At 43.9% G+C, this 230,686-nt stretch carries 200 protein-coding genes, 1 other RNA gene and 1 pseudogene (2 of these 202 only partly in view); 57 read left to right on the top strand and 145 right to left on the bottom strand.

The features are described 5' to 3' along the window. Positions 1-987 carry the 5' portion of a 23S rRNA (uracil(1939)-C(5))-methyltransferase RlmD gene (rlmD, locus tag CW740_RS03865; protein ID WP_106646303.1) on the bottom strand. Its footprint begins 360 nt before the window's first position, so only the first 987 of its 1,347 coding nucleotides appear in the window; the start codon lies at positions 985-987; its stop codon lies off the left edge, out of view. A 75-nt stretch (positions 988-1,062) separates the two neighbouring features. Beyond that, entirely contained in the window at positions 1,063-1,830 is a 768-nt protein-coding gene (locus CW740_RS03860) for a 3'-5' exonuclease (RefSeq protein WP_106646302.1), read from the bottom strand. An 88-nt stretch (positions 1,831-1,918) separates the two neighbouring features. Between CW740_RS03860 and CW740_RS03855 the strand changes: the two genes are divergently transcribed. Together CW740_RS03855 and barA are read left to right on the top strand one after the other, a co-directional pair. Next, the gene (locus CW740_RS03855) at positions 1,919-2,950 is read left to right on the top strand and encodes a type 1 periplasmic-binding domain-containing protein (RefSeq protein WP_227523892.1); all 1,032 of its coding nucleotides are present in this window, start codon (positions 1,919-1,921) and stop codon (positions 2,948-2,950) included. Then, positions 2,951-5,803 (top strand): two-component sensor histidine kinase BarA, encoded by a 2,853-nt coding sequence (gene barA, locus CW740_RS03850; protein ID WP_106646300.1) that lies wholly within the window; start codon positions 2,951-2,953, stop codon positions 5,801-5,803. Positions 5,804-5,865: 62 nt separating this feature from the next. On the opposite strand, the gene mtaB is transcribed toward barA, so the two are convergent. Then, positions 5,866-7,209 (bottom strand): tRNA (N(6)-L-threonylcarbamoyladenosine(37)-C(2))-methylthiotransferase MtaB, encoded by a 1,344-nt coding sequence (gene mtaB, locus CW740_RS03845; protein WP_106646299.1) that lies wholly within the window; start codon positions 7,207-7,209, stop codon positions 5,866-5,868. A 174-nt stretch (positions 7,210-7,383) separates the two neighbouring features. Then, entirely contained in the window at positions 7,384-8,223 is an 840-nt protein-coding gene (locus tag CW740_RS03840) for a mechanosensitive ion channel family protein (RefSeq protein WP_106646298.1), read from the bottom strand. 191 nt (positions 8,224-8,414) lie between these two features. Here CW740_RS03840 and CW740_RS03835 point away from each other — a divergent pair, with 191 nt between their 5' ends. Then, the gene (locus tag CW740_RS03835) at positions 8,415-8,834 is read left to right on the top strand and encodes a hypothetical protein (RefSeq protein WP_106646297.1); all 420 of its coding nucleotides are present in this window, start codon (positions 8,415-8,417) and stop codon (positions 8,832-8,834) included. 28 nt (positions 8,835-8,862) lie between these two features. Here the strand turns inward: CW740_RS03835 and recJ are convergent, their stop codons facing one another. Beyond that, positions 8,863-10,590 (bottom strand): single-stranded-DNA-specific exonuclease RecJ, encoded by a 1,728-nt coding sequence (gene recJ, locus CW740_RS03830; RefSeq protein WP_106646296.1) that lies wholly within the window; start codon positions 10,588-10,590, stop codon positions 8,863-8,865. A 92-nt stretch (positions 10,591-10,682) separates the two neighbouring features. On the opposite strand from recJ, the gene CW740_RS03825 reads away from it, so the two are divergent. Then, positions 10,683-11,051: an Mth938-like domain-containing protein gene (locus tag CW740_RS03825; protein ID WP_106646295.1), complete on the top strand. Its 369-nt coding sequence runs from the start codon at positions 10,683-10,685 to the stop codon at positions 11,049-11,051. Positions 11,052-11,136: 85 nt separating this feature from the next. Here the strand turns inward: CW740_RS03825 and CW740_RS03820 are convergent, their stop codons facing one another. From CW740_RS03820 to rpsP, 6 genes are all read right to left on the bottom strand, one after another. Next, on the bottom strand, positions 11,137-11,895 hold the full coding sequence (locus tag CW740_RS03820) for a thioredoxin fold domain-containing protein (RefSeq protein ID WP_106646294.1): 759 nt from the start codon (positions 11,893-11,895) through the stop codon (positions 11,137-11,139). Positions 11,896-12,040: 145 nt separating this feature from the next. Next, positions 12,041-12,928, bottom strand: coding sequence for a site-specific tyrosine recombinase XerD (gene xerD / locus CW740_RS03815; protein ID WP_106646293.1), 888 nt, complete (start codon positions 12,926-12,928; stop codon positions 12,041-12,043). A 103-nt stretch (positions 12,929-13,031) separates the two neighbouring features. Then, the gene (gene rplS / locus CW740_RS03810; protein ID WP_106646292.1) at positions 13,032-13,388 is read right to left on the bottom strand and encodes a 50S ribosomal protein L19; all 357 of its coding nucleotides are present in this window, start codon (positions 13,386-13,388) and stop codon (positions 13,032-13,034) included. Between the two features lie 54 nt (positions 13,389-13,442). Then, positions 13,443-14,210: a tRNA (guanosine(37)-N1)-methyltransferase TrmD gene (gene trmD, locus CW740_RS03805; RefSeq protein WP_106646291.1), complete on the bottom strand. Its 768-nt coding sequence runs from the start codon at positions 14,208-14,210 to the stop codon at positions 13,443-13,445. Between the two features lie 19 nt (positions 14,211-14,229). Continuing rightward, the gene (rimM, locus tag CW740_RS03800) at positions 14,230-14,751 is read right to left on the bottom strand and encodes a ribosome maturation factor RimM (protein WP_106646290.1); all 522 of its coding nucleotides are present in this window, start codon (positions 14,749-14,751) and stop codon (positions 14,230-14,232) included. Positions 14,752-14,788: 37 nt separating this feature from the next. Beyond that, positions 14,789-15,034 carry a 30S ribosomal protein S16 gene (gene rpsP, locus CW740_RS03795; protein WP_106646289.1) on the bottom strand — a complete coding sequence of 82 codons (246 nt, stop codon included), beginning with the start codon at positions 15,032-15,034 and terminating at the stop codon, positions 14,789-14,791. A gap of 369 nt (positions 15,035-15,403) precedes the next feature. Between rpsP and CW740_RS03790 the strand changes: the two genes are divergently transcribed. Together CW740_RS03790 and CW740_RS03785 are read left to right on the top strand one after the other, a co-directional pair. After that, entirely contained in the window at positions 15,404-15,697 is a 294-nt protein-coding gene (locus tag CW740_RS03790; protein ID WP_106646288.1) for a TFIIB-type zinc ribbon-containing protein, read from the top strand. Between the two features lie 205 nt (positions 15,698-15,902). Beyond that, entirely contained in the window at positions 15,903-16,601 is a 699-nt protein-coding gene (locus tag CW740_RS03785; RefSeq protein ID WP_106646287.1) for an SEL1-like repeat protein, read from the top strand. Between the two features lie 261 nt (positions 16,602-16,862). On the opposite strand, the gene ffh is transcribed toward CW740_RS03785, so the two are convergent. Continuing rightward, positions 16,863-18,263: a signal recognition particle protein gene (ffh, locus tag CW740_RS03780; RefSeq protein ID WP_106646286.1), complete on the bottom strand. Its 1,401-nt coding sequence runs from the start codon at positions 18,261-18,263 to the stop codon at positions 16,863-16,865. 174 nt (positions 18,264-18,437) lie between these two features. Between ffh and CW740_RS03775 the strand changes: the two genes are divergently transcribed. Genes CW740_RS03775 through CW740_RS03765 form a run of 3 tightly spaced genes read left to right on the top strand, consistent with a single transcriptional unit; the run spans position 18,438 to position 23,027 of the window. After that, the gene (locus CW740_RS03775; RefSeq protein WP_106646285.1) at positions 18,438-19,229 is read left to right on the top strand and encodes a cytochrome C assembly family protein; all 792 of its coding nucleotides are present in this window, start codon (positions 18,438-18,440) and stop codon (positions 19,227-19,229) included. Between the two features lie 3 nt (positions 19,230-19,232). Further along, complete coding sequence (locus CW740_RS03770; RefSeq protein ID WP_106646284.1) at positions 19,233-20,513, top strand: HlyC/CorC family transporter; 1,281 nt, start codon at positions 19,233-19,235, stop codon at positions 20,511-20,513. Between the two features lie 15 nt (positions 20,514-20,528). Beyond that, a complete protein-coding gene (locus CW740_RS03765) occupies positions 20,529-23,027 on the top strand; it encodes an efflux RND transporter permease subunit (protein WP_106646283.1) in 2,499 nt (832 codons plus the stop codon). A 59-nt stretch (positions 23,028-23,086) separates the two neighbouring features. On the opposite strand, the gene CW740_RS03760 is transcribed toward CW740_RS03765, so the two are convergent. Next, complete coding sequence (locus CW740_RS03760; protein WP_106646282.1) at positions 23,087-23,542, bottom strand: universal stress protein; 456 nt, start codon at positions 23,540-23,542, stop codon at positions 23,087-23,089. Between the two features lie 134 nt (positions 23,543-23,676). On the opposite strand from CW740_RS03760, the gene CW740_RS03755 reads away from it, so the two are divergent. Then, positions 23,677-24,099, top strand: coding sequence for an Hsp20/alpha crystallin family protein (locus CW740_RS03755; protein ID WP_106646281.1), 423 nt, complete (start codon positions 23,677-23,679; stop codon positions 24,097-24,099). A gap of 88 nt (positions 24,100-24,187) precedes the next feature. Here CW740_RS03755 and purT read toward each other — a convergent pair whose 3' ends face one another. The 4 genes from purT to gshA form a co-directional block, all read right to left on the bottom strand. Continuing rightward, positions 24,188-25,369 carry a formate-dependent phosphoribosylglycinamide formyltransferase gene (gene purT / locus CW740_RS03750; protein WP_106646280.1) on the bottom strand — a complete coding sequence of 394 codons (1,182 nt, stop codon included), beginning with the start codon at positions 25,367-25,369 and terminating at the stop codon, positions 24,188-24,190. Between the two features lie 132 nt (positions 25,370-25,501). Continuing rightward, a complete protein-coding gene (locus CW740_RS03745) occupies positions 25,502-25,981 on the bottom strand; it encodes a GNAT family N-acetyltransferase (protein ID WP_106646279.1) in 480 nt (159 codons plus the stop codon). Next, positions 25,981-27,651 carry a sodium/proline symporter PutP gene (putP, locus tag CW740_RS03740; RefSeq protein ID WP_106646278.1) on the bottom strand — a complete coding sequence of 557 codons (1,671 nt, stop codon included), beginning with the start codon at positions 27,649-27,651 and terminating at the stop codon, positions 25,981-25,983. The genes CW740_RS03745 and putP overlap by 1 nt, the downstream gene beginning before the upstream one ends. Positions 27,652-27,694: 43 nt before the next feature. After that, positions 27,695-29,263, bottom strand: a complete 1,569-nt coding sequence (gene gshA, locus CW740_RS03735) for a glutamate--cysteine ligase (protein WP_106646277.1) — start codon at positions 29,261-29,263, stop codon at positions 27,695-27,697. A gap of 162 nt (positions 29,264-29,425) precedes the next feature. On the opposite strand from gshA, the gene CW740_RS03730 reads away from it, so the two are divergent. The 4 genes from CW740_RS03730 (at position 29,426) to CW740_RS03715 (ending at position 31,629) form a co-directional block, all read left to right on the top strand. Next, on the top strand, positions 29,426-30,184 hold the full coding sequence (locus CW740_RS03730; RefSeq protein ID WP_106646276.1) for an EAL domain-containing protein: 759 nt from the start codon (positions 29,426-29,428) through the stop codon (positions 30,182-30,184). A 49-nt stretch (positions 30,185-30,233) separates the two neighbouring features. Beyond that, positions 30,234-30,563, top strand: coding sequence for a hypothetical protein (locus tag CW740_RS03725; protein ID WP_106646275.1), 330 nt, complete (start codon positions 30,234-30,236; stop codon positions 30,561-30,563). Positions 30,564-30,621: 58 nt separating this feature from the next. After that, a complete protein-coding gene (locus tag CW740_RS03720) occupies positions 30,622-30,984 on the top strand; it encodes a hypothetical protein (protein ID WP_106646274.1) in 363 nt (120 codons plus the stop codon). 111 nt (positions 30,985-31,095) lie between these two features. Beyond that, positions 31,096-31,629, top strand: coding sequence for a hypothetical protein (locus tag CW740_RS03715; RefSeq protein ID WP_106646273.1), 534 nt, complete (start codon positions 31,096-31,098; stop codon positions 31,627-31,629). A 694-nt stretch (positions 31,630-32,323) separates the two neighbouring features. Here CW740_RS03715 and purL read toward each other — a convergent pair. After that, a complete protein-coding gene (gene purL, locus CW740_RS03705; RefSeq protein ID WP_106646271.1) occupies positions 32,324-36,232 on the bottom strand; it encodes a phosphoribosylformylglycinamidine synthase in 3,909 nt (1,302 codons plus the stop codon). Positions 36,233-36,399: 167 nt separating this feature from the next. Between purL and mltF the strand changes: the two genes are divergently transcribed. After that, the gene (gene mltF / locus CW740_RS03700) at positions 36,400-37,917 is read left to right on the top strand and encodes a membrane-bound lytic murein transglycosylase MltF (protein WP_106646270.1); all 1,518 of its coding nucleotides are present in this window, start codon (positions 36,400-36,402) and stop codon (positions 37,915-37,917) included. Positions 37,918-37,969: 52 nt separating this feature from the next. Here the strand turns inward: mltF and CW740_RS03695 are convergent, their stop codons facing one another. The 5 genes from CW740_RS03695 to CW740_RS03675 form a co-directional block, all read right to left on the bottom strand. Next, a complete protein-coding gene (locus CW740_RS03695) occupies positions 37,970-39,733 on the bottom strand; it encodes a GspE/PulE family protein (RefSeq protein ID WP_106646269.1) in 1,764 nt (587 codons plus the stop codon). Between the two features lie 126 nt (positions 39,734-39,859). Continuing rightward, a complete protein-coding gene (locus CW740_RS03690) occupies positions 39,860-42,757 on the bottom strand; it encodes a TonB-dependent receptor domain-containing protein (RefSeq protein WP_106646268.1) in 2,898 nt (965 codons plus the stop codon). Between the two features lie 150 nt (positions 42,758-42,907). Continuing rightward, complete coding sequence (locus CW740_RS03685; protein ID WP_106646267.1) at positions 42,908-43,705, bottom strand: TatD family hydrolase; 798 nt, start codon at positions 43,703-43,705, stop codon at positions 42,908-42,910. 50 nt (positions 43,706-43,755) lie between these two features. Then, positions 43,756-45,345 (bottom strand): peptide chain release factor 3, encoded by a 1,590-nt coding sequence (prfC, locus tag CW740_RS03680; protein ID WP_106646266.1) that lies wholly within the window; start codon positions 45,343-45,345, stop codon positions 43,756-43,758. An 86-nt stretch (positions 45,346-45,431) separates the two neighbouring features. Next, the gene (locus CW740_RS03675; protein WP_106646265.1) at positions 45,432-46,736 is read right to left on the bottom strand and encodes a mechanosensitive ion channel family protein; all 1,305 of its coding nucleotides are present in this window, start codon (positions 46,734-46,736) and stop codon (positions 45,432-45,434) included. A 257-nt stretch (positions 46,737-46,993) separates the two neighbouring features. Here CW740_RS03675 and CW740_RS03670 point away from each other — a divergent pair, with 257 nt between their 5' ends. Next, positions 46,994-50,389, top strand: a complete 3,396-nt coding sequence (locus CW740_RS03670) for an EAL domain-containing protein (RefSeq protein ID WP_106646264.1) — start codon at positions 46,994-46,996, stop codon at positions 50,387-50,389. Here the strand turns inward: CW740_RS03670 and rimI are convergent. The 6 genes and pseudogenes from rimI to CW740_RS03640 form a co-directional block, all read right to left on the bottom strand. After that, a complete protein-coding gene (rimI, locus tag CW740_RS03665) occupies positions 50,386-50,844 on the bottom strand; it encodes a ribosomal protein S18-alanine N-acetyltransferase (RefSeq protein ID WP_106646263.1) in 459 nt (152 codons plus the stop codon). The genes CW740_RS03670 and rimI overlap by 4 nt on opposite strands. 58 nt (positions 50,845-50,902) lie before the next feature. Next, entirely contained in the window at positions 50,903-51,412 is a 510-nt protein-coding gene (locus CW740_RS03660) for a hypothetical protein (protein ID WP_106646262.1), read from the bottom strand. Between the two features lie 27 nt (positions 51,413-51,439). Further along, positions 51,440-52,585 (bottom strand): annotated as a pseudogene (locus CW740_RS03655) (2-isopropylmalate synthase); the annotation flags it as partial. A gap of 209 nt (positions 52,586-52,794) precedes the next feature. Further along, on the bottom strand, positions 52,795-55,263 hold the full coding sequence (locus CW740_RS03650) for an acyl-CoA dehydrogenase (RefSeq protein WP_188459760.1): 2,469 nt from the start codon (positions 55,261-55,263) through the stop codon (positions 52,795-52,797). A 31-nt stretch (positions 55,264-55,294) separates the two neighbouring features. Next, positions 55,295-55,924, bottom strand: coding sequence for a TetR/AcrR family transcriptional regulator (locus CW740_RS03645; protein ID WP_018625466.1), 630 nt, complete (start codon positions 55,922-55,924; stop codon positions 55,295-55,297). A 276-nt stretch (positions 55,925-56,200) separates the two neighbouring features. Continuing rightward, positions 56,201-56,467: a glutaredoxin family protein gene (locus tag CW740_RS03640; protein WP_106646259.1), complete on the bottom strand. Its 267-nt coding sequence runs from the start codon at positions 56,465-56,467 to the stop codon at positions 56,201-56,203. Between the two features lie 133 nt (positions 56,468-56,600). Between CW740_RS03640 and CW740_RS03635 the strand changes: the two genes are divergently transcribed. Beyond that, positions 56,601-57,299 carry a hypothetical protein gene (locus CW740_RS03635; protein WP_106646258.1) on the top strand — a complete coding sequence of 233 codons (699 nt, stop codon included), beginning with the start codon at positions 56,601-56,603 and terminating at the stop codon, positions 57,297-57,299. Between the two features lie 98 nt (positions 57,300-57,397). Here the strand turns inward: CW740_RS03635 and rlmKL are convergent, their stop codons facing one another. The 5 genes from rlmKL to CW740_RS03610 all read right to left on the bottom strand — a co-directional run bounded on the left by rlmKL (position 57,398) and on the right by CW740_RS03610 (position 66,777). Then, on the bottom strand, positions 57,398-59,554 hold the full coding sequence (gene rlmKL / locus CW740_RS03630) for a bifunctional 23S rRNA (guanine(2069)-N(7))-methyltransferase RlmK/23S rRNA (guanine(2445)-N(2))-methyltransferase RlmL (protein ID WP_106646257.1): 2,157 nt from the start codon (positions 59,552-59,554) through the stop codon (positions 57,398-57,400). 70 nt (positions 59,555-59,624) lie between these two features. Beyond that, positions 59,625-60,653 carry a quinone-dependent dihydroorotate dehydrogenase gene (locus CW740_RS03625; protein WP_106646256.1) on the bottom strand — a complete coding sequence of 343 codons (1,029 nt, stop codon included), beginning with the start codon at positions 60,651-60,653 and terminating at the stop codon, positions 59,625-59,627. 114 nt (positions 60,654-60,767) lie between these two features. Continuing rightward, on the bottom strand, positions 60,768-63,398 hold the full coding sequence (topA, locus tag CW740_RS03620; protein ID WP_106646255.1) for a type I DNA topoisomerase: 2,631 nt from the start codon (positions 63,396-63,398) through the stop codon (positions 60,768-60,770). A 164-nt stretch (positions 63,399-63,562) separates the two neighbouring features. Further along, positions 63,563-66,061 (bottom strand): ABC transporter permease, encoded by a 2,499-nt coding sequence (locus tag CW740_RS03615; RefSeq protein WP_106646254.1) that lies wholly within the window; start codon positions 66,059-66,061, stop codon positions 63,563-63,565. Continuing rightward, entirely contained in the window at positions 66,061-66,777 is a 717-nt protein-coding gene (locus CW740_RS03610; protein ID WP_106646253.1) for an ABC transporter ATP-binding protein, read from the bottom strand. Before CW740_RS03610 ends, CW740_RS03615 begins: the two co-directional genes overlap by 1 nt. A 50-nt stretch (positions 66,778-66,827) precedes the next feature. On the opposite strand from CW740_RS03610, the gene CW740_RS03605 reads away from it, so the two are divergent. Beyond that, positions 66,828-67,463: an arylesterase gene (locus CW740_RS03605; RefSeq protein WP_106646252.1), complete on the top strand. Its 636-nt coding sequence runs from the start codon at positions 66,828-66,830 to the stop codon at positions 67,461-67,463. A 175-nt stretch (positions 67,464-67,638) separates the two neighbouring features. On the opposite strand, the gene CW740_RS03600 is transcribed toward CW740_RS03605, so the two are convergent. Next, positions 67,639-68,313, bottom strand: coding sequence for an OmpW/AlkL family protein (locus CW740_RS03600; protein ID WP_106646251.1), 675 nt, complete (start codon positions 68,311-68,313; stop codon positions 67,639-67,641). A gap of 181 nt (positions 68,314-68,494) precedes the next feature. Then, complete coding sequence (locus CW740_RS03595; protein WP_106646250.1) at positions 68,495-69,715, bottom strand: aspartate aminotransferase family protein; 1,221 nt, start codon at positions 69,713-69,715, stop codon at positions 68,495-68,497. A gap of 262 nt (positions 69,716-69,977) precedes the next feature. On the opposite strand from CW740_RS03595, the gene astA reads away from it, so the two are divergent. Genes astA through astB form a run of 3 tightly spaced genes read left to right on the top strand, consistent with a single transcriptional unit; the run spans position 69,978 to position 73,873 of the window. Next, positions 69,978-71,000, top strand: coding sequence for an arginine N-succinyltransferase (astA, locus tag CW740_RS03590; protein WP_106646249.1), 1,023 nt, complete (start codon positions 69,978-69,980; stop codon positions 70,998-71,000). Between the two features lie 27 nt (positions 71,001-71,027). Beyond that, on the top strand, positions 71,028-72,503 hold the full coding sequence (astD, locus tag CW740_RS03585) for a succinylglutamate-semialdehyde dehydrogenase (RefSeq protein WP_106646248.1): 1,476 nt from the start codon (positions 71,028-71,030) through the stop codon (positions 72,501-72,503). Further along, positions 72,503-73,873, top strand: coding sequence for an N-succinylarginine dihydrolase (gene astB / locus CW740_RS03580; RefSeq protein ID WP_106646247.1), 1,371 nt, complete (start codon positions 72,503-72,505; stop codon positions 73,871-73,873). The genes astD and astB overlap by 1 nt, the downstream gene beginning before the upstream one ends. A gap of 35 nt (positions 73,874-73,908) precedes the next feature. Here the strand turns inward: astB and CW740_RS03575 are convergent, their stop codons facing one another. From CW740_RS03575 to CW740_RS03565, 3 genes are all read right to left on the bottom strand, one after another. After that, entirely contained in the window at positions 73,909-74,484 is a 576-nt protein-coding gene (locus CW740_RS03575; protein ID WP_106646246.1) for a hypothetical protein, read from the bottom strand. A gap of 67 nt (positions 74,485-74,551) precedes the next feature. Next, entirely contained in the window at positions 74,552-76,591 is a 2,040-nt protein-coding gene (locus tag CW740_RS03570; protein WP_106646245.1) for a TonB family protein, read from the bottom strand. After that, complete coding sequence (locus CW740_RS03565) at positions 76,581-76,970, bottom strand: BlaI/MecI/CopY family transcriptional regulator (RefSeq protein WP_106646244.1); 390 nt, start codon at positions 76,968-76,970, stop codon at positions 76,581-76,583. The genes CW740_RS03570 and CW740_RS03565 overlap by 11 nt, the downstream gene beginning before the upstream one ends. 154 nt (positions 76,971-77,124) lie before the next feature. Between CW740_RS03565 and CW740_RS03560 the strand changes: the two genes are divergently transcribed. From CW740_RS03560 to CW740_RS03550, 3 genes are all read left to right on the top strand, one after another. Beyond that, complete coding sequence (locus tag CW740_RS03560) at positions 77,125-78,435, top strand: dicarboxylate/amino acid:cation symporter (RefSeq protein ID WP_106646243.1); 1,311 nt, start codon at positions 77,125-77,127, stop codon at positions 78,433-78,435. Between the two features lie 107 nt (positions 78,436-78,542). Further along, entirely contained in the window at positions 78,543-79,094 is a 552-nt protein-coding gene (locus CW740_RS03555) for a hypothetical protein (protein ID WP_106646242.1), read from the top strand. Further along, positions 79,087-79,650 (top strand): hypothetical protein, encoded by a 564-nt coding sequence (locus CW740_RS03550; protein WP_106646241.1) that lies wholly within the window; start codon positions 79,087-79,089, stop codon positions 79,648-79,650. Before CW740_RS03555 ends, CW740_RS03550 begins: the two co-directional genes overlap by 8 nt. Before the next feature lie 6 nt (positions 79,651-79,656). Here CW740_RS03550 and CW740_RS03545 read toward each other — a convergent pair whose 3' ends face one another. The 15 genes from CW740_RS03545 to CW740_RS03475 all read right to left on the bottom strand — a co-directional run bounded on the left by CW740_RS03545 (position 79,657) and on the right by CW740_RS03475 (position 95,936). Further along, complete coding sequence (locus CW740_RS03545) at positions 79,657-81,543, bottom strand: S9 family peptidase (protein ID WP_106646240.1); 1,887 nt, start codon at positions 81,541-81,543, stop codon at positions 79,657-79,659. Between the two features lie 2 nt (positions 81,544-81,545). Then, positions 81,546-82,208, bottom strand: a complete 663-nt coding sequence (gene tmpT, locus CW740_RS03540) for a thiopurine S-methyltransferase (RefSeq protein ID WP_106646239.1) — start codon at positions 82,206-82,208, stop codon at positions 81,546-81,548. A 13-nt stretch (positions 82,209-82,221) separates the two neighbouring features. Further along, complete coding sequence (sohB, locus tag CW740_RS03535; RefSeq protein WP_106646238.1) at positions 82,222-83,379, bottom strand: protease SohB; 1,158 nt, start codon at positions 83,377-83,379, stop codon at positions 82,222-82,224. A gap of 204 nt (positions 83,380-83,583) precedes the next feature. Beyond that, positions 83,584-85,725 (bottom strand): hypothetical protein, encoded by a 2,142-nt coding sequence (locus CW740_RS03530; protein WP_106646237.1) that lies wholly within the window; start codon positions 85,723-85,725, stop codon positions 83,584-83,586. A 119-nt stretch (positions 85,726-85,844) separates the two neighbouring features. Next, the gene (gene fadR / locus CW740_RS03525; RefSeq protein WP_106646236.1) at positions 85,845-86,567 is read right to left on the bottom strand and encodes a fatty acid metabolism transcriptional regulator FadR; all 723 of its coding nucleotides are present in this window, start codon (positions 86,565-86,567) and stop codon (positions 85,845-85,847) included. 195 nt (positions 86,568-86,762) lie between these two features. Continuing rightward, entirely contained in the window at positions 86,763-88,454 is a 1,692-nt protein-coding gene (locus CW740_RS03520; RefSeq protein WP_106646235.1) for a Na(+)/H(+) antiporter subunit D, read from the bottom strand. Further along, positions 88,444-88,785, bottom strand: a complete 342-nt coding sequence (locus CW740_RS03515) for a hypothetical protein (protein WP_106646234.1) — start codon at positions 88,783-88,785, stop codon at positions 88,444-88,446. Before CW740_RS03515 ends, CW740_RS03520 begins: the two co-directional genes overlap by 11 nt. Then, entirely contained in the window at positions 88,778-90,268 is a 1,491-nt protein-coding gene (locus CW740_RS03510; protein WP_106646233.1) for a monovalent cation/H+ antiporter subunit D family protein, read from the bottom strand. The genes CW740_RS03515 and CW740_RS03510 overlap by 8 nt, the downstream gene beginning before the upstream one ends. Beyond that, positions 90,265-91,743: a monovalent cation/H+ antiporter subunit D family protein gene (locus tag CW740_RS03505; protein WP_106646232.1), complete on the bottom strand. Its 1,479-nt coding sequence runs from the start codon at positions 91,741-91,743 to the stop codon at positions 90,265-90,267. The genes CW740_RS03510 and CW740_RS03505 overlap by 4 nt, the downstream gene beginning before the upstream one ends. Then, positions 91,740-92,108, bottom strand: a complete 369-nt coding sequence (locus CW740_RS03500) for a cation:proton antiporter subunit C (RefSeq protein ID WP_106646231.1) — start codon at positions 92,106-92,108, stop codon at positions 91,740-91,742. Before CW740_RS03500 ends, CW740_RS03505 begins: the two co-directional genes overlap by 4 nt. Further along, a complete protein-coding gene (locus CW740_RS03495) occupies positions 92,105-93,037 on the bottom strand; it encodes a DUF4040 domain-containing protein (RefSeq protein ID WP_264755063.1) in 933 nt (310 codons plus the stop codon). Before CW740_RS03495 ends, CW740_RS03500 begins: the two co-directional genes overlap by 4 nt. Before the next feature lie 75 nt (positions 93,038-93,112). Next, on the bottom strand, positions 93,113-93,490 hold the full coding sequence (mnhG, locus tag CW740_RS03490) for a monovalent cation/H(+) antiporter subunit G (protein ID WP_106646229.1): 378 nt from the start codon (positions 93,488-93,490) through the stop codon (positions 93,113-93,115). Beyond that, complete coding sequence (locus tag CW740_RS03485; RefSeq protein ID WP_106646228.1) at positions 93,490-93,765, bottom strand: monovalent cation/H+ antiporter complex subunit F; 276 nt, start codon at positions 93,763-93,765, stop codon at positions 93,490-93,492. Before CW740_RS03485 ends, mnhG begins: the two co-directional genes overlap by 1 nt. Then, the gene (locus CW740_RS03480) at positions 93,765-94,250 is read right to left on the bottom strand and encodes a Na+/H+ antiporter subunit E (protein WP_106646227.1); all 486 of its coding nucleotides are present in this window, start codon (positions 94,248-94,250) and stop codon (positions 93,765-93,767) included. The genes CW740_RS03485 and CW740_RS03480 overlap by 1 nt, the downstream gene beginning before the upstream one ends. A gap of 291 nt (positions 94,251-94,541) precedes the next feature. Then, positions 94,542-95,936 (bottom strand): M28 family peptidase, encoded by a 1,395-nt coding sequence (locus tag CW740_RS03475; protein WP_106646226.1) that lies wholly within the window; start codon positions 95,934-95,936, stop codon positions 94,542-94,544. A gap of 104 nt (positions 95,937-96,040) precedes the next feature. On the opposite strand from CW740_RS03475, the gene CW740_RS03470 reads away from it, so the two are divergent. Beyond that, complete coding sequence (locus tag CW740_RS03470; RefSeq protein ID WP_106646225.1) at positions 96,041-96,526, top strand: glutathione peroxidase; 486 nt, start codon at positions 96,041-96,043, stop codon at positions 96,524-96,526. Then, a complete protein-coding gene (locus CW740_RS03465; protein WP_106646224.1) occupies positions 96,519-97,349 on the top strand; it encodes an SDR family oxidoreductase in 831 nt (276 codons plus the stop codon). Before CW740_RS03470 ends, CW740_RS03465 begins: the two co-directional genes overlap by 8 nt. A 51-nt stretch (positions 97,350-97,400) precedes the next feature. On the opposite strand, the gene CW740_RS03460 is transcribed toward CW740_RS03465, so the two are convergent. The 13 genes from CW740_RS03460 to rpoE form a co-directional block, all read right to left on the bottom strand. Then, complete coding sequence (locus CW740_RS03460; RefSeq protein WP_106646223.1) at positions 97,401-97,919, bottom strand: porin family protein; 519 nt, start codon at positions 97,917-97,919, stop codon at positions 97,401-97,403. A gap of 120 nt (positions 97,920-98,039) precedes the next feature. Then, complete coding sequence (gene acpS, locus CW740_RS03455) at positions 98,040-98,423, bottom strand: holo-ACP synthase (RefSeq protein ID WP_188459743.1); 384 nt, start codon at positions 98,421-98,423, stop codon at positions 98,040-98,042. Between the two features lie 6 nt (positions 98,424-98,429). Beyond that, on the bottom strand, positions 98,430-99,179 hold the full coding sequence (gene pdxJ / locus CW740_RS03450; protein ID WP_106646221.1) for a pyridoxine 5'-phosphate synthase: 750 nt from the start codon (positions 99,177-99,179) through the stop codon (positions 98,430-98,432). A 107-nt stretch (positions 99,180-99,286) separates the two neighbouring features. After that, positions 99,287-100,006 (bottom strand): DNA repair protein RecO, encoded by a 720-nt coding sequence (gene recO, locus CW740_RS03445; RefSeq protein WP_106646220.1) that lies wholly within the window; start codon positions 100,004-100,006, stop codon positions 99,287-99,289. After that, positions 100,006-100,905: a GTPase Era gene (era, locus tag CW740_RS03440; RefSeq protein ID WP_106646219.1), complete on the bottom strand. Its 900-nt coding sequence runs from the start codon at positions 100,903-100,905 to the stop codon at positions 100,006-100,008. Before era ends, recO begins: the two co-directional genes overlap by 1 nt. Before the next feature lie 2 nt (positions 100,906-100,907). Continuing rightward, the gene (gene rnc / locus CW740_RS03435; protein ID WP_106646218.1) at positions 100,908-101,597 is read right to left on the bottom strand and encodes a ribonuclease III; all 690 of its coding nucleotides are present in this window, start codon (positions 101,595-101,597) and stop codon (positions 100,908-100,910) included. A gap of 33 nt (positions 101,598-101,630) precedes the next feature. Next, positions 101,631-101,996, bottom strand: coding sequence for a DUF4845 domain-containing protein (locus tag CW740_RS03430; RefSeq protein ID WP_018625420.1), 366 nt, complete (start codon positions 101,994-101,996; stop codon positions 101,631-101,633). A gap of 74 nt (positions 101,997-102,070) precedes the next feature. Further along, positions 102,071-102,937: a signal peptidase I gene (gene lepB, locus CW740_RS03425; protein ID WP_106646217.1), complete on the bottom strand. Its 867-nt coding sequence runs from the start codon at positions 102,935-102,937 to the stop codon at positions 102,071-102,073. 15 nt (positions 102,938-102,952) lie between these two features. Continuing rightward, positions 102,953-104,761 (bottom strand): translation elongation factor 4, encoded by a 1,809-nt coding sequence (gene lepA, locus CW740_RS03420; protein ID WP_106646216.1) that lies wholly within the window; start codon positions 104,759-104,761, stop codon positions 102,953-102,955. Between the two features lie 434 nt (positions 104,762-105,195). After that, positions 105,196-106,497 (bottom strand): Do family serine endopeptidase, encoded by a 1,302-nt coding sequence (locus CW740_RS03415; RefSeq protein WP_106646215.1) that lies wholly within the window; start codon positions 106,495-106,497, stop codon positions 105,196-105,198. Between the two features lie 155 nt (positions 106,498-106,652). After that, positions 106,653-107,144, bottom strand: coding sequence for a SoxR reducing system RseC family protein (locus CW740_RS03410; protein WP_106646214.1), 492 nt, complete (start codon positions 107,142-107,144; stop codon positions 106,653-106,655). Positions 107,145-107,293: 149 nt separating this feature from the next. Then, entirely contained in the window at positions 107,294-107,959 is a 666-nt protein-coding gene (locus CW740_RS03405; protein WP_227523891.1) for a sigma-E factor negative regulatory protein, read from the bottom strand. 337 nt (positions 107,960-108,296) lie between these two features. After that, positions 108,297-108,887: an RNA polymerase sigma factor RpoE gene (gene rpoE / locus CW740_RS03400; RefSeq protein WP_106646212.1), complete on the bottom strand. Its 591-nt coding sequence runs from the start codon at positions 108,885-108,887 to the stop codon at positions 108,297-108,299. Between the two features lie 252 nt (positions 108,888-109,139). On the opposite strand from rpoE, the gene nadB reads away from it, so the two are divergent. Next, positions 109,140-110,747 (top strand): L-aspartate oxidase, encoded by a 1,608-nt coding sequence (gene nadB, locus CW740_RS03395; protein WP_106646211.1) that lies wholly within the window; start codon positions 109,140-109,142, stop codon positions 110,745-110,747. On the opposite strand, the gene CW740_RS03390 is transcribed toward nadB, so the two are convergent. Together CW740_RS03390 and CW740_RS03385 are read right to left on the bottom strand one after the other, a co-directional pair. Beyond that, positions 110,738-111,244, bottom strand: coding sequence for a protein YgfX (locus CW740_RS03390; protein WP_106646210.1), 507 nt, complete (start codon positions 111,242-111,244; stop codon positions 110,738-110,740). The two genes, nadB and CW740_RS03390, sit on opposite strands and share 10 nt — an antisense overlap. A gap of 28 nt (positions 111,245-111,272) precedes the next feature. Beyond that, on the bottom strand, positions 111,273-111,527 hold the full coding sequence (locus CW740_RS03385) for an FAD assembly factor SdhE (RefSeq protein ID WP_106646209.1): 255 nt from the start codon (positions 111,525-111,527) through the stop codon (positions 111,273-111,275). A gap of 107 nt (positions 111,528-111,634) precedes the next feature. Between CW740_RS03385 and ygfZ the strand changes: the two genes are divergently transcribed. Then, positions 111,635-112,549 carry a CAF17-like 4Fe-4S cluster assembly/insertion protein YgfZ gene (ygfZ, locus tag CW740_RS03380; RefSeq protein WP_227523890.1) on the top strand — a complete coding sequence of 305 codons (915 nt, stop codon included), beginning with the start codon at positions 111,635-111,637 and terminating at the stop codon, positions 112,547-112,549. A 75-nt stretch (positions 112,550-112,624) separates the two neighbouring features. Here ygfZ and CW740_RS03375 read toward each other — a convergent pair whose 3' ends face one another. From CW740_RS03375 to CW740_RS03355, 5 genes are all read right to left on the bottom strand, one after another. Continuing rightward, positions 112,625-114,472 (bottom strand): DUF885 domain-containing protein, encoded by a 1,848-nt coding sequence (locus CW740_RS03375; RefSeq protein WP_106646207.1) that lies wholly within the window; start codon positions 114,470-114,472, stop codon positions 112,625-112,627. A 114-nt stretch (positions 114,473-114,586) separates the two neighbouring features. Beyond that, positions 114,587-114,862: a DUF3081 family protein gene (locus CW740_RS03370; protein ID WP_106646206.1), complete on the bottom strand. Its 276-nt coding sequence runs from the start codon at positions 114,860-114,862 to the stop codon at positions 114,587-114,589. Positions 114,863-115,103: 241 nt separating this feature from the next. Continuing rightward, the gene (gene lysS, locus CW740_RS03365) at positions 115,104-116,603 is read right to left on the bottom strand and encodes a lysine--tRNA ligase (RefSeq protein WP_106646205.1); all 1,500 of its coding nucleotides are present in this window, start codon (positions 116,601-116,603) and stop codon (positions 115,104-115,106) included. 414 nt (positions 116,604-117,017) lie between these two features. Continuing rightward, a protein-coding gene (prfB, locus tag CW740_RS03360; protein ID WP_106646204.1) for a peptide chain release factor 2 occupies positions 117,018-118,116 on the bottom strand; the annotation gives its coding sequence in 2 pieces (ribosomal slippage) (positions 117,018-118,040 and positions 118,042-118,116; 1,098 coding nt in all). 129 nt (positions 118,117-118,245) lie between these two features. Further along, positions 118,246-118,764: a DUF4442 domain-containing protein gene (locus tag CW740_RS03355; protein WP_106646203.1), complete on the bottom strand. Its 519-nt coding sequence runs from the start codon at positions 118,762-118,764 to the stop codon at positions 118,246-118,248. A gap of 116 nt (positions 118,765-118,880) precedes the next feature. Here CW740_RS03355 and CW740_RS03350 point away from each other — a divergent pair, with 116 nt between their 5' ends. Continuing rightward, on the top strand, positions 118,881-120,725 hold the full coding sequence (locus CW740_RS03350; RefSeq protein WP_106646202.1) for a DUF885 domain-containing protein: 1,845 nt from the start codon (positions 118,881-118,883) through the stop codon (positions 120,723-120,725). 69 nt (positions 120,726-120,794) lie between these two features. Here CW740_RS03350 and CW740_RS03345 read toward each other — a convergent pair whose 3' ends face one another. The 5 genes from CW740_RS03345 to CW740_RS03325 are packed head-to-tail and all read right to left on the bottom strand — an operon-like array spanning position 120,795 to position 129,111. After that, on the bottom strand, positions 120,795-121,337 hold the full coding sequence (locus CW740_RS03345) for a GNAT family N-acetyltransferase (protein ID WP_106646201.1): 543 nt from the start codon (positions 121,335-121,337) through the stop codon (positions 120,795-120,797). 1 nt (position 121,338) lies between these two features. Then, positions 121,339-124,746 (bottom strand): UvrD-helicase domain-containing protein, encoded by a 3,408-nt coding sequence (locus CW740_RS03340; protein ID WP_106646200.1) that lies wholly within the window; start codon positions 124,744-124,746, stop codon positions 121,339-121,341. Beyond that, complete coding sequence (locus CW740_RS03335) at positions 124,739-127,441, bottom strand: PD-(D/E)XK nuclease family protein (protein WP_106646199.1); 2,703 nt, start codon at positions 127,439-127,441, stop codon at positions 124,739-124,741. The genes CW740_RS03340 and CW740_RS03335 overlap by 8 nt, the downstream gene beginning before the upstream one ends. Before the next feature lie 23 nt (positions 127,442-127,464). After that, positions 127,465-128,475, bottom strand: coding sequence for a YhdH/YhfP family quinone oxidoreductase (locus tag CW740_RS03330; RefSeq protein WP_106646198.1), 1,011 nt, complete (start codon positions 128,473-128,475; stop codon positions 127,465-127,467). Between the two features lie 9 nt (positions 128,476-128,484). Then, a complete protein-coding gene (locus tag CW740_RS03325) occupies positions 128,485-129,111 on the bottom strand; it encodes an alpha-ketoglutarate-dependent dioxygenase AlkB family protein (protein WP_106646197.1) in 627 nt (208 codons plus the stop codon). A 195-nt stretch (positions 129,112-129,306) separates the two neighbouring features. Between CW740_RS03325 and CW740_RS03320 the strand changes: the two genes are divergently transcribed. Further along, positions 129,307-131,196 carry a peptide MFS transporter gene (locus CW740_RS03320; protein WP_106646196.1) on the top strand — a complete coding sequence of 630 codons (1,890 nt, stop codon included), beginning with the start codon at positions 129,307-129,309 and terminating at the stop codon, positions 131,194-131,196. Positions 131,197-131,286: 90 nt separating this feature from the next. Here CW740_RS03320 and queF read toward each other — a convergent pair whose 3' ends face one another. Together queF and rlmM are read right to left on the bottom strand one after the other, a co-directional pair. Beyond that, positions 131,287-132,138: an NADPH-dependent 7-cyano-7-deazaguanine reductase QueF gene (gene queF / locus CW740_RS03315; protein ID WP_106646195.1), complete on the bottom strand. Its 852-nt coding sequence runs from the start codon at positions 132,136-132,138 to the stop codon at positions 131,287-131,289. A gap of 8 nt (positions 132,139-132,146) precedes the next feature. Further along, positions 132,147-133,223, bottom strand: a complete 1,077-nt coding sequence (rlmM, locus tag CW740_RS03310; protein ID WP_106646194.1) for a 23S rRNA (cytidine(2498)-2'-O)-methyltransferase RlmM — start codon at positions 133,221-133,223, stop codon at positions 132,147-132,149. Between the two features lie 122 nt (positions 133,224-133,345). On the opposite strand from rlmM, the gene CW740_RS03305 reads away from it, so the two are divergent. Beyond that, positions 133,346-133,963: a class I SAM-dependent methyltransferase gene (locus tag CW740_RS03305; protein ID WP_373286466.1), complete on the top strand. Its 618-nt coding sequence runs from the start codon at positions 133,346-133,348 to the stop codon at positions 133,961-133,963. A gap of 456 nt (positions 133,964-134,419) precedes the next feature. Here the strand turns inward: CW740_RS03305 and CW740_RS03300 are convergent, their stop codons facing one another. Continuing rightward, positions 134,420-135,649, bottom strand: a complete 1,230-nt coding sequence (locus CW740_RS03300; RefSeq protein ID WP_106646192.1) for a nucleoside recognition domain-containing protein — start codon at positions 135,647-135,649, stop codon at positions 134,420-134,422. Between the two features lie 61 nt (positions 135,650-135,710). Then, on the bottom strand, positions 135,711-136,349 hold the full coding sequence (locus CW740_RS03295) for a DNA-3-methyladenine glycosylase family protein (RefSeq protein WP_106646191.1): 639 nt from the start codon (positions 136,347-136,349) through the stop codon (positions 135,711-135,713). Positions 136,350-136,532: 183 nt separating this feature from the next. Between CW740_RS03295 and ttcA the strand changes: the two genes are divergently transcribed. From ttcA to CW740_RS03280, 3 genes are all read left to right on the top strand, one after another. Continuing rightward, a complete protein-coding gene (gene ttcA, locus CW740_RS03290) occupies positions 136,533-137,453 on the top strand; it encodes a tRNA 2-thiocytidine(32) synthetase TtcA (RefSeq protein ID WP_106646190.1) in 921 nt (306 codons plus the stop codon). Beyond that, positions 137,453-137,905 (top strand): acyl-CoA thioesterase, encoded by a 453-nt coding sequence (locus tag CW740_RS03285; protein ID WP_106646189.1) that lies wholly within the window; start codon positions 137,453-137,455, stop codon positions 137,903-137,905. Before ttcA ends, CW740_RS03285 begins: the two co-directional genes overlap by 1 nt. Before the next feature lie 229 nt (positions 137,906-138,134). Further along, positions 138,135-140,228, top strand: a complete 2,094-nt coding sequence (locus CW740_RS03280; RefSeq protein WP_106646188.1) for a M13 family metallopeptidase — start codon at positions 138,135-138,137, stop codon at positions 140,226-140,228. Between the two features lie 435 nt (positions 140,229-140,663). On the opposite strand, the gene CW740_RS03275 is transcribed toward CW740_RS03280, so the two are convergent. Both CW740_RS03275 and CW740_RS03270 read right to left on the bottom strand, forming a co-directional pair. Beyond that, positions 140,664-141,749, bottom strand: a complete 1,086-nt coding sequence (locus tag CW740_RS03275; RefSeq protein ID WP_106646187.1) for a PQQ-dependent sugar dehydrogenase — start codon at positions 141,747-141,749, stop codon at positions 140,664-140,666. A gap of 150 nt (positions 141,750-141,899) precedes the next feature. Further along, on the bottom strand, positions 141,900-144,158 hold the full coding sequence (locus CW740_RS03270) for a S9 family peptidase (protein WP_106646186.1): 2,259 nt from the start codon (positions 144,156-144,158) through the stop codon (positions 141,900-141,902). A 169-nt stretch (positions 144,159-144,327) separates the two neighbouring features. On the opposite strand from CW740_RS03270, the gene CW740_RS03265 reads away from it, so the two are divergent. Continuing rightward, complete coding sequence (locus CW740_RS03265) at positions 144,328-145,266, top strand: DMT family transporter (protein WP_106646185.1); 939 nt, start codon at positions 144,328-144,330, stop codon at positions 145,264-145,266. 413 nt (positions 145,267-145,679) lie between these two features. On the opposite strand, the gene lpdA is transcribed toward CW740_RS03265, so the two are convergent. From lpdA to ampD, 13 genes are all read right to left on the bottom strand, one after another. Next, on the bottom strand, positions 145,680-147,098 hold the full coding sequence (gene lpdA, locus CW740_RS03260) for a dihydrolipoyl dehydrogenase (protein WP_106646184.1): 1,419 nt from the start codon (positions 147,096-147,098) through the stop codon (positions 145,680-145,682). 137 nt (positions 147,099-147,235) lie between these two features. Then, on the bottom strand, positions 147,236-148,903 hold the full coding sequence (gene aceF, locus CW740_RS03255; RefSeq protein WP_106646183.1) for a dihydrolipoyllysine-residue acetyltransferase: 1,668 nt from the start codon (positions 148,901-148,903) through the stop codon (positions 147,236-147,238). Between the two features lie 14 nt (positions 148,904-148,917). Further along, positions 148,918-151,599: a pyruvate dehydrogenase (acetyl-transferring), homodimeric type gene (gene aceE / locus CW740_RS03250; protein ID WP_106646182.1), complete on the bottom strand. Its 2,682-nt coding sequence runs from the start codon at positions 151,597-151,599 to the stop codon at positions 148,918-148,920. A 232-nt stretch (positions 151,600-151,831) separates the two neighbouring features. Further along, a complete protein-coding gene (gene ampE / locus CW740_RS03245) occupies positions 151,832-152,701 on the bottom strand; it encodes a regulatory signaling modulator protein AmpE (protein WP_106646181.1) in 870 nt (289 codons plus the stop codon). A gap of 114 nt (positions 152,702-152,815) precedes the next feature. Further along, on the bottom strand, positions 152,816-153,583 hold the full coding sequence (zapD, locus tag CW740_RS03240; RefSeq protein ID WP_106646180.1) for a cell division protein ZapD: 768 nt from the start codon (positions 153,581-153,583) through the stop codon (positions 152,816-152,818). Between the two features lie 6 nt (positions 153,584-153,589). Beyond that, on the bottom strand, positions 153,590-154,189 hold the full coding sequence (gene coaE, locus CW740_RS03235; protein WP_106646179.1) for a dephospho-CoA kinase: 600 nt from the start codon (positions 154,187-154,189) through the stop codon (positions 153,590-153,592). A gap of 80 nt (positions 154,190-154,269) precedes the next feature. Further along, positions 154,270-155,178 carry a prepilin peptidase gene (locus CW740_RS03230; RefSeq protein ID WP_106646178.1) on the bottom strand — a complete coding sequence of 303 codons (909 nt, stop codon included), beginning with the start codon at positions 155,176-155,178 and terminating at the stop codon, positions 154,270-154,272. Between the two features lie 30 nt (positions 155,179-155,208). Continuing rightward, positions 155,209-156,444: a type II secretion system F family protein gene (locus CW740_RS03225; RefSeq protein ID WP_106646177.1), complete on the bottom strand. Its 1,236-nt coding sequence runs from the start codon at positions 156,442-156,444 to the stop codon at positions 155,209-155,211. Between the two features lie 80 nt (positions 156,445-156,524). Further along, positions 156,525-158,237, bottom strand: a complete 1,713-nt coding sequence (gene pilB, locus CW740_RS03220; protein ID WP_106646176.1) for a type IV-A pilus assembly ATPase PilB — start codon at positions 158,235-158,237, stop codon at positions 156,525-156,527. Between the two features lie 134 nt (positions 158,238-158,371). After that, positions 158,372-158,836, bottom strand: coding sequence for a pilin (locus tag CW740_RS03215; protein WP_106646175.1), 465 nt, complete (start codon positions 158,834-158,836; stop codon positions 158,372-158,374). Between the two features lie 539 nt (positions 158,837-159,375). After that, entirely contained in the window at positions 159,376-159,678 is a 303-nt protein-coding gene (locus CW740_RS03210; protein WP_106646174.1) for a GIY-YIG nuclease family protein, read from the bottom strand. 126 nt (positions 159,679-159,804) lie between these two features. After that, positions 159,805-160,674, bottom strand: a complete 870-nt coding sequence (nadC, locus tag CW740_RS03205; protein WP_106646173.1) for a carboxylating nicotinate-nucleotide diphosphorylase — start codon at positions 160,672-160,674, stop codon at positions 159,805-159,807. 117 nt (positions 160,675-160,791) lie between these two features. Beyond that, entirely contained in the window at positions 160,792-161,334 is a 543-nt protein-coding gene (gene ampD / locus CW740_RS03200) for a 1,6-anhydro-N-acetylmuramyl-L-alanine amidase AmpD (RefSeq protein ID WP_373286465.1), read from the bottom strand. A 233-nt stretch (positions 161,335-161,567) separates the two neighbouring features. Here ampD and yacG point away from each other — a divergent pair, with 233 nt between their 5' ends. Beyond that, positions 161,568-161,765, top strand: coding sequence for a DNA gyrase inhibitor YacG (yacG, locus tag CW740_RS03195; RefSeq protein ID WP_106646172.1), 198 nt, complete (start codon positions 161,568-161,570; stop codon positions 161,763-161,765). Position 161,766: 1 nt separating this feature from the next. Here the strand turns inward: yacG and CW740_RS03190 are convergent, their stop codons facing one another. From CW740_RS03190 to CW740_RS03180, 3 genes are all read right to left on the bottom strand, one after another. Further along, positions 161,767-162,153 (bottom strand): NUDIX domain-containing protein, encoded by a 387-nt coding sequence (locus tag CW740_RS03190; protein WP_106646171.1) that lies wholly within the window; start codon positions 162,151-162,153, stop codon positions 161,767-161,769. A 9-nt stretch (positions 162,154-162,162) separates the two neighbouring features. Beyond that, on the bottom strand, positions 162,163-164,871 hold the full coding sequence (gene secA / locus CW740_RS03185) for a preprotein translocase subunit SecA (protein WP_106646170.1): 2,709 nt from the start codon (positions 164,869-164,871) through the stop codon (positions 162,163-162,165). Between the two features lie 279 nt (positions 164,872-165,150). Next, positions 165,151-166,071, bottom strand: a complete 921-nt coding sequence (locus CW740_RS03180; protein ID WP_106646169.1) for a M23 family metallopeptidase — start codon at positions 166,069-166,071, stop codon at positions 165,151-165,153. A gap of 112 nt (positions 166,072-166,183) precedes the next feature. Between CW740_RS03180 and CW740_RS03175 the strand changes: the two genes are divergently transcribed. Beyond that, on the top strand, positions 166,184-166,504 hold the full coding sequence (locus tag CW740_RS03175; RefSeq protein ID WP_106646168.1) for a DUF721 domain-containing protein: 321 nt from the start codon (positions 166,184-166,186) through the stop codon (positions 166,502-166,504). Between the two features lie 158 nt (positions 166,505-166,662). Here the strand turns inward: CW740_RS03175 and lpxC are convergent, their stop codons facing one another. The 20 genes from lpxC to rsmI form a co-directional block, all read right to left on the bottom strand. After that, positions 166,663-167,577, bottom strand: coding sequence for a UDP-3-O-acyl-N-acetylglucosamine deacetylase (gene lpxC, locus CW740_RS03170; protein ID WP_106646167.1), 915 nt, complete (start codon positions 167,575-167,577; stop codon positions 166,663-166,665). 404 nt (positions 167,578-167,981) lie between these two features. Further along, on the bottom strand, positions 167,982-169,157 hold the full coding sequence (gene ftsZ / locus CW740_RS03165) for a cell division protein FtsZ (RefSeq protein WP_106646166.1): 1,176 nt from the start codon (positions 169,155-169,157) through the stop codon (positions 167,982-167,984). Positions 169,158-169,252: 95 nt separating this feature from the next. Continuing rightward, positions 169,253-170,479: a cell division protein FtsA gene (ftsA, locus tag CW740_RS03160; protein WP_018625361.1), complete on the bottom strand. Its 1,227-nt coding sequence runs from the start codon at positions 170,477-170,479 to the stop codon at positions 169,253-169,255. Positions 170,480-170,483: 4 nt separating this feature from the next. Continuing rightward, a complete protein-coding gene (locus CW740_RS03155) occupies positions 170,484-171,272 on the bottom strand; it encodes a cell division protein FtsQ/DivIB (protein ID WP_106646165.1) in 789 nt (262 codons plus the stop codon). A gap of 15 nt (positions 171,273-171,287) precedes the next feature. Further along, positions 171,288-172,226, bottom strand: coding sequence for a D-alanine--D-alanine ligase (locus tag CW740_RS03150; RefSeq protein WP_106646164.1), 939 nt, complete (start codon positions 172,224-172,226; stop codon positions 171,288-171,290). Next, positions 172,226-173,680 carry a UDP-N-acetylmuramate--L-alanine ligase gene (gene murC, locus CW740_RS03145; protein ID WP_106646163.1) on the bottom strand — a complete coding sequence of 485 codons (1,455 nt, stop codon included), beginning with the start codon at positions 173,678-173,680 and terminating at the stop codon, positions 172,226-172,228. Before murC ends, CW740_RS03150 begins: the two co-directional genes overlap by 1 nt. Next, complete coding sequence (gene murG / locus CW740_RS03140; RefSeq protein ID WP_106646162.1) at positions 173,677-174,795, bottom strand: undecaprenyldiphospho-muramoylpentapeptide beta-N-acetylglucosaminyltransferase; 1,119 nt, start codon at positions 174,793-174,795, stop codon at positions 173,677-173,679. Before murG ends, murC begins: the two co-directional genes overlap by 4 nt. Then, on the bottom strand, positions 174,788-176,011 hold the full coding sequence (gene ftsW, locus CW740_RS03135; protein WP_106646161.1) for a putative lipid II flippase FtsW: 1,224 nt from the start codon (positions 176,009-176,011) through the stop codon (positions 174,788-174,790). The genes murG and ftsW overlap by 8 nt, the downstream gene beginning before the upstream one ends. Further along, complete coding sequence (gene murD, locus CW740_RS03130; protein WP_227523889.1) at positions 176,008-177,342, bottom strand: UDP-N-acetylmuramoyl-L-alanine--D-glutamate ligase; 1,335 nt, start codon at positions 177,340-177,342, stop codon at positions 176,008-176,010. The genes ftsW and murD overlap by 4 nt, the downstream gene beginning before the upstream one ends. Before the next feature lie 24 nt (positions 177,343-177,366). Continuing rightward, on the bottom strand, positions 177,367-178,446 hold the full coding sequence (gene mraY / locus CW740_RS03125; protein ID WP_106646159.1) for a phospho-N-acetylmuramoyl-pentapeptide-transferase: 1,080 nt from the start codon (positions 178,444-178,446) through the stop codon (positions 177,367-177,369). Then, positions 178,446-179,843 carry a UDP-N-acetylmuramoyl-tripeptide--D-alanyl-D-alanine ligase gene (locus CW740_RS03120; protein ID WP_106646158.1) on the bottom strand — a complete coding sequence of 466 codons (1,398 nt, stop codon included), beginning with the start codon at positions 179,841-179,843 and terminating at the stop codon, positions 178,446-178,448. Before CW740_RS03120 ends, mraY begins: the two co-directional genes overlap by 1 nt. Continuing rightward, entirely contained in the window at positions 179,840-181,426 is a 1,587-nt protein-coding gene (locus CW740_RS03115; protein WP_106646157.1) for a UDP-N-acetylmuramoyl-L-alanyl-D-glutamate--2,6-diaminopimelate ligase, read from the bottom strand. Before CW740_RS03115 ends, CW740_RS03120 begins: the two co-directional genes overlap by 4 nt. After that, positions 181,419-183,176 (bottom strand): peptidoglycan D,D-transpeptidase FtsI family protein, encoded by a 1,758-nt coding sequence (locus tag CW740_RS03110; protein WP_106646156.1) that lies wholly within the window; start codon positions 183,174-183,176, stop codon positions 181,419-181,421. Before CW740_RS03110 ends, CW740_RS03115 begins: the two co-directional genes overlap by 8 nt. Continuing rightward, the gene (gene ftsL, locus CW740_RS03105; RefSeq protein ID WP_106646155.1) at positions 183,176-183,532 is read right to left on the bottom strand and encodes a cell division protein FtsL; all 357 of its coding nucleotides are present in this window, start codon (positions 183,530-183,532) and stop codon (positions 183,176-183,178) included. Before ftsL ends, CW740_RS03110 begins: the two co-directional genes overlap by 1 nt. Continuing rightward, positions 183,529-184,464, bottom strand: coding sequence for a 16S rRNA (cytosine(1402)-N(4))-methyltransferase RsmH (gene rsmH, locus CW740_RS03100; protein WP_106646154.1), 936 nt, complete (start codon positions 184,462-184,464; stop codon positions 183,529-183,531). The genes ftsL and rsmH overlap by 4 nt, the downstream gene beginning before the upstream one ends. Before the next feature lie 2 nt (positions 184,465-184,466). Next, entirely contained in the window at positions 184,467-184,922 is a 456-nt protein-coding gene (gene mraZ / locus CW740_RS03095) for a division/cell wall cluster transcriptional repressor MraZ (protein WP_018625348.1), read from the bottom strand. A gap of 368 nt (positions 184,923-185,290) precedes the next feature. After that, positions 185,291-185,701, bottom strand: a complete 411-nt coding sequence (locus CW740_RS03090) for a DUF2784 domain-containing protein (protein ID WP_106646153.1) — start codon at positions 185,699-185,701, stop codon at positions 185,291-185,293. A gap of 267 nt (positions 185,702-185,968) precedes the next feature. Continuing rightward, positions 185,969-186,325: RNase P RNA component class A (gene rnpB / locus CW740_RS03085), an RNA gene on the bottom strand. Between the two features lie 91 nt (positions 186,326-186,416). Then, positions 186,417-186,911 carry a DUF3016 domain-containing protein gene (locus tag CW740_RS03080; protein ID WP_106646152.1) on the bottom strand — a complete coding sequence of 165 codons (495 nt, stop codon included), beginning with the start codon at positions 186,909-186,911 and terminating at the stop codon, positions 186,417-186,419. A 98-nt stretch (positions 186,912-187,009) separates the two neighbouring features. Continuing rightward, complete coding sequence (gene rsmI, locus CW740_RS03075; RefSeq protein WP_106646151.1) at positions 187,010-187,879, bottom strand: 16S rRNA (cytidine(1402)-2'-O)-methyltransferase; 870 nt, start codon at positions 187,877-187,879, stop codon at positions 187,010-187,012. A 65-nt stretch (positions 187,880-187,944) separates the two neighbouring features. Between rsmI and CW740_RS03070 the strand changes: the two genes are divergently transcribed. Genes CW740_RS03070 through CW740_RS03055 form a run of 4 tightly spaced genes read left to right on the top strand, consistent with a single transcriptional unit; the run spans position 187,945 to position 191,346 of the window. Next, the gene (locus CW740_RS03070) at positions 187,945-189,783 is read left to right on the top strand and encodes a penicillin-binding protein activator (RefSeq protein WP_106646150.1); all 1,839 of its coding nucleotides are present in this window, start codon (positions 187,945-187,947) and stop codon (positions 189,781-189,783) included. Positions 189,784-189,828: 45 nt separating this feature from the next. Continuing rightward, entirely contained in the window at positions 189,829-190,197 is a 369-nt protein-coding gene (locus CW740_RS03065) for a YraN family protein (RefSeq protein WP_106646149.1), read from the top strand. Positions 190,198-190,228: 31 nt separating this feature from the next. Next, a complete protein-coding gene (locus CW740_RS03060; protein ID WP_106646148.1) occupies positions 190,229-190,816 on the top strand; it encodes a phosphoheptose isomerase in 588 nt (195 codons plus the stop codon). A 2-nt stretch (positions 190,817-190,818) separates the two neighbouring features. Continuing rightward, complete coding sequence (locus tag CW740_RS03055) at positions 190,819-191,346, top strand: BON domain-containing protein (protein ID WP_106646147.1); 528 nt, start codon at positions 190,819-190,821, stop codon at positions 191,344-191,346. Positions 191,347-191,432: 86 nt separating this feature from the next. Here CW740_RS03055 and CW740_RS03050 read toward each other — a convergent pair whose 3' ends face one another. From CW740_RS03050 to rplM, 7 genes are all read right to left on the bottom strand, one after another. Beyond that, positions 191,433-191,900, bottom strand: a complete 468-nt coding sequence (locus tag CW740_RS03050) for a ClpXP protease specificity-enhancing factor (RefSeq protein WP_106646146.1) — start codon at positions 191,898-191,900, stop codon at positions 191,433-191,435. Beyond that, on the bottom strand, positions 191,900-192,532 hold the full coding sequence (sspA, locus tag CW740_RS03045; protein ID WP_106646145.1) for a stringent starvation protein SspA: 633 nt from the start codon (positions 192,530-192,532) through the stop codon (positions 191,900-191,902). Before sspA ends, CW740_RS03050 begins: the two co-directional genes overlap by 1 nt. 64 nt (positions 192,533-192,596) lie before the next feature. After that, positions 192,597-193,439 carry a cytochrome c1 gene (locus CW740_RS03040; RefSeq protein WP_106646144.1) on the bottom strand — a complete coding sequence of 281 codons (843 nt, stop codon included), beginning with the start codon at positions 193,437-193,439 and terminating at the stop codon, positions 192,597-192,599. Further along, a complete protein-coding gene (locus CW740_RS03035; protein WP_106646143.1) occupies positions 193,436-194,647 on the bottom strand; it encodes a cytochrome b in 1,212 nt (403 codons plus the stop codon). Before CW740_RS03035 ends, CW740_RS03040 begins: the two co-directional genes overlap by 4 nt. Next, positions 194,647-195,234, bottom strand: coding sequence for a ubiquinol-cytochrome c reductase iron-sulfur subunit (petA, locus tag CW740_RS03030; RefSeq protein ID WP_106646142.1), 588 nt, complete (start codon positions 195,232-195,234; stop codon positions 194,647-194,649). The genes CW740_RS03035 and petA overlap by 1 nt, the downstream gene beginning before the upstream one ends. 310 nt (positions 195,235-195,544) lie before the next feature. Continuing rightward, entirely contained in the window at positions 195,545-195,934 is a 390-nt protein-coding gene (gene rpsI, locus CW740_RS03020; protein WP_106646140.1) for a 30S ribosomal protein S9, read from the bottom strand. Between the two features lie 10 nt (positions 195,935-195,944). Continuing rightward, complete coding sequence (rplM, locus tag CW740_RS03015) at positions 195,945-196,373, bottom strand: 50S ribosomal protein L13 (RefSeq protein WP_106646139.1); 429 nt, start codon at positions 196,371-196,373, stop codon at positions 195,945-195,947. 297 nt (positions 196,374-196,670) lie between these two features. Here rplM and CW740_RS03010 point away from each other — a divergent pair, with 297 nt between their 5' ends. After that, a complete protein-coding gene (locus CW740_RS03010) occupies positions 196,671-197,012 on the top strand; it encodes an HU family DNA-binding protein (protein ID WP_018625332.1) in 342 nt (113 codons plus the stop codon). A 75-nt stretch (positions 197,013-197,087) separates the two neighbouring features. Here CW740_RS03010 and zapE read toward each other — a convergent pair whose 3' ends face one another. The 4 genes from zapE to CW740_RS02990 form a co-directional block, all read right to left on the bottom strand. Beyond that, positions 197,088-198,191, bottom strand: coding sequence for a cell division protein ZapE (zapE, locus tag CW740_RS03005; RefSeq protein WP_106646138.1), 1,104 nt, complete (start codon positions 198,189-198,191; stop codon positions 197,088-197,090). A gap of 11 nt (positions 198,192-198,202) precedes the next feature. After that, the gene (locus CW740_RS03000) at positions 198,203-198,841 is read right to left on the bottom strand and encodes an alpha/beta hydrolase (protein WP_227523888.1); all 639 of its coding nucleotides are present in this window, start codon (positions 198,839-198,841) and stop codon (positions 198,203-198,205) included. Positions 198,842-198,969: 128 nt separating this feature from the next. After that, a complete protein-coding gene (locus tag CW740_RS02995; RefSeq protein WP_106646136.1) occupies positions 198,970-199,305 on the bottom strand; it encodes a hypothetical protein in 336 nt (111 codons plus the stop codon). Positions 199,306-199,431: 126 nt separating this feature from the next. Beyond that, positions 199,432-200,118 (bottom strand): DUF2238 domain-containing protein, encoded by a 687-nt coding sequence (locus tag CW740_RS02990; RefSeq protein WP_106646135.1) that lies wholly within the window; start codon positions 200,116-200,118, stop codon positions 199,432-199,434. 105 nt (positions 200,119-200,223) lie between these two features. Between CW740_RS02990 and CW740_RS02985 the strand changes: the two genes are divergently transcribed. Continuing rightward, a complete protein-coding gene (locus CW740_RS02985; RefSeq protein WP_106646134.1) occupies positions 200,224-200,850 on the top strand; it encodes a ZapG family protein in 627 nt (208 codons plus the stop codon). Between the two features lie 27 nt (positions 200,851-200,877). Next, positions 200,878-202,041, top strand: coding sequence for a S1C family serine protease (locus CW740_RS02980; RefSeq protein WP_106646133.1), 1,164 nt, complete (start codon positions 200,878-200,880; stop codon positions 202,039-202,041). A gap of 77 nt (positions 202,042-202,118) precedes the next feature. Here CW740_RS02980 and murA read toward each other — a convergent pair whose 3' ends face one another. Together murA and CW740_RS02970 are read right to left on the bottom strand one after the other, a co-directional pair. Further along, the gene (murA, locus tag CW740_RS02975) at positions 202,119-203,378 is read right to left on the bottom strand and encodes a UDP-N-acetylglucosamine 1-carboxyvinyltransferase (RefSeq protein WP_106646132.1); all 1,260 of its coding nucleotides are present in this window, start codon (positions 203,376-203,378) and stop codon (positions 202,119-202,121) included. Positions 203,379-203,394: 16 nt separating this feature from the next. Beyond that, the gene (locus CW740_RS02970; RefSeq protein ID WP_106646131.1) at positions 203,395-203,640 is read right to left on the bottom strand and encodes a BolA family protein; all 246 of its coding nucleotides are present in this window, start codon (positions 203,638-203,640) and stop codon (positions 203,395-203,397) included. Between the two features lie 313 nt (positions 203,641-203,953). Between CW740_RS02970 and CW740_RS02965 the strand changes: the two genes are divergently transcribed. The 11 genes from CW740_RS02965 (at position 203,954) to mgtE (ending at position 213,417) form a co-directional block, all read left to right on the top strand. Then, a complete protein-coding gene (locus CW740_RS02965; protein ID WP_106646130.1) occupies positions 203,954-204,937 on the top strand; it encodes a calcium/sodium antiporter in 984 nt (327 codons plus the stop codon). A 35-nt stretch (positions 204,938-204,972) separates the two neighbouring features. Continuing rightward, entirely contained in the window at positions 204,973-205,953 is a 981-nt protein-coding gene (locus CW740_RS02960) for a KpsF/GutQ family sugar-phosphate isomerase (RefSeq protein WP_106646129.1), read from the top strand. After that, on the top strand, positions 205,953-206,534 hold the full coding sequence (gene kdsC, locus CW740_RS02955; RefSeq protein ID WP_188459741.1) for a 3-deoxy-manno-octulosonate-8-phosphatase KdsC: 582 nt from the start codon (positions 205,953-205,955) through the stop codon (positions 206,532-206,534). The genes CW740_RS02960 and kdsC overlap by 1 nt, the downstream gene beginning before the upstream one ends. After that, positions 206,531-207,088, top strand: coding sequence for an LPS export ABC transporter periplasmic protein LptC (lptC, locus tag CW740_RS02950; protein ID WP_106646128.1), 558 nt, complete (start codon positions 206,531-206,533; stop codon positions 207,086-207,088). Before kdsC ends, lptC begins: the two co-directional genes overlap by 4 nt. Then, positions 207,085-207,846, top strand: a complete 762-nt coding sequence (locus CW740_RS02945) for an LptA/OstA family protein (RefSeq protein ID WP_106646127.1) — start codon at positions 207,085-207,087, stop codon at positions 207,844-207,846. The genes lptC and CW740_RS02945 overlap by 4 nt, the downstream gene beginning before the upstream one ends. Continuing rightward, positions 207,843-208,568 (top strand): LPS export ABC transporter ATP-binding protein, encoded by a 726-nt coding sequence (lptB, locus tag CW740_RS02940; RefSeq protein WP_106646126.1) that lies wholly within the window; start codon positions 207,843-207,845, stop codon positions 208,566-208,568. The genes CW740_RS02945 and lptB overlap by 4 nt, the downstream gene beginning before the upstream one ends. A 206-nt stretch (positions 208,569-208,774) precedes the next feature. Then, complete coding sequence (gene rpoN / locus CW740_RS02935) at positions 208,775-210,247, top strand: RNA polymerase factor sigma-54 (RefSeq protein ID WP_106646125.1); 1,473 nt, start codon at positions 208,775-208,777, stop codon at positions 210,245-210,247. A 26-nt stretch (positions 210,248-210,273) separates the two neighbouring features. Beyond that, on the top strand, positions 210,274-210,561 hold the full coding sequence (gene hpf / locus CW740_RS02930) for a ribosome hibernation promoting factor (protein WP_018625315.1): 288 nt from the start codon (positions 210,274-210,276) through the stop codon (positions 210,559-210,561). A gap of 4 nt (positions 210,562-210,565) precedes the next feature. Next, entirely contained in the window at positions 210,566-211,114 is a 549-nt protein-coding gene (locus CW740_RS02925; RefSeq protein WP_106646124.1) for a PTS sugar transporter subunit IIA, read from the top strand. Further along, positions 211,111-211,962 carry an RNase adapter RapZ gene (gene rapZ, locus CW740_RS02920; RefSeq protein ID WP_106646123.1) on the top strand — a complete coding sequence of 284 codons (852 nt, stop codon included), beginning with the start codon at positions 211,111-211,113 and terminating at the stop codon, positions 211,960-211,962. The genes CW740_RS02925 and rapZ overlap by 4 nt, the downstream gene beginning before the upstream one ends. A gap of 75 nt (positions 211,963-212,037) precedes the next feature. Continuing rightward, a complete protein-coding gene (gene mgtE, locus CW740_RS02915) occupies positions 212,038-213,417 on the top strand; it encodes a magnesium transporter (RefSeq protein WP_106646122.1) in 1,380 nt (459 codons plus the stop codon). Here mgtE and pmbA read toward each other — a convergent pair. Further along, entirely contained in the window at positions 213,414-214,778 is a 1,365-nt protein-coding gene (gene pmbA / locus CW740_RS02910) for a metalloprotease PmbA (RefSeq protein ID WP_106646121.1), read from the bottom strand. The genes mgtE and pmbA overlap by 4 nt on opposite strands. 121 nt (positions 214,779-214,899) lie before the next feature. On the opposite strand from pmbA, the gene CW740_RS02905 reads away from it, so the two are divergent. Next, the gene (locus CW740_RS02905) at positions 214,900-217,008 is read left to right on the top strand and encodes a TonB-dependent receptor plug domain-containing protein (RefSeq protein ID WP_227523887.1); all 2,109 of its coding nucleotides are present in this window, start codon (positions 214,900-214,902) and stop codon (positions 217,006-217,008) included. A gap of 48 nt (positions 217,009-217,056) precedes the next feature. Beyond that, positions 217,057-217,572, top strand: coding sequence for a ribosome biogenesis factor YjgA (gene yjgA / locus CW740_RS02900; protein ID WP_106646119.1), 516 nt, complete (start codon positions 217,057-217,059; stop codon positions 217,570-217,572). Between the two features lie 411 nt (positions 217,573-217,983). On the opposite strand, the gene tldD is transcribed toward yjgA, so the two are convergent. The 10 genes from tldD to prfA form a co-directional block, all read right to left on the bottom strand. Further along, a complete protein-coding gene (tldD, locus tag CW740_RS02895) occupies positions 217,984-219,420 on the bottom strand; it encodes a metalloprotease TldD (protein ID WP_106646118.1) in 1,437 nt (478 codons plus the stop codon). Between the two features lie 6 nt (positions 219,421-219,426). Beyond that, complete coding sequence (locus CW740_RS02890; RefSeq protein ID WP_227523886.1) at positions 219,427-220,248, bottom strand: carbon-nitrogen hydrolase family protein; 822 nt, start codon at positions 220,246-220,248, stop codon at positions 219,427-219,429. Continuing rightward, positions 220,241-224,230 carry a YhdP family protein gene (locus CW740_RS02885; protein ID WP_106646116.1) on the bottom strand — a complete coding sequence of 1,330 codons (3,990 nt, stop codon included), beginning with the start codon at positions 224,228-224,230 and terminating at the stop codon, positions 220,241-220,243. The genes CW740_RS02890 and CW740_RS02885 overlap by 8 nt, the downstream gene beginning before the upstream one ends. A 12-nt stretch (positions 224,231-224,242) precedes the next feature. Further along, positions 224,243-225,739: a ribonuclease G gene (gene rng / locus CW740_RS02880; protein WP_106646115.1), complete on the bottom strand. Its 1,497-nt coding sequence runs from the start codon at positions 225,737-225,739 to the stop codon at positions 224,243-224,245. A gap of 4 nt (positions 225,740-225,743) precedes the next feature. Then, positions 225,744-226,373, bottom strand: coding sequence for a Maf family protein (locus CW740_RS02875; RefSeq protein WP_106646114.1), 630 nt, complete (start codon positions 226,371-226,373; stop codon positions 225,744-225,746). 61 nt (positions 226,374-226,434) lie between these two features. Beyond that, on the bottom strand, positions 226,435-226,932 hold the full coding sequence (gene mreD / locus CW740_RS02870) for a rod shape-determining protein MreD (protein WP_227523885.1): 498 nt from the start codon (positions 226,930-226,932) through the stop codon (positions 226,435-226,437). Positions 226,933-226,935: 3 nt separating this feature from the next. Then, the gene (mreC, locus tag CW740_RS02865; protein WP_106646112.1) at positions 226,936-227,799 is read right to left on the bottom strand and encodes a rod shape-determining protein MreC; all 864 of its coding nucleotides are present in this window, start codon (positions 227,797-227,799) and stop codon (positions 226,936-226,938) included. Between the two features lie 70 nt (positions 227,800-227,869). Further along, positions 227,870-228,913 carry a rod shape-determining protein gene (locus CW740_RS02860; RefSeq protein WP_018625301.1) on the bottom strand — a complete coding sequence of 348 codons (1,044 nt, stop codon included), beginning with the start codon at positions 228,911-228,913 and terminating at the stop codon, positions 227,870-227,872. A 310-nt stretch (positions 228,914-229,223) separates the two neighbouring features. After that, positions 229,224-230,057: a peptide chain release factor N(5)-glutamine methyltransferase gene (gene prmC, locus CW740_RS02855; protein ID WP_106646111.1), complete on the bottom strand. Its 834-nt coding sequence runs from the start codon at positions 230,055-230,057 to the stop codon at positions 229,224-229,226. 5 nt (positions 230,058-230,062) lie between these two features. After that, positions 230,063-230,686, bottom strand: the 3' portion of a protein-coding gene (prfA, locus tag CW740_RS02850; protein ID WP_106646110.1) for a peptide chain release factor 1. It continues 471 nt past the right edge of the window; the window shows 624 of its 1,095 coding nt (coding positions 472-1,095); its start codon lies off the right edge, out of view; it ends in the stop codon at positions 230,063-230,065.

Genomic DNA, 230,686 nt, shown 5'->3' with positions numbered 1-230,686 from the left:
ACCAACCACATTTTGTGCCTGAGTAGCTAATGGAATGGTGAAGTTGCCGAGACCACAGAATAAATCAAGAATACGGTCTTCTGCTTTGGGTTCGAGCCACTCGATGGCGCGCTTGACCATTTTCTGATTAATGCTGGCGTTGACCTGAGTAAAATCCATCGGGTGGAACAGCATTTCTACATCATAATCATCAAAACGATACGACAGCCAGTCACGCGTGTCTGGGCCATAGAGCAAATGAACGGTATCCGGACCTTTCGGTTGCAGATAGATATAGAGCCCATGCTCTTTACCGAATTCGATCCAGAGGTTCTGATCCTTTTCGGTTAACGGAACCAGATGACGAACAACCAATGCGACCTGGTCATCGCCCATGGCAACTTCCAGTTGAGCCGTTTTATCATTGCTGTCCAGTTCACTGATCATGTTTTTTAGAGGTGTGATCAGTTGGCCGACCCTTGGATCGAGTACTACACATGAATCGATATTAGCCAGGAAGTTACTGCGTTTTTCACGAAAGCCTACCAATGCTCCACCTTTTTTAGGCACATATTTCACACCAAGACGTGCCTTACGACGATAACCCAGAACGTCTGCCTGCAATGGCTCGACCAGCTCATAATCACCATTTTTGTGCGAATAGCCACCGAAGTGCTCGAATTGCTCGACCAGCACATTTTGCTTGTGGTTTATCTGGGCAGGATTGCTCATGTGTTGCAGACTGCAACCACCACAAATATCCGCATGTTCACAAGGCGGAGTTACCCGATCCTCAGAAGCGCTGTGAATCTCAATGGCAACCCCTTCATCGAACTTGCCGCGCTTTTCAGTGTATTGGAAGGATACTTCTTCGCCTTTAAGGGCGTTGTCTACAAAAACCGTTTTGCCTTCTACGCTACAGATGCCACGCCCTTCGTGGGAAAAGGCATGGATGCTTGCTCGTACGGGTTCGGTCGGTAACGGCTTTCTACGACGTCTTCTTGCCATGATTAACTCTCAATTTGATAGGTATTAAATTCGATAAAAGGGATGCCTGATGCTCTCAGGCCTATAAGGCCAGTATTAACCCCAGGCTTCCAGAAATTCATTAAAATGCGGCTGATTTTCACTCCTTAGATAGTCACGAAGCTTTTGTTCTTCTGCTTCCAGATCCTGCTGACTTAAATTACCGCGCATCACTTCAAAACGCAGATACACCAGGTAGGTATTCAATACATCTGTCTCACAATAATCGCGGATCGCCTTAAGGTTGCCCTGATGATAGGTTTCCCAGACTTTAGCACCACTCATGCCCATTTTTCCGGGATAGCCCAACATGCTGGCAATTTTATCAAGCGGCGCATTGGCGCGTGGATTATAACTGGCAATCACGTCCATTAAGTCCAGATGACGACTATGGTAGCGGCTGATGTAGTTGTTCCACTTGAACTGACTATCCATTTCGCCCGTATCCCAATATTTAGGAGCGGCAATATTATGCTTCATGGCACGATAATGCAGCACTGGCAAATCAAAGCCTGAGCCATTCCAGGAGACGATAGTTGGCGTGAAACGGTCAATGCCATCAAAGAAACGCTGAATAATCTCTTTCTCATCTGCCTGTTCGTCACCCAATGACCAGACGGTCAGTTTATCGCCGTGGCGAAACACGGCAGAAATGGCGACCACTTTTTGCAGATACAAAGGCTGAAATGTGGTGCCAGTCTGCTGATAACGAAGATGCTCCATCGCGGTTACCACATCTTCATCGGACAAGCCCTCAAACTCATTGAGAAGACGTCCTGTTTCTATGTCTGGAATGGTTTCGATATCAAATACAAATATATTCATAATATTGGTCTAATTTTTGCCTTTGCCCGGCTTCTTTGAGTTCAGCAAAAGGCCTGTACTTGCCTATATCCATAGGGCAAGGTAGATTATGCAACGAAAGCCCCACATTATAACGACTTTGCCAGAAAAAGCTTGGAGAAATAGCCGCTTGAAACCTTTGCCATGGATTAGCATAGCCTCTTTGATACTCGCCCTTGTATTGGCAGTACCCATGGCTGTGGCAGAACACCCAAGTCGCAAGGTCATTTCTGTGGATGTTCTAGGACCCTATTCCAGCCCACAGGAACAAGAACTGTTGTTTGGACTAAGACAAACCATGGAAGAAAAGTACGACCTGGGCCTTAAGCAAAACCTGTTGTTCTGGCAGAAACAACCCAACTGGGCCAGCTATATCAATAACTCAGAAGCAGACTATATCATCACCGTTGGACAGGAAGCGCTTGAACACATAATGAGGCAGCAGCCCAAGCGCCCGGTTATTGCACTTATGAATACTGCCGATAGCATAGAGTCCATGCGCCAAAATCCGCATGATGACTTTTATGCCATCACTCATGAGCAGCCTTTACTACGATACTTTGCGCTCATCAAAAGCCTGAATATCTATCAGGCGCAGACAGCAACATTTTTCAGCCAGGATAACTCGCAGATGAAAGGGCGTTATGAATCGATGGCACGTTTTTTTAATTTGCCCTATAAATCCTTGATAGTTAAGCCCAGACTCCAGACCCAAGATGCTATCAATCAATTGATCAATTGTTGTCGAATCATGCTGCATGATACTGATCGAATTTACCCTCCTGGACGCTCAAGAAAGTCGTTACTCTACAACAGCTTCCGACATCGAGTGATAGTGATCGGCAATTCACCCAGCATGTTGCAGGGAGGCGCGATGCTGGCATTATTCAGCAAGCCCTATACAATAGGCGAACAGACTGCTGGTTTAATCTATCAGATCGAAAATGGGCTGGTAAAAGAGCGGTATCAATACCCCGACAAGTTTGTGCTGGATGCAAACCGCCGAATTGCCAGGTTGCTCGGTTTTTCAGAATTGACTTTAGGTGAGTTAATTGGTCAGATCGAGATGTTAGAAAATGTTTATTATGAAATGGAACAATAGATGAAAGATTGGGGAATCAGTAAACGTATTATGACATTGGCGTTAACGCCAACCATTTTGGTTGCCCTGTTACTGGGAACCCTCTTCATCAGTAACCATATTAACGACAGTAAATATTCGCTAACTGCACGTGGAAAAACTATTGCAACTCACCTGGCATTAGCAAGTGAATATGGTCTAATTACCCTCGACGAAAAAAACCTTGCCGAAATGGCGCAAGCTGCACGTGATAATGACAAGGACCTAATAGCTGTTGCAATTTTTGATCAGAACAACCGCGTATTAGCTTCTGTTGGCTCCGCAGAGACTCTCAGTGTGATGAGCATTGATAATCCTTATTCTCTGGCTCGCTCTGGTTCATCTAATAATTTAATGCGTTTTGCCCGAACCGCTGAAAGCGAACAGGGCAAATTGTTTTACGCTCCCATCATTTCAAAGTTTCCTGAGACATATGAATCCTGGCAGAACTATAGCCAGGCCAACGCACAGCTTCTAGGCTATGTCGCGGTAATGATGACTGATGAATTTTCTGCAATCAGCCGCTATAACACCGTTCTTACAACTCTATTCATTACCTTGATTGGTTTGCTGATTGGTGGTTTTTTGGCGCGCAGAATGTCTATGAGTGTTACTACTCCGATTGAGAAAATGGTTGAGGGCATTAATCGCATCAAAGATGGCCGTTTGGATACTCGCATTGAATCAGAAGCAAGCGCTGAACTGCTTACCCTGCAGGAAGGTATCAACCTGATGGCTGAAAATATGGAGCACAATCAGGATGAGATGCAGCTGGCGGTTGATCAGGCCACTGAAGATTTACGCGAAACACTGGAAACCCTTGAGGTTAACAACCTCGAACTGGATATCGCTAGACGTCAGGCGCTGGAAGCCAGTAGAGTTAAAACCGAATTCCTGGCCAACATGAGCCATGAAATTCGTACCCCGATGAACGGTGTTATTGGCTTTACCGAACTCTTGTTAAAAACTGAGCTTAACAATAAACAGAAAGACTTCCTGTTTGATATTAAACGCTCAGCTACCAGCCTCTTATCAATTATTGATGACATTCTTGACTACTCGAAAATCGAGGCGGGCAAGATGTCCTTTGAACGCTATCCATTCGACTTACGCGAATGTGTTGACGACATTTTTCGAATGCTTGGCCCGAACGCCAACAAAAAAGGTATTGAGCTGGTATCACTAATTTATTCAGATGTGCCTAAAGCACTTCTTGGTGATCCAATTCGTATCAAACAGATCATTACCAATCTGGTTAACAACGCTATCAAGTTTACCAAGTCTGGCAGCGTTGAGCTTTATGCTGAAGTAGAGTCAGAAAACAAAAAGGGACTTAAGCTTAAAATTCAGGTCAAGGACTCAGGCATTGGTCTGACACAGGATCAACAACGTAACCTGTTTAAAGCCTTTAGCCAGGCCGACAGCTCGACCAAGCGCGAATTCGGTGGCACTGGACTGGGACTGGTGATATCTAAATCACTGGTCGAGAAAATGGGCGGCAATATTGGCGTTAACAGTACCCAGGGCGAAGGTTCCACTTTCTGGTTCACCCTGCAGTGCGAACGAACTGATGCTTTACCAGAAGATGGTCTAACTGGTGAGTTTCTTGCCAACAAATCGGTGCTGGTATTTGACCCTCACCCATCAACTCGCTTGTCTATTACTCAGATTCTTGAGGAATGGGGAATGCTGGTCCGCTCCTTTGATAAAATTGATGATTTGATGACAGAAATTGATCTCTACAGTCAAAGCGGTAAAAGCATTGAATTAATCATTATCGGCGGCCAACGTTTCCGTCGCCGCCAACAGCAGCTCGAATATATTTGTAACAAAGCACAGACACAACTTTACTGCCCAGTCATTACATTCACCACAGCTGGCAACGCAGATTTCCTTGAGCATTTACACTCAATAGGTGTAAACCGAGCCATGACCAAGCCGGTCACCCACCGAGCTCTTTATAACTCTTTAATCGAGCTATTGAAAACGCCTTCGATACACTCCAGCAAGGAACCTGCTGAAGTACCGGTAGGTGATGCCAGTTTATTAAAAGATCTCTATGTACTGGCAGTTGATGATAACCCTGCGAATTTGCGTCTGGTCACCACCCTGCTCCAGGATCTCAACATCAAAGTTGATGCAGCAGAAAGTGGCATGCAGGCAGTATCACTGAGTAAAAACAAAGTTTACGACGCGATCCTAATGGATATTCAGATGCCGGAAATGGACGGACTGGAAGCCACTCGTACTATCCGCGCGAATCGTACTAACCTCAATACTCCAATCATTGCTTTGACCGCCCATGCCATGGCGAGTGAACGCGAGCAGCTATTAGAAGCCGGTATGGATGACTACATGACCAAGCCTGTTTCAGAACAGGCCTTAGTTAACCTGCTATTGAAATGGACTCAGGCAGCTTCTGATATCAATCCAACTCCAACTCAAGAACAAGAGAGCGAGGACGAAAACCGTAATCAATCTCTGGACTGGAGTTTAAGCTTAAAGCTGGCCAACAATAATGAGCAACTAGCCATAGATATGCTGAAAATGCTAGTAGACTCAAACTTTGAAACGGGTCGTAATATTCATGCCGCCTACCAATCTCAGGACTTTGATCAATTATTGCAACATGTACACAAACTCCATGGTGCCAGTTGCTATGTCGGCACACCAAAGCTAAAGCACCTCAGTAATGTTTATGAGACCCTTCTCAAAAAACAACAATACAACAAGCTTGAAGAGTTACACGAACAGCTGTTAGCAGAACTTGAAGTCATCAACAAAGAAGCCGAGCGATTCCTGAAACCTGAAAAACCGGAAACAGCTGATAACTAAGCTGTCCGAAGTAGCAATTAAAAAAGGGGCTGAATTAGCCCCTTTTTATTTTTTGAAAAATATTAGCCGATTGTTTTTACAGCAATGACTGGTGATTCTCTTTGTGGAACTTCGTCAATTATTACTCCATTCAAGAAACCATTTTCAGCATCGATACTATCAATTCGGGTATTCAATATTAAGCGCTCAGGGCTGAGGTTAGCTGGAATTTCAACTGCAACTTTATGGTAGTTGGGTGTGTAACCAAAATAACGCTGATTACCATCTTCTGTATACTGGTTAGAGCTTTCCCACAACACTGGTACTGTCATACCCACCTGCTGTTCAAGCTCCTTCGCTTTCAATTTTGCCGCCAACTCATGCAAACGATGGCTTCGCTCCTTCTTAACTTCTTTACTAATCTTGCCGGGCAGACGCGCGGCCTTGGTACCCTCACGGTCTGAATAAGTAAAGATGTGAATATGACCAAAACCTACTTCTTCGATGTATTGCATGGTTTGTTCGAACTCTTCATCGGTTTCACCGGGGAAGCCAACAATGACATCGGTAGTGACATTAAAGCCTGGAACCTGAGTTCTTGCCTGATGAACCAACTCGCTAAAGGATGAGGTTTTGCAGCGACGAGACATGCGTCTTAAAACGCTATCCGCTCCACTTTGAATAGGTAAATGCATGTGTGGCATTAATCGTGGATTAGCAAATAGCTCAAAGAAGTTTTCGCCCAGATCCCATGGCTCTACGGAAGCAAAGCGAATTCTTGGCATTTCGGTTTCCGCCAATACTGTTTCTACTAGTTTATACAAGCTACTATCAATATCTGAACCATAACCACCTACATGCACTCCTGCCAATACGATTTCCTGAACACCTTCGGCGTGTAACTGGTTAATTTCATCAATCAGATCCTGAATCGTACGGCTTTTCTCTTCTCCACGCGCGACCGTGACAATACAGTAGGTACAGCGATAACGGCAGCCATCCTGAATTTTAATGAATGCACGTTCGCGATTACGGGCAAATAGAGCGCTTTCGCCCGGTTCAGTAGCAAATTCCGGCATAGCTGGAATATCCAGAAGCTGTTTGGCCTGTTCAACTAAGACATCTTTATCTTCATTGGCTACCACCAGATCAACACCCATGATCTGAGCAACTTCTTCTGGCTCCAGCGAGGCATAGCAACCGGTAACTACTTTACGAGCCTGAGGATTAGCACGGTGAAAGCGACGCACAGTCTGACGAGATTTGCGAGCCGCCTCGGCAGTTACTGCGCAGGTATTAAGCACGATCAGGTCTGCAGCATCAGCTTCAGAAGTTAGGGATAAACCCAAACGCTGGAACGATTTTGCCCAGTTCTGAAGCTCCGCCTCATTCAATCGACACCCTAGCGCACTCAAATGTACCTGCATAACCACCTTACTCGTAATACTAATATTCAGTAAGACCAAACAGCCTTACCTGCTAAAAATTGGGCGCTAATTGTACAGTTTCTAGCCTTTATTGGCACTACCTTTTAGTGCTGAATTTTTCTCGCACATAAAAAAAGGCACCCCAAGGTGCCTTCATTAATCACTAAAAACGGCTTATTTTTCAACAGTATGCAAGTGCACATCCCTTTGTGGATAAGGAATGCTGATATTGTTGGCATCTAGTGCCTTTTTGATGGCTTCCAGATTCTCGAAGTATACCCCCCAGTAATCGCCACTGTCGGCCCACACTCGAAGCACGAAATTGACCGAACTGTCGGCCAGTGCTGAAACAGCGATGAATGGCTCAGGGTCTTTATGGACTCGCTCATCTTTTGTGATGACACCTAAAATAACTTCACGTGCTTTATCGATATCATCGTCATATCCAATGCCAATGGTAAAGTCGACACGACGCTTAGGCTGAGTACTGTAATTAATCATTGAGCCAGTAGAGATTGGCGAGTTAGGGATAATAATCGTTTTGTTGTCTGGAGTGGTCATAATAGTATTGAAAATCTGAATCTCTTTAACGGTTCCAGAGTGCCCCTGCATTTCAACAAAGTCTCCTACTCTGTAAGGGCGTAGTATCAGAAGGATGACTCCACCGGCGAAGTTTTGTAATGTCCCCGAAAGAGCCAAACCGATAGCTAAACCAGCAGCACCCAGCATGGCAACAAAGGTTGTCATTTGTATGCCGAGCATGCCAATTACGGTAATGGCTAGCGCAGCTTTCAACAAAATACTAATCATGCTAACCAAGAAGCGCTGCAATGTGACATCAAACTTTTTCTTTTCAAAAGCTTTGCGAACACCATTGACGATCATTCGAATAATGATCAGACCAATGACCAGAACCACAAGTGCAGAAATCACTTTGGGCGCATAATCCATCATCACTTGCCAGCTATTCTCGGCAAAGCTAGTTATCTGGGCAGTATCAACAGGTAATTTCATTGCTATCCTCTTGTTTTTAATATCGTAAATTTATGGTAGCCATTCTAGCGAAGGAAAGGCAAAGTTGCGAATTTGCTCAATAAAATTTACAAAAGTGTCACGATATATGGTTAATTTAAGAGCAATTACTGGCAAGTTGACGCATCTTTTGCAACACTCTTACTCATTAAGAGCAGAAACAGGAAGCTGTCATGATCCAAAAATCCGTTATAAAGCTTAGCCTCATCGGTCTCATAATGAGCGCATCGTTATCAGGTTGTAGTACTGCACAACCGGCCGAAATCGATAGTAAACTTACTGCCTGGCAGGGCGCTGAAATTGAAACCTTAATTCAGACCTGGGGCCTGCCAACTGGAGAGCAACAGGTTAATGACTTGACCTACGCTGAATGGAATACCCGCGATATTAAGAACAAGCCCTCTATGCGAGTAGGTGTTGGCGGATTTGGTGGTAACTTTTTCGGTAGCATAGGCACAACCTTATTTGGTGGCCGCGAAGAAGTTCATTGCCGTGTGCAGGTAGGATATAACCAGGAAGGACGTGTTGTAACTACCAATTGGACAGGCGATCCTGAAGCCTGCGATGCCGCGATACCTGAGCGCCAGTCGTAAACCCTAATGCGTCTGGCTTATTTTCTGTTTAAGCCAGACGTTCAAAATACTGAATTAAAAGCTGCAGCTCTGGCACATTAAAATAATCATTAATATCAGGCTTATAGACTGCTCGAATTCTGCTGGCAGGCTGCGCTAACCATTCCTCAACATCTATTCTAAAGGCAATAGCCTGCACGGCATTGTCTTGCTCCGAGCTTCTCAAGGTTAATTTTAAATGGTTCTCTCCAACAATCCGGTGATTCAGTACCTCGAATTCACCATCAAACGCTGGCTCCGGAAAACCCTGACCAAAAGGACCTGCATTACTGAGTTCTTGCGCAGTATCTAAAGTCAACTCCTCAGTACTCAATGGACCGTCGGTCTCAATAACGTCCTCGATAGGTTTACCTTTTAACAGGTCAGTAACCGCTTGCTCAAACGCCTTCTGAAAAGAGTCCAAATTATCTAGTGCCAGCGAAAGTCCAGCGGCCATTGCATGCCCACCAAACTTTTCTATTAACTGCGGATGACGACTATCAACCAAAGCCAGAGCATCTCTTATGTGTACTTCCTTAACCGAACGCGCTGAACCTTTTACACTAGTCTCGTCAGCATTGGCAAAAACGATACAGGGCTTGTTCACTCTCTCTTTGATACGCGAAGCCAGCAAGCCAACCACGCCCTGATGCCAGTGTGGTTCATACAAACAAATCGAGTGAGCTCGTTCATCACTATGCCAGTCTATTTCCTGTAGCTTTGACAATGCTTCGTCCTGCATTTCCTGCTCAACCTGCTGCCTGTCGCTGTTCAGGCTGTGCAGAATTTCTGCAAGTTCATTGGCCTTAGCTTCATTTTCTGACAACAGACATTCGATACCAATCGCCATATCATCAAGCCTACCAGCTGCATTTAGACGCGGGCCTACCGCAAAACCCAGATCCATAGCTGTAACTTTAGACAGTTGACGCTTGGCTAACTGCAATAATGCACTGATACCCGGTCGGCATCGGCCTGCTCTTATCAGTCGCAATCCGTTGTGAACTAAAAGTCGATTATTCGCATCTAGAGGCACCACATCGGCAACAGTTCCTAATGCAACAATATCCAGATAGTGCGCTAAATTTGGTTCCTCAATGGACTGGTTTTCGAACCAGTTCTCTTCTCTTAATCGAGCTCTCAGCGCCAATAACACATAAAAGACTACGCCAACACCCGCCAAATTTTTACTGGGGAATAAATCGCCTGGCTGGTTTGGATTGACTATCGCATCAGCTTCTGGAAGTTGTTCACCTGCCAAGTGATGGTCCGTAACCAACACCTTAATTCCATGCTTTTTTGCAGCCTCGACGCCAGCTATGCTGGATATGCCATTATCCACAGTAACAATTAAATCTGGGCAAGACTCTTTGGCAACTTCAACTAACTCAGGTGACAAGCCATAACCAAACTCAAATCTATTTGGCACCAGGAAGCCCACATGCTTCGCACCAAATCTGGTTAAAACCAATTTAGTCAAAGCGCTGCTGGTGGCTCCGTCAGCATCAAAGTCACCGACAATCAAAATGCGACTTTGCTGATGAATAGCCTCAAACAAAAGGTTCACCGCAGCGTCTATCCCTTTCAATTGATGGTATGGCAAAAGTTTCGTCAAGCTGTAATCCAGCTCATCAGGATCTTCAACTCCGCGAGAGGCGTACACTCGGTTGAGAACCGGACTGGAAGTTAGAGGCTGAGCTTCTTGGTTGAGCTGGCGTTGTCGAATGAGTTTCTGCATATTAATTATTAGTTGTTGAGAAATTGACGCTTTGATCAGGCAATCAATGAGTTGCTATTATAGTGACACATCACAACCGATTAAAACCTTCTATGGATTTTTCGCAAGACAAGACTAGTGGTCGTTACACCATACGATCCTATCGCAAAGGTTCTATTATCATTAATGATGCGACATATCAGGTCCCAATTGCTCTTGGCCTTGAAGACTTGTACGACAATTTGTTGCCAGATAAAGTCTCAAAGCTGGATAAGCAAACTTTAACCGAACTTGATATTGCAAGCTACGAAGTAGTTATTCTAGGAACGGGTGAAAATCAAGACTTTCCTTCCTGGGACTTACTGGAGGCGGCTCAGATGATGGGGACGCCGCTCGAGGTAATGGCGACCGATGCCGCCTGCCGCACTTATACTATTCTGGCCAGCGATGGAAGGAATGTTCTGGCACTTCTCTACCCATAGTAAATTAAATTTAGCGCCACTCTAAAATGAAAAAAACCTGCTTTATCATAAACAAAGCAGGCCTTTTGGAAGGTTTGGTATTAGCTTATTTTTGCTCTTTCTTTAACTGGTCAAGGCGCTGACGCATAATCTCAGCTGGCAAGTAGCCACCAATTAAGTCACCATTTTCCAGGATGATTCCTGGAGTACCACGGATACCGAATTTACGAACCAGACTCATTTGCTCTGCGAATGGCGTTTGACAATTACCTTCACGATACTTGCGGTCAATTTTCGCTTCCGTCATAGCTGTCTGCTGATCCTTTGCACACCAAATACCTTTTAGTTTATCAGCTGAGGATGAGTTCAAACCTGCTCTTGGAAATGCCAGATAACGAATGGTAATCCCTCTACTTAGATAATCATCACGCTCACGATGCATTTTCTGACAGTAACCACAGTCGATGTCAGTAAAAACGCTTATAACATGCTCTTCATTGGGTGCCTTGAAAATCACCATGTCGTCATCTTTCACTTTAGCCATTTCACGCTTACGCATTGGTGATTTCATCTGATCAATCTGACTCATGCGTTCCATTGAGATATTACGAATTTTCTCTTCAGAAATATCCAGCATCTTTCCATCAATCAAATACTTACCATCATTGGAGATGTAATAGAGGTCTCCTTGCAGTACGAAAGAATAGAGGGAGTCAACTTCGGATGGAGCTACATGCTCGATGACCGCTCCCGGGAAGCGCGCTTCAAGCATTGCTATTATTTCCTCTTCGCTGAGAGCTTTACTGGCTGCAGTAGCAAGTGGTATACAAAAGCTAACGATTAAAAGAACAAACAGCTTTTTCATTGAATAGGAACTCCAGGACGTCAATTAAAATTTAGAAGGTTCACCCAAAGATAACGAGCGCACCGTTAGTTTTTTCATTCTAGCTAGCCTAAGGCAAGGAATTAAGCCGATTTACAAACTTTTACACCCTAAAATGGTAACCTGACTAACCTCGAGGATGATGCTGGCTATGCAATTGCTTCAGCCGCTCTTTAGCAACATAGGTATAGATTTGCGTAGTTGATAAATCACTATGCCCCAACAACATTTGCAAGGTTCTTAAATCAGCACCATGATTAAGTAGGTGCGTAGCAAACGCATGACGTAGGGTATGGGGCGACAGGTGTTTACGAATACCTGCAGTTTTTGCATAAAACTTTATACGATGCCAAAAAGTCTGGCGGGTCATGCGCTGCCCTCTTGTGCTCAAGAATAACCAGTCAGACACTTTTTCATTGGCCAATTCAGCCCTCCCGTGTCGTATGTACTGCGCTATTGCCTGTAGAGCTTCCTCACCAATCGGTACTATGCGTTCCTTATTACCCTTACCAATCACTCGCATCACGCCTTGCTGAAATCCAATCTGATTCATTTCGACAGAGATAAGTTCGGTTATCCGTAATCCACTGCTATAGAGCAATTCCAACATCGCTTTATCACGCAAACCAAGAGCTGTATCCAGATCGGGTTGGCTGAGTAAATTATCAACCTCATCCTCGCTCAGTGACTTAGGTACAGGTGGTTGTATCTTGGGGCTCTCAATCTGTTGGGTGGGGTCAACTTTAATCTGATTAGACTGAAGAAGATAACGGTAAAATTTACGCGCAGAAGATAGAAATCGAGCTGTAGAGCGACTGCTATATTGTTTACTGTAGCGTTCAGCTAGATATTGCTGAATATCTGACGGGGCAGAGTTAGTTAAAGTTTTTCCCTGCTTCTGCAGCCATTTGCTGAATAATTTCAGATCGCTACGATAACTGGACAAAGTTGCATCAGATAACCCCTGCTCCATCCATACCTGATCGCAAAACTGTTCAATAATCTGTTCGCTCATACCCGGACATCACAATCTAAAGTGCATAGACTTTACCAGATTACCATGATACAGGCACAAAAAAAGCAGTCCTGAGACTGCTTTTTCTGGAGAAAAAAGGCGATTACTTTCTATTAGCCAATTTTTCTTTAATACGTGCAGATTTACCTGAACGCTCACGCAAGTAGTAGATTTTCGCTTTACGAACATCACCACGACGTTTAACTTCAATGCTGTCGATCAGTGGGCTGTATGTCTGGAATGTACGCTCAACGCCTACACCAGAAGAAATCTTACGCACTGTGAACGCAGAATTAAGACCACGGTTACGCTTTGCAATTACAACACCTTCAAAAGCCTGTAAACGCTCACGGTTACCTTCTTTAACTTTAACCTGAACAATAACGGTATCACCGGCACCAAATGTTGGTACTTCTTTAGTCATTTGCTCAGCTTCTAATTGCTGGATGATGTTACTCATGGCTGTATGCTCCTCATTCGAGCTCTCGCTCGTTCAAAATTAATCGTTGGAAGACTACTTGCTCAAATGTGCTTCGTATTCTTCAATAAATTCCTGTAAGAGTTTTTGCTGCTCGTCATTCAATTGCATGACGTCCAACAAATCCTTACGTCTCAACCAGGTTCTCCCCAGAGATTGCTTCAGCCTCCAGCGACGAATGTTATCATGATCGCCACTGAGCAATATGGGCGGGACCTGCCGACCTTCGAAAACCTCAGGTCTAGTATAATGCGGATGATCCAACAAACCCTCCGCAAAAGAGTCCTCAACCGCAGAGTCTTCATGTCCGAGCACCCCCGGCTGCATTCTGACTACTGCATCGATCACAGCCATAGCTGCAATCTCGCCACCACTTAATACAAAGTCACCGAGTGAAATTTCATCATCAATTTCTGATTCAATGATGCGTTCATCGATACCTTCATAACGCCCTGCTACTAGTAACAGGTTAGGCTTCTCGGCCAAATCCTTAACCACCTGGTGGTTAAGTCTGCGTCCCTGTGGCGACAGATATATTTTGTAAACAGGTTGTGATGGTTCCTGCAAACTCATTCGAGTTTCAGCGTAACGTATAGCTTCGGTCAGTGGCTGGGTCATCATTAACATGCCAGGGCCACCACCATAAGGTCTGTCATCAACGGTTCTATGCTTGTCCGTTGTGAAGTCCCTGGGGTTAGTTACCGCAAAGTTCACTTTACCTTGCTTAACCGCCCTGCCAACTACGCCTTGTTCCATTACGCCATCGAACATGGCAGGAAACAAAGAAATCACATGAATGTTCATGCGCTGAACCTCATGTCATTCATGACTGATAGTCTAACTCCCAGTCAACCGTAATCTGCTTAGAATCCAGATCGACTTTCATCACGCTATACTCAGGTACATAGGGTATTAATAGCTCTTCTTTCGAAGCTGTTTTAACTACTAATACGTCATTAGCACCTGTTTCCATCATTTTCTTGACTGTTCCCAGCTCTTCACCAGCAAGGTTTACCACCGTTAATCCAATCAGATCACGCCAGTAATACTCACCATCTTCAAGCTGAGGCAGTTGAGACTCTTCGATTGCAATCTCAACGCCACGGTAACTCTCAGCCGTATTTCGGTCATTACAACCTTCAAGCTGGGCTACCACAGTCTTACCCTGTTCACGCCCATTAATAATTGAAACTTTTTGCCATTGGCCATCCAGCTTCAAATACCATGGACTATAATTCAGGATATTCTCCTTCGGGTCGGTATAAGAATAGACTTTTACCCACCCTTTTATGCCAGAAGCTCCGTTTAATTTACCGACAATCAGCGGCTTAAAAACTTCAGACATAAAAAACCTATTAAATCAGTTTGTTACAACGATTTAATTAAGCTTTAGTAGCTTGTTTAATTAAAGCAGCTACGCGGTCAGTTGTTTGCGCGCCTTCACCGATCCAGTGTTGGATACGGTCGTTATCAAGGCGTAAACGCTCTTCGTTACCACGTGCAACTGGGTTGAAGAAACCAACACGCTCGATGAAACGGCCGTCACGACGTGCGCGAACATCAGCAACTACTACATGGTAAAATGGGCGTTTTTTAGAACCACCACGAGCTAAACGAATGGTTACCATACGTTCAAATCCTCTGTTTTAAGTACAAAACAGCCCAAAAAGCGCCAGGAATTGAGGCTTTTAAGGGCTTTCAAAATTTTAAGAGCGCGAATTTTACATTAAATACATGGTATTTGGAAACGATTTTACCTAAAAAAAACCCTTTATTTACCGTCCTATTCCAAAGATTTTGCAAATAGCGGGAGTTTAGCTTCCCCGCCCCTACAAATTCGTTCCAAAAATCCCAGTCAAAATTATAGTTAATGGCTTTTATTCGGCGTTGTTACATTTACTGACGAATCTTTAATCTTGATTGATACTCAAGTATCCCCGATATTGGTATAAATAAATACATCGATTATTAATCATAATGTTAAAGGAGTTACCATAATGCAATGCCCTGTTTGTGACGGTGTTGATTTAGCCATGACTACTCGTGAAGGAATTGAAATAGACTATTGCCCCAAATGCCGCGGGGTTTGGCTAGACCGAGGGGAGCTGGATAAAATTATTGAACGCTCAGCACCCGCTCAAGCTGCAACACCACAATCTCAAGCTCAAGAGCCTAGATATCGTGATGATCTCTACAAAGAATCCAAATATCGAGATCATGGCTACAGCAATAACGATCATTACAAACGCAAAAAGAAGAAAAGCCTGCTCGGCGAACTGTTTGACTTTTAACTTCTGTCACACTTCACATTAATCAGGGTTAGGTAGATATTAGCCTAATCCTGATTTACTTACCTAGGTAAGGTATATTCTCAGCAGCCGACCCATTCTACTGTCTTACTAGCCCATGTTTCAGTTGAATATATTTTGTCACCGTTCTAATTCCAGTAACGTCTTAGAAATGGCAACAATTTAAAGAGCAAAGGAAAAAAGGATTATGCATATCAAAAAATTACTACTTACTTTCGTTCTACTATCTGGCTCTCAGACAGTTTTTGCTAGCAACCAAGAGTTTTACGTGATTAATGAGTCCGATATAGCAAAAGCAGACGAGCTATTCCAAAACGAACAATACGAAGAGTCGCAACAGCTTTACTCACAACTAGCCAAGGCCGGTGACAAATACTCTCAATATATTTTATCCGTCATCTACATGAATGGATTGACTGGCGAAAAAAATATTGAAAAGGCTTACGCTTGGGCCAGAGTAGCGAAAGAAGACGGAAGTAAAGAGCTTTCACAGCATTTTGACTATATAAAGTCACTCATCCCACTAGAACAAAAAGAACAGATAGTTAAGTCATCAACAGATATCTACCGGCAGTATAGTAACCTTGGTGTAGCGGAAAATTACCTGGCTTACCTGAAGGATGAATTCCCTAAATGTACTGGAAGCAGACTTAAGATTAATGTAAACGCCTGCGAAAGGGTTCAGGTTGCATGTAATATAAATAGCGTTTGGGGAGGCAACACTATCCCAGATCTTGTTAGCACCTTCGGTAAAGACTGTCTTGAATTTGCAGCGAAAATTCAGCCTGAGAATCTTAAGAAAATGAAGGCTGGTATCGATCTTATGGAAGAGTACATTCAAGAGGAAAGAAAAAAAGGAAGCGTAATTATTACCGAAGAGAAGTGATAGACCTTGCCTTAAATTGGGACACACTTTCTAGCTAAATGAAATCTCTTAGTGCGAAACAAAATCCTTTCCAAGCTGGGCGCTTACTTCAGTAAGTAACCTGCGAGAAAAGGATTTTTAACAAAGTAATCAGTGAGTTAAGCCATTCTAAGAATTTTAAAAGCTACTAGAGCAAGGCAAATGCCTTAACTTTTTGGCGTAGTTTACTAGAAGTAAATGAGACAAAAAGTTAAGGATATTTAACGAAGCTATTAGGAGCTTTTAGCGACCGAATGGAGGCATTCCACCTGGCCCACCACCCATTCCACCGCCCGGCGGCATCATACCTTTCATGCCGCGCATCATTTTCATCATGCCACCAGGGCCTTTAAGCTTCTTCATCATTTTCTGCATCTGATTGAATTGCTTGAGCAAACGGTTCACGTCCTGAATTTGCGTGCCTGAACCATTGGCAATACGTTTCTTACGAGAACCTTTGATAAGCTCAGGGCGGGCGCGCTCTTTGGGGGTCATTGAGTTGATCATTGCAATCATGCGATCAGTCATTTTGTTGTTCATGGCTTTTTGTTTGGCAGCTTCTGGGATTTGCCCCATGCCCGGCAGTTTGTCCATTAAGCCGGCCATACCACCCATATTATTCATTTGTAAAAGCTGGTCCCGAAAATCACCAAGATCGAAGCCTTTGCCTTTCATGATTTTCTTGGCAACTTTTTCCGCTTTCTTCTTGTCGACCTTGCGCTCAACTTCTTCAATTAAACTTAGGACATCGCCCATGCCCAGAATTCTTGAAGCCACACGCTCTGGGTGGAATGGTTCAAGCTGGTCGATTTTCTCGCCCATACCAATGAACTTGATAGGCTTACCGGTAATATGACGGATCGATAAAGCCGCACCACCACGCGCATCACCATCGGCTTTGGTCAGAATGACACCTGTTAACGGTAAAGCATCATTGAAAGCTTTGGCGGTATTGGCCGCATCCTGACCTGTCATGGAGTCGACCACAAAGAGCGTTTCTGTAGGATCAATCGCGGCATGTAGTGCCTTGATCTCTTCCATCATGGCTTCATCAATGGCTAGGCGACCGGCGGTATCGATAATGACCACATCAATAAACTGCTTTTTCGCCTCTTTAATGGCGTTATTAGCAATATCAATTGGCTTTTGCTCGGTTGAACTTGGGAAGAAGGTGGCACCAACTTCACCAGCAACAGTTTCCAGCTGTTTAATTGCCGCAGGGCGATAAACGTCCGCACTGGCAACCATTACAGATTTCTTTTCACGAGTTTTGAGTAAATGAGCCAGTTTACCGGCACTGGTCGTTTTACCCGCACCCTGCAAACCCGCCATCAAAATAACGACCGGTGGTTTGGCACTCAGGTTCAAGGCATCGTTAGCCTCGCCCATCGCCTTAATCAATTCATCATTTACGATTTTGATGAAAGCCTGGCCTGGATCGAGAGCCTTACCAACTTCTGCGCCCATAGCGCGCTCTTTTACATCGCCAATAAAGGCTTTAACCACAGGCAAAGCAACATCCGCCTCCAACAAGGCCATGCGCACTTCACGTAACGTATCCTTAATATTGTCTTCACTGATTTTGCCCTTTCCTTTTAGTGTTTTCAGGGCACCGGAGAGACGATCACTTAAACTGTCAAACATTGTTGCTTATCTCAAATTAATGGCTTTTATAAAATTAGGGGCATTATAACGAAATACAAGCTCCCGTGTTGTAGTATTTGTTGCAGTATTCTCATAGATAGCGCTTGTTTCAGTGCTATTTTGCTCTAAAATGGCGGTTTAAGAAAATTCCAACAAACTAAAGGCCTTAAGGCAGTGTTAATTGATATAATTACCGGGCTTTCTTATCTTGTATTGGCGGTATTTTTTATTCTCCGCCTTAATCACCCGGATAAAGAAGTACCAGAATGGGGAAAATGGCTGCCTCTGGCACCAATCGCACTTCATTTGTACGCGCTTTATCTGGCCATTGAAACTGGTACCGGGCAAAATCTATCTCTATTCAACACCCTGTCGCTAGTTTCGCTGATCATGGTGTTGCTGATTGCCATTTATCGTTTTAACCATCAAACCCCGCATTTGATGCTGTACGCCTGTCTTTTTGCTGGCTTTGTTTCTCTATTAAACATAGTTCCTGAAAAACCAAACATCATAATGCTTAAGGGAAACGCCCTTGCTTTCTGGCATATATGGCTATCAGTTATTGGTTTTAGCTTACTTCTGATTGCTACTTTCCAAAGTATCCTGTTGTTGTTTCTACATAAAAAATTACGTAGCCGTCCAGCATCTATCCATCCGCTATTACCGCCATTAATGCAAATGGAGCAATTTCTATCAGCTTTGGTGCTATCAGGAATTATCAGCCTGGGTATCGCCCTGATTCTAGGCTTTATGCAGCCCGATACTGCATTACGAGCTCAGTCGCTACACAAAATTGTTCTTTCAGCTCTTGCTTGGTTCAGCTTCTGTACATTTTACCTTGGGTATAAGTTATCCCGTTTAAGTGGTATTCGGTTTGCTCGGCTATGCATTATTGCTTTCGTCATCCTCGCGTTAGGTTACGTTGGCAGTAAACTGGTGCTGGATTACATTCTGCAGCGAGGTTAATTTTTGGAATCTCTGTCGACCAGCACCCTGTTTATCATTCTTGGCCTTCTGATCTTCCTGTCTGCATTTTTCTCAAGTTCAGAAACAGGAATGATGTCCCTCAATCGTTATCGATTGAAACACCGAGCAAAAAATGGTGATCGTAGCGCAAAGCGGGTCTATAAAATGCTCAAGCGTCCGGACAAACTTCTCGGGCTCATATTGCTCGGCAATAATATTGTTAATATTCTTGCTTCAGCCATTGCAACGGTAATTGCCATTCGCTTCTGGGGCGAAGGTGGTATATTTGCTGCAACTTTGATGTTAACTGTAGTCATTCTGATATTTGCCGAAGTGACGCCTAAAACATTGGCGGCTTTATTCCCAGAGCGTATTGCGTTCTTTGCAGCACCGATTCTTAAACCTCTTTCAACGTTATTATCACCAGCTATTAAACTCATCAGCTTTCTGGCTAATGGTTTGCTACGCCTGTTTGGCGTCAATGCTGGAGCCGAAGGAGAAGATCATTTAAGTCAGGAAGAGCTTAGAACGGTAGTTAATGAGGCCGGAGCAATGATCCCGCGCCGTCACCAGAAAATGCTTCTGAGTATTCTGGATCTTGAAACGGTAACAGTTGATGACATCATGGTTCCGCGCAATGAAATCGCTGGTATCGATCTAGCTGATGACATGGATTTCATTTTAGAGCAGATTCGAAACAGTATTCACACCAGGCTATTGGTATTCAAAGAAGAAATTGATCAGGTACAAGGTTTTTTACACGCACGCAACTTCGGCAGAATTCTAGAGCTTGAAGAGCCTACTATCGATGAAATTCTTAGTTACCTTGATCCCATTTATTATGTTCCGGAAGGTACTCCTTTACATACCCAGCTTGTGAAATTCCAGCGTAAACGTGACCGAGTCGGGCTGGTTGTTGATGAATATGGCGATATTGAAGGGCTGGTAACTCTTGACGATATTCTGGAAGAAATAGTTGGCGACTTCACTACTGAAATGTCGAATATCAATAAAGAGATTCAAGCTCAGCATGACGGTACCTATCTAGTTGATGGAACCATCACCATTCGTGAGCTGAATCGCTCAATGAAGTGGTATTTACCTACTGACGGCCCTAAAACATTGAATGGCCTAATTACTGAATATCTTGAAACTATTCCACAGGCTGCAACTGGATTACGTTTATATGGTTATCCAATGGAAATCCTGCAAGTAAAAGACAATTTAATTAAAACCGTGCGCATTATGCCCAAACTTTATCGCGCTCCAGAAACTGATATCTAAACTTGGAACTCATCCATGACACATAATAAAGAGAATTTCTTTTTCAGGCTGTATCAGAAAGTCATATTAAACCATCCGATAATTGTCCTGTCGCTGGTCATTATTCTTTCAGTTATTGCAGCTACTCAGCTACCTAAGTTTCGCCTGGATGCCTCTGGTGAATCTTTGACACTGGAAAATGATAAATCACTCAATTATTACCGTCAGGTTAATGAGCGTTACGGCTCTGATGATTTCCTGATTATAACGTGGAAGCCTAACGTTGGTTTAATGGACGAGGAAGCTCTGGCTTCATTACAGGATCTGGTAAATCGCTTACAGCAGCTGCCAACTGTTGCCAATATCAATAGCATTCTTAATGTTCCATTACTGGATGGCATCAAACTGGATGCTGAAGCCCTTTCTGCAGAAATTCCGACCTTGATGGATGAAGGTGTTGATAAACAAAAAGCTCTGGAAGAGTTTACCAGCAGCCCACTCTATACAAATCTGCTAGTTGGTGACAATGGCGAAACCAGCGCCATACAGGTCAATTTTGAGCGAGATGAACGCTACTTCTCATTACTTGATGCCCGTGATGATTTGCGCCAAAAACGTAGTCAGCAGAAACTGACTGAAGAAGAAGCAAAACGTCTGGCACAACTGGAAGATGAGTTCGATGCGTATAGCAAACAAGTATCCGAGCGCACAAGTCAGATCATTGCAGATGTCAGACTGATAATGGACGACTATCGTGATGTTGCCGAGCTATATTTAGGCGGCATTTCAATGATCACCAATGACATGTTGGATTTTATTCAACATGACATCACGGTATTTGGTATTGGGATTCTTCTGTTCATCATGCTTGCTTTATTTGTATTCTTCGGCAAAGTGCGATGGGTACTGATACCATTATTTTCCTGTCTGGTCACAGTGCTGGTTCTAGCAGGGCTGTTAAGTTATCTCGATTGGCGAATTACGGTAATATCCTCAAACTTTCCGTCAATATTATTGATTACCGTACTGGCGCTTAATGTCCACCTGGTAGTTTATTATCGTGATTTTATTTCCGACAACCCAGACAGCTCACAGATGGAGCGTGTAAAGGCAACCATCAAGACCATGTATTGGCCTTGTCTGTATACCGCTTTAACTACCATCGTTGCTTTTATATCACTACTAATTAGTGGCATTCGACCAGTAATCGACTTTGGCTGGATCATGACCATTGGTCTGGTGCTGGGCTTTGTTGTTACCTTTATTGTATTCCCAAGTTTTATCCAACTTCTAAGTACTGAAAAGCACCAAAGTGGCTCAAGTATCACATACAAAATTACGCACTGGATTTACAACATCAGCGTAAAATTCAAGCCAGCCATCTTTGCTTTAGCCGTGCTCCTGATTCTGTTCAGCGCCTATGGCATTTCTCAGCTGAAAGTTGAAAACCGTTTTATTGATTACTTCAAGCCTTCCACTGAAATCTATCAGGGCATGACAGTAATCGATCAGGAACTTGGCGGCACAACGCCTTTAGACATTGTGATAGATGCGGATCCGAACGAGGAATCATTATTTGCCGATGACGAGTTTGAAGATGAATTCGGTGATGAATTCGATAGTTCTACCTATGATCCTGGCTACTGGTTTACTCGAAGCAAGCTTGAAACTTTAGAAAAAATCCATGACTACATTGATAGTCTTGGGGTAACAGGTAAAGTTCAATCGTTAGCAACAACCACTAAAGTTCTAAAAGAGATGAATGAGGGAGAATATCCTGATGAATTGACCTTGTCTCTGGTTCACAAAGAAATGCCTGACGATGTTCGAGCAACCCTTTTAGATCCATACCTTTCAGAGGACGGAGATCAAACCCGAATCAATATCCGTGTAGAAGAAACAAACCCAGATCTCAAGCGCTCTGACCTTATCGCAAACATTAACGACTTTATTGTGAATGAGGCTGGTATCAAACAGGAACATGTTCACTTTACTGGCATGCTGGTGCTCTACAACAATATGCTACAAAGCTTGTTTGACTCCCAGATAATGACCATTGGCGTTGTTTATCTGGCTATTCTATTGATGTTCCTGGTGCTATTCCGTTCATTCGTGCTGGCTATTCTAGCCACCATTCCGAACGCACTGTCGGCTGCGCTGGTACTGGGTATTATGGGCTGGATGGGCGTACCCATGGATATGATGACGATTACCATTGCGGCTATCGTGATTGGTATTGCAGTGGATAATTCAATTCACTATGTACACCGCTTTAAGAATGAATTCAAAAAAGACAATGACTATTTGGCGACCATGGAACGCTGTCATGGCAGTATCGGTAAAGCCATTTACTACACGGGCGTCACCATTATTGTCGGCTTTGCAATTCTGGCACTGTCTGAATTCATCCCATCTATCTATTTTGGTCTTTTAACAGGTTTTGCGATGGCGGTAGCCTTATTCCTGAACTTAACCCTGCTTCCGTTGATGCTGATAACAGTGAAGCCTCTTAAAACTGATAAGTCCAACAACTAGAAATAGTTAAGCACAAAAAAAGGAGCTGATGAGCTCCTTTTTTTGTGGACTATTAAAGTCTAATCTTTCGGTTTTCGCATTTGAACACACAGCACATCACAGGGCGAACCATGCAATACGCCGTTGGCGGTTGAACCCAGCAATAGTTCCCAGCCATGCTGGCCGTGAGTTCCTATTACGATAACATCGCAGTTTCTCTCTTCTGCATATTTCTTAATTTCACGAGACGGCTTACCAACCTTAATATGGCAATGGTCATCAGCCACCCCATACTTCTTTGCAAATTCATTAATACGTTTGGTTTTGGCTTTTATTGCTTCTTGTTCTATATCATCAGTATTGACGATAACAGCCCCAAAAGGTGCTCCCGCCCATAGACCGGCTTCAATGGGTTCAGCGACATGAATCAGGTGTAGATCTCCACCTTCGGCAAGGACATTTTTTGCTTTTTGAATGATGGCCTCTCCTTCTTTACGAAGATCCAGTGCCACTAACACTTGTTGATATGAACCCATAACTCTCTCCTTTGTCTAACAACTGTCTTATTTATACCCTATTCCAACCTTACAGTATTTTGATCCAGATCAAAATGGTAGGAGGTTGATAGATTTAGTCTAGCATAGCAATGTACATAATTTGGAGGTGTATTATGCAACTATCAAAGTGGAAACCTTTCTCAAACATCGAGTCTTTCATGAACTTTCCTGTTTCAGGCCTATTTGACGAAATGTCTAATGGCTTCGGTAACGAGTGGCGCCCCGCAGTAGACTTTATTGAAAAAGCAGATGAGTTTCTGGTTAAAGCAGAACTGCCAGAAGTTAAGAAAGAAGACGTAAAAATAAATATTGAAAACAATATCCTGAGCGTTCAGGGTGAGCGCCGCTACGAAGAAAAAGATGAAAAGCAGCATAGACTGGAACGCTTCTATGGTAGCTTTACGCGAAGCTTTACGCTCCCAGACAATATTGATACCGATCAATGCAAAGCAGAGTTCAAAGATGGCATGTTAAACATTCACTTGCCTAAAAGAGCTGGCAGTGAAAAGCCAAAAAAATCAATAAAAATCAATTAACGGTAGGTAAAACTTAACTCTCTTGGGCTATGTTCTTATGAACAACGACACTTAGGCCCAAGAGAGTTTTTTTTATATTTACAGGGAGCTAAAGTTTAATGGTAACTTTAGCCGCGCTATTGCGAGCTTTAGCTCTGGCCTGCTCAACTGAATCGGCTTTAGCCAAGGCAACGCCCATACGGCGTTTTCCACTGACCTCAGGCTTTCCAAACAGACGAAGCTGAGTATCAGCTTCAAATAAAGCTTTATCAAGATTACCAAACTCAACCTCTTGAGATTCACCTTCCACCAAAATTACAGCAGAGGCAGAAGGACCTTGTTGACGTATCGCTGGAATAGGTAGACCTAAGATAGCACGAGCATGCAATGCAAACTCTGACAAATCCTGAGAGATTAAGGTCACTAAGCCAGTATCATGAGGACGGGGTGATACTTCGCTGAAAATAGCTTTGTCGCCTTTAATAAAAATTTCAACACCAAAAAGACCATAGCCACCCAGGTCGTCAGTCACTGCCTTAGCCATATGCTGTGCTTCAGCCAAAGCTTTTTCAGACATGGGTTGCGGTTGCCATGACTCGCGATAATCGCCGTCTTCTTGAATGTGACCGATAGGAGCACAGAATTGTGTGCCATTGACTGAGCGAACCGTTAGCAAAGTAATCTCATAGTCAAAATCGACAAACCCTTCTACGATGACGCGCCCCTCCCCAGTTCGCCCGCCAGCCTGCGAATATTTCCAGGCAGCGTCAATCTGGTCTTCAGTTTTTACCGTCGACTGCCCTTTACCTGAGCTGCTCATGACAGGCTTGATGACAAAGGGTAAGCCAATGGCTTCGACGGCCTGTTTATATTCTTCATAGGTATCTGCAAAACGGTAAGGTGAGGTTTCAAGACCAAGATCTTCTGCGGCTAATCGACGGATACCTTCACGATCCATGGTTAGGCGAGTTGCCCGAGCGGTTGGGATAACCGTAAATCCATCTTTCTCCACTTCCAGCAATGTCTCGGTGGCTATTGCTTCAATTTCGGGCACAATCAGATCCGGCTGCTCTTCCACAATAACACGCTTTAACGCATCACTATTGAGCATGTTAATAACATGACTGCGATGGGCGACCTGCATTGCTGGAGCATTGGCATAACGGTCTACAGCTATCACCTCTACCCCGAAGCGCTGTAACTCGATAACTACCTCTTTACCAAGTTCGCCAGAACCAAGCATCATGACCTTTTTAGCCGTTTTAGATAACGGAGTGCCGATCTTTGACATAACAAATTCCAATTGAAGACTGATTTAATAATTTAAGTGCCGATAGAGTAGCAATTGGGGTGAGTTCAGGCAATAAAGAATGGCCATAAAAAAAGCCTCATATTGAGGCTTCAAATAAATCAAAAATACTATCTATTTGGCAAAATTATCCAACGCATCACCGGTCAAACGGAACACGGTCCATTCATCCATTGGCTTGGCACCAATACTTTTATAAAAATCAATTGCTGGCTGATTCCAATCAAGCACTGACCAGTCAACGCGGGCACAGTCTTTTTCTACAGCGATCTTGGCCAGTTTTTGTAATAGGCCATAACCTATTTTCTTACCCCGGAATTCTGGCTTAACATAGAGGTCTTCAAGATAAATGCCATACTTACCCAGAAAGGTTGAGTAATTAAAAAAGTAGAGGGCAAAACCTGCCGGCTGTCCTTCATATTCTGCTATTAGACAGTGTGCTCGAGCATCGCTGGCAAAAACGGTCTGCTCAATATCAGCGACCGTTGCCACAACTTCATGAGAAAGCTTTTCATAGTCAGCCAGCTCTTTGATGAAGCCAAGAATAAGCAGCGCGTCTGCACGCACCGCTTCTCTGATAACAAAGTTACTCATTAGCTTTTATACTTCTTAAACTCGTTGCGATACCAGTCAAACTGGTTATAAGTTGTCTCAGCAACTTTAGTCAGTTTGCTAACAACCACAATCGCAATACAGGAAAGAATGAAGCCTGGTAGCATTTCATACAAACCAAACAACGGTACTTGTAAAACTTTATCCACAATTACATCTCCGTTTCCATCCAGTACTTTTTGACCAAACTCGTTAATTCTATCAACTTCCTTAGTGTAGAATTTTTCTAGCCCATCCCATACCAATACGGTTACCGCACCAGTTGCAATACCGGCTAGCGCGCCATGACGAGTCATGCGCTGCCATAATAGTGAGAAAATGATAACTGGTCCAAAAGAGGCACCAAAACCTGCCCAAGCTTGACCCACTAAATTGAGAACATTTCTGGAGTCACCCATTGCTACACTGATACCTATACCAGCAACCAGAATTACTATAAAACGGTTAACCCACACTAGCTCCTTCTCTGAGGCGTTTGGACGCATATAAGGTTTGTAAACGTCTTCGGTTACCGAGCTTGAAACAGCTAGAAGCTGAGAGTCAATGGTACTCATTACCGCAGCCAGAATTGCCGCCAATAAGAATCCGGCCAACCAAGGGTTAAATAACGCCTGCGTTAATAACAGGAATACCTTTTCGCTACCCGGAGCAGTATTTAATACAGCAACATCTTCTGCTGATAATAAGACATACGCTTTAGCATTGAAGTCACCACCGAAGAAAGCGATACCGGCGAAACCGATGAACACGGCGCCTAATACACAAACAATCATCCAGCTCATACCTATACGACGCGCTTGCGGCACCGTATTTACACTTTTAACTGCCATAAAACGAGCAAGTATGTGTGGCTGACCAAAATAGCCTAAACCCCAGGCTGCCAATGAAAGGAAAGCAATCCATTTAAAGGAGCCCTCAAGGTCAAAGAACCCTTGGGTAAAACTTACCGCTTCTGGCTTGATTTCACGAGTTGCTTCAACAATACCACTAAGACCATTGTATTCCACCAATAACACAATTGGCGCAACAATCAGAGCTGTCATAATAATCAGTCCCTGGAAAAAATCAGTCCAGGAAACTGCCAGGAAACCACCAAGGAAGGTATAAGAAATGATCACGATAGAGCTGACTAATAGCGCAGTGTTGTAGTCATAGCCAAAGCTTGACTCAAACAACTTACTACCTGCAACAAGGCCTGAACCGATGTAGTAGCCAAAGAATACAATCATGACTAAAACAGCTACTATTCGTAACGCTTTGCCAGCATCGTGGAATCGCCCTGCGAAATAATCAGGCAATGTCAAAGCATTGTCCGCGATTTCAGTGTAGGCACGTAAACGACCGGCAATAAACTTCCAGTTAAGATAGGCACCGATAATTAAAAACAGTGCCAACCACGAGTCAGAAAGACCCGAAAAGTAAATGGCTCCGGGTAAGCCCATCAAAATCCAGCCACTCATATCGGATGCGCCGGCACTCAATGCGGTTACCGCACCGCCCAAACCACGGCCACCCAACATATAATCGCTGGAGTCATTAGTTCGTTTGTAGGCCCAAATACCAATACCAATCATAAACACCAGATAGATCAAAAAGGCGATCTCAACTGGCCCTACGGTCATCCCCAAAAAATCGAACTTGGTATAGTTCATAACACCTCACTAGGTTAAATTAATTTGTCCAGGGTTCGTTACCCTAGGCGAAATATTGCTTGAGATATTCTTCAAAAGTTAAGGAGTCACTCTCCTCAATCTGCTTTTGCTTCTCAATCGACTGAGCCGCTTCACGCTCGAACAGAGCCTCAACCTCAGGGTTGATGTGCTCAGAAAGAAATTGCTGACGCGTTTTTTTCGAAAGGTCCATGGTGTAACCAAAATAACCCTTCCCATACGCCAACATATTATTGAGAAATTGACCCGACAACGTCTTATCAGGATCTTTTGCCATCTCTATTGCCTCACCCAAAGCCTGAGTATAGGCCTTAGTCTGATTACTCTTATCAAGCAATACTGCAACTGGGCGCATTTCCTCAAAGATAGCCAATGCAGCCTCTTGTAATGGTACTGCTCGATTAAATTTCAACAGTCCCAGGTCAGGCTTTCGGCCGTAATACACCGCACGACGGAAGTTTTCGTCGTTTTCAGCATTCTCACGATCCGATTGATTGCAGCTCTCCTGAAGCAAGCAGAAGAGCAAAAAGACGTCCAAAAAGTCAATTTGTGACTGACTTATACCAACTGGGTCGAAAGGATTCAAGTCAAGTGAGCGAACTTCCACATACTGAACCCCGCCTCTTTTCAGTGCCTGAGTCGGTCTTTCGCCTGAATTAATAACCCGTTTAGGACGGATTTTGGCGTAGTATTCATTCTCAATCTGGAGCAGATTGGCATTCAACTGCCGGTATTCACCATCTACCTTAACCCCAAGCTCTTCATAGAACTCATCTTTAGTTCTTATAGCTCGCTCTAACTCAGCAATATACTCATCTAAGTCATTGTGGCGTATTGAAAATTTAGCCTGAGCATTGTTTTGGTAACCCAGATCGCTCATGCGCAAAGAGGTCGAATACTTACCATACAAACTGCCATCACCATGATCTTCCAGCAGTGAACCACCCTTGCCTTTGGTGAAGGAGCGACAAATTGCTGGCGATGCACCATAAAGATAAGGCAGCAACCAGCAGTAACGCAGATAATTACGAATTAAGCCTAAATACTGCGTAGAGATAAAATCTTTTAAATTACCGCTATTTTGCTTGAACTGTTGGTATTTTGGCCAGAAATCCTCAGGAAGTGAGAAATTATAGTGCACGCCTGCAATAACCTGCATATATCGACCATAACGATAACCCAGCCCACGACGATAGATATGCTTCATCATGCCAACATTCGAGGTACCGTAATCAGCCAGAGGTACATCATCTTCCTTAGTCAGAATACATGGCATACTTCCAATCCATAGAATTTCATCATCCATGTGCTGATAGATAAACTGGTGAATATCATGCAACCACTGACGTGGCTTAAGGCGGTCATTAGTAACCGGGGTAATCAGCTCTGGAAGAGCTTCCGAGTAGTCCGTTGTAATAAATTCATTAGTAAGGGCAGAACCCCAGGACTTGGGATGAGGTTTAGTTGATAGGTATCCATCCTCTGTGACACGCAAGCTCTCTTTTTCAATGCCACGATTCAAACGAGTCAAACACTCCGCCAACTCGCCTTCCACAAACGCCAAAGCGTCACGATCCAGTTTCGGGTCACGCATATAATAGATTCAGTGTGAATTGAGCAGCCAATACTATGCCACAGGGCTAAGTCATTATAAAGTTTACAATAAATAATCTTGTCAGTAGTATGGAAAACACTTGAATACCTAACCAGAACTCAAGCTGGACTAAACAAAGGCAAGATCGCATAAGGTGCTACTATGAGTAAAAGCCATGATAACAATTTCGGATGCTCTCGTTGCAAAGACAAGGAGGCGCTTGGCTTTGATATCTCAATGGCTTTTCAACCCATTATCAACACCGCCAATCAGACAGTCTTCGCCCACGAAGCGCTGGTAAGAGGCACCAATGCTGAGTCAGCTAATGATGTATTCAAGAATGTTAATGCGGACAACCTCTACCCCTTTGATCAAACCTGCAGAACAAAAGCCATAGAACTCGCTTCTAAACTAAACTTTAACCAGAAGTTAAGCATCAACTTCATGCCCAATGCCATCTATCAGCCAGAGTTATGTTTACGAACGACATTAGCCGCAGCGGAAAAATATAACTTCCCAATAGATAGAATAATTTTTGAGATAACAGAAGGTGAAAAGGTTGATGATCTTGAACACCTGAAAAAAATTGTTACTTACTATAAATCCAGAGGTTTTCTAACAGCAATTGACGACTTCGGATCAGGCTATGCAGGTCTAACCCTCATTAGTGAAATCCAAACCGATATCGTTAAATTGGATATGGGCTTAATTAGAAATATCGACAGCCATAAAAGCAAACAAGCCATAGTTAAAGGTATTTTAACCGTCTGCAAAGACCTGGGGTCTGAAGTTATTGCCGAAGGCATTGAAACCCACGAAGAATGGGCCACACTCAAAGAATTTGGCATTGAGCTTTTCCAAGGATACTATTTTGCAAAACCCAAATTTGAAGGTATTGCCGATATAAACTTCCCTCAGTAAGTTTTAAGCATACGAACAATCTTCAATATATAACAACAAGGAATCTCTAATGGACACTTTAATTAGCTTACTCATCGTCGTACTACTGTTAGTCCTACCACTAAAGTTCGCAGCAAAATTTATCGGCGCCAAAAACACAGGCTTCTTCGCCTGCCTATTCGCCCTGATCGTATCCGCATTGTTCCAATACGGCTTTAATCAAGTGTTTCCAGGATTGGATCAAACCTATGGCTGGATTGTCACCGTTCCAGTAGCCGCCCTCGCCTACATGCTAGTGTTAGGTACAACCTTTTTAAAAGCCGTACTGATAGCAATCGTGCAAGTGGTATTGATGGTATTACTGACAGCGTTAGTGGCCGGGTTATTGGCCGGATTATAGAGTACCGTTACCCATACAAGGTATTTAAATACTCTAATAATTTCATAAAAGTATAGAAATGGCCCCTCTTATAATTGCAGCCTTATATGGCTTAATGTTCCTTTTAATTAAACTAGTGACCTCTTTTGAATTTAGTAATGAAACCAGATTAATAATAAACATCGTTGGCGGTATTAGCGCTCTAGTGTTACCTATCATCATTTACTCCATTATCGACTTCAAATTAACACAGCGATCAATCAACCTTGTCGGACAAAGTTGGTGTAAAGAGCAAAATGTTGAGTTAAAAAAAGTAGAGATGCATAAAAACCATTTCGCCCTTATTTGCCTGCAAGACAATAAGAAAATACGAAAAAAATTTAGAGTTCGCTTTATTCCAACAACATGGTTTGTAAAGTCGGTTGAATGGTTAGAGAAATAATTAATCACAAGTGATGAACTCAGTATTTAATATTTTTTATATTGCTACATCACCAAGAAATCCACATTCAATGTGGCTTTAATTCTTAATTTTACTTATGGATTTATCAATATGAACATTGCGCGTTTAAATTCAGCTATTAATAATTTCATTGATTTTCTAAACGTCAACTATCAAATGATTACCAAATCCTATGAAATATATAAATTAAAAGTCGAGAAAGATAAGTTTTTTTTAGTTTCGTTTGAAGAGTATTTCTATGATTGGGCGCAAGCGAATTGGGAGCTTTTAGTTGAAAGGGTCGTGTGCTCACCTAATGAATCACTTGTGATTTATGGCTCAGGTAGTGATTATGAGGCAGCTGGACATAGTAGAGTGTTTTTTCATAATGCGGAGCCAACTCATAAGCTAATATGTGTTGCTAAATCTGCGGTTATAGATTTGCTATCTGAAACTGAAGTAGATTTAACACAATTTGATTTTGATTCTTTCGTTTCTATTGACGGAGGATGGTACGATATATCCCCACCCTTCGACCATATCCTGTTAACTGAAGAAGATGCTCATGCTGGCGACTATCAACAAATAGTCATACCACTTAATCATGTTAGTTTCTGTGTTAAGAAAATTGGACATTCAGGGTAAATTAAAAACAGGGAAAATCAAAAGAAGAGCTCTTACAGTTTCTTAAAAATCAACCAAAGGCAATTAATAACCCCAAAATCGTCTCGGAAGAAGGAAACTATCTGTTTTGGGGCACTACTGTTAAGTTTGAGTTTGAATATGGAAAACTCATCAAAGTATTTTGGTAAATAGTTTAATAATTTAACTCAGCACACATTAACTAAGACTTTACTCTCCCACCAATGAACTTATGAATTCCAAAACAAACACGTCTAAATTATTAAAAGGACTTGCTAACACAATATTCGCGATTTCCGCGACCTTGGCCCCCTTTATGGTCATTGTTGCGATAATTAATGGATATTTCAAAGAAGTAATCGTGCTTTTATTAGCTTCTTTGTTTGTTCTTTCTGTAATTGCAATTAGGAGTCTTTACAAGCTAAAGGATAAAATCTCAAAAGGATCGCCTTTGCGATTTTTTAGCTTTCTAGTAGTGGCTACGGTTGCAGTAGCTGTATCTGGCTACTCCTTTGTAGCATCAGTTATCGGAATTTACAGGTTGCTAGCAGGTTGATCCTAAATAGACTTACTACATTCCCGCCATTCATGGCGGTCGTAAAACAAGGCTTGAAGCTTTTTAGCTCGCGGAGTGGACTAGTTGTCCATGAGCAAGATAAAAAGCTTCGTAACGCAGTGTTAGGCAAAAAAGATAGTTTTAACCGATTGAAAGACGGGCGTTATAGAACATCCTCTGCCAAGCCCCATCCTCTCTCCACTCATCCGGTCTCCATGAATTCTGCACCGTACGCGCTACGCGCTCTGGATGAGGCATCATGATAGTGACTCGACCGTCAGTTGTAGTGAGGCCGGTGATACCGAATGGTGAGCCATTTGGATTGGCTGGATAAGTGTCTGCAATATCGCCGTAGTTGTTGATGTAACGTGCGGTGATTAAACCTGACTCGTTGACTTGTTTTGCCAGTTCTTCAGATTTGAATTCTGCACGGCCTTCACCATGTGAGACAGCGATTGGTAGGCGCGAGCCTTCCATGCCGGTCATGAATAGTGATGGTGATTTTGCCACTTCAACCATAGCGAAACGCGCTTCGAATTGTGCTGACTGGTTGCGCACGAAGTGTGGCCAATGATCTGCGCCAGGGATCAATTCCTTGAGGTTTGACATCATCTGACAACCGTTACAGATACCTAAGCTGAAGGTATCAGGACGATTGAAGAAGGCTTCGAATTCATCACGCGCGCGTGAGTTGAAGAGAATCGATTTTGCCCAGCCTTCACCTGCACCCAGTACGTCACCGTATGAGAAACCACCACATGCAACTGCGCCGGTGAAATCTTGTAAGCTCACACGTCCTGACAGGATGTCGCTCATGTGAACGTCGATACACTCGAATCCTGCCTTGGTGAACGCAGCCGCCATTTCTAGCTGGCTGTTTACACCCTGCTCTCTTAACACTGCAACACGTGGGCGTGCGCCAGATGAGATAAGAGGCTTAGCGATGTTTTCATCAACGTTATAAGTTGCTACAGGTTTGATACCTGGGTTATCCAGATCAAGCTTGCTGTCGTATTCCTGTTGCGCGCATTCTGGGTTATCGCGCATTGCCTGCATGCGGTAGGTCAGTTCTGACCAGATGGCACGCAAGTCTTTCATGTCACGCGAAATAACGTCGTTACCGTCTTTGGTGACGCTGAATGTTTTAGTTTCTGCTGGCTCACCAATGAAGTGTGCAAATTCATTGACCTGATACTCTGCCAGAATAGCTTCAACCTGATCGCGTTTATCAGCAGGAACCTGCAACACGGCGCCCAGTTCTTCGTTAAACAGAATCTCTTCTGCTGTGCCATTAAGCTCTGACAAATCCACGCTTACACCACAGTTTCCGGCAAAGCCCATTTCAACCAAGGTTGCTAATAAACCACCATCTGAACGATCGTGGTAGGCATGAACTAGATCGTTGTGATTCAGCGCCTGAACGGCGTTAAAGAAGTTGCGAAGATCATCACTTGAGTCAACGTTGGCTGGCTCTGTACCAAGTAATTTATAGACCTGAGTGAAGGCTGTTGCACCAAGGCGGTTTTTGCCGCGACCAAGATCTAACAGTAATAGTTCAGTCTCTAATGGAGCGCCGTCTTTATCTGTGCGCAACTGAGGCGTCAAACTCTTACGTACATCAGTTACCGGTGCAAATGCGGTGATAATCAATGAAAGAGGTGCAGTAACACTCTTTTGTTCGCCATTGTCTTCCCAAACGGTTTTCATAGACATTGAGTCTTTACCAACTGGGATAGTGATACCAAGCTCTGGACATAACTGCATGCCAACTGCTTCAACAGCTTTATAAAGATTCACATCTTCGCCCGGAGCGCCGGCAGCGGCCATCCAGTTTGCCGAAAGGCGAATCTTTTTAATGTCATCAATCTTTGCAGCAGCAATATTGGTAACCGCTTCACCAACTGCCATACGCGCAGAAGCCGCACTATCAAGCAATGCTGCAGGAGTACGTTCACCCATCGCCATGGCTTCGCCAGTGTAGCTGTTATGAGTTGATGTAGTTACCGCACAGTCAGCCACTGGAACCTGCCATGGGCCAACCATCTGATCGCGCGACACCATACCACCAACGGTACGGTCGCCAATCGTAATCAGGAAAGTTTTATCCGCAACCGCTGGTAGCGCCAGAATACGGTCAACGGCTTCATTGATGTCATCAACTTGAGGAAGTGCTGTTGACGGTGCTGCCAACGTAGTCGCTTCACGATGCATCTTTGGTGGCTTACCGAATAGAATATCCATTGGTAAATCCACAGGTTTGTTATCAAAGTGTTGATCGTTTAGCTCAAGGTGTAGTTCTTCTGTCGCTTCGCCAACCACTGCAAATGGGCAACGCTCACGACCACAGATTTCTTCGAACTTTGAAAGGTTGTCAGGAGATACCGCTAAGACATAACGTTCCTGTGCTTCGTTACACCAGATTTCAACAGGCGCCATGCCTTTTTCAGCATTTGGCACACGGCGTAATTCGAACTTACCGCCGCGCTCGCCATCATGTACTAATTCTGGAATCGCGTTCGACAAGCCGCCCGCGCCAACGTCATGAATAAATTCGATTGGGTTTTTCTCACCCATTGCCCAGCAACGGTCTATCACTTCCTGACAACGACGCTCCATTTCAGGATTGTCACGCTGTACCGAAGCAAAATCTAAATCTTCCTGACTGGAACCGGAGGCCATCGATGATGCAGCACCACCGCCAAGACCAATCAACATCGCTGGACCACCCAGTACAATCACTTTGTAACCTGGCTTAATTTCTTTTTTCTCAACATGCTGCTCACGGATGTTACCCATACCGCCTGCAATCATAATTGGCTTGTGGTAACCGCGTACTTCCTTTCCGTACTCAAAGTCGAATTCTTCTTCGAAAGTACGGAAATAACCGTTCACTGCCGGACGACCAAACTCGTTATTGAAGCTGGCGCCACCAATCGGGCCTTCAAGCATAATATCCAATGCAGTAACGATACGCTCAGGCTTACCGTAATCCGTTTCCCAAGGCTGGATATAACCGGGTAGTTTAAGGTTTGAAACAGTAAAGCCAGTCAAGCCAACTTTTGGTTTGCCACCAATACCGGTTGCGCCTTCATCACGAATTTCACCGCCAGAGCCAGTAGAAGCACCTGGGTATGGCGAAATACAGGTTGGGTGGTTATGGGTTTCGACCTTACACAGTACGTGAACAGGCTCTAAGTGATATTGGTATTCATTGGTTTCCGCGTTGGCGAAGAAACGATGCGCGGTAAAGCCTTCAAATACGGCAGCATTATCTTTATAAGCTGACAGCACACCTTCAGAGTTAACCTGATAGGTGTTTTTGATCATCTTGAACAATGACATCTCTTTCTCAATGCCATCAATAGTCCAAGATGCATTAAAAATCTTGTGGCGACAGTGCTCAGAGTTTGCCTGGGCGAACATCATCAGCTCAACGTCCGATGGATTACGACCCAATTTAGTAAAACTCTCTACCAGATAATCAATTTCGTCTTCCGCCAGAGCCAGACCAATGTCAGTGTTGGCTTTGACCAGTGCATTACGGCCACCACCTAAAATATCGACATGAGCCAAAGGTTTCGGCTGGTGCTGTTCAAATAAAACTTCCGCCTGACTGTGCTCAGTGAATACCGACTGAGTCATGCGGTCATGAATAAGTGGCTTTAGTTGAGCAACCACATCAGCATCCAATTCAGCGCCATCTTTAGTCTTGAAATAGACCGCAACTGCACGCTCGATACGCTCAACTTTGTCCAGACTACAGTTTTGCGCGATGTTGGTTGCTTTCGAAGACCATGGCGAAATGGTTCCTGGGCGTGGTACCACAATCAAGCGCTGCCCAGTATGCTCACTGGCTGGTCGGCTTGGGCCGTATTCCAATAATCGTTCAAGAATCTTCAATTCTTCATCAGCCAACTCGCTGTTGGTATCCACGTAGTGTACGTATTCACCATAAATATCAATAACTTGCGAACTGATAGATGACGCTTCTTTGAGTAAATGTGCTTTTTGAAAATTAGAAAAGGCAGGGTTACCGCGTAATATGAGCATACCAATCTCGACTGTAAATCTGGAGGAATTGCGAAAGAGCGCAAATTTTACTCTAAATGGCTGTTATTGATAAGTCCTAAAGGGGAAATTGAATGCTTTAATTTGCACTTTTTGGCTTATTGCCGTCATAATGTTGGCAAACAACCGCTGAGATTATAATTTTCTAAATGAATCAAGGCCTTACAATTAAGTTACTCGGTTTAGCGCTAGTTATCGTGTCTGCTTTGTTTCTGACAAGCTGTACCGAAGAACCCAAAAACCAGCTGGAAAGCGTTCAGCAGCAAGGTTACATCAAAGTTTATACTCGCATATCTCCCACCACCATGTATGTCGGTGAAGAGGGTTTCAGCGGATTTGAATATGATTTGGTAAAGTTATTTGCGGATGAACTCGGTGTGCGGGTTCAGATTGTGACCGAAAACGATATCGCCAAGATTTTGCGTGAAGTTTCCAGTGGTCGAGCTGATTTTGCGGCAGCTGGATTAACAGTTACTAAACAGCGTGAAGAATATCTTCGCTTTGGCCCACCCTATCAGGAAATAACCAGTAAGCTTGTTTACAAGCAAGGCAATGATCGTCCTCGCGACTTCAGCCAGGTTGATAAAAACCTGACCGTAGTTGCCAACAGCTCCCACTCAGAGGAACTGTTGAATGCACAACAAGATTACCCCAACTTAAGCTGGACGGAGCGTTCTGATTTGACGCCACAGGACCTGCTAGATGGTGTGCTGGACGGTACCTTCGATTACACCATTGTAGACTCTAATGAGCTGCAGCTGGCTCGCCAGGTTCAACCGGAGCTGGCAGTAGCCTTTAGCATATCTGAACCTGAACCATTGGCCTGGGCTTTCCCGAAAGGCACAGACAATAGCTTGTATATTAAAGCGATTGAGTTTTTCTCAAAAATTCGTGGTGACGGAACTTTGGCCTACCTGACAGAGCGTTACTATGGCCACTTGTCCAAATTCGATTATGTTGGCAATCGAGAGTTTCTCCGGGCCATAGAAGACAAACTGGATAAATATCGTCCTTATTTCTACGAAGCAGCCGCGAATGACCTGGACTGGCGTTTGCTGGCCGCCATGGGCTATCAAGAATCTCACTGGGAACCTCACGCCCGCTCTCCAACCGGCGTAAGGGGTTTGATGATGCTAACCCTCAATACCGCCAAACAGCTTGGTGTTAAAAACCGTCTTGATGCGGAGCAAAGCATTTTAGGCGGAGCAGATTATTTACGCCTGGTTAAAGAAAAGATACCTGATCGTATTGAAGAGCCAGACCGAACCTGGTTTGCACTGGCTGCATACAATGTGGGTTTTGGCCATCTTGAAGATGCACGTCGTCTGGCAGAAGGTGACGGAGCCAATCCTGATAAGTGGCTGGATGTTAAAGAATACCTGCCTCTGCTTCGTCAGAAGAAATGGTATTCAAGAACCCGCTATGGGTATGCCCGAGGGGATGAGCCAGTTAAATACGTGAACAATATCCGCATGTACTATCAGGTGCTCAAGCAAGTAGCCGAACCTAAGGCAGGTGGTTCCGAGCTGGTAGACCCTGAAACAGAGTCAATGCAGGAAGGTGAGGAAATTGGTGACAATGGTCAGGATGAAGAAAACATTCTAGGAACTGATGAAGCACTTGCTGAAACCGAAAGCGACAAATCTCAAGATGATACTGAAAAATAAAAGGCTGATATTTACATCAGCCTTTGAACTCTAAACCGTATCCAATCAAAAGCTATTTAGTATCTCTAGGAGCTACTCTTAAAACTTCGTCGATGGTTGTTAAACCTGCGGCAACTTTATAAGCACCGCTGACTCTTAGTAGGTTCATGCCATCGGCAATCCCCTGCTTTCGTAATTGACGAATTTGTGCCCCTTCATAAACCAATGTTTTAAGATCATCAGTGACTTTTAGTAATTCATAAATGCCCTGTCGTCCCTGATAGCCCGTGTGTCGACAACGATCACAGCCAACGGGGTGAAATATTTTTTCAGGCATCGGTACTTTTTGGTTTTCTCCTACCAAAGCTTTCCACGCCAGGGGATCGGTTGAAACTTCTTCTTTGCAATATTTGCATAAAGTACGAACCAGGCGCTGTGCCATCACCCCAAGCATGGTTGCATTTAATAAATAGGGCTCAACACCAATCTCGATCAGACGGGTCATCGCCGAAGGTGCATCGTTGGTGTGCAGCGTTGATATCACAAGGTGACCGGTCAAAGCTGCCTGCACCGCCATCTGAGCCGTTTCTTTATCACGAATCTCACCTATCATAATGATGTCAGGATCCTGTCGAAGCAAAGCCCTGACCCCCGCTGCAAAGTCCAAATCAATATCATGGTGAACCTGCATCTGGTTAAGGTTTGGATCAACCATTTCAATAGGGTCTTCTATCGTACAGATATTTACTTCAGGCGTGGCCAGCAGTTTAAGTGATGTATACAGAGTTGTTGTTTTACCTGACCCAGTGGGACCAGTAAGCAGAACAATACCCGTCGGCTGACTTATCATATCGCGCCAGGTCGCTTCAGTTTCTGCTTCAAGACCAAGCTCATCAAAATTACGAGTTAATACGGTTGGATCAAAAATACGTCCAACAAATTTTTCACCAAAAGCAGTTGGTAGCGTCGATAAACGTAGTTCAATTTCAGAACCATCAGGACTTTTGGTTTTAACACGACCATCCAAAGGTTTACGACGCTCTGCAAGATCCATGCGACCAAGAATTTTTAGTCGTGAGATTACCGCATGGGTGATTGATATGGGCAGTTCATAAACCTTATGTAAAACACCATCAATTCGAAAACGTATTCTGCCTACTTCTCGTCTAGGCTCAATGTGAATATCACTGGCTCGCTCTTTAAATGCATACTGCAATAACCAATCAACAATCTGAACAATGTGCTGGTCATTAGCGTCAGCCTCTTCGGCTCCTTTAAGCTCAATGAGCTGTTCAAGATTAGTTACAGTATTATCTTTTTGTAGCTTTATGTCGTTGGCGCCTTTTACAGAAGCCGAAAGCAGATAAAATTCTTTTTGGTAGCGTTTAATTAGTGCTGGATTGCCCATCACCGGCACGATTTTCATTCTTAAAACCTGCTCAAGGCTTTCGCGCCAGGACAAGTCTTCAGGATACATCACAGCAACTTTGACAACCTCGGCATCTTTATCAACATGAATGACCAAAATATTATGCCGTTGTGCATAGGCAAGAGACATCACTCTGGTTACGCCATCCACATCAATTTTTAACGGATCAATTTTTTCATAAGGTAACTTATACAGTTTTGCAACAAACTGGGTGAGCAGCTCCTCATCAATGATGCTTCGGTGATCGTCGTGACGAGTTAAGGAAAGATCGGCAACTTGCTCGATAGGATGCAGCTTGGGATTCACTTGTCGCAAGTGAATTCTGGACGCCTGAAATTGCTCCTCGGAAATCCAGTTTGCTTTTTTTAATAAATCCAATAATTGAAACGAGGATAAAGTTGAGGACATGATGCCATTAGTATTTGCTGTAGGATGAGCTCAGATTAAACCAAACAGCAGTATTTTCCAATGTTCAACTTCAACAAGACATAAAAAATGGGGCCGAAGCCCCATTCCCCAACTTACCTGCAACAACTAGAACTTCATTCTAATTGATAGATAGCTGAAGCTACCTTCAGGATCGTAGACCGATGGGTCATAACCATTCAGAGAGCAGCTGAAACAAGCTGGTGGATCTTCGTTTAGTGCATTGTTGATACCAAGGGTTAATTCCATGTCCATACCATCAATTTCAGGATAATAAGTAAACTGAAGATCGTGGTACAAACGAGAATCTAACTCATTGGTTGATTCAGCATCGGTAGCACCTGGGTTCGAACATAAACCTAAAGCAGTTAAACTGTTAGGTGTATTATCCAAAGTATCTGAGCAAGATTCAGTCAAACTATCGATATAGCGCATTGTCCAACCTAAACTCCAGTCATTACGCTTCCAGGTAGTACTAATCATTGACTTCCACTCAGGAATACCAGAGTCATTGCGCTCAATACCAGCGATATCTTCACGAAGTCCTAATGACTCCTCAATGTATTCATTGACGATAGTGTTCGTCCAATCAACATTCAATGTACCCCAGTCATACTGTGGGCTGACATAGCTTATATTAAAATCGTAACCAGAGGTTTCTATCACACCGATATTAACCAGACGGTTATTGAAGCCATTAATAGCACCACCTGCAGTGCGGCTAATTCCATTACAATACTCAGGGTTTTGAGTTTCAATACAGAGGTTCAACTGAGTCTGCGCATCAATTGCCTGCACAGCACCTTCAATTTCATGGTTGTAGTAAGTAGCTTTGAAATCTAAAGAGTTGATCCAATCAGCTTCTGCTGCCCAACCAGGACTATAAACGAAACCAAAAGTAGTGCTATCAGAACGCTCTGCATCAAGATCTGGATTACCACCAGTTGTGATAGAGATCTGAGGATTAGTTTGCTGATAAGTGTCAGGAATGCCTAACGCTTCGCAATCTTCTTGGAATTGTGTACCAACATAGTTTGAGCAGCGGTCAGTTAGGGTTGCATCGTAACGTGAAGCACCGGCATAAAGCTCACCGATACTTGGCGCTCGGAAACCTTCGGATACAGCACCACGAATCATAAACTCATCAGTTACACGCCACAGAGCGCCAAACTTAGTTGTTGTTTCAGAACCAAAGGTACTGTAGTCAGAGTTGCGAGCAGCCAATGTTAAAGTTAGCTCTTCGGCCGCTGCCATATCTTTTAGCAATGGCACTTTAAACTCTGCATAATATTCATCAACGTCATACTCACCACGAGTTGGTGTTGATGGAACACCATTACTTTCGCCGGCAACAACCAGCCCATCAGGCTGGTAAGAACCACGATACTCGCGTGACTCAATACCGGCTGCGAAAGAGAAATAACCTGCAGGCATTTCAAATAGGTCCGCTGAAATGTTTGCTGAGAAGGTATCAATAACATTATCGCTGACATCTGTCATGACAGGCTGAATATAATCCAGCATTTCACGAGTAATAGTTCCAGAACCATCACCCTGACCACCGGTTAGGTTCAATGGCACACAACCTTCTAATGCCTGACAGTCAGCTAAAGGTCCAAGGGCATTTTTAATTCGGCGGATATTGTAGCTACCATAAGTGGTCTGCTGTGCGTCATTCTTACCGTGACTGTAGTTAACGTCCCAATAATAGTCATTATCGCCAGCCATGAAGCTACCATTAAAGCCCATTGCAATAAATGTGGTATCAACATTTTGCTTGAACACACGAGGGCCACCCTCTAACGGACGACGTCCAATAAAGATTAAGTTATTCTCATCCAGAGTAAAACCAAATGGGTTATAGGGATTGGTTTCGTGAATACCGACCGTATCAGCCAAACCACCTGTGCCAGCATCTGGACCAATGAAAATTGGCTCGGGAGCAGCCTGGTTTGTTGATTTTCGGTTATTGTACATGGCCTTAGTATAGAAACTAACATTATCAGAAACTTGATAATTCACCTGACCAAAGATAGAGGTGCGTTGACTTGGTGTGACATACAAATTGTATGTTGAGAAATTGAAACGATCATTGTTTGTGAACGCATGGAAGTCGTCGTTAGGACCACCGGGGTTACTTACATCATAGGTAGGAATCCCGGTAACACCATCGTTAATAGTCAAGTCGTTCACTTGATCGTTAGGGTCAACAAACAAGAAACGACCTTGAGGAGTACCAGAACTACCACGAGTTACGCCAGTATAAGGTACAGGCACTTTTGATAACTCACGGTCCAGTGCTTTTACTGACTGTTGATCGTAATGGCTGACGTTGAAAAAGACATTCAGGCGATCTGAGTTTGCACCAAATGAAATATCAAATTGGCCGGTTTCACCATCACCTTCATCAAACATGCCACCATAGGCATTGATCTCCATTCCTTCGAAATCTTTACGAGTAATGATATTTACAACACCAGCAATTGCATCAGAACCGTAAATTGATGAAGCGCCATCTTCTAGAATTTCAACTCGATCGATAATACTGATAGGTATCGTATTTAAGTCAACAGAGTTTGATACCCCCGATGCTGAAGAACCGTTAACCCAGCGCTGACCATCAACCAGCACCAATGTTCTTTTAGCATCCAAGTGACGTAATGCAACCTGAGCTGCACCAGCGCCTACACCACCACCATCTGGTGGGAAACCGAAGTTACCACTACTATTGAATCGAGTATTCAGTGCAGAACCTGAACCTGGCAACTGGGCTAGAATGTCGCCAATGGTTTTTAAACCAGATTGATCTAGAGTTGCTCTATCTAAGACTTTTACCGGATTAGCACCTTCAGCTTGTGCCTGACGAATACGAGAACCTGTTACAACAATGCTCTCCGCTTCTTCCTCTTCTGCCGCCAAAACAGCATTATTAAAGCTCACCGCAGAAAGAACTGCAGTGGCGATCATCAGCTTTTTGGCAGGCGGGAAAATAGATTTTTTATCCATTTTTAAACCCCGTTATTGTTAGTTTATGTTTAGTTATATTTCAGCTATAGGACGGTTAGCCTTCTAAAGGCAAACCGCGAATTGTTATAGCTTAAAACTTAACCAATAACAACAGGGTCTTTAGATAAATGTGAAATAACGAGATTTTGCTTACTGAATACCCAATATTTGCTTACTGTTTTGAGTCGTTGCAGTTGCAATTTCATGCGCAGGCTCTTCTCGCAATTCAACTAAGCTATTGAAATTCTGAAAGATATTCAGAGGGGTGTTATGGTCTTTTGTATAATTATAGGGTTTCATATCTGGCGCATCCGTTTCCAGAACTATATCAGATAAAGGCAATTCGGCAGCTAAGGCACGAAGTTTTACCGCTCTTGGGTAGGTCATGGCACCGCCAAAACCGAGTTTAAAGCCAAAGTCGCGATAGCGCTTTGCCTGCTCCATACTGCCATTATAAGCATGCACAATGCCGCCGTGTTCAAAGTGCAAAGTCTTTAAATACAGCAGAATATCTTCATGAGACTTACGAACATGCAAAATCACTGGAAGGCCAGCTGACTTAGCAATTTCAATTTGTGCCTTGAATAAGGAAATCTGAGTCTTTCGATCCGCTTCCTTTTCATAGTAGTCAAGACCAATTTCACCAATTGCCGAAAGATTATTAACCGTCACAGCCAATTCAAGATCGTGTAGGTGTTGTTTTTTATGCTCTTTTAGAAACATGGGGTGTAAGCCCAGAGCAACATGGACATCAGGTCTTAATGCCGCTAGTTGTCGCAGGTAGCGCCACTTATCCTGTGTGACGCCGGGAATCAGGATACCCTCGATTCCGACTTTATGCATGGTGCTAAGAATGGCATCCCGGTCTTTATCAAAAACCGGGAAGTCTAGATGACAATGACTGTCGAATAACTTAATTTCAGGTTCTTTGCGCTTTGGTCTGAACATCCTATATTCTCTACCCTTTCCATTGCAGCACAGGATTTATGTCGACTGACCTAGTGCTCGCGTGTTTCAAAGAATCGAACATCTGGCCAACGCTCAATGGCTAAGTTCAAATTAACCATGGTCGGTGCTAAATAAGTCCAGTTGTCCCCTCCATCCAGAGCCAGGTTATCGGCATTCTTACGCTTGAACTCTTCAAACTTCTTCTCATCGTCACACTCTACCCAGCGTGCCGTTGAGACATTTACCTGCTCATAGATACATTCCACTTTATATTCGTTTTTGAGGCGATGCGCAACCACATCAAACTGCAGCACACCGACCGCACCAAGCACAAGGTCATTTGAATTTTGCGGGCGGAACACCTGAGTTGCACCTTCTTCGGATAACTGAACCAAACCTTTGATAAGCGCTTTATTCTTCAAAGGGTCGCGTAGACGAACGCGACGGAACAATTCAGGAGCGAAGTTTGGAATGCCCTTAAACTTCATAACCTCGCCTTCAGTAAAGGTATCACCAATTTGAATGGTGCCATGATTATGCAAACCGATGATATCGCCAGCATAGGCTTCTTCGAGATGCTCACGATCACCAGCCAGGAAGGTCAACGCATTGCTGACCGTCATATCACGGTTTAAACGCACATGACGCATTTTCATCCCTTTGGTGTACTTACCACTGCAAATTCTGGCGAAAGCAATACGGTCGCGGTGCTGTGGATCCATGTTGGCCTGAATCTTGAAAACGAAGGCAGAAAAGGTTGGCTCGGTCGCCTCAACCATACGCTCATCCGCCTCACGGGCTAATGGTGAAGGAGCCCATTTAACCAGGCCATCCAGCATATGGTTAACCCCGAAGTTACCCAGTGCCGTACCGAAAAAGACTGGCGTTAGCTTACCTTCCAGAAATTCCTGTAAATCAAACTCGTGGCTGGCGCCCTGTACAAGCTCTAACTCTTCACGTAAATCGTTAGCCAGATAGCCCACAGCTTCATCAAGTTCCGGGTTATCCAAACCTTCAATGATCCGCTCTTCCTGAATCTTGTGACCCTGACCAGATTGGTAAAGGTAGGTCTTATCTTCAAGGATATGGTAAACACCTTTGAACTGCTTACCCATGCCGATGGGCCAGGTTACTGGGGAGCAGTTAATTTTTAAGACATCTTCAACTTCATCCAGCAGCTCAATTGGATCACGAATATCGCGATCCATCTTGTTCATAAAGGTAATGATAGGGGTATCACGTAAGCGACAAACTTCCATCAACTTAATGGTTCTGGCTTCCACACCCTTTGCCGCATCAATAACCATCAACGCCGAATCAACGGCAGTTAAAGTTCGATAAGTATCCTCAGAGAAGTCCTCGTGTCCTGGAGTATCCAACAGGTTGACAGTACGGCCACCGTAAGGAAACTGCATCACCGAAGTAGTAACCGAAATACCACGCTGTTTTTCCAGCTCCATCCAGTCTGAAGTCGCATGCTTACCACCACGCCCTTTTACTACGCCGGCTTCCTGGATCTGGTTTCCGAACAACAAAACCTTTTCGGTAATGGTCGTTTTACCGGCATCCGGGTGTGAAATAATGGCAAAAGTACGGCGATTCTCAATTTGAGACACGAGTTTTGAATCAGTTTTCGACATGCGACTCTCTTAGGTAAAACATGGGCGGAAGCAATAAGGCGGCAATTATAAGCGTTTGCCGCCCGTTGTCATAGTTTGAACGGCAATTAGCTGGATTTATTTTGTTCAGCTTTTGCCCCAGTTGCTGGTTGATCATGTCCCCTTCCATCCCTGGCAAATGCCAGAGATCTGACGTCATAGCCAGTTGGTGACTGATGCACTCTCAGGCCAAATTCAGGCAGCACCGCAAAAATATGATCAAAAATATCTGACTGAATGCCCTCATAAACAGCCCAGTCAGTAGTCTTGGTAAAGGCATAAATTTCCAAAGGAATCCCATTGGCAGAAGCTTCTAGCTGACGAACCATTAAAGTCAGCTCTTGATGGATTTGAGCGTGATTTTTTAGATAATTCAATAAATAAGCTCTGAAAGTCCCAAGATTGGTCAAACGACGACCATTAATTCTTAAGGACATATCCACCCCGTTCTCTTCATTGTACTTTTTGACTTCATCAAGTTTCTGCTGGAGATAAGGAGCTAATAACTTTGACTTACTTAATTTCTCAATAACCTGATCGGATAAAAACTCAACGCTGCTGGAATCAATCAGCACCGAACGCTTGATCCGTCGCCCACCCGACTCCATCATTCCGCGCCAGTTTTTGAATGAGTTTGAAATTAAGGCATAGGTTGGAATGGTAGTAATGGTCTTATCCCAATTCTGAACTTTGACCGTTGTCAGTCCAATTTCAATCACATCACCATCAGCACCATATTGCGGCATTTCCAGCCAGTCACCCACTTCCAGCATATCATTGGCAGATAGTTGAATGCCCGCAACCAGACCAAGAATAGGATCCTTGAACACTAACATAACTACTGCCGTCATGGCCCCTAAGCCACTCAGAATCAGTATTGGAGATTTTCCGGCTAAAATTGAAATAGCCAAAATGGCGACTACCAACACCGCCACAATTTTAATGCTCTGGAATATACCTTTTAGTGGCAATGCCTTGGCTTCAGTTTTCTTTTGCCCCATTAAATAAAGCGCATCTAAAAACGAGAAGATGGTTAGCAAGGCAAAGAGCTGGATCCACAACAGGGTAATGGTCTGAATCCAGTTCAAGACAATAGATTCTGGCATTAACCAGAGTCCCGCCTGAATATAGATTATGATACCCTGAATCATCAGAGCAAAGCGGTTAAACAGCTTATTTTCGAATAAAGAGCGCTTCCAAAGCTTCTTGGACTGGCGAGCTCTATTCTCCACAAAGCGCAGAACCACACGATGTAGAATCAAGTGAACCACTACAGATATCAGGACGATAAGCCCCAATACTGAAGCAAGCGCTGTTATGTCCGAAAACTCAACGCCATGATTTTTCAGCCATTCTGTAATTTTTTGCTGCATAATTTGGTTTTAAAAGTACCGAGTAGTTGCCACTAGGCTAGTTATTTAGAAGTCTGTGTCAAGCTTATCCTCTGCAAAAGACTTATATTCATTATGTCCTAAGAGCTCTCCAACTAATTTCCAACACTGCAGCAAATTTCAAGATTAGTTGAGCATTTCCTAATAAACTGCTATAAACAGTGTTACGTAGATGCAGTACTAAAAAGCATAACTAGATTCTGCTTCTACTTTGCCAAAAGGGGGATGACCCGATAAGTATGCTAACAAAGCTCAGAAGTCTTCAAAGCTCTGACCGCTCCGTGTCAGCCTGGGTTATTACATTAGTCATCTCAATGGGTATTGTTCTGGTTTTACCCGAACCTGAGCTAAGTCGAGGTCTTGCCTCATACCTACCACTCCATACCACCCTCGAAATTATTGCAATAGCCGTTGCCTGCATGGTGTTCGGTATTGCCTGGGTTACTCAGAAATTTCAACCCAGCCCCAAGGTTATAATATTAGGTACAGGAGCTCTCACAGTTCTCCATTTGGATATTACCCATACAATTTCTTATCAGGGTATGCCCCCATTTATTACACCAAGTGGCCCTGAAAAAGCTATTAACTTCTGGCTGGCTGCAAGATTTATGATGGCTCTGACATTATTATTTGTGGCCTGCATTAGCTACAAAGTCGAGCAAAAACTAACTAAGATTTCACGCTACTTCTGGCTGGTCCTAGCTTTGATTATAGTTGCACTCTTTCATATTTGGTTTCTCTACTTCCCCCAGTCAGTCCCAGCCACATTTATTCCGGGAGAAGGGCTAACAAGTTTTAAGGTAATTACCGAATATGTATTGATTGGCATTTACTTGTTTTCAGGATTCTTGCTCATTAAACAGCTAAGCCATGTAAGAGAATTTGGCGTCAACTGGCTAGTAGCTGCCGCGGTAACAATGGCCATGAGTGAGTTCTTTTTCACTCTGTATGCTAACGTATCGGATATGTATAACCTGATTGGACACGTCTATAAAGTTATTGCTTTTAGTTTTCTATATAGAGGTTTATTTGTCGAAACAGTGCAAAGCCCCTTTATAAACATGTTACAACTTCAGGCAAAGCTATCTGCGACAATTGATACGCTTCCAGACATTCTCGTTGAGGTTGATGCCAAGGGAAATCATGTGGAGATTCACTCCAGCGATCCCAAGCTGCTTATTGATAAGCCAGAAAACCTGGTGGGTAAAAACATCAAGCAGGTTATGAGTAAAGAAGCCGCCAAAACCTGCTTTGAAGCCATGGAAGTAGCAGACAAAATCGGTATCTCGAGAGGAGCAAGAATTAAGTTAAATACTCAAATTGGCGAGCATACCTTTGAACTATCAATTGCTCGAAAGGCTTCACAAGCTGGGAACCCCCCAACGTTTTTAATACTCTCACGTGACATTAGTAGTACTATTGAATTCGAGCAACAAATTGCTCATGAAGCAAAGCTTAATAAACACCTTTTAGAGCTTCAGAACCACCTCCATGTAGGAGGTGAAAAACACTTTATGCAACACAGTGTAGATACTGCAGAAAATCTTACCGATAGCTCCATCGCATTTATTCACTTTATTGATGAGACCCAAAAAATAATCAAAATTGTTACTTGGTCTACCAATACTCTGGCCCACCACTGTACAGCAAATTTTGAAAATCACTATCCAATTGATCAGGCTGGTATATGGGCTGATTCAATTCGCACTAAGCGTCCGGTAGTTATCAATAATTATCAGGATAGTAGTGCTAAAAAGGGGTTACCCGATGGACATGCTTATTTAAAACGATTTATTAGCTTACCAGTTATAGAAAATAACAAAGTAACAATGATGGTTGGGGTTGGCAATAAAGCGACTGACTATAATGAGCAGGATGTTGAAACTCTACAAATACTAGCAAATACCATCTGGAATCTAATTAAACAGCGCTGGCAGGATACAACCATACGCCGCCTTTCCACTGGCATCGATCAAAATCCATACCCTGTTCTTATTACAGACACAGATGGAAAAATTCAATATGTTAATCGAGCCTTTACCGAAACGACTGGCTTTAGTGAGCAAGAAGCGATTGGGAAAAGCCCCATAGAGTTTAGTGCCGAGAATGACCCTGACAAAACCTTTAAAGGTATCTGGCGACAATTGGCAAGAGGAGAAGCATGGCGAGGAGAACTCATCAGTCAACGTCAGGATGGTTCTCAATACACAGAATTTGCCATGATTTATCCAGTTCGTAATGAACAAGGTAAAATCATTAATTATGTTGCTCACAAGGAAGATATTACTCTCAAGAAAATCGCTGAAGAAAAAATACATCAGCTATCAAATTACGACCAGCTAACAGGTTTGTTAAAACGGGAAATGCTCGAAGAGCGTCTTCAGCAGTTATTAGATGATAGCTTTAGACAGAAACAGACCATGACAGTAATATGGCTCGATCTGGATAACTTTAAAACTATTAACGACTCTCTTGGGCATCAAGTTGGTGATTTGATTTTAATAGAAGTTGCTAACCGATTACGCTTTGAGCTTGGTAAACAATCAATTATTTCTAGAATTGCTGGAGATACATTTGCTGCGGTTCTTCCGGCCACTAGCGAACACTCTGCTGCTATCATTTCTAAAAAGCTACTTGAAAATATTCAGCGTAAAATTAAATTCAACTCACACGCACTCTCAGTAAGCACCTCAATCGGACTAGCTCTATCGCCAAATGATGGCAACAGTGCAGTTAAGTTAATGATGCGAGCAGAAGCGGCAATGTACCGTGCTAAACAGGATGGTCGTAATTCTTTTAGATTCTTTGCTCAGGAAATGCAGGAACATTCACTTCGGTCATTACAATTATCAGCGGCACTGAAAGATGCTCTGAGTAATGATCAATTTCACCTGGTTTATCAGCCACAACTCAGCCTGACTGATAACGCCATAGTCGGAGCAGAAGCTCTTCTACGCTGGGAGCATCCAGAATGGGGAGCAATCTCTCCAGCAGAATTTATTCCACTTGCAGAGCAGAATGGTTTAATTGTGAAAATTGGCGAGTGGGTATTGCAGCAAGTAGCCACACAACAAAAACAATGGCTAAGCAAAGGCCTTCCCGAAATAATCGTTGCAATCAATATTTCTGCACTGCAATTCCATCAACAAAATCTGGTAGAACGCATTTCAAATATTATTCAGGAAGCTGGCGTTTCACCTAGTAATATCGAAATCGAACTGACTGAAGCAGTAGCGTTAAAAGATCCTGAAGTAGCAGGAAAAACTATTGATGCACTCAGCCAACAAGGCTTCAAGGTTTCAATCGATGACTTTGGAACTGGTTACTCGTCTATGAGTTACCTTAAACGCTTTGCTGTACATAAACTGAAAATTGATCAGTCTTTCATCAAAGATATTGTGACTGATATAGATGATCAGGCAATTGTTACAGCAATTATTCAAATGGCTCATAGCCTGCATAAAACCACAATTGCAGAAGGTGTTGAAACACAAGAGCAGCTAGAATTCTTAAAAGAAAAAGGTTGTGAAGAAATTCAAGGCTATTGGTATAGCAGACCTTTAGTCACAGAACAATTTGAAGTCTTTTTAACTACAAACAAGTCAAATAAAGCGGTAGAGGTATCAGTTCCTTAAAGCAGTCTTTCCATTACCAGTGCGTCCTCTCTACCATCTGCTGTCTTATAGTATTCTTTGCGAAGGCCTATCTCTACAAACTCCTGCTTATGATAAAAATCAATCGCTACCCGATTTGATGCACGAACTTCCAGTATGACCTTGATCATCCCTGCCTCTTTTGCCTTTTCATACATAGCTGAAATTAATACACTCGCCACTCCCAGGCCTTGAAAGCCAGGGTCGGTAACAATGTTCATGAGATGGCATTCATCATACAAGTAGTTAAAAATGGCATACCCAATAATTTCGCCGCCCTGCTCCAATACCAGGCTGGGATAGCCTGACTCGATACACTGTGCATGAATTTTTTCGGACCAAGGTAGTTTGTAGGCTCTGTTTTCAATGGCACACACCTGCTCTAAATCAGCATCGGTCAGCTGGCGCACATGATAGTCATTATCGGGATAAAACATCTATTTGTTAGCAGGAATGATAGATTGATTGGGTGGAGTGTTTAATAAAACAACTGGATTAGACAAGACTCTGTAACAGTTGCCACCAGCCTTTCTTATCATTGGCTGATTGCCAATTAAGGCTTGGAACATGTTCAGTAGTAAGGTTGGCTAATTCGGCTGGTTGGTCTGTAGAAAGTAATACTCGCTTACCCTTAAGACTTTTAATAGGCTCAAAATCTGTCATTGAATCACTTTGCTCTACCAGCTTTACCAACGCCAAAGGCAACTCTGTGTCTTGCCATTGTGTCCAGACTTGCTGAAGAACCTTGAAGTTGTTCTGTAGCTGCTCCAAGTCTTCATTAGCTGTAGCCAGCAGGAAAGCTTTGGCCTGTGTATTGCCTGAAAGCAGCACAAAACCAACATTCGTTTCATGACGAATATCAACCGAGGCTTCTGCACTTAATTCGCTTTTGGTCTCTGAATGAACATCATGAACTGATGACGTTGTGTCAACTGCAACGCCCTGCCTGGAAACCCAGACAGGAAGGCCAATAGCTTCTAGATATGAACGATTCCAGACAGTCATTACAAGTTAGTACCGAGCTTAGCGCTTTACTAACGTTAGCAAATCTTCATCCAGAATATCGTGCTTCTGGTCGGCTAATTTCTTAAAAGCTACAAAAGCATCATGCAAATCTTCATTGTTATCAAACTGCACACCTAACTGTGCCAAGTGACTCTTAAATGCATTACGTCCAGAGTGTTTACCAAGTACCATACGATTATTAGCCCAGCCCACATCCTCTGCGCGCATAATTTCGTAGGTTTCGCGATGCTTCAATACGCCATCCTGGTGAATACCAGACTCATGCGCAAAAGCGTTATCACCAACAATCGCTTTATTAGGCTGCACAGCAAAACCAGTGATCTTAGAAACCAATTGCGAAGTAGGAACAATATGGCGAGTATCAATATCCACTTCCACATTGAAGTAATCTGGACGGGTTTTGATAGCCATAACCACTTCTTCTAAAGAAGCGTTACCGGCACGCTCACCCAGTCCATTTATAGTACATTCGACCTGACGAGCACCTTTCTGTACTGCTGCCAAGGAGTTTGCAACAGCAAGACCTAGATCGTTGTGGCAGTGAACTGAGAAAATAGCTTTATCTGAATTAGGAATCCGCTCGATCAACTGTTGGATAGTATTCGCGTACTGGTCTGGAAGGTTATATCCGACAGTATCCGGAATATTGATAGTGCGAGCACCAGCATCAATCACCTGCTCAATGATCTTACACATGAAGTCCAACTCAGAACGACCGGCATCTTCACATGAGAATTCCACATCATCACAAAGACTACGCGCAAACTTCACAGACTTAACCGCATGTTCGATGACCTGCTCAGGCTCCATTTGCAGCTTGTATTTCATGTGCAACGGCGAGGTAGCAATAAAGGTATGAATACGGCCTGAGTTTGCACCTTTAAGTGCGTCTCCTGCAGCCTGAATATCTTTTTCCATTGCACGTGAAAGTGAGCAGATGGTGCTGTCTTTAATGTTATCCGCGACTAGTTTGACCGCTTCAAAATCCCCAGGACTGGCAATGGCAAAACCGGCTTCAATCACATCAACCTTCATTAACTCTAACTGCTTAGCGATTTCCAGTTTTTCTTCTTTGTCCATTGACGCGCCAGGGCTTTGCTCACCATCACGCAAGGTTGTATCGAAAATCACTAATTTATCTTTCTGACTCATATAATATCTACTCCAATAGGGCCGAAAAGCACCACAGGCTGCTAGGCCATCTTTATTCATCCCTTAAGGATACCAAATATTCAGGGTCTAAGATAAGGTTTGATGACAGGTTAGACCAACATTTTCTCTATCTCTTAATAGATTCTTGATGAACATCAAGCATAAAAAAAGCAGGGCCAATGCCCTGCTTCTTCAAGCAATCCCGCCAACTAGGCAGATTTCCCCTTTTTCTTCTTAGGCTTATCTTCAACCACGCCAGAGATTTCTTCGTGTGAATAGTCATCCACCTGAATCACATCCATACGAGCTTCTTCGGCATCGACCAGCATCTGCTGCTCTTCCTGATTGATAATGCCTTTTTCAATCGCCTGTTCAATACGCTCCATATTGGTAGCATGCTTGTCCAGCTCACCAGCCTTCATGGCTTTACGTAACTTACGACGTACTTCATCAGCTGCCAATACTTTCAGGAACGCCAGCTCGACTCGACCTGTGACATCATCGGCAGTTTTACCGACATAAGCATATTCAGTAATACGGTCACGGATTTCACAGTTTTGCATCATCGGCTTAACAATTTCCTGCTCCAGCTTATCGGATGGGTAGGAATAGCTTTTGCCGTATGGGAAAGCAATGAAGCGTAAGACTTTACCCACAGCCTTTATCGGGAAGTTTTCGTAGAAGTCGTAGAATGCTTCCTGAATTTTATGCAGACCGTATTCCATGTTCCACTTTACATAAGGCAGGTCGGCTAAAGGACGGTCATTATCCTGATAGTATTTTAATACTGCTGAACACATATACAGATGGCTCAATACATCCGCCAAACGTGCTGATAAACGTTCTTTACGCTTCAAGTCACCGCCTAAGATGCCCATGGCAATATCAGAGGTTAACGCTAATGCCGAACTCATACGAGTCAAATGCTGGTAATATTTACCGGTTTGTCCGCCAACAGGCTTATTGGCAAATTTAGAAGCACTTAAACCTAAAGCAAAGGTCCGTGCAAAATTACTGACACCATAACCGATATGACGGAACAGAAGACTATCAAAACGCTTAACACCTTCTTCAGTGTCTTCCATTTGTGCTGCCAACATTTCGCGGAAAACATAAGGATGGCAACGGATAGCACCCTGACCAAAGATCATCAGATTGCGGGTCAGAATATTAGCGCCTTCAACCGTAATACCAATTGGCTGACTCATGTAGCCATTGGCAAGGTAATTACGCTCACCCATGATAATGGCGCGACCACCATGAATATCCATTGAATGATTCATGATTTCACGCCCCATTTCTGTCATGTGATATTTCGCTATTGCAGATACTACTGATGGCTTAATGCCCAGATCAACCGCTCCAGCAGTCATCACGCGACTGGCTTCGGTTCGATAAGCAAGACCTGCAATGCGGGCCATGGCTTCTTCAACACCTTCAAAGCGACCAATCGGTGTTTTGAACTGTTCACGAACTAATGAATAGGCGCCTGTCATGCGATAGGACAGTTTAGCAACCGCAGTACCCATCGCTGGTAATGAAATAGAACGGCCTGCAGCAAGGCTTTCCATCAACATTCTCCAACCTTGACCGGCAAACTCTTGACCACCAATCAACATGTCCATTGGAATGAAAACATCTTTACCAGTAGTCGTACCGTTCATGAACGCCTGATTCATTGGCAAGTGACGCTGACCAATTTCAACTCCAGGATGATCCGCAGGAATCAAGGCGCAGGTAATACCATAATCTTCTTTATCACCAATTAGGTTATCAGGGTCATAAAGCTTAAATGCCAGGCCAACGATAGTAGCTACTGGAGCCAAGGTGATATAACGCTTATTCCAGGTCAGCTTAATACCCAGAACTTCTTTACCCTGATACTCACCCTTACAGACAATACCTTTATCCGGAATCGCACCCGCATCAGAACCGGCAACTGGTGACGTCAAAGCAAAACAAGGGATCTCATCACCTTTAGCCAAACGAGGAAGATAGTAATCTTTTTGTTCTTGAGTACCGTAATGCAGTAACAGCTCACCTGGTCCTAATGAGTTAGGCACCATGACAGTAACAGCAGCACTGCCGCTACGCGTTGCAATTTTGGTTACAACCGTCGAGTGAGCAAGTGCAGAGAAACCTTTACCACCGTACTCTTTAGGAATAATCATTCCCAGGAAACCTTTATCTTTGATGAACTGCCAGACTTCAGGTGGTAAATCTTTACGCTTATGAACAATGTCCCAATCATCAAGCATAGAACACAGCTCTTCAGTTTCATTATCCACAAACGATTGCTCTTCTTCAGTCAAAGCAGGTTTTGCGATAGTCAGCATTTTGTTCCAGTCAGGGTTTCCGCGGAACAGATCGCCTTCCCACCAAACATCACCAGCTTCTAAAGCTGTTTTTTCTGTCTCGTTCATTGGCGGTAATACTTTTTGCATGAACAAGTAAGCTTTTCTGGAAATCCAGTCAATTCGTAAGTCTGGTAGTAAATAGAAAGTTGCAACTACTGCGAAGATCAGTAGTGAGATGAATAATCCCCAGGTAAACCCACCATGAATCCATAAAACAACTAAAGCTGCAGCATTAATGATCATTGCTTTTTTCATTGCCATACGCTGATAGGCGCAAAAGCCCACCACTAGCAACATCACAACGATCTGTAATAAACCCATCATTTCAAATTACCTCAAAAATTATTCAACGTTACGCTTTCATACCGGCTGCAAGGAATGGCACCATTTCTTTGATCACATCCTCAACACCCAAATCTCGATTAAAGTCAGCCTGTGAAATCTGACGTAATGCTTCACTGCCACCTAAAGTAAAAATCATACTGCCCAGCATGTAGTGCAATCGCCAGAAAATCTGGTCGATGGTCAGGCTGGGATAGCCTTTTTGGAAAAGATGAGTAAAGCGAACCAGTACATGACCATATTTATCGGTTACATACCGACGAAGGTGGCCTTGTGTTTCTGCATAAGCTCGTCCCAATAGACGCATAAAAATAGAAATTGCATTATCTCGACGTGAATTCAGACTAAGCAAAGGCTTGATAAGAGCATTAAGCAGTTTTTCTGCTTCAAGCTGAACGGGCTCAAGTTGCTCTAAAGTCATCAACTCAAGACTCAGCTCTTTAGTGAAATCCTGCAAAAAACGGTCGAATACCGCCTGAATCAAGGACTTTTTTGAGCCAAAATGATAATTGACGCTGGCCAGATTCACTCTTGCCCGCGTGGTAATCGTTCTAAGGCTAGTCTCCGCAAAGCCCCGCTCTGCAAAGAGCTGCTCTGCAGCATCCAGTATCCGACTCTTAGTCGACTCAGTTTTAGTCATGCTTTAACTATCCTGCCCAATCAATTCCAAACAACTGTTTGAAACATACGTTCAAACCCAACCTTTGTCAAGCATCTGCATCAAGGACGAGTGATTACGATTAGAAAGGATAGGAACTAGCCAATAATGGTCAAGTTAATAAAGAGTCCTAAAAAGTAAGAATGAAACTTTTAGAAGATATGAACAAAGCAACTACCGTATCTTCTAAAAAGGTTTAAGCGGTCAGTTTAAGAGAGAATCGAAGTAGTGGATGGGAAGTTAAATTTATATCGGACACTAATTTAAATTTAGCCAAAGACGAAGTTGTTCGTAATCGTATGGCCAGTTTAATTCCTCTTCCTCATTTTCTTTTTTTAAAACCGGAATTGAATAACGATATCGTTCAAAAATTTTATCATCATCAATAATATCGAAAGGAATAATTTGATAGTGGAATTGCTCCTTATACTGGTGTGAAATTTCAGTTAGCATTGCCTCTACTTTTTCACACAAATGACAACCAAAAGTTGTATAAAAAAATATTTTTTGCGTTTTATCATTCATTTTTGTTAAAAAACATTAAAAAAGATTCGTTATTTGCAACTTTAGCATAATTAATTATTAACTTTCTAAATTTCTTTCCGTATAATTTGATTGAATTTTAATCAAAACATCTCGCAACACAGGGGAAATGACCATGGCTAAAAAACCAGTAAAAAAATCTGCTTCTAAGGGTACAACTATGAAGCAACTTGAAGCGGCAGAAAAGAAAGCTGCAGCCGCAGTAAAGAAAGCTCGTGATGCTGCCAAGAAAGCAGGTGACAAAGCGAAAGCTGCTGCTGACAAAGCTAAGGGTAAGTCTACCAAAGCTGCGAAAGCCGCTGCCAAGAAAGCTAAAGAAGCTGTTCGTAAGGCTAAGACTGCAGTTAATCAGGCCGTTAAAGCTCACGACACTACTAAGTCTGCACTAGCTGATGCAAAAGCCGCAGCAACTAAACAAGCTGCTTTAGAAAAAGCAATTGCCAAGTTTGAAAAAGACTGGGCTGCTAAAGAAGCTAAGAAGAAAGCTGCTGCAGAGAAGAAAGCTGCTGCTAAAGCTAAGAAGAAAGCTGCTGCTGATAAGAAGAAAGCTGCTGCTAAAGCTAAAGCCGCTGCTGCTAAAGCGAGAAAGAAAGCTGCTGCGGACAAGAAGAAAGCTGCTGCTAAAGCTAAAGCCGCTGCTGCTAAGGCAAAAGCAAAAGCTAAAAAGAAACCAGCCAAGAAAAAAGCTCCTGCTAAGAAAAAAGCACCAGCCAAGAAAAAGGCTCCTGCTAAAAAGAAAGCTCCCGCTAAGAAAAAAGCACCAGCCAAGAAAAAGGCTCCTGCTAAAAAGCGCGTAGCTAAAAAGAAAAAGTAAGTCTTAGGACTTATTAATAAAAAACCCAGCTTCGGCTGGGTTTTTTAATGCCTATTGGTTGGCAAAGTATGGATAGAGTTCTTTGTAGTCAATAAAGTTTAACCTTTATGCTGAATTAACCAGCACCTGTGATGATTTCGACTCTTTTGAAAGTCAATTGGCAAGGTTCTTGCTGTAATTTCTTGCACATCAAAGGTATCCATTAGTACTTTTTCCATTTCAAACTTTTTGAAGTTGTTTGAAAAGTAGAGCTTTCCTTTACTATCCAGCAAATTCATGGTCTTTTCGATTAAATCAACCTGATCTCGTTGTACATCAAAGGTTGTATCCATTCGCTTGGAGTTAGAAAAGGTCGGAGGATCCAGGAAAATCAAGTCAAACGTTCTTTCTCCCTGTACTTCATCAAGCCACTGCAAACAATCCGACTGAATAAACTCATGACCGTAAATTGGAATATTATTCAAGCCAAAGTTTTTTATCCCCCAATTCAAATAGGTCTTGGACATATCAACAGTGGTAGTTTTTGCCCCACCCTTTGCCGCATAGACACTCACCGAACCGGTATAGGCGAAAAGGTTCAGGAACCGCTTATCTTTAGCTTCAGCCATGATCATTTTTCGTGTTTTACGATGATCAAGGAACAAACCTGTATCCAGATAACGGTTAAGATTCACATAAAACTGGAGTCCTTGCTCGTTAACCACCTGGAACTGCTCCTCTTCACTTTGCTTCTGATACTGCCAGTCACCTTTTTGACGCTGTCTTTGCTTAAGCGCAATTTCAGCCTCAGGAATCTGTAACAGCCCTGATGTGACACGAACTATTTCATTGAGACGTCGCTGTGCAACTTTAGCAGGAATGTCTTTTGGCGGTGCGTATTCTTGAATATGAACCATACCATCATAAACATCGATAACGGCTGAATACTCAGGCAGGTCTGCATCGTAAAGACGGTAACAGGTTACATCGTTTTGCTTGAGGTAGGATTTTAGGCGCTGCTGATTCTTAATAATGCGATTCTTCAGCATTACAGCACCATCGGACAGGTTCTTATCCCAGTCTGGATTCACAACAGTTGGATCGAAAGGCTTATAGAAGTTCTCGTCTTTCACATCAAACAGGTATAGCTGGCAATCAATGGCACCATTCTTAAATTTATACTGCTTATGTGAGCGCATACCCATGGCTTTGGCAAATGCTGGCTCATTGGTAATTATGGCTGCTTGCCAACCGATACAATGGCTTTTTATATAATCACCAAAGTCTCGATATAGTTGCATGACCTCATCTTCTTCACCAAGGCGCTCCGCGTAGGGCGGATTAGAAACTAATAGTCCCGGCTCATTAAACAATTCGAGCGTAGGGCGCCTAATATCCTGCTCCTTAAGTTCTATGAAGTCGGCAAAGTCTGCATTGCGAATGACTTCTTTAGCCAAGTCCAGGCTCTTACGGTGGCTGTCTGAGCCAATAAATCGATTAGTTAGGGCCAATTTGTTTTTATTAAATTGACGACGAGCTGTGGCGATAGTCGTTTGCCATAATTCTGCATCATGTTGCTTCCAGTTCTCGAATGAAAAAGAAGGGTTAAACAGCCCGGGCGCCATATCGCAGGCAATCATCGCTGCTTCAACCAACAAAGTACCTGTTCCGCACATGGGGTCATGGAAGCTGTAACCTTTTTTCGAAAGCTCAGGCCAGCCAGCTCGAATTAACAAAGCAGCGGCGAGGTTCTCTTTGATTGGAGCGCGACCTGAAGTCGGTCGGTAACCACGCTGATGTAAACTACGTCCAGCCAAATCAATACCGATCTTAAGCTGTCGGCCATTGATAATGGCATGAATACGATAATCCGGATTGTCTTTATCCACCGATGGGCGTTGTTCAAATCGTTCCTGATAATAATCCACCACCGCATCTTTGACTTTCTGCGCCGCAAAGCCTGAATGTCGAATGTCGGAGTTTTTACGCGCAATAGCATCAACTACGAAAGTCTGCTGCATATCAAAGTGCCAGCTCCATTCAATACTATTGACCTTCTGGTACATATCCTCAACAGAGTTAAACTCCTCATCCAGCAGGCACAGGTATATACGATTGGCTAAACGCGAATGAAGACAAGCTTTATAGGCGAGTTCTAAATCACCTTCAAAGACGATATGGGAAGGATGTTCTTTAAGATTGGAAGCGCCTAGCGAAGTTAGCTCATCTATTAACAGAGCTTCAACGCCTTTGGGGCAGCTGGCATAAAATTGCATGATCACGAACGATAAATGAAATAGCCGTCATTATAACGGCTATTAGAATGGTTTGCTTTGAAAGTTTGCGCTATTGGTTCTGCTGGTGTTCTTTTAAGGCTTTCGCTACTTCGTATACAAGCTGCGGACCATGATAAATAAACCCTGAGTAAATCTGAACCAGTTTGGCTCCAGCCTCAATTTTATCGATAGCACTCTGCTCATCAGTAATCCCACCAACACCAATGACTGGGATTGAATCATCCAGAGCTTCTACCAGACGCTTAATTACCTTGGTGGACTGGCTGGCCAGTGGTTTACCACTCAAGCCGCCCTGTTCTTCAGCATGTTTCAGGCCTTCGACTTTACTGCGATCAAAGGTGGTATTGGTAGCAATGATGCCATCCAATTCAAATTGTCTGAAGGTATCAGCAAGCTGATCAATATCGGTTGCAGACAAATCTGGGGCAATTTTAATGGCTAACGGCTTATAAACTTTATGTTCCTGATGTAGCTCCTGTTGTTTCTTTTTCAGGTTTTCCAACAGGCTTTTCAAGGTTTCACCAAATTGCAAATCACGAAGTCCGGGTGTATTTGGAGAGGAAATATTTACAACCATATAATCTGCACGACGATAAATCTTCTCCATACCGATCAGATAATCATCAACCGCTTTTTCCACTGGCGTATCAAAGTTTTTACCGATATTAATTCCCAGTACACCATTGAACCGGGCTTTTTCAACGTTACTCAGTAGAGCATCTACACCATCATTATTAAAACCCATGCGATTAATAATCGCTTCGGCATCTTTAATCCTGAAAAGTCTAGGCTTCGGGTTACCCGGCTGCGGACGAGGCGTCACGGTTCCTACTTCAATGAAACCAAAACCAAAGTGGCTTAAGGCATCAATATATTCACCATTTTTGTCCAGGCCAGCAGCAAGTCCAACACGGTTTGGAAACTTGATACCCATCACTTCGACCGGGTCATCAACCAGGGGTTGTGACAATAAGCCCGATAGCTTTAGCCGATTGAGCAGATTAAGACTGTTCAGCGACAAGTGATGCGAACGCTCGCCATCCAGCATAAACAATAATGATCGTAATAATGAATACATACAGTTGCCCCAACTGATTTCAATTAAACCTAGTACAAAAAAGCCTGTCACCAGTTTGATGACAGGCCGATTTTAACAAACAACGTGCGAATATACGCTTTATTTTTACAGGTGCTACTTTTGAGGTACCCACTTTCCATTTTCATAAAAAGCAGTCCAACCGCTGGCTTTACCATCATCTTTGACACCAGCAACGTACTGTTGACCTGTTTTACGGCTGAACTTTACAAAAGTACGGTTGCCGTCTGGATCTTTGAGTGGTGCCTCTGCCAGGAACTTATACTTAGGATCCAGTTTGTCTTTTACTGTGATCAGCTCATCAACTGCAGGCGCACGAGTTTCGCGATTTCGCGGAAACTTACTTGCCGCAAGGAAGATACCGGCAGCACCATCACGAAGAACGTAATGGTCATCAACTTTCTCGCACTGTAGATCAGGCATTGGTATCGGATCAGCTTTAGGCGGCGCAGGCTGGCCATTTTTAAGCAATTTACGAGTGTTCTTACAGTCTTCGTTGGTGCAGTCAAAGTACTTTCCGAAACGACCGGTTTTTAACTGCATTTCACTGCCGCACTTATCGCACTCCAAAACTGGGCCATCATAACCCTTGATTTTGAATTCGCCTTTTTCAATTTCATAGCCATCGCAATCAGGGTTATTACCACAGATATACAATTTGGTATTTTCATCTACCAAATAATCATCCATGGTCGAATTACATTTCTTGCAACGCTTCTTATCATGCAGATAACGCGCTTCTTCTTCCTCGTCGGCAGCAATAAACTCTTCGCCCGGAATAAGATTAACCGTATTCTTGCAGCGTTCTTTGGGCGGCAATGAGTAACCCATACAGCCTAGGAAAACACCGGTACTGGCATTACGAATCGCCATATGGTTCGTTTTACATTTGTCGCACAGAATATCGGTTTCGACCGCTTCATTACGTCGCATGCCACCGTCGGCTTCTTCTTCATCAGCCTTTTTCAACTGTTTCGAAAACTCATCGTAGAATTCATCCAGCGTTACCTTCCAGTTCTGACGTCCCGAAGCAATATCATCCAGATGTTTTTCCATGGTAGCTGTGAATGAGTAATCAAGAAGATCGTTGAAGCTCTCGACCAGGCGCTCTGTGACAATCTCACCAATTTTCTGCGCATAGAAGCGACGATTTTCTAAACGAACATAACCACGGTCCTGAATTGTCGAGATAATGGATGCATAGGTAGAAGGACGACCAATACCGCGCTTTTCCAGTTCTTTTACCAGAGCCGCCTCTGAATAACGTGCAGGCGGTTTTGTGAAGTGCTGCTTGGGCTCAAGCTTTTTAAGTTCAAGCATTTCGCCTTCTTTTACATTCGGCAATTCTTCATCTTCAGCATTTTTCTTTTGCATCGGAAGGACTTTGGTCCAACCGTCAAAACGCATCACACGACCGCGTGCTTTTAGTTCGTAATCACCAGCCTGAACTTTCAAACTGGTTACATCAAATTCTGCTGGCAACATCTGGCAGGCGACAAACTGACGCCAGATAAGGTCATACAAACGCTCTGCGTCTTTTTCCATGCCATTGAGATGACCAACTTTCTTAGCAACATCTGATGGACGAATCGCTTCGTGAGCTTCCTGAGCCCCTTCTTTGCTACTGTAACTGTTGGCCTCTTTCGGTAGGTATTCTTTACCGATATTGGTTTTGATGTAATCGCGACAGGCTTCAACCGCATCCCCACTCAAGTTAGTCGAATCAGTACGCATGTAAGTGATATAGCCAGCTTCATATAAACGCTGAGCCATCATCATGGTTTTCTTGACCCCAAAGCCTAGCCTGGTACTGGCAGCCTGCTGAAGGGTTGATGTGATAAAAGGTTTTGGGGCTTTGCTTTTTTGTGGTTTATCTTCACGAGTAACCACTTTGTAGTCTGACGACTTAAGAACTTCAAGCGCCTTGTTGGTCTCTTCTTCACTGTTTGGACGGAAGTTTTTGCCTTGGTATTTATTGACCTGCAGGCGTAAATCATCTTTGGACTGCGTTAAGGTATTCGCGTGAATATCCCAATACTCTTCGGGAATAAACGCACGAATTTCACGCTCACGTTCAACCAGCAGCCTTACTGCAACAGACTGAACGCGGCCAGCGGAAAGACCACGAGAAATTTTACGCCATAGCAATGGCGATACCATGAAGCCCACAACGCGATCCAGAAAACGTCTAGCCTGTTGTGCATTGACATAATTCATATCCAGCTCACCAGGCTTTGAAAACGCTTGCTGAATGGCTTTTTTGGTAATCTCGTTAAAGACCACGCGCTTAAAGCGACTCTCATCGCCGTCTAATAATTCGCGCAAGTGCCAAGCGATGGCTTCCCCTTCTCTATCCAAATCCGTTGCCAGATAGATAGTGTCGGCATCTTTAGCGAGCTTCTTTAATTCATTGAGAACTTTTTCTTTTCCGGGAAGCACTTCGTACTGCGCCTCCCAACTCTTCTCTGGGTTAATACCCATACGTGCAAAAAGCGCCGTTTTTTCTTTCAGCGCTTTTTGTTTAGCTTTTTCTTTCGGGGAGAGCTTACGCGTCGCAGCTGCCTTTCTGGCTCTTTCTTTGGCGTCCACCGGTTTTTTATTTTGCGATCCGGTGGGCAAATCACGAATGTGACCGATACTCGATTTGACGATAAAGTCTTTTCCCAGGTATTTATTAATGGTTTTCGCTTTTGCAGGCGACTCCACTATAACCAAAGATTTTCCCATAAAAGTTCCAAAACTCGTTTTTTATCAATGAGTTAATTATATAAGTTGGTCAAAGGGCAGAGATAAACCCTGCCCATTCCTTTTTTATTATTAACAATCTTTAATGGTCACTGTCTAGACTTTTTTTAAAAGCCTTGTCGAAAAGACAGCTTTGTCTCGTAATTTTACAATTGCCTCAAAACCTGGTGTGCGGGTTGTTTGAGTAGACTTTTGAGGCCCCACCAACCAGCCAGGCAGATAAACGCCACGGCAATTAATGGCACCCATAACCAGAACCAGGGATGCAGAACTGGCTCAATATCCAGAGCTTCCTGATACAGCACGAAGACTAACACTTCCCCACCAATCACGCCAAGAATTCCGGAGAAGATGCCAAGTAATGCCAGTTCGGATAGCAAGGTCATGCGAATAAACTTGGTTTGTGCGCCTAATGTCTTGAGCAGAGTTGATGATAAAACCCGTTCCTCTTTACTGGCCTGCAGCACTGCATACAGCACTGCAATACCAGCCAGCAGTACAAACAACATAATAAACTCAACCGCTGCTGTAACCTGATCCAGAATGGTCTGCACCTGCTCCATAATCGCATCGAGTTCGATAATAGTTACCGTCGGCATTTCGCGCAGAATTGTGTTCAATGTAGGCTTCTTTTCCGCTGGTAAATAAAAACTGGTGATATAGGTCGCCATATTTTCATTCAACGCACCAGGCTCAAAAATCATAAAGAAATTCGGCTGAAAAGAATCCCACTGGATTTCGCGGAAACTGGTGATTTTACCCTTTACATCCACGCCACCAATCGAAAACTCAAACACGTCTCCAATATCAACACCCAAGCGCCCTGCCAGGTTTTGATCAATGGATAGCTGATAAGCGCCATTTTCATCGGGTTGCTGTTCAGGATTGTTCCACCACTCACCTTTTACAACAGTGTTCGCATCAGGAACTTCTTCGACCCAGGTAAGATTCAGCTCTCGACGCAATGATCCATCATTCTGTGCTTCTTCGGACACAGCTTCTTCAATAGGCTTACCATTGAGGCCAGTAACCCGGCCGCGTACCATCGGATAAATACCTGCTGTCTCGACATTTTGTTCTGCAAGGATAGACTCTAGATTTGGAACTTCGCTGGGCTGAACGTTAATCAAAAAATGATTCGGTGCATCATCTGGTAACTGACTTTGCCATTCACTCAATAATTCGCTTCGTATCAGTACAGTTGAAAGCATGATGATGAAGGCTAGACCGAAAGCGGTTACCTGACTGATGGTAAATGCAGGGTAACGTTTAAGTTGTCCAAGACCATACCGCACAGCCGTTGAACCGCGTTTGCCGATCCAGAGACCAACTTTGAATATCAGCCAGGCCATTAAACGAATGATGATAAAAGCAACAAGCGCAACTGCTAGCAAAATCCCAACCAACTTCAATGAGCCACTTTGCCACCACATCAGCAGTGCCATAGTGAATATGGCTAGAAGATAAATGAGCCAGCTTGAAACAGGTTGCGGCACCATTTCTTTACGCAAAACACGCAATGGCGATACGCGCGCAATTTGGAAGAAGGCTGGCAAGGCGAATCCAATCAGCACCACCAGACCACTCAAGCCGCCGGCAATCACTGGCGCCCAATTAATTGGCACCATAGGCTTAGGCAAGAAGTCTGCAAACTGAACAATGATCACCTGCTGGATCAATAAGCCCAATGCAACGCCAAACGCCGAGCCAATCAACCCCATGATAACCAGTTGCGACAAATACAGGCGGTGAACCTGCGCGATCTGCATGCCCAGACAGCGGTAAATTGCTGCGTAATCATAGTGGCGACGACTAAAGCGCCCGGCTGCCACGGCAATGGCAACGCCGGCCAGAACCACTGAAATCAAACTGGCCAATCGTAAGAAAGTTTCAGCCCGTTCGATAGAGGCCTGCAAGGCAGGAGTACCTTCTTTACCGCCGGTTAAACGCTGAGTTTTGTTCATCTGGGGCTTAACCCAGCCGATGAAATTTTCACGCGGTTGAATGTCACCAGCTATAAATAAAGTATAAGAAACACGGCTACCGGGCTGAATGATATTGGCGCGCTCGACATCGCTCTGATTGATGTAAACCTTAGGCGCTACGTTAAACATTTCACTGGCCTGTCCCGGGCCACCGACAATCACACCTGTCACAGTTAATTGAATCGAGCCAAAATCAACTTTATCGCCTTTTTCCGCACCTAACACCGCCAGCACACGCGGCTCCACCCATACCGTTCCTTCCTCCGGTTGTGCCTGAACATTTTGGCCGCGAGTAAAAGGCTTATCAGCAATTTCAAATTCGCCTTTTAAGGGAAATTTACCACCAAGAGCCGTTACGCTGACCAGCTGGAACTCATCTCCTTTAGCCAGCACTGTTGAAAAACCAGTCGACTCGGTCAGTTGCAGTCCATCTGAGCGTCCTTTAACCAACCAGTCCTGCTCAATTGGTCGAGGCGATCTCAGAGTATAATCAGCTCCCAGAAACTCACTGCTCTGCTCACCCATGGCGCGATGCGTCCGATCAGTAATGGTACCTATCGCTACCATCGCCATAACAGCGATCATGAGCGCAAAAAATAAAACCTTAACCTCGCCCGACTGCCAGTCTCGCTTAAATAAACGCCAAGCCATTCCACGCATTATGCCGTCTCCGCCGTTTTTGCCTGCTCGAATGACTCATTAACGCTATCTTCGATCACTTTCCCAGCCTCAAGGCGTACTAAACGCTGACAACGCTCAGCCAATCGATCATCATGAGTCACCAGCACCAAGGTCGTTCCGAGCTGCTGATTAAGATCAAAAATCAGATCAATGATTTTTTCACCATTGGCTGTATCTAGATTACCAGTGGGCTCATCAGCAAAGAGAATTTTTGGCTCAGACGCAAACGCCCGCGCAATAGCCACACGCTGCTGCTCGCCACCGGATAATTGGTGAGGATAATGACTCAAACGTTCAGCCAGCCCCACTTTCTCAAGCAATTCTTTAGCCTTTATTTGAGCATTTTTATCTTCCTTCAACTCAATCGGCAGCATAACGTTCTCAAGTGCAGTCAGACCGGGTAACAAGTGAAAAGATTGAAAGACGAAGCCAACATACTGCGCACGAACTGCGGCGCGCTCATCTTCTGAAAGTTTGTGAATGGGGTGCCCTGCAAGCTCCACTTCGCCTTCTGATGGCGTATCCAATCCTGCCAGTAACGACAGTAAAGTAGACTTGCCAGAGCCAGATGCGCCAACAATCGCTACACTATCGTGTTCATTTACGGTTAAACTTACCTCCGATAGAATGGTCAGAGATTGTTCAGGCAGTTTGACGGTTTTCGTTAAATTGTTGGTTGTTAACATTTTATTCATTGCTCATTGATACCATTGAGTTATCAAAAAATTAACCTAAGCATATCACTATGAAGATGAAATTGGCGTGGATTTTGTTTCTAGTTGTTGCGGTCTTTAACCTCTCAACAACTGCAAAAGCTCAAGAAAACCCCACTATTTTGGTGCTCGGCGATAGCTTAAGTGCTGGCTATAACATTGACGTTAAACAGGGCTGGGTCGAATTGCTGAATCAAAAACTACAGCAAGAGGGCTACCCGCACACCGTTATCAACGGCAGTATCAGCGGTGATACCACGACACAGGGCTTACTGCGCTTACCCACTTTGCTCGAACAACATGACCCGGAAATTGTCATCATCGAACTTGGAGGTAATGACGCATTACGCGGCACTCCCCCCAATGCGATAAAACGCAACCTCAGCAAACTGATTGACACCAGCAAACGCTCAGGAGCCGAGGTCTTATTGCTCGGGATACAGATTCCACCGAATTATGGTCAACGCTATGCGCAAGCATTCTTTGATAATTATGCCCAGCTGGCTAATGAAAAAAAGGTGAAGCTGGTTCCTTTCTTTTTAGAAAACATTGGTGGCAACGACGAACTGATGCAGGATGACGGCATACATCCTAATGTAAAAGCGCAGCCAATTTTGTTAGAAAACATCTGGCCGCAGTTGGAAACACAAATAAAAAGTACAGGTTAGTAAACACAGCACAAAGCTGAGTTTAGATATTGTCATTGCGAGTCATTTGGTCGCAATTTGCTGACCAAATGACGTGGCAATCTCGTAAATGTTATTACGAACTTTTTTGACCAGATTGCCGCGCTCCTTATAGTCGCTCGCAATGACGTGCTATTAATTATTGAAAATTTAAGTATTAGAATCGCCAGGCAAAACCGACCATAGCTACCCAAGGATCAATTTGTACATCCACAGTGGTAGCTGTCGCTCCATTCACTATAACGTCTGCTTCGGTATCAATATCTACATACCAAACCGCTGTATTGAAGTAGAAATTATCGCTAATTTTCCAGTCGGCACCCATTTGTGCCGCCAGGCCAAACGAATCATCCAACTCAAGTTGAACATCATTGGTGCTTAATGCCGCTTTAAGTTCAGGCGATGCTTTTTCTTCGAAGAATTTTGTGTAGTTCACACCAAGACCAAAATAAGGACTAAAGTCATCAGTACCAAATTCTGGATAATACTGGAATGAAACCGTTGGTGGTAAGTGTTTAGTCTCACCAATGGGTAAACCTGCCAAATCACCAGAACCATTAATATCGTGTGTAAATGGCAATGCTGCTAACACTTCCAAACCCCAGTTATCGCTAAGCATCCAGGTGCCACTAAAGCCAACGCCCGTAGCAGAATCAACGGTAACGCCATCATTAGCACCTAACACATTAGAGCTATCGTCATTTGGGCTGACATGAGCCGCACCTAGACGCAAAATGAAGTCGCCTTCTTTATGTGCAAATGCCTCAACTGCTGTTAAAGATAATACCGCGCCAACCGCTACCGCAGTTGCTGATTTGATAAGTTGTTTCATGGTGAATTTCCTTCTTTGTTTTAGACGCAACAAAGATAGTCCACCTAAGATTTAAAAGATTGACCTGGATCAATGATTAGAATCCAGCAAAAGATGAGTTTGCTATTTATTGATCAGGATCAATTTGTAACAGATACAAAAAGCCCCGCATGATGCGGGGCTTTTTGTACGAACTGACCGATTAAGCGATTGAGGCAACGGCTTTTTCAAAGCGATTCAGGCCGTCTTCAATTTCTTCGTCGGTAATGTTTAGTGCTGGTGCTAAACGAATGACGTTCATACCCGCGACAAGCACCATCACGCCATGTTGCCAACCGGCTTCGATGAATTGACGGGCTTTACCTTGCCATTTTTCATTAAGCACTGCACCGAGCAATAAACCGCGGCCACGTACGCTTGAAAAAACATCGTACTTCTTGCCAATTTCTTCTAGACGGGCAACGATTTTGGCTGATTTGTCCAATACTGATTGAAGCATCTCAGGCGTATTGATGGTATCGAATACCGCGCTTGATACTGCACAACCTAGTGGGTTACCGCCGTATGTACTGCCGTGAGTACCCGGAACAAAGCTTGCTGCAATTTTATCGGTAGTTAGCATAGCACCGATTGGGAAACCGCCACCCATAGCTTTTGCGGTAGTTAACACATCAGGAGTTACACCCATTCCCATGTAGGCATACAAGTGACCGGTACGGCCAACTCCAGTTTGCACTTCATCAAACACGAGCAGTGCATTGTGCTTATCGCATAGCGCACGCACGCCTTTTACGAACTCTTCAGTGGCCGGAATTATACCGCCCTCGCCCTGCACTGGCTCCATCACTACCGCACAAGTTTTGTCTGAGATGATAGCTTCCAGAGATTCGAGGTTGTTATATTCTGCGTGCGAGATACCGCCTGGTAATGGTTCAAAACCTTCGGTGTACTTAGGCTGACCGCCTACACAAACGGTAAATAATGTACGACCATGGAAAGATTGCTTGAAGGAAATGATTTCGCTTTTTTCAGGGCCAAAATTATCATGCGCATATTTACGCACTAATTTAAAGGCTGCTTCGTTGGCTTCACCACCCGAGTTAGCAAAGAACACCTTATCGGCAAAAGTTGCTTTGGTCAGTTTGTCTGCCAGCTCTAAAGCTGGTTTGTTAGTAAAGACGTTACTCAAGTGCCAGATTTTATCGGCCTGATCTTTAAGTGCCTTTACTAGAGCTGGATGATTATGGCCTAGGGCGGTTACTGCAATACCGCCTGCAAAATCAACATAATCGTTGCCATCCTGATCCCAGACACGTGAACCTTCGCCACGCTCAGGAATAATAGAAGCTGGATTATAGTTAGGCACCATCACCTCATCGAAGGTCGCGCGAGTATAGTTTGAATGTGCAGATTTATCAGACATAAAACACCTTAAGCTTGTGACAGGGTATTACCCTGTGTTTTCCGTTCATTGAAATAGGTCGGTATCATGTCCTTTTTTCTGCTAAAATTCCACCCCTGTACCGACGATTGGCTTAATTTTAAAGGGCTGAGAGGTCGTACAAGTCTCTTATATTACAAACTGGCACTTCCTTTCTGTGGTTAGATTTCCTATTATCATCAACCGCTTAGACACGAGTGTCGTCAGTTGAAGCTACATTTTAAGGAATTCAGGACTTTCAATCATGGTTATCAGACCAGCCCAACATACTGATTTACAAGATATTTTGGCATTAGCTGCCAGCGCCGGGACCGGCCTGACAACGCTGCCCAATGACCCCGTACGCATCGAAGATAAGATTAAAAACTCGGTCGATGCTTTCAGCCGTGACATTGTTGAGCCTGGACCTGAGTATTACTTTTTTGTGTTGGAAGATGACGTAACTGGCAAGGTCGTTGGTACTTGTGCTTTAGTTGCCGCAGTAGGTATGGACGAAGCATTCTATACTTACAAACTGAGTACGGTAGTGAATACCAGCCACGACCTCGGTATCTACAACAAGCACAAGATTTTAGTGCTGTGTAATGATTACACGGGTACCACTGAAATCGCGACTCTGTACCTGTCACCGGACTATCGTGGTGGCATCAATGGGCGTCTCTTAGCCAAGTCACGCTTCTTGTTCATGGCCGACTTCCCGCAGCGATTTGCCGATAAAGTTATTGCAGAGATGCGCGGATTCAGCGACGAACAAGGCCGCTCACCATTCTGGGAGTCGCTGGGTCGTCGTTTTTTCAGCATGGATTTTGCTAAGGCTGATGCTATCAGCGGCTTAGGCAGTAATCAGTTTATTGCTGAGCTTATGCCACAGCACCCGATTTATGTCGATATGCTATCAGATGATGCCAGGCAGGCTATTGGCCAGGTTCATCCTGATACTCGCCCTGCGCTGGCTATGCTTAAGCGCGAAGGCTTCCGTTATCAGAATTACGTCGATATCTTTGACGCAGGCCCTACAATCGAAGTTCCTAAAGATCAAATCAAAACCTATCGCGCCAGTCGATTGCTACCTATTCGTCTAGGTAAGCCAGAAGGTGATACTGAATCAATCATGATCAGTAATCGCCGCCTGCAGGAATTCAGAACTACAGTGTTTGAAACGCGAATTGATACTGACGAGCTCATCGTCAGTACAGATGTACTGGATAGACTTCAGGTCAAAGAAGGCGATACGGTTCGTGCAGCCAGTCTGCGCAACAAACGTTAAACGAATTTACAACAGGTGTTTTCTAATATGACTCAAGATGCTCATAAAAACTTAATGATTAACAATCAATGGCTCGCAGGCGAAGGCGATAATTTTAGCTCCATCAACCCTGCCAATGGCGAAGTTATCTGGCAAGGTAACGCCGCGACAGAAGAGCAGGTTGCTCAAGCCATCGAGTCAGCACAAAAAGCTGGCTGGGACTGGAGTCAAAAATCACTGGAAGAGCGTATTGCCATCATTAAGAACTTTGAGCAGCAGTTAAAAGATAGTAAAGAAGAGCTAGCTGAACTCATTGCCAAAGAAACAGGCAAACCCTACTGGGAAACATTGACCGAAGCTGGTGCGATGGCCGGTAAAATTGATATTTCGATTCGCGCCTACCATGAGCGCACCGGAGTCAAAGAAGCCGAGATGGGCGCAGGTATCGCAGCGACCCGCCATAAACCTCATGGCGTTCTGGCCGTATTTGGTCCTTACAACTTCCCAGGCCATTTACCCAATGGTCATATTGTTCCAGCCTTGATTGCAGGAAACACGATTGTATTCAAGCCAAGCGAATTAACACCAGCCGTTGCCGAATTAACGGTTAAATTATGGCAAAAAGCAGGGTTACCTGATGGCGTTCTTAATCTGGTTCAAGGCGAGGTCAATACAGGTATCGCGCTAGCCAGCCATCCTCAGGTTGACGGTCTGCTATTCACCGGTAGTGAAACAGTCGGCAAACTTTTACATAAGCAAGTTGGTGGCCAGCCGGGTAAAGTTCTTGCCCTTGAGATGGGTGGTAACAACCCGCTGATTCTGGGTGACGTTAAGGATCTGAAAGCGGCGGTTTATCATACGATTCAATCGGCTTACATTTCTGCAGGACAACGCTGCACCTGTGCTCGTCGCCTGTTTGTGCCGAAAACTGCTCAAGGTGATCAATTTATCGAGATGTTAACCGATGCGGTAAAAAATATTCGCGTCAGTCATTACAACGATGAAAACAAACCCTTCATGGGCCCTGTAGTTTCTGAAAAAGCGGCCAAAGACTTGGTTCGCGCACAACAGAATCTATTGGACAAAGGTGCTAAAGCTTTAGTCAAAATGGAGCATATTAAAGAAGGCACTGGTTTCGTCAGCCCTGCACTGCTGGATGTAACTGGCGTTACTCATGATGACGAAGAGTTCTTTGGTCCAATCCTACAAGTTTACCGTTATGACGATTTCGAAAGTGCCATCGCAGAAGCGAATAACACGCGCTTTGGTCTTTCAGCCGGTTTATTCAGTGACGACAAAGCTCAATATGAAACCTTCTATCGTCGTATCCGTGCCGGTATCGTCAACTGGAACAACCAATTAACAGGCGCCTCCAGTGCCGCGCCTTTCGGTGGGGTTGGTAACTCTGGTAACCATCGCCCAAGCGCCTACTATGCAGCAGATTACTGCGCCTACCCGGTTGCTTCAATTGAAAATCCAGAGTGTGTCTTGCCAGAAGCCCTTACGCCAGGAGTAACGCTATAATGAGCTCGAATAAAAACATGGCTTATGAGTTTAATTTTGATGGGTTGGTTGGTCCAACTCACAACTATGCCGGCCTGTCGTTAGGCAACGTAGCCTCAACTTCAAACGCCAACTTGGTGGCTCGCCCTAAGGAAGCTGCCAAACAGGGTTTGCAAAAAATGAAAGCTCTGCATGACCTTGGTCTAAAACAAGGCGTAATCGCGCCAATGGAGCGCCCTGATGTCGCCACATTGCGTCGTTTGGGCTTTACCGGTACTGATGCTCAGGTCATTATCAAAGCTGCCAAGCAAGCGCCTAAAGTACTGGCTGCCTGTAGTTCAGCGTCCAGCATGTGGACAGCCAATGCCTGTACCATGGCGCCATCAAGCGATACCGCCGATGAGAAGGTTCATTTTACGCCTGCCAATCTTGCCAATAAATTCCACCGCTCCATCGAACATGAAACCACTGGCCGCATATTGCAGGCCATGTTCAAAGATGAGAATCACTTTGTTCACCACCCTGCTCTACCAATGGGCGATCATTTCGGGGATGAGGGCGCGGCTAACCATACTCGTTTCGTCGATGTGAACAGCGAAAAAGGCTACGGCAAGAAAGGCTTACATTTCTTCGTTTACGGCAAGTACGCTTTTGATGCCAGTAAACCAGCGCCACATAAATTCCCGGCTCGCCAGACTTTTGAAGCATCGCAAGCTGTTGCTCGCCTGCATATGCTGGACAGCGATAATGTGGTTTTCGCGCAACAGAGTCCAAACGTCATTGATAAAGGCGTGTTCCATAATGACGTAATTTCTGTAGGCAATGGCAATGTGTTATTCGCGCACCAAAAAGCCTTCCTTAATCAAATGCAGGTTTACACAGATCTTGAGCGAGCGTTTGATGGCGAAGAATTCCATGTGGTTGAAGTGGGCGCCAATGATGTATCAGTAGAAGATGCAGTTAAGTCATACCTGTTTAACAGTCAGCTGGTAACGCTTCCTGATGGCAATATGGCAATTATTGCACCGGGAGAGTGTGAGTCAGTACCTGCTGTAAAAGAATATCTGGACTGGCTGGTTGAACAGGACACGCCGATTAAAGAAGTGAAAATCTTTGATGTAAAACAATCCATGCAGAATGGCGGTGGTCCAGCTTGCTTACGCCAGCGCATTGTCCTCAATGAAACAGAAGTCAGTGCCATGAACCAAAATGTCATCATGAACGATGACCTGTTTGCTACTCTAAATGCCTGGGTTGAAAAACATTACAGAGATACACTGACTGAAGATGATCTAGCCGACCCAAGTCTTCTCAATGAGTCGCGCATGGCACTTGATGAATTAACTAAAATCTTAAATCTGGGTTCGGTTTATCCTTTCCAACAGGTTTAATTAACCGTAAAAAAAGCCCGCACATGCGGGCTTTTTTATCGTTCTAACATTACTGGTTCTTGATTTAACTCTACGAAATTTGTGTTTTGCCCCACTGCGTAAGTCAGTCCCTTCTCAGCAGATAACCCATAAAAGTGATATCTAGTATTTTGATAAACAAATACTACTGCCAGTAGCTCAAATCTCTTACTATCAATTGCATAAATACGCTCTACAGTATCAAACTCAGAATCAAGCTCTAATATGTAGCGATACTTATCATCAATAAAACTTTCTGGAAACCTTTGAACAAAACGGTTATCAATCTTGGCATAAGCATATGTACCACCATAGAATAACCATCGATCTTGCTCGTTATATATTTTAGGTACAGAGAAGTTGATGCCATTGCCTGATGCAACTAAACAATGGAATAAGGATGATGGATTACAATATAAAACTCTCTCAGCTTCTTCTTGTTGATTTATGCTATCCAAGTAATCTTTACTGAAGTTTAAGCTATCTATTGTTCTATGCTCGGTTTTGTATTCGTAAACACTTATGTAGTTTGAGCAAGATGTCAGAGTAAGAAGCATTCCAATAAATAGTACAAATATAACTTTAAAACTCATATTACTTCACTTCCATTTGTATAAAGCCCGCAACTGCGGGCTTTAATGTGGCTTTAGTTACCCTGGCTTATTCAAGCTGGAACTCAAGCATATAGCTAATATCTTTAGCTTGCTTATTCTTCTCAAACTTCCATTGCTCAATGGCATTCATAGCGACCTCATCAAACACGCCCTCAGGCTCTGATTCAGTAGCACGAATATTATATGGTTTGCCATCCGTATCCACATCAAACTTAAACATTACATGGCCAGCAATTCCATTTTCTGCAGCGTATTTTGGATACTCTGGTGGCTTAGTAAATGTTGGGATAGCTTTCTCATTAACATTCACTGGATCCGTTACCCTAATTTCGCTCTTTTCGTAAATGATGTTTTGGGCTTCTGCTGGACTCTCAGGTGTTGGTGGTGCTGAAGGTGATGAAGGATCTCGCATCATTGGAGGTTCTGGAATATTTTGAAGACGCTTTTCAAACTCAACGATTTCACCATTGGTCATCGAACGTGTTTGACTATTTTCCTCGATGGTATAGGCACCATTTACTTTTTTATAAATAACTCCATTCTCATTAATGGTAGCCTCCACAGATTTGGTTCCGGAAGCATCGCCAGATCTTATTTTGCGAATGTCAACTTCCCTTAAATATCTTTGCTTCTCAACATCAGCACGCGCCTTTTCCAAATCGGCTCTAGCTCGCTCCATATCGACACGGATTCGCTGTTTCATCTTGCCGCTAGACATTTCTTCTTTGGCTTTCAGGATGGCTTCTCTAGCTTGTTCCATTTCCTCTTTGGAGATGTTTCCATTTTGATAATCTATCTCAATTTCACGCTGGGCTTCTGCGAGCGCTTTGTGCGCATTTTCTATTTCAATCTCAACTTCCTGAAGATCATCTTCATGCAACACCAATACTCTATGAGCATTCTCCAGTTCTTCCTCGACAAGCATTAACTCTTGCTCCGTCATGTATATACGCTTTTGAGCCTCTTCATGCTTTTGCTCAAACTCTTTGCGTTCCTTATCCGTCATCGGACGTTTGTTGCCATCTTCTACAATATAGTAGTTGTCATTTTCCTGTAGATAGGTAATTCCGTCGCCTTCACTGAACTCAAGAACAACTTTCTTGTTTCCTTCATCATCAATGACTATGTTTTCAGTGGTAATAACACGTTCTTCTTTCGGCTCCTTATTGGCTGCATAAACGGCGCAACAGCTAAGGACAAAGGCGGCACCCAATGTCATAACTATCTTGCCAGTTTTATTTAGTGGTTCTGTGATATTCATGATTCTTTCCTCAAGTTGGTTAAAAACCTTCCATGAGCAAAGTAGACTTACAGAGTGAGTGGCAGAAACTGTTGATAAAAGCGCATGACCATAATCTTTCGTGCGATTGTGGTTACCTTTATTAAGCACCAAATAATCACAGAATAACTCCTGGTCATGTCTAAAATTCTTTCGAGCAATATAAATGAGCGGATTAAACCAACCAATGCAGACTAAGACATCCCATAAAAGGTTTAACCATAAATGCTTCTGTTTTATATGCTGTTCTTCGTGCTCGATAATGAGCTGTATTTGCTGAACTGATAGCTGTTTTGCTACGTGAATTGGGAAATAAATGGTAGGTTTGATAAAGCCATACACCGCCGGTGACATTTCTTTATAGTCAACGGCAATAACCTGATATCGACTCTTTCTGATTAAATTAAAACCAGGCAATTCATTGATTGGTCTTTCAATTTTTTTTAAGTCTTTTCTGAGTTCAACATGCTGAATAATCAGTCTCAACAGTAACAGGGTTGTACCTGTTAACCAGAGCGCTCCAAGCCACTGGTAGTTCTGCAGTGTCTCTACAGGCTTGGCTATCATGACAGATACCGCCTGACCGATGTAATCAGAGTTAGCACTACTAAAATCAATGGATGCAATAATTTTGGCAACCACAAAGCCAAGAGGTATGGCTAGCCAAAGTAGGTAAGAGTTATAACTTTTGGTGGTTTTTCTGATAAAAAAACGAACAATAAGTACGGTCAGGACTATAACACTTAAATCAAGGTTAAAATGCCAGAAAGCATCCAGCCAGCCGTTCATTTTTAGATCACTCAACATCCTTGCTCTCCTTGTCGGCCAACAAGCCTTTTAAATAATCTAGCTCATCCTTCGACAACTGCTTATTGTCCACAAAGGTGGCAAGCAACTCTTTGATATTTCCTTTAAAGACTTTATCCAGAAAACTTTCGCTCTCGTCGGCCAGGAACTCATCGCGCTCTATGGCGGGAGAGTACAAATAGCGACGACCATCTTTCTGAAAAGTCACAACCCCTTTCTTCACCAAACGATTAAGAAAGGTTTTTACCGTCTTTTCACTCCAGTCCTGAGTTTGGAGACGTTCCACGACCTCAGTGCTGGTTAATGGAGATTCCTGCCACAGAATATCCATTACATTCTTTTCTGCTTCACTCACTCTGATTGACATACTTTGACTCATATCAGTTTCTGTTAGTTATGATTACAAATGTAATCTAAAGCAAAGATTACACCTGTAATCAATAACCGTCAACCCTCAATTTGAAAAGATTGCATATTTGCAGTTTTGCTGCCAATCGCTTAGAGTTCCACTATTCCAAAATGGGGCTAATAATATGAATCTCAGTTTAAAAATTCTGATCTATATGGTCGCAGGTGCGTTGGTTGGCGTACTTTTCCTGCAATTTGGCGACTATCAATGCGCAAAGGGTATTTCAAAAGAGGCTTGTTCAGCGATTCAAGATGATAGCTGGGCCTATACCTATTTCGTTAATGGCATTTTTGAAGTTGGCGGAAGCTGGTTCATCAATGCATTGAAAATGCTAATGGTTCCGCTAGTGCTGGTGTCCCTGGTATGCGGTGTCAGCTCTCTTGCAGATCCATCTAAACTGGGAAAATTAAGCTTAAAGTCGATAGGTCTTTACCTACTAACAACATCAATTGCATTAATCGGTGCTTTGTCACTTGCTTCGGTATTCAAGCCCGGTGTAGGTATGGATATTGGTGACGCAAATTTTGATGCGAGCGATAAGCCACCGTTAACTCAAGTATTGATTGATATTATTCCCACCAATCCATTTACAGCAATGGTTAGCGAAAAGATGTTACAAATCATTGTATTTGCAATCTTGGTTGGCCTTGCCATCACCATGGCTGGTGAAAAAGGGAAACGAATTGGTAACTGGTTTAATGACGTCAACAAAGTGGTCATGGAGCTGGTCAACATCATTATGCGATTTGCGCCTTATGGTGTCTTCTTCCTGATTGCTAAAACTTTTGCTGAATTTCCATTCGATAAAATTGCAGGCTCTCTTGGTGCATACTTTGCTCTAGTGGTAGGTGGATTAATTCTTCATGCTTTAATAACTTACGGTGCTTTAATTACTTTCCTGGCACGCCTTAACCCTATTAATTTCTTCAAAGGGATGTGGCCAGCCATGCTTACAGCATTTGGTACTTCCAGTAGTAACGCCACTTTGCCAGTAACCATGCGTTGCGTTGAAAAAAACTTGGGTGTTCACCGCAATACCTATTCATTTACCCTACCACTAGGTGCAACTATTAACATGGATGGCACTGCCATCATGCAAGGTGTTGCAACACTGTTTATTGCTCAAGCTTATAGTGTTGATTTAAGTATGGCGCAGTTATTGACGGTAGTTCTAACAGCAACGCTTGCTTCAATCGGCACTGCGGGCGTGCCTAGTGTAGGCCTTATTATGCTTTCAGGTGTGCTTACACAAGTTAACTTACCAGTCGAAGCGATTGGCATGATTTTAGGTATTGACCGATTGCTGGATATGACCCGTACCGCAGTTAATATTACTGGTGATGCTGCAGTCAGTGTGATTGTAGCCAAAAGTGAGAATGAACTGGATAAGGATGTTTATAATCATCCTAAAGTTCACAGCGAGTTTGATGATTAATTGACGGCTCATTGATAATTCATCAACAATATTTATAATTCAGAGGTGGCTCAGGCCACCTCTTTTTTTATCAGGATATATTACTAGCATCATCACAAGGAATAATAATGAAGAAATCATTTACCACCATAATCCAAACTTTAGCTTTACTCATTCTTTTGCAAGGCTGTTCCAGCATACCATTATCCACCATGCTTAAGATGTCCAGTTTTGATGAAACAGACTTTGTTAACCTTAAGGCTGAAGATATTCGCGTTAAGGTACGAAATAACACCCAGGAAAATGTGCTCACGAACAACGTCTTACGTTATCAATATAGAGGGCCTGAAGGTGCAATTGATCAAAGTTTCTCGATGGAGTTAATTAAAGAAGATGTAGAAGCTATTGAGCATTGGTTCGCTGATGATAGCTATCAACATAGCAGTTGGTATAAGCTGGATGATGAAGGAACAAAACTATTTAAGGAGCTACAAAAAGATCCCTTGTTAGCAATGAGAAAAAAGGAAGGCGACTTCAAATTTTCTGTAACATTTAAATTAACTGGAAATGCTCCCGAACGATTTATGATGAGCATCGATCTACTTTTGGATCCTGAAGACGGATACTTTACGTTATTCGATCAGCATGAACTTAATCTTACAGAAGCACAAAATGATTAAGGCTATTGGCACTATTTTAATCGCTTTGTTTCTCCTGCAGGCCTGCTCAAACATACCTGTATCAACCATGATGAAGATGTCGGGTTTTGATGAAGAAGACTTCATCAAACTCAATCCAGAAGACATTCGAGTAAAAATCCGAAGCAACACTAAAGTTAATGTCCTGGCGGCTAACCAGTTAAGTTACAGCTATAAAGGTTCCGAGGCATACATCGATGACTGTCTGTCATTGATACTAACTAAAGAAGATATACGAACCGTTGAGCACTGGTTCAGGGACAACAGTTTTGAACATATTGGCTGGTATCAGCTAGATGCCGAAGGCGTCGAAAAATTTAGGGCCATGCAGCAACATCCGATATTACAAAACAAGGACCGCGAAGGAACTTTTGAACTGACTATTAGAACAGTCTACTCTGATAATTCTCCGACCAAGTTTGAGTTAAGCGTGGATTTACTACTGGACCCAAAGGAAGGTTATTTTACTATGTTTGAGGATTTGGAGATTGACCAGAGTCCCACACGTAACTCAGTCGAAACGTGCGAGGCTCTATAATTAATGCTAGAGTAAATGCTTCTGATAAAACTCCAGCTCAGCGGTAAATGCTTTAATAATAGTTTCCGGTTTCCGGAAGCCATGCCCTTCCCCTTCGAAAGTGATGTATTCATAAGGTAGCCCCTTTTCCTTAAGTGCCTCAACCATAGCTTCAGCTTGATTGGGCGGAACCACCTTATCCTCCAACCCTTGCAATATCAAAATCGGACATGAAAGCAATTCTGTATGGTTCACCGGTGAGCGCTCATGATACAAATCTGCACGCTCAGGATAAGGTCCTACGACAGAGTCCAAATAGCGTATTTCAAACTTATGGCTATCTTGAGACAAAGAAACCAACTCAGCAACGCCGTAACGGCTCATACCAGCTTTAAAGACATCATGGAAGGTTAGCGCACATAAAGTTGTGTAGCCGCCAGCAGAGCCGCCTCTGATGGCCATTCTGGTACCATCCACCAAGCCTTCTTGCGCAAGGTATTGCCCCATGGCAATGCAGTCGTCAACATCGAGGATGCCCCATTGACCTTTCAGGCTATCACGATAGGCACGACCATAACCCGTACTACCGCGATAATTCACATCCGCAACCGCAAAGCCACGACTGGTCCAATACTGGATGGTCAGATTTAAGCCATTATCCGTCATGCCCGTTGGCCCACCGTGGCTCAGGACAATTAATGGCGGTTTTTCATCTATTGGCCCTTCAAACTCTGGGTTCTTGGGCGGGTAAAAGTAGCCATAGGCTTTTTGATTGCCTGAGGTTGGAAATTCAATATGCTGGGGTATAGAAATATAATCTTCCAGCTGATCTTTATCACTTTCCGTTAACTGACGAGTTTGTTTGTTTTGCAGATTAACCTGATAAACTGCTTCGCCAGTCTTCGGATTGGCTGCCATAAAATACAGCTCATTCTCACCAGTTACCATCTGCCCATTAAAGGCTGTCCAGTTGTTGCTAAATAGTTCGACAGCGCCTGTTTCAAGACTGATGTGATAAAGCGCCTGTTGCCCCTGCCTGGTGCCGATGGCAACCAGATTCTTATCATCCAGCCATTGGACAGTTCGACAACCAAAAACCCACTGTGGTAGGCCAAACTCAATATCCAGTTTGTCATGCACCGGCTGCTCAGAACCTAAACGGTAGATATGCCACCAGCCATCTGGATCAGCGACGTAGTACAGCTGGTTGTCTACTGACCAGAAAGGATGATAAACGGAAACATTGTCACCTCCAGCTACTTTGCGCAGATTAGTAATCTCGCCAGATGCAGAAATATCGGCCAGCCACAGCTCAGTTTCATCCCACGGCATGTTTGGGTGATTCCAGCTGATCCAGCATAACTGTTTGCCATCGGGACTGATTCGTGGATTGGAATAAAAATCAGCGCCCTGCACTATAACCTGCTTGGTAAATGGCGCAGAAAGCGAAACCACTATCAGCTCATTGATAACGTCATCCGCCTCATGCCTCTCATGCACACAAACGGTATAAGTCATGTTAGGCGCTACTTCGCCATCACAGTATCGCAAGCTACGTTTTACAGGCGGCTCAGGGGTAATAAACTCAACGCTGTTGGTGCTCAGGTTTTGCAGGCACAGCTGTTGATTAGAGTCATCTGCAAATAGTAAATACTCACCTCTACCCCAAAAATCACCACCAGCATATTCGTGGACGCGCGTACGCACATTAAAACCTTTTGGCGTTACATCCTCTCTCTTACCATTTTGAGAGCGTACTATGACGCCACGGCCTTGTTCGTGCGGACGTGATTCCAGCCAGTAAATGGTATCTTCAATTAACTGCATCTGACCATAGCGAGTTGATTTACTGGCCAGCATTTCTGGAGAAATTGGCGATTGCCAAAGACCATAAGGAGTAGTTTGTTTATTCATAATTAAAACGTAATTTTGTAGAGGACTTCATCTAAACGACTTAACTCAAGTTCTTTCCAGCGTGGATGAGTATCAAGCAGACTGCAACGGCACAATTCCTCAACCTGTCCTTCAGGAAACTGCTGCTTGATTTCGTCTAAAGTGATGTGGAACGGAGGGCCTGACATTTCATCAGGTACATAATCCATGGTAACTAGAAGTATGGTTGCGTTTTCATCAAGAAGTGACTTCAAGTGCCTGGCGTAATCTTTACGCATCGACTCAGGCAGTGCTATAAAAGCTGCACGGTCATAGACCTGTTTGAACTTACCGACATGCTCACTTGTGATATCAAAGAAATCCGCCAGCCAAACAGCCATTGAGTCATTCTGGTAGCAAATAAGTTGGTTACCACTTTCTGCTACCAGCTCTTTCGACTCAAATTGTAATTTATTTTCATCAATAAATTTATGAACGGCCTTAGGATTAAACTCAACTCCTACCGGATAGAACCCTTTCTCTGCAAGAAAAAGCAAATCCAGTGATTTGCCGGATAAGGGTACAAAGACTTTATGTTCAGTTGAAAACAGCTCTTGAACATATTTCACAAGAAAGGTGTGCGCCTCAGCCAAATGAAAAGGCTGAGACTCTCGATTCCAGCAGTTATCCCAGAATTCAAAATCCATAAGATTTTAAAATTTACTTAAAGATATTGGTCTGTGAAGAGCGCTGAATCCAACGCAACACAAACTTGTCCATTGCCTGATAGAGGTTCACTGACAAGCGTTCAGTCAATGGCTTACGAATTTCGTACTTAATCGAATACACATCCTTAGAGTTTAGAGCATCCAGAATAACGTCATCGCTAGTCAAAATCTTATCTACCAGACCCAGCTCTAGCGCCTGGCGACCATACCAGTGTTCACCGGTAGCGACCTTATCCAAGTCAAGATTAGGTCGATTCTCATGGATAAAGGTTTTGAAGAGCTGATGCGTGTCCTCAAGCTCCTGCTTAAACTTCTCGCGCGCAACAGTCGTGTTCTGACCGAACATGGTCAGGGTGCGTTTGTATTGACCGGCAGTATGTTGCTCATAGTCAATATTGGCTTTTTGCAATAAGCGATTAAAGTTTGGAATTTCCGCAACAACACCAATTGAGCCAACTACTGCGAATGGGGCTGCGACTAACTCATCCGCAACACAAGCCATCATGTAGCCACCACTGGCAGCAACCTGATCCACAGAAATAGTCAGTTTAAGGCCTGCATCACGAATACGTTTTAATTGAGATGCCGCCAAGCCATAGCTATGCACTAATCCACCTGGGCTTTCCAGACGAACCATAACCTCATCGCCTTTGTTTGCAGTAGCCAATATAGCGGTTACCTCTTCGCGCAATGAGTCGACACCTGTAGCATGTATATCACCATCAAAATCAATAACATACATCCTTTGAGGGCTTTCAACCTGGCTTTCGCCTTCAGCTGTGTCTTCAGACTGGTTAGCGTCTTCTCCAGCGGCAGTGGGTTCAACACTAACGCTGGAATCAGAGAGTTGCTTACCTGTTGATTTTTTAGCCTGTTTTAGCTTTTGCTTAGCCTCTTTCTCCTGCTGCTTCTCACGTTCTTTTTCTTCTTTTACCAGCTGCTTGTACTCAGCATTGGTGAGAATTTCATTCTTAATGGATTGACTATTATCTTTAATGGCTTCACCAAGGTTTACGACCTTGATGTCACCTTTGCTGGATGAGCGCTGTCTTTGACCTGCACTGATCAACAAACTGATAATTATGATGATAACGACAGCAATAGTGGCTGTTTTGAGTAGAAATAAACCGTATTCGCTTAAAAATTCCAAGTCATTCTCCGAATGTCAGACTATAAATTTTTGCCATGCCCGAACCTGTGTGGCCTCAAGGCACAAAATAGCTGGCTATTTTAACACCGACAAAGCTAAAGGTATAACAGTTAACGGTTAATAGCTATACGGTACCAATTCCTATATATCAGACATAAAAAAGCCCTCTAGCGAGGGCTTCTTAAAAGTCTAAAGACTTACAGTTTATGGTTCAACCAAACTTGGATCATTTACCACAACCTGTGTACCACCTGAAGCTATGAAATTAGCAATAGCAGTTTGCATAGAAACTGTTACCGCTGCATCAGCACTCGGGCTTAGTGGTGAAGCATGGTCACCAGAAACATACTTCAAGAAAGCACGATCCGTAGCTGTCGACTCAGTTACTGTCGGCAAACCAAATAGTGCAGCATGAGGGATGCTACCGGCTAGTGGTGCGCCAGCTACCTGATTCGGCACTACTTGATCATTTTGTACCTGTAATGCCAGCGTTGGAATATCCAAAGCTTGAGCCAAAGTCGCATAATTTACAGGGTCACCTGAATCTACAACTGTTTGAGCTGCAAAAAGGAAAGGCGTCAACACTTCAGATTCAAATGCCGGATCATCCGCAGGAACGCCAGATGCAGCTGCAAGACCAGCACGGATGCGTGGGCTAAAGGACGCTGAGCCATCTAGCATTTGAGCAATGCTGCCGGAGGTAGTGGCCTGAACACTGACTTTCACTTTATCTGTTAAGCCAATGTATTTTGAGCCAGCAATACCACCCAATGAGTGTCCCATGAAGCTGATATTGTTTGCATCAAAGTCAGGCTGAGTATCACCATCGACATCCATTGCAGGAATAGCTTCTTCAAGGACTAGAAGATCTAACACTGCTTGACGCAAGTTATCACGTGACACAACCAGATTAGTTAAGTTGATTGTGTGCGCGCCTGAAGAGTCTGGAGTACCATCCGGGCCAGGAGCAGAAGTTGTATTATCGATGTAATCAACACCAAATGTACGCTCGCGAACATCACCAGGAGTGTAGCCTTCGAAGATACCGATAGCTCCACCACTGGCTTGTTGTAAACCTAAATGAACAGGGTTATCAGCTGCAATACCGTGCAAAGGTAAATCCATAGCAACAACAGCTGTACAGGCACCAGCCATAGTATCAGCAATACCTAGCATCGCTGTACGGTTACTGGTGATACCATGTTGGAAAATCATTACAGGGTAAGGCTTCGGGCAGTTGATGTTTTTAGGTAGAGATACCAATAAAGGAACCGTTTCATCACCTGTTTTTTGCGCTAGAGGGTTGGCGTAAGTAATTGGAGCACCCGCCAGTGGATTGGCGATTGGGCCACCTGGCGTTGGTATCTGATCGGCACCCACCCAAGGACTATTCAATACTGCTGTAGGATTCTCCAATGTTGGAGCTGTAAGTAAATAAGGAAGCGTCACTTCACCTTTATACAGATTCGCAGCACCAATACCGGTAAAAGGAGTTGTATCAGTAAACAGGCTAGAGAAGCTAGAGGCTGGACGTAAACCTTGATCCGCTGCTACCTGTACATAAGCATTATTGGCCGTTACTAGCGCATCTGCTACCGATTGAACTGTAAACTGGTAGGTTAATACAACATCATCACTATCAATTCCAGCACTCGCAGAAGCTGCAAGCATAGCTTGAGTCAATTGACGAACAGGCTCAAGTCCTGCAGTTGCACTACCCGGATCAATTGGATCTGGTGATTTAACAATAGAGAATTGGGCGTCAGAGATAACAGGGTTACCGTTTACATCAGAAATACCATTGGTCACAACAACCATGTAGCTTGCTTGTGGTTCAAATGGTCTTAATGGTACAACGCCAATTGATGTCTCACTTGCAGGCACTGCCACGAAATCTACACCTGCTACCAATTCAGCTTCAACACCTGTAACTGGGCCAGTCGGTGCTGGAATGCCTGTTCCGGAAATTGCTTCTGGACGATTAACAGAAACTTTGAACAAACGAACATTCTGACCTGGGGCAACTGTAGAACCGTCAATTGCTCCACGGAATTCAATGCTAAAAGGAGCATGAGTTGACCAACCGTCCAATGCACTAATCGCATTTTGTGGGTTAGACATATCAGTCGGATCAGCTGTTGGGATGTTAAGAGTTAAATCAGCAGTCCCACTAAATAGCAAATCATTAGGTACTGGTATCTCACCATTACCCGGTGCAAATACTGGTGCAACTAGTTTAGTGCTACCTTCACCAATACCCGGAATTTTTGGTTCTTCTGGACCATCAGTACAAGCCGTCAAAATCATGCTGCTTAACAGCGCGACTCCGTATAAAGCTTTTTTCATCTCTTAACTCCCATTCGGTATAAACGGCTTAATAGGCCGTTATTCGTTTTGTTTATATGCAGAATTACCCCAATCCTACTCTTTTACAGTGGTTTTATGCAAGTGGACTTACCAGTATTTTATGCACCTAACTCACTAAAACTTTTCAACTCTGATTTTGCCTTATTCCAGAGTTCACCGCTCTCATGACCATAATCCCAAAGGATTTTGACCACCTGCTCAGCATCACCTTTGGCAATAGCCACTTCAAGGTCTTTATAATATTGATACGCCAGTTTTCTGGTCTGTTCCCAGCCAAAATAAAACCGGCCAAGCTTATAATAAATTGCCTCAAAGCCATTGAGCATCAATGTGTATATCGGATTTCCCGATGCTCGAGTAGCGGTATGGTGAAAGTGCCAATCAAAGTCAATATAACCATCAGCGTCATTGTTGACGCCATCAAGCTCTTTCAGCACTTCTAATAATTTTTCTGGATTATTCTTTACTGCCTGGCGCAAGAAAATGCTGGCAATAGAAGTTCTGGCCTGCAACAGATCATCAGCCAACTTCATAGAGCCTTCGTCGTCCAGAGTAATTAAGGTATCTAATACATTCAATGTGGCTGATTGCCAGATATCATTCACTTTTGTTGGCTTGCCGTGCTGAATGGTTAACCAGCCATCACGGGCCAAACGCTGCAAGACTTCTCGTAATGTAGTGCGCGTCACCCCAATAATTTCCGCCAACTCGCGCTCAGCAGGCAAAATAGTTCCGGCGGCAAATTTGCCGTTCCATATTGATTCAACGATATATTGTTCTGCGAATGCAGCAGGCGTTAGCGCCTTAGCTGTTGAAACCATCAGCTATCCCCGTAATTAATAGTTCTTAGTAACTGGTAAGAGGTCGATTGTCACAGACTTTTTAGCACATAGTCAAAATGTTTTCCATATGTATGGCCTTAAACAATCCCTATTCCAGCGGAAAGTGACTCCTCCACCCAAAATAAAAACAGCGCCGATGATTACTCAACAGCGCTGTTTTTTCAGTATAACGGATTACCAGAAACTTAAAATCAAATAGGTTGCCAACAATATGGTTACCCAGATGACCATGCTGCCCGATAACTGGGTTCTGGATAAGATACCATCCGGTGCATGACGAGAGAGCATCCCGAGAGCACTGTTCAGGCGGTCCATGAACCAGCCTCTGAAAGCCGCATCCAGACGCCACATGCCGTTAAACAGTGGCTTCAAGGTTGCTGGGAACAGTCGGCGATAGAGCCAGTCAACATCTAAGTTCACCGATGGCAACTCAGGTGGATACATACCTCGAAGGTTTAACCAGATAAATGCCAATGCAGAGAAGAACAGCAGCTGTAGCTGGGTCAGCACATGGGTGGCGTCATAAGGGTTGTAGCCGGTATCGAATGGCAATAATTGATACAGAGCATTCGGATAGACACCGATAGCAATACACAATACAGCAGAAATCGTCATTGCCATCAGCATATTCTTTGGTGGCTCTGTGGTTCTTATGCCTGAATCATGAGCGAAGAAGGCAAAGTATGGGATCTTGATACCTGCGTGGTGGAATACACCAGCCGCTGAGAACAGCAATAATAGCCAAGCCCAGCCATAACCATTTTCAATGGCCGCTGACATCACCATCGACTTACTGACAAAACCACTAAATAATGGGAATGCTGAAATCGAGGCAGCACCAACCATACACAGGATTGCGGTCTTGGGCATACTCTTATAAAGCCCGCCCAGCCTCGAACCATCGATTTTACCGGTCATGTGCAGTACAGCACCCATCGACATGAATAACAGACCTTTAAACAGAATGTCATTGAAGGCGTGGGACACAGCACCATTAACCGCCAACGCGGTACCAATACCGATACCAACAACCATGAAGCCAATCTGGTTGATCATGCTGTAGGAAAGTACGCGACGCAGGTCGTTCTCAATCACAGCAAAGAAGATCGGGAAACAGGCCATAACTACGCCGATATAAACCAGCAATTCCGTACCGGGATAAGCTCTGGCCAGCGCATAAACAGCAACCTTAGTGGTAAAGGCACTTAAAAATACGGTTCCTGTTGGAGTTGCTTCAGGATAAGCGTCGGTCAGCCAGTTGTGCAGCATTGGGAAAGCACACTTGATACCAAATGCTATAAAGATGAGCCAGCCGGCGGTTCCTTCTAGGCCAATCAGACTGAAACTGATGCTCTGCTGCTGGTAGGCATAGAAAATAATGCCCACTAACAAAATAACGCCTGAAAGCACCTGAATAATCAGATAGCGCATGCCAGCAACATAGGCTCGCTCGGTGCCTCTGGCCCAAATCAAAAAGACCGAGGTAATGGCCAGCAATTCCCAGAAGATAAACAGCGTGATCAGATCACCGGCAAATACTGCACCAATTGCACTTCCCGCATAAAGCAGGCCGCTGATTTGTTGCAGTGTGTCTTTAACGTGGATTGAAAATAGGATGGCCAGAAATGCGGCTATATGGAAAATATAACCGAACAACAGGCTCAATTTATCGACCCGATAGACTTCCAGCGAGAAACCCGCGACGTCAAACCCTAGACTGGTGCCAACCGGTACAGTCAATAAGTGAAGACCACTGATTACCGGCGTGATCAGCAATATTGCCTGTCTCAATCGGCCTGTTGTTAATAACGCAATAATGGCGCCAATAATGAAAGGAGCGAAGGCTGGCATTTCATTAATCCACATGCTTGCCTCCGGCATTGTCATCTAGCTCTTTTTCAGAAGTTTGCCCTGGGGATTTATGCTGCTTTAACTCCATGCGATCATAATAATCTTCATCACGCATCAGGAAAGTTCGCATCCATTTTGCGATTAATACCAGCACCACACAGCCAATAAAACCATAAATTGCATAGAAGCCAAATAAAGACTCCCACGAGTGATAAACGTGACGATGAATCACAAAATCTAGTAACACCAATAAAATACAGCATGCATAAACGATGTATAAAAGGCGTTTAATGTTTTTCGGGTTATCAAATAAATACTGCTTTTCAGTATTATTTTGCTTAGCCATTAACACCTCCGGATAAACCTGCTAAAGATGCAGCAAGCTCATAAAAAATATCGGGCCAGAAGAAAAGAACCATTGTCATCAAGGCTGTGATTGAAAGTGCAATCAACGAGGGCAACGGAGCCTCTTTAATCGCTGAACGCTCGACCTTTACAACCTGGCCAGTACCTGGGAAGAAAGCTCTCAGTGGTATGGGTAGCAGATAGGCAATGTTTAGCAACGAGCTCAACATCAATACCGACATCACTACCCACTGATGTGTATCCAAAGTCCCCATCAATAAATACCATTTGCTCCAGACTCCCGCAGCAGGCGGTAAACCAATAATGCTTAAACTACCAATAAAGAAAGCAATCATGGTAATTGGCATCGCTTTACCTAATCCACGCATATCGCTTATCTCGGTCTTGTGCGCTGCAACCATGATGGCACCCGCGCAGAAGAATAATGTAATTTTTCCGAATGCATGAGCAACGATATGCAGCGCACCGCCAAGAATACCTGCCTGCGAAGCCAGTAAGGCTCCGATAGTGATGTAGCCTAACTGGCTCACCGTCGAATAAGCCAATCGCTTCTTGAGATTATCCTGACGCATGGCAACCAAGGAAGCCAACAAGACTGAAGCTGCAGCCAAATATAGCAACCACTGTGTAGCAGGAATATCACGTAGCAGGTCGATACCAAAGATATAAACACAAACCTTTAACACCGTAAAAACACCGGCTTTAACAACCGCTACTGCATGCAATAATGCACTGACTGGGGTTGGCGCAACCATTGCCGCTGGCAGCCATCGATGGAACGGCATGATGGCCGCTTTGCCGATACCGAATATAAACAGCACCAGCAAAACGCTTGCTGCAACAATTGATGTATTCTCATCAAACACACCGCCTTCGCTAAAGGTCAGCGTACCTGCCTGCCACCAGGTGCCTACCACTGCTAGTAATAGGAAACCAATAGAAGTTGCAAGCAATATCGATAAGTAAGTACGACCGCCCTGCTTCGCCTTATCAGTTCCAGCATGAGTCACCAGAGGATAAGTGGACAGAGTCAATACTTCATAGAAAACAAACAAGGTGAACAGGTTATCGGCAAAGGCCAGTCCCATAACCGCAGAGATAGCCACTGCAAAGCAGGCATAAAAGCGGGTTTGATTTACTTCGCCATGACCACGCATATAACCAATAGCATAAATCGAAGTCACAACCCATAATGAGCCAGCTACGAGTGAGAAAAGAACTCCAAGTGGTTCTGCTCTAAATGCAATATCAAGACCAGGAAGTAACTCAAGCCATTTCACATAAGCTGCCTGACCAGCATCAAAGCCCTGATAAAATACGATAACCGCAACCAGTAGCAAACCACCGGCAATTAAGGTGACAGCTTCTCGCAAGTTTGGCCATTTACCGAACGCAATAATTCCCGGTATCGCCAGTAGAGGCAAAATGATGATGAGTTGCATTAATAAAGTCTGCTCAATCATTTGTTCACCCCGAATAAGCTAACGGCAATTTGCTCAGACAAGCCAACCGTGAAGCTGGTATCAATACCGAAATAAATATTAGCCAGCACCAGAATCCAGGTTGGTATCAATATCATTAGCGGTGCTTCCTTATAAGGAGCACTGTCTTGCAATGCCGGGCGGAAGTAAGCCGCTTCAACGAGACGCCAAACATAAATCACTGCTAATAAAGAGCCGACAAGTACCAGAATGGCGATTGGCCACCAATTTGACTCCAGCAGCGCTAGCACCAGATACCACTTACTGACAAAACCAACTGTAAGCGGAACGCCGATTAAACTTAAGCCACCCACAACAATTGCCGCCATTGTCCACGGCATCTGTTTTCCGAGACCTGCGAAAGCTTTAATATTGACGCTACCTACACGATAAACCACACCAGCCAGAGCAAGGAAAATTGCACCTTTCATTAACGCATGATTGAAAAGGTGTAGCAGGGTTGCAACCAGGCCTGTTTTCGAACCGATGCCCAAGCCTAAAATCATGTAACCAATCTGGGCGACACTGGAATAAGCAAATAGACGCTTAATGTTATTTTGATAAATCGCCACAATTGAAGCAGCAAAGATTCCCATCAGCCCCAGTGCAACCAGTATTTCCTTCAGCGGCAAGTGCGAGAAAGAAAACTCAAAGCCATAGACACTGAAAATAAATCTAAGCAATACATAAATCGCAACTTTTGTTGCTGTGGCAGCAAGAAAAACAGTTGCGATGGATGGCGCATAGGCATAGGCATTTGGCAACCATAAATGCAATGGGAACAATGCCAGTTTTAAACAGACACCAACCATGAAGAAAGCAAATGCCGTAAAGACGGTTTTGGTTTGCTGAACTTCTGGCAGGCGTTCTGCAAGGTCATACATATTGAGCGTACCGGTCATCATATACATCATGCCGATACCAATCAGAATAAAGGTCGCACCAATGGTGCCCATAATCAGGTATTGATAAGAAGCCCATAGGGAACGACGATCCCGTCCCATTGCAATCAAGGTATAGGAAGCTAACGATGATATCTCAAGGAAGACAAAAACATTAAACGCATCACCCGTAGTCAATATGCCCAATAACCCTGCCAGACATAACAGGTAGGCAACATGAAAATAAAGTTCTTTGCGCTCGGTTAATTCTTTTTGCAGGCTCGTTCCTGCTGCCAATAACGCAACTGAGCTGATGGATGTTACAAGAATCAGCAAATACGCATTAAGTTCATCAATTCGGTACTCAATACCAATCGGCGCATCCCATCCGCCCAATGAATATATCAAAGTGCCATGAGTCTGAACTTGTTGTAATAAAAGCACGCTGATAATAAAAGCGAACAGACTGGCAATTAAAGTAAACCAGCGAACCAGCTGCGCTTCTCTTAAAATCAAACATATTGGAGCTGCAAGTAATGGAACAATTACTTGCAGAATGGGAAGATGATCAATCACTCTTGAGAACCCTCTTGCTGCAAGTCTTTTTCTTGTATGACATCCTCTTCGACTGAGCCGTAAGCTTCTTTAATACGCACTGCCAGTGCTAGACCCAAAGCCGTTGTTGCAACGCCAACCACGATAGCTGTCAGGATGAGAACATGAGGTAATGGATTACTGTATACCTTATATGCTTCGCTCAGGATTGGAGCAGTACCACCAGTCACCTTACTCATACTGATATACATAATGAATACAGAAGTCTGGAAAACAGTGAGACCAATTAACTTCTTAATCAGGTTGCCATGAGCGATTACGATATAGAAACCACTCATCATCAGGATGATGACAATCCAGTAGTTATATTGCTCTAGAAAATTCATGCGTTTTCTCCGTTGGTTTTGCCAACTCGACGAGCAAACGTCAGGAAGATGACCATCATCGCGGTTGCTACAGTTATACCAACCCCGAGCTCAATAACGATAATGCCAACATGTTGCCCAGTAATATCGTTTTCTACTAACGCGTTGTATTCAAGGAAACGGCCGCCATTTAGCATTGCCACAATTCCAACGCTTCCATAAATGAGAACACCAAGGGCAGCCAGTACTTTTACAAAAGGTAATGAAATTGCTTTTGCCGTTGTTTCAACCCCAAATAATATGGCATGCAAGATAATCGCGGCAGAAAAAATAACACCAGCCTGGAAGCCACCGCCAGGCCCATACTCACCATGGAACTGAACGTAAAGGGCAAACAGCATAATCGGTGGAATCAGAATCTTACCGACAATACGCAAAATCTTATGTTGATACATCGGCGCTGGAGCCACCGAATTTTGAACTTCTTCAGACTTCATCTCCAATAAAGCAAGTACTCCAATCACCGCGGTAAAGACCACTACTACTTCACCAAAGGTATCGAACCCACGATAACTGGCAAGCACTGAAGTCACAATATTTGGAATATCAATTTCAGCACCAGATTGCTGTATGTAATGCGGGGCAACGTGTGTTTGAACAGGGGCATTAACATCACCAAAGGCTGGCATATCAAAGGTACCGAATACCAACATAATACCTGTGCCTATAACTACAAATAATGCAATCCGCGGATGATGCAAAGCGCGATTTTCAAATCGCCCAGCCATTGCTAAGACGGTCAACATTAGAATTGTTGAAATACCAGCACCTACAGCAGCTTCTGTAAAAGCAACGTCTACAGCATCCATCAGCACAAAGAAGCTTGCTGATAATAAGCTATAAACACCCATCAGCATGACTGAGGCAAACAAATCTTTGGTGAAAGCCAAAGATAATGCCGTAAGCGTTAACAATGCTAACAGGATGACATTAATGGTAATCTCGATGACTAGCTCCTTAATGACTTACAATTGATTATTAACTGATTCAGAACGAGGCTTGCCAAACTTTTCAGGAATCTCATCGCTGACTTCCAGCTTGCCTAACTTGGGTCGTAAACCACCATGTAATGCCGCTTTTGCCAACGCATGGCTGGCCGTCGGACTGGTCAATAAAATAAACAGGAAAATCAAAGTCAGCTTTACCAGCACAGTGGCTTGCCAACCGGTTTGTAGCATAAGACCAATAAGAATTAACGAGCTACCTAATGTATCAGTCACACCAGCAGCGTGCATACGACTAAAGAAATCCGGAAATCTGTGGATACCGACCGCTCCAGAAAAACACATGAAGCCGCCAAGAATCAAAAGCGCCCAGCTGACTACATCAAGAAAAATAGCCATTACGCCTTCTCCTTCGAATCATTAACCGTACGCTTGTATTCAAAAAAGCGAAGTACGCCAATCACGGTAATGAAGTTGATCAGCGCGTATACCAGTGCAATATCAAGAAATTCGGGGCGACCCATCAGATAGCCTAGAACGGCAATAAATAATACGGTCTTGGTACCGAAAAGATTCACCGCTAAAATTCGGTCATAAAGTGTAGGCCCAATGAATGCGCGCACTATAGCGAGCATCATGGCAACCATGAGTGCAATTGCAGCAGCTAAAAACATTAGTCCTCCAGTCGCTTAACTCTTCGATCCATTTCTCCGCCTTGCAGATATTGAATCGAATCATAAGTCAGTGCATAAACCGTCATCACATCATCTTCGATGTCCAGAGTGACGGTGCCCGGGGTTAAGGTAACGGAGTTACCGTAAATGGTTTTCCCCATATCTGTCTGCTGGCTCATTTTAAGTTGCATGACAACCGGGCTGATCGACTTTGGACCTGACCAGATCCGCTTAATGACTTGAATATTGGATTGAACAATTTCTTTTAACAACCACATCCAGTAAGCAAAAATTCTTCGACTGATTTGCAGTGGCTGAGATTCTTCATCAACGATGTTCAATCGATGTGCCACAAACACAACGAATAATACAGACACTGCTCCAAACGATAACAACATGGCATTATAAAAGCCTGAGTTACCGATCCAGATCAGTGACAATACAATGATCAAACTTATGGTGTAGCGAGAACTTTTAATCGTCATTAACAATCCACTTAGTAGAGCTAGTATGAAGTTTCAAACCTAAGCTCTCGCCGATGTAGTATCGGCTCAAGTCATAAAATCCAATCGATTGTAGCAACCCCCAAATACCCGCGCAAGCTAAGCTCATGCGAGGTATTAGGTAAAATTATCGTTCAATAAACTACATAAATAAGTAGTAAGAAAACTGGATTTTTTTACACTTTTTAACAAATTGGATAAAAAACAATCAGCAGAAAAACAAAAGACGCGTATATGACGCGCCTTTTGCAATCTAGATTTTAATATCAGGGCTTACTCAATACCAAACCCAAAATCACCTTCCATCTGCGCAGCTATGTAAGCAAGAACAACATACGCCGCAGTATTCTGATCCAAGGATTCTTTTTCAATTTTGTCAAAAGTATCATCAGGGGTATGGTGATAATCAAAATAATCAGTGCCATCCTGACGTAATGAGAACACGGAAATACCATAACCACGCAATGGGATAAGATCAGGCCCGCCACCAGCACGATTATTGCCATAGCTAATCCCTAAAGGCTCCATGATTTTTGCCATCTTCTCAACAACTGGAATAGCTTCTTGCTTTACTCGCGAATCTAAACGCCAGATTTTGCCTGCACCAAAGTCAGACTCAGCAGCAGTGATAATTCTGGTCAATTCATCTTTATGGGCTTCTGCATAAGCTTTTCCGCCGACAAGGCCTTGCTCCTCGTTAGCAAACATGATGACGCGTATGGAACGCTTAGGACGCTCTGGTAATCGAGCTATCAACTCTGCTGCCGCAACTGTAATACCTATTCCAGCACCATCATCAAGCGCTCCAGTGCCTAAATCCCATGAGTCCAGATGAGCCCCTAAAATAATATACTCGTCAGGCTTTTCGGAGCCGCGAATTTCGCCAATCACATTCTGCGACGTGTAATCCGGACCATCTTCAGCCTCAATTTCAAGCTTAACAGTCACAGGTTTGCCACGACGAATCATGTTCTCCAGCAAATCTGCATCTGGAGCAGATAAAGCCGCCGCAGGAATTCTCTTAACGCCCTCTTCGTAGCGCATCATACCGGTATGAGCCATACGATGACTGTCAGTGCCAATCGAGCGGATCATAATTGCAACTGCACCTTTTTTCGCAGCTTCAACTGCGCCACGGCCACGAGCTGATACCGCAGGACCATAGCCTGAGCCATCACGAGCACGCTTCATACGATTCTTGATGAAAACAATTTTTCCTTCGGCAATGCCTTCAGGGGCATTAATTAAATCTTCCAGAGTGTCGAACTCAATAATTTCTGCAGACAAGCCGCCCTCAGGTGTTCCAACACTAAACCCAAGTGCAGTAATTACTAGTGGTTGAGGATAAGGAGCCACAACTTCTGCTTTCTCACTACCACGTTTCCAGGTTGGGAAAGTAACTGGTTCAGTCCAAACCTTATCAAAGCCTAACTCCTGTAACTTAGCAACGCCCCATTTCACGGCAGCTGCATCACCTGGCGTACCTGCCATGCGCGGGCCAACCTCAGTGGTCAATGACTCAACCACCTCATAACCAATGGAGCTTTTTAAAGCCTCATCACGTAATTCTGCCGCAATTTTCAAATGCTTATCATCAATAGTTGGTACTTGTGCAAAAGCAGAAGCCCCCACCAACAAGCAAGCCGATAAACCAATTAATGCCTTCATCTTGTTACCTATGAGTCTTGTTAACGGTTTCGATTGACAGAGCAGACCAGTCATCGCTAGAGTGTTTTAATAGTCTATTGAGCTATGCCAATCGAGGACAAAAGATGAATACCATATACGAATACTCCGCCGTTTTGAACAATGGCCAGGAGGTTTCACTGGAACAGTACAAAGGAAAAGTGTTACTGATTGTAAATACTGCTAGTGCCTGTGGCTTTACTCCACAATACGAAGGGCTACAAAAGCTCTATGACGAATATAAAGATCAGGGCTTTGAAGTTTTGGCCTTTCCTTGCAATCAGTTTAATAATCAGGAAAAAGGCAGTGATGAAGAGATTAAACAGTTCTGCGATCTTAACTTTAATATCAACTTTCCTTTGTTTAAAAAAGTTGACGTCAATGGCGACAACGCCCATCCACTTTTTGACTACCTAAAAAACGAGGCACCTGGGCTGCTTGGTAGTAAAGGCATCAAGTGGAATTTTACCAAATTCCTGGTTGGCAAGGACGGTAAAGTCATCACACGTTTTGCCACTGCCACCAAACCAGAAGCATTAGAAAAACCTATAAAGGAAGCACTCGATGCCTAGCCTAAAAGACAGAGTCATCATTATAACAGGAGCGAGTCGTGGCATTGGCCGTGCTATGGCTATTCGTTTTGCTCAGGAAGGAGCCACTATTGTCATCGCAGCAAAATCCGATCAACCTCACCCTAAACTTCCCGGCACAATCCACACGGTTGCCAAAGAAGTTGAAGCAGCTGGCGGAAAGGCCATTCCAGTACAGTTGGATGTCAGAAAAGAACTTGCGATAAAGAAACTTTGTGATCAACTCGGTGAGCAGTTTGGACGCATTGATGCTGTAATTAACAACGCAGGGGCCATTAGTTTAACTAATGTTGAAAGCACATCTCCAAAACGTTACGACTTGATGCAGCAAATCAATTCGCGTGCAGTTTATTGCTTCGCTCACTATGCCCTACCCTACCTAAAAAAATCAGATAATCCACATATTTTGAGTTTATCGCCACCGGTCAATCTTGATGTTAAGTGGCTTAAAGATTACAGCCCTTACAGCTTGTCAAAATACGGCATGAGCATACTAAGTCGCGGTATCGCTGAAGAGTTTAAACCCTATGGAATTGCAGTGAATACACTTTGGCCAGAAACCTATATCGCTACAGCTGCCATAGAGTTTGCTGTAGGTAGCAAAGAAACCCTGAACTATGCGCGTAAGCCCGAAATCATGGCTGATGCAGCCTATGTCGTTCTCACTCATCCAAGTACGAATTACACCGGTTTATGGCTGATTGATGAGCAGGTTTTAAAAGCCGCCAAGGTCACTGATTTTAGTCAGTATGCTTACAACACAGACTATGAAGATCGCATTAAGCAAGATCTATTTTTAGATTAGTTCAGCATAAAAAAAGCGAGCCTTAGCTCGCCTTTTTATTAATAGATAAGATTAGAGTCTAGCTTTAAATCCTAATCCAATACCATCGATTTCAACACCATCTTTATCAAGATATCTCATAAACTCCAGAGTGATATCTACGTTTTTAGAAACGGAGAAGTCAGCTCCCAAGCCATATGAAAAATCTGACTCTGAGTCACTGGCTGTAACGCCAAAATCGGAGACTTCTATTTTTGATTTAGTGTAACCGGCAATAGCATAAGGATAAAAGCCATCAGTTACAGGAACACCTGCTCTCAGGTAAGCGCCATAATAATGCTTCATTTCAACATCAGCGCCGAAGTAGTCATCGTCAGTAATACCGACACCTAAACGTACTTCACCGGAGAAGTTCTCATTAAAATAGGCTCCAAAACGCCCGTCTAATGTCATGACATCCACACCAGAGCCCGTATCATCGATACTCTGTTGAGTAACGCCCACGCCATAGTAAGCACCCTCTTTTGCAGAAACTGCTGTAGCCATTGTTAAAGATGCGACTACTGCACCAGCTATCATTGTTATTTTCATCACAATTGTCCTTCTGTTGATATAAGTAAGAAGAGATTTCAGGTGCTAGTAAACCATTTTCAAGCTGAATGCAGTCTGAACTAAATTGGTAGGATGAAAAAATATAGAGATGGGGAAAAACTAATCGGTTTCTGCAACAGCAAAAGCTACCGCATGTTTTTTTTCGTCTGAGATTGAGAGGTGAATTGTGGTGATACTTTGCTGCTGTGCCCAATCCTTGGCCTTTCCCTCAAGTCTAACCTGAGGCTTACCGATTTCATCATTAGTTATAACCAGTTGGACGAAGTCAATGCCATGCCTCATTCCTGTGCCAAGCGCCTTACTAATAGCTTCCTTTGCTGCGAAACGCTTGGCCAGATAATTCACTTTATTTTTAATCTGGTAGTAAATATCCAGTTCTTGAGGAGCGAGCGTTCTTTCAGCAAATTTATCGCCATGCCGTTCCAGGGAGCGCTCGATTCTTTGAATGTCGACAATGTCGGTTCCCACTCCGTAAATCATCAATAGTCCTCAGGAATTAAAAGGCCACTGACGAGCTTCTACCATCAGTTTTTTCATGTCGGCGACCGCTTTGTCCAGACCGCTGAATAGAGCCCGTCCGATAATGGCATGTCCAATATTCAGCTCAACAATTTCAGGTATTGCAGCAATCGGCTGGACATTATGATATTGAAGACCGTGGCCGGCATTAACCTGTAATCCTTCAGAGACAGCATGCTCAACTCCATGCTTAACTTTCACTAATTCAATTTCCTGTTGCTCGGGGCTTTTAGCGTCGGCATAGGCGCCAGTATGAATTTCAATTAGAGGAGCCCCGGTTCTTGCTGCAGCGTTAATCTGTTCTTCATCAGCATCTATAAACAACGAAACCTGTATCCCAGCTTCAGCCATGCGGTAACAGGCATCTTTAATTTTGTTTTCCTGACCTTTTACATCCAAACCGCCTTCTGTCGTTAACTCTTCGCGCTTTTCAGGTACTAGGCACACATAATGAGGTTTGACACGCTCGGCAATCGATAGCATTTCATCAGTTACCGCCATTTCTAGATTCATGCGTGTTTGAATGGTACGAGCCAATATTTCCACATCACGATCAGTTATATGTCTTCTATCTTCTCGTAAGTGAACGGTAATCCCATCTGCACCGTGTTGTTCTGCTACGAAAGCCGCCTGTACTGGATCAGGATAATCAGTACCTCTGGCATTTCGCACTGTTGCTATGTGGTCTATGTTGACGCCAAGTAGAATTGGATTTTTCATAAGTATGCCGTTGAGTTAATACGATTGGGTAAGCTGTCCCAATTGTAATACTGGATTAATCTTACAACAATGAATTAAAAGTTATGCTGCTGAACATGCTATGAAACCTAAGACTGCATAGCAAGGGTTTGCTGCAAAAGCTTTCTGCTATTAAGTTCTTTGCCATTGAGCAACTGATCAATGTTCATTCGACAAACCTTCCGGGCCAAAGCCGGCGCACCGCTTAACTGCCACTGATGATTGGCTACCGCAAGAATAGTCGCTCCCTGTGCAAGCCAACTATCCGCTGGAGCCTGCAGCTGAGGAATAAAACCCTGCTCAGGAACAAAGGCATAAGTCATACCCTCTTCGATGGCATCACCATAAATATCATGTTGCCAATCAATGGCATAACCTAATACATCAAGCAGCTCTAACTCAAACTCACGAAGAATCAAGTTTGGCTTATCGCCCGAATGAAGGTGCTTAAGGCTGGTTTTATATAAATGAAAAATATCCAGATGCGGATCCCACTGGATAAAAAGCCGTAGCAACAACTCATTAAGGTATAATGCGGATAGACTGGCAATGCCTTGCAGGCGATGAGCAAATCCGTCAGGCTCAAGCTGCTTAAGCGTCTTCAGCTCTCCTCGACCAATCCAGCTCACCTTGAGCGGTTGAAAAGGTTGCAGCAATGCTCGATTTGAATTTTTGCGATTACCACGAACGCCTTTGGCTAATACGTTTACACGACCAAAATCTTCGGTAAATAACTCAACAATCAGGCTGGTTTCTTTAAAAGGCCTGGCATGCAGGACAAAAGCTGATGTAAGTTCCGTATCGGCCATTAAATATCATCGTAACCCAGAGAGCGGAGAGCTCGTTCATCATCAGCCCAGCCATCTTTTACTTTAACCCATAACTGCAAAAATACTTTGGTACCGAACAGCTCTTCCATGTCTATTCGAGCATCCTGCCCAATCTGCTTTAGTCGCTGCCCCTGCTTACCGATAATGATCGCTTTCTGGCCTGAACGCTCAACAAGAATCAACCCATTGATATGCAGTGTGCCCTTTTCATCCGACTTAAACTGCTCGATTTCGACGGTGGATGAATAGGGGATCTCTTCGCCTAATGAACGCATCAGTTTTTCGCGAATCAGTTCCGCTGCCATAAAACGCTGGCTTCGGTCAGTCACATAATCTTCCGGGAAGAATAAATCACCTTTCGGAAGCCAATCTTTGATCTGGCTGATTAATGGCTCAAGATTGTCTCCACGTAATGCAGAACCTGGGAAAACTGCATCAAACTCAAAGCGCTCGGTGATTTTAGCCAGATGAGGTAATAACTGCTCTTTATCCTGAATTTTATCGACTTTATTAACAAAAAGAATGGTTTTACAGTTAGTTTGCTGTAACTTTTCCAGCACTAACTCATCATCTTCAGTCCACTGTGTGCCATCGACCACGAAGATAATAACATCAACATCTACCATCGAGCTGCTGGCAGCTCGATTCATATAGCGATTGATTGAGCGAGCTTCTTTTTTGTGGATACCCGGTGTATCAACAAATAGAATCTGCGCGTCATCATCGGTATAAATACCTAAAATTCGATGGCGGGTGGTTTGTGGTTTTCGTGAAGTAATACTGACCTTTTGCCCAAGAATGTGGTTCATCAAAGTCGATTTACCAACATTGGGTCGGCCAAGTACCGCGACGTAACCACAACGAAAATCTTCATGCATAATTATTTACCATCTAATATTATTGCTAACGCTTTTTCAGCAGCCTGCTGCTCTGCGTTGCGTCTGCTCGAGCCTGAGCCATGAGTTTTGACCTTCTTTTCTGATAGCACACAAGCCACATCGAAAGTCTGTTTATGTGGCTCGCCTGTCACTTTCAGTAGTTCGTACTCAGGCAGAGGTAGCTTGCGTGATTGAAGCCACTCCTGAAGTTGTGTTTTAGGATCTTTTTGCACCGACTTGAGGTCAACATTAGTCAGGCGTTTTTGGTAGAGACCTAAAATGACCTTTTTAGCCCCATCAAATCCGGTATCCTGATATATGGCACCAATAATGGCTTCCAGGGCATCAGCCAGAATTGAGGCGCGACGAAAGCCACCACTTTTAAGTTCACCTTCACCTAAATAAAGACAGTCACCGAGCTCTAACTCTTTAGCAATTTCGGCTAAGGTTTTGCCTTTAACCAGACTTGCTCGTAAGCGGGTCAGTTGTCCCTCATCTGCTTTCTTTAAATGAATAAATAAATACTCGGCAATTACCATTCCTAAAATGGAGTCACCGAGGAACTCCAGACGTTCATTATGTTTATTAGCGCCGCTTCTATGAGTTAGCGCCAATTTAAGCAAGGAGGGATCAGTGAATTGATAGCCAAGACGATTACATAATCGTTCGATTAACAGTTTTTTGTGACTCATCTTGGCGATAGAAACCTTACTTTTAAGTGCTCTCTAATTAAGAGGTACTTCATTTTCAAATTCAAGCAGTGCGCTAATATTTCCGAACAACGGAATGCGGCGTTCATATTTGATATAAAGGGCGCGACCACCAGTTATATCCTTGATTTTGGCATCTGAAGCTTTTACCGATTTAACCTCATTAATATTAAAGCGGCCTTCAAGCAGGCGTCGAATTTCGCCAGTTGAGCTGTTACCCACATTCTGTTCAGCTACAGAAGCCATAGAGCTCTTAATACTGAAATATTCCAGATAAGCTGGTGTCAGTTTGATCAACATGAACATAAAAAACAGGACGATGGCCAGCACAATTACCCAACCCGCACCTGTCATACCATCTTGATACTTTTTGTTTAGCATTTCCCCATACTCCTTTGTCCTTTCTGCCAGATACTCATCTCTGGACAGAAAACGCGTTAACGCACTGATTTTGCTTATTCAATAGAACCTACTCTACCAAAAGATACGCCTTTTGGTAACTTTTTACCAAATATAACCGGCTCTTCTGTGAACTCTAAAAACAACCACTTGTAGGCTGCCCGTCCAATTAGAGCATCCTCATCAACAAATCCCCAAAAACGAGAATCAGCACTGCCATCACGATTGTCACCCATAGCAAAATACTGGCCTTCTGGAACAACAGTTGACCATGAGTGATTAAGGCTTTGTGACCTTTGTATGCCCTTATATAAAACTTGATAATCATTACCGCCCAAATTTTCGCTGTAAAGATCTAGAATTTCTCCTTGAGGTACTAACTCTGGGACTTCATCGGAAACAAATTGAGGGCGAAGCTCAATCGGTTCGCATGTTTCGCCAGACTCGCAACTGGGAGTGATAGTTAACACTCCTCGGCTCCACTCCAGGCGGTCACCCGGTTCACCAATGATACGTTTAATGTAAGCAGTTTGCGGCTCATGAGGTGGATGAAATACAGCCACATCACCCCGTTTTGGAGAGCCAGTAGGGATAATTACAGTATTAAAGCCTGGCATGCGAATACCGTAGGAAAACTTATTAACTAGAATAAAGTCGCCGTCATAGAGTCCTGGGTTCATGCTGCCAGAAGGAATTCTGTAGGGCTCGTATAGAAAAGACCTGAGTAGAAAAACGACGAGAATAATCGGGAAAAACGAGCGGCTGATATCGATGAACATAGGCATTTTTTCATTCCCTTTTTCATCATATTCAAAGCCTTTGGCTTCCCTTTCTTTTCGCCATTTCAGCTTATCAATTAAAACAACGGCGCCTGTAATGACAGTTGCCAGCAGCAAATAAAATCCAAAATCGTAATATATCATCAGGCCCTTCTTTTGTTATTTATTGTCTTTTCCAACATGCAGCACTGCAAGGAAGGCTTCCTGTGGAATTTCCACTTTACCAACCTGCTTCATGCGCTTTTTACCGGCTTTTTGTTTTTCCAATAACTTACGCTTACGAGACACGTCACCACCATAACACTTTGCCAGTACGTTTTTACGCAAGGCTTTTACGGTTGAGCGTGCAATAATATGATTCCCAATTGCCGCCTGGATGGCAACTTCAAACATTTGACGAGGAATAATCTCCTTCATCTTTTCAACCAGCTCACGCCCTTTATATGGCGCCTGATCTTTATGCACGATCAAGGCCAGAGCATCAACTGTTTCACCGTTAATCAGAATATCAAGACGTACCAGCTTGTCAGTCTGGAATCGTTTAAAACTGTAATCCAATGAAGCATAACCACGGCTGACTGACTTTAACCTGTCGAAAAAGTCCAGCACCACTTCATTCATCGGCATTTCATAAGTTAAAGCCACCTGATTTCCGGCATAATGCATTTTGGTCTGTACGCCGCGCTTCTCAACACACAAAGTAATAACTGCACCTAGATGCTCCTGTGGTACTAAAATATTAGCCTCACAGATTGGTTCTCTAATCTCATCGATGTTTGATAATGGCGGTAATTTAGATGGATTATCAACATAAAGAGTTTCACCATCAGTGGTAGAAACCTCATAAACCACTGTTGGTGCTGTGGTGATCAGATCCAGGTTATACTCACGCTCAAGACGCTCCTGAATGATTTCCATGTGCAACATTCCAAGGAAACCACAACGGAAACCAAATCCTAAAGCCGTAGAGTTCTCTGGTTCATAAAACAAGGAGGCATCATTCAGACTCAACTTTGCCAGAGCGTCACGGAAAGACTCGTAATCATCAGAGCTGACAGGAAACAGTCCTGCATAAACCTGAGGCTTAACCTTTTTAAATCCAGGCAACGGCTTTTCAGCTGGAGACTTTGCCAAGGTAATGGTGTCACCTACTGGCGCACCCTGAATCTCTTTAATACCTGCAATAATAAAGCCCACTTCGCCGGCACGCAGAATCCCGGTGTCATTACGCTTCGGAGTGAAAATACCCACATGGTCCACAACATGGGCTTTACCGGTCGACATGACCTGCATTTTTTCGCCATTACGTATGGTACCCTGCATTACTCGTACTAAAGAAACGACACCAAGGTAGTTATCGAACCATGAGTCCACAATCAAGGCTTGAAGCGGTGCATCAGGATCACCTTTTGCAGGTGGAATATCCCTGACGATACGCTCTAGTAAATCTTCAATACCAACACCCGTTTTAGCGCTGCACTGCACCGCATCCATCGCCTCAATACCAACGATATCTTCAATTTCCTGAATCACACGATCCGGATCAGCCGCTGGCAAATCAATTTTATTGAGTACCGGCACTACTTCCAGATCCTGCTCAATCGCGGTATAGCAGTTAGCCAGAGTTTGAGCTTCAACACCCTGTGCAGCATCCACTACCAATAAGGCACCTTCACAAGCAGCCAGAGAACGCGATACTTCATAGGAAAAATCGACGTGCCCTGGAGTATCAATAAAGTTAAGTTGGTAGGTATGACCGTCCTTTGCCGTGTAGTTCAAGGTCACACTCTGCGCTTTAATGGTAATTCCACGCTCACGTTCTAAATCCATGGAATCCAGCACCTGCTCCGCCATTTCCCGGTCGGTAAGGCCCCCGCACGTCTGGATCAGGCGATCCGACAAGGTTGATTTACCGTGGTCAATATGGGCAATAATAGAGAAGTTACGAATATAATCGGTGTAGGACATAGATGTTCCGCTGAATTCCTTCGATTGTTGGTGAATGTGCCATCAAGAGAGCCATCTGCCGGCCCAACTCAAAATAGCTTGCTACGCATTGGTATACTTGAAATTTAGCGGCCTATTGTAGCTGAAACAACTGAAAAGGCCAGCACTAGAGCGTGTTGAGCTTTGCGGTTCGTTTTTGCAGCAGTTTGTTTGGCTTTTATACAAGGCATCGTGTGTGAGGTGTAGTCATTCTCCATCCACACGCGATAACACAGTAGAAAAGCCTAACAAACGCTGCCCTTCGGGTTCAATCAAAAGCGACCTGCTCTTTGTTGCTCGTCATTAGCTTAGAATGACTAGGCTACATAACGAGCGTCGCGATCAGAACACTTTTGCTTTGAACAAAAATTGAACCGCAAAGCTCAACACGCTCTAAGCACTGGCCTCACTGAGTTTTAATCTAATTTAATCACAAAAAAGTCACTACCCCGTCCCGGCCTGGCTACCAGTAGTGCAACTTTGCCTTTTTCAGGGAGACTAGCCAACGCCCTTTGATAATCTTCTAGCGTACGAATAGGTGTTTGGTGAAGCTTTTGAATAATGTCTCCGTTTTGAATACCAGCCTGTGCCGCAGGGCTTTGTTCCATTACATCGCTGACCACCACGCCATGGCGAATACCGTAAGCTTCCTGCAGATCCTCTCGCAGGACCTGGACACGAATACCAAGTTTGTCCTGCCCGCCATTGATGGATGCTGTACGACCTGAACTATCGGTTAAAACTGCATTAACCGTGATCTCTTTGCCGTTTCTAATCACATCAAGCTTTACCGTATCACCAGGCATTTTTTGACCTACGTAATAAGGTAGATCCTGTGCTTTACGAACGGGCTTACCATCAACCGCAATTACAACATCACCTTCCTGTAGACCCGCCGCTTCTGCTGCAGAACCTGGAAGAATTCGCCTGACCAAAGAGCCGCTAACCTCTTTTAGGCCAAAAGCATCTGCCCTGTCTTGATCAATCGAACTGAACATGACTCCTAGATAACCCCGATTGACAACACCTGTTTCCAGTAATTGCTCCCGGATATTATTTGCCAGATCAATTGGAATCGAGAAAGATAGACCCGAACTAATCATAGGGTTAAAAACCATTGAGTTAATACCAACGACCTCACCCTCAAGGTTTACTAGTGGTCCACCAGAGTTACCACGGTTAATAGCAACATCGGTTTGAATGAATGGTACATACTGGGAACCCACTTCACCGCGCCCCTTAGCACTGACGATACCGGCGGTTACGGTTTGTTCCAGATTAAAAGGTGCGCCGAAAGCTAGTACCCACTCACCAACCTTAAGAACATCAGAAGTTCCAAGTTTAAGAGCCTTTAAATCTTGTTTACCCGGCTCAATTTTTAGAAGGGCGACATCCGTGTTTGCATCACTTCCAATAACTTCAGCTTTAAATTCACGACCGTTGTAAAGTTTTACAGTGACGGTATCTCCATTATCAATAACGTGATGATTGGTTAAAATGTAACCCTCGTCATCAATGATAAAACCGGATCCTCCGGCACGTCCTGCCACGCGTCCCCAGCGTATTACATCAACCTGAATGCTAACGATACTGGGCTGGACTTTTTCTACCAGTTCTGTGAAATCAGGGTAAGAAGACTTTGCCGGTAGGCTAATAACACTACCGACAACAAACAATATGAAGGTAAGGCCTATTGAATAAAAACGCTTCAGCATCATTTATACTCCCGCAACTTGTCAAAGAAACTACAAGCATTCAAATTATTAGCTATTTCAAGGAAAGCCTCATAACCCAGCAGGCTCACCAAAAAATCAAACAAATTCAAAGATTGGAAATATATTAGGGAAAACAGTTCCGACGGAGTCGTCAGTGCTTAGTCGACGGTTGTTTCGATTTGTTTCACCGCAATCGGTCTCTTTACAATTCTTAACAATACCGGTTCCGTTTGCCCATTTTGGGCCGCATATCTGCTGTATAAATGTGTAACCACGAAACCAATAGCTAAGCCAGTAGCAGCAGCGAGAATAGAGCTCAACTCAGAAGAGTTAGTGAGCCAGAACTGCCAGACCAGCAAAGCCAGGATCATGCTAATCAGCGGCACCAGATACACCATAAAAGAAGCTCGAACCACCAGGTTGTCTGGAATTCCAACTTCTACCTCATCATCTATATTGGCATTAACCTTATTTTTCAAGGGGGTAACGAATACTTTATGTGAAAATGCCTTGCTGACAATGCCACTGCCGCATACCGTATTCACCTGACAGCTGGAGCAGCCAGTTTTACTCTGTGTCTGCACCCAGACAGTGTCATTTTCTTTGGCCACCACACGGCCAATTTCGGTCAGCATGTTGCTTTGATTCATAAGAGATTCGCCATGAAACTTTGTTAACCATTTTACTGAATATCAAGTGGAAAAGCAGTGAGCTTTTAGCAATGATTGCTTTTAGAAGCAAAAAAGCCGAAGTCATACTTCGGCTTTACTGGGAATAGATTGGATACTTAGCTTGAACTTTACTGACCTTCAGCTTGCTCCTGCTCAACTTTAAGGGGAGTTGGTTGCTGTGTTTCAGACTGCCCAGCCATCAAGGGCACACTAACCGGTATTACTTTCTGGTTACTAACCACCTGAACACTAGGCAGCAGACTAGATTGTGATAGTGACTCATGCTTCAAGAACATATCATGGATTGTTTGCAACTCCTGACGCTCTACTCTGCTCAAGCTCGTTGTGTTGCTTGCTGCTGTTGGTATTGCATCATTGCTGGCGACAGTAGCCATTGGGTTGACCTGTGAATCAAGCGTATTCTGATTGCCCACATTGAACAACACAACCAGAGCTACAGAAGCCGCGATTGCATAACCTGCGATTTGTTTAAATGGATTACTCGGGAAACTGATGACATTAGACTTTGGTTGAGTTGGAGTAACCGCGTGCTCAGGTTCATTAGCAATTTCTGCACTAACACGGCCAGCGATATCTAAGTCCATGTGCTGAACTTCATCGCGCATAACTTGGCCAATTAAGTGATAGCGACTCCATAACTGCATTTCTTCGGATTCGATAGCGAAGCTATTTTCTGAAGCAAAAGCTTCAAGCTCATTATCCACCCAGGCGGATACATTTTGCTTGTCTAAACGCCCTGCCGCGCCTATGTCCAAATTTTTATTGTCCAACATTAACATCCAACCTCTATTTCCAACCACAAGCCTAAAATGCCGCTTAAATATGTCGAAGACGGCAAAACCCGCGACTTAACTGTCCATGCGTCAAATTGTCTTATTGACCTGGGTTGGAATGCTATAACTAAGAAATATGCATTTGACCCTATCTTTAAGACATCAAGCATCAATCCTAATTGCTTGATTTTAAATAACAATTCAATTTAATTACTCATTCAGCAACTGTAAAGTGTGCTTTTTTGAGTTCAAATCTTATACACATTGACTAGACCCTGTGTAAAAAGTTCAGCAGAAATGTAAAAAAGTTTGTATTTCCACTGTTAACTTCATCCTGCTAGGAACGCCAACCCTGTTCCAAAAGTGGCGCGATCTTTTGATCAATCGCGTCACGAGCACGAAAAATACGTGATCTGACCGTTCCAACCGGACAGTCCATGACCTCGGCAATCTCCTCGTAACTCAGACCATCCATTTCACGCAAAGTAATAGCCGTTTTGAGGTCTTCTGGAAGATCATCTATGGTTTTAAAAATGATATTCCTGATCTCATCACGAAACATGATGCGTTCTGGACTACCTGTATCTCGCAAGGCATCACCGCCTTCATATTGTTCTGCTTCCACTGAGTCGATATCACTGCCCGGAGGTCTTCGTCCCTGAGATACCAGATAGTTTTTAGCGGTATTTATCGCAATCCGATATAGCCAGGTATAAAAAGCACTATCACCACGAAAACCCGGCAAAGCCCGGTAAGCCTTTATAAAAGCTTCCTGTGAAATATCCGCTACTTCATGACTGTCTCTGACGTAGCGGGATATTAAGTTCATGATTTTATGCTGGTACTTTTTGACCAGCATATCGAAAGCGCGCTTATCGCCTTCCTGAACACGTTTTACTAACTCTGAGTCTAAATCAGCCCCAGACATATAATCCCCTTTTAATTGTTATCTTCTTCACGAAGTCGCTTGCAGGGCAAACATTGATTGATCCGGGTCATTTAACCCTTCGCTAACCAGCAAAAAAACTAACTGGCTGTCGTGCGGTTATGATAAAGTCCGCCAATATTAAACGGTATTCTGCTAGGAAAATACTAAAGTTTCCAGTGACTTTCTAACAGATAGCGACAAACACAGACTCGGTTAACGGTAGAAAAGTTCCCAACTTTTATCATGGATATCATGAAAAACACAATTAATCCTTCACAGCACACCACCGATGTGCTGGTTATTGGTAGTGGTGCAGCTGGTTTGTCAGTAGCTTTGCGACTGGCTCATTTAGGTAAAATTACTGTACTTAGCAAAGCTGAAGTAACTGAAGGTTCAACTTTTTATGCCCAAGGTGGTATTGCAGCGGTGCTTGATGAGAGTGACAGTGTTGACTCTCACGTTGAGGATACCTTAATCGCTGGTGCTGGTCTGTGTGATGAAAAAGCCGTTCGCTACACTGTTGAGCACTCCCGAGAAGCCATTGAGTGGCTGATTGAGCGAGGCGTCATGTTCAGCAAGGAAGACGAAAGCTACCACCTGACTCGAGAAGGTGGGCATAGCAAACGCCGCATCATTCATTCTGATGACGCTACCGGTAAGGCGGTTTCTACTACGCTGGTATCCGCGGTTCTAAATGAACCCAATATCAATATTCTCGAACACTATATCGCGGTAGATTTAATTACTGGCAATAAACTAGGCAATGATGATAACCGCTGTCATGGCGCTTATGTCCTTAACCTGAAAAAGGATCGGGTAGAAACTATCAGCGCACGTTTTGTGGTATTGGCCACAGGTGGCGCCAGCAAAGTTTATCTTTATACTTCAAATCCAGATGTGGCTAGTGGTGATGGCATTGCCATGGCCTGGCGTGCAGGCTGTAGCGTTGCCAACCTGGAATTTAATCAGTTTCACCCAACTTGTCTTTATCATCCTCAGGCGCGCAGTTTCCTAATCAGCGAAGCGCTTCGTGGAGAAGGTGCGGTCCTGCTTCGCCCCAATGGCGAGCGTTTCATGCCTGAGTACGATGAGCGGGCAGAATTGGCACCTCGCGATATAGTTGCCAGAACCATTGACCATGAAATCAAAAAGCATGGTATTGAATGCGTTTATCTGGATATTTCGCACAAAGACGAAGGTTTTATCAAAGGCCACTTCCCAACCATTTATTCACGCTGTCTTGAGTTTGGTCTGGATATTACTAAAGATGCCATTCCGGTAGTTCCAGCTGCCCACTACACCTGCGGTGGCGTAAAAGTGGATCTTAATAGTCGCACCGATGTTAGCGGCTTATATGCAGTTGGAGAAGTCGCCTGTACCGGTCTGCATGGGGCCAATCGCATGGCGAGCAACTCCCTACTGGAATGCCTGGTATTTGCTCAGGCAGCGGCCAATGACATTGAAGCACAATGGGATCCAAACCAATCACCACCGGTGTTACCGCCGTGGGACGAAAGTCAGGTCACGGATTCTGATGAGGAAGTGGTTCTTAGCCACAACTGGCATGAGTTACGACAACTGATGTGGGACTATGTAGGTATCGTTAGAACCGATAAGCGCCTGCAAAGAGCCTTACGCCGCATTGAATTATTAAAGCAGGAAATCCACGAGTACTACAGCAACTTCAAAGTTAGTAACGACTTGATTGAGCTGAGAAACCTGGTAGTGGTTGCCGAACTCATCGTTCGCTGCGCCATGCAACGTAAAGAAAGCCGTGGCCTGCATTACACTCTGGATTATCCGAAGTTGGCTAAAGAAGCGAGAGACTCCTATTTAGTACCTTTAGACAATCATTCCTGATTAATTCTGGTGTCCCCCCTACGATAAAAACGTAGCACTCGAGACAGATGTCTGAAATCTGTCTCGCTTACAGCATCACGACAAATCAATAACCGTTTCTTGTGATTAATTAGTAAATTTGAGAGCTTTGGCAGACTGCCATCAAAAGCATTATCCAATTTATAGTTCAATAAAATCCAACCTGGCCAAAGGACATTATTATCTTCAATTTCGATCGCAATTTTTTGCTCGTTTGAGCCATGCTGTCGAACCATATACCAATCGCCATCAATAAATTGAAGTTGCCTGACTCCAGCATTTAACCGTGAAAAGGCTCGATATTGCCATACAGTAAGGGGAAACAAAACAACTATGCTCACAACAAAAAGAACAAGAGCGGCTTTTAAGGAGAACTGAGAAAAAGTAAAAACTACGATGCTGGAAAATACCAGCAACCAAAGCAAAAGGATAGCTCGCACTAGAGCTTTTGATGGGTTGATATCAATAAAAAGATTCATGTCACTCCCTGACAAATCATAAATCAGTTTATTTTATTTTTTTGTTAATGAACTCTTTAATTGCTGCAATGATAGGAGCAAACTCAGGCTTTGGGGTGTCATAGCCCATAATCCAGGCATAGAGGTCAGGGTCATCCTGCTCCAGAAATATCGCATATTGGGCGGCCTTTTCATCATCAAAATGGCACGCTTCTTCTTCGAGGTATGGAATCAATACTACGTCTAATTCCAGCATGCCACGACGGCTAGCCCATTGTAATTTCTTCAACTGCTCTTCAGTCATAGGTTCAAACTCAAAATTGTTTGGCGGAATTATAACGGTAACGGTGCAAAACCGCTAAGAATCAGAGTAAAATTATCCGCGTTATGAAGCAAAATAAGCATTCAACTATGAATTTTACCAATCAAGACGCAATGCAACACATCATCCAACTTCAGAATATTGCATGTGAACTGGGCCATTACGGCATTATCAGGGTGCATGGCGAGGACGCAAAGAAGTTTCTTCAGGGGCAGTTGACCTGCGACCTGGACAAAATCACAGACCAGAAAGCTAGCCTTGGTGGATTCTGCAATGTTCAGGGACGTCTGCATGGTATCTTTTTCACCATTAAGTATGGCGAAGATTACTTGCTGCTGGTACCTAAACAGGGACTAGAACACCTGCTCAATAAATTGAAAATGTACGCCGTCTTTTTCAAGGTTGAACTGGTAGATGCCAGCCTCGACTTTCAGATCTGGGGGCACACGCAAAAAGGCGCAAACAGTAATTTTGCTGAAGATATGAGCCTGGTGGTAACTGAGGCTAATGGCGTCACAGAGGTACACTTGAACAGCCTGTTCAATGCTTCCTTCATGGTTGCAGAAAAGGAGCATGGCAATGCAATTATCAAAGCACTGGAAGGCACTACGCTCGCTGACGTTAACGCTTGGGACTATATCGAAATTCAGGCTCATATCCCCTTGGTCTACGAAGAAACTATCGAAGAGTTACTGCCACACTTTGTTGGTTTGCCGCAGGTAGGCGGAGTCAGCTTTGACAAAGGGTGCTACACAGGTCAGGAAATCGTTGCTCGTATGCATTATCGCGGTAAGCTTAAAACTCATGCTTTACTGGCCTACTCTAAAGACACGGCAACTTTAACGCCGGGTGACAAGGTTCACAACGAGGATGATAAAGCTGTTGGAGATGTCATTCGCTCAACGGTTTTTGATGGCAAAACTTATGCCTTAATAAGCCTTGCCGACAAGGCCATGGAAAGTGAACTGACGATCAATGGTGCCCAATTCGAAATTCTTGACTGATTAAGAGAAGATTAAAGTCACATCCATAAAAAAGCCCTTACGAATAAGGGCTTTTTTATCACAGTAGCTTAATAATTAAGATTGTGACTTTTTCTGTTCTTTAATCCAACGATTGATTTTATCTTCCAGAATATTCAAAGGAATTGCACCATCTTTAAGTACTTCATGATGGAACTCGCGGATATCGAACTTATCGCCTAACTCATTTTCAGCCAGTGTTCGTAACTCACGAATTTTGAGCTGACCAATTTTGTAGGCAAGGGCCTGGCTTGGAATAGCCATAAAACGCTCAGCTTCTGAGACCATGCGTGCTTCAGCAGCTGGTGAATTTGCTTCCATATACTCGAGAACCTCTTCTCTGCTCCAGCCTTTTGCATGTAAACCGGTATCAGTTACCAGGCGGATGGCACGCCACAACTCGGCACTCAACGCACCAAAGTATTGGTAAGGATCGGTATAAACGCCCATTTCCTTACCCAGCGATTCAGAATATAGCCCCCAACCTTCCGTATAAGCAGTGGTACCACCAAAACGTCGGAAGTTCGGAACATCTTTTAACTCAATTTGCGTTGAGCGTTGGAAGTGGTGACCTGGCACAGCTTCATGAAGATACAAGGATTCAACGGTCCATGTTGGACGAGCTGATAGGTCATACGTATTGACGTAGAAAATACCTGGACGAGAACCATCTGGTGACGGGCTTTGGTATGATGCCGCTGAAGAAGATTGCTCGCGATAAGGCTCAACCGCACGGATTTCAAACTCAGCTTTTGGAATTACCTTAAAGAGATCCGGAGCAGTTTTATCGAGCTTGCCTCTTAAGTTCTCATAAGCCTGCAACATGTCTTCTTTTGTATCAAACTGGAACTGCGGATCAGTCTTAGTAAACTCAAAAAACTCCTTGAGTGTACCCTCGAAGCCTACTTCCTTCATAACCCCCTTCATTTCATTGTGCAGACGAGCGACTTCGTCCAATCCAATTTGATGAATTTGTTCTGGCGTTAAATCAGTACTGGTTGTTTCTTTGACCTTAAAGGCGTACCACTCTTTACCGTTTGGCAGTGCCACCATACCCGAGGTCTCACGTGCCGCAGGAATATACTCTTTCTCAATGAAGTCATGCATTTTTTGGTAGGTTGGAACGACCCAGCCTTTAATAGCTTTGACATATTCTTGAGTTAAACGCTTTCTGTCCTCTTCTGAGAAAGATTCAGGCATATTTTTAATTGGGCCATAAAAAAGGCTGGTCTCAACATCATCAACAATGTGTGCTTTGAGCTGTGGCAATACCTTAACCATCAATGCCTTGGGCTGCACAACGCCCTGCTCCATACCTTCACGCATGTTACCAATGATAACGTCAACACCACCCGCTGCCTGCTCAAGACGGCTTAACCAGTTTTCATAATCTTTAACAGTCTTAAACGGTTGTGCACTATTGCCCGAACCCAACATGGCAATGAAATTGAAAGGATTATAAAACTGCTGAATAGGCTGTAAATGGTCAGGGAACTTAGCACCCTCGATTTCAGCTTCGCGCTCACCTTTAAAAACTTTGTAACTCAGTAAGTCTTGCCCTTTTAGCTTAGAAGGATCAATAGTATTAATTTTTGCTAAAAATTCTTTACTGAAGGCTAACTGTTTTGCGAGACCCTCTTCCGTACCCCAATCACCGAGTTGGTCATTGAAGCGATTATCGCCCATAAACGTTGCCATCAATGGATTCATTTCAAGGCTTCTTTCCCAGTGCTCAGCATAGATAGCCGCAGCTTTTTCAGCTTCAGTTTGCTGTTTAACAGCAGCGACTTTATCGCTACTTAGGAAACTAACTGTGGTCGGGCTTGCAAGAACGGTGGCGCTGGAAAAGGCCATTGCAATAGAAAAGGACAAAGCGGTAACTTTGTGGATTCTCGAACTACTCATTGAATACTCCCACTGGTTATAGTGTTTTTAATGTGTGAATCACTATAACCGTGAGCAAAAAGCAACTCAAAAGTAACTGGTAACAAAGTGTAAATTGTATGATTTACCTTGGACTCAGGACTTATCTTTAGACTTTCTCAAAGCATCGATTTTGTTTATCTTTTCGAAAAAAGCCTCTTTATCTATTTGATTTTTATAGCCTAAGTCAAACCGACTATGGAAGTATATATTGAGAGTTACTTTTTCATCGGTCAATTCTACGTCATAGCCATCAAAACCTGACATAGCATAAATACCTTTAAAGTAATGACGATTACCACGTTGCTCGCCTTTATCAGCGATAATCTGAAACACTCTCAGTGCTTGACGGATATCTATATCAGTGGACATATACTTTTCGATTGATGATTTTCGATCATGATAAAGGAAATACTGTGAATTCTAAATAAAAAGGGCGACTCAAAAGCCGCCCTACAAATTGAACTATCCTGCAGACTTTAATTAAAGTCTTAAAAATTAGGATTTTTTGTCTAAGACGAGGCTTTAAGCAATTTATCTCGCGGAGTTTACTAAAAGTAAATGAGCAAGATAAATTGCTTTATAACGAAGTATTAGGCAAAAAAGACAATTTTTATTCAGGTCGCATATGCGGGAATAGCAACACATCACGAATACTTGGACTATCAGTCAACAACATCACCAGACGATCAATACCGATGCCCTCACCAGCAGTTGGCGGAAGGCCATACTCTAGTGCACGGATGTAGTCAGCATCATAGTGCATAGCTTCATCGTCGCCTGCATCTTTCGCTTCAACCTGTGCCTTGAAACGATCCGCCTGATCTTCTGCGTCATTCAACTCTGAGAAGCCATTGGCTAACTCGCGACCACCAGCAAAGAATTCAAAGCGGTCAGTAATGAAGGGATCTTCATCATTACGACGTGCCAATGGAGACACTTCTGCTGGATATGCAGTAATGAAAGTTGGTTGAATCAATTTATGTTCAGCCACTTCTTCGAAGATTTCAATCTGAACACGGCCCAAGCCCCATGAGTCTTCCAACTTAAGTTTCAAACGCTTAGCGACTTCACGAGCCTTATCCATATCAGTTAATTGCTCAAGCTTAATTTCTGGCTGATATTTCATGATGGCTTCAAGTACCGTCATACGTGCAAATGGCTTGCCAAAATCATAAGTTTCACCACTGCTTTCAAACACCGTCTTACCAAGCACCGTTTCAACCGTATAACGCAACATTGCTTCAGTCAGATCCATCAGGTCATTATAATCAGCATAGGCCCAGTAGAACTCAAGCATGGTGAACTCTGGGTTATGGCGAGTCGATAAACCTTCGTTACGGAAGTTACGGTTGATCTCAAATACTTTTTCAAGACCACCCACAACTAAACGCTTTAAATATAGCTCTGGTGCAATACGCAAATAAAGTGGCATATCCAATGCATTGTGGTGCGTCTCGAATGGGCGTGCAGATGCACCGCCAGGAATCACATGCATCATTGGGGTTTCAACTTCAAGGAAATCGCGAGATTCTAAAAAGTCACGAATCGCCTTAACCACTTTTGAGCGAACAATGAAAGTTTCACGAGATTGTTGATTAACAATTAGATCGACATAGCGCTGACGATAACGCGTTTCCTGATCTGACAAACCGCTCCACTTGTCAGGTAACGGACGTAATGATTTAGTTAATAGTCGAATACTGGATGCTTTAACAGATAGCTCGCCTTTGTTGGTTTTAAAAACAGTACCTTCAATGCCAACAATATCGCCGATGTCCCAGGTTTTAAAATCTTCATAGACTTCATCACCAACTGCATCTTTGCGGACGTAAGATTGAATGCGACCAGACATATCCTGAATGGTAATAAAACTCGCTTTACCCATGTTACGGAATAACATGATGCGGCCAGCAACCTTTACCTTCTTACCCAATTCTTCAAGCTCAGTCTTTTCCTTATCGCCATACTCGTGGGCAATTTCCTCAGCTAAAGAATCACGACGGAAGTCGTTCGGGAAGGCAATCCCCTGTTTTCGTTTATCTGCCAACTTTTGCTTACGTAAAGTAATCTGCTCGTTGACATCAACTACTGGGGTTTCTTGATTGCTCATTTTCGTTTATTACCTCAATTTACCGTTAAATAACTAGTTACGTTTTCAATATTAAATTTTTGATGTGATAAAAATGTCAAAACACTTTCAATTTGTCCAAACATTATCCTGGTTAAGCTAACCTTGAATTCGCGTTCAAAATCGAGCGACCACAGGTGGCTCCTACACGCTACCTCAGCACTTTTACTAAGTAAGTGCGAGGCAAAACTTTTTTAGCGAGGGCCGGAGCCTACTTGCCTCACTTTTAGAGCGTTTGTGGGCAGCAGATACAGCTCCCTTCTGAACCACTTCAGCGTTTTTGCTAAGTAAGTGCGCGGCAAAACTTTTTAGCGATGGCCGGAGCCTACTTTTAGTAGGTGACTGCTCCGCTTAAAAAGTTTTAACAAAGCAATTACAACGCACAAAGCGCTGAAGTTAAACGCCTGCTTTGAGCGAGGCTTCGATAAAGCTGTCCAAATCTCCATCCAAAACCGCCTGAGTATTACTTGATTCATGTCCGGTACGTAGATCCTTAATCCGCGACTGATCCAATACATAAGATCGAATCTGGCTGCCCCAGCCAATATCGGACTTAGTATCTTCCAGGGCCTGCTGCTCTTCTCGCTGCTTTTGCATCTCAAGCTCATAGAGCTTGGCTTTCATCATACTCATCGCCTGAGCACGATTTTTGTGCTGAGAGCGATCATTCTGACATTGCACCACAATTCCAGTCGGAATGTGCGTTAAGCGTATCGCAGAATCGGTTTTGTTGACGTGCTGACCACCGGCGCCACTGGCACGGTAAGTATCTACTCGTAAGTCTGCCGGATTAACCTCGATATCAATATCATCGTCAACTTCGGGATAGACAAATACCGATGCAAAGGAAGTATGGCGACGATTGCCTGAGTCAAATGGAGACTTTCTCACCAAACGGTGAACACCGGTTTCCGTTCTCAACCAGCCATAAGCATATTCGCCTTCGACTCTGATAGTAGCACTTTTAATTCCAGCTACATCACCATCTGACTCTTCAGTCACTTCGGCTTTAAACCCTCGGCTTTCACACCAGCGAAGGTACATTCTTAACAACATGCTGGCCCAGTCCTGGGCTTCGGTGCCGCCTGAACCCGCCTGGATATCAAGGTAGGCGTTATTTTCATCCATTTCGCCAGAAAACATTCGACGGAATTCTAGCTTTTCAAGACTGGCATTCAGTTGTTTTACTTCATTCTCAATCTCGGTGACGCTATCAGCATCATCCTCTTCAACGGATAACTCAAGCAACTCCTGATTATCGGCTATACCTGTCTCAAGATCTTTTATGGTGTTAACGACGGCTTCCAGCTTGGCTCTTTCCTGGCCAAGAGACTGAGCTCTTTCCTGGTCATTCCAGACATCGGGCTGCTCAAGCTCGCGCTCGACTTCTACAAGCCTTTCTTGCTTTGTATCAAAGTCAAAGATACCCCCTAAGCGTTTCAACACGCTCAGACATATCTTTCAATTGTTCACGGATAGGGTTTACTTCCAACATATTCAAATTAGTACTTGTAATGAATGAGTTTGCGCAGGCGCAAAAGGGCGATATTTTAACCAATCTGATGCTTACTGCATACCCAAATTGCACTAACACAGTGCTTTTATTGTTAAAACTCCTGCTTTCTCAACGCCTCTTTGGGGTCCAGGCCCATATCATGGTGCACTCAATCGGCTCCTTGTTTTCCTCATCCATAACGCTTACCGCCACATTTACCTCTCCTTTTTCTTCGCTCAAAATCGATTGGCGCTGTTCTTCTGTCAGGTTTGCCCTGGCAGTTAAACTTCCAACAGCCCTTTTCATGAAGTCAACTTTCAGGGTCTTTATCACCAAATACTTATCATCTGGAACATTCATCCCTACCACCATACCGGTGGCGGTTTCAGCGATGAGAGCCATGGCCGCAGCATGAACGGTACCTATATGATTCTGTACTTTCTTGCGGTTCTGAATTCGGAATATCGATTCATCCTTAGTCAGTTTTAACACTTCTATTTTGGCTGTGCCCACCAACTTCACAGTTTTTCTAATCACAAAGTTAAGCAGGAAGCCCCGTATAAACTTTGGGTATGACTGGATGAACTTAACAACTTTAGCCAGACGGTTATCCGCCAATGCTTTACTGGAAGAAACAGTGTCATTCATATTAATGCCTTTATGGGCCTTGTGGCCTATTTGTAAACAGATATTACAAATCATATCCTCTTCAATAATTTAGTGCTAATGTTCTTAGCTCGAGAGGAAAGATTCAGGAAAATAATATGACCAAAATAACCCTAGTAAGTCTTAGTCTGGCTTTAGTACTTTATGGCTGTAGCAATGAGCAAGAACAGACAACAACAAAAACTGCTACTGCAGAAGTGACACAGAGTCAGTCAGAACAAACGATGACCACGGAAGAAGCTTCTAAAGCGCTTAATCAAATATTCGAGCAACAATTCCAGGCAAGTCTGGCTCTTAATCCAATCCAGGCAACAGCTATTGGGGTACACGGATATAACGACAAGTTACCCAATTTCTTATCACCTGAGTTTCGTAAGAAAAGTCACGACTTCACCGTCGAGTGGTTAGACAAAGTAAGGCAGATTGATCGAAAGCTGTTAACTGGTCAAGATCGCCTTAGCTATGACATTTACATATACAACTCGGAACACAGCCTCAACGGCGAGCAGTTTCCGGGCCACTTAATTCCAATTAATCAGTCCAGCAATATCGCAAACTTTTTTGCCCAGCTGGGTTCTGGCCAAAGCTTCCAACCATTTAAAACAGTGGAAGATTACGAAAACTGGCTGAAACGTGTTGATGGTGGCGTTGCAATTATGGAGCAAGCTATTACCAACATGAATCAGGGAATTGAGAAAAAAGTTGTTCAGCCAAAAGCTCTTATGCAAAAGGTTATCCCACAACTGGCTGCCCACGTAGTTGAAGATCCAACACAGAGCATTTTCTATACCCCAATAACGAATATGCCTGAAGATTTTTCTGACGAAGACAAGAAGCGTCTTGAAGCAGCTTACAAGCAGGCAATCGTTGAGAAATTAGTTCCTGCCTATAAAAATCTACATGACTACATTAAAGACGATTACATGCAGCATGCACGGGATAGCTTCGGTTTAAGTGAGCAACCTAATGGTGAAGCCTGGTACAACTATCAACTTAAAACCTACACCACTACCGATCTGACGGCAGAAGAAATTCATCAGTTTGGGCTCGACGAAGTTGCTCGTATCCGCGCTGAGATGGAACAGGTAATGGCACAAGTTGGCTTTGAGGGTACTCTGGAAGACTGGTTCAAGTATGTTCAGGCCAACCCAGAGTTTTACTATGACAACGAAGAAGATTTGTTGCAGGGCTATCGAGATTTACAGGCCAAGGTAAACAAGTTATTGCCGAGCATGTTCGATATAGCACCTAAAACCGATTACGAAGTTCGCGCAGTAGAAGCCTTCCGCGCCGAATCTGCAGCTGGGGCTTCTTACATGGCAGGTTCGCCCGATGGCTCACGTCCTGGTATTTTCTACGTTAATACCTTTAACTTAAAGGGCCAGCCAAAATTTGGCATGGAAACACTGTCCATTCATGAAGCAGCACCAGGCCACCACTTCCAGATATCCTTGCAACAGGAGATTGAAGGCCTGCCGATGTTCCGCCGTTTTGGGGGCTTGAGTGTTTTCAGTGAAGGTTGGGCACTGTATGCTGAATCCATCGGTAAGGAAATGGGTATGTTCACTGACCCAATGCAATACTATGGTCGTTTGAGCGATGAAATGCTACGCGCCATGCGACTGGTCGTTGATACAGGACTTCATGCAAAAGGCTGGTCACGCCAAGATGCCATTGATTACATGATGGCTAATTCGTCAATGGCTGATACTGATGTAGTCTCAGAGGTTGAACGTTACATCGCTTGGCCAGGTCAGGCAGTGTCCTATAAAGTTGGTCAACGAATTATCAGCAACTTGAGAGCGGAAGCAGAGCGAAAGCTTGGCGATAAGTTTGAAATAAAAGCATTCCATCGAGAAGTTTTAGTGGATGGTGCTGTGCCGATGCCAGTACTGGAAACTAAAATCCGTGAGTGGATTGATTCGCAACTCAATGAAGCCTGATAATCTAGGTATACAAAAAGCTTAGGCACACAAAAAAAGGAGCTTCGGCTCCTTTTTTATTGCTGATACTTAAAGTTTCAAATTTCTTTTCAAAACGCCATAAGCCACTTCGTTTTGCCAACGCCCATCAAAGTTAAAGTTTTCCTGAAAATATCCCTCTCTCTGCATGCCAATTTTTTCCATCAGCTTCCAGGAAGCTATATTTCTCGGTTCACAATAGGCCACTAGCTTATGAAATGGCCAGTCACGAACAATTAACTTCAAGAGAGCCTGTAAAGCCTCAGAGCCATAACCATGTCCTTGAAAATGACGGTTAAATTTATAACCAATCTCTATTTGCTGATGCTGTTTGCTTTTGTAACGAAAGCCAACGTCACCAATCATTTTTCCAGTATCTTTGAGGACGACTGCAGCACCCATCCATCGTCCCTCTTCTCCTGTCCAGTCACCGGCATGACTCAAAAACATCTCACGCGCAACTTTGGGATCACCCACCGGACGAATATATTTCATCACTTCTGGGTCAAGAGCATACTCAAGATAATCATCCAGATCTGATGCATCAAAGGGTCTTAATAGTAATCGTCCAGTGTCTATGGTGTTTTTATTCAATTTATAATTCCTCAAATCGCTTGAGCATCGGAAAGTACAATGCTGTTTTAATAGGTCTTTGTTCTATTCGACTGACCAGCTCTTTATATTGAGTAAGTTGCGGCGCATAACGCTCTCGTTCCGATGCAATAAAGTTTTCAATATCCTGGCCCTGATGGTCACCGGTTTTGTAATCGACAATCCAACGAACACCTGCATCATCAACAAAGCTACGGTCAATAATAAAGTTTCGTACCACAGACCGGCCCTGCTCATCGGCTACCATACCAGTAAGCTCCCATTCGCAGACAGCATCCTTATGCGGTTTAAGAAGCCACTGTCCTTTTTGATCCCGCATGGTATTTCTTAAAGCTTTTATAGTTTTATCAAATGCCAGCTGGACTTCCTGTTCGGATGACAGGAATTCCGTGAGTTGCGGTAACAGGCCTTTAAAATGCTCCTTTTCCAACCGTTCAAAGCTTTGTCGTCCCAAACCAATCAACTCCAACTGCCTGTGCACAACCAGACCAACGACTCGTGCCACATCACTGGCCCAGTCAAAATCCAGTGCTTCACGCTCTATGAGGTCTTTGTCCTGAATACTGATCTGGTTATCAATCTCAGGTGGCTGCCACTGTTGATTCAGACGATACCAGCCATCGTAAAAGCTTGGAGCGTCAACCTGTTCACTTAATTCACCCAGTTTACCGATGATCTCTTCGAACTTTCTATTAATGGTGTTTTCATAGTGGGGCAGTAAGTAATACAGCAAAGAGCGCTTATCAATGGAACTGTAAGACCAGCCCTCCTTTGAACCCTTACCTGGCTCGCCACCACCTTTTTCTTCATCGTATTTCAGCTTTAGTTCACAGCTAAGCAACAGGCGTTTCTTGGCACGTGTTGCAGCTACATACAATAAACGAGCATCTTCAAAGGCGGCCTTTTTACTTTGAATATCACGAGCCAATTGATAAATTGGCTCCTGCTGTTCTGCCGCCTGAATCGGTGCCAATAAATAGCCTTGCTGGCCATGAGATGTAAACTCTTCCCACAGCAACAATTGATGACTGTCGGCCCTTTTCTGTCTCTGTAACGAGGGCAAGATAACCGTATCAAACTCGAGCCCTTTGGATTTATGCATGGTCATAATCTCGACCTGTGCCTTGTCCGCCTGTTGATTGGCGTATAACTCAGCTAACGCCGCCTGAATCCGCTCGAAAGTTATTGGCCATTCGTCGGCCTCCAACTCAATCAGTAAATTAAATACTGCATACACATCTTCAAGCTCATCCTGACTCAATAAAGCACTTGGTCCACCAAGTGCCATCCAGCAGGATTCCAATAACTGACTTAAGGGTTTACGCCCTGCATTGGCTATAGCACTGCTCAAAACAGGCCTTAATCTAAGTAAGGCAATTTTTGCTGGTTCAGTCAGTTCATCTACCGCTTCAAACTCTTCTAATAATTTCCAATAGTGATGATTAAATCGCTGTTGAAGATGGCTAAGGTCATTCAAGGTCACCCCTACATAAGGGGATTTGAGCAAGGCTGTCCAGGCAATGCCATCTTGTGGTTGTAATAACAGACGGCATAGCATCATCAAATCTGTGACACAACTTTTGTGCGAAAGGTACTCCATATCCTTGGCGTAATAACTGACTCCCGACTCACGAAACTGCTGCATGATATCCTGAGCGTGAGCCCGACCACGGACCAGCACAGCAATCGAACCTTTGGGGTCCTGTTTCAAGATACGCTGCACACTTTGAGCGGTATACTCAGCTTCGCTCCATCCAGGCTGATCAAAGTTTGTTAGGAAGTCCACAAAGTCCTGCTCGCCCTGCGGCTTCATTGCCTCTGCTGGACTGTAACTGACCGCGCCTAACAGCACATCATCATGCTTAGGAAAGATAGCTTCAAAGCGTCGATTAACCCAGTTAATAATCGCAGGTGACGAACGGAAGTTGGCCGTTAACTGTAATGATGTTAGCGGAAAGCCGTTAATGCCCTCCTGTTGAGTTTTAATAAAAAGACCCACGTTAGCTTCTCGGAATCTATAGATCGACTGCATCGGGTCACCGACCAGAAACAAGGTTCGACCATCACCCGGTTGCCAGCCAGCAATCAGTTTGTTCAGCAGTTGGTATTGAGTGAAGGAAGTATCCTGAAACTCATCAACCAACAGATGTTTGATCTTATAATCAAGTTTCAGTGCCAGCTCGGATGGCTCATCGAAATAACCCAGAGCACGATCTGCAGCCAAGGCTATTTCAATAAAGTCTGCTTCGGCGTTTGATTGAAAATCAACGGTCAGTTCGACCGTAACCAGTCTTAGCAGGTGTAACAATGAATATAAAATCTGCTGCTGTTCTTCACTGTAATCTGCACTCGGTAAGCTGCGGATATCGTTTAGAGTTTCAGCAAATTCAGGAATCTCTGACCAATCCTGGAACAGCTCTTTAAGATCGGCTTTGATTTGCTTACCCGTTTTCTTATCTTCACCTTGTAGATCGCCATCGGCCAACAAGCCAATCTTTTTATTCAGTTGCTTCTTAAAGGTACCAGCTTTGACCAGACAGAATTCAGCTATCGCCTGCCACTCACGAATATGAGTAAAGTTAAATTCGGGCAACTGAGTCACATTCTTTAATGCCTCAAGCTCATGACCAGGCTCTAAAAAACCTGCGGCAAAATGAATCGCCTGTAGGAAAGTGCCGTGTTCCAGTTTGGCTTGAAATTGCTGCAGAGCTTCCAGTCGTAACTGAACTATTTGGTTAATGCCATCCTGCAGGATCTCAATATCCAGCTCACCAGCACCCAATAAACGCAGCCACTGATCACGCTTGGCCAGCATCTGAGCTAGCAGCCCGATCAACTTTTCCACCTGATTATCAAGATGAGCCAATAGTTTTAAAATGTGCGGCCCATAATCTTCATCATCGAGATAATTAACGATTGTCTCTGCCGCTCGCTGATAGGATTCAGCAGCAAAATCAGTAATGCCCAAAGAGCCACCAAGCTTACTCAACAATGGCATTTGATTAGCAATCATGCCCGACATGGCATCGAAAGTCATGATTCGCAGGCGATGACTATTCTCAAGTAAACCCCAACCAAACTCATTGTTACGTTGCAACACTTTTTGCGCCAACTGCCAGGTAGTTTTATCATGTGGTGCATCAGGCTCAGAAGCATTAGCAGACAATAGAGCATCAATCAGTCGATGGCGCATTTCTGCGGCAGCTTTGCGGGTAAAGGTAATCGCAACAATTTCTTCCGGATTATCGACCGTGGTAAGCAGATTGAGAATACGCTGTGTTAACAAACTGGTTTTACCGGCACCAGCTGGAGCCTGCACAATAAACGACTGGCTATAATCTATCGCTTGTTCTCGGACATTTTGATCGGGTGGTACCATAAAATTAGTCATGACCACCTCCCTCTACTATTTCTTGAACATCCTGCGAGCGTTGCGCCCAACGGCTAATGGCGGTGTAGTCAGTAAAATCTCCCGTGTATTCGGTCAAGTTTGCTTTACCATCTTTGAAGTCCTGCGCTAACTGCTCGAGCATCTCATGCCATTGAGCAATGGCATGCTCAAAAGTCTCACCATAAGGATTGTACTGAGTATCTTTTAATGCCTTTACGCCGGATAGCATGTCTTCATCGTCAGTCATGCCAATATATTTGCAGGCTTTTAGGTGGGCCTGCATAAAGAGTATTCCTGCTACATTTCCACCCAATTGCTGTTCGGATATGGCATACAACAACAACTGTGGTTCGCCAATCGGATCACGAAGCAAAGACATTAAAGATGGTTGCCCGGTTTTATAATCGATAATTAGCAAACGTCCATCATTTAACTGATCAATGCGATCAATCACCATGCTGAAAGTCAGCCCAGCCAGCTCTAATGTGCGCGCTACTTCGGTGCCAATCACTGTAAAAGGTTCGCGCTCTTTATCGAGCACCAACGACTCTTCTATTAAAGCAAACAGTCGCAGCTTTTCGACCTGGTAGAAATTGGCATTGTTGAGCAAATAAATTCCACGACTTGCTTCATTCATTACAAACTCTAGTGTTTGATCAATTAAGCCAGCCTGTTCGTCAGCTGTTAAATTTAGTAAGGCCTGTTGAGTTTCGAGGCGTTGCCAAATTTTTTGCATGGCTCTATGGAACAGGTTGCCTCGATCCATAAAAGATATTCCAAGACTATCAACTTCAAACGGCTCTAATCCGAGTCGGTAACGCAAATAAGCATCAAAAGGCGAAGCTGCCTGCATTCTTAATAAACCAGTTCCGCCTCTGACTTCATAAGACTGTTCGATTGGCTTGCCGCTTTCATCGCGGAAAAACTCGAGCTCATCATTGATCGACCAGTTGTCGATAAACTCAGCGTTTTTACTTTGCAAGTCATACTGCTGCGGATGACTGTCAGACTTTTGTAGTAATTTCTGCAGCAGGGGACTGAGCATCTGTTCCTGCTCGCCATCATGTTCAGAAAAACTAATCACCAGCTCTGCATTGGCTCGTAAAGAGTCAAGCAAGGATTGCGCATAGTCCAGCTCTCGCTGATGTGAAGAACCCGGTAGTTGATACTTAAGTTGCAACGCTTTTGATAAGAATGGATTTGGAACGGCTTTCTGAGGCAACGCCTGATCGGTTGCTCCAACTAACCATACGGAGTCAAACTTCAAACCAATCGCCTCTAACAAACCAACAATCTGCAAAGGTGCACGCGGTTGTTGCTGATGGAACCCCTGTTGTTCAAGGAAAGTTTTTAATAAGTTTAAAGTTTTAGCAAACGGCAAGCGATCCGGTGTCACTCGTTGCAAGCTTTGTGATGATTTAATGGATTCAATAAAAGTTTGTTGAACCTGATACTCACGACTAGACAATGTGTTGTAACCGCTCCAATGCAACTTAGCCAGTAGTTCTAAAATAAACTGCATGTTAGTAGTGAAATCATTGGCGGAAAGATCCGTTTCTTGCAGCCACTGCTGAACCGTTTTTAACCAAACGCATGCCACCTGATGATGGCGCGTCAGCTTCAACAAATCATCTCGCGAATAGAAAGCCTTATTCGACTTTCGAACCACTAATTCTAGACGAGTAGCTTTCCAGTGGTCTTCCTGTTCTTTGTACAAATAAGGCGACAATAAAAGGTGCTGTAGTTGTGATTTGGTTACACTCCCCTGCACCACAGACAGCACATCCATCAATACTGCGACCATTGGCTGTTGCAACAAAGGTTCATCTATTGAAAAGTCATGCATTGGCTGTAGGACGTCTTTGCCCTGAATTAAACTCTGGGCGTAAAACTCGCGCTGGATTAATCGCTCGATATAGGATCGCTGACTTTGCAAATCAGGAACGACAATCGCAATCTGTTGTTGTGGTTCATCACCTCTATTTTGCAATAATTTTTCTTTTGCCCAACGCACCGCTGCCAGAAGTTCCTGCTTCGGCTCTGGCAAGGAATAAATGGTCACTGCATTTTCATTTGAGGGAGCCTCAATATGCCAATAAGTAAGCTGCTTATGCTGCTCCAGAGCCTGTAATAGCACTTCCTGCTGTGGCGATGGTTGTTGAAAGCCGTAACTGATAATATTGTTCGGCAACTGCTCGACAAACTTATCCAAATGTTCAAGCAGCAAGTTAGCCTGCTGATGAGGGTCGATCCAACCTTTTTCACTCAGTAATTGTTGGTATTGATTAAACCAGGTTTCAAATGCTGTTTGGTCCTGATCACCGGGCAAATAATCCAACGCCTTAATTTGCCATTGCTGACAGATCCGCCAGGCATCGTAAGAGAGCTTCTGCGTCTGTCGACTATTGAGCAGTGATTGTGCAACCTCAGAATCTGAGACAATTTTCTGCCATAGATACTGGCTTTGCACTGGCGTTAACCGTGAGGGCAAAACCGAATCCTGTTGAACTAAATCCCAGCAAAAATTAATAAATGCCTGCCAGGGCATGACCTTTAAACTGGGCCAGACCTCCAAGCCTTTCTGTAATTGATACTCCGCATATTGCTCACGTATAAAACGCGACTGACGTCGACTTGCAGTAATTATAATGGTCTGTTGGGCGTCGACGTCTTCAAAGTGAAATCCTGTTTGCATAATCTTCTTTTTCAAAGGTCTTGTTATTGGCAGTTCACTATTAGACGACCATGATGTTTTTTATCGATCAGCTCATCAAAATAAGGTGAGACATCTTTTAAGTTAATTTCTTTGCTGACAATTGTTTCGAAGTCTGGCAATGGCAACTCTCTCCCAAACTGATGCCATAGCTTAGTGCGCAACGGCATTGGACAGTTAGTTGAACTAATTCCCAACAGACTGACACCGCGTAAAATGAATGGAAACACTTTAGCTTCAAGGTCAGGACTTTGCGCCAAACCAATGGAGGCCACATTTCCCCACAGCTGAGTGTGCGCAATAATCTTGCTTAGTGTTTTGCCGCCAATATTATCAATCGCACCGCCAAACAGCGCTTTGCCAAGCGGCTTATCGGACATTCCAAGTTCGTCTTCACTAACCACTTTGTTCGCCCCTAATTCAAATAAATACTCATGCATGCTTTTGCGGCTTGTCAGAGCGATAACCTCAAAACCTAACTTGCTTAAAAGATTTACCGCGATGCTACCGACACCACCACTGGCACCTGTGACTACGACTGGACCCATTTCTGGCTTCTGGTCATTAACCTGCATGCGATGGATAGCCAGGGCCGCAGTAAAGCCAGCAGTGCCAATAATCATTGCCTGGCGAGCATCATAGCTTTCGGGAATCTTAATGACCCAATCAGACTGAACTCGCGCATACTGAGCCAGACCACCGTCAAACTGTTCACCCACACCACACCCATTAACCAGAACACGATCGCCTTTTGAAAAATTGGGAGAATCTGAATACTCTACCACTCCAGCCAAGTCAATTCCGGCATTGAGCGGAAACTGCTTCATGATTTTGCCACGACCTGAAGCTGCCAATGCATCCTTGTAATTGATACTTGAGTATTCAACTCGAATTACTACATCACCGGCAGTCAATTCATCAAGCTCCATCTGCACCAGCCGATGACTGACTTTTGACTCTTTTCCCTCATTCTCAAGCTTCTTATTTTCAAAGACGCGACAGGCAAGAAATGACACGTTGGCTCCTTATTGATTTGAGTTAGTAACAATATTCCGAAATGTGATATTTATTCTAGGCTCAGTAACCGCAGGTTCTTTCGGAACCTGATGCGACCAGCATTGTTGCGTATCACCACGCATGACCAATAGACTACCAGAAGTCAGCGTCAGTTTGTGACGTAAATGAGGGTCCTTTTTGTGTTTTAGCTGGAAGCTTCGCGGTGCTCCTAAACTTAAGGAAGCAATAATAGGCTGCTGTCCAAGCTCTGGCTCATCATCACTATGCCAGGCAACGCTATCCTTACCATTCCTATACAGATTCAATAGTGCGCTGTTGAAGCTTTCTCCACAACACTGCTCAATTTGCTTTTTTAGAGTCAATAATTCCTGATTCCAGGCTGTCGGATGATGCAAAACTCCTGAATAACTATAACTAGCCCCTGGTTCCCCATACCAGGCAGTCAACCTGGGCACTAATCGTTCTACTCCAGCAATGCGTATAGTTTCAGTCTGCCAATCCGTAACTTTCAGCAACTTACTCAAATAACCACCTGCCTCTTTATCACTCAGAAACACAGGCCAATACTCAAGCTCAGCATCCTTTAGTCGAATACTATCAGAAGATTGTTCATTGAAAAGGCTCGGTTGATGCATGAATCCCCACCACAAACTGTACATTTTTTAACCAGATTTAAGTAAAAAAGCCCATTTTTCCTTGCTTTCAAACGACTGCTAGCTAAACTAACGTGATCGTTTTATCACTGATACTCGTGATAAACACTATAAAACTATAAATAGTTCATTCGACAATTTTAAGTTCAAATCCATTTTTATAGGAGTCCGCCGACAATGACGGCCGAAACGAATAACACTCAAATCAAAGAGCCAGAACTGTGGGGTCACCCCAAAGGCTTGTATGTTTGCTTCACAACCGAGTTGTGGGAGCGTTTCTCATTCTACGGTATGAAGTACCTGCTACTTCTTTATTTGACAAAGTATCACCTGTTCAGCGATGGCGCCGGTCTTGATATTTTAGGCGCTTATGCGGGTCTTGTTTACGCATTGCCAGTTATTGGTGGTATGTTGGCCGATAAATACTTGGGTATGCGAAAAGCCGTTGTATTTGGTGGTATCTTACTGTCCCTGGGACACATTGGTATGGCCTATGAAGGCTTCCAGGCCCTGCATTATGCAGCGGGAACCGTTCTTACAGACGACTTAACTCTGGTAGATGGTACCGTTTTAACTGCAGGAACAGTGTTAGCGGAAGATGTCACAATTCAGGATACACAGGCGCTCAAAGTCTTTTACATGTCCTTAGCTCTAATCGTAATGGGTGTCGGTTTCTTGAAGCCAAATATTTCAACCATTGTTGGTCAGTTATACGGTAAAGATGATCCACGTCGTGATTCTGGCTTCACCATTTTCTATATGGGCATCAATATTGGCTCATTCGTAGCAACTTTACTTTGTGGTTGGTTAGGTGAAACTTATGGCTGGAAATACGGCTTTGGCGCTGCCGGTATCGGTATGATTATTGGTTTGATTACCTTCCTCAAAGGTCAAAAATACCTATATGGCCATGCAGAACCAAATAACCCAGCAATCCTGAAAGAAAAAGTTTTCGGCTTAGTAAATAAAGAAACGGCTATCTATATAGGAACCATTTTATTCCTTCCTGTAGTTTGGTTATTGGTGCAAAAAGAGCCGATCGTTCATGCCACTCAAAATATTTTCCTGGTCATCGCGATTATTGGCATCATCATGTATTCAATGTTCTTCCATAACCGCGATCACAGCCGTACGACTGCTCGTATTATTGCTGCAGTAGGTATTCTATTAGGAACTTTGGCAGTTCTTTCAGAAATCGAAGTATCTTTCTGGTATGAATCATTAGCACCTTTTGCATCTGCTGTTCATGAGCTGAACTCTGGAATTGGCGGTGCGCTATCTTTCACTTACTTATTCAGCGAAGATTCGAACGCACTTGGTTACTTATCGGTATTCGTCATTCTAGGATTTGTGATTTACGGTTTCGTAAAGCACAACTCTGTTGAGTATGGCCAAACAGTAGTATTGATGGTGTTGATTCTCTCAACTATCGTATTCTGGGCCTTGTTTGAGCAATCAGCTGGCTCAATGACATTCTATGCGGATCGTGTATTAGATCGTGAGATTGGTGATGCTGAAATCAAAGCATCCATGTTCGGCTCCCTAAATGCAGGTTTCATCATGCTGCTGGCAATCCCATTTGCAACACTCTGGGTATGGTTAGACAAACGCCGCATGAATCCTAGTACCCCAGTGAAGTTTGGCTTTGGCATTATTCTGGCTGGTTTAGGCTTCGGTGCTTTAATCTTAGGTGCTGAGTTCCCTAACGAAGCTGGTAAAGTCGCCATGATCTGGTTAATTCTTGCCTACCTATTACACACCATGGGCGAGCTTTGCTTATCGCCAGTTGGCCTGTCAGCGGTAACCAAACTTTCGATTTCTAAAGTGGTTAGCGTTAGTATGGGTACCTGGTTCCTGGCTACAGCATTATCGGAAACAGTTGCAACACGTATTGCTCGCAGTGCAGAGATTGAAACTGATGCAAACGGTGAAATTACTGATGTAGGAGCTGCTCTGGCAACTTATACTGATCTTTATACCACTCTAATGTGGTGGGGTATTGGTGTAGGTATCTTTATGATTCTTATATCACCTATTCTTAAGAAAGGTATGCACGGCGTTAAATAAACCAAGTGTCCATACTTTAATAAGTATAAAAACCCAGCGCATCGCTGGGTTTTTTATTGAACAACAGTTTTTGCTTTATACAGAATAAATCTACTGACGAGAGTGACGCTGATTGCTGCAGAGCTTGGCTTTGACGTTTGATCGCCACGGATTGATATCCAACCCTCCCCGGCGGGTATAACGGGCGTACACAGTCAATTCTGACGGCTTGCAGTGTCGCAAGATATCTGTGAATACCCGCTCGACACATTGCTCATGAAATTCATTGTGGTTTCTGAAAGAGATTAGATACTTCAGTAATGACTCATGATTGATTTTCGGACCTTTGTATTCAATAAGAATACTGGCCCAATCCGGCTGAGAAGTAATCAGGCAATTACTCTTAAGCAGGTGGCTGTAGAGACTTTCTGAAGTCTCTTCCTCTGAGTCCACTTCTAACAGCTCAGGATCATATTGGTAACTGTTCACCTCAATATCCTGCTCATCAAGCAAAATTCCCTGCCATTCATTGACCGGAACACTTTGGTTGTAAGCTTCAACTTCATACAATTTCACAGAAACCGTCGCCCCTGCCGCTTTTGATAAATCTTCGGTCAACGTTTTTTCGACAGTTGGCCAATCAGTAAAGCGGGTCTGGTTAAGAGAGTTTAAATACAGCTTGAAAGATTTCGACTCAATGATGTTGGTGCTCGCACAATCAAATTCGAACACGGCAATGGCTACCTGGGGTTTACCCTTACTGTTCAGCCACGACAATTCGTAAGCATTCCAGATATCCGTGCCGTGAAAAGGAAGCTGCCCCTGAATATTAATCTCATCGCGTTTAAGCTGGCGCGCAACCGGAAACAAAAGCTCAGGCTGATACTGCGATGGGTACTCAACCTGCTTACCTAATGGAATCTCTTGTGATGATCTCTCTTTTGATAAGTCGTGATTTTGCATACAAATAGCTACTGTTGCTGATTTTTCATCTTACGTCGGAAATAAACCGTAATTTCTTCACGGTCATGATACAGATGCTTAGCCTGCCAGAAATAATCAATATCCGCTTCTTCAAGCTCATCACATATCATACCAATACAATCATTCACTTCCTGAAAGCGCTTTTTCATTGGTAATTTTAAATTGAAGATGGCATGTTCCGTTTTACCGGCAACCAGCCATTTGGCCATCAACTTAGCGACCAATGACGGTTTTTCCACCATGTCACACACCAGTATTTTTACTGGCTTTTCAGGCATCCAGGCCAAAGCGTTATCTTTGAGGTGAATCACATGCTCGGTCTGCATCAGCTTTTTATCCATGGCGCCGTTATCAATGGCGGTCACCTGCAAGCCATGTTGTACCAGCTGATAGGTCCAGCCTCCCGGTGCAGCACCCAGATCTACCGCCGTATGTCCTAAACGCAAAACGGCTTTACGCTGCTTGCCGGACATCAGAGTTTGAATCGCTTCTTCCAGCTTTAAAGTTGAGCGGCTTGGTGCGTCCTTGGGAAACTTTAGGCGCAGAATTCCGCCTTTTAATTCAGATGCTCGTCCAACCGGTGAAAAGCCCACCAAACAATGGTCAGTGGCTAAAAACAACAAATGCAGCTGGAACTCACTGTCTTCGTGGATTAAGCCCTGCTTCTCCAGCGCGATAGTAACGGGAGTTGTAAATTTTTTACAAAACTTGGAAAGCTCTCGTCCTTCATCGCTGTCCAGATGCTCGACCAAAACCTGCTTAGCCATAGCTACTTCGCTACATACCTCAAGAATCGGAGTGATACGGTCTTCCAGTGGCAACTCCACCAGTTCTGCTTTAGCCCAGAACCACTGGCGAGCAAAAATTAGCTCACTAATATCCAGCTCTTCAAAAAACGTCTGCTCACTGGCTTCATCAAACAGGAAAAAGCGCACATACCCCGAATTCGGCATGGTATTAGCATAGCCCGCCAAATCACAGGCGTTAGCAAATGACTGCACTTCAGCGGCACAGTCTGACTCAAAACCTGGGCGGCAATAAAAAACAAAAGGGGTTTGATTCATGAAACCTATCTATATCAAGGCGAAAATATGAAGCGCATTCTATCACAGGCTCCGATTCACAAGCGACATCAATCCCCCTGCGAGTATTAGGGATTCTGACGACATAGTGATAAAATCGCGCCATCTTTAACGGTTACCCTTATCTCATGGCTCATTACACTAAATCTGATATCGCAGAATTGAAAAAAGACCTCAGCTTCAAAGAGACGCTTTGCGGCTTTCCGCTGCAATTCAAAACTACCTGGGGGCTTTTCTCTCCGCGTAATATCGATGACGGCACTGTCATGCTGCTGAAGTACATGGACATTGAGCCAACCGACAATTGTCTCGATCTGGGCTGTGGTTATGGTGCATTGGGCATCACCATGGCAAAACAGGCGCCCCAAGGACAAACTCTAATGGTCGATAAGGATTTTGTTGCAGTTGATTATGCCAACAAGAACTGTCAGCTCAATGGAGTTTCAAACGCAACTGCACGCCTTAGCAACGGCTTTAGCACAGTAACAGAAAATAACTTCAATGTGATATGTTCAAATATCCCAGCCAAAGTGGGTAATGAGCTTCTTTATATTTTCCTGCAGGATGCCTGGGATCGACTCGAGCCAGGCGGTACTTTCTATGTAGTTACCATCACTGGACTCCGCGACTTCATGAAGAAAGCCTTCAAGGAAATCTTCGGTAACTACAAAAAGCACAAGCAAGGTCCAGCCTATACGGTCGCCAGCGGTACTAAAGAGTAAACCCAAAGCCCTCCAAAATCCCCTGTTTATATGAGATGTGACACTTTGAGATAAATGAAGTGTCACATTGTCACAACAGCGTCAAAATTCTGTAAACATTTTTTCACAAAATCTGTGGATAACTTTGGGGAAAAGTTGCAAGAAACTTTGCCTAAGCCCGAAAACACTGGCCCCTCATACAAATTGTTCATTTTTTGTACAGCCCAGATGTTTTCCTATATAAATCAATAACATAACATGTTTGCACTAGTCTATTTTGATTCTGAATATTTTCTATACAGGCGCAAAGCCTTGTCAAATCTAGCTTTTGGCTTGCTTGTGGATTTCTCTTTGTTCAACTGTCATATTTTTGGGACTTTTTTTCACCAATATTCTGAAAAAAATATAAGATACCCTCTATCGGTTGTATAATTTTTCGGCAGTTAGTAACCACTTTACAGCTATACCCAACAGCTCCTATGCGAAGAACCAATAGGTCAATAATATGGCCGCCAGAATACCCGCGAAATCGGCAATCAAACCACAGGAAAGCGCATGTCTGATCCGCTTGATGCCCACCGCGCCAAAATAAACGGTCAAGACATAAAATGTGGTTTCGGTACTTCCCTGGATTGTTGCCACCATATATCCAACAAATGAGTCTACTCCCTGGCTTTGCATGGTTTCCAACATCATGGCACGTGCACCACTGCCACTAAAAGGTTTCATCAAAGCGGTAGGTAACGCTTCCACAAAGCGTGTATCAAAGCCAAGGCTACCAAAAAGCCATGCTAACCCATCCGCCACAGCATCCAGCGCTCCTGAAGCACGCAATGCACCAATCGCGGTCAACATGGCAACCAGGTATGGGATAATGGTCACCGCAACTTTGAAGCCCTCTTTGGCCCCTTCGACGAAGTCCTCATACACCGCAACCTTCTTGCGCCATCCATAGATGAGAATGGTAACTATCGCTGCCATCAGTAAAAAATTACCTAAAGAAGAGCTGGCTTCAGCCATCTGCTCTGCTGGCAAGCTAACAAGGCTCCAGACCATAGCACCTATCAAACCGGCAAATACCAGAAAGTAGCCGGCAATGACGCGATTAAAAATATCAATCTTTTGAACGATGGAAACTGCCAACAAACCAAAAAAAGTTGATGCGCAGGTTGCTAGTAATATAGGAAGAAAAACAGCTGCGGGATCGGCTGCCCCCATTTGTGCACGGTAGAGGAGGATTGTGATTGGAATGATGGTCACTGCTGAGGTATTAAGCACCAGAAACAGAATTTGCGCATTGCTGGCCTCCTCTTTGCGCGGGTTTAGCTCCTGTAACTGCTCCATCGCTCGGATGCCCATTGGAGTTGCTGCATTATCGAGGCCCAGCATATTGGCCGCCATATTCATGCTGATGCTGCCTAATGCGGGATGCCCACTCGGTACTTCAGGCATTAACTTACGAAACAGTGGAGCCAGTGCCCTGGCCAACAGATTGACCAAGCCACTCTTTTCGGCAATTTTTAAAAGCCCCAACCAGAAAGCCAAAATGCCAATCAGGCCAATCGCAATAGTCACACTCAGCTTGGCCATTTCAAAGATGGATTTCACAAGTTCCGGGAAGGCAGTGGCGTCACCCTGTATTAACCATTGAAAACAGGCCAGCACAAAGGCAACCACAAAGAAGAACAGCCAAAGAATATTTAGCATTTACAATTTTCCCAATATCAATGAGTAAGCCTGTCAGCGAGGCAAAACATCAAGCCAGGCATCAAATATCATCAGCAATACGCCACAGATACCAACTGGCAACGCTTCGATAAGGACGCCATGGCTCCGTCAATTCCTGCATTAAAGGTTTTGCCGGCTTTTCCTCAAGCTCGTATAGATGCTGCAAACCTCGTTGCAAACCTATATCAGCAGGCGCAAACACATCAAGATGGCCCAGTGCGAAGATACAAAACATTTGGGCAGTCCACTCACCCACCCCTTTTAACTGAACCAGGGTTTCAATCACTTCTTCGCTTGGCATGTCAGCCAAAGCATTAAAATCTAGAACATCGTCCAAACAGGCTTGAGCAATCCCCTGACTGTATTGGACCTTGGCATTGGAAAGCCCACAAGCACGAAGTTGATCATAAGATACAGCAAGAATGGCCTCAGCCGAAAACCCTTGCTGTCCCAGCAAGCTCTCTACTCTGGAAACGATGGTTGAAGCGGCTTTAGATGATAATTGCTGGGAAATGATGCTACGAATCAGGTATTCAAAAGGTGGTCGTGAGCTGGGTTGTATCTGGCAGGGTCCATGACTTTGAATCAACGTAGCCATCTTCGAGTCAGCCCTCGCCAAATGGTATTCAGCTTCTCGTAATCGCTGATTGAGTGCTAACTGAGGGTTTGCTTTCACCATAACAACCTTGGATTTGAGGATTAACTAAAACAACAAGGATCAATCACTTATTGCCGTCTACTGTTGCGATAATACACAAAAGTTAGCACAAAAGGCTAAAATATTGGATGTTCTTTCATGTATAATGGCCGCCATTTCGAAGCTGAGCCACAGCGCTCTGCGGCAATACAACCGGTTTTTTAGATGACCACTGCAAATACGAATAGCGACTTGCTCGATAAAAAAGCTAAGACCAACTTTAATAAGTTGCAAAAGCGCCTGCGCCGTCAGGTGGGTGAAGCCATCGCTGACTTCAACATGATTGAAGAAGGCGACAAGATTATGGTCTGTTTATCGGGCGGCAAAGATTCCTACACTCTGCTAGAGATATTAATGGGCCTGCAAAAAAGTGCTCCCGTTAACTTCGAACTGGTGGCGGTAAACCTTGATCAGAAGCAGCCGGGTTTCCCTGAAGAAGTACTGCCCAATTATCTAAAGTCTGTGGGTGTTCCCTATGAAATTATCGAAGAAGATACCTACAGCGTGGTCAAAAGCATTATTCCAGAAGGAAAAACCACCTGCAGTCTGTGTTCGCGTCTGCGTCGTGGCATTATTTACAGCTGGGCAGAAAAGAACGGCATAACCAAGATTGCCCTGGGCCATCATCGAGATGACATTATTGAAACCTTATTCCTGAATATGTTCTTCGGCGGCAAGATGAAGTCTATGCCACCCAAACTGAAAAGTGATGATGGTAAACATATCGTGATCCGCCCACTGGCTTACTGCAAAGAAAAAGATATTGCCAAGTTTGCCAAACTAAAAGAGTTCCCGATCATTCCGTGTAACTTGTGTGGCTCACAGGAAAACCTGCAGCGCAAAAATATCAAAATGATGCTTCAGGACTGGGATCGCAAATATCCCGGACGTATTGAAACTATTTTCAAAGCGCTTGGTAACGTGGCTCCATCACACCTTACGGATACCAACTTATTCGACTTCGTCAGCTTAAGTCAGGAAACTACTGAGCAGGACACCCTGTTCGATGCTCCCGATATTCAAACACCGGATATTGAGCAAGACGACGATGATAACCAAAGCATAAACATTATTAAGGTAGGCTAATGTCTGAAACTCAAGCGTTAACTGAATTTAAACAGCTGTTCCCAGTTATACTTCCGATTACAGTAGCCTGGGGCGAAATGGATGCATTCCAGCACGTCAACAACGTTAGCTATATCCGCTATTTCGAGAGTGCACGTATCGCTTATCTGGAAGCTTTAGGGCAGGAAGCTAAAATCACCAATAACACGGTTGGCCCAATTCTTGCTGACATTTATACGCGCTATCGTCGCCCTGTGGTTTATCCGGATACATTAATTGTCGGTACACGAATCACTGAACTTGAAGAATTTGGTTTTACCATGGAATATCAGGCATTCAGTCAACAGCAGCAGACAGTCACCACTCTGGGCAAAAGCCGCATCGTCATGATTGACTACGGCAGCAATCAGAAAGTTGCTCTTAAAGACTGTGTATTAGACGATATTTTAAAATTACAACCAGAGCTCGCTTAATCGACAATTGCTAGTTCGAGTGTGTGCAGAGGGTATTTTCACTCTCTGCCCCCTTCAACATTCAGCTCTCATCATGTAACAATCTGTTACTTTTCCGAAAGCCCAGTACTTTCCTTTATTCTCCGATCTGGGTAGTATGTTGTGCGAAATTCTCTAATTAGCGCTCAATGCGCCTAAAAATAGATTTATTTAAAGTCTTTAAATATTAGTCTCAAACAAAGGTGTCCCAATGAAAAAACTACTCATTAGCTCCGTATGTTTGGCTGTGTTAGCGGCTTGTAATTCCGGCACGGAAGAACAAAAAGCCAGCCAAGAAACAGCTAAGCAAGAAGTTGCCGAACAAACTTCTACTACCGCTACACAGGCAGAACAAAAACTTGTATCAGGAATTGATAAATCTCATTTCGATACCTCAGTGCGTCCTCAGGATGATTTGTTCCGTCATGTAAATGGCAAGTGGTTGAATGAATTTGAAATCCCAGCTGATAAATCAAACTATGGTGCCTTCACCATGTTGGCGGAGCAGGCTCGTGAAGATGTTAATGCCATTATTGAAGAAGCGGCTAACAGCAATGCTGAGCAGGGCTCTGATGCACAGAAAGTCGGCGACCTTTATCAAAGCTACATGAATGAAGAGTTATTGGAAGAGCTTGGTACAAAACCACTTCAACCAGAACTCGAAAAAATCGCTGCTATCAAAGATCTTTCAGACTTGTCTGAGTACATTGCATATGCACAAATGATCAGCGAAGCACCGTTCAGTACTTACGTTTATATCGATGCTAAAGAGCCTGATACATATATCACGCAAATGAGCCAGAACGGCTTAGGCCTTCCAAGTCGTGACTTCTACTTAAAAGAAGACGAAAAAAGCGAAGAAATTCGTCAGAAATACGTTGAGCATATGGCTAAAATGTTTGAGCTTGCTGGCGTAGAAAATGGCGCAGAAAAGGCCAACACTGTGATGGAAATTGAAATGCAAATCGCAGAAAAGCACTGGCCAAAAGAAAAGCTTCGTAATCCTGTAGCTCGTTATAACAAAATGAGCTTTGAAGAGTTACAAAATACGATTCCTAATCTTGACTGGGATCGCTGGAGCAAAACTGCAATGCTGGAAGGCATTGATAATGTCATCGTTGGTCAGCCTGACTACTTTGCAGCGGTAAACGACATGCTCAAAGAAATCTCTATCGATGACTGGAAAACTTATTACCAATGGCATCTCATCAGCGATGCAGCTCGTTTCCTGAATAAAGCGATTGCTGAAGAGAGCTTCCGCTTCAATCAAGGCGTACTTAGTGGCGTTGAAGAGCAAGAGCCTCGTTGGAAACGTGCAGTTAATGTCATCAACGGAACTTTAGGCGAAGTGGTTGGCAAGATTTATGTTGAAAAGCACTTCAAGCCAGAAGCCAAAGAGCGCATGAAAGAGTTGGTTGAAAACCTACGTACAGCCTATGCTCAAGGTATTAAAGAGCTAGACTGGATGGGTGAGGAGACCAAGAAGCAGGCGCTTGATAAATTGGCCAAGTTCACACCAAAAATTGGCTACCCTGATAAGTGGAAAGACTACTCTGCACTAGAAATTAAAGCAGACGACTTATTCGGTAACATGAAGCGTGCAACCATGGTTGAAGTTAAGCGTAACCGTGAAAAGTTAGGTCAACCTATTGACCGCTCTGAATGGTTCATGACACCTCAGACTGTTAATGCCTACTACAACCCTGTGATGAATGAAATCGTCTTCCCGGCAGCAATTCTTCAACCTCCATTCTTTAACATGGAAGCTGACGATGCAGTGAACTATGGTGGTATCGGTGCTGTCATCGGCCACGAAATGGGCCATGGTTTCGATGACTCAGGTTCACAATACGACGGCGACGGCAAACTCCGTAACTGGTGGACAGAAGCCGATCTTGAAGAGTTTACCAAGCGTACAGATAAGCTAGTTGCACAATATAGCGACTTCACAGTGCTAGATGGCGTTCATGTTAATGGCGAATTCACTCAAGGTGAGAACATCGGTGACCTGGGCGGTTTAACGATTGCTTATAAAGCCTACCAGATTTCTAAAAATGGTGAGCCAGCACCAGTAATCGACGGTATGACTGGTGATCAGCGTGTATTCTACGGATGGGCACAGGTATGGCGTCGTAAGTATCGTGATGAAGAGCTACGTAAGCGTATCGATACCGACCCACACTCGCCTAGCGAGTTCCGTGCAAATGGTACAGTGATGAACATGCCTGAGTTCCACGAGGCATTTGACGTTAAACCTGGTGACAAGATGTACTTGAAACCAGAAGAGCGCGTCAAAATCTGGTAATCATCATTACCACTTCTCTTATTATGAGAACAAAAAGCCGACTTCATAGTCGGCTTTTTTGTGCTTATTAACTTATCTTGATTTCCACTTTTCATTATAAGAGCAATAGCTAATGGTTAGCACCAATATCCCCTTATATTGAGCTAAGACACGTACGAAATATAGCAATCAAAATCGTGGATGATTTTGATAAGAATTTTCAGCACAAGGATGTGATGTAAATTCTGGTACCCAAGGGGGCAGACCCTGCGTAAAGTATTTTGGGAGTGGCGCAGGAAGCCACGCGAAGCGTGGCCTCAATATCGGGGTGTCGTTTCTTTTGGTACCTTTTCTTTGGACAAGCAAAGAAAAGGTACTCGCTGAAAAGCGAAAACACTCCGACCATGTACATCTATAACTGGAACAAAACCTCACGTCAGAAACGAATATTAAAAATTACTCACCCTTCTGGTACGACACTCGATATACTTTGCTAAAACCATCATCAGAAATCAGAATCGAGCCATCCGGCAACATGATAATGTCATTTGGACGCCCCAATACTTCATCGCCCTTTAGCCAACCAGTCACAAAGTCATCTTCGGATAAAACCTTATTACCCTCTAATGGCATATGCACCACTTTGTAACCGACTTTAGTGCTGCGGTTCCAAGAGCCATGCAGGGTTACCAAAGGCGTGTTTTTATATTCATCAGGAAACATATCACCTGTATAGAAAAGCATTCCTAATGGCGCTACATGGGCCTGATATTCCCATTCAGGTTTACGGTACTCACGATCTCCAAGCTGATCTCCGAATTCAGGATCCATGACATCTTTGCCGTGCACATAAGGAAATCCAAAAAACTGACCATCTTCGGTAACTCGGTTTAGCTCACAGGGCGGTAAATCATCCCCCATCCAGTCACGACCATTATCGGTAAACCACAGCTCTTTGGTTTCAGGGTGCCAGTCAAAACCAACACTATTACGTACACCGGTAGCAATCAGCTCAAACTCTTTGGTTTCAATATTCAAACGACCGATGGTGCCGAATCGCTCATCGTCTTCATTACAGATATTGCAGGGAACGCCAATTGGGATATAAAGATGTCCATCAGGACCAAACTTAATGTACTTCCATCCGTGATGACTTTCGCTCGGAAGTTTATCGAATACAACTTCAGGCTCAGGCTTTTTGTCGTAGTTCTTATCGATATCTTTGAAACGTAAAATTTTATCGACTTCTGCGACATAGAGATCGCCATCTTTATAAGCAACGCCACTGGGTAAATATAAACCATCGGCAATTAGTACAACTTCATCCACTTTAAAATCATTATCTTTATCGATCATGGCATGTACTTTGCCGGGCTTACGAGAACCAGTGTAAACGATGCCAGTGTCAGACAAAGCCATCTGCCGCGCACCATCCACATTATCGGCGTAGAGCTCTATTTTGAACCCTTCTGGAACGTCAGCCGCTTGTGTGCTTAATGAGAATAGAACAACAGATGATAGAACTGAAATGAACTTGATCATTGTGGTTTCCTTAAGGTTGGTATTTTTTAAGCCTAATATTGATGAGGCATGCTTTGCAAGAGTCGACTCTTCAAAATAGAAAACATCTATCAATAAAAAAGCGGCATCCTTTCGGATAGCCGCTTCATTTTTATCATTGACCCAAGTGACTTATTTGAGGTTTTCCTCAAAATACTGAGTGATGGTATTAAACACATGGGTTCGTGTTTTCTGTCCCCAAATTGAATGCTTGCTGCCTGGATAATTCATCATATCAAAAGGTTTGTTGGCATCCTGCAATGCTTTGAATAACTTAGTGCTATTGGTGAATAAGACATTGTCATCTGCCATTCCGTGCATGATCATCAAATCACCCTCCAAGCCATCGAGGTAAGGGAACACATTACTCGCTTCATAACCTTTTTCATTCGAATCAGGGTGAGCCAAATAACGCTCGGTGTAATGAGTGTCATACAGATACCAGTCAGTTACCGGAGCTACCGATACTCCCACTTTAAAAATATCCGGCTCTTTGAACATGCTCATGATGGTCATGTAACCACCATAGCTCCAACCAAACAGGCCAATTTTTTCTTCGTCAACATAAGGCAGGCTTTTCAAAAACTCTACACCAGCAACCTGATCTTTTACTTCAACGTCGCCAAGTTTTTTATAGATAGGATCTTCAAACTGTTTACCACGATTCCAGGAACCACGGTTATCGAGAGAGAAAATGATAAAGCCTTTACTTGCCATCAGGTGATGCCAATAGGTGTTGCGAGCGCCCCACTGATTGCGCACCCGTTGCGCATGAGGACCACCGTAAACATCGACAATAACTGGATATTGCTTACTGCTATCGAACGGTACAGGTTTATAAAGTCTATAATACATCTCCTGCCCGTCTTCGGCTTGAATCGTACCGAACTCTGGCTTAGATGCTTTTTGATAATAAGAATAGTAAGGGTGATTCTTGTCTAAACTATTTTCTTCCAACCAAGTAATCAAGCTACCGTCAGCATTGCGCAAGCTAACCTGTTTTGGTTGAGAAACCGAAGAAAAATAATCCACAAAGATCTGCATGTTTTTAGCAAAGGTCACTTCATGGACACCCGCTTTTTCAGTTATTTTTTTGGGCTCTTCTGGTTTATTTAATGAAACTGCGTAGAGGTCCTGCTGCAGCGGACTCTCTTTGTTAGCATCGAAGTAAACAACACCCAACTCTTCATCAACACCATACACTTTATCAATGACCCAATCGCCATTGGTTAGCTGACGGATAAGGTTTCCTTTTAGATCATATAAATATAAATGCCTGAAACCGCTACGCTCAGAGGTCCAGATAAAGGCATCCTGCTTTTTCAGGAAACGTAAGTCTTTGGTTAAGTTGATCCAAGTATCAGACCTTTCGGTTAAAACAGTTTCTGATTCGCCGCTTTTTATATTTGCAAAACGTAGTTCTAAGGTTTTCTGATCGCGGCTCTGCCACTGGTAAGAAACTTTAGAAGAATCGGCTAACCATCGCACCCTAGGAATATATATGTCGGTTTTTTTACCGGTATCAATCCACTGTGTTTTGCCGGTTTCCAAATCGAGCACAGCCAGCTTGATTAACACATTATCTGTGCCAGTACTTGGGTAGCGTTGTTCAAACACAGTAAAATCTTCGGCATTAATTTCATAACGCTTTTCGATATTGACTGGAGACTCATCAACCTGCAGATAGGCAATTTTTTTGCTGTCTGGCGACCACCAGTAACCGGTTAGGCGACCCATTTCCTCCTGCGCCACAAACTCCGCCATACCGTTTTTAATCGTACCCTCACCATCAAATGTCAGCTGAGTTTCTTTGCCAGTCGTTATTTCAACCTTAAAAATATCCTGATCGCGAATAAAAGATACGAACTTGCCATCAGGCGATAATTTAATATCTGTTTCGTATGCTTCGGTATCGGTAAGCTGTTTAGTTGCTTTTTTAGGATCCTTGCTTAAGTCATAGACAAAGATATCGCCAGCTAATGGGAACAATAAGGTTTGGCTGTTATCGCCCCAATAATAATCAATGATACCTTTGGCAAATAAACGCATACGTTCACGACGCGCTTTTTCTTCATCGGACAATTGCTCCTCACCTGGACTAAGGTCATTGGAATCAACCAGCAATCTGGACTCACCATCAGCCAGATTGTATTCCCATAAATCGAGGCGTTCCTGCTCCTCGGCCTTACCCTTCAGGAAAGTCACCCGCTTGCCATCTGGTGATAATTTAACTTTACGTAATTCAGGCCCATCCAGAGAAGGATCCGCATAAATCCGCTCAACGGTTAAACCTAAGTCTTTATCGTTCGCCTGTGCTGTTGTCATCGTTAAGAAGCTACCTGTCAGCAGTGAAATAATTGAAATCAGATGGGTTAATTTTTTACTTTTCATAAGCGTCACTTATTTTTTACGAATCAGCATCATAATTACTCCAAACCAAACATTCAATCCGCACTCCGTGCTAGTGTTGGATAAGTATAAAAACTATGCATAAAAGCTACTGGTCAGTAGAGATTTAATACTGCATAATCCGAACTTTGTCGCACAATTCGGGTAAACCATGCATACAGTTTCCGGTCGTTGGCAACTTGGCTTATTGCTGTCCTTAACTACTGCCCTGCTCTGGGGTCTGCTGCCTATCGCATTAAAAACCTTACTCGACCAAATGGACGCGGTTACAGTGACCTGGTATCGCTTTTTCAGCGCTGCCGCAATTCTTTTTATCTTTCTGATATATAAAAGAAAATCACCCAATATAAAATTGCTGAAAGGGAATATTTTATGGTTGATGGTCATTTCAGTCGTTGGTTTATGCCTGAATTATGTGTTTTACCTGTTTGGCGTCAATCTGATTACTCCAAGTAGCGCTCAGGTCATGATCCAGACTGCACCCATGTTTATGCTGTTAGGCGGGTTGCTGATTTTCAAAGAATCTTTCAACAAGCAACAGTGGTTTGGTTTTGCCTGTTTTGTAATAGGACTTATTCTATTTTTTAATCTTCGCTTCGAAGAAATATTTGATCAAATTACAGGTGATTATGCAGTAGGTTTAGGCTGGATGTTTCTCGCTGCCATTGTCTGGGCAGCCTATGCATTGGCACAAAAGCAACTGCTTAACAATTATCGCTCAGACCAGGTGATGTTCATGATTTATCTGGCTTGCGTACCGTTACTAAGCCCTTGGTCATCACCGGGGCAAGTCTTGGAGCTCGACACATTAGGCTGGTGGCTACTAATATTCTGCTGTCTAAATACTTTAGTTGCTTATGGTGCCTTTGCTGAAGCTCTGGCTCACTGGGAGGCCTCGCGGGTCAGTGCAATTTTAGCTATCACACCCTTGGTGACTATTGGCAGTATGAAAGTGCTAGAGTACTTCTACCCAGAAACTCTGCTCTCTGAGCCCATCAACATTTTCAGCATTGCAGGGGCTTTACTCGTAGTAATAGGCTCAATGATAACGGCACTTTCTGGAAGGAAAGTGGTTCCTGTGGCTGAGTAAGGTTCTTCACTTAAAGTATCGGCCAGCTGCTCTACCTAACCCATCCCCCCAAAAAAAGCTTCCCGAAGGGAGCTTTTTTTAATCAACTTAAGAAAGCCGAATTTTTTGTTCTGAGCGAGGCATAAACCTTTTCGAAGTGGGAGTTCACATGGAGTGAATAACCGATATAAAAAAGGCCTCCTGACGGAAGCCTTTAATAAACAATAAATTAGGATTTTTTGCTTAGAGCGAGGAAGCACCATATAGCCGGAAACAAAAAAGCTTCCCGGAGGAAGCTTTTCTAGTCAACTTAAGAAAGATGAATTTTTAGTTCTGAGCGTGGCATAAACCTTTTCGAAGAGGGAGTTCACATAGAGTGAATGACCGATGATGAAAAGGTTTATAACAATACTCAGGACAAAAAATGCGCTTTCTTACTTTTTCTTGCGCTGCGGAGGAAGATCAGTACAAACCCCCTCATAAACTTCAGCTGCAAAAGTCACAGACTCAGAAAGTGTTGGATGCGCATGGATCGTCAAACCGATATCTTCTGCATCACAACCCATTTCAATGGCTAGACCCACTTCTGCAATTAGCTCACCAGCATTAACACCGACGATAGCACCACCTATGATGCGATTGTTCTTCTTATCGAATAACAACTTGGTGAAGCCTTCTTTACGGTTTACGCCAATCGCACGGCCTGATGCTGCCCATGGGAATTTACCCACGCCATAGTCAATACCCTGCTCTTTAGCTTCTTTCTCAGTTAGACCTACCCATGCCAATTCAGGGTCTGTGTATGCAACTGATGGGATTGTTAATGGATCAAAGTAGTGTTTTTTACCAGCAATCACTTCGGCTGCAACGTGTGATTCAGCAGTTGCTTTGTGCGCTAGCATAGGCTGACCAACGATGTCACCGATAGCATAGATGTGAGGAACGTTGGTACGCATTTGCTTGTCTACTTCGATGAAGCCACGATCGCTCACTTTGACGCCAGCTTTGTCGGCATCAATCAGATCGCCATTAGGACGACGACCTACTGCAGATAGAATCATGTCGAATTTTTGTGGTTTCTCAGGAGCGTTTTTACCTTCGAAAGTAACGTATAAGCCATCTTTCTTAGCTTCTACTTTGGTCACGCTGGTTTCTAACATGATGTTGTCATATTTGTTAGAAACGTATTTCTCAAGAACTTTAACCACGTCTTTGTCTGCTGCTGGAACCAATTGATCGGCCATTTCAACAACAGAAATTTTAGCGCCTAATGCACGGTAAACAGTTGCCATTTCAAGACCGATGATACCACCACCGATAACCAACATATGCTTCGGAACCTGACGAAGTTCTAGAGCTCCAGTTGAGTCAACGATACGGTCGTCTTCTGGAAGGAATGGTAATTGAACCACGCGAGAACCCGCTGCGATGATAGCGTTATCAAAAGTAACCTTTTGCTTTTCACCTTCGTGCTCAACTTCGATTTCGTTGGCGCCGGTGAATTTACCATAACCCTGAACGACTTTAACTTTACGGCCTTTAGCCATGCCCGCCAAACCGCCAGTCAATTGCTTGATAACACCATCTTTGTAATCACGGATTTTATCGATATCAAGCTTTGGCTTACCGAAGCTAACGCCATGAGCTGACATTTCTTCCGCTTCATCGATAACTTTTGCAGTGTGAAGCAATGCTTTAGAAGGAATACAGCCAACGTTTAAGCAAACACCGCCCAATGTGGCGTATTTTTCAATCAAGATTACGTCCATGCCTAAATCTGCAGCACGGAATGCAGCGTTGTAGCCCCCTGGGCCACTACCTAAAACTACGACTTGAGCGTGTAAATTACTCATGGGATCCTCTTTTTTGTATCTGAATTCGGAGCTTTTGGCTCACAAATTAACTAAATTGTATTGGCCACTCCAAAAGAGTGGCGTATTTTACCTGAACTGGCCGAAAAATCATCAATCAATTAGTCGTTTTCAGGTCGTTACAGAATGACTCTTCTAATATCACCCAGCATTTTGCTTAAATGGACTATAAATCGAGCTGCTACAGCGCCATCAATCACGCGATGATCATATGACAAGGACATCGGTAACATCATGCGAGGCTCAAATTCCTTACCATTCCAGACTGGCTTCATCTGATTTCGCGATAGACCAAGAATGGCAACATCAGGCCAGTTCACAATCGGCGTAAAGGAAGTTCCGCCAATACCACCCAGTGAAGAGATGGTAAAGCAGCTACCTTGCATATCTGCCGCGCCAAGCTTCTTGTCGCGTGCTTTTTCAGAGACTTCACCCAGCTCTTTTGCCAACTCGTAAACCGATTTTTTATCAACATCACGAATCACTGGAACTACCAGGCCATCCGGCGTATCAACCGCAACACCGATGTTGTAGTACTTTTTCAAGATCAGGTTTTCGCCATCATTAGCCAGGGAAGCATTAAAGGTTGGGAACGCTTTCAAACTCGCTACCAATGCTTTCATGATAAAAGCCAGTGGAGTTAAACGTACCCCCTCTTTGGCGGCCTCATCTTTCATGCTCTTACGGAAAGCATCCAAATCAGTAATGTCAGCATCTTCATGCTGAGTCACATGAGGAATCATGGTCCAGTTGCGGTGCAAGTTCACGCTACTGATTTTCTGAATTCTACTAAGTGGCTTTTGCTCAACCTCACCAAATTTAGAGAAATCTATTTCTGGCAAATCAGGTGTTCCAACAGCACCAGAGCTAGCGGTTGCTTTAGGACGAGACAGTTCAAACTTAATGTAAGATTGAACGTCTTCTTTCATGATTCGAGACTTGGGCCCTGTTCCTTTAACCTTTGACAAATCGGCACCAAACTCACGAGCCAAACGGCGAACTGCAGGGCTAGCGTGTACTAACTTACCTTCTTTAGGAGCCTGTACTGGATAATCAGAAACAGGAGCCGGCTTAGGCGTATCAGCCTGCTTTGGAGCTTCCTGAGAAGGCTTTGACTCATCAGCTGGTTGCTGCTTTTTAGGCTTAGTCGATTGGGTAGCAGTCGTCTTAATGACTCCAATTTGGTCACCTTGGCTGACTTTATCGCCAACTTTCACGCTCATGGAAACAATGGTTCCGGCAGAAGGTGAAGGCACTTCCATGGTCGCCTTTTCGGTTTCCAGAACAATCAAACTATCATCTTTCTCAACAGAGTCACCGGCCTGTACGGTTACCTCGATCACGTCCACATCACTGGAATCACCAATGTCAGGAACGATTAAAGGCTCTTCTTTTTCCTCAACCTCATCGCTGTCATCTGCCCCTTGCTCGGAAGCATCATCAGCTGATTGTTTTTGCTGAGTCTTATCGCTTTCTTCTTTGCTGGACTCGTCTTTAGTGGCCTCTTCTTTTGACTGTTCAGAGTCATCAGAAGATGAAGCATTTTCTGTCGCTTCCACAGATAAAATGACATCACCCTCAGACACTTTATCGCCAACTTTAACCTCTATGGATTTAACCACACCGGCATGGCTGGATGGTACTTCCATTGTCGCTTTGTCAGTCTCCAGAACGATCAGGCTGTCTTCAACATCGATGGTATCACCGACATTGACCAAAACTTCAATAACATCAACCCCACTGGCATCACCAATATCGGGGACTTTTACTTGTGTAATATCTGCCACGATTATTCCTCCAGTTAAAGGGTTGCCGGATCGGCTTTATCAGTATCGATGTTGTAACGCTTGATGGCCTTGGTGACTTCCTTAACATCAATCTCACCCTCGTCAGCCAAAGTTTTAAGCGCAGCCAATACGATATAGTAACGATCCACTTCAAAGAAACGGCGTAAGTTTTCACGACTGTCTGAACGGCCAAAACCATCGGTACCCAGTACCGTATAACGCTGTGGTACAAAGTTACGAATTTGATCGGCGTACGACTTCATGTAATCAGTTGCCGCAATAACAGGGCCTTTCTGCTTAGCCAGGCACTGCTCAACATAGGACTGCTTAGGTTTCTTGGTTGGATTAAGCATGTTTTCACGCTCAACAGCCAGGCCTTCGCGACGCAACTCAGTGAAACTGGTTACTGACCAGACATCAGAAAGAACACCAAAGTCTTTTTCCAACAACTCTGCGGCATACTCAACTTCACGCAAAATTGCGCCTGAGCCCATCAACTGAACACGTGGGGCTTTCTTGCGAGACTTGTTGTCATGCAACAGATACATACCCTTGATGATGCCCTCTTCGGAACCTTCAGGCATATCAGGATGCGGGTAATTTTCATTTAGAGTCGTGATGTAATAGAAAACATTTTCCTGATCGCGATACATACGACGCAAACCTTCACGAATAATGACTGCCACTTCGTGAGCATAGGTTGGGTCATAGCTGATACAGTTTGGAATGGTCGCCGAAATCATGTGGCTGTGGCCATCCTGGTGCTGTAAACCTTCACCATTAAGGGTTGTGCGGCCAGAAGTTGCACCAATCAGGAATCCACGTGCCTGCATATCACCAGCCGCCCAGGCCAAATCGCCGATGCGCTGGAAGCCGAACATGGAGTAGTAGACGTAGAAAGGTATCATCGGCAAGTTATTGCTTGAGTAACTGGTTGCTGCCGCCATCCAGGAAGACATGGCGCCTGCTTCGTTGATACCTTCTTCCAGAATCTGACCTTTCTTATCTTCGCGATAATACATAATCTGATCAGAGTCTACAGGCTCATAAAGCTGGCCTGAAGAAGAGTAAATTCCGATCTGACGGAACAAACCTTCCATACCAAAGGTTCGAGCTTCATCAGGAATGATTGGCACGATTCGCTCTTTCAGGCCTTTATCTTTTAATAAGATATTCAAAGCTCGAACAAATGCCATAGTGGTAGAAATCTCACGATCTCCAGTCGCTTTCAGTAATGGCTCGAAAGCAGAGAGCGCTGGGATATCCAGGCTGTCAGATTGAGGGCGACGCGCAGGTAAATAACCACCCAGCTTTTCGCGACGCTCACGCAAATATTTAATTTCATCACTGTCTTCGCCAGGATGGTATAAAGGAACTTCTTCTAACTTGTCATCTGGAATCGGCACATTGAAACGGTCACGGAAATGTTTCAACGCTTCCAGGTTCATTTTCTTAACCTGGTGAGAAATGTTTTTGCCTTCACCCGAAGAGCCCATGCCATAACCTTTAACGGTCTTAGCAAGAATAACGGTTGGTTGACCCTCAGTATTCACCGCACGGTGATAAGCAGCATAGACCTTATGCGGATCATGTCCACCACGGTTTAAGCGCCAGATATCTTCATCGGACATGTTGGCAACCATTTCCAGTAATTTAGGATCTTTACCGAAGAAATGTTCACGCGTATAAGCACCGCCTTTGGCTTTACAGTTCTGATATTCACCATCAACGGTTTCGTTCATTACTTTTAACAGACGACCTTCGGTGTCACGAGCGATTAATGGATCCCAATAACGTCCCCAGATCACTTTCAATACGTTCCAACCTGCACCACGGAACTCACCTTCCAGTTCCTGAATGATTTTGCCATTACCACGAACCGGGCCGTCGAGACGTTGCAAGTTACAGTTAACCACAAAAATCAGGTTATCCAGCTTTTCGCGACCAGCCAAGCTTATGGCCCCCATTGACTCAGGTTCATCCATTTCACCATCACCCAGGAAAGCCCATACCTTACGACCTTTGGTTTTAGCCAAGCCACGATCTTCAAGATACTTCAAGAAGCGAGCCTGATAAATCGCCTGAATGGGTCCCAGCCCCATAGAAACAGTTGGGAACTGCCAGAACTCGGGCATTAACCATGGGTGCGGATATGAAGATAGCCCCTTACCATCAACCTCCTGACGGAAATTGGCCAATTGCTCTTTACTTAATCGTCCTTCAAGGAAAGCGCGCGCATAAATTCCTGGCGAGCAATGCCCTTGGTAATAAATCAAATCACCACCATGCTCTTCGGTAGCGCCATGGAAAAAGTGGTTAAAACCAACGTCGTACAAAGTAGCACTAGAAGCAAAACTCGATAAGTGACCACCCAGCTCCAGATCTTTCTTCGAAGCCTGCAACACAATGGCAATAGCATTCCATCGGATGATGGCACGCAAACGACGCTCCATTTCCTGATCGCCGGGCATATGCGCTTCTTGTGATGGAGGAATAGTATTTAGATAAGCAGTTGTTAGATCGAACGGTAGGTTTGCACCAGCACGACGAGCTTTAGCTACCAATTTCTCTAACAAGTAGTGAGCACGTTCAACTCCCTCTTCTGCCATAACAGCGTCAAGGGCATCAAGCCACTCCTGAGTTTCAACCGGGTCAACGTCTTGTTGTACCGCTTCGTTATTTTGATCTTGTGTCATATTCTTGCCTTTCTATTGGCCTTGCACTGATTGCCTGTAAGTCATTTCAGTGCCAGTGGTCTATTACAAGATAGCTACCAACATTATTTAACAGATGTTAAGCAACTTTACTAAAATTCGCAAAGTCCCCATCATAGACAAAATCTAATGAAAAAGATACTTTTGACAACCGTTTTTAACGGTTCTATGAGTTAGGTCAAACCAGTAAAAATAGTTAACCTTAGTTAATTATTTAGAAAAAGGTCCACCCTAATAATGACATAACTGCCACAAAGGCAAATAGAATAACCCCGGTTCGCTCTGTTAGCTTAAGGGCACAAAGGTTTTCTGCAACCTTTTGTTTTTGCTCAGTTTCACAGTCTAGAACTGGTCCAATGGCTGCGACTCCGGTAGCTTCTATTAACTCCATACCACCGACATTAAGATTGAAGAATTGCTTCTTAATTCTAGAAACTCCCGATGCCATGTCGCCTGCAAGAAGATAGGCCAAAGCAGAAATTCTGCCTGCTACCCAGTCCATCACGGTCTTTAACGGTGCTGATAAAGCTCCTTCAGGGTTGTTTGCCAGATACCAATCTAAAAGACGATACAGAAGTGCTCCAGCAGGGCCTAGCAATACAAACCAGATTACCACAGCAGCATAGCGACGCTGAGTTTCAGTGAAAATAGCTTCGCTTACCATACGCTGGGTTTGCTCCCAGTCATCGGCTTCTTTTCCTGCAAAATTTGCGGCATGCTCATAAGCACCCTGCTCATCATCGTTAGCAATGTCAGAAAAATAGCCACGTAATGACTTTCTTGGTGACTCCGGGCCAAGACAATGAACCAGGATGACTACCGCTAAGGCTACGCTAAATAGAGAGGATAGAAATCCATCCTCAAGAGATTCAAACAACAGAAATATTAGTAGCACCGGAAGGAGTATGAGAATGGCTTCAGCCAGCCAGCCCTTAAACCAGGACTGCTCACCAAATGAGTCAGCCAGTCGTTTCTGATATGAAACAAACCAGCCAGCATTACTGAACTTCTCTCGCTCTTCGCTTGAGCCAGTATGGAAATAACGTTCAAACAACAATGCAATGATGAGAGATAAAAGAGCCATATTGAAACCTTATTAAATCCATTCTGATTAATAGTATCAAAAGAAAAAACAGAATGCGTTATTTATATCATGTTGTTTACCCCGGCGAAGACATACCTTACTAAGGGCTCTAACCTAACAAATTGCAACCTGAAAGCTGGTATCATCCGATAATACCCTCTGCTCACTCTCTCCAGGCTGGATAAATCGAACAGTAAAGCAGTATTTTGAACCACTGATTTCTGGATAAACACTAGTTGCGATGGGAAGTTTTACTCGAATTAAATGAGGGTTCTGTTTTTTATCAAAGTTGTGCTGATAAGAGCCGTTAACAGTTTCAGCATCAATAAACTGACCATTTTCTCGATACAATCTGAGCAAAACTTTAAGGCACTTATTCAGGCCATCAAAGTGCTCAAACCACTCATTAAATTTCTGTTGGCGATAATTAACTGGCTGTTGTAAAAACTGATGTAATTCGGGAAGATCAAAACTACAAGATGCACCAGGAATACGAATTCTGTGTTTGATCAAATCGATAAAACGATCCTGACGTAATGTTGCCCCAAACTTTCCCTGATAATTTGCCACCCATAAATAGAGTTGTTGCAGCTGCTCTAAAAAACGCTTCAACTTAACGTCGTCAATATAAGGACTGGCCTCAAGCTGCTTAAAGTGGTTCTTCTGCTGCTCAAGCTCTTTCAACAACTCAGCCTTTAAATCTCCACGGTCAAGACAGTCCAGAATTTCCCATAGATTATGCAAAGCAGCAATATGCGAAGCCACCGAATCTATGGACTGGAGTTCTTGCTGAATATTAAAAAGGTTTTCCAGGCGCAGATAAGTGCGTATCTGCTCATTGAGCGGATGCTCATACAAGATATAACTGGCAGCTTCGGGCATCAATGCCTAATTCCTTGCTAATTGCCTGTATTGTTTATCAAGCGTTATAACGCTTTGCTTGAGGGAATGCAAATCTGAGTCATTAACAACTACATCATCAGCAATGGATAAGCGTTGCTGACGTGTTGCCTGCTTGTCCAAAATAGACTGAGCCTGTTGGCTGGTAGAATGATCGCGAGCCATTAAGCGTTCAAGCTGGACTTCCTCAGCGCAATCTACAACTAAAACCCTGTCATAGTCCTTTGATTGGCCGCTTTCGTAAAGCAACGGAATGACACTGATGGAATATACTGAATCAGTAAGCTCCAGGCGTCGCTTCATCTCATTTCGAATAAGAGGGTGGAGCAGGTTATTAAGCCACAACCTATCCTGCTCATTAGAAAACACTGCATTGCGTAGCTTTTGGCGATCCAGCTCGCCAGTGTCGGTTAGAACTTCTTCTCCGAAATGTTCGACAATAGCCTGCAACGCCTGAGAATCTTTCGCCACTACCTCGCGTGCAATAACATCTGCATCAATGACCGTAACCCCTAGTTCGGCGAACATATCACTGACAGCAGTCTTACCGCTGGCAATACCACCTGTTAAAGCAACTTTATAGGTCATAGTTTATATTCTGAGTTAGATTGTACTTCCTCATTGTACGGACAAGTCATGACTTGTCCCTGCGAACTTCAGGGCCTATCCTACGGCTGCAACATCTGAATATAGCTATTGGTAATGGTTTCACCCCAAATTAAAGCAATCCAACCCGCTATCGCTAAAAATGGGCCAAAAGGAATCTTGTAATCACGTCCTTTCTTACTGATAGCCATAGTGATAATGCCTAAAACAGCACCTGTAACCGTAGACAACAAGATTACCAAAGGCAACATTTGCCACCCGAGAAAAGCGCCGATAGCTGCCAGTAACTTAAAGTCACCGTGCCCCATACCTTCTTTGCCGGTTAGAAGCTTAAATAGCCAGTAAATCGACCATAACGATAAGTATCCAGCTAAGGCGCCAATCACCGACGATGGAAGATCCTTTGCAAAGCCTGGTAACGAATCTGCTGGTGCTAACCAAAGCGCCGCAGTCACACCAATCCAGACTAAAGGCAAAGTCAATTGGTCCGGCAGAATCTTGTGGTCATAATCAATGAAACTGCCAGCAATGAGGAAACAGGTAAAAATCAGGGCAAACGCTAATGGCCAGGACCAGCCAAAAGTAACTGCACAGACAAGGAATGTAAGGGCTGTTAGCAATTCTACAAAAGGATAGCGGCCACTAATCTTCGTCTTGCAGTTAGAGCACTTACCGCCAAGAAACAACCAACTAAAAACAGGAATGTTTTCTAATGCAGTAATTTTATGATGGCATTTTGGACAGGCTGAAGCCGGAGTCATTAGATTATATTTTGGTGGGAGTTCATCTTGTGGGCATGAAACGCTGCAATTAGCTTCAGTCAAAATTTCTGTTGCAGTTGCACGCCACTCGCGCCCTAAAATTAAAGGCAGCCTATGAATGACCACATTCAAAAAACTACCCGTTAATAACCCCAGTATAAAAACTAAACCTGCCAACACCGGCAGGTTTGAAGAAAGTATTTCAATCATGTTTTTTGTCTTTTTAGAAATATAGGTTTCTTAGAATGCATCACCCAGTTTAAAGATTGGAAGATACATCGCCACAATTACGGTACCAACGACACCACCAATGAAAACGATTACGAATGGCTCAATTAGGGAGCTGAGACCATCTACCGCATCATCCACTTCCTGTTCATAGATGTCGGCAACTTTCGCGAGCATAGTATCCACAGCACCTGACTCTTCACCTATCGCAACCATCTGATTAACCATGTTCGGGAATACCCCTGTGGAAATCATGGCCATATTAATTTGCAAGCCAGTAGTAACATCTTCCTTAATTTTCATAATGGCCTTACGGTAAACGGAGTTACCTGAGGCTCCTGCAGCTGAATCCAAAGCATCAACGAGCGGAACACCAGCGGCAAAAGTAGTAGCTAATGTTCTTGCATAACGTGCAACAGCAGCTTTCTGAATTAACGGACCAAAAATTGGAAATTTAAGCAGAAAAGCATCCTTTGAATCCCTGAACTTCTCAGATCTTTTATTAAGCTGAACATAACCAACAATTATAGCTATCAATACAAATAAATAGATATACCAATTAGCTTGCATATCTTCCGAAAGACTTACAACTAAGGCAGTCAAAGCGGGCAAGTCGGCTCCGGCTCCGGAAAACAAATCTTTAAACATAGGTACAACATAGATAAGAAGAATGGCAGTAACTGCAATCGAAACAGTTATTACTGCAGCTGGATACATCATTGCTGATTTGATTTTTGATTTAAGTGCTTCTGATTTTTCTTTGTAGGTGGCAATCCTATCAAGCATTTGTTCAAGAGTACCAGACTGCTCACCGGCATGAATCAAGTCACAAACTAGGTCATCAAAATGTTTGGGGTGCTTCCTTAAAGACTCTGCAAATGGATTACCTGATTCAACATCGGCTTTAATGTCCATAACCAGATCTTGGACACTTGGGTTCTCATGACCCTTGCCAATAATATCGAATGACTGTACTAGTGGAACGCCAGCCTTCATCATAATAGCCAGCTGGCGTAAGAAGACTGCAATATCTACTGGCTTAATGGGTTTCTTGCTAGCTCCAAAAGAAAACAACTCAGCATTTACCGATTTAGGCTTAATGCCTTGCTTAAGTAATTGCTGCTTTACAATATCGGCACTTTCTGCAGGCATCTTGCCTTTAACTTTATTTCCCTGCTTATTTTCACCAACCCACTGAAAGTTTTTCAACTTTACTTGTTTGGCTTTCCGTTTAACTGCTGTTGCCATGTTAATTACCTTTCTAGTGTACTGTTATGGCTAAAGTGCTGAGCACTCCCCCCATGTATTGGCTTCAAACCCTGATATTTCTATTCCTGAGTCACACGATTAACTTCGGCAAGGCTGGTTAAACCTGCCTTAACCTTATTAAGTCCTGCTCTACGTAAATCTGGAATCCCCTCTTTTTTGGCTTGATCTGCAATGTCTATCGCATTACCTCCTTCCATAATAATACGACCATTTGCTTCTGATACGGGCATTACCTGAAATAAACCCACACGACCTTTATAGCCCATTGTGCATTTATCGCAACCCACTGGCTCGTAAATTGTGAGTTCGTTCAGCTCTTCTTCAGTAAAACCCTCTTCAATCAGGGCTTCTTTAGGTAAGTCAGAAGGCTTTTTACAATGCTCACAAAGACGCCTCGCTAGACGTTGCGCCACAACCAGATTAACGGTAGTTGCAATATTAAACGGTGCAACCCCCATATTAACCAGACGGGTCAAAGTTTCAGGAGCAGAGTTAGTATGCAGTGTAGACAAAACTAGGTGACCTGTTTGCGCTGCTTTAATGGCGATTTCGGCTGTTTCAAGGTCACGGATCTCACCCACTAGTACAATATCTGGATCCTGACGCAGGAAAGCTCGAAGTGCCGACGCGAAAGTCAAACCCGCTTTAACGTTAACGTTAACCTGATTAATACCATGCAGGTTAATCTCTACCGGGTCTTCGGCGGTTGAAATATTCTTGTACTCATCATTAAGAATATTAACACCGGTATAAAGCGTTACCGTTTTACCTGAACCTGTTGGGCCGGTAACCAATACCATGCCCTGTGGCTTTTCAATAGCCGTCATAAAGTCCTTTTTCTGCTTAGGGTCAAAGCCTAAGGCATCAATTCCCAACATTGCCTGTGATGGGTCTAAAATACGCATAACGATTTTTTCACCGAACAGGGTAGGCAAAGTATTTACACGAAAATCAATCGCTTTTGTTTTAGAGATTTTAAGTTTTACACGACCATCTTGAGGCACACGACGTTCTGAGATATCCAGTCCTGAAAGTACTTTTAAGCGGGCAGAAATACGTCCTGACAACTGTATTGGAGGAGAAGCAACCTCGTGTAGCATTCCATCAATCCGGAAGCGCACACGATATTTCTTTTCGTAAGGCTCAAAGTGTAAATCCGACGCACCTTTTCTAATTGCAGAAACCAACATTTGCTTGACGAATTTAACGACAGGAGCATCCTCTCCCCCTGCTGAATCCTCCATTTCTTGATCAGCATCTGTATCAACCGCATCTAAGTCAATATTATCCAGATCTGCATCATCAAAATCTGAAAGGGATTCATTTTCTTTTTCTTCAATTAACTTTCCAACAACCGCTTCCAGTTTATTAGGCTCTACAAGCACAGCTTCGACTGAGCAACCGGTCTGGAAACGAATTTCTTCTAAGCTTTTTAAGTTAGTTGCATCAGATACAGCCACAAATAGGCGAGTACCTCGTTTATAGAGTGGAACAGCCCTATGCGCCTGCATAAGCTTCAGGTCAATAACGTCTTTGGGAATGTTTTCGAAAGCAATACTAGAAAGATCGAAATAAGGGTAACCAAAATTAAGTGCTTGTGCTTTAGCGGCCTGTTTACCTTCTAGCCAGCCAGCAGATACTAACCAGTCAATGAGGCCCACTTTATCTTCTTTGGCATTCTTAACAGCCTGCTGAACTTTCTCCTTAGTTAAAAGCCCTTCAGCTACTAACAAATGTGCCAATCCAGAAAGACCTGTATCTGCTAAAGTCATAATTACTGAGCAATAAGTTTAAAAGACGAATCTATATCCTTGAATAAAAAGCGAGAAAAGTCAATCAAGTTACAGATATACAATGTATAAAAAAAGCAGGCCAAGCCTGCTTTTTTTATATCTAAAGTTAATTATTATGGAGCTTGTCTACAGTTAGCAGGAAGGTATTTATACTCTGTAGATGCCGCACTTGTTGAACACTTCCAAGCTTTGATATCATCACCATCAACAGCTGCAGTAGTTAAACCAACATCAGCATAAGGAGCAAGATTAAGAGTATTACCATCTAAAGTTGAATCAACACTTTGGATAGTTGCTTGAATAACCCCACCAGCACCAACACTTAAAGATGAAACGTAAGTAGAGTCACCAGCATCACAGCCAGACTCATCTGTAGTAGTAGGTAAAGCATTTTGTGAAGCAGCGAATTCAGCAACCGAAGTTTTACAAGCTGCAAGAGTAGCTGCTACTTCTGAAACTTTAGAACGCTTGATGTAATCTTGATAAGCAGGAATAGCTACTGCTGCCAAAATACCTACGATCGCTACAACGATCATTAATTCGATAAGGGTGAAACCCGCTTGTTTTTTAGTTTGCATAAGACTCTCTCCTATTCTTTATAAAGAATTTGCAAATTGTTTAAAGTTAAATCTGTTCACAGAGAATTCCGTATAATCTGATCAAAACTACACGGGCCATTACGGAATGTAAGTAGCGCTTCCCTGTGTGAACAAATCTGTAAACAAATATATCCTTTGCGCCTCATGAATAGCAACAGGTTATAGTTAAATTTCCTGACACTGAGCAAAAACAATGATTTACGTCACAGTTGTATGCGAATTTGCTTTTCAAAAAGCGTACAAAGTGTTGTTTTTTTGACCAAGCGAAGGAAAAAGTGACAATTTTTGTCAGCTTTGTAACCGTTTGTAAGTAGTCTTTTGGGTTGCATAAGGTCATTTTGGGGCATCATCCGACAGTTTAACCGAATTAGCTTCGGCTAGTGTTGGGGTGCAGCATTCGCCGTTATCCAACCTACGGTTATGTTCGACACTTTGCTAGGATTTTTTGTACGGACAAGTCATGACTTGTCCCTACACTTTCGTCGGATGGCGGCTTCACTTAGCCGAGCTAGCTACATCTAGCGTTTTTTAACTGCCAGCAAATCCCCTGACAGGTCTTTCCATTCGGGGTTAAAACGCTCAATGAGAGTTTCTTTTCCGATTCTGCACTCCGATTTGATTTCTTCTTCGCGTTCACGAGCTTTTTCTAATGATTCTGTAATTTCGTAATACACAAGTTCATTACAACCATAACTTCGGGTTAATCGCTCCGAAATCCTGTTCTTTTGCTCGAATAGCTGCTTACCTAAATTATTAGTGGCTCCTGTGTAAAACACAGTTTTTCTAGGATTGGTCAGTATATAGACGTAGCCTTTTTTCATGGTTTGTTTGCTATATGGTTGTTTGCCAGCTGTAGATGTACCCAGCTTAAGGGCTGTATTTTATTTATGATCACAAAACGCCGGTAAGCCTACCATATTTGCTTTTCACACCGTAATAACTGTCCGTTATAACTCGAGCCTTAACGAGAGGTCGACGGCCTGGATATGTTTTGTGAGTGCGCCAACCGAGATGAAATCAACCCCTGTGTCAGCGATATCGCGCAGAGTTTCAAGGCTGACGTTACCGGAAGCTTCGATTTGAGCTGTGTGAGAATGAACTTGATTAATGGCAACCCCTGTTCGCATATCGTCTATCGAGAAGTTGTCGAGCATGATGACGTCTGCACCAGCATCCAGTGCCTGGTCGAGCTGGGCAAAGGTTTCAACTTCCACTTCGACAAGAATATCGGGGTGTAGCTGGCGAGCTTTTTGAACGGCTTTTTCAATCGAGCCAGCAGAGATGATGTGATTTTCTTTAATCAAAAAGGCATCAAAAAGTCCGATTCGATGGTTTCTCCCACCACCGCAGTAAACTGCATATTTTTGTGCCAACCTTAACATCGGAATTGTTTTACGCGTATCCAACAGCTTGCATAAAGTTCCCTTTAATTCAGCAGCGTAACGAGCTGTCGTGGTCGCTGTGCCGGATAATGTCTGTAGGAAATTCATGGCAGTTCGCTCACCAGTCAGAATTTTGCGGGCATTACCACGAATCTCGCATAATTTATCATGTGCCTGAACCTTATCCCCATCCTGACAGAACCACTCAATCTCGATACTCGGATCCAGCTTGTGGAAAACAGCATTAAACCAATCGATACCACATACCACTGCATCCTCACGGGTAACCAATCTGCCAGTCGCTGCTTTATCCTGAGCAATAAGTTCTGCGGTCACGTCTCGCCCACTAGTGCCACCCAGGTCTTCCTGCAAAGCCAGGTTTACCTGATTTGGAATTTCAGTTGTTAACTGCTGCTGATAGGGCGTTTCGATCATAATGATTCCTATGCGACTTATTTGATTCAGCGGGGTAGTTTAAGTTACCCCTATATTATTTGTGCCAGTATTTTACGGTTTAAGCATGAGGACTCAAAGTGTTTTTCAACATTTACTTTAAGCAATCAATTGACGGTAGTAACTCCAGTCAAATGCAGGCCCCGGATCAGTTTTACGGCCAGGGGCTATATCGGAATGACCAGCAATTCTTTCTTGGGTAATCTGCGGATATGCTTTAAGGATTAGCTTGGTTACTTTCGATAGCACATGATATTGAATATCCTCATAAGGAATGTCATCAGCACCCTCCAGTTCGATTCCAATCGAGAAATCATTACACTTTTCTCTGCCCTCAAATATTGACACTCCAGCGTGCCAGGCGCGCTTTTGAAACGGGACATATTGAACCAGCTCACCATTTCGTCGTATTAACAAATGACTGGAGACACGCAGTGCAGCTATATCCTCAAAATAGGGATGGTCGGCCGGGTTTAATGATCCGGTAAATAGCTGGTCAATATAGGGGCCACCGAACTGTTTTGGTGGCAGGCTGATATTATGGATGACTAGTAGACTAATATCTCGTGCCCCTTTTCGCTCGTCACAGTGTTCAGTTGGTACGAAACGAGCAGGTTGAATGAGGCCTGTTGCTAGATTGATATAATATGGTTGCTGCACGATATTCTCTTTTTTATTTCTCACTTGACCAGATTGTCACGCCGCTAAACTCCTTGCAATGACAGAAATTAATAGGGACACCTGTTTCAAGGTGATTAACAACTTCTACAGTAGATTTATTTAGTTGCATGACATCACCTTTAGACTTAACCAAGCCACAAGTGAAGTTTTTCGTTATAATAACGCCAATTTACACTGTTTAATATCTATCTAATATGAGTAAAGCATTAATTGTGAAGTGCCCGACCTGTGAAAAGGCTGTAGCTTGGAAAGATGACAATGAGTTTAAGCCGTTTTGCAGTCAACGCTGTAAATTAATTGACTTAGGTGAGTGGGCGAGCGAAGGTCATCGAATCGCTGGTAAGCCTCTGGATCCAGAAACTGTTGAACAGCTTAGTCGAAACCAGGATTAACTTATCGGCGGATTGCCTCAACGATGGCTAAATTTGCTTCAGGAAACTTATACTCATCTAATTGATTGACTGGGCACCAGAACAAGGGCTGCCCTTCAACACCTCTTGGCACTCCCATATAATCCGTCACAGTCCAAACATCCAGAAACACAGATTTTTCCGGGTAAGTATGTTCTATTTGAATCAGCGGAGAAAATTTTACGGGAATTATTGCGAGTTCTTCGAAACACTCTCGAATTAGAGCCTGACTGATTGGCTCGTCATCTTCCTGCTTACCGCCAGGAAACTCCCAGTAACCACCTTTGTGCAAATGTTGCGGACGTTTGGCAATTAAAATTCGGTCGCGACGCTCTATCACAGCAACCGCGACCCGAACGGTATTACTCATAAGTGTTCTTTAAGATTCTATTTTGCCGTGGCACTGCTTGAACTTCTTACCGGAACCGCATGGGCACGGTTCATTACGTCCAACTTTCGGCTGCTCGCGAACAAATGTTTCAGCCTGACGAGCTGTGTCGCTTTGCGGCAATGCTGATGCTGACTCATGCTGCGTCTGCATGCCGGCCTGATTAACCTCAGTTCGCTTCATCGCCTCAACCTCTTCCGGCATCTGGAATCGAACTTTGGCCAGTAAGGTAATAACGTCTTCTTTTAAGTTATCGAGCATACCAGCGAACAAATCAAAGGCTTCGCGCTTATACTCCTGCTTAGGGTTTTTCTGAGCATGGCTTCGCATCCAGATACCCTGACGAAGATGATCCATATTCGCAAGGTGTTCTTTCCAGTGACGATCCAACTCCTGCAACATGACTTGCTTCTCAAGCTGACGCATCATTCTTGGATCAGGTAATAAAGCCTCTTTTTCCTGATAAGCCTTTTCAACTGCTTCATGAATACGCTGACGCAAACCTTCTTCGGCTAATTTGTCATCTTCATCTAGCCATTTTTGAAGCGGCAACTCAATCACGAAGTCCTGTTCAAGTCGCTGCTCAAGGCCTTTTATATCCCACATTTCTTCAATAGATTGTGGAGGAATATATTCGCTGATAATACTGTATACCACGTCATCGCGTAAATCAGCGATAGTGTCAGAAATGTCTTCTGAGTCCATTAGCTCATTCCGCTGCTCATAAATAACACGGCGTTGATCATTGGCAACATCATCATATTCAAGCAGGTTCTTACGGATATCAAAATTACGTTGCTCAACCTTACGCTGTGCGTTCTCGATAGCGCGTGAAACCATCTTGTGCTCCAGGGCTTCGCCTTCATCCCAGCCCAAACGCTGCATCATCATTCCAAGACGCTCAGAGGCGAAAATACGCATCAAATCATCTTCTAATGACAAATAGAATCTACTCAAACCAGGGTCACCCTGACGACCGGAACGACCGCGAAGCTGATTATCAATACGACGTGATTCATGGCGCTCAGTACCGATAATTGCCAGACCGCCAGCATCAAGTACCGCCTGATGACGCTGTTCCCACTCTTCTTTTGCTTTGGCGATTTGCTCAGCAGTAGGGTTTTCGCCAAGTGCAGCAATATCAGCCTGTAAATTACCACCAAGCACAATATCCGTACCACGACCAGCCATATTAGTAGCGATGGTTACAGTTCCCGGGCGGCCAGCCTGAGCAATAATATCTGCTTCTTTGGCATGGAACTTAGCGTTAAGTACCTGATGTTTAATTTTTGCTTTCTTAAGCTCTTTCGAAATTAGTTCTGACGACTCAATCGAAACAGTACCAACCAACACCGGCTGGCCTTTTGCCTGCAGCTCTTTAATTTCTTCAATAATGGCTGCGTATTTTTCCTGTTTAGTCAGGAAGATCAAATCACCTTTGTCATCACGCTGCATTGGCTTGTTGGTTGGAATAACCACAACATCCAGGCCGTAAATCATGTGTAATTCGGTAGCTTCAGTATCAGCTGTACCAGTCATACCTGAAAGCTTGTTATACAGACGGAAGTAATTCTGGAAAGTAATAGAGGCAAGTGTTTGGTTCTCATTCTGTATTTGTACTTGCTCTTTGGCTTCGATTGCCTGATGTAGACCATCTGACCAACGACGTCCTGGCATAGTACGACCGGTATGTTCATCAACGATAACTACCTGACCGTCTTTGACTACATAATCCACATCTTTTTTGAACAGTTTGTGTGCGCGAAGCGCGGCATTGACATGATGTAAAAAGGCTATGCTGGCTGGGCTATAAAGACTTTGTTCAGCTGGCAATAGGCCATTTTGACGTAGCAGCTCTTCAATGTACTCTTGACCTTTTTCAGTCAAATGAGCCTGCTTGGATTTCTCGTCAACTGTATAATGACCCGTATCTTCTTCACCCTCTTCTGACTCATGCTCCTGTTGTTCTAATTTGGGAATCAATTTGTCTATGGCACGATACATTTCGGAACTGTCTTCTGTAGGCCCTGAAATAATCAAAGGCGTACGCGCTTCATCGATCAGAATTGAGTCAACTTCATCAATTACGGCAAAATTCAAATCACGTTGAACACGATGTTCTTTCTGGAACGCCATATTGTCACGCAGGTAATCGAAGCCGTATTCATTATTCGTACCATAAGTGATATCAGCTGAATAAGCCTTTTGTTTCTCTTCATGAGTTTGACCAGAAAGGATCACCCCAACTTCCATTCCAAGGAAGTTATAAACCGGCTTCATCCAGTCGGCATCACGCTGCGCCAGATAATCATTCACGGTGATAACATGGACACCTTTGCCTGATAGGGCATTCAGGTAAACAGGTAAGGTTGCCACCAGGGTTTTACCTTCACCGGTACGCATTTCAGCAACTCTGCCGCCATGCAATACCATGCCACCGATAAGCTGAACATCGAAATGCCTCAGCCCTAAAGTCCGCTTACTGGCTTCACGCACAGTAGCAAAAGCTTCCGGAAGTATCTGATCCAATCTTTCGCCTTTCTCAAGACGTTCCTTGAATTCAGTAGTTTTTGCTTTCAGCTCCTCATCAGAAAGAGCCTCCATTCCAGGCTCTAATTGATTGATGAGCTCAACCGTTTTGCGTAATTTTTTAAGGGTACGTTCGTTACGACTTCCGAAAATTTTGCTTAAGAAACTCATATTGTTCTTTCTTGTGTCTATGTTGTATTAACTATGGGATGCCGGTATGGATTGGGGCTTGAATGCCCTATTATTACTTGCCCATAGCAGATAATTAATCTGTGAAGCACTCGATTGTACCCATATTCTGGTCGCTGTAAACGCCTGAGCGGGGTTTTCGAGCAGTATTTTCAACTTATGGGGGCTTGAAGCTGGCATTTCAACGTCGAGACAAGATTTTAAGAGATACAAAAACAAAAGCCCCAAATTTGGGGCTTTTTAGAATTAGTTTAAAACAGGTTAGTTTTTTAGGTACTTATAAGGATTAAGCTTTTTACCATTCTTGGTAATTTCATAATGCACGTGTGGTCCAGTTGAACGACCGGTACTACCCACTTTGGCAATGACCTGTCCTTTTTTAACAATATCACCTTTCTTCACAAGTACAGATTTGTTGTGGCCATAACGTGTGGTATAGCCGCCACCATGACTTACTTCGACGAAAACACCATAGCCTGGCTTACGGTCAACTGTGGTAACAACACCAGCTGCGGTCACAATAACATCAGAGCCTTCCAACGAGGAAAAGTCTACACCAGAGTGCCAGGCGCGTTTTCCAGTGAAAGGATCGGCACGATAACCGTATGGTGAAGATAACCAACCTGAAGTGATGGGACGACCTGAAATTTGTTGCTCAGTATTGATTTCTTTATCAAGAATTAAGGACTCAAGCGCAGAAAGTTCCTGCTCTTTTGCGTTGATATCGCTTTCAAGCTGATCAAGGAACACAACAACGTCATTATAGCTTGATGTGGTAGCTGAAACGTCTTCACTTGGACCACCAATTGCTGGATCTTCACCGAAACCAAACTCATCTTCTATTCCGGCAGAAGCAACCAATCTTGCCCCAGCCGCATCAAGACGTAGCAAATAAGCCTGCATAGTTGCCAAACGAGTGGAAAGAGCCTGGATTTGACTTTCTGAAATGCGTTTTGCTTCTTCTAGCTGTTCTTTTTGTGAGATCAGCTCTTGCTGCCACTTTTTAATGGCCGCCTCACTCACCAGGTCCTGTTGTAATGACCAGCGCGTAGCGAAATGGGTTAAAGCCACTACCGCTGTTAATGCAACAGCACCTAGCAGGCTAAACACCACTAATTTAGAACGTCCAAATTCCAAAGCTTTAATTCCCTTTTGATCACTCTTAATAATGGTTATTCGCATACTCACCCACGTTCGTTAGCGTCAGTTACAAGCAAGCTTGTAAGATGACAATTCTACCCCGTCAGCATACAATAGATGCTAACTTTAAATTTAGCCCAGAAATATTGAGCTTATGAAGCGTCCTTTCCGAGCCAAATCCGTGGCTGATGTGCTCAACTCACCTGACAGTGTGTTGAAAGGGCTGCTTGATAAAGCAGACTCCTTGAAATCCATTACCGATAGTATTCACCAGCACCTTCCGGAAGAGTTACAGAAACACTGTACAGTTTCCGAGTACAATAAAACCAGTCTGGTTATTACTGCCGACAGCCCTGTATGGGCTACACGACTTCGGTATCAATCTTCCGAGTTACTCACTCAACTCAGAAAAGCTGGCTTTCTTGGTTTGGCTAATATTCAAATCAAAATTGACCCCAATAAAAGTATGCCATGAAAACCCTATATTTTATAAGTCTTTTAAAACCAGCAAACGCCAGCGACTAGTCTGGCGTTTTTGAATTTATGACAATCAGGTCACAAAACTGGGTAAAAAATACTACAATTACGGTTACTAATTCAATCCCCAATCACTATTTCATTAATAAACCAGCACTATACAGAAAGCGCTGGATTCATGATATAAGAGATAGGAGCTGCATTAGCATCTTCATAAGTTGCTAATTCCCATGCAGTTTCGTCCGCCATTAAGGTACGGATCAATTTATTATTCAGTGCATGGCCTGATTTATAGCCTGAGAAGGCACCGATTAAACTGTGGCCTAATAGGAATAAATCACCAATAGCATCTAATATTTTGTGTTTTACAAACTCATCGTCATAACGAAGGCCGTCTTCGTTCAGGACACGGAAATCATCCATCACAATCGCGTTATCTTGACTACCACCAAGTGCTAGGTTGTGAGAGCGTAAGTACTCAATATCTTTCATAAAACCAAAAGTTCGAGCACGACTTACTTCTTTCACAAATGAGGTACTTGAGAAGTCGATAACTGCTGTCTGACGACTTTTCTTAAAAACCGGATGGTCGAAGTCAATCGTGAAAGCGACTTTAAAGCCATCAAAGGGCTCAAATATAGCAGTCTTTCCCTCATCTTCAACTTCAACGCGTTTTTTAATCTTGATGAATTTCTTTGGTGCATTCTGCTCGGTAATACCGGCAGATTGCAAAAGGAATACGAAAGGACTGGCACTGCCATCCATAATAGGTACTTCTGGCGCCGATACGTCAATATACGCATTATCAAGGCCCAAGCCCGCCATCGCAGATAGCAAATGCTCAACCGTAGATATACGAACATCATCTTTAACCAAGCAGGTAGAAAGCGTGGTATCACCCACATTTTCTGGCTTAGCTTCAATCTCAACAATCGGGTCCAGATCAACGCGACGGAACACAATCCCTGTATCCACTGGTGCTGGACGTAGGGTCAGATACACTTTTTCTCCTGTGTGTAGCCCCACGCCAGTAGCGCGAATGGTTGTCTTCAACGTACGTTGTCTTATCATTCAGTTTCTCCAACGCCTTGAAAATCAAGACTTTAGGTGTAATTTACTCAAATTCTAGCGCATAGTATCACAATATGTCAGTTCTTTGAACAATTTTTGAACATTTATTAGACAGTTGTTTGAAATATTTGTTTAACTCTTGATTTATATAGCTACAAATCGATACAAACATTCTTAAACCTTGCGCTAGCTCACACTTTCAGCCGTGGCTGACTTCCTTATTAGCCTAATCGCACAGCGTTGAACGGAAGCTGAACAATTAAACAGGCAAAACAGTACGAAGACGCTCGAAGGGAGGGCCTCTTCGTACTGTTAAAGTATGAAAGCAACTTTTTCAATAAGTTTCACCTTGTCACCGATGATATCGTCTAAGCAACAAAATCAGTGTCAATATAGACTGCTTATTAGTCGGCCTGCTTTCTCAGGAAAGCTGGAATATCCAGGAAGTTATCGACATCACTGCCAACCGCCATTTTCGAGCTTTGCTCAGGCACAGAGCTTGCACCCGCTTGCTTGCGAATTGAAGGCGGTAAATCCAACTGTCCATAATCCAGATCGCCGTTCGCCTTACGAACTTCTTTCTGGTTGTTGGTGTTGCTGACCAGACGCATATTCGCTTCCTGACCCAGACCTGTGGCCACCACTGTCACGCGAATTTCATCACCCATCGATGCATCGATAGCCGTTCCAACAACTACAGTCGCATCTTCATGAGCAATGTCTTCAATCACTTCACACACCTCTGAGAATTCATCAATAGTGAAGTCTTCGTTTGCAGTGATGTTAACCAAGATACCGCGAGCACCAGACAGGTCCACATCTTCCAGTAATGGACTGGCAACTGCCATATCAGCAGCGATTTGCGCGCGACCTTCACCAGCAGCAATACCTGTACCCATCATTGCCTGACCCTGCTCTGCCATTACTGTACGTACATCTGCAAAGTCAACGTTGATTAAACCAGGGCAGGTAATCAGCTCTGCAATACCTTGAACCGCACCATGTAGCACAGAGTTTGCTGAAGCGAATGCTTCGGTTAAGCGTAAACCTGCAAACTGAGCTACTAGCTTATCGTTTGGAATGATGATCAAAGAATCAACTGATTGACGAAGTTCATCAATACCGGCTTCCGCCAGTGCCATACGTTTTTTACGCTCAAATTTAAATGGCTTGGTCACAACAGCAACAGTCAAGATCCCCATTTCCTTGGCGATTTCGGCAATAACCGGAGCAGCACCAGTACCAGTACCACCACCCATTCCGGCAGTGATGAATACCATATCAGAACCTTGTAGCACTTCCATGATACGTTCGCGGTCTTCATGAGCTGCCTGACGACCTACTTCTGGATTTGCTCCAGCACCAAGTCCGCGTGTAATGTTCTGACCAATCTGGATAGTGGTTTTGGCAGTCGATGATTCCAACGCCTGAGCATCTGTATTGGCACAGATAAACTCAACACCATCAATATTGGCTTTCACCATATGTTCGACGGCGTTACCACCGCCACCACCAACGCCGATCACCTTAATGATCGCGCTGTTCTGACAGCTATCTACTAATTCAAACATGTTAGCCATAATAATTTCCCCTTCGATTTACTTTAAATTGCTTGCACTTAATGTGCTCTAACAACATTTACTTCCACTTTTTCAATAAAGCGTTCCGCGCTTTATTAAAAACCACTAAACCACTTTTTCATGCGCTCAAAGAGCCCAGTAAAACCGGTTACATTTCTTTCCCGATGATGACCTAGATCCTGCTTTCCATAGATCAGCAGACCAACACCGGTTGCATAAATTGGATTTTTAACAACATCCACAAGACCTTTAATGTGTTGCGGCATGCCTTGACGTACTGGCATATGGAACACTTCTTCTGCTAGCTCCATAAGGCCTTCCATTTTTGAACCACCACCAGTAATCACAATTCCGGCAGCAATCAGATTTTCAAAACCGCTGCGGCGAATTTCTGCCTGTACTAATTCAAATAACTCGCTATAACGTGGCTCAACCACGTCTGCTAATATTTGACGAGACAACCTACGCGGCTGTCTATCGCCTACGCTTGGCACTTCGATGGTTTCATCTAAATTTGTTAATTGACGTAAGGCACAGGCGTATTTAATTTTGATGTCTTCTGCAAACTGAGTTGGTGTACGCAATGCAACTGCAATGTCATTAGTCACCTGATCGCCAGCAATCGGAATCACTGCAGTGTGTCGAATCGCACCACCAGTAAAAATTGCGATATCGGTTGTGCCACCACCAATATCAATCAAGCAAACACCAAGCTCTCTTTCATCTTCAGTGAGCACTGCATAACTTGAAGCCAACTGCTCAAGAATGACGTCTTCAGTTTCCAGTCCACAACGAGCCACACACTTTGTAATATTCTGCGCCGCACTCACCGCACCAGTAACCATATGTACTTTTGCTTCTAGACGAACACCGGACATACCCACTGGCTCGCGGATACCCTCCTGGTTATCAATCACAAATTCCTGAGGTAAAACATGTAATATTTTCTGATCTGCTGGAATAGCCACTGCTTTTGCTGCGTCAATCACACGGTCAACATCGCTTTGTGCTACTTCATGATCTTTAATCGCTACTATTCCGTGCGAGTTCAAACTCTTGATATGACTGCCTGCGATGCCAGTGTAGACCGAATGAATCTGACAGCCAGCCATTAGCTCTGCCTCTTCAATAGCTCGTTGTATTGAGGCAACTGTCGACTCAATATTTACTACCACGCCTTTTTTCATTCCGCGTGAAGGATGGGAGCCGATGCCGATAATATCTACTGTATTATCGCTACCTACTTCCCCAACAATGGCCACGACTTTTGACGTGCCAATATCCAATCCAACAATTAATCGTTTTTCTGATGATTTCGACATTGCTTTACCTATTGCCCCCACCGTTTTCTAGCGGTGTTGTATTGCTAAACCATTTAGCTGCAAAACCGTTTTGATATCTCAAGTCCACGTAAGCCAATGCATCTGACTTATGCGTTTTTAACACATCTATGTGATTCAAAAGGCGCTCTATTCTCTCTTCCACATGCACCTTGCCAAGCTGCACAACTAGTCCGTCATTCAGCGTCAAACTTATGGCACCTCTTTCACTCAACTGCATACCTTCAATGAACAACGACTTCTTCAATAACTGTTCTTGATAGGTCTGCAACAGCACCGTTAAATCCTTTGCCATTTCATCTGGCCCCTGAAGCTTTACCCAGTTCATATCGGGAAGCTGATCAGGATAAAAAACTTTGCCTTCAACAGAGACCACGCCATTCAGTCCCCAATATGCCAATGGCTCATATTCATCTACAGTAACTTGCAATGTATCCGGCCAAACTTTGCGTAAACGTACCGACTTCACCCAAGGTAACGCGACAAATATTTCTTCAGCAGTTTTCATATCCATAGTGAAGAAGCCACGGTCATCTATCGACTTCATTGCTACTTTGACCTCATCAGCCGATGTAAACTGCTGCTCAAATACTTCAAGTCTATTAATTGGGAATACGTTGTCAGTATTAATGCTAAACACCCAAATTCCGGCAAAGACTACAGCCACAACAAGCGCACTGGCAGAAGCAATACCAAGCACCCACTTCAAAGGCTTAATCCAGCCTTTCAAGCTTTTCGCTTGTTTACGTTCTTCGCGTGTTGCCATCTTTGCCATATCAATTAATATCCGTTAGTTTCTTTCTACAAAACTGGTTTCAAGTACCGCCACCACCAGCTCTTCAAAACTCATGCCTGACTGTTTCGCAGCTTTAGGAACCAATGAGGTTTCGGTCATGCCAGGTACAGTGTTTACTTCAAGCAAATACCAGTTGCCGCTTGAGCGCTCTCGCATCAAATCGACTCGACCCCAACCTTCACAACCCAGCGCATAAAATGCTACCTGAGATAACTCGGCCAGTTCTGCTTCATCTTCAGCATTCAAGCCGCTGGGACATAAATACTCTGTGGTATTACTTTGGTATTTAGCCTGGAAATCATAAAAAGTATTCGGCGTTTTGACCCGAATGCTCGGCAATGCTTTGCCATTTAAAATACTGACAGTGTATTCATCACCATCAATCCACTGTTCCAGCATCACTTCTCGGTCATACTGCTTAGCACTATTCACCGCTTCGACTAACGTTTCTGCATTATTAGCTTTGGCCATACCGACACTTGAACCTTCACGAATCGGCTTTACCATCACGCAGTCATTCATATCGACTAAAACGTCTGCAGCTTGTTCGATACTTAAAACACCGGTATTCAACATACGGTGCTTTGCTACTGGGTAACCCATCGCTTGCCAAATCAATTTCGTGCGCAATTTATCCATGGCGATTGCAGAAGCCATGACGCCACTTCCAGTATAAGGAAGCCCTAACAATTGCAGGTGCGCTTGAATAACACCATCTTCGCCACCACGGCCATGTAATGCATTCCAGACCCGATCACATTGACTGTTTTTTATAGCTTCCAGACCATCTACTTTTGGGTCTATTAGAACAGCGTCAATGCCAACCGCATTCAACGCACTATGAACAGCCTTACCACTGCGTAACGACACATCCCGTTCTGCCGAATGACCGCCATAAAGCACGGCGACCTTGCCGAATTTATCGATACTCATTATTCGGCCCCCATGTTTAATTGACTCAATTCCATTTTGACTTCAGCCCATGCCGGAGCGAGAGCCCCTACATTGCCAGCACCTTGAGTCACAACAACATCTCCGTCTTGCAAAATATTGCTAAGTAACTCTGGAAGCTGTGAAATTTTTTCAACATGAATTGGTTCTATTTTTCCACGCTGACGTATGCTTCGACACAAGGAGCGGCTATCTGCACCTGGGATTGGCTCTTCACCTGCAGGATAGACTTCAAGCAACAATAACGCATCGACCTCCGAAAGAACTTTACTGAAATCTTCATACAAATCACGGGTACGGCTGTAGCGATGCGGTTGATAAACCATAACCAGACGACGTTCTGGCCAGCTACGGCGCATTGCTTCAATAGTTGCCATGACTTCACTCGGATGGTGTCCGTAATCATCAAGTAAGGTGATAGTTTTACCGTCAACTTCAAAATCGCCGTACATCTGGAATCGACGGCCAATGCCACCAAATTCAGCAAGTGCTTTCTGGATCGCTGCATTTGAAACACCATCTTCACTAGCAACTGCAATCGCGGCCAAAGCATTCTGCACATTGTGTCGACCTGGCAAATTCAAAGTAATTTCAAGCTCACCTTCATGGTCACGACGAATCACTTTAAAATGACTTTTGGTACCTAACTGTGTGGAATCAATCGCCCGAACATCTGCATTCTCGCTGAAACCATAGGTAACAGTTGGGCGCGTAATTCGTGGCATAATTTCCTGCACCGTTTTGTCATCAATGCACAATACAGCCAGACCATAAAACGGTAAGTTATGCAGAAAATCGATAAAGTTATTTTCGAGATTCTTAAAGTCACCGCCATAGGTGTCCATATGGTCAGCTTCGATGTTAGTAACTACTGCAACCATTGGCTGAAGATGAAGGAATGACGCATCACTTTCATCCGCTTCGGCAATAAAGAATCGGCTGGTTCCCAAACGGGCATTCGAACCTGCACTGTTAAGTAAGCCACCAATAACAAAGGTTGGATCGAGCCCACCTTCTGCAAAAATACTGGCAATTAAACTTGTAGTAGTCGTCTTACCGTGTGTACCGGCCACAGCAACGCCATGTCTGAAGCGCATCAACTCGGCCAACATTTCTGCACGAGGAACCACCGGAATGCGGTGCTCGCGAGCGGCTTCTAATTCAGGATTTGATTTGGGTATTGCTGTTGAAGCAACCACCACATTCACATCTCTAATATTGTCGCTTCTGTGACCAATAAAGATTTCAGCACCTAAAGTTTTTAGGCGTTCCGTTACTTTACTTTCACGCAAATCGGACCCAGAAACCTGGTAACCTAAATTCAACAATACTTCTGCAATACCGCTCATCCCGGCACCACCGATACCGATAAAGTGGATACGACGAATCCGACGCATCTCTGGAATCTGTTGCATTAATGTACTGTTAGAATTCATGTTCTATTTCTCGCTTTCAATTCTGCTTTTTCTTCAGCCGCCTGCTTACAATACTCAGCAACTGTACGAGTTGCTTCGGGTCTTGCCAGCGCCTGTGATTTTCTTGCCATATCAATTAAATGTTCTTTGTCATTAGCCAACGCAGTAATTTCCTGTGCTAACCTTTCCTTACTCAAATCATGTTGCTGAATGATTAATGCAGCACCCTGATCGGCAAGATATCGTGCGTTATAGGTTTGATGGTCATCTACTGCATGCGGGTAAGGTACAAATATCGCTACGCATCCAGCCATTGCAATTTCAGCTACTGTCAATGCACCTGCGCGACACACGACAAGGTCTGCCCATCGGTAAGCTTGCGCCATATCATCGATAAACTCACAGACTTCAAACTTAACTTTATCTGTTGCGGTTGCATCGTATCTTGCGGTAACTGATTCATAATTACCTTTCCCGCATTGATGCTTTACATGAACTTCCAGCCCGCTATTCACCAAGCTAAATGTTTCTGGTAATTCTTCATTAAAAACGGCTGCACCTCGGCTTCCACCCACCACTAGAATATGAACACTTCGGTTATCCATTTCGATTCTTTCTGATGGGTCCTTATCACTACCGATATCCTGTCTAACAGGGTTACCAACTGTCTTTACTTTTTCACTTTCCGGGAATGCGCCCGGGTAGGCCTGTAATGTCCAACGACTGAATCTGCTTAATTGAGTATTAGTCATTCCGGCAATGGCATTTTGCTCATGAATGACTAATGGAACTCCGCACAGTTTCGCGGCAATGCCTCCAGGCCCACTTGCAAAGCCACCCATTCCCAGTACTACATCCGGTTTAAATTGTTTAATCGCTTTGCGGGCAAGCCAAACACTTTTCATCAGTTGAAATGGTGCTTTAATTAAAGACAATAGACCTTTATTACGAATGCCTTTAACTGGCAATAAGCTCATCGGAATATCATGCTTGGGAACTAAGTCCTGCTCCATTCCTCCCTGCGATCCCAGCCAATGCAGGCTCCAACCTTCCTGCTGTAATTCTTTTCCGACTGCTAACGCCGGGAAGATATGTCCGCCAGTTCCGCCTGCCATCAATAAGATTCGTTTAGTCATCCTGACCTCCTCTCGCAGAGCGATACTCGCGTTTTACTTTGGCAAATTCATGCTCACGACGACGCACCTCAAAATCCACACGCAAGATGATAGCTATTGCCATACAGGTAACAATCAAAGAGTTGCCACCATAGCTGATAAACGGCAAGGTCAAACCTTTGGTCGGCAGGCTTCCGCTAGATACTCCAATATTGATTAATGCCTGTAAGCTCAACCAGAAACCAAATCCATAGCTGATATAGGCAGCGAAATACTGTTCCATTTTCAGAGCACGACGACCAATGCTAAGACTGCGTAATAAAATTATCGAAAACAGGATGATGACGAACAGAACGCCAACAAAGCCAAACTCTTCTGCAAATACTGCAAACACAAAGTCTGTGTGCGCTTCAGGTAAGTAAGACAACTTTTGTACGCTGTTACCCAGCCCTACTCCGAACCAGTCGCCACGCCCGAAAGCAATCAAAGACTGAACTAATTGATAGCCGCTACCAAATTGATCAGCCCAAGGATCAAGGAAGCTAGTTAAGCGCTTCATCCGATAGGGTTCTTTCCAGGCAACCAACGCCATTACTACGCCAACAAAAGCGGTAAGTGATATGAACTGCCACAGCTTAGCGCCAGCCAGGAACAACATAGCAAGAGCGGTCGCGACAATAACTGCAGACGAACCGAAGTCTGGTTGCAGCAGTAAGAAAGCAACCACTAAACCAATCACCAATAAAGGTTTGGTAAAGCCTTTAATTTGCGTCTGTAACTCATCACTACGACGAACCAGATAGCCCGCAAGATAGGTTACGATGAAGAACTTCATTAATTCTGCTGGTTGAACTGTCAATGGACCAACACCAATCCAACGTTTACTGCCATTAACTTCTTTGCCAATCACTAACACCAGCATCAACAAAATGATGCCTAATAGCAGCATGTAGATTCCGTTAACCTGCCAGAATCGAGTATCAAGTTGCAGTACTAATACCGATGCCACAACCGCAATTGATAGGTAAATAACGTGCCTTATCAAGAAGTGGAACTCATTGCCGTTCATGTGATCTTCAGCGAATGGCATCGAGCTTGATGCGACCATCATCAAGCCAATCGCTAATAGAATCATGACAGGTCCCAGCAACCAAGGATCCAGACGAGTACGCGGGTCAGACAGTTTCAGCTGTTCCATGAAATCCGTGATTCTCAATGTATTCAGGATGCTAGTCATAGCGCCTCCACACATTGAGCAAATTGTTCGCCACGCTGCATATAGTTAGCGAACATATCCAAGCTTGCGCAAGCCGGTGAGAGAAGTACCAAATCACCAGTTTGTGCATATTGATTCGCAGTGGTCACTGCTTCTTTTAAGTTGCTGACCAGCTGAGATTTTTGTGGACATAGCTTGGCAATGGCTGGCGCATCTTTGCCAAAACAAACCACAGCTTTTACCGTTTCGCTAATAGTTTGTTGCAGGCTGGAAAGGTCAGCTCCTTTTGCATCACCACCAGCGATTAGAACGATATTGTTGCCAAACTGCGGCTGGAAGCTTTGTATTGCAGCAACGGTAGCCCCCACATTGGTAGCCTTTGAATCATTTATAAAGGTCACACCATTTTTAACTGCGACCAATTGGCAACGATGCGGCAAGCCCTGATAGGCTTTGGCAGCATCTAACACAGGCTGAGTTAACTCAACGCCTGCAGTTTCCACCAATGCCAATGCTACAGCTACATTCAGTGCATTATGTATTCCCTGTAATGTCAGCTCATTCAAAGCTAGTAACTTATTGCCATTGTGAGTAATTGAGTTTGTCTCAATATTGACAGCCCACTCTGGCTGAGCATCTTCTTTTGAAATACCAAACTGAATGACCGTATGTCTGCCATCAGCGTCATTAAGCCAAGTATTCTTGTCGTCCGCATTGATCAGACAGGTTTCAGCCTGATGATAAATTCTTAGCTTGGCGTCAACATAGTCCTGGAAGCTGTTATAACGATCCAAATGGTCGTCACTAACGTTCAAGACTGTTGCCACAGCTGGCTTCAGGCTATCAGTGGTTTCAAGTTGGAAACTGGATAACTCAAGTGCCACCAGATGACCATCCTGTTCCAGTAACTCCAATGCTGGCACACCGATATTGCCACCTACTAATGCTTTTTTCCCGCTAGCATTAATGAGTTCACCCACCAGATCAGTAACCGTACTTTTTCCATTGGAGCCGGTAATAGCGATTACTGGCAAGCAATTAGCCTGAGCGAATAATTCGATATCACCCACAATGCTGACGCCAGCATTTCGGGCAGCCTGAATATCTTCACGCGCAACAGAGATGCCAGGACTAACAACCAACTCGTCATAATGAGTAAACAGTTCGCCATTCCACTTGAGTAAGGCACCCGGAGACATCTTTTCCAGTTCTTCATGACCCGGAGCTATATCCCGTGTGTCCATCACATGGAACGGTTGACGCAATGCAGATAAATAACGCGCAACCGCAAGCCCGGTCTGTCCCAGACCGAGAATCAAGCGGTTTTTATAAGCGATATCTTTTTGTTGCATTCCCATCATTCTCTTGTGTCCCGTTTAGCGTATTTTCAACGTCGCCAAACCAATCAATACTAAAATCAATGAAATAATCCAGAAGCGCACAATCACGCGAGGCTCTGGCCAGCCTTTTAATTCATAGTGGTGATGTAACGGAGCCATTCTAAATATTCGTTTACCGGTCAGCTTGTATGAGCCGACCTGCAGTATCACTGATAAGGTTTCAATCACGAAGACCCCACCCATGATGAACAGCACCAGCTCCTGTCTGACCATCACAGCCACAGCTCCAAGCGCTGCACCCAAACCAAGCGCACCCACATCTCCCATGAACACCTGTGCTGGATAGGTGTTGAACCAAAGGAATCCTAAGCCAGCGCCAATAATAGCTGCACAGAAAATCACCAGTTCACCAACGCCTTTCACATAAGGAATCGCAAGATATTCTGAAAAAACCTGGTTGCCTGTCACATAGGCAAAGATGCCAAGACCACCGGCTACCAGAACCGTTGGTAGTATTGCCAATCCATCTAGGCCATCTGTTAAGTTCACTGCATTACTCGTTCCGACAATTACAAAGTACGCCATGAAGATGAACAGAATGCCCAGCTGTGGCATAACGTCTTTCAAGAACGGCACTAACAGTTGAGTTTCGGTGGGTGATGCTGTGTAGAACAGATAAAGTGCAATGCCAGCACCTAACACCGACTGCCAGAAATATTTCCAACGTGCGACAAGCCCTTTAGGATCTTTCCGAACCAACTTGATGTAATCGTCTGCCAGGCCAATCAGTCCAAAGCCGACTAAAGCAATCAAAGCCACCCATAAATAACGGTTGCTCAATTCACCCCACATCAGTGAGCTGAAAACAATGGCGAATATGATTAAGGCACCACCCATGGTCGGTGTTCCCGCTTTTGCCAGATGTGTTTGCGGGCCATCATCGCGAACGGTTTGCCCAATTTGGTACTTACTTAAACGTCGGATCATTGATGGACCAACTAACAATGAAATTCCCAACGCTGTAATAACGCTGACAATCGAGCGAAATGTTAAGTATTGGAACAGGTTAAAACCTGAGTAATACTGCGATAAATAATCTGCTAACCAGGTCAGCATTATTGATTCCCCCCCAAATTCGAATTGTGCTCATCCGCGGCGGTTGCTACCAATGCATCGACCACCTGTTCCATTCGGGCGCTACGTGAGCCTTTTACTAATATTTTATAATCTGACTGAATAATGCTATTCAGGTAAGAAACAAGTAGATCTTTTGTTTCAAACCAATGTGCCTGCTCGCCAAATACATCAGCACTATGTTTTACCCATTTGCCGCAAACCAGTAAGCGATCAATTTTTCTATCTTTTGCGTATTCGCCTACCTCACGATGATAACGCTCGCTTTCTTCGCCCAGCTCAGCCATATCCCCAAGAACTAGTACTTTGGTTCCGCTTAGTGTTGATAAGTAATCAATCGCTGCTTTTACTGCTGGAACGCTGGCGTTATAAGTATCATCAATAATCAGCGCACCATTCGCTGCTTTGAACTGATTAAGACGACCCTTTACGGAAACCATGGTTTCAAGACCGTTTTTAATCATTTCCATGTCCGCACCCGCAACTGATGCCAATGCAGCAGCAACTAACGCATTGGATACATTGTGCATACCGGGAACAGGAAGCTGCACGCTGATTGTCTGGCTACTGCCATCTTGTGTATGTTGCATATCAAAAAGCACATTGCCGTTAGGTTGTAACTGACAATTATCAGCAACAAAGTTGGCATCTTTATGGCGTGATACTGTTACTTTGTGTAATGAATCGAATCGTTCAACCCACTCATCAGCAAATGCACTATCAAGATTAATTACTGCCGTACCTTTTTCAGTTAAACCTTCATAAATTTCAGATTTAGCCTTTGCAACACCTTCAATCGAGCCAAATCCTTCAATATGAGCCGCCTCAACATTATTAATGACGCTAACATCTGGCTTTGCGATTGAAGCACAGTAAGCAATTTCACCAACATGGTTGGCACCCATTTCTATCACTGCGAATTGATCAGTAGCTTTTAATCGTAAAAGAGTTAATGGCACACCAATGTGATTATTGAAGTTGCCCTGAGTTGCTAGTAGATTTCCTTTTTGACGCAAAATACTGGCAACCATTTCCTTAACCGTCGTTTTACCCGCGCTGCCAGTGATACCAATCACAAAGGGGTTAACCTCGTCGCGCACATAACCGGCAATAGCACCCAATGCTTTTGCAGTATCGGCAACAATTACCTGCGGCAAATCACTTTCCACCTCATGGTCGACCAATAATGCAATAGCTCCTTCTGCTTTCGCTTTATCTAGAAATTTATGGCCATCAAAGTTTTCACCTTTCAATGCCACAAAAAGTGCACCACGACAATCCACTCGACTGTCGGTTACGATAGTTTCAATTGTTTTGTCCGCACCCTGAAGTTTGCCATCTGTTACTTGTGCTAAGGTTTTTAGACTTAATGGGATCATGCGATTTCCTCCATTAAGTCTGCTACTGTTTCCAAATCCGAGTAATGGACTTTTTTAGTCCCTATTTGCTGATAATCTTCATGACCCTTTCCAGCAACCAGTATCATGTCATTTGCTGCGCTGTGAGTTAATGCAAACTTAATCGCATCCTTTCTTTTTTGAATATACTCAGCATCCTTGTTACTCATGCCTTGACGAATCATGTCGACAATAGCATCAGCATTTTCTGTTCTAGGATTATCGTCAGTAATAATCACATGGCTTGCTTTCTGTTCGGCTACGCTACCCATCAGAGGTCTTTTTGTATTATCGCGATCACCGCCACAACCAAATACACACCATAAGTCACCATCGCAATGCTCACGCAAACTACTTAATGTTTTATCTAAAGCATCAGGTGTATGGGCATAGTCGACCACAACTGTTGCCTTACCTGCTTTGGTAAAGCTTTGCATACGACCTGGCACAGCCTTGGCAGCATTGAGTGCAACTATCCATTTATTAATATCTCCAAACAGGAATCCCAAAGCAGACGCGACCGCCAATAAGTTTGATAAATTGAAATGACCTAATAACCCAGAGCGTAATTTACTTGTGCCCCATGGCGTATGTAGCTCAGCTTGAATGCCTTTCATATTGAACATTTGATTTTGAGCGACAACCCAGTCACTGATATTCAAACTGTCATCTTTTTCTTTACAGCTATAAGCAATTTTTCGGCAAACAATCTGATCATCTGCTAATAAGCGACGTCCATATTCATCGTCAGCATTAATCACAGCGACTTGCAGGTTTTCACTGATAAATAATTGTCTTTTAGCCTGGAAGTACGACTCCATGTCACCGTGATAATCCAAATGATCCTGCGATAAATTGGTAAATATCGCGACCTTATAGGCAACCGCCGCCACTCTGGACTGCACCAATCCATGCGACGATACTTCCATCGTCATGTGGTAATTTTTATGCTGTAGATATTCAGCAGCTAAACGCTGAATCGCTATCGCGTCAGGCGTTGTGTTTTCAGTAGCCTTCAGCTCCGTTGGATTACCATTACCTACAGTACTTAGCATTAATGTTGGATATTGTAAAAACTCAAGTGCCTGAGCCAGTAGATAAGCGCAACTGGTTTTCCCATTGGTTCCAGTAACACCAATCACCGACATTTTCTTAGTCGGGTTGCCGTAAAAACGGGCGGCAATCAGACTGACATTTTGACTTAAGTTTTTAACAGGAATTAAAACAGCCTCCTTATAGTTATATACCCCGGAGAGAGTCTTGGCGGAGGCTGCCACTTGCTGGTTGTCATTGAGCAAGGTTTTTAAAATCGTTTCACTTCTATCCTGTTCGAAAAGAACCACCGAAGCTCCAGTATCAACGGCTTGTTGGATATATTCACGGCCATCAGTGGCATGCCCAGGATAAGCTATAAACATTTCGCCAGTTTTTATTTGACGACTGTCCAATTGTAATCCGTTCACTTCAATGCCCGCTAATTGCGGATAGTCTTTCCATAGTTGTTCGCTGACTATCGGCTTGATGATCTTTTTTAATGCAACTGACTGTTGCAGTGGTTTAGTCATGCTGACCTCCCACCACATTGGTTGCTGTAGCGATTGCATTTTTTTGCGACTTATTGTCTGGCGCGATATTCAGCAAATGCAGTGCCTTATCTGCCACTTTCGAAAACACCGGAGCAGATACCGTACCGCCATAGTAGCTATCTCCTGCTGGCTCATCGACCATGACCACAATGGCAAATTTGGGATCGCTGGCTGGTACAAGTCCGGCGAATACTGTTACATATTCATCCCCATATCCACCGCGCACAGCTTTTCTAGAAGTACCTGTTTTACCAGCGACCCGATAGCCCTCGACCTTAGCCTGAGTACCGGTGCCACCTTCTGAAACTACCTCTTCCATCATTTTCACAACTGCACGTGCGATTTCCGGCTGGATGACCTGCTCCTGCGGATATTCCTGACCATCGGTTCGCTTGATAAGCGTCAATTGATTGCGCACACCACCAGCACCAAGAATGGCATAGGCCTGGGCCAACTGAATGGGGCTAACCATAAATCCGTAACCGTAAGACATGGAAGCCTTTTCATGTTCTGACCAGTTAGCTCTCGGTGCCAGAATTCCATCCGCTTCACCCTGAATACCCAATCCAGTTTCCATGCCAAAACCGACTTTATAGTAGGTACTTAAGAATTCTTCATCAGAAAGTTCTAGAGCTATCTTGGACACACCCATATTGCTTGATTTCTTGATGATGCCATCTAGATCCAAGACCCCATAATTACGAGGATCTCGAACCCAGGCATAGCCCAGCTTCATACGCCCTGGTGAAGTATCCACCTTAGAGTTTGTCGAAAATTTACCGCTTGAAAGGCCACTGACTACTGTTAGTGGTTTTACGGTGGATCCAGGCTCGAATAAATCGGTTATGGAACGGTTACGTGTAAACTCAGGAAGTCTGCTGTCTGAACGATTTGGATTGAATGATGGCTGGCTTGCCATAGCCAGAACTTCGCCGGTATCCACATCAACCACCACAACTGAGCCACCTTTGGCACCGTTTTGTAAAACAGCCTTTTTTAATTCTTTATAGGCAGTTGCCTGAATACGAGAGTCGATACTTAGCTGCAGATCATTACCCTGCTCAGCCTGCGCCAGAACCCCACGCTCTTCGACAACCCGACGGTATAAATCTACCACTACCTGCTTACTTCCAGGCTGGCCGGTAAGGAAGCTGTCAAAAGCTCTCTCAACCCCTTCCAAACCCTTATCATCAATACCAGTAAAGCCCACAAGATGGGCAGTCAATTCAGCGCTTGGATAATACCGACGATACTCGGTTTTAAATTCAACTCCGGGAATATCCAGTCGTTTAATATACAGCCCGACATTTGGATCAACATGCCGTTCGAGCCAAACAAATCGTTTATCTGCTCTATCTTTAACCCATTGATTTAATTGATTTTCATTACGCTTTAATGCCGCAGCAAAGGCTTTCCATTCTTTACTTTGCAGCACGCCTTCGTTTGCTAATAATGTTTTAGGGTCAAGCCAGACTGACTCGGTGGGAACTGAGCGAGCCAGCTCAACACCATTACGATCCAGGATCAGACCACGATGACTTGATATACCTTTAACACGTACCGAGCGTGACTCACCTGCCTCTGCTAACTCTTCTGCATTAACCACTTGAAGATAGGCTGCGCGTGTCACTAGAGCACCAAAACCGCACAACAATACCGCAATCATGACGTAATAACGCCATGTACAAAGCGGTACTGTTTTCAATTTACGGTTCTGTACTTTCTTCATTATTTACCTCTAACCGAGGGCGTAATCAAAACTTCATTTCTTGAGTCTAACTGTTTCATTTGTAAACGTTTTTCAGCTAGCGACTCGACCCTGCTGTGTTCCGATAGTGCACTTTGCTCAAGGCTTAACTTCTGCCATTGAAGATCAAGTGCTGTTTGTTCATCTTCTAGTTGCTTTAGAGCAATTGTCGCCTGACGCATCTGATGAGTCTGATGCGCAATAACAATTCCTGAAACTACCACTAGTACTCCTAAAAAAATGACTCCAAAGCGACGAAGCACGGTTGCCAGCAAACTGTAAAAAGGCCACAAACTCGTCGTTTCTCTAACCTTTTCTTTTAGTTTGGCCGGGCTCATGCCAATTTCTCCGCAACTCTCATTACTGCGCTTCGAGCTCGTACATTTCGTTCCAGCTCGCTTTCGCCAGCTTTGGTAAACTTTCCAACCTTCTTCATACGACGATTAATCATGTCTTCCGTAATCGGCAAACCAGGTGGAAAGTCCTGTCCTTTTTCCTGCCTCTGAATAAATTGTTTAACGATACGGTCTTCCAACGAGTGGAAGCTAATCGCTACCAGCCGCCCGCCTACCTTAAGTATGTTAAGCGCCTGCTCCAAAGTATCTCTAAGGTCATCCAGCTCACGATTGACCGCGATTCGAATGGCCTGAAAACAACGCGTCGCCGGATGTTTATGTTTTTCCCAACGGGGGTGCGCTTCTGAAATAATGTCCGCCAATTCTTTAGTGCGGGTAATTGGCGTTTTTGCTCTTTTTTCTACGATGGCGCGAGCGATACGTTTGGCATAACGCTCTTCACCGTATGTTTTAAAGGTCCAGACCATGTCTTCTTCATCGGTATTGGCAACCCATTGCGCAGCTGTCTGCCCACGTGTGGTATCCATGCGCATATCCAATGGCCCATCCTGCATGAAGCTAAATCCACGCTCGGCCTGATCAAGCTGTGGCGACGAAACGCCTAAATCCATTAATACACCCGTTACTTCACCAACCCACCCACGCTTGCTAACCTCTTGTTCTAAAAGAGAAAAGCTCTCATGTACGATACTGAACCGATGATCTTCCTGTTGCAGTTGTTCGCCCACCGCAATGGCCTGTAAATCTTTATCAAATCCAACTAATCGCCCCTCTTGTGATAGATGTGACAAAATGGCGCGGCTGTGTCCGCCACGACCAAAGGTGCAATCTATATAAATACCGTTCGGGTCGATCACTAAAGCCTCCACTGCCTCATTTAGCAGGACTGAATCGTGTTCTTGTTCGGTGCTCATAACTAGAACGCCAGTTCAGGTAAACTTTCTGGATCCAATGGCCCCTCAGCCAACGCTTCAACATCCTGTTCAATCTTCTTGTGCCAATTCTCTTCATTCCAGATCTGGAACGTTTTGCCTTGGCCGGCTAGAAGTAATTGTTTTTCCAATTGTGCGTATTCACGCAGGACAGGAGGCAGTAGAATACGTCCATTACCATCGATTTCATGCTCTGATGCATGACCGAGTAACATACGTTTAATACGGCGTTGGTTAGGGTCTGTGTTAGAAAAAGTGTCGAGTTTTGCTTCGAGTTGTTCCCAGTGGGGAAGCGGGAAAAGTAGTAAACACGGGTCAAACAGGTCAATAGTCACCACAATTTGATTGGAGCAAACATCTTCAAAACGCGAGCGGTACTTCGCCGGAATGGCGATACGACCTTTCGCGTCCATATTGATTGCAGTTGCTCCACGGAACATGGCTCTATGTAAACCCCACTTTTGACTCGTTATGCCAAAACCGGAAATGCTACCCGGTTTTCAGCTGTTTTATGCAAATTGGTCGTTGATCTTCACTGATCCCCTACGATCCACTTTGCGACACTTTTCTCCACTTCTCTACACTATATGAAGTTTGCATTGATTTTGCAAGGCAAATTTGCATGGAAAATGTGAAAAATGTCCTTATTTGACAAACACTTAGCGAAGTTAGTCAGCACTAACAAACAACCAAAAATAAACTGCTTATTTTTCAGAAAATTAGATAGGGAAGTTAGAATTTACTTTAAGTTAGAAGTTAAGATTTTACATTTGGAGCCATTTTGAGGCAGAAAATGGGTTTGCTCTGATTAAACCGCACTTTTGAAAGGTCTTGGCCTAACCCAAAACCAGCTGGCCAGCACCAAAAGTCCAAATAAGCTGTAAACTACAGCAAATACCCATTGCGGGAACTGGTAATAGAGAATTGTTTCCAGCCAATATGAAATGAAAGAGCCCTGATAGCCCGCTTCTCCAGCATTTTTTCGTAATGCGTTTTCCCAGATAGTCAACGGACAGATAGCACCAAGCCACGTTTGAATGACAACAAAACCAATCGCAATTAAGTGCAACAACCGAAACCAGGGGTTACGAACCCAAGACCACCTTAAAACGCCACCAATTAAAATCATTATTAATCCGGTCACCACAAACACCACGAAGAGTGCATGAATGATAAGGATTAAATCGGCCAGCAAAATATAGAAGTCAGAAGAGTTCATAGAGTTAGTATAACCCTTGAAGACCGTAAATCGGCATACAATTGGATTAATGCAATAAGCTATAAGCTGTCCGGTAAGCCGCTTCTTTTGTGAAAAGTTTGTCTTGGACAGTCATTGACGAATGACTGGAACTTTTGATTCTGATAATTGGTTAGGAAGTAAAAATAATCTGGCCCGTAAGCCGCTTCTCTTGTAGAAAGTACGTCTTGGACAGTCATTTCGTTCGAATGACTATTATAGATATTTAGAATTCCGAATAATATTAGAAAATTAAGCTGGCCGGTAAGCCGGATTCTGTCAAGGACAGTCATTCGTCTAGGCCATGGATCACTCCATGGCTCAAGCAACCTACCCGGTTCCAACGCGAGCCACGCCATACGGAACCCTATTTGGTCTTGCTTCGGGTGGGGTTTACCTCGCCACATACTGTTACCAGCAGTGCGGTGCGCTCTTACCGCACCATTTCAACCTTACCTGTGAATCTCTCGATTCCATCGGCGGTATACTTTCTGTTGCACTTGCCGTCGGCTTGCGCCGCCCAGGCGTTACCTGGCACCCTGCTCTGTGAAGTCCGGACTTTCCTCTCCCCACCAAATGGTGGGCAGCGACTGTCTGGCCAGCTTGTGGGCAAGTTTAGTCTTCACTGGTGAAAAAGCAAGCAAAAATAAAAAAGGCAGGCTCAATGGCCTGCCTCTAAACACTGATTTAACAACTCTTATTTAAATTGACTCACGATATTCTCATCAAACCACTGCTCAAACATGTATTTCTCGTAATAAAAACCATCATTACGATACTGTGCAGGAGTTCTGATACGGTCAAGAAAGTTCATGTCTTTCAATGACTCAGAGCCTTCTTTTAAAATCTTCCCTTCTCCATCAATCAACTGATAGTCAAACTTCATTTTTGGAAAGTAAATTCGCTCCACCAGTCGATATTCGCGAATACCGCCATAACGAACATCGCCTGCCAGATCGAGATCGGTAACCCTGAACTCGAATACCGCACCATCGGGCAGTTTTTCACCAAGCTCGGTAAAAGACTTCTCAAGACTTGTTTTCACTCGCTTATAAAAAGCTGATTTCGTTTCACTTGCTGGCCGGACATCAATAAAGTCATCAAAATCACCCCAGCTGACTTTAACCTCACCGGCAAGCGCCATCATCGGAAGCGTTAGTAAAATAGCAACTGCTGATTTAATTAATTTCATAAACAACTCCAGTTCGGTTAATACTCATTAAGTTCCAATTTATAGAACTTTTCGTTACCTACTAAGACTCTAGTTAAGAGAGAAAAGTGACACTAATTTTATTTTTCTTTCTGCTCTAAGGCCCATTGATATAGGACCTTTTTCTTTAATCCTGACACCTTAGCAACAATTTTAGCAGCCTTATTTGGAGGTAACTCATCGAGTAAAGCAGCCATTAGGGTCTGAGTATTGGAATCCATTTCTGTCGGTTTATCGTCAGATCCAGAAACCATCAGGACAAACTCTCCTTTTTGCTGATCTAGATCTTGTTCCAGACGTTTGGCTAAACTAGAAGCCGTACCGGTTAGAATAGTTTCAAAGGTTTTGGTCAGTTCGCGAGCAATTACTAACTCCCTACTCCCCATGATTTCGCTTAAATCTTTCAGACAGTCTAAGATTCTATGAGATGACTCATAAAATACCAGTGTTTCCCTATTTTGAGACACATCACTGAAAACTTGTTTTCGTCCGGATGATTTCGCTGGTAAAAAACCCCAGAAACTAAAACTATCAGTCGCCAGACCTGCAACACTCAAGGCTGTAATGATTGCGCTGGCCCCAGGGACAGGACTGATGCGAAACCCTTGTTTTCTTATTTCTCGTACGAGCTTAAAGCCGGGGTCTGATATCAGGGGAGTACCGGCATCAGAGATCAAGGCTATATGCTTTCCTTGCTGCAAAAACCCTGCAATTTGTTCAATTCTAGCTACCTCATTATGCTCATGGAGCGACATCATCTGAGTATCTATGGCGTAATGCTGCATGAGCCTTTGACTGTGTCGTGTATCTTCAGCAAAAATCAGATCAACTTCTTTAAGTAGACGAATCGCACGCGCAGATATGTCTTCAATATTGCCAATCGGTGTGGCCACCACATATAAAATGCCTAATTGTGCCGATGCTGTATCACTTTGTGCGAATTCTGCCATAGCTTTTTTGCCTTGCTGCGCCTAAGCGCCTAAAATACCGATAATTATTTGATGAGTATGGAATTATGACAAAAAAGCGTATGCATAAGAACCTCATATTAGTATTCACGGCCTTTTTCAGCGTATTGATGGTAACGTCTTGTACAACCACCTCTTCTCGTAAGTCTGACTCGCCAGCTGTTGCAGACTATGACATGCAGCCTGCGGAATTTTATTTGCAGCAGGCAGAAGCAGCCGAAGAAGCCGATAGAGCCCCTTTTCTGCTTCAAGCAGCAAAAGCCTATGTGCAGAGGGAGCAATATGCTGAAGCCTACGATGTGTTAAATAGCTTTTATCCAACTCAATTGCCTCTCGAGTTACGCAAAGACTGGTATTTGCTGGTTGGTGAAGTGGCTTTGACTCAGGATCAACCATTTGATTCTATTCGCGCTCTGCAAACAGTGCGTAACCCTGAACAGTTTAGTCTTGAGTGGCAATCACATTATTACAGATTACTTGCGGATAGCCTGGCCGCCAACCAACGTCATGCTGATGCGGCAATGACACGCATAGAAGTCATGCATTTATTTACTGACCCTGACCTACGCGAAGAACAGGAGCGTAAAGTCTGGATTGAGTTGATGACTTCGCCAACCGGGGCTCTGGAAATCACTCGTAACCGAGCTGATCAGCATGATGAGCTCGGCTGGTTAGACATGGCAATCATTCAGCAGCAATTTACTAATAATCCAGCAGCTCTTTCTGAGGCCATGCAGGAATGGAATATCCTCTACCCCAACCATCCGGCTCTTTACTATATTGATATTAAAGTCCAAAGAGAAAGTGTTGTCGTTGATATTGGCGCTCCAACAAAAATAGGACTGTTTCTTCCAACTAGCGGTCGCCTGTCTACAGTCGGTAATGTGATTCTTGATGGCTTCATGACCTCCTTTTATGACACCCAGATGATGGGTAGCGAGAAGCCTGAGGTGGTTGTTTATGACACAGCCAGTGACCCAGTGGAACTTCTTTATCAGCAAGCTTTAGCTGACGGTGTCGAGTTTGTGATTGGCCCTTTATTGAAGAATAAAGCCAACGATATTGCCCAATATCAAAAACTACCCATTCCAACTTTAGTTTTAAATCGACTGGACAATACCTATGCTCCAACAGGAATGTTCCAGTTTGGACTGCCAATTGAAGATGAAGCAGAACAGATCGCCCGCTTTGCTATTGATAAGGGACAAACCCGTGCCTTTGTTATCAATGCCGATAAAACTGTTGGCAGTCGAGCAGTCGAAACATTTAACGACGTATTCCAGCGCCACGGCGGTACCGTAGTAAGAAGTGCCGACTTATCTCGAACTCCGGATCCTAAAGTTGCTGTGATGCAGATGCTTGGAGCTGATCAGGCCGAAAAACGAAAACGAGAACTGCAAAACCTTCTCAATCTTCCTATTGAGTCTTCAGCACAAATTTCTACTACTGCTGATTTCATCTTTATGATTGCAGAGCCGGAGAAAGCTCGCATTATCAAGCCATACTTGAACTACTATTATGCTTACAACCTGCCTGTTTACGCCACTTCAAACCTTTATAATGGTAGTAATAGACGGGAAAATGATCTCAATGGCATTTATTTTGTCGACGCCCCCTGGATGATACCGCAAACTGAGGAACAGGCTTCCAATAAGCAAAAAATCACAAAAATGTTCCCAACAGCTGGCGGTAGCCTTGGACGTTTTTTTGCATTGGGCTATGACTCATTCCTGCTAATACCTGAAATTGGCCAATTATCCGCATTATCCGATTACTCTGTTGAAGGTCTTTCAGGTGAGCTTACATTAGATTTTTATGGAAGAATTGTTCGCAAGCTGGCCTGGGCTAAATACCAGAATGGACAGTGGAGACCAGTTAATCCTTAGCGATACTAACTTTAATAAATTGGTCATCAAGGAATAGTACGATAAATGAGTACTCGACAGCGTGGTGATAGGGTTGAACTCTTCGCTGAAAATCATCTCCAAAAACAGGGAATCAAGTTAATCGAGAGGAACTTTAGTTCCCGTTACGGTGAGATTGACCTGATTATGCTGGATGGTTTGACTTTAGTATTTGTTGAGGTTCGATTTCGCGCCAATACCAGCTTCGGTAGCGGTGCTGAAACCGTTGATTTTCGCAAGCAACAAAAAATCATCAAAACAGCTCAGTTGTATTTGCAGTCAAATAAAAAAATGCAGCAACGTGATTGTCGTTTTGATGTGGTTTCCGTAACATTGGCATCAAATGAGCCAATGATAGAATGGCATCAGAATGCTTTTCAGGCCTCTGCCTGGTAAGTATTGTATCAGTTACTCGACCAGGTAGATTATGATAGAACGAATTCGTGATATTTTTACAGAAAGTATTCAAACTAAAATTGCTGCAGCTGATGCTCTCCCCGAGTCGATCGAAAAAGCTGGCCAAATTATGGTTAACAGCTTACTTAATGGGCATAAAATTCTGAGTTGCGGTAATGGTGGATCCGCCGGTGATGCACAGCACTTCTCTTCAGAAATGCTCAACCGCTTTGAACGAGAGCGCCCTAGCCTACCGGCTATTGCCTTAACAACTGATACGGGTACGCTGACATCCATTTCTAACGATTACAGTTACAACGATGTGTTCGCGAAACAATTGAGAGCACTGGGACAACCTGGCGACGTATTGCTGGCAATTTCAACTAGTGGCAACTCCCGAAATGTGATTAATGCCATGGAAACTGCTCTCAGTAAAGATATGCTGATTGTTGCCCTAACCGGCAAAGATGGCGGTGAAATGGCTGGTCTGATGGGACCTAATGATATTGAGGTTCGTGTTCCATCAAATTCAACCGCACGAATTCAGGAAGTCCACCTTGTAGTTATTCATGCACTATGCGATTTTATCGATAACAGTTTATTTGGAACCGAGGTTTAATAATGCCAACTAAAAACTCACTCCGCTTACTAATTCTACTTCCAGCTCTACTGCTTGGGCTATCAGCCTGTACAACTTTTGGCACAGTTGCAGAAGACTCAAGTATTGAAGGCCGTATCAAAGACCGTATCGAGCCTATTCTTGAAAAGAACCAACCTAATGCAGTGGATGTAGTAAGTCATAATCTTTATGTTCTCATTTATGGGCAAGTGCCAAGCGAAGATGTAATCAATCAGATTTCCAATGCCATTAAAGGTGTGCCTGAAATGAAGAAAGCATTTAATGAGTTACGTATAGGTAACCCTGAAAATGTCAGCACCGCTTCAGATGTGTGGATTACAACTAAAGTCAAATCCAGCCTTGCTGCAGAAAAGGGGTTAGACTCGAAACGTATAAAAGTCATTACCGAAGATAAGGAAGTGTTCCTTATGGGAATGGTTACTCGTGAAGAGGGTGACAAGGCGGCCCTCGTTGCACGTAATATTTCTGGTGTTAAAAAAGTAGTAAAAATCTTTGAGTATATTGACTAAGTAAAATTCACAGTCGATACAAGTGCAAAGGCGAGCATAGTGCTCGCCTTTTTTATTCATTGAACATGTTTGACCGAGCACGTCTATTACTTAACGACTTTTAGGTTAGGCTTACCTTTTGGAGGCTTGGGTGGCTCATCGTCTGGACCATCGCCGTCTGCTCCATTACCGTCAGTTTCCGAGCCATTTTCATCTTTAATTGGCGCCAACTCCGGCTCAGTTGTCTCATCAGAATACATATTAGCCGAAAACATGATCCCCTGATCATTTTCTCTGGCATAAATTGCGATAATTGAGCTGGTAGGAATATATAAGCCTAAAGATTGCCCCGAAAAGCGGGCATTGAAGCTTACAAAGTCATGATTCAGTTCGAAGTTAGCAACAGCAGTTGGGGCAATGTTGAGAACAATTTTTCCGTCATTGGCGAACTGCATTGGGACATCAACTTGAGGATGGGACGTGTCAACAAGGATCTGGGGAGTCCACTCATTATCGAGTATCCACTCGTAATAAGCGATTAATAAATAAGGTTGTAATGGCGAGTTACCCGCCATTACATTAGACCCATTTTGATTTCACGTTCTTCTTCAGTCAAACTGACCTTGAAAGATTCGCGATCAAAAATACGCTCCATATAATCGTGAATAGCTTTGCTACCACGACCAGAGATCTCAATTTCTAATTGATCAGCGCGCCATAACAAAGGAGCAATGACACAATCAACTAGGGAGAACTCTTCACTCATAAAGTAAGGGTTGCTGGCAAACACAGGCGCTAAAGCCATAATGCTTTCCTGTAATTCCTTACGAGCTTTTTTAGCCTTTGCCTCGGTACCATTGACGATTATTTCGTATTGGCTATACCACTCTTTCTGGATGCGATGCATCATCAGGCGGCTACGACCACGAGTCACTGGGTATACAGGCATTAATGGGGGATGAGGGAAACGCTCATCCAGATACTCCATGACAATACTGGCTTCGTATAAAACCAAATCACGGTCAATTAATGTTGGAACTGAACCATATGGATTCAAGTCCAGCAAATCTTCCGGAACATTATCAGGGGTAACTTCTACAACTTCATAATTTACGCCTTTTTCTGCTAAAACAATGCGCGCCTGATGGCTGTACACATCATTGCCAGAAAAAAGTGTCATAACTGAACGTTTGGCAACTACTGCCATACTGTTTTCTCCTGCGAATAACAAGAAAGCCCCGGTAAGGATTCACCGAGGCTCAGGATGCCGATTAATGAATGTCTTTCCAGAACTCTTTCTTCAGGAAATAGGCAAATATTAATAGCACAAATAAGAACAATAGAACCCAAACACCCATACGCTTACTTTCCAGTTTCACTGGATTGGCGGTGTAGGCCATAAACGCAGTTAGGTCACGAATATTTTCGTCATATTCTTCTGGGGTCATTTGCCCTTCTTTAATTTGAACAAACATCTTGCCTTCAGCTGCTAATTTAGCCATAGCCGCTTCTGCTTCATGTTGTTTTTCTTCTGCTGCAGCTTTTGCTTCTTCGCTTGCTTCAGAATCATTCAACACAGCTTTGGCTTCAGCAATTTGCTCTTCAACAGAAAGCAGTTCATCACTTTTTGCCTGCAACCCTTGCAGATCAGCAAGAATATGCGGCATACCCACTTCAGGGAAAACGGTATTGTTTACCCCAAATGGACGTGATGGATCGACGTAGAAAGAACGCAAATAGTTATACACCCAGTCCTCTCCACGAACACGAGCAGCCAAAGACAGATCCAGCGGGTCTACGCCGAACCACTTCTTGGCTAAATCACTATCCATACTTTTATCCATGGTATCACCGAACTTTTGATCACCTAAAACCAGGTTGTTCATAACCTGTTCTTCTGGGATCTCAAGGTCTTGGGCGATACGTGAATAACGCACGTATTCCATCGAGTGACAACCCAAACAATAGTTGACGTATAACTTGGCACCATTCTGCAATGATGTTTTGTCCGATAAATCAATATTTGCCGGATCGTTTGGATATGTTGTACCACCACCCGCAGCGAATGCAGATACAGGTAGCAGGAATAAAATAGCTGTAATTAACTTTTTCATTTGTCTGTTACCCTCTCTGGTACTGGTTTAGTTTTCTCGAACTTGGGCAAGAACCACAAGGCGATAAAGAAGAAGAAGTAATAGACGGTACAAATACGTCCTAACCACTTAGTAAAGTCTGTTACTGGAACAACACCCAGAATACCTAGAATGATGAAAGAGATAACAAACAGTGCTAATAGAATTTTGTACGAAGCACCACGGTAACGGATTGACTTCACTTTTTGACGGTCAAGCCAAGGAAGCAAGAACAAAATTACAATTGCCAACGCCATTACCACAAAGCCACCGAACGGATCCGGAACCGCACGCAACATGGTATAGAATGGTGTGAAGTACCAAACTGGAGCAATGTGCGGAGGTGTTTTCAGCGGATTAGCTGGCTCAAAATTTGGGCGCTCAAGGAAATAGCCACCAAAATCTGGAGCAAAGAAGACCACGCCAAGGAAGATCATCATGAAGACCACTACACCGACGATATCTTTTACCGTGTAGTAAGGATGGAAAGGAATACCATCTAATGGAATACCGTTCTCATCTTTCTTCTCTTTGATTTCAACACCGTCTGGATTGTTTGAACCAACTTTATGTAGCGCCACAATGTGCAAGAAGACCATCGCAACCAATGCCAATGGTACTGCTACTACGTGTAAAGCAAAGAAACGGTTAAGAGTCGCTAATGATAAAGTAAAGTCACCACGAATCCACTCAACCAAATCAGGACCAACTACAGGAACGGTTCCAAACAGGTTAACAATCACCTGAGCTCCCCAGAATGACATCTGTCCCCATGGCAATAGGTAGCCCATAAAGGCTTCCGCCATCAATAGAACGAAGATGATCATACCGAAGATCCAGATCAACTCGCGTGGTTTTTTATAAGAGCCGTACATGATGCCACGGAACATATGCAAATAAACCACAACGAAGAATGCTGAAGCACCTGTTGAGTGGAGGTAACGAATAAGCCAACCATATTCAACATCACGCATGATGTATTCTACAGAAGCAAATGGCTCGCTTGGGCTGTAGAACATGGTTAACCAGATACCGGTTAGCAATTGGTTAACAAGAACCAGCATTGCTAATGAGCCAAAGAAATACCAGAAGTTGAAGTTCTTTGGCGCATAATACTCAGCTAAATGTTCGTTCCAGACTTTAGTAGCTGGGAAACGGGCGTCAAGCCATGTCATGAAATTCTTAAACATTAGGCACCTCCCTCTTCACCAATCACAATCATTTTAGCTGCTGTGTCGATAGTATAAGGAGGAACTTCTAAGTTAGCGTTAGCTGGAACACCGCTATAAACACGGCCAGCCAAATCAAACTTAGAACCGTGACATGGGCAGTAATAACCACCTAGCCAGCCACCTTCTAAAGAACCCGCATCTGCAAAAAGCTGCGGTGAACAACCCAGGTGTGTACAAATACCGACCGCGACAAAGATGTCAGGCTCAATTGAACGGTATTCGTTTTTACAATATTCAGGTTGTTGTGGTTTTTCTGACGCTGGATCCGCTACAAGCGCTTCACTTTTAGTGATGCTTTGTAACATCTTGTCGTCACGACGCATAACCCATACAGGCTTACCACGCCACTCCACAGTTATTTGCTGTCCTACCTCAAGTTTTGTGTAGTCATACGCAACTGGAGCACCTGCAGACTGCGCTTTGGCGCTTGGTGCCCAGGAACGAACAAAAGGTACTGCCGCACCAATCACACCAACCGCACCTACTACTGAAGTAGCACCGATTAGCAGATTTCTGCGTCCTTTGTTGACGCCCTGATTACTCATTCGGTTAGTCTCCCCACGAAGAAATAGCACCACCCACCAATGGATGGCGTTGGAAAATCATGATTTATGTCGATTCTGCAATGAAGCAAGCCAAAAAAATTGCCTTCAAACACTTATTATTACTTCTACGGCAGAATACTGCGCAGGGATCATATAGGAAAATACCCACAAAAACAATGAGGTCAGACCAGAGGAGAGTATGTAACTTATTGATAGTTGGAAAATTTCAGAAAGGCATAGATAAAAAAACACCCGCAGTGTGCGGGTGTAAATAATGCCGGAGTTCCTCTCCGGCAATTCTGTCTGAAACTTAACGTTTCGAGAACTGAGGGCGCTTACGTGCTTTATGTAGACCCACTTTCTTACGCTCAACGGCACGAGCGTCACGGGTAACGAAGCCAGCTTTACGCAATGGAGCACGCAATTCTTCATCATACTCCATTAATGCACGAGTGATACCGTGACGAATAGCACCGGCTTGACCAGTACCGCCGCCACCAGCAACAGTTACGTACACATCAAATTTTTCTAGAGTTTCAGTTAGCTCAAGCGGTTGACGAACCACCATACGCGATGTTTCACGACCAAAATACTCGTCAAGACTACGCTGGTTAACGGTAATTGAGCCATTCCCAGGACGCAGGAAAACGCGAGCTGTAGAGCTTTTACGACGACCTGTTCCGTAATATTGTTCAGCCATTGTTCTCACCTTAGATTTCTAATGGGATTGGTTGCTGAGCAGTATGATTGTGCTCAGAGCCAGCGTAAACTTTCAACTTGCGGAACATCGCACGGCCCAAAGGATTCTTAGGAAGCATACCTTTTACCGCTTTCTCGATGATCATTTCAGGTTTAGTCGCCTGTAATTTCTCGAAGTTGGTTTCTTTAATGCCACCTGGGTAGCCAGAGTGACGATAATACATTTTGTCCTGTGCCTTGTTACCAGTCACAGTCACTTTCTCAGCGTTAATGATGATAATGTAGTCACCAGTATCAACGTGAGGCGTATATTCTGCTTTGTGTTTGCCTTTCAAACGGCGAGCTACTTCAGTCGCCAGGCGGCCTAAAGTCTTGCCGCTAGCGTCGACTACGAACCAGTCACGCTTAACAGTTTCAGGCTTTGCACTGTATGTTTTCATATTCTTTAAGCTCCAAAAAGCCATTTGCACCCGCAATAGGGAACCGATCACGGCCCTAAAAAAGAGAGCGCGAATTCTACAGAAATCACCCCTATAAAACAAGAGGCGACACCAGGATTTTCAAAAATTATTAAATGTCTCGGCCAAATTTATGAATTTTAAGTAAAATCCTGCTAAAAAGACTTTATTTACGGGGCTTTTAGCGCTATAAAAAGCGCTGATGGGGAGTCAATTTTGCAATACTCGCCAAGACGACCGATATTTTAACAGTCAACTAACATAAGAGGCAAAGGAAAAATGGCAGATAATAAAGCCCGCAAAGTTACAGCGGTTCAAGAAAAATTCACAAAAACTCAAATCCTTAATGAAATCTCAGCACAAACAGGCCTAACCAAGAAAGACGTTTCAGCGGTTCTAGACGAGCTAGGCGTAGTTATTGAGCGCCACGTAAAAAAGCGTGCGGTTGGTGAGTTCACGCTACCTGGCCTACTAAAAATCAGCACAGTTAAAAAGCCAGCTGTAAAAGCTCGTAAAGGTATCAACCCTTTCACTGGTGAAGAAACCATGTTCAAAGCAAAGCCAGCCAGCGTTGCAGTTAAAGTACGCCCACTTAAGAAATTAAAGGATATGGTTAAGTAATACTGACCCTTCCTTGAACTCAAAAGCCGACTACACAGTCGGCTTTTTTAACCCTGAAAGAAGTGGTTAGATAATCTAAGCCAAATGCTCCTTGGCAAGATACTCTTTACTCTGCATCTCCTGCAGTCGGCTAACCGTTCGTTCGAACTCGAAAGCCAAACCCTTCCCTACATAAAGATCTTCAAAAGCCACTTCAGCAGACATGATTAACTTGACGTGACGCTCATAAAACTCGTCCACTAATGCAATGAAGCGGCGTGCAGCATCATTTATCGCGTCAGTCATTTGCGGGACTCTGCTAACAAACACCGTATGGTAATTACGCGATAGTTCAATGTAATCATTGGCTGAACGCTCAGTTTTGCAGATAGCATCAAAGGTAAACCAGACCACGTTATCGGACAGGCGAACCGCATCAATTAAACGCCCTTCAACCTTGAGTTTACAATGCTGTTGCCCTTCTTCACCAGATAACTGTAGAAAGTACTGCTCCATATTGCTATCAGCAGCGGCGTCCAAGGGGTAATGATAAATTTCAGCCTTTTCCAAAGTACGAAGACGATAGTCAGTGCCACCATCCACGTTTAAGACCTGACAATGCTTTTGTATCAGTTCAATGGCCGGTAAGAAACGTTCTCGCTGCAGGCCATTCCAGTAGAGTCGTTCTGGGGGAATATTCGAAGTTGCAACCAGAACAATATTGCGCTCAAACAATTCCTTGAAGAGCCCGCCCAAAATCATCGCATCGGTAATGTCGGTGACGAAAAACTCATCGAAACAGATAACACGTGCTCGTTGCGACAGCTGATCTGCAATCTTAATGAGCGGATTTTTTTCCCCAGCAAGGGCTTTTAGTTCGTTATGCACCTCGTGCATGAAGCGATGAAAATGAAGTCGGATTTTACCTTTAATCGGCAAGCAGTTGAAAAAGGTATCCATTAACCAGGTCTTGCCACGACCTACCCCGCCCCACATATATAATCCTTTAACCGGGTCGAGATCTGAAGAGAGTAAACGTTTTACTAACTCCATAAAGCCACCACTCGGTCGGCTGTCTAGAAGATCATCGTAAACCCTCTGCAATGCGGCAACAGCTTCTGCCTGCGCAGGGTCTTTAGCAAAACCGCTGGCCAGATCCTGCTCATACTTCTGCTGAGGAGTTAAATCGATTGTGCGCATAGTCAAAGTACTTATAACTCTTCAGGCAAATGAGCCTGTAATTTGTCTTCCATAGATTCACGCAGATCAACTAATCGGCTATGAAAAAAATGTCCCGCTCCTTCCATGCGAATTACCTCGGGCTGCTTCGGCAAATCATCCAGCCATTGGAATACAGCCTTCGGGTCAACCACTTCATCAGCATCACCCTGCACCACTAACCAGGGACAGTCAGGAATTTCAAACTCATCAAAACTAAAGCGATTTACTGGCGGCGCGATACTGATCAGCTGTTGAGCGCCTAATTTTTTAGCTTGTAGTGCTGCAATCCAGGAACCAAAGCTAAACCCGGCAAGCCATAGAGGGCGACCTGGATATTTTTGTTGCATCCATTCAACAACTTTAATCAAATCCTGTTGCTCACCCTTGCCTTCATCATATTCACCTTGCGATTCTCCAACACCACGAAAATTGAATCGAACGGAAGGAATACCTAGCCCGGCCAGTGTTCTTGAAACCGTGTAGATTACTTTATTGGTCATGGCTCCGCCATGGAGTGGATGAGGATGGCAACACACAGCAATAGCATTGCGTTCAGGTGAGTCAGGCTGATCAAGAGTTGCTTCAATATCACCGTTATCACCTTCTATCAAGAAATGATTTTTATTCACTTGATTGTAGTCATTGATGGACAATGCGGGCTATTTTCGCACGTTTTAGTGAGCTTGGAAACCAACAGCCATATAACGGAAAAAGAGGCCTAAGCCTCCTTTTTCAATAGATAAGAAGAGTGGCGAGACTAGTACTTATTAAAGTCCTCAGTTGCCTTTTTGTCTTCTTCTGACTGTTTTTTGCGGAGCTCTTTTTCTGCTTCTTTTCGCTCTTTATTCAACTCTAGCTCTGATTCAGCTCGTGATTTTTCCTGCTCACGAAGCATTTCCTCATAAGCTTTCCGGTCTGCCCTCTCAAGTTCGAGCAACTTTTTTTCACGCTCTTTTTCAAGCTGCTCGCGCTCTTTAAGTAACTCTGCGCGCTCTTTAAGTAATTCTTTTTGCTTCTTAAGATCATCGAATGCGACAGCCGGATTGACTAAACAAACAGCAGCCAACAGACCAATCATGATTATGGACTTCATAAGTCTTATCCTGGGTATTTATAGATAATGGCGACTATTATTTTGCATCACCAATAGTAAGAAAAGCACTTGCTAATGCTTTAATGTAAAAGTGCCAAGCGGTTTACGTTTGCGGGCACGACAGGCTCACAAGGTTTCAGGGTTTGAAGTCTGAGGTGTAAGACTTTCATTCCACTCACGAGCAAAGTCTCGCTGCCAGCGCCAGTTAATAAATGCCAACGTTACCATGGCGATTAAAGCTCCTAAGCCAGCTAAAGCCATATCCTTATGTGCATCCCAGACATCACCTTGTGTCCCAAGATAAGCGGCTCCAACATCGCCACCGAATACAAGCGCTGCAGCCCACTCAATAAGTTCATAGATGGCTGAGGTAGACAAGGTCAGATCCAAAGGCAAAAAGTAGCCCCAGAATCCTTTAACCTTAACGACACGAATAAATATTTCACGAATTGGGTAAGCAAATAATAAGCCATAAGCAAAATGTAGGAATCGGTCATAATGATTACGTTCCCAACCAAACCAATCGTTCAGAGGTGATCCGAAAACTGATTCAGTCCACTGGTTATAAGGTACCTGCGAATAAGTATAGTGAGAACCTATTTCATGAAAGCACAGAAATAGAAATATACAAAAGTAGGATATTCTCGAAAGGCGGAATTTATTATAACTGCCAATCATGCCTGCAATTAACAGGAACATCAGTATATTTTCTAAGAGCCATGTTGTTCGGTCGATTGGGTTAATGGCACATAGAATGAAGATAACAAGAAAGATGCCGCTCAAAGTCAGTAAGAATTTTGTGTTATAGGTCATGAATCCTCTCGAACTTCCGGCCAATTATTGTGTATCATAAGATCAAATCAGGGATTCAGGCAATTTTCGCTTAGACGACATTGACAGATTGAGGAATATTGATTCATGTCCAGTCCATTTATTATCTTCTTGCTCCTTATTATTGCAGTTGCGGCTTTCTTCTTTGGTCGCTGGCATGGTGTGTCACAACGAAGTAAAGCGCTATCGGAAGAGCTAAAAGCTAAAGATGAAGAACTCAATTCATTAAAAGATGATGTGAACAAACACTTCGATGAAACTGCGCGCCTATTCAGTAACGTCACAGAAGAATATAAGTTGCTCTATCAGCACCTCGCCAGTAGCGCCAACAAATTAGGCAACCGGAAATTTGACCTTAAACTCAGTAGCAACACCAGTGGTCTACCAGGGCTGAGCGATGCTGGTAGCAAACCTTTTGAAGAATCCGTCATAGATAGCGAAGCAAAAGAGATCTCGGAACATGGTTTTGGCCCTCAGCAACCAAGAGATTATGCCGATGACGATATGGATGATGACTACCACCCAAGTCATACTGTTGAAAAATCTGAGGATGCTCCTCAGCCAGACGACATTACTCATGCGGATAGAGCTGGGAACTCTAAGCCTGAAAAAGAATCAGAGCTAGCTGACGAAAAACAGGACAAAAGTTCTACGGCAGCAACAGACAAGGAATCTAAAACAGGCTCCAATGATAAACAACAATCTACAGGCTAGTGGCTTACTCCTCAATTAAGGATTTCTATGCAATTTCTTACCTACATTGGTTACATTATTAAATATCTTTTGGTCGGCCTTGGCATTGCCGCCCTCTTTATCGTGTTTATACCCGGACGCTTTTCAATCAATAGCCCAGCTCAACAAACCACTGACACTGGGCAGGTAGCACAACAGTCCGCACCCTTCTCAGGATATGCCGATATGCTGGATAAAGCTCGTCCAGCTGTTGTATCAATTCAGGCTCGTTCTAAGCTATATCCTTTGAATGATCCTGAGTGCCAGAATAGCTTACGAGCAATTCCATCAGGTACCAATGCCTGCGCCTTTCTTAATAATGGTTCAGGAGTCTTTATTGATGAGCAAGGCCATATCGTAACCAATGCTCATGTGCTGGATAAGGCTGAGTCAATTATCGTGGAGCTACTCAGCGGACACAAGTTTGCTGCCAGGGTCATTGGTCTAGATAAGGACTCAGATCTGGCCCTATTAAAAGTAGACTATCAACCGCAACATATTTTACCCCTTGGCACAGAAGATAAAAGCCGGGTTGGTGACATCGTATTTGCGATTGGTACCCCTTATATGGCCTTTGAACAAACGGTGACCCAGGGCATCATCAGTGCCAAGTTTTTCTCTCGGGTATCTCACTATATTCAAACCGATGCCGCTCTTCGCTCAGGAAACTCAGGCGGTGCGCTGGTAAATAGTCAGGGAGAACTGGTTGGTATCACAGCTTTAAGCTCACGCGACGAGTCTGGAGAAAAAACTTATCAGAACTTTGCGATTGCAGCGGCTGACGTACAGCATGTGGTGAATGAGTTGTTAGAAAATGGTGTGGTCCAAAGAGGCTGGCTTGGGCTCAATGGAGATATGACCATCAACTTCCGCTCTATCGTTCAGGAAATGAACTTACCTCTCCCACAGCAGCAAATGCTGGCATCTCAAATTGAACAGTTACCGTTCGGACAAGGGATTGTGATCACTGCCGTTAATGGCAATGGCCCAGCGGATAAAGCCGGCTTGCAGGCGCTGGACATTATTACCGAGGTAAATGGCAAACCTATCAACAGCACCGCTGATTTAATGGCAGCAATTTGGAATGTAGCCCCTGAAACCGAGATACAGCTTGAGTATTATCGTGCTGGTCAGAAAAATCAGACAGAAGTCGTATTAGGCTATCGAGACTAAAAATCACCTCAAATAGATAGAGCATAAAAAAGGGCCTGTTGGCCCTTTTTATTTTTAAGCAATGGATACAGTATCAATTAACCGATTCGTTTAATCGAAGCACCCAAATTCTGAAGCTTCTCTTCTATGGTCTCGTAACCGCGATCAATATGATAAATCCTGTCCACTAAGGTTTCACCGTCCGCACACAAACCAGCCAGGACAAGACTGGCTGAAGCGCGCAAATCGGTGGCCATGACTTGAGCACCGGAAAGCTGCTCAACGCCACGACAGATGGCGGTATTACCCTCAATCGCAATATCAGCACCCATACGCTGCATTTCAAGAACGTGCATGAAACGGTTTTCAAAAATAGTTTCGGTGATTGTGCCTGTCCCTTCTGCCACTGCATTCATGGCACAGAACTGCGCCTGCATGTCTGTTGGGAAGCCAGGATAAGGCGCGGTCTTGATGTTTACTGCTTTAGGACGTTTACCATGCATATCAAGTTCAATCCAGTCATCACCGGTAGTGACCTCTGCGCCAGCTTCTTTCAGCTTAACTAGCACAGCGTCCAGAATATTCGGATCGGTGTTTCTGCAACGGATACGACCACGAGTCATTGCTGCAGCAACCAGGTAAGTACCAGTTTCAATTCGATCAGGCAATACGTCGTGATGTCCGCTGTGTAAACGCTCAACACCCTCAATAGTAATTTCAGAGGTTCCGGCACCGCTGATTTTCGCGCCCATGCTATTTAAGAAGTTAGCTAAATCGACCACTTCAGGTTCACGCGCTGCGTTTTCAATCACTGAGGTGCCATCGGCCAAAGCGGCGGCCATGATCAAATTCTCGGTAGCACCGACACTGACCATTTCCATAACAATTTTAGCGCCTTTCAAGCGACCATCTGATTTGGCTTTAACGTAGCCCGCTTCCACTTCTATGTCAGCGCCCATTTCGCGCATCCCTTCTATATGCAGGTTAACTGGGCGCGAACCGATAGCACAGCCACCCGGTAATGACACCACCGCCTCACCAAATCGCGCCAGAAGCGGACCCAACACCAAGATTGAAGCACGCATGGTTTTTACCAACTCATAAGGAGCTTCATGGCTATGGATGTTGCGACTGTCAATTTCTACATTGAACTTGTCATCAATGGTTAACTTAGCGCCCAGACGTCCCATCAACTCAAGTGTAGTTGTGACATCATTTAAATGCGGAAGATTGCCGATGGTGGTCACGCCATCAACCAGCAAGGCCCCCATTAATATTGGCAATGCAGCGTTCTTAGCACCCGAAATTTTTATCGAGCCATCAAGGGCGCCAGCATCTTTAATCAGTAATTTATCCATGATTGATTACTCTGGCTTATGCAAAATGCTTAGCTTTTGACCATTCTTCAGGCGTGTATGCCTTGATAGTCAATGCATGGATATCACCGCTGGCAATATGCTCATTTACAGCAGCGTATACCATTTGCTGTTTTTTAACACTGCGTAAGCCCTCAAAGGCTTTGCTGACAACAATGACCTGAAAATGACTACCATCACCATCCACTCGCAGCTCTTCACAATCAATTTCTTTTTCAATCAGGGATTTTATCTGTTCAATCATCTGTTAGTTACTTACGTTAATCGAAGTTATGGCCAAGCATGATAACGCCAAAAACTGCGTCAATATAGACACAAAAGTATGAATCATTAGCAAAGTTGGCACTAAAGTGGCGTGATTTTACCTGAATTCCCCTTGATAAACACCTGTGAATGACATCAAACCTCATTCACTGTACAATGTCGCGCTTGTTTGTCGTCATTTCACATCACCTGGGGCAACGCTTTGAAACAATTTCAATTTGTCAGTCAAAGTCGTGCTTATCCTATAATAAGCTAAGCCCAGTTACTGAAAACTCAAGCTCTCTAAGGTTTCCATGATAGAACACATTGCCTATATTCTGGTTGGTATTACATTGCTGGTCTGGAGCGCTGATCGCTTTACCGATGGTGCCGCAGCAGTTGCTCAGAACTTTGGTGTTTCGCGCCTGATAGTAGGATTAACCATCGTCGCTATTGGCTCTTCTGCTCCTGAAATTTTTGTGTCGATTCTGGACTCTTTTAAAACCTGTGCGCCTGACGTCGAAAACTGCGGCCCAGAGGTCGCTATCGGCAATGCCATTGGTTCGAATATCACCAATGTGGCGCTGGTACTTGGTATCACTGCTCTGGTTAAGCCGCTTCTCATTAATTCAGGCATGATTAAGCGTGAAATTCCTATCCTGTTCGTGGTGTCATTTGCCGTTCTCTATTTCTTCTGGGACCTGCGACTGTCGCATATTGAAGGCATTATTCTGCTAAGTTCATTGGTGGCCTACTTTATCTGGCTGGTGCATATGGGTATCAAGTCACGTGCCACCAATGACCGTATGCTTGAAGAAATTGTTGACGAACTGCCAGAACAGATGTCGAGTCCAAAAGCAATTTTTTGGCTATTTTTAGGACTCGTTTTATTAGTTGTAAGCTCCAAGATCTTAATTGTGGGTGCCAGTGGTTTTGCCCTGCAGATGGGTGTTTCCGAAACCTTGATTGGTTTGACCATTGTGGCTCTGGGTACCAGCCTGCCGGAACTGGCAGCTTCAATTTCAGCCGTTTTGAAGAATGAGCATGAAATTGCGATAGGTAATGTTGTCGGCTCCAATATCTTTAACTTGCTAGGAGTTCTTGGGATTCCGGCAGTGATTGCTGCGCCAATGGTGGAGAAAGAAATTCTGACCATTGATTACCCGGTAATGTTCGGATTATGTATCCTTTTAGCAGTTTTAGCCTATGGTATTCGAGGGCCAGGTAAAATTAACCGACTTGCCGGTGCTATTTTACTTGCGGCCTTCATTGGGTATTATATAGTTCGCGTTTTCTAACTAATTGAATATTAAAGCCACCAACGGTATCGTCAATGACTGACTCAAATCTGGAACAGCAAATTTTACACAGTGCTGAACGTGTTATTTCTATTGAAAGTAATGCTGTGGCAGACCTCAAACAACAATTGGATCAAACCTTTGTTGCCGCCTGTACTAAATTGCTGGCCTGCCAGGCCAAAGTAGTGGTCATTGGTATGGGTAAATCAGGTCATATTGGCAGTAAGATGGCTGCAACTCTTGCCAGCACTGGCACTCCGGCATTTTTCGTTCACCCAGCTGAAGCCAGTCATGGCGACCTAGGAATGATCGGTGAACAGGATGTTGTTATAGCCCTGTCCAATTCTGGTGAAACCCATGAAGTCACTGCCCTGCTTCCGGTCATTAAACGTCGTGGCATTGAGTTAATTTCAATCACCAGCAATGACAACTCCAGCTTAGCCAAAGCCAGCGATATTCATATAAAGGTACAAGTCGAGCAGGAAGCCTGCCCTCACAACTTGGCACCGACGGCTTCAACCACAGCCGTTCTGGCTCTGGGCGATGCCATTGCTGTCAGTCTGCTTGAGGCAAGAGGCTTCACACCTGATGATTTTGCGCTATCTCACCCTGGCGGCAGTTTAGGCAAGCGCCTAATTATGCAAGTCAATGACCTGATGCATAGCGGTGATGCTTTCCCTTCGGTCAAGCCCAATATCTCAATTCGCAATGCGCTATTTGAAATGACGGATAAGCGTATGGGGATGACTACTGTTACTGACGAGCAAGGTAATTTATTAGGAATCTTCACCGATGGTGATTTACGTCGCGCCTTTGAACGAGATGTCGATATCGATGCACCTATCAGTGACGTTATGACCAAAGGATGCAAAACAGTAAAGACACAAACACTTGCTGTGGATGCGGTGAATCTGATGGAAGAAAGCAGCATCACATCCTTAATCGTGGTTGATGAAAACAGCAAGCCGTTGGGTGTCATTCATATGCACGATTTGCTGAAAGCAGGAGTTGTGTAATGAGTAACCCAATGAGCAGACCCAGCTACCCAGATTCTGTTGTAGACAAGGCACAGAAAATTAAGCTCGTAATTTGTGATGTTGATGGTGTGCTGAGTAATGGTCAGGTCATTATTGGCAACCATGGTGAAGAATTCAAAACGTTTAACATCAAAGATGGCTTCGGTATCAAGTGCCTGCAAAAATCAGGAATCGCTGTTGCCATTATTACCGGCCGTAATTCAAAAATTGTCGAAAAGCGTTGTCAGGAACTTGGTATTGAGCACTACCACCAGGGTCAATCTGACAAACAAAAGGCTTTCGATTCCTTATGTGAGAAGCTATCGGTAACTCCAGAAGAAGTTTGCCACATTGGAGATGATCTGCCGGATCTGCCGTTATTACTGCAAGTAGGTTTAGGAGTCACGGTCGCTGATGGTCACTGGTTAATGCAGCAGCATGCTGACTGGATCACGCAACATAACGGTGGCTTTGGAGCTGTGCGCGAAGTGTGCGACTTGATTCTTGAGAGTCAGAACAAGCTGGAAGCCATTCATCAGGAATATCTGGCTGCCGGAAAAATATCCGAGGTTAAAGAATGACCTTCCTCAAAGGTCGTTCAATGTTATGGCTGCTAGTTCCAGCCACATTTGCTATTGCCTACTGGTGGGACCGCTCAACGGAATCCAAACCTGATTTCGTAGAAGTATCAACCAACCCAGATTACTATCTCTCCAATACTCAAACCATAGAGTTTGATGTGAACGGTAAACCACAGCGATCATTCACGACAGAAAAGACTCTACATTATAAAGAGATCATGCAGACTCATCTGTTAAAGCCAGTCATGCGCTTTAATGACGAACAAGACCCCAGCTGGACAGTAAGTTCGGAAAAAGCTGTAAGCAATGAACTGAGTGAGCAATTAACGCTCGAAGGCAATGTAACTATCGAGCTTGAACGTCGCCCGTCTGAATCCAATGCAGTACTAACCATGCCAATGTTAAAAATTGACTTTGCATCAGAAACTGCTTTTACTGATGAACAAATTGAACTAATTGATGGTCGCTTTAGAATGACCGCCAAAGGTATGCAGGCCGACCTGCGTACTAATAATATCGAATTTATGTCTGAGGTCTTTACAGAAGAATTATGAAGTTTCGCCTCCTTACAGCTGCATTAATGTTAAGTTCGCTGACTAGCGTGTCTTTAGTTCAGGCTGCGACCTTGGAAAAATCACGCTTACGTTCGGATAGGTCTAACCTTGATGTACAAAAGAACATCATCATTTATCGTGATAATGTGATTTACGAGCATGGCAACATGACAATTTATGCCGACTCACTCACCAAACAGGGTGAAAATGCAGGAACCATTACTGCATTAGGAAGCCCGGTTAAAATTCACTACGTTGACGAAACGGGTGAAACAACTGACATCGATGCTCCTAAAATAATTTATCGCCAACAAAGCGGAGAGCTTTCAGCCAGTGGTGATATTAAAATCGTTCAATCCTCAGGCATAGACAGGTTAACCTTGCTTGGTAATCAATTAACCGCAAATCAGGGTGCAACCGAAGGTTTTGGTTTTGTGCTTAACGGTGCTCCAACTGAATTCCGCATAGAGCAACCTTCTCAGCCAGCTATATATGCTACCGCAGATCAGCTTCGTTCTAATGGTAAAGATAAGCAAACTGAACTTGTCGGTAATGTAAAATTACAGCAGGGCGACTCCAACATGACCGCCGCTTTCCTGACCTATGACGGCACCAGCAAAGTTATCTCAGCCGGCAAAAGTGACTCGGGCGATCAACGTGTTGAAACTGAGTTTTTCTGGGAACAGGAACAAGGCGATAACGCCACTTCGAATCAGTCGGCCACTGAACAGCAGACCGAAAAAGAGCAACAGCAATGATTTCACTTCAAGCCAGGCGTTTGGCCAAAAGTTATAAAGATCGCAAAGTGGTTGAAAATGTCTCACTGGAAGTTAACCAAGGACAGATTGTTGGTCTGCTTGGACCAAATGGCGCAGGCAAAACCACCTCCTTCTACATGATAGTTGGTCTGGTACCTTCCGATGGTGGCCAGATATTTCTTGGCGATGACAATATCACTACTGATCCGATGCACACTCGCGCCAAAAAAGGTATTGGTTATTTACCTCAGGAAGCTTCGATTTTTCGTAAACTGTCCGTTGAAGATAACATCATGGCTATCCTGCAGTTACGAAAAGATTTAACAGCCGCTCAACGCGAAGAAAAGCTGGACCAGTTACTGTCAGAGTTTCACATTGAGCATATCCGACTGAGCCACGGTATGAGCCTGTCCGGTGGCGAGCGTCGACGAGTTGAGATTGCCAGAGCACTAGCGAACGACCCTAAATTTATTTTGCTTGATGAACCATTTGCCGGTGTCGACCCTATTTCAGTGCTGGATATTAAAACCATCATCATACAGTTAAAAGAACGTGGTATCGGGGTTCTGATTACTGACCATAATGTTCGCGAGACATTGGATGTCTGTGAGCAGGCTTATATCGTTGACTCAGGAAACATCATCGCTTCAGGAACACCGGCAGAAGTCCTATCCAATGATCTGGTGAAGAAGCGTTACCTGGGCGAGCACTTCAAAATGTAAATTACGCTGTGATATCACTTTAAAGATCACTAGCCTTTCAAAATTAATGAGCCAATGGTTTCCCCATTGGCTTTTCATTACCTAAGCTCTTGAAATTCGGTCAACCAATCCTCAGTTATTTAATAAGCCCTTGCAACCCTGGTTTACTAGGAGTAATTTGTAGTTAAGGGACACATTAAAAGGCAAAGATTGGTATATAAATTTCAATGAATCCAACTCTCCAGTTAAACCTTAGCCAACAACTGAAACTGAGCCCTCAGTTACAACAGTCCATAAAACTGTTACAACTATCTCATCTGGCTTTGCAACAGGAAATACAATATCAACTGGAAACCAATCCTCTTCTTAATTTAGTTGATGATAGCTACTTTGAAGTTAACGATCAGAATGATTCACTAGCCGATAATTTCCAAAAATCATCAACCAAGTCAGCACCTGAAAGTCGCGATAATAGCCAATCATCTCAAATGCTTAGTCAATCATACTTTGACCTGGATCAATCCTCATATGGTAAAGGTTCAACTACTATAAGCGATAGTTACTTTGAAACCCTGATGCAAGACTCTGTCGGGTTACGCGAGCACCTGGAATGGCAAATTCAGATGTCATCGTTAAGCAGAGGAGATATGGAAATCGCGTATTATGTTATCGAAAACATTGATGATGCAGGATTCCTGACGGTCAACCCTGAAGAAATAGCCGTACAGATACAAGAAGATTTCATGCATGAAGTTGAAGCAGATGAAATTGTTGCAGTTATTCATCAGGTACAACAACTGGAACCCTTGGGATGTGCCAGTAAAGATTTGCAGGAATTTCTGATTATTCAATTAAATTCTATGAAGCGCGAAGCTGCATCTCAACAGAACCCCAATATTTCATTAGCTGTTAAATTGGTGACTCATCATTTTCACGCACTTCAAAAGCATCAGTATCAGGATCTGATACAGCGATTGTCTTTAACCGAGCTGGAAATGAATGACGCATTGAATTTGATAAAGCACCTTCGCACTCAGCCCAACTATCAATTTATTGGTGAGTCCACAGAATATATCAAACCCGATGTACTGGTTTACAAACTGGACAATGAGTGGCAGGCACAGCTTGCAGGACATAGCACGCCACACCTGGACATTAATCATCAATATGCCGATTCTTTGCGTAAATCACGCAACCCCACTGATCACCAGTACTTAAGGGACAGACTACAAAGTGCGCGCTGGTTTATGCAAAGCATTCAAGCACGCAACGATACCCTTAAGCGGGTTGCAGACTGGATTGTTCATTACCAACAGAACTTTTTTGATAATGGAGAGTCATCAATAAGACCCATGCGATTAAAAGATCTTGCGCAAGATCTCGATCTGCATGAATCAACCATTTCACGTGCCTGCAGCGATAAATATTTGCAGTCACCCAGAGGCATTTACGAGCTTAAATATTTTTTCTCAAATGCAATTCCATCAACCCAAGGAGGTGAATGGTCATCTAAAGCAATAAAAAACAAAATTAAACAGTATGTAAACGCGGAACCTTCCCGCAAACCTTTGAGTGATATTAAACTTGCTGAGTTACTTAATCAGGAAGGTGTCTCAATTGCTCGTCGCACTGTTGCAAAATATCGCGAAGCATTGAATATCCCTCCTGCGTGCCAGCGTAAGTTATTCACAAATTCTTAAACTATTCGATAGAAGGAATAAGCATTATGCAAATCAATCTAACTGGTCGTCACCTTGATATCACTGATGCCTTAAGAGATTTCGTCAATGAGAAGTTTGCCAAACTAGAGCGCCACTTTGACCATATTAATAACGTATACGTTACGCTCACTGTTGAAAAAGTACGTCAGATCGCTGAAGCGACCTTACATGTCAATGGTGGGGAGATATTTGCTAACAGTGAATCAGAAGATATGTATGCCGCGATTGATTTATTGATTGATAAACTGGATAGACAAGTGATAAAACATAAGGAAAAGATGACACGTCATTAACCTTATGCACATTGAAGATGTTATTGCCCCCGAGCTTTGCGTGCTCGGGGCGCAAGCTACAAGCCGAAAAAAAGCGTTACAATTCATAGCTACCCTTTTCGCTGATCACAATTCACAATATGAACCCTTCCTGCTGTTAAAAGCTTTGGTTGCCCGTGAACAGATGGGAACCACAGCTATTGGTAATGGTGTAGCCCTTCCACATGGTAGAGTTGGAAGCTGTGAGGAACCCTTGGCAGTTTTTGTTACCCTTGCCGAGCCAATCGATTTCGATGCTCCTGACCAGGAACCTGTGGATATTGTATTTGCACTGATAGTTCCTAAGCAGTTCGACTTTCAGCAGCTCAATGGACTTGATGGATTAATTGAAATCCTTAAAGATAAAAAGGTCTGTGCGCAAATACGTCACGCTCACAACAATCAAGCGCTCTATGAAATTATCGAAAGCGCAATAGCGCAGCATGAAAAAGCCCAGGGGCTCGAAAGAGTTAACAGCGAAAGAACCAACAACGAAAAATCCAAAGAGAAAAAAGAGATAGAAGACAACGCATGAAGTTATTAATAGTAAGTGGTCGCTCAGGTTCAGGTAAGTCAGTCGCTCTTAAGGCGCTTGAAGATATGGGCTATTACTGTATTGATAACCTTCCGTTAAGTCTCACCCTCAATGTAATTAATGACCATATTCTGCGCAATGAAGATATTGCGATTGGGGTTGATGCCCGTAACCGCCATGACCTTGAACACTTCTCTGAAGAAATTAGCAATATCAAGAAAGAAGCACCGCAGGCAAAGACTTTATTCCTGGACGCAGACGAAAGTACTCTTTTAAAACGTTTCAGCGAAACCCGTCGCCGCCACCCATTAACAAACAGTGGCCTTTCTCTAAGGGACGCCATAAAAGAAGAAAAGAAGCTACTTGAACCAGTGCGAGCCTCGGCTGATCTGGTGGTTAACACCTCAGAGTTATCGCCTCATGAATTGCGCGAGCGACTGCGTGAGCGGGTTAGTAGTGACAAAAGCCAGTCCATGGACATTCGGCTGGTTTCATTTGGCTTCAAGCATGGCGCCCCCAAAGACGCAGACTTCGTGTTTGATGTTCGCTGCCTGCCCAATCCTTATTGGGATCCTGAGCTTAGAGATTTCACGGGCAAAGATCCGCAGATTCAACATTTCCTTGAGCAAAGCTCGATGGTCATGGAGTATACCTGGCAGCTCAAAGTTTTCTTCTCGACCTGGATTCCTGAGTTTAGCAAACAGGACCGCAGCTATTTCACCTGCGCTATTGGCTGCACCGGTGGTCGTCACCGTTCAGTCTACATGGTTGAAACTCTGGCTAAAGCCCTTAAACCGCTTTATCCAAATATCTCAATAGAACACCGACAACTGGATAAAAAACAGTAAATTCCTACAGTGTCATAGCCAGCAATGGCAAATCTGCGTTAGAATACCAACAAAATCAACCAGTAAGATGCACCTATGGCGGAAACACAAGCAACACAAACACGTCAGGAACAGCTTCAGCTCCTCAATAATGCGCTGGACAGTGGTCATCTTATTCCGGTTAGAAATCTGCTGGAAGAATTACGCTCGGCAGATATTGCCCACCTTTTAGAATCCACACCACCTCGCGTTCGTAATGTTATCTGGCAGCTGCTGGATAAAGAGCGGGAAGGTGATGTTCTTCAGCATCTTAATGACGAAATTCGTCAATCCTTCATTGAGCAGATGCAGCCGCAGGAACTGGCTAATGCACTTGCCGATCTGGATACCGATGACGTTGTAGATATTCTGGGTGATCTGTCGCAGAACATCAGTAATCAGGTACTTCGCCTACTGGATGAGCAGAATCGCGCACAGATCGAGCATGCCCTATCCTATCCAGAGGATTCTGCCGGTGGCTTGATGAATATCGATACCATCATGATCCGCCCTCGGGTTTCGGTGGAGGTGGTACTTCGCTATCTACGGATTCGTGGCAATATGCCACCCAACACTGACCATTTGTATGTGGTCGACTCCCGAGATGTGCTAATTGGCTCTGTACCCATCAGCTCAATTCTGACCTGCGATCCTGATACGCCAATTACTCAGATAGTCGATAAGGAAACCTTTACCATCCCAGTGGAAATGCCTGAGACCGAAGTTGCGCAGATTTTCGAGCGCCACGACTTGGTTTCTGCGCCGGTACTGGACGAGAATGGCCGCCTATTGGGCCGTATCACCATTGATGACGTGGTTGACGTTATCCGTGAAGAAGCCGACCACTCTCTGATGTCGATGGCTGGTCTGGATGAGCTCGAAGATACATTCGGTAAAGTGGCTGCGACCGCCAAAAAGCGTGCTATCTGGCTGGGCATTAATTTGCTGACCGTTATTCTGGCAGCGCTAGTAATCGGTCTTTTTGAAAAAACCATTGCCCAAGTCACTCTTCTAGCAGTCCTGTTGCCTATCGTACCCAGCATGGGTGGCATTGCTGGTACCCAGACTCTTACGCTGGTCATTCGCGGTATGTCCCTGGGCCATATTGGTGAAGGTAACAAAGGCTACCTACTCAAGAAAGAGTTGGCCGTCAGTATTATTAATGGCGTACTGTGGGCGCTGGTTATTGCGGCTCTGGTTTATGGCTACTCTTACTACAAAGACTCAGGTATCAACCATCTACACCTGGCAATCACGATAGGTGGCGCCATGCTTTTCAACCTGGTTACAGGTGTTGTCAGCGGTGCCGTTTTACCGCTGTTTCTGAAAAAGATAAATATTGACCCTGCTATCGCTGGTGGCGTAGTGCTTACCACTGTGACCGACGTAGCTGGCTTCTTTGCGTTATTGGGATTAGCGACACTCTTTTTTGGTTAGCTGGCAACCATCATTCCTTCAATCGCCACTGAACCGGTCAGAATACTAGAACGGGAATCCACATCATTGGATATAGCAACAATGTTCTTAAGCATCTGCTCAAGGTTTCCGGCAATGGTCAACTCCTGAGCGAAATGTTTGATTTCCCCGTTTTCAAACCAGAAGCCGCTCGCGCCTCGCGAATAGTTACCGGTTACAGTATTAACACCTTGCCCCATGACTTCAGTTAATAGAAGTCCAGAGCCTAACTGCTTCATCATATCCTGCAACGACAGATCCATTGGTTTGATTAATATATTATGGATACCACCCGCGTTACCGGTAGTTTGCAGTCCCAGTCGCCTTGCTGAGTAACTACTCAAAAAGTAATCTTTCAGAACACCGTCCACCACAATATTTCGTTTTCTGGTCGCAACACCATCACTGTCATAGCTACCGCTACCAAAGCCTTTGAGTAAAAAGGGATCTTCCTCAATCTGCACAAACTCCGGCAAAATCAGCTGGTCTTTCTTGTCCAATAAGAAGGACGCTCTTTGATAAAGAGCCGCTCCTTTTAGCGCAGACAGCATATGCGACCAAAGACCACGCGCCAGTTCTGCGCTAAAAATTACGGGGTGATTGCCAGAAGGTACTTTGCCTTGAACCAGCTTATTCAGGACGCGGCTTGCGGCCTGCTCACCGACGGTTTCAGGAGGTAACAAATCCGCCACGTCACGACCAATGGTGTAATAGCCATCACGAATCATGCCATTATCTGTTTCTGCAATAACAGAATTGGATAGGCTAAATCGAGTGGTGTGATTGGCACCTATAAATCCATGACTATTGGCATAAAGGGACACTGAGCGATGACTATAGCTGCTGGCCCCTTCTGATTGCTTAATACGGGGATCAGTTAAAGCCTTAGCCTCACATTGCCTGGCCGACTCAACCATTTGCGGTATGGTAAGGTCATTGGGGTGATCAAGCTGTAAGTCTTTAAACTCGGTAGCCATCAGCGTCTTTTCCGCCAGTCCAGAATAAGGGTCTGGCTCGGTAAAGCTCGCTATTTCACAGGCGGCCTGCACACCTTTATGCACTGCTGCTTCAGTTAAATCGTTGATTGAGACTGTGCCCTTGCGCTGACCAAAATAGACATTGATGCCAAAATGACTATCCTGATTAAACTCCAAAGTTTCCAGCTCACCCTGACGTACCTCTATGCTGTTGCCAACCGTGTTGTAACACCAGATTTCAGACTGCTCAGCACCAGCCTCCGCTGCCTGCTGTAAGGCAACCTGCACCATCAACCGCAACTGCTGTTCGGTAGCAGCCTGTTGCTCAGCAATTTGAGTTAAAGTTAAGTGTTTGTCAGAAGCCACTCGGCACTCCAGGATTGAGTCAAAAGATGAGCCATTATAAGTGTTTGTTGGGTAAGGACAAAACTTGACTTAACTTATTAATTTGTAAAGAATGAGTACTGGTTTTCTTTATGAAAAAATCATGGCCCAAAAGAAGTTGCTAGTTACCCTCTTGGCATTGCTATTGGCTCCCAATGGCTATGCTGCGGAAGATACCGAGACTACCGATCTGTTCGGAGAAGAACTGCCTACGGTATTATCAGCAACTCGCCTAAAACAATCTCAGGCCGAAACCCCAGCCTCAGTTACCATAATCGACCGTGAACTAATTGAAGCATCAGGCGCCCGCAATATTGTTGAGGCTCTGCGGCTAGTTCCAGGTATGAATATTGGCTATCTAAGTGGCAATACCCCAGAGGTAAGCATCCACGGCCTGCACACCGATTTTTCGCGTCGTTTACAAGTCCTGGTTGATGGGCGTTCTGTGTTCAAGCCAGCATTGTCCCGCGTTCTTTGGGGCAACTTAACTCTTTCAATTGATGATGTTGAGCGTATAGAGGTAGTTCGCGGCCCCAATACCGTGACCTATGGAGCGAATTCATTTTTAGGTGTCATCAATATTATCAGCCGTCACCCGTCAGATGTTGCTAACGATCAGGCAACCGTTACCATTGGCAATAAGGGCATAGCAGATGGCTCATTACGGATTGCAAAGCAATCAGAAGATTTCAGTTATCGAATGACTGTCGGTCGTCACAGTGATGATGGCTTTGATTTACAACGTAATGGTAGCGAGCGTTACGATGATCATGACACTAACTATTTCCGTGGTGACATGGTTTTCAATCCAGCCCATGACCAGCAATGGCGCTTCATTTTTGGATACAGTCAGGCCGATGAGCAACAGGACTTGTTAGATGTTTATCAAACAGAGCCGTACCATCTCAAGACTACGGATGATAGCTTCGTTCAACTTATATGGGATCGTCAGCTTTCATCTGATCATGACATCAAATTAAACGCCCATTACAGCCAGGACTCCATCGAAGAAGAATGGCAAACCTGCCCACCTGCGTTATTTTTCACTAATGAGCTAGGTGCGCTTTATGACTATGACCCGGTCTACACCGACCAGTTGATTAGCGCCATTTCTTCAGGCTCTCCAATTCCAACTCCCGGCACACCAGAAGCAGCCTTGCTAACGCAGCAGGTCTATAACCGATTTCTGGAGCTAGGAGCAAACACAGTTTGCGGAATAGCCAATCAGAATATTGATGAGGATAAGTGGGAAATAGAATTACAGGATACATATACCTTCAATGAAAACTTAAGACTGGTTTCAGGCCTGAGTTCAAGACGTGACAGTATTCGTGGCGAATCATTCTTCGAGAAAAAGCTCCACAACGATATTTATCGGGTATTTGGCAATTTAGAATGGCGGCTGGCAGAAGATACACTGCTAAACTTTGGCAGCATGTACGAGCATGATGACTTTGTAGGGGGAGAATTTTCACCTCGACTGGCGCTCAACTATCTTGCGACCCCTAGCTCATCTTGGCGTTTTATCCTTGCTAAAGGAACGAGAAATCCTGATTTTTATGAAGAAAGTGGGCATCGTCGATATATCGTTCGTAACCTAACGATGCCTGTCAATGGCACCGATACCTTTGCAACTTTTTATCAAACTCCACAAGCTATGGGCAATCTGGAGCCAGAAACAATACTTTCCCGTGAAATTGGCTGGTTCTATCGCCTGGGTAGCGATCTTAATTTTGATATAAAGTTCTATTATGACGATCTCGATGACACTATTGACGGATTGTTTGGGCTTGAAGACTATAACCCACGAAACGCCAATAGCTTTAAATCTAAGGGTGTTGATATGCAACTTGATTACCACCTGAGTCCTGATAGTCGATTATGGCTAAGTTACAGTTATCAGGATATTGAGGTTGAGACTGGTCGTAGCCTTCGCCATCAGGCACCTGAGCAAACCGCCTCATTATTATTTAGCCATCAATTAACTGAGCGATTGGCTTTCAGTAGTGCATACTATTTACAAGATATGGAAAGAGGAGCTGATTTCAAAAGATTTGATGCCCGGTTGAGTCAGACCTTACCGATTGATGACAAAGAGCTTTCTTTATCATTGGTAATCCAGCACAATATCAATGACCGCGCTTACTTTGATAGCAGTACCGTCTGGGACTCAAAAAACATCGTTTACCTCAAAGCAAGTTTGCAATTCTAATTTCATACCTTACTTAAAACGGTTAACCGCTTTTAGCGACTAGATACTATGACACAGCAAGACGAGCACGACCTTACCGAAAAATCAAAATCCCAAGTTAAAAGAGAACTGCTCGAAATTACAGATCTGGGTGAACGTTTGTTAGAAATTCCTGAGGGGCTTCTGGCAAAGTTACCTATTTCTGAAACCTGTCTCAAGGCCATCAAAGAAGGTAGAAAAATTAATCATCACACAGGTAAAAAGCGTCAAATTAAATATATTGGCAAACTGTTAAGAGATGAAGATTTAGAGGGTATTAGAGCTGAGCTAGCGATTTCCGATCAGTACCATCAACTGGAAGTGCGCAAACAACATTTGCTGGAACAATGGCGAGACCGTCTGATGAACGAAGGTGATAAAGCAACCTTCGAGTTACTGCAACTGGAGCCAACATTGGATCGCCAGCAACTCAGACAAATGGTTCGCAATGCCCAAAAAGAAAAGGAGCTCAATAAAGCTCCTAAAGTCCAACGCGAACTATTCCGTTATCTGCGAGATAATATGCGGTTTAGCGAAGAGAACTAGAGCCTAAGCATTAATATTTATTGTTGATGTTATTAAATAAATTGTCACTTGAAGGTTAGCCCCCATTATCCCCCTTAATATTGAGCTAAGGCACGGACAAAATATAGCAATCAAAATCGTGGATGATTTTGATAAGAATTTTCAGCACAAGGATGTGATGTAAATTCTGGTGCGTTAAGTATTTTGGAAGTGACGTAGGAAGTCACGCAAAGCGTGACCTCAATATCGGGGTGTCGTTTCTTTTGGTTCCTTTTCTTTGGACAAGCAAAGAAAAGGAACTCGCTGAAAAGCGAAATTTAAAGTTGATTAATGTGCCCCTATTAACAAAACCTATATACCTTAAACATGTCTGCAATTTCAAAACTTAAACTTTAAAATACCATGGACATAAGGCAAAGGTTGGATTAAAAATCAAACCTTAGTCCCACCAACCGTCATTTGATCAACTTTCAAGGTTGGCTGACCTACACATACAGCAACACTCTGACCATCCTTACCGCAAACTCCTATTCCAGGATCAAGCTTACTGTCATTGCCAACCATACTGACCCGCTTCAATACTTCGGGGCCGTTGCCGGTTAAAGTTGCGCCTTTAATCGGTGCTGTAATTTTACCATTTTCAATCAGATAAGCCTCACTGGCGCTAAAGACAAAATTACCTGATGTGATATCAACCTGCCCACCAGCAAAGTTTGGCGCATAAATACCTTTTTTAACACTTTTAATGATTTCTTCGGGATCTGAATCGCCGGACTTCATAAATGTATTGGTCATACGCGGCATAGGTAAATGTGCATATGACTCGCGACGGCCATTACCTGTAGCCGACTGCCCCATTAACCGTGCATTATGTTTATCCTGCATGTAGCCCTTGAGCACGCCATTTTCTATTAATACGGTAGACTGAGTTACTGTACCCTCATCATCCACACTCAAGGAGCCTCTCTGATTAGGCAAAGTACCATCATCTACTACTGTGCATAAACTTGACGCCACCTGCTGACCTATTTTGTTGGCGTATGCTGATGAACCCTTTCGGTTAAAATCACCCTCAAGGCCGTGTCCAACAGCTTCATGTAGCAATACTCCTGGCCAGCCACTGCCTAAAACTACAGGCATCATACCCGCCGGCGCATCGATTGCTTCAAGATTAATTAGGGCCTGCGTCACCGCAGTTTTAGCCAAGCCATTGAGATCAGCCTGCATCAATTCCTGCCACCCATAACGACCACCCAGGCCTGCGCTTCCGCGTTCACGTCGCCCCTGATGCTCGACGATTACAGATACATTAAGCCGAATCATTGGACGGATATCAGCAGCAACCACACCATCACTTGCCAACACCAACATCTGTTCATCTACCGCTGATAAGCTCACGATAACCTGCTGAACTTTCTCATCAAGATGGCGAGCTTTGGCATCGAGCTCCCTCAACAAGTCAATTTTCTGCTGCTGAGCCACATCGAATAAAACTGGCTTGCTTGTGTAGAGAGATTGAGGAGTGAGTACATTAAAAGCAATCACTTTTTCCTGACCTGAACGACTCATGCTTGAAGCTGCAGTAATAGCATTTTCAAGAGCTTGAAGTTGCAGCTGATTCGCATAAGCAAAGCTAGTTTTCTCGCCTTCTATAGCCCGAACACCAAGCCCTTTATTCAAGTTGAAGCTAGCATCCTTAACGATACCATCTTCCAGTTGCCAGTATTGATGTTGAACTTCCTGAATGAAGATGTCTGAATAATCTATATCAAAAGCATGTAGCTTAAGAATTGCAGTCTGTAAATTTTCCAGATGGAGGTCACTCTCCTGGAATAAATTCGTTTCAACCTGTTCTAATAATGATTTCATTCAGTATTAACTCATTAGTTTTCGGTGTTGATGAACCGGGAATTTTTCTTTGATGGTTTCTATTTTTGATAAATCCAAATTGCACAGAAGACCACCTTGTTGCTCAGCCAACTCACCGACAATAGCACCCCATGGATCGACTGTCATGCTGTGCCCATAAGTTTTACGCTGGTTATCATGGGTTCCGGTTTGATTAGGCGCTACTACAAAAGCTAAGTTTTCAACTGCACGGGCCTGAAGTAATAATTTCCAGTGAACCTTGCCGGTAGCCAAAGTGAAGGCAGAAGGAGCTAGAATAACGTCTACGTTGTGCGTTTGATAATATCGGTATAACTCTGGAAAGCGAAGGTCATAACATACGGAGCATCCAAACTTAATGTTATTCCACTCAAATACTACAGGCCTCTCACCAGCTAAAGTATTTGCAGACTCTGAGTAACTTTCACCCTCTTTTACTGATACATCAAACATATGAATTTTGTCATAGTGAGTAAGCTCAATGCCCTGTTCGTCATATATATAACAACGTGCATAGGGACGGCTTTCAATGTCAGACTGTATAGCAATCGTTCCGCCAACCAATAGCACCTTCTGCTTTCTGGCAATCGAGGACATCCAGCTTTGAATGAGACCATTCCCATGCTGCTCGAGATGCTCCAGCTTCTGACCGTTATATTTTTCCATCAAGGCAAAACTTTCAGGCAACACAATGACTTCTGCACCCTGCTCAACCAGCTGTTCAATGATAGCTTCTGCCCTTTCGAGATTATCTTCTATACGGCTGGATGAAGTCATTTGTACTAAGCCAACCACTAATTGCTTATTCATTTCCATCATCCTCTTTCTGCTGTTCCGAAGAAGCATCTAACTCCTCACCATTGGAGTCAGTTCTATCTTTTTGTTGTTCCGGAAGCTGGGTTTCCTGAGCTTCTTCGTTCAATATTAATTCACTTTCAACAATAGGTTTATCTTCCGCCTCATCGAGAACTTCTTCGTCAGGCACGACAATTTCTTTTGACTTCTTATCAACTTCAATTACTTCTGGATTTGATAAATCACCCTTGATGTTATATTCAATTCGAACAACAACATCTAAGACAGGCTCAAAGATTTTATTGATTAACAGCATAATTAAACCGGTGGTAGGCTCAATTGCCCAGCCAGCTAATACTGGTAAGCTTGAACCCAATTTTGGAATTACCACAACATTTTGATCAACGGTATTATTAACCAGATCAGTTGAGCCTGTAATCGTGACTTCCGCCGTTGCACCATTAATAGACACTCGATCGCTATGGACTACACCCTGCTTAATGGTGAAATTACCATTGATGGAATCATAGAAAAAACCATCCTCGAACAGATCTCTAAAGTCCAGCGATAATCGTCGACGTAAACTTTGTAAGGATAACAGGCTGAATACACGGGCCTGGCGATCACTCAACTCTCGTACCACACCCTGTCCGGTGTTAACTGTGAAGCTGCCATTACTTTTGTTTAACTCAAATTGATGCCAGCCACCCTGCCAACTCAATTCAAGCTTTCCTTCAGTGCTGGTATCTCGGATACCATCACCGTAGCCCCAACGTTGCAATAAGCGACCTGCATTCGGAGAGGTAAAAGTAATGTTAACTTTGCTTAAATCTCCTTTCCAACTTCCCTCAAGATAAGCTGATAATAAGCCCTCAATTTTGCTATCGCCTTGAATTGAAACACCCTGCTCTGTTTTCTGTGTAACTAAAGTTAACACGCCAGTATCAATACCATTGATACGACAGGATGCACACTCAAGCTGCCAGTTATACAAAGCCGACTTTTCCAAATGGATATCATCGTCCGATAACTTGCTAAATGGCTCCAGAACTATATCCAGCTCATCAACAACAACATGCTTACGACCATCATCATAGAAAGTTAAGCTTCCCTTCCCTTCTTTTGCCGTCATTCTAAATCGTAAGTACTGCCCAGCCAGCTGCTCATCGGTCAGGTGTACTTCATGCAGCTTCTGGCCAGCAACATCAAGTGATGGTGTTTTGATATCAATATCGTTAATCCACTTAGGCCAACTGAATGCCCCGCCACTTTTAAGTTGTAAGCTATTAATCCAGTCATAACTTTTAATTTCATTAAACTCTCCACGAATAGCCACTCCATTCTGTGGAGCTGGAATTTTTGCTGTCGCAAGATTTCCTACTGCAATCACCCCATTAACATCATTGATATCATCACTGCTGAATTTCAACTGAGATGAGATAGAGTTTCGATAAATAGCCCGTGATTGAACTTTACCATTTGACTCGAAAAGTGTTATCAACACATCGGCAGCTTCTTCTTTTTGCTTACTTAACCAATCAGGACCAATTATTTCAGTGCCTTTTAAATCAGTTCTCATAATCAAAGACTGGTTGGCATTGTCAGCTACCCGATAACGCACCACTAACTCACTGCTGCCAGTAATACTTAGCGGTGATTGAATGTTATTTGCATCAAACACTTTGCCAGCTGAAAAGTTTGATCTGGCATCAAGTTTGACCAAATCATCATCACCAGTGTACTCATCAACTTTGACATCAATTGAGAACGGATTACCCCAAAGGTTTCCACGTAATTTTTCTGAGTAAGCACCATTTTCTGTGAAATGAACAATCCCTTTTACACTATCAAGTTTTAACGGATAGTCTTTTAATGAAATCTGATGTCCATCAAGTGGTATCACACCTTTCAGCGAAGCGGGAACATCGTTGCCTAGTGGAATTGTAATTTCAAGCGTTGGATTTATCGGTTTATTGATAACGAAGTCAGTGACGGCATCCCCTATATCCTCTTTCAAAGGGGAGTTCTGATGTAAGGCCAGGTAGCTGGCATCAGTTGCCTGCGCATCAACAGTAATTACCAGCATCGAAATATCATTACTGAAAGAATCGATAGTTGCAGTGGCTTGATTGACCTGACTTCCAAGAAGCTGGCCTGAATTCGCAACAATACTCATGGTATCGTTATCAAAAATTGCCTTGGCATTGATCTGTTCTGCCTGAGGCCACTCAGGATCAAACTTAAATGTCACATCTTGTGTATCAGCTTCGATATAAAATTGCCCAGTACCATCCTGATATGGAAAGTTTGCGAGGTTACCGCGCATCAAAAATTTGGCTTTACTGACAGTGCCGCCAAGCAAGCTTTGATTCAGGTATTCGACTGTCTTCTGTTTCATTCCCTTTGTTGGCCAGTAACGATGCAACTCTGAAATATTGATATCAGTAGCTTCCGCGTAAAGTGCTAACTCCACATCAGGCTGGCCCTTGCTATCCTCAGTTAAACTTACTTGTCCCTCTGCCCTAATGGATAGGTCAGGGTTAATAACTTTCAACTCATCAATTTCAATGTTGGATTGACGATCACTCGTTATTAGACCATTGAAAGATAACTCCTCGATGTCGATCGGACTTTTAAGCCAACTGCTGCTTACAAGCTGACTATTTTTAGCGAAAAGCTCAACTCGCCATTTTCCATCTTCATCATTGATTGTTATCTGATCTAGCTTAAAACCTGGAGTTTCCTGATATTCATTTATTAACAGATCGCTTAAATGAATATCAGCATGAATAGGGTTAAATGTTTCTTGTGACTGCTCTGCTATAAGATGAAACTTATGAATATGCCCATCAGGCTCTAATCCAGAAGCCAACTCAAAATGTTCAGCAGGCAAGAAAGGTTTAATTGAGGTTACCAAATAGCTAATAGGAAAGTTGTCAGCAGACATGTCCCAGCTGGCCCCTGAATCATTACGTTCAACAGTGACATTAAACTCACTGTCAAACTCAACCAGAAGCTCTTCTTGCTCTGTTTGTTGTTCCGTATCATTTAATCCAACGCGTTCTATTAAATGAAAACGGTCGCTGGCTATACGAAAACCAGCATCATCAGAACTGAATCTAATAGCTCCATCCAGCTGAGCAATTCTAGATTGATCACCGGAAGCGAGAATTTGACTGTAACCTTCAACGGGGCGATCACCTTCATAGGTCAACCATATTTTTGCATTGATGAGATCAACTGGATAATCCTGCTTGAGATTTAAAAATTTTGCTAATGATTTTATATCGGTATCTTCAAGTGAAGCATACAGATCAACATGACTATTTTCAGAAAGCGGCTGACCAACACTTTCAATCACAAATCGGCCACTAGAAAATAGTTCACTACGAGCATCTATAATTAGTTGGCGTTCGTTGCCAAGCTTTGTGTACAGAATAAGAGGAGCCACCAGGGTTCGACTATTACCCTGGTGCCTTGCTGTTAAAGTTACATCACGGAGAGAAATTTTACGTTGCTGCAAAATTTCCGGATGCATTTGTAATGCAAGTTTTAATCGGTTTATTGAAAATTCTGAGACCTCATTCGGATCTGCTTCTGGAGTTAAGTCATTTAGTGTATAACTCAGCTTTACACCATTAACTTCTACAGACTCTGTCTGTAAGTAGCCATCGATCAGACTTTGCCATAAATTTAACTCAATGGTATTTCGCTCACTTGATATTTGAAGCCTGTGGTCGTTACTTTTCCAGCTGACTTCCTGCAAGTAAACCGTCGGTCTAAACCGGGTCCAGTCTATAACCAGTTCCTGATAATCAAACTCACCGCCAATTTGCTGCTCAACCAGTTCAATAACAGTTTCTTTATCATCTAACCAGTAAGGAAGAATGAGCTTAACAACTGAAACCAATAACACAAAAAGGATCACAACAATGGAGGCCAACCAAAGTAATTTGGTTAACCATCTTCGAATTGTAGTGATGATGCCTTTTAACATTCGACTTCCGTATTACATTAATACAACGTCAAACTGATCAGGAGAGTAGAGACTCTCTACCTGTAATCGAATAGGTTTATCAATATCAACTTCGAGCTCAGCTAGACTACTGGCTTCTTCATCCAGTAAGCAGTCAATGACTTCCTGATTTGCCAGCACTAAAAACTTTTGTACATCATAAGCGCGTGATGCTCGACTGATTTCTCTGAATATTTCGTAACAAACCGTAACCGGTGTTTTCACAAAACCTCGGCCGTTACACTGCTGACAGGGTTCACACATTAAACGCTCAAGACTTTCTCGAGAGCGTTTGCGGGTCATCTCAACCAGACCTAATGTTGACACTTCTGATATTGAGGTTTTAACGTGATCGCGCTCCACAGCTTTTTCCAATGTGCGTAATACCTGGCGCTTATGTTCTTCATCCTGCATATCGATAAAGTCGACAATAATAATACCGCCCAGATTACGTAATCGAAGCTGGCGAGCCAACGCAGTTGCTGCTTCCAGGTTGGTTCTGAAAATTGTTTCTTCCAGATTTTTATGACCTATGAATGCACCCGTATTAACATCTACTGTTGTCATGGCTTCGGTCTGATCAATAATCAGATAACCACCAGACTTAAGCGGCACTTTTCTTTCCAATGCTCTTTTGATTTCTTCTTCAATATTATAGAGATCAAAAATTGGACGCTCGCCTTCATATAATTCAATTCTATTTTTTATATCAGGCATGAACTCCATGACAAAGTTCATAATACGCTTAGAGCTTTTCTGGTTATCCACTCTGACCCGCTCAATATCATCTTCAATAATATCTCGCATGATTCTAAGTTCTAAGGCAAGGTCTTCATGGATTAACTGAGGAGCTTTCGCAGTCTTCCCTTTCTCGCTAATACCACTCCACAACTTCGATAAAAATTTTACGTCACGATCGAGTTCAATATCGCTGGCACCTTCTGCGGCAGTCCTAATGATATATCCGGTATCGCTGCCAAAGTCGGTATCTGCTAACAGATCCTTTAGGCGAGTTCGCTCATCAAGATCTTCAATTCGTTGTGAAACCCCCACATGAGGATTATCCGGCATCAGCACCAGAAAGCGCGACGGGATTGTAATATGTGTGGTCAGGCGTGCACCTTTACTACCGATGGGGTCTTTGATGACCTGAACAATAATTTTCTGCCCTTCATGCAGTAAAGTTGTAATATCGGCTTCATGTGACTCTTGTTTATCCAGAAGCTCAGAGCCTTCAACAGCTTGCTTGTCTTCATCGCTCTTGATGGCAACAATATCAGCCACATGCAAGAAAGCAGCTCGGTCATGTCCAATATCGACAAATGCTGCCTGCATACCCGGCATTACCCGCCGCACAATTCCTTTATAAATATTTCCGACAATACCGCGATTGCTGGTACGCTCCAGGTGAACTTCCTGTAACACACCATTTTCCACCAAGGCAACGCGCGTTTCCTGTGGAGTGACATTGATTAAGATTTCATCACGCATAAATTTATTGCCCTCCTTCTTGAGGTAAGAGCTCAGGTGACAAGCGAGATGACAGCAAATGCTTAACCTGCATCTGCTCAAACAGAATTCTGGTTTCAAACAATGGTAACCCAACAATTCCGCTGTAACTACCATTGATACTAGTTACAAAACTACCAGCCACTCCCTGAATTGCATATGAACCAGCTTTACCAAGCGGTTCCTCTGTGTCGCAATAGGCATCAATAGTTTGCTGAGATAATTGACTGAAAGTCACGTCACTTTTTGAAATCTGCCACAACTCCTTATCCTCATAGCAGAGACTAACGCCGCTATAGACCTGATGAGTGTGTCCGGATAATTGGCGCAGCATTAACTTGGCTTCGTCCAGATCTTTGGGTTTGCCTAAAAATATCCCATTCAAGACAACAATCGTGTCAGCACCAAGTATGGGCAGGGAATGTTCAGGATCGCAAAAAGGCAGTGCCGAACTCGCTTTGCCAATGGCCAGTCGTTTAACATAGTCTTCAGCGGATTCATTAGCTAATGGTGTTTCATCAAAATCGTTAGCAACCTGAGTGAAGGAAACACCCAGTTGATTCAATAATTCTTTTCGGCGTGGAGAAGCGGAAGCCAAATAGATTTGGTCGAACATCAAGCCTCCTTAAATAACATACTGATATAAATTGCTTAGCCAACATGGGCTCATGGCCAGCCTAAACCACATGGAAATAACGTCGAATATCACGTAACAAAACGAATAACCATGGCCATAAAATGCCGTTAGTTATGGTTGCTAGCCAATACCAGATATTACTCTCAGGCTTTCCGGTAAGGCGCGCCAGCCACAGTACAATGGCAAAATAAATGATACTCAGAAACACCATGGTAAAAGCCTGTTTCCATAACGGGAATAAACGAAGTCGTTGATGGTTCAGCTGTAAAATAAAAGTCAGAATTGCTAATGCAAAGCTATGCAGACCAAGCGTAGTACCGAGCAGTGCATCCATTGCCAGTCCAGTGGTAAATGCCCACAACAAACCAATTCGGTGAGGTAATGCAATTATCCAGTATGCTAAAACCAGGAAAGTAAAACTTGGTCTGAAAGGTTGCCAGCTTTCGGGAAGCGGAAAGATATCCAAAACCATACCGATGATCAGGCTCAGGATTATAATCCAGGTTCCATGTTTGGTTTCATTAGTCATGGTCTTCATTGCCTAGTTCTCCGTTGCTTCCGGCTGCTCTTCTGTCACAGAGTTTGTTGTTGGCTCATAAGGCCAAAGCAACAGCACATGATTGGCTGTATTAATGTTGGCAGTTGGTTCGGCAATAATTTGTGCGTAAGGCTGAGCTGTTTGCTTGGTAACAGAAATCACTTTGGCAACTGGATAGCCATCAGGAAACTTTTCGCCCAGCCCGGAACTTAATAACAAGTCGCCCTCGCGAATATCCGTAGTATTTGGAAGATGACGTAAGAACAACAACTGACCATCGCCCTGCGCAATCGCTCTTAGTCCATTGCGATCATTTCGAACTGGAATGGCATGTTTTTGGTCATTAAGCATTATCATGCGACTGGTTGATAGCGACACTTCAACGACCTGCCCCATAACACCCTCTGAGTCGACAACTGGCTGCCCAACAAATACCCCGTCTGCACTACCCTTATTTAGCAACAGCTCGTTTGAAAAACGTTGGCTATCAATATTTAATACTTCTGCAATCAGGCGCTTTCCGCGGAATGAACGCGATGAGCCAAGTAACGAACGCAAACGTGCATTTTCTGACTCAAGACCAATCAGGCGTTGGTTCTGCGCTTTAAGGATCAGGACTTCATCTTTAAGCTGACGATTTTCATCAATCAAATCATTGCGGCTGACAATATTGTTATCAGCCCACGCCGCAAGCTCATTGGGTAAATTAGCGAGAAAGTACAGAGGAGAAAGGAACGTGGCCGTTGCCTTACGGGCACTGGTCAAATAGCCATAACGGTAGTCCAAAACCATCAGGACACAGGCCAACACCAGCGTTATAATCAGCTGTAATACTAGCGACGGTCCCCTCGTAAATAGGTTTTTAATAACTGGACTCCTGAAGCAGATACAAAAATCGGGCCTAATTGCCCGATTTTCGTCAATATTTCTTTAAAAATCAATCGTATGAGAATAAATCGCCGCCATGTTCATCGATTGTTTCAAGAACCTTGCCACCACCACGTGCAACACAGGTTAGTGGATCTTCAGCAACAATCACTGGCAGGCCAGTCTCTTCCATCAATAAGCGGTCAATATCGCGAATTAAAGCGCCACCGCCTGTTAATACCATACCACGTTCAGAAATATCAGCAGCCAGTTCAGGAGGAGATTGTTCCAGCACTGTTTTCACGGCACGAACAATACCATGCAACGGATTCTGTAATGCTTCCAGAACTTCGTTACTGTTAATGGTAAAACTTCTTGGGATACCTTCAGCCAGGTTACGGCCACGTACATCAAGCTCACGAACTTCGGTGCCAGGATAAGCGGTTCCGATTTCGTGCTTGATGCGCTCAGCGGTTGCTTCACCAATGATAGTGCCGTAGTTGCGGCGAATATATTCGATGATGGCTTCATCAAAGCGGTCACCACCAATACGCACCGAATCCGAATAAACCACGCCATTCAAAGACAGGATTGCGATTTCAGTTGTACCACCGCCGATATCGACGACCATTGAACCGCGCGCTTCGCCCACTGGCAAACCAGCACCTACGGCTGCAGCTACCGGCTCTTCAATCAGGAATACGTCACGAGCACCAGCTCCAAGAGCAGATTCTTTAATTGCACGACGCTCAACTTGAGTAGAGCCGCAAGGTACACAGATAAGAACTCGAGGGCTTGGACGGAAGAAGGTGTTATCATGAACTTTACGGATAAAGTGTTGAAGCATTTTTTCAGTCACTTCAAAGTCTGCAATCACACCATCTTTCAAAGGACGGATAGCAACAATGTTGCCCGGAGTACGACCTAACATGCGCTTTGCCGCTTCACCCACCGCTGCTATTGATTTTGCTCCGCCAGCACGTTCCTGACGAATAGCAACAACCGATGGCTCATTCAATACGATGCCCTGGTCACGCACATAAATCAAAGTGTTGGCAGTCCCCAAATCAATCGACAGGTCGGTTGAAAATAAACCACGTAATTTATTAAACATCTAAGGAAATTTCTCGCTAATTTCAAAAATAAGGATGATTATAGGATTCAGGCTTCGGTCTATGCCAGAAGCCAGCCTTACCAGTATAAATGTGGCTAACGCCAGTAATAGCAAGGCTTTTATGCTTATTACCCAATCGGGCTACTCTAACAATACTGACCTGAGTGAGCAAGCTAAAAACCTAATGCTTCACATATTTTTGTGAAGCGGTAATGGCTTTTAACTCGATTGGTGGTAATACAAGCAAAATACCTACATAAACAGACACTTTCGTCAGCGCTTGGTTCATCTCACACAAATTAAAGCGTAATTATCTTTTTCCCAAAGTCACGCGATCCTGACCCGCATAATCTTTAACGGTTTCTACCTTGGTAAAACCTGCTTTGTGTAATACCTCGCGAACGGCGCTTCCCTGATCATAACCATGCTCGAACAACAGGAATCCATTCGGTTTTAAATACTGGATTGCCTGTTGTGTAATGGTGTAGATATCGGACAAGCCATTGTCCTCAGCAACTAACGCAGTGACTGGCTCGTAAACCAAATCAGCCAGATGAGGATCGTTGGGCGCCACATAAGGTGGATTACTAACAATCATATCCAGCTGGCCATGTTGCCAGCCATCAAGCCAGTTACCGCGCCCAAAACTTACGTTATCAATTTTATTGTGCTCAGCATTTGCCTGTGCAACGGTCAGTGCACCCTCACTCATATCCAGAGCCCAGATGATTGCCTGCGGTCTCTCCTTGGCAAGAGCCAATGCGATGGCCCCACTCCCAGTTCCCAGATCAGCAACTTTATAATCGCTAGTTTCTGGAATTCTTTGCAGCGCCAGCTCTACCAGCAGCTCGGTCTCTGGACGCGGTATCAGTGTGTCTTGAGTGACTTTGAGAGTTAATGACCAGAAATCTTTTTCGCCAATAATGTAAGCGGTTGGTTCGCCCTGTTTTCGGCGCTCAATAGATTCTTGATAGTGAGAAAACTGCTGCTTGGAAAGGATGTGCTCAGGCCAGGTTTTGAGCCAAGTCCGGGATTGCCCCATGACGTGGCTCAATATAATATCTGCGTCAATGGCAGCCTCATCCATGCTCTCGAGTTGCTGCCTGGCCCAAGCCAAAGCTTGGGCAACGCTTTTGGTATCCATCGTCGTTACGAATTTTGTCCTGACAACGCTGCCAACTGATCAGCCTGATGCTCTTGAATCAAAGGCTCTACGATTTGATCAATATCACCTTCCATAATTTCATCAAGCTTGTACAAAGTCAGGTTGATGCGATGATCGGTCATGCGGCCCTGTGGGAAGTTGTAGGTACGAATACGATCAGAACGATCACCGGTTCCAACCAGGTTACGGCGCATTTCAGTTTGCTCAGATTGAGCCTTTGCTTGCTCCGCAGCCATCAATCTTGCCTGCAATACGGACATGGCTTTGGCTCGGTTTTTATGTTGCGAACGTTCATCCTGACATTCAACCACAACGCCTGTCGGTAAGTGGGTAATACGAATCGCCGAATCTGTTTTATTAACGTGCTGACCACCAGCACCAGATGCGCGGAAAGTATCAACTTTCAGATCGGCAGAATTAATTTCAATTGCATCCAGCTCATCAGCTTCTGGCATAACCGCTACGGTACAGGCTGATGTATGAATCCTTCCCTGAGATTCTGTTTCCGGTACACGCTGAACTCGGTGCGCGCCCGATTCAAACTTCAGATGCGAATAAACACTATCACCTATGATGCGCACAATAATTTCTTTGTAACCACCATGCTC

Source organism: Kangiella profundi (assembly GCF_002838765.1).
GTDB classification, from domain to species: Bacteria; Pseudomonadota; Gammaproteobacteria; order Enterobacterales; family Kangiellaceae; genus Kangiella; species Kangiella profundi.
Note: the sequence above shows the minus strand (reverse complement) of the source record. Positions and strands in the feature narration are given on the sequence as shown.

What these genes read in the sequence shown, in the direction of transcription:
- CW740_RS03690 (WP_106646268.1), bottom strand. Translation starts at nt 42,757, where the DNA reads ATGGATAAAAAATCTATTTTCCCGCCTGCCAAAAAGCTGATGATCGCC.
- mltF (WP_106646270.1), top strand. Translation starts at nt 36,400, where the DNA reads ATGAATCAAGGCCTTACAATTAAGTTACTCGGTTTAGCGCTAGTTATC.
- CW740_RS03335 (WP_106646199.1), bottom strand. Translation starts at nt 127,441, where the DNA reads ATGCAAACAGGATTTCACTTTGAAGACGTCGACGCCCAACAGACCATT.
- lepA (WP_106646216.1), bottom strand. Translation starts at nt 104,761, where the DNA reads ATGTCCTACACCGATTATATTCGTAACTTCTCTATTATTGCCCATATT.
- CW740_RS03410 (WP_106646214.1), bottom strand. Translation starts at nt 107,144, where the DNA reads ATGAATCAAAGCAACATGCTGACCGAAATTGGCCGTGTGGTGGCCAAA.
- CW740_RS03210 (WP_106646174.1), bottom strand. Translation starts at nt 159,678, where the DNA reads ATGAAAAAAGGCTACGTCTATATACTGACCAATCCTAGAAAAACTGTG.
- CW740_RS03785 (WP_106646287.1), top strand. Translation starts at nt 15,903, where the DNA reads ATGCATATCAAAAAATTACTACTTACTTTCGTTCTACTATCTGGCTCT.
- CW740_RS03340 (WP_106646200.1), bottom strand. Translation starts at nt 124,746, where the DNA reads ATGACTAATTTTATGGTACCACCCGATCAAAATGTCCGAGAACAAGCG.
- rlmM (WP_106646194.1), bottom strand. Translation starts at nt 133,223, where the DNA reads ATGAATCAAACCCCTTTTGTTTTTTATTGCCGCCCAGGTTTTGAGTCA.
- CW740_RS03500 (WP_106646231.1), bottom strand. Translation starts at nt 92,108, where the DNA reads ATGAATTTTCTAGAGCAATATAACTACTGGATTGTCATCATCCTGATG.
- purL (WP_106646271.1), bottom strand. Translation starts at nt 36,232, where the DNA reads ATGCTCATATTACGCGGTAACCCTGCCTTTTCTAATTTTCAAAAAGCA.
- CW740_RS03610 (WP_106646253.1), bottom strand. Translation starts at nt 66,777, where the DNA reads ATGAATAAAATGTTAACAACCAACAATTTAACGAAAACCGTCAAACTG.
- CW740_RS03355 (WP_106646203.1), bottom strand. Translation starts at nt 118,764, where the DNA reads ATGAATGACACTGTTTCTTCCAGTAAAGCATTGGCGGATAACCGTCTG.
- CW740_RS03755 (WP_106646281.1), top strand. Translation starts at nt 23,677, where the DNA reads ATGCAACTATCAAAGTGGAAACCTTTCTCAAACATCGAGTCTTTCATG.
- CW740_RS03595 (WP_106646250.1), bottom strand. Translation starts at nt 69,715, where the DNA reads ATGTCTGATAAATCTGCACATTCAAACTATACTCGCGCGACCTTCGAT.
- lpdA (WP_106646184.1), bottom strand. Translation starts at nt 147,098, where the DNA reads ATGAGTAATTTACACGCTCAAGTCGTAGTTTTAGGTAGTGGCCCAGGG.
- murC (WP_106646163.1), bottom strand. Translation starts at nt 173,680, where the DNA reads ATGAATTCTAACAGTACATTAATGCAACAGATTCCAGAGATGCGTCGG.
- CW740_RS02980 (WP_106646133.1), top strand. Translation starts at nt 200,878, where the DNA reads ATGCAATTTCTTACCTACATTGGTTACATTATTAAATATCTTTTGGTC.
- CW740_RS03155 (WP_106646165.1), bottom strand. Translation starts at nt 171,272, where the DNA reads ATGGCAAAGATGGCAACACGCGAAGAACGTAAACAAGCGAAAAGCTTG.
- tldD (WP_106646118.1), bottom strand. Translation starts at nt 219,420, where the DNA reads ATGAAATCATTATTAGAACAGGTTGAAACGAATTTATTCCAGGAGAGT.
- CW740_RS03175 (WP_106646168.1), top strand. Translation starts at nt 166,184, where the DNA reads ATGAAGCGTCCTTTCCGAGCCAAATCCGTGGCTGATGTGCTCAACTCA.
- CW740_RS02890 (WP_227523886.1), bottom strand. Translation starts at nt 220,248, where the DNA reads ATGAATAAGCAATTAGTGGTTGGCTTAGTACAAATGACTTCATCCAGC.
- CW740_RS02995 (WP_106646136.1), bottom strand. Translation starts at nt 199,305, where the DNA reads ATGAAGTCCATAATCATGATTGGTCTGTTGGCTGCTGTTTGTTTAGTC.
- CW740_RS03320 (WP_106646196.1), top strand. Translation starts at nt 129,307, where the DNA reads ATGACGGCCGAAACGAATAACACTCAAATCAAAGAGCCAGAACTGTGG.
- rlmKL (WP_106646257.1), bottom strand. Translation starts at nt 59,554, where the DNA reads ATGCAATTTTATGCCAGCTGCCCCAAAGGCGTTGAAGCTCTGTTAATA.
- CW740_RS03765 (WP_106646283.1), top strand. Translation starts at nt 20,529, where the DNA reads ATGACACATAATAAAGAGAATTTCTTTTTCAGGCTGTATCAGAAAGTC.
- CW740_RS03300 (WP_106646192.1), bottom strand. Translation starts at nt 135,649, where the DNA reads ATGCTAAATATTCTTTGGCTGTTCTTCTTTGTGGTTGCCTTTGTGCTG.
- CW740_RS03350 (WP_106646202.1), top strand. Translation starts at nt 118,881, where the DNA reads ATGACCAAAATAACCCTAGTAAGTCTTAGTCTGGCTTTAGTACTTTAT.
- yacG (WP_106646172.1), top strand. Translation starts at nt 161,568, where the DNA reads ATGAGTAAAGCATTAATTGTGAAGTGCCCGACCTGTGAAAAGGCTGTA.
- xerD (WP_106646293.1), bottom strand. Translation starts at nt 12,928, where the DNA reads ATGAGCGAACAGATTATTGAACAGTTTTGCGATCAGGTATGGATGGAG.
- CW740_RS03570 (WP_106646245.1), bottom strand. Translation starts at nt 76,591, where the DNA reads ATGTTGAGTGATCTAAAAATGAACGGCTGGCTGGATGCTTTCTGGCAT.
- CW740_RS03110 (WP_106646156.1), bottom strand. Translation starts at nt 183,176, where the DNA reads ATGAAGAAAGTACAGAACCGTAAATTGAAAACAGTACCGCTTTGTACA.
- CW740_RS02960 (WP_106646129.1), top strand. Translation starts at nt 204,973, where the DNA reads ATGACTGACTCAAATCTGGAACAGCAAATTTTACACAGTGCTGAACGT.
- CW740_RS03485 (WP_106646228.1), bottom strand. Translation starts at nt 93,765, where the DNA reads ATGTTTTTAGCTGCTGCAATTGCACTCATGGTTGCCATGATGCTCGCT.
- rplS (WP_106646292.1), bottom strand. Translation starts at nt 13,388, where the DNA reads ATGAGTAACATCATCCAGCAATTAGAAGCTGAGCAAATGACTAAAGAA.
- CW740_RS03285 (WP_106646189.1), top strand. Translation starts at nt 137,453, where the DNA reads ATGTCTGAAACTCAAGCGTTAACTGAATTTAAACAGCTGTTCCCAGTT.
- mgtE (WP_106646122.1), top strand. Translation starts at nt 212,038, where the DNA reads ATGGCGGAAACACAAGCAACACAAACACGTCAGGAACAGCTTCAGCTC.
- petA (WP_106646142.1), bottom strand. Translation starts at nt 195,234, where the DNA reads ATGAGTAATCAGGGCGTCAACAAAGGACGCAGAAATCTGCTAATCGGT.
- CW740_RS03860 (WP_106646302.1), bottom strand. Translation starts at nt 1,830, where the DNA reads ATGAATATATTTGTATTTGATATCGAAACCATTCCAGACATAGAAACA.
- astD (WP_106646248.1), top strand. Translation starts at nt 71,028, where the DNA reads ATGACTCAAGATGCTCATAAAAACTTAATGATTAACAATCAATGGCTC.
- pdxJ (WP_106646221.1), bottom strand. Translation starts at nt 99,179, where the DNA reads ATGAAAAATCCAATTCTACTTGGCGTCAACATAGACCACATAGCAACA.
- murA (WP_106646132.1), bottom strand. Translation starts at nt 203,378, where the DNA reads ATGGATAAATTACTGATTAAAGATGCTGGCGCCCTTGATGGCTCGATA.
- CW740_RS03520 (WP_106646235.1), bottom strand. Translation starts at nt 88,454, where the DNA reads ATGTGGATTAATGAAATGCCAGCCTTCGCTCCTTTCATTATTGGCGCC.
- CW740_RS03515 (WP_106646234.1), bottom strand. Translation starts at nt 88,785, where the DNA reads ATGGCTAAGCAAAATAATACTGAAAAGCAGTATTTATTTGATAACCCG.
- CW740_RS03745 (WP_106646279.1), bottom strand. Translation starts at nt 25,981, where the DNA reads ATGAGTAACTTTGTTATCAGAGAAGCGGTGCGTGCAGACGCGCTGCTT.
- CW740_RS03825 (WP_106646295.1), top strand. Translation starts at nt 10,683, where the DNA reads ATGGATTTTTCGCAAGACAAGACTAGTGGTCGTTACACCATACGATCC.
- CW740_RS03645 (WP_018625466.1), bottom strand. Translation starts at nt 55,924, where the DNA reads ATGACTAAAACTGAGTCGACTAAGAGTCGGATACTGGATGCTGCAGAG.
- CW740_RS03120 (WP_106646158.1), bottom strand. Translation starts at nt 179,843, where the DNA reads ATGATCCCATTAAGTCTAAAAACCTTAGCACAAGTAACAGATGGCAAA.
- ttcA (WP_106646190.1), top strand. Translation starts at nt 136,533, where the DNA reads ATGACCACTGCAAATACGAATAGCGACTTGCTCGATAAAAAAGCTAAG.
- CW740_RS03080 (WP_106646152.1), bottom strand. Translation starts at nt 186,911, where the DNA reads ATGAAATTAATTAAATCAGCAGTTGCTATTTTACTAACGCTTCCGATG.
- CW740_RS03295 (WP_106646191.1), bottom strand. Translation starts at nt 136,349, where the DNA reads ATGGTGAAAGCAAACCCTCAGTTAGCACTCAATCAGCGATTACGAGAA.
- rsmH (WP_106646154.1), bottom strand. Translation starts at nt 184,464, where the DNA reads ATGAGCACCGAACAAGAACACGATTCAGTCCTGCTAAATGAGGCAGTG.
- kdsC (WP_188459741.1), top strand. Translation starts at nt 205,953, where the DNA reads ATGAGTAACCCAATGAGCAGACCCAGCTACCCAGATTCTGTTGTAGAC.
- mnhG (WP_106646229.1), bottom strand. Translation starts at nt 93,490, where the DNA reads ATGGCTATTTTTCTTGATGTAGTCAGCTGGGCGCTTTTGATTCTTGGC.
- CW740_RS03605 (WP_106646252.1), top strand. Translation starts at nt 66,828, where the DNA reads ATGAAGATGAAATTGGCGTGGATTTTGTTTCTAGTTGTTGCGGTCTTT.
- ftsZ (WP_106646166.1), bottom strand. Translation starts at nt 169,157, where the DNA reads ATGGCTAACATGTTTGAATTAGTAGATAGCTGTCAGAACAGCGCGATC.
- CW740_RS03685 (WP_106646267.1), bottom strand. Translation starts at nt 43,705, where the DNA reads ATGTTCAGACCAAAGCGCAAAGAACCTGAAATTAAGTTATTCGACAGT.
- CW740_RS03390 (WP_106646210.1), bottom strand. Translation starts at nt 111,244, where the DNA reads ATGAATCTTTTTATTGATATCAACCCATCAAAAGCTCTAGTGCGAGCT.
- mtaB (WP_106646299.1), bottom strand. Translation starts at nt 7,209, where the DNA reads ATGCAGGTACATTTGAGTGCGCTAGGGTGTCGATTGAATGAGGCGGAG.
- nadC (WP_106646173.1), bottom strand. Translation starts at nt 160,674, where the DNA reads ATGATCGAAACGCCCTATCAGCAGCAGTTAACAACTGAAATTCCAAAT.
- CW740_RS03560 (WP_106646243.1), top strand. Translation starts at nt 77,125, where the DNA reads ATGAATCTCAGTTTAAAAATTCTGATCTATATGGTCGCAGGTGCGTTG.
- CW740_RS03190 (WP_106646171.1), bottom strand. Translation starts at nt 162,153, where the DNA reads ATGAGTAATACCGTTCGGGTCGCGGTTGCTGTGATAGAGCGTCGCGAC.
- CW740_RS03035 (WP_106646143.1), bottom strand. Translation starts at nt 194,647, where the DNA reads ATGTTTAAGAATTTCATGACATGGCTTGACGCCCGTTTCCCAGCTACT.
- rpoE (WP_106646212.1), bottom strand. Translation starts at nt 108,887, where the DNA reads ATGTCTGGGGCTGATTTAGACTCAGAGTTAGTAAAACGTGTTCAGGAA.
- barA (WP_106646300.1), top strand. Translation starts at nt 2,951, where the DNA reads ATGAAAGATTGGGGAATCAGTAAACGTATTATGACATTGGCGTTAACG.
- ftsA (WP_018625361.1), bottom strand. Translation starts at nt 170,479, where the DNA reads ATGTCGAAATCATCAGAAAAACGATTAATTGTTGGATTGGATATTGGC.
- lysS (WP_106646205.1), bottom strand. Translation starts at nt 116,603, where the DNA reads ATGAGCAATCAAGAAACCCCAGTAGTTGATGTCAACGAGCAGATTACT.
- CW740_RS03405 (WP_227523891.1), bottom strand. Translation starts at nt 107,959, where the DNA reads ATGTTGGACAATAAAAATTTGGACATAGGCGCGGCAGGGCGTTTAGAC.
- CW740_RS03615 (WP_106646254.1), bottom strand. Translation starts at nt 66,061, where the DNA reads ATGCGTGGAATGGCTTGGCGTTTATTTAAGCGAGACTGGCAGTCGGGC.
- CW740_RS03370 (WP_106646206.1), bottom strand. Translation starts at nt 114,862, where the DNA reads ATGTCCACTGATATAGATATCCGTCAAGCACTGAGAGTGTTTCAGATT.
- CW740_RS03820 (WP_106646294.1), bottom strand. Translation starts at nt 11,895, where the DNA reads ATGAAAAAGCTGTTTGTTCTTTTAATCGTTAGCTTTTGTATACCACTT.
- tmpT (WP_106646239.1), bottom strand. Translation starts at nt 82,208, where the DNA reads ATGGATTTTGAATTCTGGGATAACTGCTGGAATCGAGAGTCTCAGCCT.
- mraZ (WP_018625348.1), bottom strand. Translation starts at nt 184,922, where the DNA reads ATGTTCCGTGGAGCAACTGCAATCAATATGGACGCGAAAGGTCGTATC.
- CW740_RS02985 (WP_106646134.1), top strand. Translation starts at nt 200,224, where the DNA reads ATGTCCAGTCCATTTATTATCTTCTTGCTCCTTATTATTGCAGTTGCG.
- CW740_RS03635 (WP_106646258.1), top strand. Translation starts at nt 56,601, where the DNA reads ATGGCTAAAAAACCAGTAAAAAAATCTGCTTCTAAGGGTACAACTATG.
- CW740_RS03055 (WP_106646147.1), top strand. Translation starts at nt 190,819, where the DNA reads ATGCCAACTAAAAACTCACTCCGCTTACTAATTCTACTTCCAGCTCTA.
- CW740_RS03050 (WP_106646146.1), bottom strand. Translation starts at nt 191,900, where the DNA reads ATGGCGGGTAACTCGCCATTACAACCTTATTTATTAATCGCTTATTAC.
- CW740_RS03550 (WP_106646241.1), top strand. Translation starts at nt 79,087, where the DNA reads ATGATTAAGGCTATTGGCACTATTTTAATCGCTTTGTTTCTCCTGCAG.
- ffh (WP_106646286.1), bottom strand. Translation starts at nt 18,263, where the DNA reads ATGTTTGACAGTTTAAGTGATCGTCTCTCCGGTGCCCTGAAAACACTA.
- CW740_RS03215 (WP_106646175.1), bottom strand. Translation starts at nt 158,836, where the DNA reads ATGCAAACTAAAAAACAAGCGGGTTTCACCCTTATCGAATTAATGATC.
- CW740_RS03090 (WP_106646153.1), bottom strand. Translation starts at nt 185,701, where the DNA reads ATGAACTCTTCTGACTTCTATATTTTGCTGGCCGATTTAATCCTTATC.
- CW740_RS03010 (WP_018625332.1), top strand. Translation starts at nt 196,671, where the DNA reads ATGGCAGATAATAAAGCCCGCAAAGTTACAGCGGTTCAAGAAAAATTC.
- CW740_RS02885 (WP_106646116.1), bottom strand. Translation starts at nt 224,230, where the DNA reads ATGTTAAAAGGCATCATCACTACAATTCGAAGATGGTTAACCAAATTA.
- CW740_RS03275 (WP_106646187.1), bottom strand. Translation starts at nt 141,749, where the DNA reads ATGATCAAGTTCATTTCAGTTCTATCATCTGTTGTTCTATTCTCATTA.
- nadB (WP_106646211.1), top strand. Translation starts at nt 109,140, where the DNA reads ATGAAAAACACAATTAATCCTTCACAGCACACCACCGATGTGCTGGTT.
- sspA (WP_106646145.1), bottom strand. Translation starts at nt 192,532, where the DNA reads ATGGCAGTAGTTGCCAAACGTTCAGTTATGACACTTTTTTCTGGCAAT.
- CW740_RS03660 (WP_106646262.1), bottom strand. Translation starts at nt 51,412, where the DNA reads ATGACTGTCTGGAATCGTTCATATCTAGAAGCTATTGGCCTTCCTGTC.
- CW740_RS03480 (WP_106646227.1), bottom strand. Translation starts at nt 94,250, where the DNA reads ATGACGATTAAAAGTTCTCGCTACACCATAAGTTTGATCATTGTATTG.
- rsmI (WP_106646151.1), bottom strand. Translation starts at nt 187,879, where the DNA reads ATGGCAGAATTCGCACAAAGTGATACAGCATCGGCACAATTAGGCATT.
- prfC (WP_106646266.1), bottom strand. Translation starts at nt 45,345, where the DNA reads ATGTCGAAAACTGATTCAAAACTCGTGTCTCAAATTGAGAATCGCCGT.
- ygfZ (WP_227523890.1), top strand. Translation starts at nt 111,635, where the DNA reads ATGAATTTTACCAATCAAGACGCAATGCAACACATCATCCAACTTCAG.
- rpoN (WP_106646125.1), top strand. Translation starts at nt 208,775, where the DNA reads ATGAATCCAACTCTCCAGTTAAACCTTAGCCAACAACTGAAACTGAGC.
- CW740_RS03460 (WP_106646223.1), bottom strand. Translation starts at nt 97,919, where the DNA reads ATGAAAATAACAATGATAGCTGGTGCAGTAGTCGCATCTTTAACAATG.
- ftsW (WP_106646161.1), bottom strand. Translation starts at nt 176,011, where the DNA reads ATGACTAGCATCCTGAATACATTGAGAATCACGGATTTCATGGAACAG.
- lptC (WP_106646128.1), top strand. Translation starts at nt 206,531, where the DNA reads ATGACCTTCCTCAAAGGTCGTTCAATGTTATGGCTGCTAGTTCCAGCC.
- CW740_RS03465 (WP_106646224.1), top strand. Translation starts at nt 96,519, where the DNA reads ATGCCTAGCCTAAAAGACAGAGTCATCATTATAACAGGAGCGAGTCGT.
- rpsI (WP_106646140.1), bottom strand. Translation starts at nt 195,934, where the DNA reads ATGGCTGAACAATATTACGGAACAGGTCGTCGTAAAAGCTCTACAGCT.
- secA (WP_106646170.1), bottom strand. Translation starts at nt 164,871, where the DNA reads ATGAGTTTCTTAAGCAAAATTTTCGGAAGTCGTAACGAACGTACCCTT.
- CW740_RS03790 (WP_106646288.1), top strand. Translation starts at nt 15,404, where the DNA reads ATGCAATGCCCTGTTTGTGACGGTGTTGATTTAGCCATGACTACTCGT.
- CW740_RS03565 (WP_106646244.1), bottom strand. Translation starts at nt 76,970, where the DNA reads ATGAGTCAAAGTATGTCAATCAGAGTGAGTGAAGCAGAAAAGAATGTA.
- CW740_RS03225 (WP_106646177.1), bottom strand. Translation starts at nt 156,444, where the DNA reads ATGGCAACAGCAGTTAAACGGAAAGCCAAACAAGTAAAGTTGAAAAAC.
- CW740_RS03650 (WP_188459760.1), bottom strand. Translation starts at nt 55,263, where the DNA reads ATGGGTTTATTACAGATCGTTGTGATGTTGCTAGTGGTGGGCTTTTGC.
- CW740_RS03070 (WP_106646150.1), top strand. Translation starts at nt 187,945, where the DNA reads ATGACAAAAAAGCGTATGCATAAGAACCTCATATTAGTATTCACGGCC.
- CW740_RS03600 (WP_106646251.1), bottom strand. Translation starts at nt 68,313, where the DNA reads ATGAAACAACTTATCAAATCAGCAACTGCGGTAGCGGTTGGCGCGGTA.
- prmC (WP_106646111.1), bottom strand. Translation starts at nt 230,057, where the DNA reads ATGGATACCAAAAGCGTTGCCCAAGCTTTGGCTTGGGCCAGGCAGCAA.
- CW740_RS03325 (WP_106646197.1), bottom strand. Translation starts at nt 129,111, where the DNA reads ATGCATCAACCGAGCCTTTTCAATGAACAATCTTCTGATAGTATTCGA.
- CW740_RS03640 (WP_106646259.1), bottom strand. Translation starts at nt 56,467, where the DNA reads ATGAATGATAAAACGCAAAAAATATTTTTTTATACAACTTTTGGTTGT.
- gshA (WP_106646277.1), bottom strand. Translation starts at nt 29,263, where the DNA reads ATGCGTGACCCGAAACTGGATCGTGACGCTTTGGCGTTTGTGGAAGGC.
- CW740_RS03835 (WP_106646297.1), top strand. Translation starts at nt 8,415, where the DNA reads ATGATCCAAAAATCCGTTATAAAGCTTAGCCTCATCGGTCTCATAATG.
- CW740_RS02970 (WP_106646131.1), bottom strand. Translation starts at nt 203,640, where the DNA reads ATGATTGAACAGATAAAATCCCTGATTGAAAAAGAAATTGATTGTGAA.
- CW740_RS03415 (WP_106646215.1), bottom strand. Translation starts at nt 106,497, where the DNA reads ATGATGCTGAAGCGTTTTTATTCAATAGGCCTTACCTTCATATTGTTT.
- CW740_RS03555 (WP_106646242.1), top strand. Translation starts at nt 78,543, where the DNA reads ATGAAGAAATCATTTACCACCATAATCCAAACTTTAGCTTTACTCATT.
- CW740_RS03475 (WP_106646226.1), bottom strand. Translation starts at nt 95,936, where the DNA reads ATGAAGGCATTAATTGGTTTATCGGCTTGCTTGTTGGTGGGGGCTTCT.
- rpsP (WP_106646289.1), bottom strand. Translation starts at nt 15,034, where the DNA reads ATGGTAACCATTCGTTTAGCTCGTGGTGGTTCTAAAAAACGCCCATTT.
- rng (WP_106646115.1), bottom strand. Translation starts at nt 225,739, where the DNA reads ATGCGTGATGAAATCTTAATCAATGTCACTCCACAGGAAACGCGCGTT.
- trmD (WP_106646291.1), bottom strand. Translation starts at nt 14,210, where the DNA reads ATGAACATTCATGTGATTTCTTTGTTTCCTGCCATGTTCGATGGCGTA.
- CW740_RS02875 (WP_106646114.1), bottom strand. Translation starts at nt 226,373, where the DNA reads ATGTTCGACCAAATCTATTTGGCTTCCGCTTCTCCACGCCGAAAAGAA.
- CW740_RS03060 (WP_106646148.1), top strand. Translation starts at nt 190,229, where the DNA reads ATGATAGAACGAATTCGTGATATTTTTACAGAAAGTATTCAAACTAAA.
- recO (WP_106646220.1), bottom strand. Translation starts at nt 100,006, where the DNA reads ATGGCCGATACGGAACTTACATCAGCTTTTGTCCTGCATGCCAGGCCT.
- lpxC (WP_106646167.1), bottom strand. Translation starts at nt 167,577, where the DNA reads ATGATAAGACAACGTACGTTGAAGACAACCATTCGCGCTACTGGCGTG.
- zapD (WP_106646180.1), bottom strand. Translation starts at nt 153,583, where the DNA reads ATGCCCGAAGCTGCCAGTTATATCTTGTATGAGCATCCGCTCAATGAG.
- topA (WP_106646255.1), bottom strand. Translation starts at nt 63,398, where the DNA reads ATGGGAAAATCTTTGGTTATAGTGGAGTCGCCTGCAAAAGCGAAAACC.
- lepB (WP_106646217.1), bottom strand. Translation starts at nt 102,937, where the DNA reads ATGATATATTACGATTTTGGATTTTATTTGCTGCTGGCAACTGTCATT.
- CW740_RS02945 (WP_106646127.1), top strand. Translation starts at nt 207,085, where the DNA reads ATGAAGTTTCGCCTCCTTACAGCTGCATTAATGTTAAGTTCGCTGACT.
- ampE (WP_106646181.1), bottom strand. Translation starts at nt 152,701, where the DNA reads ATGGCTCTTTTATCTCTCATCATTGCATTGTTGTTTGAACGTTATTTC.
- CW740_RS03040 (WP_106646144.1), bottom strand. Translation starts at nt 193,439, where the DNA reads ATGAAAAAGTTAATTACAGCTATTTTATTCCTGCTACCTGTATCTGCA.
- rimM (WP_106646290.1), bottom strand. Translation starts at nt 14,751, where the DNA reads ATGTCTGAAGTTTTTAAGCCGCTGATTGTCGGTAAATTAAACGGAGCT.
- coaE (WP_106646179.1), bottom strand. Translation starts at nt 154,189, where the DNA reads ATGACCTATAAAGTTGCTTTAACAGGTGGTATTGCCAGCGGTAAGACT.
- CW740_RS03625 (WP_106646256.1), bottom strand. Translation starts at nt 60,653, where the DNA reads ATGTATTCATTATTACGATCATTATTGTTTATGCTGGATGGCGAGCGT.
- rapZ (WP_106646123.1), top strand. Translation starts at nt 211,111, where the DNA reads ATGAAGTTATTAATAGTAAGTGGTCGCTCAGGTTCAGGTAAGTCAGTC.
- CW740_RS03180 (WP_106646169.1), bottom strand. Translation starts at nt 166,071, where the DNA reads ATGCGAATAACCATTATTAAGAGTGATCAAAAGGGAATTAAAGCTTTG.
- CW740_RS03375 (WP_106646207.1), bottom strand. Translation starts at nt 114,472, where the DNA reads ATGAGTAGTTCGAGAATCCACAAAGTTACCGCTTTGTCCTTTTCTATT.
- CW740_RS03575 (WP_106646246.1), bottom strand. Translation starts at nt 74,484, where the DNA reads ATGAGTTTTAAAGTTATATTTGTACTATTTATTGGAATGCTTCTTACT.
- zapE (WP_106646138.1), bottom strand. Translation starts at nt 198,191, where the DNA reads ATGCGCACAATCGATTTAACTCCTCAGCAGAAGTATGAGCAGGATCTG.
- era (WP_106646219.1), bottom strand. Translation starts at nt 100,905, where the DNA reads ATGCATGAAGATTTTCGTTGTGGTTACGTCGCGGTACTTGGCCGACCC.
- CW740_RS03430 (WP_018625420.1), bottom strand. Translation starts at nt 101,996, where the DNA reads ATGCTAAACAAAAAGTATCAAGATGGTATGACAGGTGCGGGTTGGGTA.
- CW740_RS03670 (WP_106646264.1), top strand. Translation starts at nt 46,994, where the DNA reads ATGCTAACAAAGCTCAGAAGTCTTCAAAGCTCTGACCGCTCCGTGTCA.
- CW740_RS03730 (WP_106646276.1), top strand. Translation starts at nt 29,426, where the DNA reads ATGAGTAAAAGCCATGATAACAATTTCGGATGCTCTCGTTGCAAAGAC.
- ftsL (WP_106646155.1), bottom strand. Translation starts at nt 183,532, where the DNA reads ATGAGCCCGGCCAAACTAAAAGAAAAGGTTAGAGAAACGACGAGTTTG.
- CW740_RS03720 (WP_106646274.1), top strand. Translation starts at nt 30,622, where the DNA reads ATGGCCCCTCTTATAATTGCAGCCTTATATGGCTTAATGTTCCTTTTA.
- mreD (WP_227523885.1), bottom strand. Translation starts at nt 226,932, where the DNA reads ATGAAGACCATGACTAATGAAACCAAACATGGAACCTGGATTATAATC.
- CW740_RS03725 (WP_106646275.1), top strand. Translation starts at nt 30,234, where the DNA reads ATGGACACTTTAATTAGCTTACTCATCGTCGTACTACTGTTAGTCCTA.
- CW740_RS03530 (WP_106646237.1), bottom strand. Translation starts at nt 85,725, where the DNA reads ATGAAAAAAGCTTTATACGGAGTCGCGCTGTTAAGCAGCATGATTTTG.
- CW740_RS03695 (WP_106646269.1), bottom strand. Translation starts at nt 39,733, where the DNA reads ATGTCCTCAACTTTATCCTCGTTTCAATTATTGGATTTATTAAAAAAA.
- rimI (WP_106646263.1), bottom strand. Translation starts at nt 50,844, where the DNA reads ATGTTTTATCCCGATAATGACTATCATGTGCGCCAGCTGACCGATGCT.
- putP (WP_106646278.1), bottom strand. Translation starts at nt 27,651, where the DNA reads ATGAACTATACCAAGTTCGATTTTTTGGGGATGACCGTAGGGCCAGTT.
- CW740_RS03065 (WP_106646149.1), top strand. Translation starts at nt 189,829, where the DNA reads ATGAGTACTCGACAGCGTGGTGATAGGGTTGAACTCTTCGCTGAAAAT.
- CW740_RS03470 (WP_106646225.1), top strand. Translation starts at nt 96,041, where the DNA reads ATGAATACCATATACGAATACTCCGCCGTTTTGAACAATGGCCAGGAG.
- CW740_RS02990 (WP_106646135.1), bottom strand. Translation starts at nt 200,118, where the DNA reads ATGACCTATAACACAAAATTCTTACTGACTTTGAGCGGCATCTTTCTT.
- lptB (WP_106646126.1), top strand. Translation starts at nt 207,843, where the DNA reads ATGATTTCACTTCAAGCCAGGCGTTTGGCCAAAAGTTATAAAGATCGC.
- CW740_RS03760 (WP_106646282.1), bottom strand. Translation starts at nt 23,542, where the DNA reads ATGGGTTCATATCAACAAGTGTTAGTGGCACTGGATCTTCGTAAAGAA.
- rplM (WP_106646139.1), bottom strand. Translation starts at nt 196,373, where the DNA reads ATGAAAACATACAGTGCAAAGCCTGAAACTGTTAAGCGTGACTGGTTC.
- yjgA (WP_106646119.1), top strand. Translation starts at nt 217,057, where the DNA reads ATGACACAGCAAGACGAGCACGACCTTACCGAAAAATCAAAATCCCAA.
- rnc (WP_106646218.1), bottom strand. Translation starts at nt 101,597, where the DNA reads ATGAGTCACAAAAAACTGTTAATCGAACGATTATGTAATCGTCTTGGC.
- astB (WP_106646247.1), top strand. Translation starts at nt 72,503, where the DNA reads ATGAGCTCGAATAAAAACATGGCTTATGAGTTTAATTTTGATGGGTTG.
- CW740_RS03265 (WP_106646185.1), top strand. Translation starts at nt 144,328, where the DNA reads ATGCATACAGTTTCCGGTCGTTGGCAACTTGGCTTATTGCTGTCCTTA.
- CW740_RS03510 (WP_106646233.1), bottom strand. Translation starts at nt 90,268, where the DNA reads ATGATTGAGCAGACTTTATTAATGCAACTCATCATCATTTTGCCTCTA.
- CW740_RS03115 (WP_106646157.1), bottom strand. Translation starts at nt 181,426, where the DNA reads ATGACTAAACCACTGCAACAGTCAGTTGCATTAAAAAAGATCATCAAG.
- recJ (WP_106646296.1), bottom strand. Translation starts at nt 10,590, where the DNA reads ATGCAGAAACTCATTCGACAACGCCAGCTCAACCAAGAAGCTCAGCCT.
- CW740_RS03230 (WP_106646178.1), bottom strand. Translation starts at nt 155,178, where the DNA reads ATGATTGAAATACTTTCTTCAAACCTGCCGGTGTTGGCAGGTTTAGTT.
- CW740_RS03385 (WP_106646209.1), bottom strand. Translation starts at nt 111,527, where the DNA reads ATGACTGAAGAGCAGTTGAAGAAATTACAATGGGCTAGCCGTCGTGGC.
- CW740_RS03855 (WP_227523892.1), top strand. Translation starts at nt 1,919, where the DNA reads ATGCAACGAAAGCCCCACATTATAACGACTTTGCCAGAAAAAGCTTGG.
- aceE (WP_106646182.1), bottom strand. Translation starts at nt 151,599, where the DNA reads ATGACACAAGATCAAAATAACGAAGCGGTACAACAAGACGTTGACCCG.
- CW740_RS02905 (WP_227523887.1), top strand. Translation starts at nt 214,900, where the DNA reads ATGGCCCAAAAGAAGTTGCTAGTTACCCTCTTGGCATTGCTATTGGCT.
- CW740_RS02925 (WP_106646124.1), top strand. Translation starts at nt 210,566, where the DNA reads ATGCACATTGAAGATGTTATTGCCCCCGAGCTTTGCGTGCTCGGGGCG.
- fadR (WP_106646236.1), bottom strand. Translation starts at nt 86,567, where the DNA reads ATGGTTTCAACAGCTAAGGCGCTAACGCCTGCTGCATTCGCAGAACAA.
- CW740_RS03840 (WP_106646298.1), bottom strand. Translation starts at nt 8,223, where the DNA reads ATGAAATTACCTGTTGATACTGCCCAGATAACTAGCTTTGCCGAGAAT.
- CW740_RS02860 (WP_018625301.1), bottom strand. Translation starts at nt 228,913, where the DNA reads ATGTTTAATAAATTACGTGGTTTATTTTCAACCGACCTGTCGATTGAT.
- murD (WP_227523889.1), bottom strand. Translation starts at nt 177,342, where the DNA reads ATGCAACAAAAAGATATCGCTTATAAAAACCGCTTGATTCTCGGTCTG.
- CW740_RS03150 (WP_106646164.1), bottom strand. Translation starts at nt 172,226, where the DNA reads ATGAGTATCGATAAATTCGGCAAGGTCGCCGTGCTTTATGGCGGTCAT.
- CW740_RS03715 (WP_106646273.1), top strand. Translation starts at nt 31,096, where the DNA reads ATGAACATTGCGCGTTTAAATTCAGCTATTAATAATTTCATTGATTTT.
- mraY (WP_106646159.1), bottom strand. Translation starts at nt 178,446, where the DNA reads ATGCTGACCTGGTTAGCAGATTATTTATCGCAGTATTACTCAGGTTTT.
- murG (WP_106646162.1), bottom strand. Translation starts at nt 174,795, where the DNA reads ATGACTAAACGAATCTTATTGATGGCAGGCGGAACTGGCGGACATATC.
- CW740_RS03270 (WP_106646186.1), bottom strand. Translation starts at nt 144,158, where the DNA reads ATGAAAAGTAAAAAATTAACCCATCTGATTTCAATTATTTCACTGCTG.
- hpf (WP_018625315.1), top strand. Translation starts at nt 210,274, where the DNA reads ATGCAAATCAATCTAACTGGTCGTCACCTTGATATCACTGATGCCTTA.
- queF (WP_106646195.1), bottom strand. Translation starts at nt 132,138, where the DNA reads ATGCAAAATCACGACTTATCAAAAGAGAGATCATCACAAGAGATTCCA.
- CW740_RS02965 (WP_106646130.1), top strand. Translation starts at nt 203,954, where the DNA reads ATGATAGAACACATTGCCTATATTCTGGTTGGTATTACATTGCTGGTC.
- CW740_RS03545 (WP_106646240.1), bottom strand. Translation starts at nt 81,543, where the DNA reads ATGAATAAACAAACTACTCCTTATGGTCTTTGGCAATCGCCAATTTCT.
- pilB (WP_106646176.1), bottom strand. Translation starts at nt 158,237, where the DNA reads ATGACTTTAGCAGATACAGGTCTTTCTGGATTGGCACATTTGTTAGTA.
- astA (WP_106646249.1), top strand. Translation starts at nt 69,978, where the DNA reads ATGGTTATCAGACCAGCCCAACATACTGATTTACAAGATATTTTGGCA.
- CW740_RS03280 (WP_106646188.1), top strand. Translation starts at nt 138,135, where the DNA reads ATGAAAAAACTACTCATTAGCTCCGTATGTTTGGCTGTGTTAGCGGCT.
- CW740_RS03675 (WP_106646265.1), bottom strand. Translation starts at nt 46,736, where the DNA reads ATGCAGCAAAAAATTACAGAATGGCTGAAAAATCATGGCGTTGAGTTT.
- purT (WP_106646280.1), bottom strand. Translation starts at nt 25,369, where the DNA reads ATGTCAAAGATCGGCACTCCGTTATCTAAAACGGCTAAAAAGGTCATG.